Consider the following 164,018-nt stretch of genomic DNA (forward strand, 5'->3'; position numbering starts at 1 on the left):
GCTTTTACCAAAAGCCGGACGCCTGCGGGCGGGACTTCCGCTGCGCTGTCGCTCCGCTCAAATGTGGTAGGAACCTACGGTTCCCCCACAAACGCCCCCTCCCTTTATATACGCACGATGATCTACAAAGAGCTGCTCCCCGCATGAGCAGGCGTTTCGGTAAAAATTACCTGACTAAATCAGATAAATTCACAGTTCGTTCATTGACCCACTCTTTTTCCTTCACAACTTGGTGGTAAGATTCAAATAGTTGATTAAGTCAGATAAATCGCAACCCTGAAAGGAGAGGTCACTCATGAATAAACTGTTCCAGCCGGTTCAGGTCGGCTCCCTTACCCTGAAAAACTCCATCGTCTTTGCTCCCACTTCGGTGGGCCGGGAAGGCCTGGACTTCTATGAGAAGATTGCCAAAGGCGGCGCTTCGCTGATTATCCTGCCGGATATTTCGGTAATCCCGTCCATGCTGGGTGCTCCCTCTCTGGGTTCTCTGCAGTATGCCGATTACTTCCGCAAGGTTGTGGAGATCTGCCACCGGTATGACTGTAAGGTATCGGTTCAGCTGTTCCACCCGGAATATGATGTGGACTACATCGGCAGCCTCTACCGTCAGCGCGGCAAGATCTCCAGCGATGAGGTACACCGTCTGCTGGCAGAAAATATGATGGGCTACGCCGATACCCTCACCACGGAGCAGGCGGACGCCATTGTGGAAAAGTTCGCTGCTGCTGCCCGGAATGCCCGGGAAGTGGGCGTGGACATGATCCAGATCCATGGCGACCGTCTCATCGGCAGCTTCTCCTCGGCGCTCTTCAACCACCGCACCGACCGTTACGCTCCCCATACCGCCTTTGCTGAGGCAGTGGTCAAGGCAGTACGGGCAGCCGTTCCGGAGATGCCCCTCGACTATAAGCTGACCATCCGCACTGAGGAGCCCAAGCTGGGCCGCGGCGGCGCGCTCATCTCCGAGGTGCCGGAATTTGTGGAGGTACTGGAGGCTGCCGGTGTGGATGCGTTCCATGTGGCAATCGCCAACCACTCCAATATCCGGGATACCATTCCCGCTGCCAACCATCCGCTGCTTCAGGGCGAAGGCTGCTTTACCCATCTGGGCCGTGCGGTGCTCACTATGGCCCGCAAGCCGGTGTGCATTGTCGGAAAGCTCCAGCATACCGATGCCATGGAAGCTCTGCTGGAAGAGGGCTTCGCGATGGTGGGAATGTCCCGTCAGCTGGTGGCAGATCCTGAGTGGCCCAACAAGGTACAGTCCGGTCAGACCGATTCGATCCGGTACTGTGTATACTGCAATTCCAAGTGTGTTGCCTCGATCATGAGCGGACAGCCGGTAAGCTGTATCCTCTGGGACAACGCCAATGAAACCAAGGAGGTAAATGCATGAACCGTACCCGTTTTGGACTGATTGCTGGTCTGATGGCAATGCTGCTTCTGTTCTCCGGATGCAGCCAGAACGATTCTGTGGACAGTGTATCCGGCGCCACACAGAAGGGTGAATTCCAGTCTTCGGCGGACAGCACTGATACTGCCTCTTCTGCTTCGCTCTATTTCTATGAGCAGGGTTCGCTCACCGGTGAAGAGCTGATGACTGCGATCCGGAATGCGGAGGGCAGCTGTTCGGTGGCAACTGTCAATGCGGATGGTTCCCCCAATCTGGCAAACTTTGTCCCCTATCCTGCCGGTGAGGAATATCTGGCCTTTACCTTCTCCTCCAATGTGACCAAGGAGAACCTGCTGCGTACCGGAGAAGCGATGGTGTCCTACTACATCTATGACGCCGATGCTGAGGATAAATACGAGCGCAACCAGGGTGCCCGGTTCAAGGTGGAGCCTGTCACCGATGAAGCTGTGATTGCCCAGCTCCATGAGGAAACTCCCGAGATTCCCCAGGGCGCAACCTTTGTCCACATTGTGGAGGTACTGCCTCTGGGTTAATCCCAGCCATAACAAAAAAGAGCGCAAGCCCCGATTCCGGGTGCCTGCGCTCTTTTTATTTTGCAAACAATGCGGTTCATACGCCGAACCGGGTCACCAGCGCCGCCAGGATCATCAGTCCGCCGCCAATCCGGCAGCCCAGACGGAGCTTATCATGGTCGGCATAATCCCAGCTCCTGGGCCAGACCGGATGCACCAGAAACAGCAGCCCATAGAGCAGCCGGCCAAGATTATGGAACCAGCCGATCCGGGTCACAAAGCTCAAAACATTGCATACCACCAGTACCACCAGCAGAACGGCAAACTGCTGCCCGAATGTCCAGTTCTTCAATCGCAGCCCTCCTCTATACCGGTATGATCCTTACTCCCTTTTCCTGCAGGAAGGTCCGGAAGCCGTCCGGGTCCCCCTGGAATTCCTGCTTTTGCAGGATCATGCCCTTCTGTTCCGCTACCATCAGCCAGAGATCCGCTGTTTCCACCATGGCTTCCAGCTTGCTGTAATCAAGCAGCCCCGGCTCCGACAGCTCCACTCCCTCCGGTACCGTGTAGCCGATCCCCTCCGGCAGGAAGAGCAGTGCTTCCGCCTGGGTATCCCGCTGGAAATCCCGGGCATGGCTGAGCAGATCCCGTGCAGCCCGTTCATAGGGGTTTTCCTTGCGTCTGAACTTAGAGAACAGCACTGCCAGCCCCAGCAGCAACAGCAGGACGCCCAGTCCCAGCAGATTGCCCAGCTGGTCCGGGTTGCCCAGGCTGCCCATAATCAGCGGCAGGGAGATCAGCAAACTCAGCACTCCCAGAGTCCTGGGGAGCAGCACCCAGAGCATGCCGGCGCCTACGCCGAACGCCGCCGCACCCACTGCCAGCAGAGTGCCCAGTTCCCTGGGGCTCTGGACGGCGGGGATCAGTGCGAATATGCCCAGCAGCCAATCCACCAGTGCCATCACCCGCCGGAAGTTCCGCCGACCGGATGAGATGGGCGCTTTGCCCTCCTGCGCACGGTTCAGGCGGTCGGTGACCTTCCAGAGCCCGGGCAATTTCTCCCGGGAGTACATCTCGGTGAGCTTTTCCAGTCCCTGACTCACCTGCCGGAACAGTTCCTCCTGTTCCGGTACAGCCTGAAAGACAAATTTGTATTCCATTTCCCCGCCTCCTCTGCTGATTTCACAGCCGTCATTCTGTTTTCAGTATAGCAGATGCCGCTACCCCAGATATGAATAAAAATTGAAATCTTCCCGTCGGTCTCCTTTTTTAATTCCGACTAAGAATCCAACGCTATACTGGAAGCAAGCTGAAGGGAGGTATCCCGGTCATCAATTCATCTGAAAGGAGCAGCAATGTATGTATCGCAATTATGAATATAACTCTGAACCCCTTGCGCAAGGCTCCGGACAGCCTTCAGTGCCCCAGTGGTGAAGGCCCCAAAAGACCATCTTTCTTCCAGCGGGCTGTCGCCCTTGTGCTTTGCGCTGCCCTGTTTGGCGGAGTTGCCGGCGGCAGTTTTTATGGCGTGAACCGTCTGCTTGGCAGCCTGGAACCGGATTCTTCTGATTCCGGCAGTTCGCTGACCAGTTCTGTTTCTCTGACCAGTCTGTCCCATTCCTCCGGGAATTCTTCCCTGGATATAACAGATATTGCGGCACAGGGGCTTACATCGGTGGTTTCTGTAACCAATATTTCCGTACAGGAGGTGCAGAACTACTTCGGTCAGTTCGGACGGAATGGCCGTGGTGAAACCCGTTTGCAGGAGACCACCAGCTGTGGCTCCGGTGTTATTATCGGCTCAGATGATTCCCAGCTCTACATTGTCACCAACTACCATGTGGCAGAAGGTGCCACCCAGCTTTCAGTCACCTTCGCCGATGACCAGACCTATGCGGCCCAGCTCCTCGGCTACGACAGCTCTGTGGATATTGCCCTGCTGGGAGTTCCCCTCAATAGCATTACCTCGGATACTCTTTCCCAGATTTCCATTGCCACAATCGGCGATTCGGATGACCTGATGATCGGAGAACAGGTGGTAGCCATCGGCAATGCTCTGGGTTATGGTCAGTCAGTGACCACCGGCATCATCAGCGCCCTGGATCGAACCATCAGTTCGGACAGCGGCACTACGGCCTATATCCAGACTGACGCAGCCATCAATCCCGGCAACAGCGGCGGAGCCCTGCTCAATATGGAAGGGGAACTGATCGGCATCAATACCGCCAAAGTTTCGTCCACGGATGTGGAAGGCATGGGATATGCCATTCCCATTTCCCAGGTACTGGAGGTCATCTCCAGCCTGATGAGCTGACCGGACGGAATCTCTGATGGAATTTCCCCCGCCGGATCGCCATGACAGAATCAGCAGAACATGCAGCCTTTTTGCCCGCTGTCTGTTCCAATCGCTGCGCAGACCTGATGCCCTCCTGCCCGCAGCAGAGCTTCAGACCCACCCAGCATAAAAGTCTCCCCGCACAAAAATACATTCCCCGGCAGCCCCGGGATCATATAAAAAAGGCATCCTCTCAGGTGCCTTTTTTGTTTGGGAAAGATGGTCCGTTCAGACCGGCTGGGAGGCGGGCGCAAGTCCGAGGTAAAGGAAACAGCCTGGTGGGAAGGGCGGTCAGTTTGGATTGGAAAGGGTGTGCCTGATAACCCGCAAAGGTTGGCAGCGCCGCGAGGGTACTTGCAGCCAGTCAGCCGAAGCAAGCGGGACTTTTTGCGGAAAAGGAGGCAGGCCGGAGCGGTATGAGAAAAGCCCGGTCCAGGACCGGGCTTTTTGAATGGAGCGCAGTCCATTCCGATGTGGGATAGGCGGTCAGTTCAGATCGGCTGGGACGCGGGCGCGAATTTTGGGCAAAAGAAAAGGGCCGGAGCGCGACTTGGCTCCAGGCCCTTGCCTGGTGCCGCTGACGGGGGTCGAACCCGTACGGTATCACTACCTCGGGATTTTAAGTCCCGTGTGTCTGCCAATTTCACCACAGCGGCTGATACAAGTATCCAATAAGATATTGTACATCACCACTGTGATAAAGTCAAGAAATGCCAGGGCCCAGCCCTTTTCACAGCACAAAAAAGGAGATGGGATAAACCCATCTCCTCTTTTTTATTTCAGCATTGTCCGTTCAGACAGATACCAAAATTATTCGTACAGCTTGGCCAGCTTGGTCAGATGCTCGTACTTGTCCTCTGCGATCTTAGCAGCACGGTCGAACAGCTTGTCAGCCTTGTCGGGGAAGGAACGCTTCAGCGAGCTGTAACGAACTTCACCCTCGATGAAGGCTCTGTAATCAGCTGTGGGAGCCTTGGAATCCAGCTGGAAGGGATTCTCGCCAGCCAGAGTCTTTCTGGGATCGAAGCGGAACATATGCCAGTAACCAGCAGCTACGGCATTCTTGATGGTCTCCTGAGCCTTGACCATACCGCCCTTGATACCCTGGTTGATGCAGGGAGCGTAAGCGATGATCAGGGACGGACCATGGTAGCTCTCAGCCTCAGCAAAGGCCTTGATGCACTGGTTGTAGTCAGCACCCATAGCAACCTGAGCTACATATACATAGCCGTAGGTCATAGCGATGCCAGCCAGATCCTTGTTCTTGATCTCCTTACCAGCTGCTGCGAACTGAGCCACAGCACCCAGAGGAGTAGCCTTGGAAGCCTGACCGCCGGTGTTGGAGTAAACCTCGGTATCGAATACCAGGATGTTTACATCCTCGCCGGAAGCGATAACGTGATCCAGACCGCCGAAGCCGATATCATAAGCCCAGCCGTCGCCGCCGAAGATCCAGACGCTCTTCTTAGCCAGGAATTCCTTATCCTTCAGGATAGCCTGGCAGTACGGGCAGTCAGGATGCTTCTCGAGCTCAGCAACCAGAGCCTTGGTAGCAGCCTTGTTGGCAGTACCATCATCAACAGTGGACAGATAGCCGTCGATTACAGCCTTGAAGCCTTCGTCAGATACCTTCTCCTTGAGCTCCATGATCTTAGCGATCAGGTGGTTTCTCAGAGTGGACTGAGCCAGGTACATACCATAGCCGTACTCAGCGTTATCCTCGAACAGGGAGTTAGCCCAAGAAGGACCATGACCTTCCTTGTTCACAGTGTAAGGAGTAGACGGTGCGGAGCCGCCCCAGATAGAGGAGCAACCAGTAGCGTTGGCGATGTACATTCTGTCGCCGAACAGCTGAGTAACCAGCTTAGCGTAAGGAGTTTCGCCACAACCAGCGCAGGCGCCGGAGAATTCGAGCAGAGGCTGCTTGAACTGCGAGCCCTTAACGGTGGTCTCCTTGAACTTCTCAGCAACCTCAGGCTTTACATCCAGAGACTGACCATAAGCGAAGTTCTCCTGCTCATGACGCTGAGAATCCAGGCTCTGCATGGTGAGAGCCTTCTCGCCCTTCTTGCCAGGACATACAGATGCACAAGAACCACAACCGGTGCAGTCCAGAACGGATACGGTCATAGCGAACTTGTAGCCAGGCATACCGGTCATGTCGGTCATCTTCATGCCCTCGGGAGCCTTGGCAGCCTCGTCAGCAGTCAGAACAACAGGACGGATTACAGCATGCGGGCAGACATACGAGCAGAAGTTACACTGGATACAGTTGTCGGAGTTCCAGGTGGGAACGTCAACAGCAATACCGCGCTTCTCGTATGCGGCAGAACCCTGCGGGAAGGTACCGTCAGCATCCTTCAGGAAGGTGGATACAGGCAGCTTGTCACCGCGCTGAGCGTTAACAGGAGTCTGGATGTTGTTAACGAAGTCAACCAGATCCTTGCGATCGCCAGTGGCAACCGGGTAAACGAAGTCGCCCTCAGCGTCAGCCCAGGAAGCGGGAACCTTAACCTCTACCAGAGCCTCAGCACCGGCATCGATAGCTGCATGGTTCATAGCAACTACCTTCTCACCCTTACGGCCGTAAGACTTGGTAGCAGCGTCCTTCATGTACCGGATAGCGTCAGCAGCAGGAATGATGTTGGCCAGCTTGAAGAATGCAGACTGCAGAACAGTGTTGATTCTCGAGCCCAGACCGATTTCCTTACCGATCTTAACACCATCGATGGTGTAGAACTTGATGTTGTTGCGGGCAATGTATCTCTTAACAGAACCAGGCAGTCTCTTGTCCAGCTCGTCCAGATCCCAACCGCAGTTCAGCAGGAAGGTACCGCCGGGCTTCAGAGCAGCAGTCATGTCATACTTGTCCACATAAGAGGGGTTGTGGCAGGCTACGAAGTCAGCCTTCTCAACCAGGTAGGTGCTCTTGATCGGCTTCTTACCGAATCTCAGGTGAGAGGTGGTAACACCGCCGGACTTCTTCGAGTCATAGCTGAAGTAAGCCTGAGCATACATATCGGTGTGGTCACCGATGATCTTGATGGAGTTCTTGTTGGCACCAACAGTACCATCGGAGCCCAGGCCCCAGAAGATACAGCTGGTTGTGCCCTCAGGAGCAGTATCAGGATTCTCAGTGATTTCCAGGGACAGATGAGTTACATCATCATCGATACCAACTGTGAATCTCTCCTTGGGCTGAGCGGACTGAGCGTTGTTGTAAACAGCGATAACCTGAGCAGGAGTAGTATCCTTGGAACCCAGACCGTAACGACCGCCGAATACAGGAATGTTGGCAAACTTGCTGCCGCGCAGAGCCATAACAACATCCAGGTACAGAGGCTCACCAATGGAGCCGGGCTCCTTGGTTCTGTCGAGAACAGAGATGGTCTTGACAGTGTCCGGGATAGCGTCGATCAGGTGCTTGGCAGAGAAGGGACGGTACAGGCGAACCTTTACCAGACCAACCTTGCGGCCCTGAGCGAGCATCCAGTCAATGGTCTCCTCGATGGTGTCGTTTACAGAACCCATAGCGATAATGATGTCAGTAGCATCCGGAGCGCCATAGTAGTTGAACAGCTTGTAGTCGGTGCCGATCTTGACATTGACCTTGTTCATGTACTCTTCAACGATAGCCGGAACAGCATCATGATAGGTGTTGCTGGCTTCGCGAGCCTGGAAGAAGATGTCAGGGTTCTGAGCGGTACCGCGCAGTACAGGATGCTCGGGGTTCAGAGCATGCTTGCGGAACGCGTCAACAGCATCCATGTCCACCATTTCCTTGAGGTCCTCATAATCCCAAACCTCGATCTTCTGGATCTCGTGGGAAGTACGGAAACCATCGAAGAAGTGCAGGAACGGAACTCTGGACTTCAGAGTAGACAGGTGAGCAACAGCACCCAGGTCCATAACTTCCTGAACGGAGCTGGAGCAGAGCATTGCATAACCGGTCTGACGGCAGGCATACACGTCAGAGTGATCGCCGAAGATGCTCAGAGCGTGGGAAGCAACGGCACGAGCAGATACGTGAATAACGCTCGGCAGCAGCTCACCAGCGATCTTGTACATATTGGGGATCATCAGCAGCAGACCCTGGGAAGCGGTGTAGGTGGTGGTCAGGGCGCCAGCGGCCAGAGAGCCGTGAACGGCACCGGCGGCACCAGCCTCAGACTGCATCTCAACCAGCTTTACGGTCTGGCCGAAGATGTTCTTCTTACCCTGGGCAGCCCACTCGTCGCTCACTTCTGCCATTACGGAAGAAGGAGTGATCGGGTAGATGGCAGCAACATCTGTGAACGCATAGGAAACATGAGCCGCAGCGTTGTTACCATCCATGGTTTTCATTTTTCTTGCCATGTTATGATATCCTCCCTTTGGATAATATGTTGGCATAGCGGATGAATCCGCATATTTTTACCCATTCAAATTCTACCATCTTTACCGGGGGATGTAAAGTCAAGAAAGTGTAAAATTCCAGTTTCGTTTGGGTTTTGCCTGATTTTTAACAACAAATCATGGCTTTCCGGGCAGTCTTTTGACAAAAATGAGAACGCCTCTCTCTTTGGCTGTGTGCATTTTGCAGACGGCTGTCGGCACAGCAGAGCCTCCCTCCCCCATTGACAGAATCTCCCGGAACGATTATAGTATTCTTAAACCGGGTTCTGATCCGGGTCATACTGCCGCCGGCTGTATTATAATAATGTATAGCAAAGCGGACAGGCTTTCCGATCCCGGACCCGAATACCAGAAACACTGAGAAATGGAGTAAACTGAATATGGACCCTGACAGTAGTACGATCTATCCCGCACTGACCGCATTTTTGCTTTTGCTGGTGCTTTCGGGGCTGTTTTCCGCAGCCGAAGCTGCCTTTACCGGCATCAATGACAGCCAGACCCAGCGCCGTGCCGCTGAAGGCGATAAAAAAGCCCAGCACATCATGGATCTGATCCGCAAGCCCACGGTATTCATCTCCACGGTGCGTACCGGTTCCACCCTCTGCGCCATGCTGGGACTTACCGTCCTCAGCCCGTCCCTGACCGGCCTGTTCCTTGAGCGGTTCTATCAGGAGATGGAGGTTCCCCTCACCGCCTATCCGGTCTTTCTGATCCTCATCACCATTCTGGTGGGAATCGTCACCATTGCCCTGGGCAATATCCTGCCCGGACGCCTTGGGGATTTCTTCCCGGATCAGACTGCCTCGCTGCTCACCCCGTTCATGATGGTCATGTCCATCCTGCTGCGGCCCATTGTCTGGCTCACCCTGGGCATTGCCAATCTGGGGCTGCGTCTGCTGGGCCAGAACCCCAACCAGGAACCGGATACCGTCACCGAGGAAGAAATCCGCATGATGGTGACAGTGGGCGAGGAAAAAGGCGCCATTGAACAGAGCGAAAAGGATATGATCAACAATATCTTTGAGTTCGACGACCGGGTGGTCACCGAAGTGATGACCCACCGCATGGAAATGATCGCCCTCAAGGATACCGTCCAGCTGGATGAAGCAGTAAAAGTGGCCCGGGAAACTGGTTATTCCCGGATTCCTGTCTACCATGAGGACATCGATGACATCGTGGGTGTCCTCTATGCCAAGGATCTGCTGCTCTTTGTCAACGACGGCTGCAACAGTAAGGATTTTAATATCAAGAAGCTGCTGCATGAGCCCTTCTATATCCCGGAAACCGCCAAGTGTACCGAGCTGTTCAAGGACTTCCAGCGCAAGCAGCTGCACATGGCGATTGTCATCGATGAATACGGCGGCACCTATGGCATGGTGACCATGGAGGACCTGCTGGAAACCATCGTGGGCAATATCCAGGACGAATACGACAAGGAAGAAAATGAGTACCAGAAGCTCTCGGATACCGAGTACATCATCGATGGCTGGATCTCGGTGGATGAGGTGGAGGATCTTCTGGGCATCAAGATCCCGGACGACACCGAGTATGATACCCTCGGCGGCGTTGTGGTGGATATGCTCGGCGACCTGCCCGAAGAAGGGCAGCATCCCTCGGTCCAGATCGACCGGGTACGGTTCACCGTCCTGGAAGTGGACGACCGCCGCATCTCCCGTCTGAAGGCAGAGATCCTGCCGGACGAAAGCTCCCCCGAATCGGGCGAGCGCCGGGACTGATCCCGTTTTATCCCATTGATTCCGAATCCCTGTCCCCTGAGGCAAGTCCTCAGGGGATATTTTTTGCGCCGGCGGCAGGGCGAGGCAGGCAAATTCGCTCTTTTCTTTCGGTGCCAGGTGTGCTATGATACAGTCAGTACACTTCATACAGTCTGACTGTATCACAGCGGTACCTGGCGGATATTGGGGGGAAAATTTCTGCCTGAACCGAGGTTATGTATCCATGCGTTATCTCTATGTGATGGTCTCCCGGACCGACACCGGATTTGCCAGACTGATCCGGCGGTTCACCGGCTGCTATTACAACCACGCCGCCATTTCCTTTGACTGTGACCTGCGGCAGCTCTATTCCTTTGCCCGGCGTGCCTACGACCTGCCGCTGAGTGCCTGCCTGACCCGGGAGAGCCCTTTGATGTACACCCGGGGCCAGGGCGATGCCCAGATTGTCCTCTACCGGCTGCCGGTACCGGATGAACGGTTCATCGCCGCCCGGCGCACCGTACAGATGATGCTCCGGGACGGCGGGTACATTTATAATGTATGGTCGGTGTTCACCTATCCGCTGACCCGGGGTCTGCCCGCCTATAAAGCCCAGACCTGTTCCGAGTTCACTGCCGGAATCCTGCGCATTGCCGGGCTCCGGCTGGACCGTCCCGACTGCCGCTACCACCCCGAGGACTTCACCCACCTGCTGGAGGGGCTGGAGGTCTACCGGGGCTCGCTGGCAGCCTACTGCGGCGAGAACCGCCGTCTGGACGGGGACCCGGAATACCTGCGCCGGCACAGTCTGCTCCAGATCGCCGGATGCAGCCTGCGTACCCTGGCCTGCGCCGCTGACCGAAGCCTGTTTGAACGCCCATCCGGCCTGCCGGATGTCACCGGGCAGTATTTTGCCCATACCCATCGCTGAAAGGGGGATTATCCCATGTCCGATAAAATGGAGAATATGGTCCCGGAGGGCCAGCAGCCCATCCACACCGCCCGGTTCCGGCTGACTCCGGCAGCCTATACCCAGCTCAATCTCATTGTCCAGCGCCGGGGACTGAAAAAACGCCGGCTGCTCACACTGGCACTGGCTGTGGGTGTCACGCTGATCTACTGTATCCTCACCAACGTGCCTGTGAGCACCACAATCCTGCTCATGGTCACCGAAGCCCTGGTGGTCCTGCCGGTGAGCTTCCTCATGGACAAGTGGTTCCTGAAGCTCTACGCCAGACGCAGCCAGAGGCTCTCCCCTGCCGCCCTGGACGAACAGCTCTTCGAGTTCTATGAGGACGGCTTCCGGGTGGTTTCCGGCAACAGCACCGATGGCTTTGTGCGCTACAACCGCATTGTGTCCCTGGCCCGCACCGATGACTACCTGGCACTGTTCATCACCGATGTATATGCCTATCTGGTGATGGGCGACGCTGCCGACTGCGGCATGCAGGAGCTCACCGAATTCCTCCAGCGGAAGATGAACGGCAAGCCCCTGGAAAACTACCGCACCCACTGACCTGCCCCATAAAAGCAACCCCCCGCTCTCCGATCCGGAAAGCGGGGATATTTTTATCCCAAAACGCCAGAAAACCACAGACCAAGGGGAGAAGGTCTGTGGTTTTCTGGCTTTGGAATTCAGGAAATATATCTCAAACCGGCAAGAACCGGTCTGACGCGAAAGAAAACAGGCAGGTTATCCCAGATAGGCCGAGCGGACGCTGGCATCGGTGAGCAGGCTGCGCCCCTCACCCGAGCTGACGATCTTGCCGGTGGACAGCACATAGCTGTAATCGGCGATCTCCAGGGCCTTGGTGGCATTCTGCTCTACCAGCAGGACCGTCACGCCGGTCTTGTTCACCTGGCGGATGATCGAGAAGATCTCGTCCACCAGAATGGGAGCCAGACCCATGGAGGGTTCGTCCAGCAGGAGCATCTTCGGGCGGGACATGAGTGCCCGACCCATGGCAAGCATCTGCTGTTCGCCGCCGGACAGGGTGCCTGCCGGCTGACGCAGCCGCTCCTTGAGGCGCGGGAAGCTGTGGAACACCATCTCCAGATCCTCCCGGATGCCGGCGGTATCCCGGCGGGTAAAGGCGCCCATCTCCAGGTTTTCCAGCACGGTCATCTGACCAAAGACCCGGCGGCTCTCCGGCACCTGGGCCAGACCCCGCACCAGGATCTTGTTGGGGGAATGCCCGGTGATGTCCACCCCGTCAAAGCTGATCTTTCCGCTTTTGGGGCGCAGCAGACCCGAGATGGTCTGGAGAATGGTGGTCTTGCCGGCGCCGTTGGCTCCGATCAGGGTACAGATCTCGCCGTCCCGCACCTCAAAGCTCACACCCTTGACCGCATGGATCTTATCATAATATACATTCAGTTCCTCGACTTTGAGCATCTCGCTTTTAACCTCCCAGATAGGCTTCGATAACACGGGGATCAGCACGCACCTCGTCCGGAGTGCCGTCGGCAATCACCTTGCCGTAATCCAGCACCATGATCCGCTCGCAGACACCCATGACCAGCGGCATATCATGCTCGATGAGCAGGATGGAGATGCCGAACTTCTGCCGGATAAAGGCAATGGTCTCCATGAGTTCCCGGGTTTCGGTATTGTTCATGCCCGCTGCCGGTTCGTCCAGGCAGAGGAGCTTGGGATTGGTCGCCAGTGCCCGGGCAATCTCCAGCTTGCGCTGCTGTCCGTAGGGCAGGTTGCCCGCCCGCATGTCCGCCTTCTTATCCAGATCAAAGACAGCGAGCAGTTCCAGCGCCCGGCTGTCGGCGTTTTCCTCCTCCAGCCAGAACCGCCGGGTCTTGAGCACCGACTCCAGAAGGTTGTAGTGCATGCCGTCATGCATGGCTGCCTTGACATTGTCCAGCACTGTCATATCCTTGAACAGACGGATATTCTGGAAGGTACGGCTGATGCCATGGCGCACCGTATAGCGCATTCCCTTGCCGCTGATGACTTCGCCGTCCAGCGTGACAGTGCCGTCGGTGGGGGTATAGACGCCGGTGAGCAGGTTGAAGAGGGTGGTCTTGCCGGCGCCATTGGGACCGATCAGTCCCATGACTGCCCCCTGGGGAATGGAAAAGTTCACATCGTCCAGTGCCCGCAGGCCCCGGAAACTGATGCCCAGATGTTCTGCTCTCAGCAGTGGTTCTGCCATTTATTCCTCCCCCTTTCCGCCGGCGGGAACCGGCTTTTTCAGCATGGCGGTCAGGCGCTCCCAGAGCCGGGAGAGCGAGAATTCCCGCTTGCCCAGCAGTCCCTGGGGACGCAGGATCATCATCAGGACCAGCACCACCGAATAGATGAGCATCCGGTAGTCTGCCAGATCCCGGAGCAGTTCGGGCAGCAGGGTGAGCACCACCGCTGCCAGCACCGAACCGGTAAAGCTGCCCATGCCGCCCAGTACCACCATGACCAGGATCTCGATGGACATATTGAAGTCAAAGGTGGCAGGGTCCAGCACTGTAATATAATGTGCATAGAGTCCGCCCGCTACTCCGGCAAAGAAGGAGGAGATGGTAAAGGCCAGTACCTTGTACCGGGTACCGGGAACACCCACTGCCTCAGCGGCGATCTCATTCTCCCGCAGGGAGAGGATCGCGCGGCCCTGCCGGGTGCCGATCATGGCATACATCACCGCCACGCTCAGGGCGGCAATCCAGAATACCCACGGGAAGGTGGTGTATTCATCAATGCCGTAGAGACCCCGCCCGCCGCCGGTGAAGGAGAGATTCTGGATCACCACGCGGATGATCTCACCGAATCCCAGGGTGACGATGGCGAGGTAGTCGCCCCGCAGCCGCAGGGCCGGAATGCCGATGAGCACTCCGAACACCGCAGCCAGTGCCCCGCCGAGGAGCAGAGCCAGCGGGAATTCCACCAGGGCAGGCAGATCCATGTGCAGGGTGAAGAGCGCCGCGGTATAGGCGCCGATGGACATGAAGCCCGCATGACCCAGCACCAGTTCGCCCAGTACGCCGGTGGTGAGATTGAGGGAGGCAGCCAGCAGCACATAGATGCCGATGGTGATGATGATGCCCTGGTACTGCATCGAGATGAAGCCCGAGGACATCAGGCCATAGAGGAGACCAAAGCCCAGTACCAGTGCCAGGAAGTTTCTCCGGCGGCACAGGGAAGTCCATTTTGCCTTATCCATGCCTTGCACCTCCTCAGACCTTTTCCCGCTCATTGCGTCCCAGCAGACCCGAAGGCTTGACCAGCAGCACGATGATGAGCAGGGCGAATACGATGGCGTCTGCCATGGCAGACGAGATATAGCGCTTGATGAGCGCTTCGGCAATGCCGATGATGAAGCCGCCGATCATGGCGCCGGGAATGACTCCGATGCCGCCGATGACCGCCGCGATAAAGGCCCGCAGGCCGAGCATCGAACCCATATAGGGGTTGATGAGCGGATAGGTGGAGCTGTACAGCACCGCCGCCACCGCAGCCAGGGCGGAACCGATGGCAAAGGTGATGGAGATGGAGGTATCAATGTTGATGCCCATGAGCTGGGCAGCACCCTGATCCTCGGATACAGCACGCATGGCCTTACCCACCCGGGTACGGTTTACAAAGAGGGTGAGCAGCACCATAAGCACCACGGTTACCACCAGGGTGATGGCAGTGAGCCGGCTCACGGTGACGCCGCCCAGAGTGAAGCCCTCACCGGTGAAGTGGTTGGGGAAGGGCTTGGGGCTGGAACCGAAGATGAGCAGGAAGCCGTTCTGGAGCATGAGGCTGACGCCGATGGTGGTGATGAGCGCCGACATTCTCGAACCGCCCCGGAGCGGCTTATAGGCCAGACGCTCGATGGTCACACCCAGCACCGCGCTGACTGTGGCGGTGGCGGCAATGACTCCCCAGACCGGCAGACCGCTGGACTGGAAGAAGAGCAGCGCCACATAGGAACCCACCATAATAATATCCCCATGGGCAAAGTTGATCATTTTGGCAATGCCGTACACCATCGTATATCCGATGGCTACCAGCGCATACACGCTGCCGATCTGTACGCCGTTGACCAGTTGCTGTGCAAAGTCCATTCTTGTTCCCCTTTATCGAAAACACCCGGGGACGGAAGCTGTTCTCCCGTCCCCGCAGTGTCCTACTGTTTCCTGAATCAGTTCCCGGAAAGTCAGGCAGCAGCTTCTTCCGAAGCCTCTTCGCTGGCCGGCTCCTCAGCGGGAGCTTCCTCGGCACCATTCTCTACCAGAGCATAGGCGCCATCCTTGACTGTAACAAACTTGACATCCTTCACAGGGTCACCGCTGCCCTCATAGTGGATGGCACCGGTTACACCTTCATACTGCAGATTGGTAAGAGCCTCGTTTACAGCGGCAGAATCGGTGGTGCCGGCAGCCTCGATGGCCTGGAACAGCATCATACCGGCATCATAGCCCAGTGCCGCAAAGGACGAAGGATCGCTGCCATAAGCCTCTCTGTACCGGGTTACGAAATCCTGTACCTTGGCACCGGGATCGGTCGCGGTGAAGTGATTGGTGAAGACTACGCCTTCCACTGCGCTCTTGTTGTTCTCATCCAGAGCACTGAGCACGCCGTCCCAGCCATCCGCACCCAGGAGCTGGGCATCCAGTCCCACTTCCTTGGCCTGGATTGCGATCAGGGCATTGGTGTTGTAGTAAGAGGGCACATACAGGGCATCCGGATCAGCCGCGGCAATCTTGGAAAGCTGGCTCTTGAAGTCAGTGTCGGTGCTCTGGAAACTCTCGAAGGCTACGACCTCCAGGCCGTTGGCTTCTGCCTCTGCCTTGAAGGATTCCGCTACGCCCAGGGAGTAGTCATCGGTGATGTCGTAGAGCACGGCTACCTTCTGGGCAGACAGCTCATTTGCGGCATAATCTGCCATGGCCTTGGCCTGGGTGGCATCCAGGAAGCAGGTACGGAATACATTGCTGCCTGCCTCGGTGATGGCTGTGGCTGTGCCGGTGGGGGTCATCATGGGCAGGTTGTCCTTGGCGGCCTTGGAGGATACGCTGATCGCCGGCTTGCTGGTGACAGCGCCCCACAGAGCTACCATGCCATCGCCCTTTAGTTTGTTGTAGGCGTTCACAGCCTTGGTGGTGTCGTTTTCATCGTCCTGATAGTCCACTACCACCTGACGGCCCAGAACGCCGCCATTGGCATTGACCTCTTCCACAGCCAGCTTCAGGCCATTGGTAGCGGTGATGCCGTAGTCCGATGCGCCGCCGGTGAGCGGGGCAATGGCGCCGATGCGGATGGTATCGCCGGTATCGGCTGTGGACGAACTGTTATTGCCGGAGCATCCGGTAAAGGTTCCCATTGCCATAGTCAGTGCCAGGGCCAGTGCTGCAAATCGTTTGGTTTTCATGTTGATTCCCTCCTGAGTTTTTTGTGTGAAAGAGACGGTATGTAATCCGCAAAAAAGGAAATAAAAAAGCACGCGTCATCTCATTTGGATTACTCCAAAGAGACGAAGCGTGCTGCTCCGTGGTACCACTCTTATTGCCGAAAGGAAGATTCCTTTCAGCCGCTCTGCCGCATCCAACAATGCGCCCTCCATGATAACGGGGAGGCTCCGGTCCGGCTTACTTGCACGGGGTGTTCAGCCGACTGCTCCAGGGTGATTGTAAGGCTCCGCTTCTGCCGCCCTCTCACCAAACGGGCGCGCTCTCTGGGAAAAAGCCGATGGAACCTTCCTGTCCCTATCTCTGCATGTTACATATTCTCTTTTTGGGGTCGAGCCTTGCGGCTGGTTGTTGTGTTTCAGTTTACCACGCGAAAATAAATTGTCAACCCTTTGGCGAAAAATTCTTTTTTCTTTGTCAGATTTCACCATGCAGCTCTGAATAATCGGCGCTTTAATCTTGCGAAATGACGGACTTGTCCGGCAATCACCTCCATCTGTCCGCTGACATAGGATAGCCCAGAAAGGAGAATGCCGTCATGGAATTTTTCTGTTTTGCGCTGCCGCCCGCCTGGAAAGACGCCCATCCTGCCGGTACTGATCCCCGGGAACCGGTGGAGTTTTCCTTCCCGCTGCCCCGGGAGAGCTGGCTCTGGCTGGAACTGCACGACTGGGCTGACCCGGAGGATCTGTCCTGGCTCTGGGACGAGGACGATCCGGATGAATAAGTGCGCCACACCCGGATGCAACCGGCAGTTGACAGTCTGCAACGCCATGGCTGGTGGACAGATCCGGGGGATCTGGGCTATACTGATGGCAGCAAACACACAAGGGGGACACCACCATGACCATCGGACAGACCATTGCCGCCGAACGCCGGAAGCTGGGATTATCCCAGCTCTGTACAGTTCCACCACCTGCCCGCCGCTGTCGCCGGATTCCGGCCTGATCTTCCAGGACTGCGTTGCCGGCACGCCCTGCACCTTGCACAACTGGAGCAGCACCACCTGCACTGTGCCGAACCAGCCGGAGCTGGCGGATGTGATGACCCAGGAGGTCCATGCCGCCACCGTGCGGGCGGAACTCTGGCAGGACGGCAAAAAACTGGCGGACTGTCCGCCGGTGCCGGCCGCGGAGGATCTGCCCCTGCCGGAGGGAGGGGCGACCGCTTACAGCTTCCAGCTGCCGGAGATCGAGGTGACCATGGAAGCGGACAGCTGGATCGGGGTGGTGTTCATCGCCACCGACAATCTCGGACGCACCAGTACCAACGGGGAGTTCTTCACCCTCCAGGACGATATGCTCATCTTCACCGATGATACCGATCCCATCTGGGCGACCATCCGGACCGCTCAGGACAGCGAATAACCAGCCCTTGAACCATACAAAAAACAGCAGGAACCCCCTCTGGTCCGAGCGGTACTCCTGCTGTTTTATTCTGTGTCTATGCTTCTGTGGGCGGTTCCGCGGCGGCGGCTTCGCTCTCCCGGACTTCCGCCTGTCCGGGGGCCGCTCCTCCCGAGATGGAGGCGATCTCCAGTCCCCGCTCGGCAAATTCCCGGAGAATCTCCCGGCGGATGGCCCATTCGCACCCCCATTGGGTGAGGGCTTTCACCTTGGCTGCCGCTGTGACCTCATAGCCGTACTGGTCAAAGGCGGTGACACCCCGGAGCTTGGGCGGCTCGATCACATCGGGGTTGCCCGCACAGGCACGCTCTGCCGCCAGACGCACTGCCTCCAGCACAGTATCCGCATCCATGGTAAAGGGCACCTTCACCGACACCACTGCCGTATAGCCGCCCCGGGTGTAGTTGATCACCTGGGAGATATTGCCGTTGGGAATGATGATCTGTTCCCCCTTGAAGGTGCGCAGGTAGGTCACCCGCATGGCAGTGGCCTCCACATAGCCCTCCTGTCCGTCCACCTTGATGTAATCCCCCACCGAGAACTGGTTCTCGAACATGAGGAAAAAGCCGGTGACCATATCCTTCACCAGGCTCTGGGCGCCGAAACCGATGGCAACGCTTCCGATTCCGGCGGTGACAATGAGGTTATTGACCAGATCCCCGACCCCCAGTTCCACCAGTGCCATCACCAGCGCCACGGAATAGATCAGGTACCGGGAAAAGGAACGGGTGAGGGTCATGACGGTATCGGTGCGTTTTCCGCCCGACTCGGTGCGGTGGTACCGGGCGGAATTCATCACATGGCGGGTCATCCGGGACACCACCGCCAGTGTGAACCGTGCCGCCAGGAAGATCGCCGCCACCTTGATCAGCGCCCACAGGGCATCCGCCAGGAATACGCCCGAGTTCTCCAGTGCGGTCTGGAAATGCCCGGTGAACTGTTCCCAGAAGGTGCCCGGGGATTCCGGCATGGCAGTCAGCAGGATATGCATGGAAAAAACCTCCTTTTTTCCCGTTCTGAACAGGGTTTCTGAGGCTATTCTATCAGATTTGCCCGCCCCGGAAAAGGCTTTCGGCAAAAAAACAGCCGCTTCCCCAGGGGAAAACGGCTGTGTGTCCGGGTCAGTCCACAAAGGAGTGGCTCATGATATAGAATTCCTCCTGGCTGGGCTGCCAATGTTTCTCCATCGGCGGCAGGGTGCTGTCATAGGCCAGAGCGTCCTCCTCGGAAACCGCCATCACCGGACTGTCCCGGTAGGTCCAGTCCCGGCCCTCCAGCACCCCGGGCACCAGCTCCTTCACCAGCATGGCAGAGGGGTATTTGCCGCCCTCCACGCTCACCCGGTGCTTTTTGCAGCAGACAAATCCCCGGGCCACATAGTTTGCCGGACTGCCGAAGATCACCACAGTGTCATAGCCCAGCGCCCGGGCTGCCTCAAAGGAGTGCTCCATCAGCGCCTTGCCATAGCCCTGGCGCTGATGTTCCGGCGCCACGCACACCGGCCCGAAGGTGAGCACCGGCTTCTCATTCCCGGCGGCGTCGGTGAGCCAGGCACGGGTATACATAATATTGCCGATGATCTCCCCATCCAGCTCGGCTACAAAGTCCAGCTCGGGGATAAAGTCCTCATGTCCCCGCATGATATGCACCAGATAGTGCTCCATGCAGCCGGGAATATACTGGTTATAAAATGCCCGCCGGGTCAGGGTTTCCACTGCCTCCCAGTCCCCGGGGCGTTCATTGCGAATGGTGAACACCTTCATTCCTCCGTTTCATAGATGAGATCGCCGGTGTAGTAGACTGCCATGCAGAATTCAGTCAGTTTTTCCCGGTCCGGCAGGGAGAGATATCCCTCGTACCGCACCTGGTTGAATCCATAGAGCTCGTCTGTGACCTCAAAGGAGAACTCCGGGTGCTTCCGGGAAAACTTCTCCCAGGTCTGTTTTTTCCCGGAAAAGCTCCCGTATTCCCCATTGGGACTGAGCCGCCACACTTCGCAGGATTCCACCCCGGTGAGCGTGACCCGTCCGTCCACCTGCACACAGGGCTCGGCAATGTGGATCAGTCCCGTTTCAAACTGAAGGGTCAGCTGTCCGTCTGAAAGTGTAATGTCGCTCACCCGCATATCATGCAGGCTGTAAGGCACCGGATGGCCCGGTTTGCAGACTGTACGCATACCAATATCCTCCCAAATCACAAAGGGGCCTTCCCCATAGGAAAGCCCCTCTGCAGCATCAGCCCTGACGGGGCATGCAGATAATGCGGTCCACCTTGCTGTCCAGGAACTCGGCGGTGGGCGCCGGACGGATCACCACAGCGGTATCGGCGCCATGACCGGTACCGGCAACGGCAACGATGGGCTCATGCAGCTCCACCAGACCGGCATCGGCTGCCATCATGGAGATTTCCACGCACACCTTTACGCCGCGTCCGATGATGCGCAGCGCATGGGCAGCCACCTCCACCGGGCCAAACCCGCCCAGCTTGGAGGAAAGTCCCCGCTCCGCGCCGCTCAGCGCATGGGATGCCACATAGACGGTCACACCCATGGCCTCCAGGTCCTGACGCATCTCGTCGGACATCTGCGGCTCATGCTTGCCGAATACGCCCCGGGCATAGCCCACATCAATGATCTGGATGCCCTCATGCTCCAGTTCCGCCAGCTTTTTGGCGGTGGCGCCAGTGGACGATGCCACAACGATCTTGTGAATGCCCTCTTCCCGGGCGGCTTCGATTGCCAGCTTCAGTGCGGCCTCTGTGTTATGAGGGCCCTGTTTCTCAAATGTCATTGCTGCTTCCTCCTGTCTTGGGTTAGTTTTGTTTAACACTGTTTTTATTGTATCATGCTCCCGCCGGTTCTGCAACGGCCCCAAGCCAAAAAATCAGTTCTTCCGGGGCATGCAGATGATCCGGTCCACCTTGCTGTCCAGAAATTCCGCCGTGGGCGCCGGACGGATCACCACTGCGGTGTCCGAGCCATAGCCGGTTCCTCCGATGGCGACGATGGGCTCATGCAGTTCCACCAGACCGGCATCGGCTGCCATCATCGAGATCTCCACGCACACCTTCATGCCCTGTCCGAGAATGCGCAGCGCATGGGCAGCCACCTCCACCGGGCCAAACCCGCCCAGTCTGGACGAAAGTCCCCGCTCGGCGCCGCTCAGGGCATGGGCGGCTGTACAGATCGTCACACCCCGGGCTTCCAGCTCCTGCCGCATAGCCCCGGAGAGATTGCCGTCCGGGCGTCCGGTCTTGCCCCGGGCCCGTGCCACACAGATCAGCAGGATGCCCTCATGCTCCAGCTCTGCCAGCTTCAGGGCGGTCTCCCCGGAGTAGGACGCCACTACGATCTTGTGGATTCCCTCCTCCCGGGCGGCTTCCATCGCCAGCTTCAGGGCGGCTTCGGTGTTCTGGGGTCCCTGTCTGTCAAATGTCATGGTGCTTCCTCCTGTTTCCAAAGTCGGCATAACCGGCCCATGGGAGCGAAATCCCGCCCCCAAAGGCACAATCGCTGTCCACGGCTATTGTATCATGCCGCCGGGAGATTCTGCAATGCTCCTGCCCGAAACCCTCTTTCCCCGGCTGGCAATGTGTGATAAGATGAGAGAAAACAGACACCCAATTCAAGTGAGAGGAAGTAAAGCGATTATGATGTGCGGTAAGAATCCCGAAGAACACTGGCTCTCCTGCCAGCTGACCTTCTGCCCCCTGGGCAGCGAAACTTTCCTGGACGAGATCGAGGAGGCCCTGGAGATCATACGGCAGTCGGGGCTGGAATATGAGATCGGCAGTATGTCCACCATCGTCAAGGGGCCGGGCAGTGAGGTGCTCGCCCTGCTGGAACGCATTGCAGTCACCATGGACGAGCGGGGCTGCCGGTTCTCGATGCCGGCTACCCTGTCGAACCTCTGCGGCCTGCAGTAACCCCAAAATAAAAAAGCTCCGGAGCGGTCTGCTCCGGAGCTTTTTTCATCTCAGTGCCGTCTTATTTGAGGAAATCGGCGGTATAGGTGGCAAAGAACTCCACTACCTTCTTAAAGGCAGTTTCGTCCAGGTCAAAGTTGGGGTTGTGGTGGTTGCCCGAGGCGCCCGGACGGGTGCAGAAGGCACCGGTATCACAGTAGAAGCCCGGGAAGGCAGCCAGGAACTCGGCGAAGTTGTCCGAGCCGGCTGTGGGGTCCCGGGGCTCTGCCAGGGTCAGGCCCACCTGCTGGGCGATCTCCCGGCCCCGTGCGGCACAGGCCGGATCGTTGATGACCGGCAGCGGGGACATCACCTGGGAGGTGACCATCGCTTCGGTGCCATAGGCACGGGCGGTATTCTCCGCCACTTCCTTGATCTTGGCAAAGATCTTATCGCCGTCGCCATACTTGAAGAAGCGGATATTGCCGGCGATGAAGGCGGTTTCGGGAATGATGTTGTTCTTGTTGCCGGCTGTGATCTGGCAGGGGCTGACCACACAGGTATCGAAGGGGTTATGGTACTGGGCCGGGATCATGGCGATCTTCAGCACAATGTCACAGGCGGGCTTGACCGGGTCCACAGCACGGTCGGGACGGGAGCCGTGACCGCCCACGCCCTTGACGGTGATCTCAAAGCCCAGAGCGCCTGCCATCATGGGGCCGTCGGGCAGGTTGATGACGCCTGCGGGATCGCCGCCCGCCAGATGGGTGCCGATGGCCTGATCCACGCCGCCGATGCTCCCCAGGTAGGCAACGATCTCATCCGCGCCCGCGCCGATCTCCTCCGCCACCTGGAAGCAGAGGTAGACAGTGCCGCAGAGCTGATCCCGGATCTCACTGAGCACATGGGCAGTACCCAACAGCATGGCAGCATGACCGTCGTGTCCGCAGGCGTGCATGACGCCCTCCACCTTGCTCTTGTAGGGGACCTCGTTGGCCTCTGCCACCGGCAGGGCATCGATGTCCGCACGGATGGCGATCTTCTTGCCGGGCTTGCCGCCCTCCAGGGTGCCGATCACATTGTTGTGGCCCACGGTGATGTTGGGAATGCCCAGCTTGTCCAGCTCCTCCCGGATGCGGCGGACAGTGCGTTCCTCATGGTGCGAAAGTTCCGGGTTCTCATGGAACTCCCGGCGCATATCGATCACATACTGCTCATACTTGGCAGCCAGTTCTGCTATGGTCATGGTTTTCTCTCCTCCTGCGGTCTGTTTTCTGTGGGATCTCAGACCTATCATACCGCTTTGCATCGGTAAAGTCAATGCCTGTTTCTGACAGCTTGTTTCTAAACACTTGCTTATATGCAAAACTGGCTCTTTACGCCGATTTTACATGGATTTTCCCAGCCGGATGCAGGAGCAGGAGCGGTATAAATGCATTTTTTCCTGCAAAATCGCAAATCTCTGATGGAAGCCTTGTATAAAAGCGCCAAACAGGTGACAAATTTGTCAAAATCCTTGGTAAATGATTAGAATAAACAGTCATTTAGTGAATTCATATAGTAAAACGAAAATCCAACTGGTATAATATAGTTGATTGAACATTTGACAAAGCATGCTGCCGGAATCCGACAGCATGCGCACACAACCCGAACAAAAGAAGGATACCACTTTTCCGGTGGTATTCGGTATTTCATGAAGGAGAGGTCAAACATCGTGAGTAAGAAGTATGTTTATCTGTTTTCAGAGGGCAATGGCTCGATGCGGGAACTGCTCGGCGGCAAGGGCGCCAATCTGGCGGAAATGACCAGCCTGGGCATGCCCGTTCCCCACGGCTTCACCGTGACCACCGAAGCCTGCACCCGGTATTATGAAGACGGCAAGACCATCGCCCCCGAGATCGAAGCGGAGATCTTCGAATTTGTTTCCAAGCTGGAAGCACTTGCGGGCAAGAAACTCGGCGATAAGGAAAATCCGCTTCTGGTTTCGGTCCGTTCCGGCGCCAGAGCCTCGATGCCCGGCATGATGGACACTATCCTCAACCTGGGCCTCAACGATGAAGTGGTGGAAGGCATTGCCAAGCTCACCCAGAACCCCCGGTTTGCCTATGATACATACCGCAGATTTATTCAGATGTTTGCCGATGTCGTGGCAGAAGTTCCCAAGGAATACTTCGAGCGTGCCATCGACCTGATGAAGCAGAAGAAGGGCGTCAAGCAGGATACCGAGCTGGACGCTGATGATATGAAGCAGCTGGTAGAGCAGTTCAAGGCGCTCTACAAGGGCCACATCGGTCGTGACTTCCCCACCGAGCCCAAGGTACAGCTCATGGAGAGCGTCAAGGCAGTATTCCGCTCCTGGGATAACCCCCGTGCCATCTACTACCGCCGTCAGAACGGCATTCCCTCGTCCTGGGGTACTGCTGTTACCGTGCAGATGATGGTATTCGGCAATATGGGCAACGACTGCGGTACCGGTGTTGCCTTCACCCGCAACCCCGCCACCGGCGAGAAGAAGTTCTTCGGCGAGTTCCTGGTCAATGCCCAGGGCGAAGATGTTGTAGCCGGTATCCGTACTCCCCAGAGCATTGATGAGCTCAAGCAGCTCATGCCTGAGGTTTACGATCAGTTCCTGGAGATTGCCACCCGTCTGGAGCGGCACTACAAGGATATGCAGGATATGGAGTTCACCATTGAGCGCGGCAAGCTGTTCATGCTCCAGACCCGCAATGGTAAGCGCACTGCCCAGGCCGCTATGAAGATCGCCTGCGATCTGGTAGACGAAGGCCTTATTACTGAGGAACAGGCTGTCCTGCTGGTTGACCCCTCTCAGCTGGATGCCTTCCTCCACGATCAGTTCAATCCCGCCGAGCTCAAGCGTGCCAAGATCCTGGCTACTGCTCTGCCGGCTTCTCCCGGTGCTGCCTGCGGTCAGGTAGTCTTTGACGCCGAAACTGCCAAGGAATGGGTAGCGGAAGGCAAGAAGGTAATCCTGGTGCGCCTGGAAACCTCTCCTGAGGACATCGAAGGCATGCACATCTCCGAAGGTATCCTCACCGTCCGCGGCGGTATGACCAGCCATGCGGCGGTTGTAGCCCGCGGCATGGGTATCTGCTGCATCTCCTCCTGCGGTGACATCACCATCCGGGAAGGCGAGCACTGCTTCGAGGTGGACGGCCTCATCGTCAACGAGGGCGATTACATCTCTCTGGATGGCTCCACCGGTCGTGTTTACCTGGGCAAAATCTCCACTGTGGGCGCTGGTCTCAGCGGTGATTACAGCCGTCTGATGGGCTGGGCCGACAAGTTCCGCAAGCTGCAGGTCCGTGCCAATGCTGAAACCCCTGCCGATGCCGCTCAGGCTTACAAGTTCGGCGCGGAGGGCATCGGTCTGGTGCGTACCGAGCACATGTTCTTCGATGAGCAGAAGATCAAGGCTGTCCGGGAGATGATCCTTGCCAAGACCCAGACCCAGCGCCAGAAGGCTGTGGATAAGATGCATGTGATGCAGCGTGAGGACTTCATCAAGGTATTCGAGGCCATGCAGGGCCAGCCTGTGACCATCCGTCTCATCGACCCGCCGCTGCATGAGTTCCTGCCCAAGGAGGGCGAGAACCTGGAAGCTCTGGCTGCAGAGCTGGAGACCACTCCCGCTGCTCTGGAAAAGGCCATTGTAGAGCTGCATGAGGTCAACCCGATGATGGGTCACCGTGGCTGCCGTCTGGCTGTTTCCTATCCGGAGATCGCCAAGATGCAGACCGAGGCCATTATCGAGGCTGCCATCACTGTAACTGAGGCTCATAAGGACTGGCGGTTTGTACCTGAGATCATGGTTCCGCTCATCACCGACCTCAAGGAGCTCAAGTATATCAAGGGCATCATCGTAGCTGCTGCCGAGGCTGTTCTCAAGGCTCACGACAGCGACCTGAAGTACATGATCGGCACCATGGTGGAAACTCCCCGTGCCGCTCTGCTGGCTGATGAGATCGCCACCGAGGCTGACTTCTACTCCTTCGGTACCAACGACCTGACCCAGATGACCTTCGGCCTGAGCCGTGACGATGCTGCTTCCTACCTGGGCAGCTACTATGACAAGAAGATCTTTGACTTCGATCCCTTTGCTACCCTGGATCTCCGGGGCGTAGGCCAGCTCATTGAGCGTGCCACTGAACTGGGCCGCTCGGTGAAGCCGAACCTCAAGCTGGGCATCTGTGGTGAGCATGGCGGCGATCCCGCTTCGGTAGAGTTCTGCCACAAGGTTGGACTCAACTATGTATCCTGCTCGCCCTACCGTGTGCCGATTGCCCGTCTGGCTGCGGCACAGGCTGCCATCAAGTTCCCCCGGGACTAAGGCATCTCCCCGATAAGGCATAATAAAAATCCCCGTGCAGTACGCACGGGGATTTTTTGCGTTCCGGAAAAACCCGGTCAGGACGGAATTCTGGACGCCTGGCGGAAGAGGATCAGCCCCACCAGGAAGAGCAGGGCAATCATGCCCACACCCAGGCTGATATTGCCGGTGATCTGGGAGACCACGCTCACCACCGTGGTGCCCATGAAGGAGGCACCCTTGCCGCAGATGTCCAGCAGGCCGAAGTACTCACCCGACTGGCTGGAGGGAATGATCCGGGCAAAGTAGGACCGGGACAGCGCCTGGATGCCGCCCTGGAACATGCCCACCAGCACCGCCAGCATCCAGAACTGCGCCTGAGTGCGCAGGAACATGGCAAAGACGGCGATACCGAAGTAGGCCAGGATACACAGAGGAATCAGCTGATCGCCCGAAAACTTCCGGGCCAGCCGTCCGAACAGGATGGCGAAGGGGAACGCCACCACCTGGGTGAGCAGCAGCGCCAGCAGCAGGCCGGTGCTGTCCAGTCCCAGGGCTTCGCCATAGGCGGTAGCCATGTCGATGATGGTATAGACGCCGTCGATGTAGAAGAAGAAGGCCAGCAGGAAGAGGAAGATTTTCTTCTCCTGCCGCACGCTGGCAAGAGTCCGGCCCAGCCGGGCAAAGCTCTCCCGGATGGCATGGGGCTGACGCTCAACGAAGTGTTTCTGCTCATACCGGCGGAGCAGCGGCAGGGTAAAGCCCAGCCACCACAGGGCGGTGATGCCGAAGGAGAGCCCCATGGCAGTGACCATGGAAAGCCCCAGCGCACCGGCCCCCAGTACCAGAGCCAGGCATCCGGCAAAGGGAATGCAGCTGCCGATATAGCCCCAGGCATAGCCCTGGGAGGACACATGGTCCATGCGGTCGGCATCGGTGATGTCCGAGAGCATGGAATCGTAGAAGATCAGGCTGCCGGAATAGCCCACCCGGGCCACCACGAAGATCAGAAGGAACCAGAGCCAGTGGGCGGCAAAGCCCAGGGCGATGCAGCCAATCAGTCCCACGCCCAGAAACAGCAGGAAGATGGGCTTTTTGTAGCCCTGGGTATCAGCGAGGGTACCGAACACCGGTCCCAGCACTGCCACCAGCAGGGTGGCAGCCGATGCCGCATAGCCCCAGTAGGCCAGGTACTGCACATTGGAAAGCCCGGCCTCCTCCGCCAGGAAGTTGAAGTAGATGGGAATGATGGTGGCAATGAGCAGGGTAAATGCGGAATTGCCCACATCGTAGAGAACCCAGCTGCGCTCCGCCGGGGTGAGTTTCAGTTTGTTCATGCGTTTGCTGCCTCCTGTTCCGGCTTGGGATCAAAGGTGCGCCCATAGATGGGGTCCTCTGCCTGACCGCTCTCCACCACCCGGTCAAAGTCCCCGATGAGCCGGGCTGCCAGTTCCGCTGCCCGATCGAACCGCCGGAGCAGTTCCGCATTGCTGTCCTCGCACCGGGGGTCCGGGTCAGGGCCGACCACCAGCCCGCCCAGCTTCTCAAACTGACCTGCCAGGCGCAGGGCGGTAAAGATCACCCAGCGTTTCAGGGCCGAAGGCGCCACCAGCAGATCCAGATAAAAGACCATGCCCCGGAGGGAATCCAACACCTGTTCCTGTGTGACTTCCGGGAAGAAATCAGCGATCACGGCGGCATTCTCCTCCGACGGCACCAGATGTCCGGTGGGGCGGTGGCTTGCCGGGTCCAGCCCGTCCCGGAGCATGAGCGCCCGCTCCAGCTCCGATTCGATCCGGGCATGGCTCAGGCCGCTTGCCGCCTCCTTTTCCGCCACATAGTCATGGCTGAGGGTATCCAGCGCGAAATGGCAGAGGAACCCGTATACATAGGCCCGGTGTGCCAGGCTGTCCGGATGCATCTGCAGCACCCGGGCGGCCCGCTCAAAAAAATCCCGGCCCGGACGGTCATGGAATTCATGGCCCAGCCGGCTCACCGGATTTTTCGAGAGGGGTTTATAGTAAAAGAACAGATCCGGGCCGTGCAGACCGATGGAATAGAGCTGGGGATAGCGTGTAATGGCCTCCAGCGGCTCCGGCGTAAGCAGCCGGGCGGTTTCCCGTCCCAGACAAAAGTGTGCGTATGTAGATGGCAAAGTGAAATTTCTCCTTTCCGACGGCAGCTGCCGCCCGGGAATAATTCCCTGGGGTCATGGTACCGTGGGGCAGCACACCAATCGCCTCCCACCGGAAACACTTTGGCAGCTGTCTGTGCGCCATGACGGCTCTCCGGCTGTGATGCCGGGAAAACCTCAGCGGAATTGTATCATTGTCCAGCTATAAAACGGATCATAGCCAGTCCTTGGTTATTATATCATTTTTGGGCCTGCTCCGTCACCTGCACAGCGTAAATTGTGTGTAAACAGAAACAAAAAAGCCCGCCTTTTTAAGGCGGGCTTTCATGCTGTCAGCACAAGGGGTTCGGAGAAAGGTATCCCGAACTGCTTCTGCCGGGATTTTTACTTCTTGCCCGAACGCTTTGCCACAAAGTTGGCGAGCATGGGGGTCAGGAAGGAAGTGATAATAACCGAAGCGGCTACCTGCGCGGTGGCAATGGGAGCCACAGCTGCATAGGAGGGGTCCACAGCAGCCAGAGCGCCGGGGTTGGATACACCGCTGGCGGCGGTGCTGGAGATTGCCGCGCCAGCTACGCCGTTGCCTCCGGTGATCTTATCCATGAGGATGGTCACGCCGCCCACTACAAAGACGGTGATCAGACCCAGCAGGATACCGGACAGACCGCCCTGGAACAGCTGCTGGATGGACATTCCGCAGCCCAGTGCAAAGCCGACCACGATGATGGACGGAGTAACACCGGCAGAGAGGGTCTGCTTGAACCACGGGGAAACATTACCCAGGATAATGCCGAGGATCAGGGGCAGGATGGAGCCGATGATCGACCAGATGGAGATGCTGGCAAGACCGGCAGAGCTCAGGGCGATCATGGTGACGGTGGGGCCGACACTCAGCGAAGTGATGGCAACGGCGCCCTTGACGGCGTCATCGTCATACTGGGATACAATGCCCGAATAGAGGGCGTTGTTGGCAACCGATACCGCACTGATGATTGCCAGCGAGGAAAGGCCCAGGAAGTTATCGCCGAAGAGGAAGGCCACACCCAGGCCCAGGATTACCGACATGGCAACCTTGGTGCCGATGATGACAGCACCGATCTTGATGGCCTTGGGGGTACTTTTAATATCGATGGTAGCGCCCATGAAGAGCAGGAATACACCAACCAGCGCGCTGGTGCCGGTAACCATACCGGTGAAGAAGCCGCCGATCTGCAGCACCTGCGGTACGAAGGAATTGAGCACCACGCCGATGAGCATCGGAACAACGATGGTATCACCGGGGAAACGCTTCATTTTCAGTTTGCTCATAACCGTAAAACTCTCCCTTATGTGTTAGTCCAGAACGATACCGCCGTCGCAGTCGCCGATCTCGCCGTTTACAAAGCTGGCAGCATCGGAAGCGAAGAACAGGATCATCTGAGCAGGCTCGCTCGGGTCAGCAGCACGGCCCAGGGGGATCATGCCGATTACCTTGGCGCTCTTTTCAGCGTCGTCAGACAGAGCCTTGGTCATGGGAGTTACAGTGAAGGACGGGCATACAGCGTTGCAGGAGATGCCGTACTTGCCGCCTTCCTTGGCGATGGCCTTGGTCAGACCGTTGACACCGGCCTTGGAAGTGGCATAGGCAGCTGTACCCAGCAGACCGCCGCCGATCTTACCGGCTACCGACGATACATTGACGATCCGGCCGCCCTTCTTCTCGATGAAGTAGGGATAGATAGCGGAGCAGGTGGTGAAGGTACCGGTGAGGTTGATGCGCAGGGTGCGGTCCCACTCAGCATCGGTTACTTCCTGGAAGGGAACAGTGGATACAACGCCGCCGCAGTTGATGAGGACATCCACACGCTCGAAGTCGCCCAGAACCTTTGCCATAACGGCACGGATGTTGTCCTTGTCGCCCAGATCGATCTTGTAAACCGAGCAGTTGCCCAGCTCTTCAGCTGTGGCCTTGGCCTTTTCCTCATTGAGGTCGAGGATTACAGCATGACCGCCGCCGTTTACAACGCCGCGGACAACTTCCTTACCGATGCCCTGAGCACCGCCTGTAACCAGAACTGTTTTTCCTGTGAAGTCAAACATGATAAATGCCTCCTGTATTCGTTCCCTTCCATTCTTCGGAAGGGATCACTTTCTTTATTTTGTTGGGGTACCGCCCTGCCGGCAAAGAGCGGGTTTTCGATTGACAAACAATTAACTATCAATCTTCTGCTTAAGATTATAGCATTGCAGGCATCGAAAAAATATGGTATCATAGCCTAAAAAGTGAAGCTGATTTTAGGCTGACAGCACAAGGAGGAACCGCTATGGATGAACAGCTCAAATGGGAACTGATCCAGGCCGCGCTGGATGGAGAGGAGCTGGACCGGATCACCGACCGGGCTGCCCATTACCTGGGAAGCCCCCTGGTGGTCATCTCCACCACCAGCAATATCATCGCCCATTCCGCCTCCCTCACCCCGCCGGATGAAACCTGGCTGCACGCTGTGGAGCGGGGATATATCACCCTGGAATTTGTGGCGACCCTGGCAGGCTGGGACAAGCACAAGGACCACGGCACCCGGTATGAGTGCATCACCGTTGCCATCAACGACCGGCGCCGGCGGTTCTACAAGCTCACCATCCATTCCCAGCTGCTGGGCTATCTCAATGTCACCGAGCTGGACGGGCATTTCGATGCGGTCAGCGAGGAGGAGTACCATTTTGTGGCCCAGCTCATTGCCAAGGAGGTCTATGCCCGGCTCAAGGGGCAGGACTTCTCCCGCAAGGCCCGGGACGAGGACTTCCTGCTGGAACTGCTCCACGGCAGCTTTGTGAACCGGGGCCATTTCATCGACCGGATGCGTCTGAGCGGCTTCGATCCCTCGGCCCAGTACCGGGTGCTGTGCATCGAACTGGGGGATTTCCTCTCCTATAACGCCGATGAGGATACCTTCAAGCGGGATCTGCTGGAACTGCTCCCGGGCAGCACCATGATGGTCAGCGACCAGGTGCTGGTGATCCTGGCCTCCGACCGGCTCTTCCTGCCGGAACGTGCCCCGGCCATGCTCCGGAACCTGGACAGCTACCTCCGCTCCCAGAAGCTCCTCTGCGGCATCAGCGATGCCATCGGTGATCTCTACTACTTCTCCACCTACCGGGATCAGGCGCTCAGTGCCGCCCGCTACCGCAAGTATCTCATCGACCAGTCCCTGGCCTATACGTTCTATGATGAGGTCAAGGTCTATGATATTCTCCAGCAGATCCCCCGCAGTGAGCTGATCCACTACTGTTCCCGGCAGGTCTATGAGATCTATCAGTATGACGCCGCCCAGCACACCGACTATATCACCACCCTGCTGGCCTATCTCAAAGCCAACCGCAGTGTGAAGTCCACCGCGGCCTATCTGCATGTCCACCGCAACACGGTCAACTACCGCATTGCCCGCATCCGGGAGCTGTTCGGACTGGACCTGGACAGCTTTTCCACCGCCCATCAGATCCTGCTCTCCTGCCAGATGATCCGGCTGCTCCAGGATTAACCCCCATGAAACAAAAAATTGCGTTGTTTCCCGCCATTTTGGGGTTTGACGGCGGCCCGGATTTGTGTATAATGAGTATACAGGCAGCCTGTAATTTTTTTGAGATTGTTACTTTGTATATCACACAGATGCTGCCCCAGGAGGGTTATTATGAATATTTTGATCGTCGGCTGCGGCGATACCGGTTCCCAGCTTGCCAATGTACTGGATCACATGGGCAATCAGGTATCTGTTGTGGACCGCAACCCCGAAACTGCTGCGGAACTTTCTGACTCCTTCACCGGCATGTTTACGGTGGGAGTTCCCATTGACCAGGATGTGCTGCGTCATGCCGGTATCGAAGGCTGTGATGTTGTAATCGCGGTCACCCGGGACGACAATACCAACCTGATGGTCGCTCAGCTGGCCCGGGATATCTTCGGCGTGCCCAAGGTAATCTCCCGGGTATCCGATCCCCGGCGGGAAGAGGTATTCAGTAGCTTCGGCCTGAGTACCATCTGTCCTACCAACCTCACGGTTGCTTCGGTGGTAGCCGCACTGGATGACCGCCGCAAACATACCGAAGAAGTTTATTTCGGCAGCACCCGGATCTCCTTTGAACAGATGGAGATCGACCGCCGGTATCTGGGTGAATTTGCCGAAGCCATTGAACTGCCCAAGGGTACTGCCCTGATCGGTGTTCTGTCCCAGAGCGGCAAGCTGCGGCTTCGCGGCGAAGGCATGCAGACTGTCATCGGTGAAGGCGATGTCCTGGTACTGGCCCGTTCCATCGGCTGATGAGGAGGATCAATCGAGATGAATGTTATTGTAGTGGGCGGCGGTAAAGTAGGCTATTATCTGGCAGAAACCCTGCTGGAACATGGTCACAAGCCCTTTGTAATTGAAACCGATAAGGAGATCTGCCGGAAGATCGCCAACAATCTGGATATTCCGGTCATCAACGGCGACGGCACCACCCTGGGAGCCCTGGAAAGCGCCGGCGTGGAACATTGCGATGCCTTTGTCAGCGTTACCGGGCAGGATCAGGTCAACCTGATCGCCTGTCAGCTGGCAAAGAAGCGCTATGGTGTGGAACGCACCGTAGCCCGGGTCAACAACCCCAAGAACCTCAAGGTGATGAAGCGTCTGGGCGTTGATATTCCCGTATCCAGCACCGACAGCATTGCCCGGCTCATCGAACGGGAGATCGATGTGGCAACCATCAAGCGTCTGCTCTCGATCAACCGGGGCGAAGCCACCATCAGTGAGGTGGAGATCCCCAAGAATTATTCCCGCAACGGCACCAGCCTGATGGACTTCAACCTTCCCAATGAATGTGTTATCGTATCCATCACCCGTGGGGACAGCCTCATCATTCCCCGAGGCAATACCCAGATCTTTTCGGGCGATAAGCTGATTGTCATCTGCCGCAACGAGTACCTGCATCAGCTGCTCCATGCCCTGCGCATTGAATAGGAGGTTCCCTCTGTGAAGAATAAAACCGTTCTGGTCACCGGCGCTGCCACCGGCATCGGACGCAGCACTGCGGAACTCTTTGCCGCCATGGGCTATCAGGTGGCAATCGGCTGCAACCACTCCTTTGCCGAGGGACTGCAGTTTGCCCGGGCCCTGTCCGAAATGGGCATGAGCACCATGGCAGTCAAGGCAGACCTCAGCCAGCCCGATCAGGTGGACGCCATGTTCCGGCAGATCGAGTCGGTGTGGGGCGGTGTGGATATCCTCATCAACAACGCCGGTATTGCCCAGCAGAAGCTCTTTACCGACATCACCAATGAGGACTGGAACGCCATGGTGGGCGTGAACCTCTCGGGCGTCTTTTACTGCTGCCGGGCAGCCCTGCCCTATATGATCCGCCAGAAGGCGGGCAGCATTGTGAATGTGTCCTCCATGTGGGGCATCTGCGGCGCCTCCTGTGAGGTGCACTATTCCGCTGTCAAAGCCGGTGTCATCGGCCTGACCAAGGCGCTTGCCAAGGAAGTGGGCCCCAGCGGCATCCGGGTCAACTGCATTGCCCCCGGCGCCATTGCCACCCGCATGAACGACAACCTGGACGAGGAAGCAGTGGCTCTGCTCCGGGAGGAAACCCCTCTGGGACGGATGGGCACACCGGAAGAGATCGCCAAGGCCATCGCCTTCCTGGCACTGGAGGACAGTGCCTTCACCACCGGACAGGTGCTCAGCCCCAACGGCGGACTGGTGATCTGACTATAAGCTGAAAAATCCTCCCCTCCGGTTCCGCCGGGCAGGGAGGATTTTGTTATATCAGCATGCTATTTTACAGATCGTATATATTCAGAGTGCAAACGGCGCTTTATGAAATTCAGACAGAACAGGGAGGGACAGGAATGAACAGAACGAGAGCCTCCCGCCCCAGCCGGTCCGGCTTTTCGGGCAGAGAAAATACAGACATTTCCGATACTTTCCGTATATTATAAGCAAAATTATCTTTATAGTATAAAAGCACCGGTCATTCATCTGACCGGCACTTTGGATTTACTCCTGCTCGTATTCGTAGAACCGCTCCTGATAGAGGGTGGTGAAGATCACCTGTACCAGCGGGTAACCCTCGCCCATGACGGTATCCCGGAGGATCTCTGCCACACGCTCCCGCACCTCATCGGTGCGGTCGAACCAGGACACCTCCACAATGGGGAAACCGAGCACCTGTTCCCCTCCGGCATAGAAACTGCTGTGTGCCAGCTCCAGGATCAGCCAATCCTCCGGGCAGCCTATGGCCTCGGCGAGCTTGGGGATCAGCGGAGTGCTGATGGCACGCATCTGCTTGTCAGTAAGTCCTTTGATGGTGATCTGCGGCATGATAAGTCCTCCTTTGTCGTTCCAATCCCCGGCTTTTCAGCCAGCCGGGGGATCTGCATCTGTATTGTATCACAGCTGCCCGGGACAGTACAAGCCTTGGCTGCTCTTGTCAGATCCCCACCGGTATGCTATATTGAAACCATAAACCCCACTACCGCAAAAGCCAGGCCAGCGCCGCCGCCAGAGGCAGGGTGATCCCCTCCCCCGGCTGGATGGTCTGCACCGGCGCGGAGTAGGTGTGTTCCGGTTCCCCGGTGCTCTGCCGGGCCCGGCGGCGCATCTCCTCCACCCGGCGCTCGGCATCCTGCTGCATCCGGGCAAACTCCCCGGCGGAAAATCCCGTGGGCTGCCAGGTATTCATGCTCATTCCTCCCCCTCATCGGGCAGGAGCTCCAGCTCCCGCATGAGATCCAGCAGATTCCCCAGCGCCCAGATGGCCCGGGCATCTGCCAGACGGTTCTGCTTCTCCGCCGGGAGCACCGCTGCCGCCGCTTCCAGCAATCGCAGTTCCGGCGCCTGGGAAGCCAGCAGCTCCCGCAATGCCTGCCGCAGCCGGCGGTACCGGGCAGCTTCCCCGTCCGGGTCTTCCTGCCGCACCGCTGAGATCAGCTCCCGCAGTTCGGCCCGACCCTCGGCTGTATCCAGAAGATTTCCCAGTGCCATGGCATTCACCTCCGGCAGAGATCCCGCAGCAGCGCCTGGGGCCCGGGCTGCCGGAGCAGCTGTGCCATGGCATCCGGGGACTGCAGCACTTCGGCGATCATCTCGCTTCCATGGGGGTTGAGCTTCCGGAGCGCCTGGTCAAAGGCACCCCGGTCAAGCTGTTCCAGGACCCGGTCCGGGTCCAGTCCCGCCTGGGCTGCCGCTTTGGCAAGGAGTTCCCGGTCCGGTCTTTCTGTGGTAGGATTCATCACACTCACGCCCTTTCGTATCCACTCTATGCCCCGGCCCGGGAAAATATCCCCGGCCCACTCAGGAGGTTATGTTTTATGAAACTCACCGTATTCAGCGACTGCCATGGCAATCTGGAAAACGCCATCCGCATACTCACCGAATCGGAAGCAGACTGCTATCTGTTCTGCGGCGACGGCATCCGGGACGCCGAAAGTGCCGCCGATCTGCTGGACAAGCGGCTCATTGCCGTGCTGGGCAACTGCGACCGGGGCGAAACCGGTGAAACCGAACGCCTGCTGGAACTGGGCGGCGTGCGGATTCTGCTCACCCATGGGCATGGATACAGCGTCAAGTCCTCGCTGCTGCCCCTGCGCCGCCGGGCGCTGGAACTGGATGTCCAGCTGGTGCTCTACGGGCACACCCATCTGCCGGCGCTGTCCGAGGAGGAAGGCGTACTGTTCTGCAATCCCGGCAGCTGTATGGGCGACCGGCTCTATGCCGAGATCGAACTCCAGGACGGCAAGGTAGCCGATGCCCGGCTCTGTCAGGCAGAGCACCGCATCACCCGCCGCATGAAGCCCACCTGGTGGAAGTCCTGACGCCCCATCCCCCAAACAAAAAACCACCCGGAGAGTCCAGACCCTCCGGGTGGTTTTATTTTTATACGGTTATTCCTCTTCTCCGGACGCTTCCAGAGCAGCCCGGTAGAGATCGCCCTTCTTGTAGCCGGTGGCACGGGCCACCTCCTTGGCTGCCATGGTGGGAGAAAGCCCCTCCTCCATGCGCCGGCGGGTCAGCTCTGCCGCCTCCTCAAAGGTGAGTTCCGGCTCCTCGGACGGCTTTGCTCCGGCGATCACCAGTACAAACTCGCCCCGGGGCGCGTTGTCCCGGTAATAGGCCGCCGCTTCGGACAGGGTGGTGCGGCGGGTCTCCTCATGGAGCTTGGTCAGCTCCCGGCAGACGGCGATCTCCCGGTCTCCCAGCACAGCCAGCAGGTCTTCCAGGGTGCGCAGCAGCTTGTGGGGCGCCTCATAGAACACCATGGTGCGGGTTTCGTTCTTCAGCGACTGGAGATGCTCCATCCGGCTGGATTTATTGACGCTCAGAAAGCCCTCGAAGGTGAACCGGGCGGTTGCCAGTCCCGAGAGGGCCACAGCGGTAGCAATGGCAGTGGGGCCTGGCACCGACAGCACCGGAATGCCCAGCTTGTGACAGGCATCCACCAGCTGTTCGCCGGGGTCGGAGATGCAGGGCATGCCCGCGTCGGTGACAATGGCACAGTCCTCCCCTGCCAGCAGACGGACGGTGATGGACTGGGATGCCTCCCGGATATTGTGTTCATGGCAGCTCACCAGCGGCTTTTTGATTCCCAGGTGGTTGAGCAGCTTGACGCTGACCCGGGTGTCCTCGGCGGCGATGAAATCCACCGATTCCAGCACCTCTGCCGCCCGGGGCGACAGATCCCCGAGATTTCCAATGGGGGTACCCACTACATACAGTCTACCCATGTTTTTTCTGTGCCTCCTTGGGAAGATTGGCATACTTGCCATAGATCCGCAGCATTTCCGGGGAAAATCCCCCTTCGCCTTCTACAATCAGCGGCGGCATCACCTGCAGAAACGGCTTGCCGCCCCGGCGTCCCTCCAGCAGAAAAAGCCAGGGAGCGGTATCCGGACGCTGCTGCACCATACGCAGGCGTTTGGGTTCCAGGCCGTTCCTGCGCATGGCCTCCATCACATCGGGCAGGCGCTCCGGACGCTGGCAGACACAGAAGCGTCCGCCGAATTTGAGCAGCCAGGCAGCCGCCCGGCAGACATCGTCAATGGTGCAGGCTGTTTCATGCCGGGCAATCTGGTCGCTGTTTGTTTCGGACAGGATGCCCCGGCCCTCAATCTTATAGGGCGGGTTGCAGGTGACAACATCAAAGCTCTGTCCCTCGGGCAGGGCGGAGAGATCGGTGAGATCCGCCAGCACCGGCACCACCTGTCCTTCCAGGCCGTTTTCCTGGACGGTGATGGTGAGCTGGTCGATGGCCTGGGGCTGGATATCCACCCCATAGCTCTGACGGGGCTGGGTCTCCTCGGTGCGGTACCAGGCCAGAGCCACAATGCCGCAGCCGGTACCCAGGTCACAGGCCCGGTCCTTGCGCCGGGGCGCGGCAAAATCCGAAAGCAGGAACGCATCGGTGCCGAATTTATGCTCCGGGGAGACACAGAGCCTGATCCGGTCACCCAGGGCTTCAAAATGATAACGGTCATTCATGGGGGAAATACAGCCTCCTCCGGCAGTGCTCATCGGTAGTTCCCGGCAGAAAAAAGGGCCCGTCCGGACAGAACCGGCCCGGACGAGGCCTTTTGCGCTGTATGGGAACAGTCAGGTCCGGCAGATCAGAGCTGCGGACGCTTGAAATCGGTATTGGGGGTAATGCTTACTTCGGTGATGGTCTCACCCGGACGCATCAGGCGTGCCATGACAACAAAGCGCTGCTGGCTGGTCTGACCATAGGCACGGGTACAGGTGGACAGGGTGAGGATCTTATCCGAGGAGTTCACATCCACGGCAAAGTCATGCAGACTGCGGGCCTTGGCCTCATTGATGATATACTGCAGGCCGGAAGCACCCGGGTCGCTGACGATATAGTTGAAGGATTCCTCGGTATAGAACACCGCAAAGACCTTCCAGGTCATCTCCTCCGACTCGGTGGAGTAGTGGATATAGGGAGTGCTCTTGCAGAAGTTCAGGTAGTGGAAGCTGGGCAGCTGACCGAACATGATGTCGCTGGCCCGGGCAATGAACGGATTGGCGGTGTAGTTGGTCCAGTTGTGACCATACAGCACCGTGTTCTGGGAGACCTGGCTGCTGGTGCCGAACTTGGTATCCGAATCCGCCCAGATTACGCCATAGTAGCTGTAATTCTTGTCATAGCCCTTGGCGGAGTAGTAGAGGTTATCCGGGCCCACTACAACCGGGTAGTTGATATTGGTATTGGGAATGCGCAGCCAGCCCACAACATCGCTGTTCTTGGCCTTCCAGGAGGCGATATTGGCTTTGCCGCTGGAGCCGACTGTGGAGGGGTCAAAGGTACCCCAGTTGGAGGCAGTGGTCTGGGACCCGGATGAGCCCGAGCCCGGCTCGGTGACAACATTGTCGGCACTGGCAGCCAGACGCTGAGCCACAACCGTTTCCAGACGGGTGCCGGACAGAGCGGTAACAGTGGCGGACGAAGTGATGTCCGGAGCGCCGGTACCGGCATCGGCGATGTTGGTGGTGTCATCCGAAGCCATGGACGAAGAACCGCGGTCGGTATCCGCATCGGCGGGGCTGACCAGATGGGCAATGCCATAGATGCTGCCGCCCACGGCAATGAACAGGGCTGCCGCCAGACCTGCCATACGCAGACGGGCGGTCTTCATAGCCTGTTCCCGGCGGCTGCGGCGGTCAGCGGGCACGGCTTCACTCCGGCGGCGGGACGACGCACTGTGCTCTGCCGGTTCCGAAGCAGTCCGACGGCTGGCGGAACGGGTCATGCGGTCCAGCGCGGCACCGGCCCGGCTGGGACGGCTCCCTGTCTCCCGGCGTGGTGCAGTACGGCTGTCCCGGCTCATACGGGGCTCGGCTTCCCGGCGTGCGGTGCGGTGCGGATTCTCCCGGGCGGAGGTACGCTCCTCCCGCCGGGTCAGATCCGGTGCCTCCTCATTCCGGGCACGGCTGGCGTATGCGGCACGATAACGGTCATATTCGCTGGAAATCTCCCGGCGGCGTTCCGCTTCCCGGCTCTCGCCGGACGGACGGGCCTTGCCCCGGGTTTCTCGGTTCTCTCTCTGCATTCGTTTCCCTCTCATCTCTGGTCTCGGTGCACGTTCTGCTCACGCAGTTTCTACTCTTTATTTTATCATACCCATCTGTCCCGTCAAGTGTCTGGGTTCCTCTTTTGCTGGCAGCTCTGGACAATTTTCCACGCCGATGCTACAATAAAAACAAATGTTCCCAGTCTGTACCATCGTTCAGGAGGTATCTTATGCTCACATCCCATCGTTTTTCCTGTTCTCTCGGAACTATTTCTCTCTATTTTGAGGACGAAGCCCTCATCGGTCTGGATCTGGAGGGCTCTGCCGGCTGCGGGGAACGGCTGATGGCCCAGCTTGCCCGGCACGGCATCGATCCCACTGCCTTCCGCCCCGAAGCCACCCCGGCTGCCCTGGCAGTGGAACAGTGGCTCATCAACTACGCCGCCGGCAGCAAGGACCCCTTCACCCTGCCCCGGAAGCTCTACGGCACCCCGTTCCAGATCTCGGTGTGGAACGCCCTGGAAGCCCTTGACTATGACGAGGTGATCTCCTATGCCGAGCTGGCCCGGCGGGTGGGCTCCAATGGATACCGGGCCGTGGGCACCGCCGTGGGACACAACCCCATTCCCATCATCATTCCCTGCCACCGCATTGTGCGGCAGGACGGAATCATCGGACGATTCGGCGCCGGGGACGGCACTGAGACCAAGCGGAAGCTCCTGCGCCTGGAAGGACACAGCTACTGATGCGGGAAAAGACACTCATCCGCCGGCTGCGGGATCTGCGGGAAGACGCCGACCTGACCCAGGCGCAGGTGGCAGCGGTTCTGCACATGTCCCAGACCGGCTATTCCAAGTATGAAACCGGCGAAAATGATATTCCCACCCAGGTGCTGATCCGGCTGGCCCGGTTCTATGGGACCAGTACCGACTATCTGCTGGGGCTCACCGACCGCCGGGACCCTCTGTAAAGGAGGAAGCGCCTGTGAACCAGTACCCGAGAATCCGAGACCTGCGGGAGGACGCCGATCTGACCCAGGCGCAGGTGGGGGAACAGCTGGGGCTGTCCCAGCGGACCTACGCCTATTATGAGAGCGGTCAGCGCATGGTACCGCCGGAGGTGCTCTGCGCCCTGGGGGACCTGTACGGCGTGAGTGTGGACTATCTGCTCGGGCGCACCGACCGCCGGGAGATGAACCGATAAAAAGACGGCAGTGTGGAAAAACCTCCACGCTGCCGTTTTTCTGTATGCAGAGACCCGGGCTACGACTGTGAGGGCAGGACTTCCTCAATATCCCACTCCCCGAACATCTCCTTGAGGGTCACGGTGTAGCTCTGGTACTGATCGATATTGTAGTTGGCGTGTTCCTCGATGTCCCATCGGGCAATGGGCTCGGTGCCCGGCCCCCAGAAGGAGTTCTGTTCGCTGTCGGCATACCGCACAAAGACGATCTGTGCCTCCTTGGTATTGAAGCTCACGTCCCAGAGATCAAGCAGCACCGGCAGATACCAGATGGGCTGTTTTTCAGGATAGGCATAGACGCCGTATTCCTCATAATAGCGGTACTGTTCCCGGGGATCGGCGCCCACCGGCACACTCTGGTGGGTGAGCTCCACTTCCTCCCCGAACAGCTCCCGGGCCGCGTATTCCACCTGTTCTTTGGTGATGAACTGCCGCCGTCCGGTCTCCCCGGCAAGCTGCTTTGCAACATACTGCGCCTCGGTGGTATTGGCACCCTGGGTGATGCCCGGTGTGGTGCCGTCGGTACCCAGCAGGGCGGTGATCAGCAGATATTCCTCCGGCAGGTCGGTATAGCCCTTCCGGAGATCCCGGGCATACCGGGGATAGACAATGAGCTCCTGTCCCAGCAGACGGGCAATGGCAAGGCCGGTGTCGTCATGGGTGAAGGTGGTGTCCACAATATCCGGTTCGGTGAGGGAGAGGGCGATCTTCGGGCGCTTGGCCTCCCAGATCTCGGCGGAAAATGCTGCCTCCTCCGGGCGGGAAGAAGCCTCCTCCCCATTTCCGCAGCCAGCCAGCCCCAGACAGAGCGCCGCTGCCAGCAGCGCCGCCATCAGACGCTTCCCCATAGAATCCACCCCCTGTGCCGAAAAATTTCTCTGGTTTCTATTATACAGGCTTGACCGGAAATTTCAAAGCCGGGATCTGGAAATACACAAAAAAGCCCTGTCCCCGGCAGGACGCCAAGGGGCAGGGCTTTTATCCGATCAGAGGCTTAGAATTCCAGACGCTCCTCGATGAAGGAGAGAACCTCGTCCATGGGCAGACGAACCTGCTCCATGGTATCACGGAAGCGGATGGTTACGCAGCCATCTTCCTGGCTCTCGAAGTCGTAGGTGATGCAGAACGGAGTACCGATCTCATCTTCACGGCGGTACCGCTTACCAATGGTACCGGCCTCATCGTAGTCCACCATGAAGTGGTCAGCCAGCTTGGTCCACAGTTCCCGGGCAGGCTCGGACAGCTTCTTGGACAGCGGCAGTACAGCAGCCTTGTAAGGAGCCAGAGCCGGATGCAGACGCAGTACGGTGCGGACATCTCCCTCGCCTACTTCCTCCTCGTCATAGGCATCGCACAGGAAGGCCAGAGCCACACGGTCAGCACCCAGCGAAGGCTCAATGACATAGGGGATATACTTTTCGTTGGTTTCGGGATCGAAGTATTCGCAGCTCTTGCCCGAATGGGTCTGATGCTGGGTCAGGTCGAAGTTGGTGCGGTCCGCAATGCCCCAGAGTTCGCCCCAACCGAAGGGGAACAGGAACTCGATGTCGGTGGTGGCATTGGAGTAGTGGGACAGCTCAGCCTGCTCATGGTCACGCAGACGGATATTCTCGTCCTTCATGCCCAGGGAGAGCAGGAACTGATGGCAGTAGTCCTTCCAGTACTTGAACCACTCGAGATCGGTGCCGGGCTTGCAGAAGAACTCCAGTTCCATCTGCTCGAACTCACGGGTACGGAAGGTGAAGTTGCCGGGAGTGATCTCATTGCGGAAGCTCTTACCGATCTGACCGATGCCGAAGGGAACCTTGCGGCGGGTGGTGCGCTGTACATTCATGAAGTTTACAAAGATACCCTGAGCGGTTTCAGGACGCAGATAGATCTCGCTCTTGGAATCCTCGGTAACACCCTGGAAGGTCTTGAACATCAGGTTGAACTTACGGATATCGGTGAACTCAGTGCCGCCGCACTCCGGGCAGGCAACCTTGTGTTCCCGGATGTAATCCATCATCTGCTGATCGCTCCAGCCAGCGGGATCGAAACCGCACTGCTCCTCGATGAGCTTGTCAGCACGGTGACGGGCCTTACAGGTCTTGCAGTCGATGAGGGGGTCAGAGAAGCCGCCCACATGACCGGAAGCTACCCAAACCTGGGGGTTCATCAGGATCGCAGCGTCCAGGCCTACATTGTAGGGGGACATCTGTACAAACTTCTTCCACCAGGCCTTCTTGACATTGTTCTTGAATTCCACACCCAGGGGGCCGTAATCCCAGGTGTTGGAGAGGCCGCCGTAAATTTCAGAACCGGCATATACAAATCCACGGTTCTTTGCCAGAGCGACGATTTTGTCCATTGTCTTTTCCATGGTAAATACTCCTCTTTCGGATAGATTTTTGATCCCGAGGAACAGAAAAAGCCTTCCATCCCCCGCAGTACTGCAAGGGACGAAAGGCTGTGGATCAGGTTCAGTCTTCCGCGGTTCCACCCTCATTGATCTGTACAGGCTATAAGTACAGACCCACTCTTGTGAACAAACCGCTCTCGGCTCAAAAGTGCCTTTCACTGCGGGACCCCACCGGCTCACACCAGCCGCCGGTTCTCTGAAAAAGATCGGATGCAGTTACTCTTCTTTCTCATCGCCAGGATTTGGTTTGCTATCAATCTATCACAAAAGAGTGGGACTGTCAAGGGCAAGCAGCTTGCAATCAACCGGCAGCTTGATTATAATAAGGACAGGACACAGATATTTGTCGGAACAAGGGAGGCAATGCTCAATGAAACAGCTCTGGAAGATCCGTCTGGCGGCCATACTGCTGGGAGGGGCCGGATGTATTCCACTGTCGCTGGAGGCTCTGGGGGAGGCAGATTCCCTGAAGCTGAGCCTGTATGGCCTGTGGATCGGCCTGGGGCTGATTATTGCGCTGGTCTGCACACTGCTGGAAACGGTATCTGACTGCTGACGCCGCAAAAAAGCCTTGATTTCCCATGTCTTTCCCGCTATAATAGAGTGTACATGATTTTGAGGGAGTCTGTTTTGGGAGGAACCGCCCGGAGCAGTCCCACAATCTTATATCGGGGTGTAGCGCAGTTGGTAGCGCGCATGCTTTGGGAGCATGATGTCGGGTGTTCGAGTCACCTCACTCCGACCAGCTTTAATGGAAAAACCGCCTGTTCAGGCGGTTTTTCTGCGTTCTGGAGGAAATTTTAGGAGGCCGGATTACCGTCTCCGCTCTTCCGAAAAGACCAGCAGGAAGAATCAAAACCGGTGCCGGCAGAAGGCGTCTCAAAGCGGCAAATCCCTAACCAATCCCTAACCGCAAAAGGGCATGGGAAATGCGTCATTTATAGATTTTCCGCCACTCCATCTTCCCGTTATTTATTTGGCGGGATAGGGTTTGCTGGTGTTGGTCCGTCCCAGGATATAGTCGGTGGACACCTGATAGAAGTCCGCCAGCTTCAGCAGATGCATCACCGGAATGGTCTGGAACCCACGCTCATAGCGGGAGTAGACGGTCTGGCTGATTCCCAGAATCTCCGCCACGTCCTCCTGCCGCAGATCTTTGTCCTCACGCAGATCTCTTAATCTCTGAAAATACATACAGCGCACCGCCTTTAGTACTGATTGATACTATTGACGATACTGCATCTTTTTATTAGAATGTTGCTGATAGAACTTATAAGTACTAAGGAGGTGCTGAAATGGAACTGTATCAGGAGATTCTTCGTCATATACTGGCAGACGAAAAAATCCAGGTGTCCTTCCCGGAACTCACCGACTCAGACAGTACAAAAATCGTAGAGCTGGAGTGTTACAGGGCGCTGCGGAAAATCAAGGCCATTCTGGAGGACGACTCCCTGGAGGACAGCGAATGCTTTTACCGGATCGAGGAAATCGTCTGCGTGTTTGAGGGACTTGGTTCCGACTGCGGCAACCGGCATGATTTCGGCTGAGTTCCTATCCGAACGAGAAAACAGGGCGATGCGCCAAACCCGTATCGTCCTGTTTTGAATCACCGCTTTTATCCCACCCTCTCGAACGGGATCACCTTGCAATGGTTTCCCTCCGGCGGGTCGGGCGGCTCGGGTTCCGGTTTGGCGGTGGCTGTTTCCATAAAGCCGCCGATCTTCTCCGCCGCGCCCCTCTGCATCTCGCTGGTGATGTGGGTATAGGTGTCCAGGGTGAACCCGGCGCTGTAATGGCCCAGCATACTGGAGAGTGTCTTTACATCCACGCCGCTGGAGAGGGCCATGGTGGCGAAGGTATGGCGCAGATCGTGGAAGCGCACATGCTCCTCAATGCCGACCTTCGCCAGCAGCTTCCGGTTGATTCTGGACACCGCGTCCGGGCTCCAGTACCCACCGGTGCGGGGCGATGGAAACAGAAGGGGGTTGTCCGGGTGCTGCTCATGCTCCCGCACCAGGAGCTCCACCGCCTGCCGGGACAGCGCCACCCTGCGGATGGAGTTCCGGGTCTTGGGTTCAGTGGCCACCAGCTCCCCGTCAATGCGGGTGACCTGCCTGCTCACCGACAGGATACGGTTTTCAGTATCCAGGTCGTCCCATCGCAGCGCCAGCAGTTCGCCCCGCCGCAGTCCGCTGGACAGCTCCAGGAAGAACATGGGCAGGACGCCGTACTGTTCCGCCTCCCGGAGATAGGCTCCCAGCTTTTCCGGCGGCAGGATGGTCATCTCCTTTTTCTCCTTGGGCGGGATGCGGCAGTTGTCGCAGGGATTGTAGGGAATGAGCCGCTCCTTCACTGCCTGCTTGAGTGCCGAGGACAGCACCATGTGGATGCGCCGGACCGAGCTGCCGGTGAGGGCAGTGTTGGTCTGATTTTCCCACCGCTGTACCCGTCCGTTGGTTCGGGAGTCATTGTAGAGCTGCTGAATCTGAATGGACGTGAGCCGCTTGAGCTTGATCCCTCCCAGAGCCGGAATGATGTGGTTCTCGATGGCATTGGCGTAGGTCTTGGCGGTATTGGGGCGGATCACCGGCTTGCTGTAAGTTTCAAACCACAGCCTGCACCACTCCGCCACTGTGTAATCCTCGTTGTAGTTGATGGGGATTCCCCGGTTGTCCCGGATGGCCCTGGCCAGTTTTTCTTTGCACTCCGCCTGGGTCCTGGCAGATACACTTTTCTGGATCGCCCGTCCAGTCACCGGGTCGATGCCCTGGGTATACCGGCCCTCCCAGCGACCGTTGGGCTTTTTCCGGATGCTGCCCTCGCCGTTTGCACGTTTCTTTGGCATAGATGATTCCTCCTTCCATAACACAAACACATACCACAGAATCGCTCCAATAGCTACTGAAACTTTTTCTCTGCCTGCTCCCCGATCCACGCTATAAACCTGTCTCGGGGAATGATGATCCGGCTGCCCAGAGTGATGGCGGGAAAATCCTGCCGGTGTGCCACCTCATAGGCATGGGCCAGGCCGATGCCCAGCACATCTGCCACATCCTGCACATTGAGCATCAGGGGCAATTCCTCAAAAGAATGATATTTCGATCGCTTCATAGAACTCCTTTCTGCCTTCCCGATGGGAAGGGCTTATTCTTTGTTTAGGCGGGTCACTTTCTGCGCCGCTTACAGGGTCGGGCCGGGGCTCTGCTCTCCCGAATCGTCCGGCTTCTGGCCCAGGGCAATCTTCTTCTGGCGGATCTTCTGGCGCAGCTTCCGGTCGGTCCGCTGGCTGCCCGGCGGGACAGGGGGCACCGAGTTCTCCTGAAAGATCTGCCCCAGCTGGCGGAGCAGCCTGGTGGCGGTCAGCAGAAGGTGGGGGCTTTGGGATTCCCCAGCGTGTTCCAGGAAGAACCGGGCATACGGATTTCCCTGTTCCGCCGACATCTCAAACCAGCGGTACGCCTTTTCCCGGTCTTGCTCCACATCTTTTCCCATGAGATACAGCTTGCCCAGAATGTACTGGGCGAACGGACTGCCCTGTCCGGCGGAGGCGGTGAGATACTCCAGCGCTTTCGGCACATCTTTGGAAACCTGCTCTCCCTGAAGATACAGTTTTCCCAACCGATAAGCGGCAGCCGGATTCCCCTGAGCTGCCGCTTTTTCGTACCAGGTGACTGCTTCCACCATCCACTTCTGCGTTTCCAGCAGCCTGCCCAGGGCGTACCGGGAGAAAGCATAGCCCGCTTCGGCGCCGCGGCGAAACCACAGTTCCGCCTTTTCATCATCTGGAAACACTCCCAGCCCGTCCCGCCAGCACTTTCCCAGCTGGTGAGCAGCCGCCGGGAAACCATCTTCCCAGAGCTGTTCCAATGCCTGCACCTGTTTTGCCTTTTCCGCCTCCGTACTTTCCCGCTGCGACAAAATTTCCTTGGCGTTTTGGTAGATTTCCCACAGTTCCTGCCGGGAGTCCTCCCGGATTTCCGCTTCCTGTTCGCCGTCCATCTTCTCTGTCCTGTCTTCGTCCTCGAAGGTGAACACTCCCAGCCGCAGATTCTCCGCCTCCCGGATTACCATGTTCTTGACGGCACGGAACTCCTTCTGCCGGGAGAGGGGCTGGTGCTCCCGGGGCGTGTCCTTGTAGTACCGCTCCACCTCATCCCGGAGCCGGTTCCACTCCTCATAGCAGGCCGCCACCTCCGGCAGCTTTGCCAGCTCATCCACGATGGTGTCCACCTGTGCCTTTACCGGTTTCTTCAGATACCCATAGACCTTTTGCCCTTTGGTGTCCCCCAGCATTTGGGACAGCCTGTCCATCTGCTCCGCAATCACCGGACTGTCGCAGAGGCCCGTTTTCATCTCCCCGATGAGACGGCTCATGGCCTCCATGGCTGTGTCCCGCACCTGCTGATAGGAGAGGTTCTTCTCCCGATAGAGGGAGAGCAGCTCGTCCTGAAAGATGGTCCCAGACAGCTCCGAGCGCATCTTCTCGATTCCTTTCTCGGTCAGATAGCCCTGCTTCGGGTCCCTGGACCAGACCATCATGTGGATGTGGGGGTGGTGCTTCTCGTCGTGGAAGGCGGCGCACCAGCGGAAGTCCCCGGGCGGAATCTTCATCGCCGCCGCCAGTTCTGTCTGGTGAGCCAGCAGCAGCCTGCGCCAACTCTCGCCGGTATCGTATCCCAGCCGGACAGCATCCTCCCGTCTCAGCGAGTAGATGAAGGTCCACACCGGAGCGTTGTGGCTGCTGATCTCTTTCATCATCTCCGCCAGGTCGGCGGTGCCATCTGCGGAAAACAATCCATGTGAACGAGGACGCTCTGCCATATATTCCAGGTAGCCGCCTCCTGCTGTGGATTCGATCCGCTCCACGCCATCCCGGGTGGCGATGTATTTCACATACTGTTCGCCGCCGCTGCCCGGCTGGATGTAGCCGGACTTTTGAATCAGGCCCTTCATTCTCTTGCCCCCTTCTGATACCGGAGCGCATCCAGGAAGTCAATCTCCCCGTTCGTCTCCTTCACATTTTTCACACATTTGACCCGCAGCTTCCGCACCAGATCCTCATCCATCTCGAAATAGAACGCCACCAGATTTGCCATCAGGTTTTCGTCCACCGCCTGTTTGAACAGCTGGCGGCCGATCCGCTTCCCGAAGGCATCCAGCTTCCCTTCCAGCACCTGAGCCAGCACCCGGGGCAGATACTCCTCCGCTCTCTCCGAATCCAGATAGCCGGAATAGAACCGGATAGCCTTTTCGATGTACTCGTTTTTGGTGGAGCAGTTGTCCTTCTGATACCGTTCCTCCACCAGTTCCCAGGCATCGTCTGTCAGCCAGACGGTATGCCGGTTCTTCTCCTCTTTCATCTCCCAGAACTTCTCCTTTCTCAAAACAGCGTCGCCCCCTTCCCGGTCAAACCGCTGGATTCGGGGGCTTTTTCCAATATCAGCGTCAAGGTCTCCTTTGGAGCGAGGAAAAAGCGTCAGCTCCGCTCCCCGAAAACCGCCCGCACTGCGGGAGGTTGTAGCTGCCCTGGCGCACAACAGCGTCAGGGCTTTCTCCTGCTTCTCGTCGTCACAAGCTCCATATCCCTCATTTCCGCCCAAAGGGCGAAAACTCGCTCATTCCGCTGCTCCTCCTCTCCCCAGCAAACCCGCTGCGCTGGGCTTTGCCGGGGTCCCCATTTTCCCTCCGCAGCAGCCCAAATCCGTCCGGAAACCCAGATGGGACAGGAGCCTTGCCCTACCCCGAAGGAGGGCGCACAGCCCTGCACAAGCCGTTAAGCGGGGCGATTCTCCCTTTGCCAAAGGGAACCTTCCAGCGGCAGAAATACCCGGCAGTACTCGTTCAACCCGGACACGATCCCCAAACGGGACATCTCCGCCCACAGCAGGATCCGGAACACCGCCCTCTCATAACAGGCGGACACCTCTTCCCGGCGCTCCCTGGCAAAAGCTCTCTGCTCATCGGTAAGACCGCCCTGGTTCTCATCACAGAGAAAGAGCACCACAGCATTTTCATCAATGGGCTCCGGATGGGTCCGGTTCCAGCTGCTGACGATATACCGCCTGGTGTCCACCGTGCGCATCGCCGACAGCATCAGATCCCGCCGGATCAGTTCTTCCATCAGACTGGTCAGCATACCATTTCACCTCCTTTCTGATTCAGCGGAGCTATATGCTGCCGCCCCGCCATATTCAGCTGCCGCTCATAGAACGCCTCGACCGCCGCCTGGATGGGACAGATGGTGTAGAGCAGATTTCCATTGAGCAGCCTGCCGTCTTTGCTCCGCACCACAGTCGGCTCGGTGCGGATGAGCCCCTTCTCCTCCAGGCTGCGGACATATTTGGCGACGGTGTTTTTGCTCACACCCACCGCCTTGCCGATGGCTTCATAGCTGGGATAGCACTGGAAGGTCTGACGATCCTCTGTCCGCAGCAGATAGCAGTAGACAGCGATCTCTCCAGGGCTCAGCCCCAGGATAAAAATTTCATTGGGAACCGGGAAAAAGTGCTTGAGCGGTTCCCTTTTCGGCCACTTCTGAAACCCCATAAAATACCTCCTGACATTTTTCTGTTTGATGTAAGCACGTTCTTTTTGCCTTATCTCCGGCGGAGAAATTCACCTGCACATTGCTCTCACCTCCCTGACTTTGCCTGTTTGCTCTCGCGTCCCGGCTTTTCGGGAGCAGCCCATAAAAAGCCTCTCACTTCTCATCCAGGTACGCAGCAATATGACATTGCTCCGATATAAAACAAGAGCGCCTGCCCGTAGGCAGACGCTCCTGGTCTGAGATTACAGATTTAGTTTTTAGGGACGCAGACGGCATTTGCCTTTCGCTTCGTCCCGCCCTTTCAACCTCCAGCGTGCTGAAGGATTTTTCTGCGGATCTTTCGGAGTCAGTTTCTTCCAGACAGATTCGTACATTTTTCGATCCAACATCTTTTGCTTATCCCCTTTAAAAGCCCTGTTTCAGCCTTTCCAGAATCTCCTCATCCGCCGGGCAGAACGCATACGCATCAATCTCATCCACCGTGATCCAGCGGATGTCGTTATGCTCCAGCTTCTGCGGAACGCCCTCGGCGATCCTCGCGTGGAACAGTGTCAGATGGACGGTCAGGTCCGGGTACTCATGGACGACGTCCATAAACACTTCGCCCACTTCCAGTGTCACTGCCAGTTCCTCCTGACATTCCCGGATCAGGGCCTGTTCCTTTGTTTCTCCGGGTTCCACCTTGCCGCCTACAAACTCCCACAAAAGCCCTCTGGCCTTGTGAGCCGGGCGCTGGCAGATCATGAATTTATCCCCGTCCCAGATCAGGGCTGCTACTACTTCGGTCATTTATCCCACCACCAATTTATTTGTTTTCTTGAGGAACTTCGCCGGAATTGGTCGATCCAGCTGCCATGTGATATTCATGGGCCGGCTCCCCTCGTGTTTTACATAATTCGCGGTTCCCAGGAAGGTGTAGGCTTCCGCGCCACCTGTAATCCGGTCTGCTTTGAACTCTCGGACAAACAGCAGCACTTTGCTTCCCCTCTCCCGGTGATGGATATACCGCTGTCCAGTGGGAGAGTCTGCCGCTGTGGTGCTCTGGCTCTGCCAGTGGAACAGACTCTCGTTGATGGAGTAGTCGTTATACATGGTGGTGGGTGAGTAGTCCTTGTCCGCTTTATTCAGCGTCACAAAGAACACATCCAATTGCTTTTCCGGCAGCCACTTGACGCCTTCCCGCACCGTTGCCGGTTTCATAAAGTCCAGCGCCACCAGCAGCTGGTCACGGGTATAGGTGCAGTGGAGATCCAACGGGCAGTCAAAGCCCAGATCCACCGGCTCATCAATGAAATCAATCTGTTCGTACCGATAGCGGAGCAGATCCAGAAGTTCACCCAGTAGCACAGGACTGTCCGAAAGGGCATACAGGTTGTCCAGCACCTCATCCGATTTCCAGCTCTCGGCTGCCTTGCCCCAGACTGTCACATAGAACATCTGAAGCATCCGCTGTTCCAGCTCACTCAGCGCCGAAAAGTCCACATTGTCCAAGCGGGGCAGCAGGTCCAGCAAAAAGCGAATCCAACGCCGGGAATCCACCACAGCCAACCGGCCAAAGGCTTTGGTGAGAATCTCCTCCAGGGGTTCACTGAAATCCGGAGTTACATCCGCCCGGGCACAGATCCGGGAGAAGGAGGAAAATTTGTAAATGGCCCTGGGGTCCAGATGGTAATAGTCCAGGAAATTTGCCAGGGTCAGCTCCAGTCCGTTGTCTTCCGTAAAGCTGGCTGCACGGGACACCAGTCCAGCGGTGTTGCCATAGGAAGCACGGATGTTGTCCAGAATATACCGGGCAGCCTTCTTTTCCAGTTGGATATAGCACCCCTTGGGAGCAGAGACAAAGCCCTCCTTGATCTCCCGGGACACGCTGCGAGTGGTATTGCTCAGCAGGGCCGCAAACTTATCCTCAAAATTGTAGCGTTTGTTGGCCTGACCGATAAAATCCAGCACCGTCAGACAGTCTTTCCCCTCTGCAAGCCGGAGCCCTCGGCCCAGCTGCTGGAGAAAAATTGTCAGGGATTCAGTGGGGCGCAGGAACAGCACGGTATTGACCTCCGGAATATCCACGCCCTCGTTGTAGATGTCCACAACGAAGATGAAGCGGACCTCTCCGCTGACCAGACGTCCTTTGGCGGTTTTTCTCTCCTCATCGGAGGATTTTCCAGTCAGGAAGATAGAGGGAATCCCACGGCTATTAAAATAACGGCACATGAACTCTGCATGCTCAACGGACACGCAGAAACCAAGACCCTTGACCTCATCAATGTCGGTCACATACCGGAGAAGTGAGGACACCACCAGATCGGCACGACGGTTGGCCACCGCACCGCTGAGGGTATAGAGATTGGAAAGCTCATTTTTGTCATAGCCGCCGGCACTCCATTTCAGGGTGTTCAGATCCACTGTGTCGGTGACGCCGAAATATTGGAAGGGACACAGCAGCTTGCGGTCAATGGCCTCAGGCAGCCGGATTTCTGCAGCAATGCGGTTGCCAAAGTAGGACAGTATACTCTTGCCATCCATACGCTCTGGCGTAGCGGTAAGGCCCAGCAGAATTTTGGGCTGGTAGTAAGTCAGCAGCTTCTGATAGGTTGGCGCTGCCGCATGATGGAACTCGTCCACAACAATATAGTCGTAAAAATCTGAAACCGTTTTTTCCGAAAACCCCTGTGAGTTAAACGTCTGAATGGATATGAACAGATGGTCAATGCTCTCCGGCCGATTATTTCCCACAAACAGTTCCCCGAAGTTTGCATCTTTCAGAACCGCCCGGAAAGTATACAGACTCTGCCGCAGGATCTCCTCCCGATGAGCCACAAAAAGCAATCGGCAGGGTTTGCCTGGATTCTGTTTCCGGAACCGCTTGTAGTCCAGGGCAGAGATCACCGTCTTTCCGGTGCCGGTGGCAGCTACCACCAGGTTTCGGGTGTAGCCCCGGACCGTGCGCTCCGCCTCCAGCTTGTCCAGGATCTCCTGCTGGTAGGAATAGGGCGCAATATCCATGGTATACACTGCGTCATTGTTGGAATCATAATACTTTTCTGCCTTCAGCGCCCGGGCCAGCCGTTCCCTCTGATCCTCCGAATAGTACTCAAACTCACTGGAATTCCAGTAGCTTTCAAAGGTAGCGGCAATCTTGTCGATAGTCTCAGGCAAATCCCGATGAGTGACCTTCACATTCCACTCCAGCCCGCTGGAGATGGCGGCGTTGGACAGGTTGGAAGATCCTACATAGGCGGTAGTAAACCCGGTGTTCCGGTAAAAGACATAGGTCTTGGCGTGAAGCCGGGTGCGTTTGGTGTCGTAGCTGACCTTGATTTTCGTGTTGGGCAGCGCCCGCAGTTCTTCGATGGCCTTTACATCGGTGGCGCCCATGTAGGAGGTGGTGATGATCCGCAGTTCTCCTCCATTCTGGGTAAACTCCCTCAGCTCGTCCATCAGCAGCCGCAACCCACTCCATTTGATGAAGGACACCAGCATATCAATGCGGTCCGCAGAGACGATCTCCTTTTTCAGTTCTGTGTACATCTGCGGCTCATGGATAGCCCCTGTAAACAGACTGCTCTGGGCGATGGAGGTCTCCGGCCGGCTCAGGTCATCAGCGGTTCTGCCCACTGCCAGGCGTGGGTCCTGCTCCCGTAAAAGCGCAAGAAGCTGCTCTGCCCGCTGGTCAACACCCAGCGAAGCAAAGGCAGCTTCTTTAGTTTCCTGTCCGATGAGGCTGACAATCCGGTTGGCAAGATCCACCTGGTCCGTGATATTGCCTCCGTTATCCAGAACATTCTCCAGACCCTTCTGTACCACATCTGCCAGATATTGCGCCAACACTTTGGAGGCCTCCGCCTTGTCAATGGGCGCAACTGATTTGCGGGCATCGGGGATCTCCGAAAGCTCGCGGTTCAGGGCAGTGTTGATGACTTGTTCGTAAAGGCCGGGAAATAACATCTGCTTCACACTCCGCTATAAAGACATATTGTATTTATTATAACGGAAATCCAACAGCTCAACAAGGTCTTGTTAGTAAACATCTACAAAATACGCTTTTGCTTTCGACTCGCTTTGATGTATTAAGACCCGCTAAGAAAGATTTGCAAGCCGGCTTCCTTTATATAACAGCAATTGCCTACCCCTGGTGGAATCCCTTCGCTTCCGTCGTAAAGTCAACTGCCGCTTTCCTGGTTGCGCCCAAGGCTGACCTTTCTTCATCATCATAATGCAGCTCATTGAAAAGCCTCCACGCCAGCTCAAATCCAGCTATAAAACTATCCAGTGAAGTCTCCGTTTTGATATAATCCTGGGCATCAATGATCCGCAGCACCAGCTTGCGCTCCGGTTTTGCCAGCGCCTCAATCAGCGCTTTGTGGCACTCCTCCACTTCGTTCTCCTGTTCATCAAACCTCGGACGGGTATAAAAGCAGTCATACAGCGCCCGAAGCAGTTTACGTTCCATGGTCATCACCTCCTCTTGTGACACGAACATATTTGGGAAGCAGCCTATCAGAACTCCAGAAGATTTTCCAGGAGATCTGCCGCCTGCCGCAGATCTTCCCCCGTTGTTTGGTCGGACTGCTCCATCTGCTGAGCGGTTTCCTGGGTCAGATAGGCTTCATAGTTCTGCCGGGTCATTGTCGCTCTGAAATGGCCCAGCATCTGCGCCACCTCTTTTATACCCATTCCGTTTTGCAGCGAGAGCACCGCACAGGTGTGCCGGAGATCCTGAAACCGGATATGATCCAGCCCGGCCTCTTTGAGAATCTCACTGTACAGCCGGCGTACCGTCTGAGGCAGGTAGGGCTTCTGGGTCGCCGGATGCATGAACATCAGCGGACTGCCCGGGTGTCGGGCATGCTCTTCAGCCAGAAGCTCCACCAGTTCTGAGGGCAGACCGATAGTTCTGGTTCTGCCTTTGTACTCCACCAGCTTCCGCTGTTCCACTGAGCGGCCCTCTGAAATGGTCAACATTCGTTTCTTTATATCAAGGTCGCTCCATTTGAGGGCAATCAGCTCTCTCTGCCGAAGCCCTGCTGTCAGAGCCAGCAGAAACATGGGAAGATGGCCCAGCCGTTCGGCTGCGTCCAGATAGTCCTCCACCTCTGCGGGCGTCAGCACATTGGCGCTGACCTTCCTGGGTTTTGGATAGCAGAATGCCCGGGCAGGATTATCTGTGATCAGGCCATCCCGCACCGCCTGGTCCAGACACTGCTGAAGCAAACGGTGGATGTGCCGCATGGTGTGTTCGCCCAATCCTGGATATTCGGGACTTTCCGGGCGATGACCGCCGAAGCGCTTTCGCTCCTCCAGAAACTCTCCGACCCGCTCCACTGTCAATTCGGAGAGCTGTATATCCCCCAGCCCAGGAAGAATGTGATTTTTGAAGAGATAGCCATGGGCTGCATAGGTAGTCGGACGGCTCTGGTTTTTGTCACAGATCTCCTGCCAGCGGAGGATATACTCTCTCAGTGTCATAGTCCCACCTTCCTGCACTGGCACTGCAAATCCCGGAAAGCAACCCACGGCAGTCCCGCCTGTTTCAGAATCCGCTTGTGCAGGTAGTAGAACTCATGGAGCTGATACGGCGCCCCGGTCTTTGGATTGAGAAACACATAACGCCCTGTTTCCGGGATTTGTTCCAGAAGATGCTCTGCTTTGTCATTGAGGGTCAGCAGTCGCTGCCCCTTGAGGATATACCGGTACCGGATATAAAAATCGGCCCACGACAAGGTGAGAAGTTCACATTGCCGCAGACCGCTGGTCAGTCCTGTGTAAATGAGAGGGAGTGTGCCAAACTGTTCCGCTGCGTTCAGATACCGCTGGAGCTGTCCAAGGCGCAGGGAAACCGTTTTATGTGCTTCTGCCGGCGGCTCGGGGCAGATCTCTACCGGATTGAAGGGAATGAGCTGGTCGCGGGCTGCCTCGCTCATACACCGCCGCAGAAGCAGATGGACACACCAGACACTTCTGGCACTGAGTCCCCGGCTTTGCAGGCTGTCATAAAAGCTGGTCACGGTGTCCTGGGTCAGCTCTGTCAGCGGGACATTCCCGATTCCAGGGGAGATATGACGGTCTATCAGATTGCGGTATCCGCCCACTGTTCTGCCGCTCCATCTGCTCTGATTCTCACGAAACCACCGGTCACTCCACTGACCTACAGTGAGATTATTTTGATTGTACATGGGAATCGCCTCCTTTTTGCAAACGCAACAATACCACAGAAAGAGAGAAATAGCTACTGTTTTTGAATATATTTTTCCATATTCCAATTCAGAGCCTCTGTCTGCAATCCGGACAGTGGAAACCGTCCGGACCGCTATGTATCAGCCCGGATTCGCTGCTGCTTTTCCGGGCTGTGAGCAGTTGTCTGAAACGGCGGCTGGCTGTACCGCTCCATGGGAATTTCACCCCTCCGAGGTTCTCTCCGAGCTGCCCCCATTGCTTGAGTCTGTGGCTGGGCAGAAGTATCATTGTCCCCAGATGGAATCTTCGCAAAACGGTCTGCCGCGGACCACTTTCCGGACCGATGGAATCGCTCATGCCTGTTTGCTTTTACCACAGGCTGTCTTCGCGCATCGTCCGCTGTCGCTTGCCCCCAGGCCGGGAGCCCCATCCGGGAATGTATTTCAGCAACTGATAATTCTGTTTTCAAGGTTCCGGCGTGATCTCAGAAAGATCTCTGAGACCTGACACATCTAATATCAGGGATAAGCCGCCACGGCGGCCTGCCAGCTTTGCAGATCCATAGTGCTCCTTTCCCGCGCAAGCCGGAAAGGGACTCTCATCGCCGTGTGGGGAAATTACCGCAGCAAAAAAGCGCCGCGGAAATCAGACGCCAGAAATTCTTTCCGGCGTCCAACCTCACACGGCGCTTGGTAGTATACAGCCACTTAGGCTGTCTCCGCTTGCTCGATTTGAGTGGATCGCTATTTAATTTTGTACTTCTAATTTTTCAGAAACCCAAAAGAACAAATGTTCTTACTATTTCTATTGTATCAGGAAGAAGAGGAGATTTCAATAGTCTTTTCAGAAAAACTCATCATCATTTTTTGTGGAGTATAATGAATTTTCAAGTGGGCAAACGACCGGATATGAGGAGTCCCTATTCTTTGTTTATGCGGCGCAGATTCCGAAGGTCTTATCCTCTGAAACCTATTCATTGTCCGCGACAAAACTAAGTGGAGTATCTTTTAGGAAACACAGGATCAGGTAGTGAATTTCCCCACCTCGACCAGATTTTATAAGAAAGACCGCCTAAATAGGCGGTCTTTCTACATTTAGGGGGATTTGCCAAAAAGTGAACAGCTCTTCGGTGACATCGTTTGAGTCATACCGGGTTTCCTTTTCCAGTGCATTTTTATCCTTGTCCAGAAAAGTGCTGGCAAACAACTCTATTAACGGATCTCAACACTACTGGAAGCCGGTAATGGAACTCACAAAACAACCGGCAGACGGGTCGAATCCGGAACCTCAGCCTGGAGAATTCTCAGTTTTGCCAGGGAAATCGGCCGCTGCCCGTTTTTCTGCATCTTGCCGCAGCGTTCCCAGGCGAGTTTTCCTGGACCGTTGTACTCCTCAGAAAAAGTACCGTCCCGGCGAATCCGGAGGACAAGGAGCCATTGCGGTTCACTGGACAGGGCAATTCGGCTGATCTGAGTGGCTTTGATCTGAACCAACCGCCCATCCGCAGCCTTGGCATCATGGGTTTCCGCCGAAGCCGTAAAGAGCTCCAGCCCATAATAGCTGGCTGCCAGTGCCTCGCCAATGCTCCCGATCATATGGCCATCCGGTGTATAGTGCCGGCCAGGAAACAGCCTTTCCAGCTCTGCAGATATTTCATAGAGTTGCTTTATCTTTTCTGCAGCCTGTTTTTGAGACAAAGTATTTTCCATTACACACCTCTTTCAGTAGTCCTATAAAATTATAACCGTTGTTTCTTTTATTTACAGGCTTTGATCAAGTTCTATTAAGTGCATAAGGAAATCGGAACTGTACTTCTGCTCCTGTTCAAGCATTTTAGACCCCCGATCAATATGTGCTTTTACATAACCAGGGAAAAATTCTTCATCAGTCAAATGCTTTCCAGAGTATAGCTCCATCAAACATTTGTATAAAGCATCTGCATCTCCAGTAATGGTTTGGCGGTTCAATTCGCGCCCTAGTGTATTGGTATGGAAATCCGTTTCTTTTAGCGGTTCCTTTGATCGCATAGAAAGAGCCATGGCTATTTTAACCAAAGTGTAGCAAGGAAGATTTTCGCTCCGCTCAATTTGGTCAAATATTTCAGAAGCTCTTTTAGAAGTTTTCAGCTTAAATGCCATACTCACACCTCAAAATACTGATTTTTATGAATATGTGTCTTCTGATCCGGACCATATTCCAACATGTAAATATGGGAAATTTGATCCTGCATTGCCTCTAGATGATTACTCGAAAGCTCTTCATCCGTAGACAGAATAATAAGCTGCCCTGTCAACTGTTTAAAGAAATGTTCCGTAATATTAGCCCTATGTTCTGTATCAATACGTGCAAAAGGTGTATCAATAATAAAAGGCAGTTCGCTTTTACTTTGATTCATCATCGCCCAATACAAGGCCATAACAAAAATTTGCTTTTCTCCGCTTGATAATCTCTCTTTATCAAGCTCAACCGACAAAGTTAGATTTTCTGCTTTTTCTTCAGCAAGTGCATGAAAAAGTTCAGAAATTGTTCCAACCTGATACTGACTAAATAGTTCCTCTACTGCAACTTTTCCTAAAACATTGACTGCAATATTTTGATTTCCCCCTCTGAACAATGACAATAGGTCTGTCCTACTCACTGTTTCCTGACGAAGCATGTGAACTACAAAGTTACGGTCTATAACCATTTGAGAGAAGAAATCTTTTTTCCGAATTAACTGCTTGAATTTAAGATTTAAATCGGTCTCCACCTGCTTGATCAAATTGCTATACAGCATTTCCTGTAGCTCTTCCAAAAGTAACAGGGTTTTCCCTGAAATATCAGAGATCGATCTCGCTTTCAGTTGATCCTCAAATTCTCTTCTTAAAGTGTGCAGTTCTTTCTCTTTTTTCTCGCGATCAGCACTTCTTAATTCAAACAAAGTTTCTGCATGCTCTTTCTTCAAGCGAACAATTTTAGCTCTCTCCTCAAGGGAAGATCGCAGATTCATATAACTCTCATAGTTCTCGATCGTCGTCGCTTGCAACCGAGTCCGAATTTCTTTTGTCTTTTTTAATGATTCTTGGATCCGTTTCTGGTTTCTTGGGATCTGCTTAATATCAAACGCCAAAATATGGTTAACTTGTGTTTGAATCTGTGCCTCTTCATCACTGGATAACCCAAAAAGCGGTTCAAACATCTCCCATTTTTTACTTAAAAAATACTCTTTTATCTTTTGAGACAATGTGCTGAAATCTTGTTCGACATTTGTACTGCCAATTTCGCACAATGCATTTTTCAACAAATCAGAAAATGCATTGTCTTCTATACTATTTTTTAACACAGAGTATCCTTGATGATCTTTCTCCAGTTGAAGTTGAGGCAACACTTCTTTCATCAAATCTGGCAACATAAGAAAAGGCACCACCTCTGTTGCGTAAGTGCGCCGCTGCCAATTTAGTCTCTCTCTTTTTTCCTCCTCATCTTTTAACTGATTATTTAAATTCTTCCATTCATCAATTGTAACCCCACCGCGATCAACATACTCTTTTTGGCATCGACTAATTTCACTTTCTATTTCGTCAATCTCGGCTTGATAACAATCAATCTCACGCTGCATATCGGAGAGCTGGTTCTGTAATGCAACAGACTCATTGCGAGCAACCAGATAATCTTTTGCAATGTCTGTTTGAACATTCTCAGAATTTTTCAGTATGCGTTTAATTTGATCATACAGAATATCAAACGTATCATTTCCACTAAGCACCATTAGTGCATCTCGTATATTGACTTCTTTTTCGCCCAAAAAATAGTTTGCGATTTTTTCTCCATCAAAGAAATACAGTTTTAACATGTCAGGCGGAATCAGATGGATCAGATACTTTTGAAAATTTAGGAGCTCTTCATCTTCTAACCTTTCTCCATTCTGCCAGACACTGAGCGTTTCTTTCAGCTCACTGTGTGGCCACGACCAGGAACGGCGAATTACATAATTATACAAATCCGTATTATCAACTTGCTGGAACTCTACCTCAACAAATGCTGTCTCTTGATCATCAATACGAATTTGGTTGTTGATCAGGTTATAAATTTCACGCAAATAATGCTTACCTGTTGTTTTATAACCAAAAGCGAAATTACCATATAGACATACTTGGATTGCAGTGAATAGTGTAGTTTTGCCAGCACCATTTTTTCCGCCAATCACCACTACACGTTGTTCAGGGCTATCACATTGAAAGTCAAAATTATTTTGACCAACATAGGATCCAAAATTACAAAGTTGAATGTTCTTAATCCGCATCCTCTAAACCCTCTCTAATGGTTTCATAATGGAGCCAACCTTCATTAAAAATCTTTTCAATACTCTTAGCTGATATAGCCGAACGCGTATAAAATTTTGTATTATCAACCGAAATCATCAATTTAGAAATCAGGTCAAATGGAATCTCATACTTTTCGCACAAAGTTTGAATTACTGCAATTGTCTCGCTGTCGTATTTTGCTTTTTTATAACCATCCCAGGGAAGTTTTTTCCCTTTGACTTGTGAATATATATCTACGAGCGCACGACGAGAAAGATCGCCTTCATCTTCCCACATTTTGTCAATCATTTTCAATTCATCTATTGTAATCAGCTCAAATCCTGTATCCACTTCCAATTGAAGCAAACGGCGCAAAATTTCTTTTCGCGTCTTCATGGTAAATGGACCACGACCAAATTCACCGTTTGACATAAGATATACATTTCCGTTTCTTCTACGGTAATCTCGCGCTTCAGGATCCGATCGTAGCTTTACCAGCCAATTCCGAAAATCTCGTAATGGGATCAATTCCATGGAACCATGATCAATAAAATTCTTTAAGGATTTATCCTCTTTAACCATTGTACAAATCCAGCAACCAAAGCGAGAATTTCCTGTCACTTTTATGTTATCCTTGTTGACCTGACCTACCACGCTGTCTTCTTCTGATAGCTGTTCTCCCTGATAAAGGCTATACAAATAATTATTATCTGTATCCCAGGCGCTTTTCCCATGATCTCTAAGAAGATAGGACCAAACATCTTCATTAGGTATATCTACCAATGGACTATATACATACGCCTTTTGAATCTGTGGATGGGGAGTTAAAATCTTTCCTTCGATTTCATGTGAAGAGATGCTCCGTGATCTCGCAGCACTTTCAGCTTTGCGTACACCAAGAAGAATTACGATTTCGCCATCTTTTCTAATGGTGTTATAAGTAAAAGCGTTCGAGGGGCTAATTTTCAATCTTTCTGTACACCATCTAAAACCTGGCGGCTCCGGAGTGGGATATCCCAACCCAATGACCAAGCTCCAAAAGGTCTGCCGAATTTCGGGGTAGATAATATGCGCCTGTATGTTCAGCTTCTTTCTACTGCTTGCCTTGTTAATTGCATCGCTCATCCGATGCATATATCTTTTTACAATCGGATTTTCCACCATTGTATCCGAAGTAACAACGTATACAGGCTTTGAACGCTGCTCTTCTGGTAGTGATTCTATCATCTCAAATACGAGTTGACAAAGCAGTGTTGAGTCCTTGCCTCCGCTAAATCCAATCATCCATGGACGCTGATCATGGAGATAGACAAGCTTCATCTCATCTTTAATCTTGCTATACTCGTCAAACATAATAGTTACATCCTATCTGTCAAAAGCATTTTTACTGTCTCAGTGATCCCAGCCTAATGGTTGTATCTCTGAAGATGCTAAAACGCCTTAGCTATAGTTTTTGTGTTATTTTAAAGATTTCGGTATTTCGTCAATTTCCCTTAGAATTAAATCTTAGATATGTTTGTTTTTTCTACAACAAAGAGATGCTATACCTAAGCACTCTACTTAAGTATAGCATCTCTTAAAATGGCCGTCAATTGGATGGCAGATCTTTAAAAAGCTCCCAAAATGCACGATCTGCGATATACCGAGGACGCGCTGTCCCAATTTTCACAATACTGTGATGCTTTTGCAGTCCCTTGATATCGTTAAAAAGCTTCTGTGTCTCCAAACTCTTAGCCTCTGTTTTAAAGACAAACTCCACATCGGAAAGTTTAAGGTCAGCAACATTATGAACAACCCATGTCAAAATATATTTTGCATAGTCATCATCTGTCGCACCAAAGTGCTTCAAAAACTGTGTGGATAAAATTGTCCCTACACCAAATTCACGGCCTTCTTTTAGAATTTTTTTCAATGCCGGAAATCCTTCGCTCATAAAATTATCCGCTTCATCAACCAGGATTAATTTTGTCAGCTGACGGTACTGCTGATTCATTTTGCTGGACCCTGCAGCCTGCATTTGTGCATAGAAAAGATCCAGTGTAATGGCAACAATAAGGCTTTGAATATCAGAATCATATCCAGACAAATCAATCACAATTACACCATTTAAGATATCAAACAGAGATTCTGTTTTCTGCGGATCTCCTTCAAAAACTTGAAATTGATGCAACTTATCCATTGCTGCAGCCAAAGAATCCGTCTTCTTAATGTCCTCATCATTCGCATAAATACCATACACCGTGCTGAAAGTTGGAGGAACTCGATCCCAGGTCTCCGGATCCCCAGCTTTTATTCCCTTTTCTTCATACGCTTGAATAATACAAGAAAAGAGGGTATTTTGCTGTTTTGCCCCTAATCCATACACTTTCGCCAATGTATCTTTAAATGCATTTGCGGTATGAATCGGCAACAATGGTTTGAAGACTTGAGATCTAGTCAGAGCCAGAGGGTTAAATGGAAGGTGATAGGGTTTCAAGACCTTTGCATTTGTTGCCTGGATAAAATCCTCCTTACTTTCGTTATAGTCTCCTTTATAGTCAAAAATAAGAATACCTAAAGAATCGCCGCCAAAATTATGACTTTGGTCACGATACAGCTGTGTAATCATGGATTTCGTGAACTGTGTCTTTCCTGTTCCCATTGTACCAATGATTCCTGTATTGGTATGGAAAATTTCATTGGTGTTATTGGGATGCCAGTAAAGTTTCTCACCATTTGTAAGGTCTGTACCAAATAAAACCTCCATTCCACGATTATGATCTGGTTCTGGCGAAGAAGGCTCAGCTAAAGCAGACGAATCTGATTGTTCCACTTCTTCTGCTGAGGCTTCATGCGGCGCTGTCTCTCCTCCATTTCTTTCTTCAGTCGTTTCTGAATTCGGACTCGGGATCACACAAGTCTCTTCCTCCTGTTGATCAAAGGCTTGTTCTTTTATATCAGCCGGGGAATCGGACAACTCCAGTGGTGCCTCTGTGACACAGTACATAGCCGTTGTGCGCTCCTCTGCCGACCCAGTAACAGAAGTAGAATCATTCTGAGAATATTGGAACTTTAGACGCAAGGGGAAATCTTCGCTGTCATGATCTAAATCACATTCTATCTCTTCGGCAGATTTAACCATAAACTCAGATCCCATTTTCTCCGGAAATTCTAAGAGACAAACCTCATCCTGAATCTCGCCTTTTTTATTTAATGCTTCTGTTTTAAACGAAAATACTGTTCCCTTCCCCAAAAACGGATCCATCGCTGTTGAAAAATGATACTGTTCATTCAGGAGCGCTTCTCGAAATGTATCCAGCACCAAATCCCAGTTCTCACTCGGGTAAATATTATACAGCTTCATCTTTTCACAACACACAATGACCATTTGCATGAAGAAGTTTCGCGTCAATTTACACTCCAAGGTATCCCCATCGGATTGTGGCGAAAGGGCGTTCCAGAATCCACGATAAGTAGTCAGGACTTGTTCCTTTGCTTTCCCAATTACAGAAGCTGGATTCACTCCAATCTTAACTTCAACTGGATGCAAATAAACTTTTATGTCATCTACTGGTCCTTCAATACCAACCATTAACAGATCATCGCAAGTTGCGCCCTTATCAAAGCCCAGGTTTTTGGCAGACAGCAAACCTTCCTTCTGTGAATATCCCGCTCCGCCTGAAACTCGAAGCATCTCTTCCAATGAAATAGGAACCCAGACAATGCGATCATGCGCATAATATGCCATACAGAATTTGATAGCAGACAAAATACTCATTTTTTCTCGGCTGAAATTGCTATCTACTGCGCCTGCAAGTTTTTTTGTAGAAATCAGTCGAAGCAACCAACTCCCGTTAACAGCATTAAATAGATCGATAATATCGTGGATATTGGCTTGATCTGCATGTACTCCCTTTCGATTCAGGTGTTCTCGTATAATTTCTTCATACTGCTGCGATTTTTTTGTTACGGTGATATCATCATATCCACTGGATGAGGTATATTGATCACTATAATGAATAATTGTCAAATCTTGATGATTTTGATCTGCAGTAAAGAAAGACAAATCAACTTTAGGATCCACAAATACAACCCAGTTTGAAGAGTCATAAATCTTTCCAAGCAATCCCTCTTCGCTCCGAGAAATCTCAGTAAAAATAGCAGATTCTGGTTCATATGAACTTCCAGAGAAGGCAACCCGGAACATTGCATTATAAATCTTTGCCAGCTGTGACAAGGTTGTTTTCTTAGCAAATTTTGTACCAAATCCGGTTTTATACCAGTCATAATTCAAAACCGATGGCGTGCCAGAAATAAGCCCGCCTAATGCCATTCCCGTTGCAATAGAATCCATTCGGCTCGTACCGCGGTCTTCAGAGGATTCCATTTCATAAAAGGCAAGATGAGCATACTGGTATGTGGCTTCCTTCGAGCTTCGATAATAGCATCGGATATTTTTGGACAAAATCAGAGCCATTTCTCCAGAGTCCTCTATACCTCTGCCATAATTCTCAATGTATTCCCGCAGCTTTTTCTGATCAGAGAGAACAGAAAAATCATTATATCCATTTGTCTGGCTATAGATGTTAATGGTAAAATGCATTAACTGATCCAAATCGGTATTCGTTTTCAGCTCTTTCACAAAGAATTGGATCAGCCCTAACAGGACTTCTCTACAATCACCCATGTTTACCAGATTGATGCAGAAGGTATCATTTCCTAAATCATCAAACAGAAATGTAAAGTGACTGATATATTGTTCGATTTTATCGCTAACCAATTTCTGAACAAAATTCCTCGATCCACGATAGCTTTTATTTATCAAAGGGGCATACAATCTCCATTCCGGAGAATGCCTCTGTTCAATCGCATGATAGAGATTTTTATCTTTATCTTTTATATATGGCACCAAATACAGTGCTGACAGCTTTTCGATTAACTGATCACGCACATCACCCGTATTTTTTTCTTCAAGCAAAGCCAATTGATAGGCCACATTGAGAGGATGAAGAGGGCTCATTGCAATGATGTGCTCATCGTGGTCCATAATGATACACCCCAGCCTCAGAAGATCATTCTGTTCATTGGAAAGAGTATCTCCAGCCTGGATCTTGTTCAGCTCTTCCAGGACAGCAGACACATAAACCTTAGCACGCTCAAGAAGAGAACCGGAAAGATACGCCAAGCTGGGAAGCTGACGCATTTTTTTAAATTCTTCAATATAGTTTATGTATGCTGTATATACAGGCTCAGGTATATTAAGCTGGCATTCAGAAATTTCCGTGATTGTATCAAATGCTGCCAACCATTTATTTTGGATTAGGGTATTCTCTCGTTCAAGGCTCTCTTGAAAAGCTGCTTTTGCAAAATACTCCTTCGTACCAGAGATAATTCGATGATCGCGATATTCCATACCACGCTTATTTTGATATTTAAGCTGAAATGCGCGTATTCCTGTTATCTCTACTGGTTTAATGGCCTCATCGCAAATTTCCAGCGGGATTTCAACTGCTCCACACTTTATTTGAAAATCAATTGTATCAGAATCACTATTTATTTCTTCATCACTCGTCAAGAACTGCAATGTTTGATTGTAATTACAGGAATATTTTTCACCTTGTTTCAATGATTCTGTAATTACATCCTCATATCCAGGATTAATTGTAAGAATCCGATTCAAACCTATTATCTGAATTTTTGACCTTTTTATAAATTTAGGAACATCCAAACGGTAATTGGTTTGAATATTTTCCAAATATTGGGACCTTACATTTAAAACGCAAATTTTAATCAGATAATCTGGATTCTCATCGGAGGGAACAATTGCCACTCTTGCAAATGTGCAGCCCTCCGGCTTCAAATTGATATTAATCTCTTTGGAAGAAAGTTCATATTGTGCACCTATGCAATCAACCCAAGAATCTCTGATTGCTATGTTGCTTTTTAAGTGTACCGTAACATCTGACCGCAGATCCGGATTATAAATCAATATATTTTTTCTTCTGAGTTTCGCTTTTGTTTCACCATCAGGTCGGATAAATACCAATTGATCCGGAGCAAAATTATATTCAAGCGCAGAATTGGAATAAACTGTAATCCACTCATCTTGTATCTCCAATGGATTATTCAGCTTTTTCTCGAGCCGATCATGAGCCCCTTTCACCTGTTCAAAAGTAAATCCTTCGTGCCACGGCAGTCCTTTTTTCTTTGCTGTAACAAGTCGGTCTATAAACTGTTTATCATATTCTTTCTCAAGAGAATCTTCAATATTGGCATGCTTAACTACCCAATCTATGTGATCAAATACTCTGTGATTTTCTTGAAGTCTTCCTTTAAGCTTATCTTTTGGGAAAGCGTTTAATTGATCATCATACAGCAGTCCAAATGATGCAAAGTCGCTTTTTTCTACAAATCCACGACCAAGGACTGTCAACATGTTACTATACTCATAAAGCGAAGAGTGATCACTGAACCGATCTTTTTGTTTACGCTCCAGCTCCAGTTCCAACAGCGCTTGATCCGATTCAGATAACTGTGCTGTCGCTATATCGTCTTTAATTTTGGAAATAATAGAAGTCGCATGGAAAGGCATACCATTCGCAGAGAGGTCTCCTGTTCCACTTGTGATGGTATCAATTGAAGAGTATGTAATCATTAAAATCGGGAAATGCTGATCTGTCAACTCTGCATTGCGCAATGTTGTTAAAAAGTTCTCTGTCACTCCTTTATATTTTGCTGCGACAACAACTTCCATATTTGCAGATAACTGAATCGTAAAAGTACGATAAACCGTCTCGTACTGATAAGTACCCTGAATTCCATCAACCTTTGTTTTTTCGAACAGAGCTTGTACAACGCCAGTAACCATTTCCTCTGTATCCAAATTCAAAGAATATCGCTCACCTGGGAGTATAGTATCTGCATGACTTTGAAAATAACTAATAATGTTATTCGCTATGTACTTATAAAATTCGTTTAACATATTGTGCATCTCCACTATCGCTTTTCTTTTCAATTAAATTTAACTTTTCATAATACCGCATTACTTCGCTTTTAGAGTGGTCGTCAAGATATACTCCACGCGATTCAAATTCCGTAAATATATCATTCAGGCGAACTTTTTCCTGATCTTTTATGCTGATTTTTGTAAGAAAAATCAGCATTTCCTCAGAAATACTCAGCATCATACCGCTTCTTCCCCGCGACTTAAGATACTTGCGACAGTAATCTCTGAAATTTTTGGCGTAGGAATTATAAGGACGATTTCTTTGTGTAGTATTTTCAAACTGGAGGCGAACACTATCAAATAAATACTTAACTTCTGCAACGGTTTCCCCATCTTGAGACTGGCGGCGGCTCAGTTCAGTCATCACTGAACAGTCCGTAATTATACTTCTGTAGTAATCTGTCAACTTCTTTATTTCTTCAGCAATGCGATGATCTTCTTCAGGTGCGCAATTGATAAATTCGCGAAGTTTGATATAGTCTATGGGTTCGGTTTCATCTTCAGTCTGGTTGAGAATTTCCAACACAATGACATGTGCAAATACTCTGGAGATTGCGTCTTGAAGTATATTCCACCCTTCACGGAAACATTGACGGTTTTGACTGGTTTTTTCCCACTCCAAGCAAAAATAGAGAGGTATACATTTTTCACGATCCCCATCCAAGAAGCGATTCAGCTGTAATATCATTTGTGCAGTATACGCAAAATAGTAAAATTCCAGCAGAGGAACAAGATAATCACGAGTGCGATTTCGAGCCCCTAAAATATACTCAAAATCTTTTTCGAAATTTTCCACCAGGGCATTTGTAATACGTTGATAATGCTGTTCTGATTTTAAACTGGATTCTGGTGCTTTCAGCTCAAACTTCGATGCTGCAAATCTCTCCAATGCATTACTTTGGTCATCGGCTTTTTTTAATGCCTTTTCCAATGTTTTTCTTAAGTGTTCCTGATCTCCCAATACATCAACTAAGTAATCTGCCAATTTGGTTTCATTTTTATCTTTACAGGATATTTGAAGAAACATACGCAAATTAATTGGGCGGATTTGCCCATTTGCATCAAAAAACATATGTCGCACTACTTGGGAAAAAATTTCATCCGTACCAAGCTGTATCTCAAGTTCCTCATCATTTCTTAATCTTGTTATTAATTCTTGCATCGAAAGAGAAACTGATTCTTTTCTTTCGATTTTGGCCAGATACCTTCCGACAACTGTCGATAAATCGGTACACGCTTCAACCGAACTGGAGGTAACATATGGAAGTAATTTGAATCTAATCCCATTATTATGAGTCATCCGCAATTTGGAGTCTTCTTCCTTAACTGCAAAAGTCCTGTTGAAAGAGGGTATACTTAAAACATAGGACATATCTATACCACCTTAAATTCGTATCCAAAATCTGTTTTCTCAAATGTGACTCTATAGTCCTGTCCTTGCTCTTTGGGAATCAAAGTAATGCGATCTGCTTTGTTTCCAAATTCTATTACACGCTGGACAAAACTTACAAAATCAGTATGTTGATTCTTATCTTGAACTGTGGGGCGATATCCATTTTTCATAGCTGTAATCATTTCAAACAAAGAGTAATCCATGCTAATTTCAGCTGTCTCCGGATCAGAGGCAACATCATTTCGGAATCGCAGTTTCAAAGTGATTGAAAATCTCTGAATATCGGACTCGTCCAAACTGTTGCTCTTATGATAAATAGCAGGCTTTAACTGCAATTGCTCCAAGACCCAAAACCTTTCATTTGAATCATCGATGCAAATTGTATCACTGTCAAATTGCCCGTCCCAATTCATTATCGCTTTTTTAGTTGCATCATACAGCTTATTCAATTTTCTCTCTTGTCCGCTGTTTTGATAATAAAGGGTCTGTATGTACTCTTTGAGCAACAACTGTTGTTCTGTAATTGGCAGAACTCCTTTCATCTCTTTAAGCCGTACAACAAACCGATAGACAAACTTTTTTAAATCCGATTTCGTACCCCCAAGATTTGCGATATTCGTTGTGCTATTTAAAACTATATACGGAGTTCCCGTTGTTGCATCAGTAAAAATATCGTGTATATTTTCCAGTGAATGGAATTTTATCATATCCGCATCCATCTCTTCTTGTCTGACTTTGAGGATGTCATACTTTCGGATTGAGTTAATCAGCGGAGAGATATCTTCATATTCATACAGCAGCATCGGAGTTGTATATTTGATATACTCGCTTAAATATTTTGTATCATTCGTTGTTATTTGACACATTTTAGAATAATCAAATTCAGGATGCACCAGGACATTATATATAAAATCCAATACATCACGGGTAGAGACTATTTTTTTATCCTTGATCACAACCTCCACAATTTTATTAATCAAGGATTTTTGATGAATCGGATCTGACAAAAACTCATAATTATGGCGAACCGGGCATTTTTGGCACAGCGTACAACTTGAATTTTCTTCGAACGACCTGAAAAATGGATTGGTTGTATCGTGATAAAAAACTTTTCCTATCAAATTTTCCAAATATTCTGTGCCAATTCCATACTCGTTAAGTGTAAAAACTTGGTAGTCAGAAAAATTGACATGCTGAAACACACTATTTTCCCGGTAATGGTTTTCACACATATAAGAGGAAAAGATCTCATTTTCATCCACATATTTTTTTAAGGCAGAAAAATTTTGTCCCCTTTCTGACTCTATAAAATTATTGAGAGTTCCAAGGTTTATTGCCATAATCATCTTGTAATGATCATTGATCTGATAATTTTCATCATTGAAAGGTGCAAGTCTTTCTGCCAGTGTTTCATCGAAGGTTAACTCAGGTGCGCTGCTTTCAGTTGCATCGTTATACAATTCAAATGAATCCAAAAGATGTTCCGAATCTGCATGCCTCAGATAAGACATTAAATGTGATTTTCCATCCCCTGCACTGCCACACAGCAACACTAAAGTTTTTTGATTTGATTCAGTGATCTTTTTAAGTAAATTTCGCAATTCTGTTTCTATAGGGCGTAAAACATGGAGATATTTTTTAAACTCATCAAAAGAAGTAACATTCCCAACGGATTCAATAGACTTCTTTCTTAATTTACTCAATTCTGCTATAAAAGCGCATGCCATTTCAGCCACTCTCCTATTTTTACTATGTAGACAATCTAATAAAATGATTTATCAAATACACAGATCCAAAGTCTCTTTGAACTCGATGCCTATATACCTTTCCATAAAATATGAAGGTATCCAACATCTATTGAACTTGCAAGATTAATACACAAAGAGCTCTGCCATATGGCAGAGCTCTTCCTTTAGTATTATGATTCTTCTGCCTTTTATTGAGACATTTGACATTGTTGTCTATAATGATAGCATATTTAACACAAAACCGCAATAAAATAGTATGTTTCAACGATTTTTGTTGTAATATTATGGAATTTACTATTGCTGTTTTCAAATGTTCTTTTCTGAGCATAATTTGTCTCAATATTCTAAAATTCGACTTATCACATTGTCTAAGCAAATTCAAAGCTGTTCCGCCCGGAAGGTGAGCATCTGATCCAGACCACAGGTGGACAGATCACAGTCTGTCCCGCCCCAGAGTGTCGCCTTCAGGTGATAAAACTCCATACACCGCTGCATATGGTGGATCAGCAGACGGGAGCGCCGGCGGTATCCATACACAGCCAAAAGGGTCCGCAGCTTGATGCGCACATACTCCTTCCCCATCCCATACAGGCAGCGGATTCGGACACTTTTGAAGAACAGATTGAGGTCAAAGTAATCACTGCGGTACTCCTCCAGATCCACCGTATGGCCCCCGGATTCCAGATCTTTTTGGACGACCGGAAGCTCCCGGTCCAGAGCAGTTTTTTCGGAAAAATAGTGCCGCCAGTAGAGAACTTCCAGTGTAAACTTCCGCCGGTCCTGGCGATAGGGTTCAGCCAGAAATTCCTTTTCCCGGTTCCAGATCCGGTCCATTACAACGCTTTCAATCCGGCAGTCCAAGTCCATCCCGATGAGAATGATCGCCAGATCCTGTGCGGTATACAAAAGTTCATTCATATCCGGTCACTTTTCTCTCCGTTGCACTGCCGGCACAGAATCTGCAGATTCTCCGGGACAGTCTTGCCTCCAGCGTTCATCGGGACAATATGGTCCACCTGGAAGGCCACCCGGCTGGTGCCTGTCCTGCCGCAGCAGGCGCACTGGTACTCACCCTTTTCATTTTTCGATTTCTCAAAGGCCTCGTCCCGCAGTTTCTTTTCCAGCTCCGGATTGATCTTTCCAATCTCATAGAGCGGCAGATCCTCCAGCTTCCGTCTGCCGAACTCCACATTGCTCCCCTGTTCCTCATAGATATCCGGATACATGAGCTTCATGCGCTCAATCTGAAGCTGCTTGAGAAAGTACAGCTTCCGCCCGAAGAACAGCTTGAGCATATTGTCATCTCCCGAGTCCCACAGCGCATTGAGATAGGCTGTCTCCTCCTGGGCGGTCATCCGCTCGTCCCATATCTTCCGGGCAATGGCAGCCACATCCAGCCTGCTCCGATCAATCTCCTCAAAGGTATAGAAAGCCGGAGCCGCCTCGTACTGCGCATAGTATTTCAGAATGTTCCGCACATCCTGCGGCTCATAGGGCGGAATCATCTCCCCACAGAAGAAAGTATCCCGGCACTGACGCTCCATCTCCCGGAGCTGTTCCTCGCTCAGATACTCCTCTTCCGCTCCAAAGCTCTCAAACAGAGCCGGAAGAGACTCCATCAGCTGTCGGTAGGCCTCCTGGGTACTGTTGTAGACCATCACCTGATCGGTGTGATCCATGCCGTTCTCCTCCAGATAGGAGAAGGCGTACATACCCACCGGAATCCGCTCCTCAAACGGAACCCGTTCCAGCAGAGTGGTGTCCACCGAATCGTCCAGAATGGATGCGAACTCCTCAATCTTGGAAATGGAGACCAGACGCAGAATGTGCTGTACACGCTCCGTCCGGCTGTCCTCAAAGTCGTTGTCTCCCACAAAGAGGCTCTCGGGATTGACCCAGGCGATATGTTCGTTCCACTCATCAATAAAGGACACAATATAGGCGCTGGCATCACCGCCGGCTGCCGGGCCGCGCAATGCCCGTCCCACCATCTGGGTCATCAGGATGGTGGATACAGTAGGTCGGGCCAGAAAGACTGTCCTGGTTCTGGGCAGGTCAACACCCTCGGTGAGAATGTTCACATTGACCAGAACCTGCAGATTTCCTTTCCGGTACTCCTCCAGCTTGCGCTCATTGTCCTCCCGGCTGACAGTCACACCGGTGACCGGGTCCCGGAGTTCGGATACGACATAGTCCGCCGCAATCCCTGCCTTCCGGAACAGGCTGGCTAACTGAACCGCATGGGGAACACTGACCGCAAACACAAGGGTCTGACCGTACTTCTCCGGATTTGCCTTATAGGTCTCGACGATCAGCTTGTTTCGGGGAGCACTCTGTACCATCTGCTCCACAATATTCTCGGGCAGAACGTCCAGGCGCTGAATGCTCTCCAGCGCATCGACTCCCAGACTGCCGCCGTACTGTTCATCGGTATAGTAGCTTTCAAAAATCGGTTTGGCCAGAATCCGCCGGCTGATCAGCTCTTTCAGGCTAATCTGATAAGTAATGCCCACATCGCCGTGAACCACCCGGCCATCCCGGATTCCGTCCTGGTAGATCCGCGCCAGAAGTCCCTGCTCGCTTTCAGCGGTGCGGAAAGGCGTGGCGGTCAGGCCGATCAGCTTCACATGGGGAACCTTCGCCTTTACATAGTCAATGATTCGCCGGTAGGTCTTGGCGGTAGAATGATGGGCTTCATCCATGACGAGATAGAGTTCCTGCTCCCCCTGAAGCCAGGCATCCAGGCGTTCCAGGTGGCGTCCGATGCTGTCCTTGCTGGCAATCAGAAGACTGTCCTGGGGCCGAATATCACTGGTCCGGTCGTGGCTGGACGAACCGGACACGATCCGAAAGCAGAAGGAAGAGATATGCGGAATCACTTCCGCATAGGCATAGGTCTGGAACGACTCCGCCGCCTGATCCAGCAGCATCTGACGGTGAGCGATCCAGAGAATCTTCTTTTTCCGGTCGATGGCGTTTTTCAGCAGCCACAGGGCAGCGGTATAGGTTTTTCCGCCGCCGGTGGGCAGCACGATCAGCGTGCTGTACGAGGACTCCTGGTTGATCTTGTCCATACACCGCATAGCCTCGGTCTGGTGCGCATACAGCGTCCGGGGATTGGTTCCCCTCTTGGGAAACACACTGCCATTGGACCGGACTTCTACAAAATCTCTGCCATTGTTCATGCCAATCACCTCTGAGTTCCATTATACTGTCGGAAAATGGCAAAGGCAAGGCGGCAGAACCCCCGCCCTATTCTTTGTTTATGCGGCGCAGATTCTGAAAGTCCTGCTCTGTGAAACCGGCCCGCTGTCTTCCCTCAAACCGGGCGGAACTTCTTTAAATATACAGAATCCCATCCCACACAAATCCCAAAAGACGGGATTTTTCCTTGAAACACGCAGGGCAAAAGAGTACCAAAGAGGACGGGGCGGGCGAGCGGAAAGGGCCAAAGAGGTCGATAAAGTGCCGGTTGAAGGTTTCGACACACATTTGGGAGCATGATGTCGGGTGTTCGAGTCACCTCACTCCGACCAGAAAATCCCGCTGCTGAAATCCGCGGCGGGATTTTTCTATGGAGTCCTGTCCGTGCTGCCAAGAGGGGGCTTTTGTCCTCTCCCGGGGAAAGACGCCCGCAGCTGACTTGGCATTCCCAGCACCGACATGCACAGGACAATGAGCAGATACTGTCCGAAGAAACAGAGGGTGATGAGAATATCAGTGGTGCGAAGGGTTGTCGCGGCAAGTTCCTTGCTCTCGCCGGTGTCAGCGGTCAGCCAATCGGTATTGCCGGTGAGGGATCTGGTGGGGTCTTTATGGATCTTCAGGGCATAGCGGGTCACCAGAAGGCTGGTCAGCGCCGTAATGAGCAGCATCATACAGAACCGCACCGCAAAGCCGCTGAACAGCGGTACTCCCATCATGGTCCAGGGAACAATGATGGCAGTGGGGCTCCAGGAGGCGCCCATCAGGACTGCCAGGCCGGTGAGGCCGATGGCTACCAGCGGGTCCAGGCGCAGTTTCCGTGCCAGCATGACACCCACCGGCACCAATGCCACCAGATGGTCGCCAAAGCCGAAGGCTCCGACCAGTCCCATGATAAAGACCACCGCGGGAACCAGCACAACAATCCCCTTATCCTTGAGACGGTAGAGCGCATAGTCCACCAGCCGGTCGATGGCCTTGGTTCCCAGGATTACGCCGATGGCGCCGCCGTTCACCAGCAGCACAGCGATGACGTAGGAGGAATTCTGCAGACCGGAGAGGATATCCCAACCCTGTCAGGAGCTGATTCGGACGAAGTTCAGCAGGCTTTTAACGAGGCCGTTAACCTGGACCGGCTGCTCGGATGTCTGCTGGTGGACTGTCCCCAGGATCTGTTCTGGTTTGACAAAACTGCCAGATATGGTCTGGAGCCATCATTCTCAGGCACTGGAAGCGAAGCAAGCCTTGTAAAAATAACTGTAACCATGAAGGTTGCTGAGGCCTACCAGAATGGCAGTGATACTGATGTTCAGGTGAAGGACTCGGCCATAGCTATCCAGAATGCCCAGAAGATCGCTGCTGAGATCAAGAGCAGCGGCGGCACAACAGATGAAAAGCTGGAAGCGATCCTTCAGAAGATCTGCGAGCTTGTTTCTTACAATGATGAGGCCGCGGCTGCTTCGGATTACGACATGAATGCCTGGGGCATCATCAGGGTCTTCGACGATGATCCGGAAACCAAGGTGGTCTGCGAGGGCTACGCCAAGGCATTCCAGTATCTCTGCGATCAGGTATTTGACTCCAGTGAACTGACCTGTTATACCGTAACCGGCACCATGGACGGCGGCACTGGCGAAGGCCCGCTTTCTCCTGCGAGAGCTTGATCTGGAGCAGGCTGACCCCATACAGATCGTTCTCTCGGTGAATGGTGCCGCAATCACCGATCACTTCTGGATTCAGGATTCGGGCTGCCCCGGGACCTATGAACAGATCCGCTTTCATCAGGATCTGCTGGCAAAAACAGCCCTGCTCGGTTCCTCAGCGGGTATAACCCTCCCGGCAGGATACCGCTGTGCCGAGCTGACCAACACAGGCAGATTTGAAAAATGCTGGCACCTGGAAAACGGAAGGTGGTGGCTTTATAAACGCGGATTTCCGGAGCACACCTTTTCCGAGCTGGCGGTGCAGGCAATCGGGAATTATCTGGGTCTTTCCATGGCATCGTATGAGCTGGCAGACCGGGCGGAGATCAGCGCTGTGCTGGACTGCCGTGCCCCGGCTTCCCTGTCCGCCGTAAAGACGCCTGACTTCACATCCGGCACCCTGAATTTCGAACCGGCTGCGGGGCTTGGGTGCAGAAAAGGGGACGCTGTGAAGAATGAACAGCTCCTCCGGCGCCTGTCCCCTGCCATAGCGGACAGCTACCGCGGAATGGTCCTGCTGGATGCCCTGGTTTTCAACACCGACCGCCACCCCTACAACTTCGGCGTCCTCCGTGACCAAGCCACCGGGCAGCCCCTTGCGCTGGCTCCCATCTTTGACCACAATCTGTCCCTCTTCGCAGCCCTGGCAGACTATGACCGGTTCGCCGCCGGGGAAACGGACTCCCTGTACCTGGACTGGTGCCGCCTCGCGGACAGCCAGCCGGAGTCCGTCGCCTCCATGGAGCTGCCGGTCATCAACCGACAGGTGATCGAATCCCTCCTGAACCCCCTCCGTGTTCCGGGTTTCCCGGAGGAGGAAAAACAGAGGGTCATCGGGATTCTGGCAGCCCGATGGGAAAAACTCCGGGAACAGATCTCTCAGTACCGCACAAATCCAGAGCACAAATAAAAGCAGAGGAGAAGCCTGTCTCCTCTGCTTTTTCTGTTATACCGCCTAATCCAGACTGCCATCGCCCTTATTGCCGCCGAACTCGCAGCCATACTGGTGGCCCTTCCCGTAATACCAGCGTCCGTGCCGGTAGCCATAGTGCGGCGGGCAGTTGGCGCAGTCACCATTGCAGCGCCTTTCCTGGTCTCGGGTGCGGTCAGCCAGGCTAACACCTGTCAGCGCCGCTGCCAGCAGGGTGAAAAATCCCGGCTTATCCCTGGGCGGGGACGGCGGCTCCTGGTGCCGTGGGGCGTCTATTCCCACTCTCCGGGCCAGTTCCGCAAAAGCCTCCTGATCCATCTCCGTGGGGTGGTTCTCCTTCTCCGAATGATAGCTCAGTATCCCGTCCTCCAGCCCGAAGTCCGGCTCCTCGTCCTCAAAAATATCGATCCCCGCCCGCCGGGAGATCCGCTCAAAGGCGCTGTCATCGATCAGCAGATAAATCTCCTCCAGCTGGTCCCGGTCGAAGGGCACTGCGGTCTGCTCGGCAATCTTCCCCAAAAGGGACTTGTCCACGGTATCTGTCATCTCCAGCACCTGTTCCGGTGTGAACCGCACCCCTCCGGCAAAGGCATTTTCCACAAACTTTGCCGCAAAAGCCCTGTCCTCACACTCCAGCTCCTGCGCGATTTCCCATACCTCTTCCGCCGGCCCGTATCCGGACAGGCGTCCGGCATACCGTTTCTGGGTGCTGGGCGACCAGTCATAGAACCCATCATAATACTCTTCCCAGGACAGTTGTTTCATGCCGCATTCCCCCCAATCCCCGACGATCTCATAATCCCATTATATCGCCGGAACCGGGCAGGCGCAAGGCGGCACGGCGCTCTGTCCTTTCTTTGCGCGGGTCCGGATGGCCCGCACCAGGCAGCTTTCGGCAGAGTGCACTTTCCCATCTGTACAGTTCCGTGTGCTATGCACAAATTTTCTTTCCATTGTCTAAAATTCCGCCGTCAGCTTTGGCGGTTCTGCACCTTGACAGCCCATACAAAAAGCCTATAATTAAAATTAGAATAATTCTAAAAACTGGTGAGGAAACTGTGACAAAATACGGAAAGAAAATTCTGGAAATCGTAAGCTCCTCCCGCAGTCACATGACTGCGGAGGAAATCTTTGATGCCTTACGGCAAACCTATCCGACTGTGGTGCTGGCCACCGTATACAACAACCTCAACCGCCTGTGGCAGGACGATCTGATCCGCAAGGTTTCGGTGGAGGGCATGCCCGACCGGTATGACCGCATTCAGCGCCATGACCATCTGGTATGCAGACGATGCGGCAAACTCTCGGATATTGATCTGGGGGATCTCACTGCGGAACTGGAAAAAAAGGCCGGAATTTCGATCCTGTCATATGACCTGAAACTCAACTACCTGTGTGAAGAATGCAGGAAGGAAATCCAAGAGAAAGGAATGTGAGAAAACTGAACCATCTGCCACTATCTGTCCGTGTTCCCATTGAAGAGGACAATCCCGGTATTGTACGCTGGGAAGAAAAATGTATCCGCTGCGGTATGTGCAGAACTGCCTGCACCAATCTGATCGGGGTACATGGAACCTATACTCTGGAAGAAACCGGAGGAAAAGCCATCTGTATTTACTGCGGTCAGTGTGCCAATGTCTGCCCGGTGGACAGCATCACCGAACGGGACGAAAGCGCCCAGGTGAAAAAGGCCATTGCTGATCCGGAAAAGATTGTAGTTGTCAGCACTTCCCCGGCAGTCCGTGCTGCTCTGGGGGAGGAATTCGGTATGGAGCCGGGTGCCTTTGTGGAAGGAAAAATGGTAGCCTTGCTGCGGGCACTGGGAGCTGACTATGTGCTGGATACCAACTTTGCCGCCGACCTCACCATTGTGGAGGAGGCCAGCGAACTGATCCGCCGCATCACAGAAAAGGACCGTCCCCTGCCCCAGTTCACCAGCTGCTGTCCGGGCTGGGTCCACTTTGCGGAGATCTATGCGCCGGAAATGCTGCCCCATCTGTCCAGTGCCAAGAGCCCCATCGGCATGCAGGGCGCCACGGTAAAAACCTACTTTGCCCAGAAGATGGGTCTGGACCCCAAGCAGATTGTCCATGTGACCCTGACCCCCTGCACCGCCAAGAAGTTTGAAATCCGGCGGGAAGAGATGCATGCTGCCGCTGACTATCACGGTGTGGAAGGCATGCGGGATACCGATCAGGTGATCACTACCCGGGAACTGGCCCGCTGGGCCAAGTCCGAAGGCATTGACTGGAACGCCCTGGAGGACTCCGCCTATGATTCCCTCATGGGCAAGGCCTCGGGAGCCGGCGTCATCTTCGGCAACACCGGCGGCGTAATGGAAGCGGCTCTGCGCACCGCCTATGAATACCTCACCGGTCAGGCTGCGCCCCGGGAACTGCTCCATCTCAGCCCGCTCCGGGGCTACGAAGGAGTGCGGGAAGCCCAGGTACAGATCGGGGACCTGACCCTGCAGGTTGCGGTGGTCTACGGCACTGCCAATGCCCGTTCCTTCCTCCGGCAGATGAAGGAAAGCGGCAAACAGTACCACTTTGTGGAAGTGATGGCCTGTCCCGGCGGCTGCATCGGCGGCGGCGGACAGCCCAAGGATCTGCGGAAAAATGCCGATGAAATCCGCAAGAGCCGCATTGCTGCCCTCTACCGGCGTGATGAGGCAATGACCCTGCGCACCAGCCATGAAAACCCGGAGATCCTCGAGGTCTACAAGACCTTCTATGGCAAGCCCCTCAGTGAGCTGGCTGAAAAGATGCTTCACACCACATATCAGGACCGAAGCGAACTCCTGCATAGAAAGGAAGAAAAACCTGTGAAAAAATGGAGATGCACCATCTGCGGTTATATCCACGAAGGCGAAACCCTGCCGGAGGACTTTACCTGTCCCATCTGCATGCAGCCCGCCTCTGCCTTTGAGCTGATCGAGGAGACCCCGGCGCCGTCCAAGGGCGGCAATAAATATGCCGGCACCCAGACCGAAAAGAATCTGGAAGCGGCCTTTGCCGGAGAATCCCAGGCCCGGAACAAGTACACCTATTTCTCCTCCATCGCCCAGAAGGAGGGATATGAGCAGATCGCTGCCCTGTTCCTGCAGACGGCGGAGAACGAAAGAGCCCATGCCAAGATGTGGTTTGAGGAGCTGCACGGCGTTGAAGATACTGCCGCCAACCTGCTCCATGCCGCTGAAGGGGAAAACTACGAGTGGACCGATATGTACGACGGCTTTGCCAGAACCGCCGAAGCAGAGGGCTTCCCGGAACTGGCTGCCAAGTTCCGTCTGGTAGCTGCCATCGAAAAGCGCCATGAGGAACGCTACCGTGCCCTGCTGCGCAATGTGGAGACCGCCCAGGTCTTTGAAAAGAGCGAAGTAAAGGTATGGGAGTGCCGCAACTGCGGTCATATCGTTGTGGGCACCGCCGCTCCGGAGGTCTGCCCCACCTGCCTGTACTCCAGGAGCTTCTTCGAAATCCACAGCGACAACTATTGATCCCATCAAAAAAAGCACCCGGATACCGGGTGCTTTTTTCGTTTGTGCCGGGGTGTCCGGTTTCTATTTCTTCCGGGGGTTCCGGCGGATCTCCACTTCCAGCTGTTCACCGGGCTTCCCGATATACTGCCGGGACTCCCGGAGCCGCTCCTCCATTCCGGCAATCTCCTCCCGGAGCTGCCGGCGGCTCTTTTTCCGGTTCATCCGCAGAAACATCTGATACCGGTCCTGCAGCGTTTCAGCCCTGGGCGGGAACCGGATCACCTCATCGCCGATCCGGCAGCCCTCCAGCTCATTGCGGCAGATCTCATCATCCAGCACCGCCATATAGAGCGCATAACGGGTAAATTCCCTGAGCGGCATCCGGATCAGCCACCAGCGGCGGGCGGTCACCCCCGCTCCCACTGCCAGTCCGCCCAGAAGCGCTGCCTTGTGTCCTCGTTTCATACTGTTGTCCCTCCCGTTTCCAGTCTGGCTTCAAAGCCGCCTGTCTGTTTTTGGGGCGCGGCTTTTTCTGTACTCATTCTGCCAGACAGGATTCAACCCCCGATGAACATTTTTTGAAAATTCCGCATATCCATCGGGGCGCTGGTATGGTACAATCAAACCAGAACCGAATAGGAGGGAAAAACCATGCGCATCCTCATGCTGGGAAACAGCTTTACCACCGCCAATGACCTGCCCGGTCAGCTGGCGGCCCTCACCGGGGCGGAGGTGGTCTGCCATACCCGGGGCGGGGCACGGCTTGCGGAACACCTGAACCCCGGTACCCGTTTAGGCGCCCGTACCCAGGCCGCCCTCGCCGGGGAACACTGGGACTATGTCGTGCTCCAGGAGATGAGCCACGGCCCCTGCACCTCCCCGGGGAGCTTCTTTGCCAGCGTGGAGCGGCTCTGCGCCCAGATCCGTACCGCCGGAGCAGTGCCGGTTCTCTATGCCACCTGGGCCTATCAGGAGGGCGGCGCCAAACTGGCTGCCAAGGGCTGGGACTATGAGACGATGGCCCGGACCCTTTCGGAGGCCTACCGGCAGGCGGCCCGGGAGAATCACGCCCTGCTTGCCGAGGTGGGAGAGCAGTTCCTTGAGCGCTCCCGCACTGAGAATCTCTACGCTGCCGACAGCGTCCACCCCAATGCCCTGGGAAGCCGGATTGCGGCTGAAACCCTGGCATCTGTGATACAAAAACACAAGGAGAACTGAACCATGATCCGTGAAATCTGCAAAGACGAACACTTTCTGGCACAGAAAGCAGAACCTGCCGCGCCGGAGGATCTTCCGGCGGCAGCGGATCTGCTGGAAACCCTTATTTTCCACAAGGAGGGCTGTGTGGGCATGGCTGCCAACATGATCGGCGTCAACAAGCGCATCATTGCCGTGGAGAACGAAGGCTCCTATCTGGTGATGCTGAACCCGGAAATTCTCCGGCGCTCTGCCCCTTATGACACCGAGGAGGGCTGTCTTTCCCTGTCCGGCACCCGTCCGGTCCGGCGATGGAATTCCATTAAGGTGCGCTGGCAGAATGAACAGTTCCAGACCCGCATCAAGACCTTCACCGGCTGGACTGCCCAGATTATCCAGCATGAGATTGACCACTGCGAGGGGATACTGATATGAAGAAATGCCGGATCACCGTCATGCGGATCGCCCGGTATGACGACCTGATCAAACAGTATGAAAACCCCATGGAACACCCCTGTGACATGGAGCTGGGACAGGTGTTCCTTGCCAACGGCTGGGAAAAGCCTGACGGGTTCTGTCAGAGCGCCTGGGATACACTCTCCCCCTTTGTGCTGGCCCTGAGCCACGGCGGAGAGGGCTTCTATGACGGCTGGATGAAAAATCCCCGGTCTGCCATGCTCTCCTGCAACGATGGCTTCCGCCCGGTGAGCTTCCTGGTGGAAGCCCTGGACGAGGACGCAGACTGACCCTCTCTTTTCTCCCCCGCCAGACCGCATAAAAAGCCGGAGCATCTGGTTCTGCCAGAAGCTCCGGTTTTTTTCGTATATTCAGGAGAGCTGTTCCAGCTCCCGCTCAATCAGCGAAACCGCAAGGCCAAAGGCCTGGATGCGACGGTTCGCCAGAGTGATCTGGGATTTATACCGGCTGGGATTTTCCTTCCCCTCCAGCGTCCTGACCGTTTCCCGCAGCTTGTGCAGGGTGGAGTCGATCTGCCGTTTGGCCTCCTGAAGTTTTTCTTTGGTGTAGGCCATTTTGTGCCTCCTTGTGCCGCTCATTCGCCCCGGTGCTGCCGCACCCCGAACCATACCGCGCCGCAGACTGCCCCGAACGCCGCTGCCAGGCAGGGGTAGTAGATGCCGACCGGGAGCTGTCCCACCGCCGGATGGCTCAGTACACAGAGCACTCCGGCGACACCCGCCGCCAGAACGCTCAGCAATAAGCCGTGCAGAGTATGGTTTTCCCGGAGTTCCGGGGAGCCCGACCACCCCTCCCGGAGTTCCAGCAGATGGAGCAGGGTCTCCTGATCCTCCAGGCCCCGGATCACGAAGCAGGTGCGTCGGGTCACCGTCTGATCGAAGCGGCGCAGCTGACAGGTGACCGCATAACCGGTGCGGTTCTCCCGGATCTGCTCCACCCGCAGGATCTCCTCAGCGGCGGCGGGCAGAACCGGGGAACGGGCCATCTCCCGCAGACGCCGCTGGACCCGGACGGTCCCCTTGGCCCAGTCAAGCGCTGAATGTCCCATACCCGCCAGCTGCCGGGCATCCGCCACAAAGAGCCGGTCGTCCCGGGTCAGGAAATAGAGGGTGGCATCCCGCACAGTATTTCGTCCCAACCGCAGAGCCAGCAGCACCATCAGTGCCGTGACCCCCAGCCAGAGCCCCACCGAAACAATCCGCATCGGCCAGCCATTCATAAAACCCAGAACCGTACCTCCCAGCGTCAGCACCAGGGCCAGCATCACGATCCCCAGAATGCCGCCCAGGGTGCGCAGGCTGTACCGGCTCTGCTTCTGGGTATCCCGGGACATCCAGACCTGTTTGAGTTCCATTCTCATCTCTCCTTTCGGTGCCTGTGATCCGCTGTCTGTTTCCGGTGTCAGGGAAACCAGATCACAGGCGCTTTTCCAGTTCCAGCGTCACACAGAAGGCAGCTGTCAGGTAGACAGCCAGCGTGATTGCCTCAAACACAATGGAGAGATAGGGCCGGGGATAGCAGACAGCCAGTTTCTCCATGAACAGCCGCACCGGGAAATAGAATCCCAACCAGGCTGTAACCTGATAAAAGCGCAGCCGGAACCGCCGTACCGACGGCGCGGGCCGGGGATTTTTCTGCCAGGCATATTCAAAACCGCCGACGACTGCCACCATGGGCAGGAAGCTGAGAATGCCGAAAAAGACGCTCTGCAGTACAAACACCGCCAGGAACTGGATGATCAGCACCATGACTTCCAGCATCACCAGAATGGCAAAGAGCTGCCGGAAGTGGGTCTCCCGGTTCTCCCGCACCGGCGGAAGATCCTGGTCGTTCTCATAGTCATCGTGGAGCAGATAGTCGGTGGTGACCCCGAAGGTCCGGCTGAGCTGCACCAGATTGTTCGCGTCCGGCAGAGCACTGCCCTGTTCCCACCGGGATACCGCCTGCCGGGATACACCCAGCCGGTCTGCCAGCTCCTCCTGGGAAAGTCCATCGGCTTTGCGCTGGGCTGTGATCTTTTCAGATCGTTTCATAGGTATTCCTCCTTGGCACTCCGCTGAGATTATCTTACCGGATTGAGCGGAAAAATACCACCACCTTTCTGCGACATTTCCGCAACAAGAGGTTACATGGGCGAAATCATGCTGTACATCCGGGGTTTCCGGCTGTTTCCCGGGAAATCCGCCGCCTGTTTCCGGAGCTGTGCAGCCCGGTCAGGCAGCCCTGCCGTCCCTCCTCAGGCAGCCCTGCCGTCCCTCCTCAGGCAGCCCTGCCGTCCCTCCTTATATATAAGGAAGCACCATGTGCTCCGGAAGGATTCTGCCCTCTGACAAACTGCCCATCCGCTCACCCGGAACGCTCCCCTGACCCTCCCACTGGTCGGGGGAGCGTCATTTTTGCAGGAAATGCACCATTTTGCAATGCAGCAGCTCCTGCGGGATTGCCCACTGTCTTCACACTGCGGTCAGATCCGGCTTCATACACCTCCACAAAAGAATTCTATATTTTCATATTGTTTCTGTTTTTCTTTGGATGCATAAAAACGCAAGTTATTATTCATTTTCCCGTCACAAACGACTGAATTTGCCCAATTCACCCCATATTTTTTGCATGGAAGCTCATAGCTTTCATTCATACTCTTTGTGATTTACACCAGCTTTCCATGAAGAAATCTTACTTTTTTGTAAATTGCTATGAAATACCTGGATTGAAAAAGATATTTGTTGCATTTTTATTGCTTTTCAATAAAAATGCAAGTATAATTTTGTTCAAGTCTTCGCTGACTTCCAGGAACAACCGCCTGTATTTCAGAGGAGGACAGATTTTCAGTCCTTGTGCGAGAGGAGAATTTGATTTGAAACGCTATATTGCCAAAAGACTTGCAATGGTAGTTCTGCTGCTGTTCGGTATGAGCTTTATTGTCTTTGCGAGCCTGTACATCACTCCACGGGACCCGGCCCAGATGGTTGCCGGTGCCGCTGCCACCGAAGCAGAAATCGCCAATGTCCGGGCCAGCCTGGGTCTGGATAAGCCATTCCTGGTTCAGTATGGCATCTATCTGAAAAATCTCCTCACCCTGGATCTGGGAACTTCCTATGCCACCCGCCAGCCCATCATCGATGAGATCGCCGTGCGCCTGCCCATTACCATCAACCTGGCTACTGCCGCTATCCTCATCGCTGTACTGGTGGGCATTCCGCTGGGCATCCTCACCGCGCTCAAGCGGGATACCTGGCTGGATAACCTGCTCACCACCACATCGCTGTTTGCCATCTCCATTCCCAACTTCTGGCTGGGTACCATGCTCATGCTCATCTTCGCCGTCAAGCTCAAGTGGCTGCCCACCGGCGGCATGACCGATTTCTTCTGGACTCCCACCGGCTTCCGGCAGGCCATTCTGCCGGCTCTGGCCCTGTCCACCTCCACCATTGCCAGCTTCATGCGCATCGGACGGTCCGCCATGCTGGATGTGCTCCAGTCTGACTATATCCGCACCGCCAAGGCCAAGGGCATTCCCCAGAAGAAAGTGGTGTTCGTCCACGCCCTGCGCAATGCCATGATCCCGCTGCTCACCCAGTTCGGCACCAGCTTCGGCGGCCTGCTGGGCGGCGCCATCATCACCGAGCAGGTGTTTGTCATCAATGGCCTGGGCACCTACCTCATCAACGCCATCAATACGGTCAACTACCCGGTAGTACAGAGCACCGTCCTGGTGATTGCCACCATGTTCGTTCTCATCAATCTGGCGGTGGATCTGATCTACTGCCTGGTAGACCCCCGAGTCAAGTATGAATAAGGAGCAAGCCATGACAAAACGACCCTCTTTCCTGGCGAAAGCCACCGAAAAACTTCTGAAAAACAAACTGGCTGCTCTCTGCTTTGTCCTGCTGGTGCTGGAAGTACTGCTGCTTCTCATCACCCCCTGGATCGCACCCCATGACCCCGAAGCCACCAATGCGGCCATCAAATTTGCCCCCGGCTTCTGGGCCAAGTTCAGCAGTGACCCGGCAGTCCGGGCCTCCTATGTACCCGGCTATCTGCTGGGCACCGACAACCTGGGACGGGATACCCTGTCCCGTCTGCTCTGGGGCGGACGTGTCTCCCTCGCCGTGGGCGTGGTATCCACTGCCATGGGCCTGTTCCTGGGCGTGATCCTGGGCATGCTGGCTGGCTACTATCCCAAGCTGGATAACCCCATCATGCGCTTTATGGATCTGCTCTTCACCTTCCCGGGTGTCCTGTTGGCGATGCTCATCATCGGCATGCTCGGCTCCAGCACCTTCAATGCCACCCTGGCCATCAGCATCTGGTCAGTACCCAGCTTCGCCCGTATGGTCCGGGGCAAGGTGCTGCAGATCAAGCAGGAGGACTATATCCTGGCGATCCGGTCGCTGGGCGCCACCGATTTCCGCATCATCTTCTTCCATGTGCTCAAAAATGCCCTGCCGCTGATCATCGTCATTGCCACCATGCGCATGGCTTCGTCCATTATCTCCATCTCCACCCTGAGCTATCTGGGGATGGGCGTTCCGGCTCCCGCGCCGGAATGGGGCAGCATGATCGCCACCGGCAAGGGCTTCATGTGGGAAGCCCCCGAGCTCATCATCATTCCCGGCGTTGCCGTGATGATCACTGTTATCTGCTTCAACATTCTGGGCGACAAGCTCCGGGATATCCTGGACCCCAGCCTGCGTGACTGACGCATCATTTGTTTTCCCTGAGCAATCCGTTCCCCACGGACAGCTCTACATACAACCACAATAAAAAGACCACAAAAAAGGAGCGATACCCAATGAAAAAACCTTTCCGAAGATGGCTGGCTGCCCTGATGGCCGCCTCGATGACCCTGGCTCTGACCGCCTGCTCCGGAGGTGACAACTCCTCCACTGCCAGTGCTTCCGGGGACAAGATGTTCAATGTTGTCATGACCTCCAACTACTCCGGTTTTGACCCGCTGCGCACCAACGATAGCGTTTCCTCCAGCGTCAACAACCAGCTCTATGAGACCCTTTACCGCCTGGAGGACGATGGCAGCTTCACTCCCCTGCTGGCAGAGAGCCTGCCTGAGTATTCCGAGGACGGCAAGACTGTAACGGTCAAGCTGCGTTCCGGTGTTACCTTCCATGATGGCACTCCCTTCAATGCTGACGCTGTCATCAACACCTTCAACTGCATCAAGGACCCCGATTTCGGCTCCACCCGTGCCTCTCTGGCAAGCTCCATCGAGAGCATGGAAGCTCCCGATGAGAACACCGTTGTATTCCACCTGAGCTATCCCGACGGCGTATTCCTGGCAAAGCTCTCCCATGTGAACTCGGCTATCGTTTCCCCCACTGCCCAGCAGAACCAGGATCTGATGGTACAGCCCTGCGGCACCGGCCCCTACAAGTTTGTAAGCGCTGTATCCGGCTCCAATGTGGTGCTCACCCGCAACGATGAGTACTGGGGCCAGAAGGCTCAGATCAAGGATGTGACCTACACCGTCATCACCGAGGAATCCACTGCCCTCTCCCGTCTGGAGACCGGCGAGGCTGACCTGATGCCCTCCATCACTGTGGAAAACCTGTCCCGTGTGGAGGCAATGCCCAATGTGACCCTGGCAACCGCTGACACCGCCCAGATCTATTACATGGTGCTGCGTCCCAACTCCTATGTGAACCCCCTGATGGCAAACCAGGACTTCCGTACTGCCATTGCCAAGGCTCTGGATACCGAAGGCTATGTAAACTACATCATGGAAGGCCATGCTGAGCATGCCAAGAGCATCATCGGCCCCAAGATCTTCGGCTACACCGAGGAAGCTGAGAGCTCCTACATCGGCTATGACCCGGAAGGCGCCAAGAAGCTGATCGAGGAAAACGGCTGGGCAGATGAACCCATCACCTTCCTGATCCCCAGCAATCCCACCTATACCCCCATGGGCGAATACTTCGAGTCCAACCTCAAGGCTGCCGGCTTCAACAATGTAAAGCTGGAGACCATGGACTGGGCTGCCTGGCTCACCGAGAGCAAGGCTGATAACCGCTTTGACATCACCCTGGCGGCTTGGAGCAATGTGACCCGGGACGGCACCGAGCTGCTGGAGCCCAACTGGGAGAGCACCGCTTCCTCCCGTACCAGGATCAACGACGCCGAATTTGACGCGCTGGTACTGGAGAGCAAGACCACTGTAAACGATGATGAGCGTATCGCGGCTCTGGAAGCTGCCAACAAGCTGCTCATGGAAAAGGCCTATGCTGTGCCGATCATGAACGCCGAACAGCGCTATGCCTACAACAGCGCCTATGGCAATGTGACCGTGAACAGCCAGGGCTACTTCTACCTGAACGAGTTCACCTGCAACTGATCCGGGAACTGACAACCCCGTTTTTCAGCAGTCCCAGCTGCCTGTAATCCATCTGCGGCGCTGCCGCACCCTGCCGTAAGCCGTCCGGGGCGGTCTGTTTCCAGTTTCGGTGAACAGCCAGCCCGGGCGGTTTTTTCGGCTTGATCCCTTTGGCTGTACCATCAGCCGTCTGTTATCCAACCACTTACTGACCATCGAACTTCGGGAGGACTATCTACCATGTCAGACACCGTTCTGGAAGTCAAAAATCTTGTAACCACCTTCCGGATCAACAAGAAGGAATATCCGGTAATCCGGGATATTTCCTTTGAGATCCATGAAAACGAAACGCTTTGCATGGTGGGCGAAAGCGGCTGCGGCAAAAGCGTCACCACCCTTTCGGTCATGGGACTGCTGCCGGAAAACGGCGCTGTCCGCAGCGGCAGCATCAAGCTCTGCGGTGAGGAACTGCTGGGCATGTCCCCCCGTCAGCTCGGACAGGTGCGGGGCAAGAAAATGGGCATGATCTTCCAGGAGCCCATGACCAGCCTCAATCCCCTGCTCACCATCGGCTATCAGCTCACGGAGGGCCTGCGCCAGCACCTTGGAATGTCCAAGGCCGAAGCCCATGCCACCGCTGTTTCCTATCTGGAAAAGGTGGGCATTGCCAATGCCGAGGAACGCATGAAGCAGTATCCCTTCCAGCTCTCCGGCGGCCTGCGCCAGCGCATCATGATCGCCATGATGATGTCCCTCCAGCCCCGGCTGCTCATTGCCGATGAGCCCACCACCGCCCTGGATGTAACCATCCAGAAGCAGGTGCTGCTGCTCCTGAACCGGCTCAAGCAGGATATGAAAACCGGTATCCTGTTCATCACCCATGACCTGGGCGTGGTAGCCCAGATCGCCGACCGGGTGATCGTGCTCTACTCCGGCTCCAAGGTGGAGGAGGGCGCCACCCGGCAGATCTTCGAAAATCCGCTGCACCCCTATACCAACGGCCTGATCGCAGCGGTCCCCAATGTGGACTCGGATGAATTCGAGATCCGGCCCATTCCCGGCACCTTCCCCAGCATCACCGAGGAGATCGGCGGCTGCCGCTTCCATCCCCGCTGCCCCTATGCCACCGAACGCTGCCGGCAGGAAGTGCCCCAGGCGCTGGAATATGAGCCCGGCCATTTTGTGGCCTGTCACAAGGTAGAGGAGGAAAACAAGTGAGCGATCAGAAACAAGTGCTCCTGGAGCTGAACAAACTCAAAAAATACTTCCCGGTGCGCAAAGGCGTGAACCTCAAGGCAGTGGAGGATATCTCCCTGAAGATCTATGAGGGGGAGAAATTCGGCGTGGTAGGCGAAAGCGGCTGCGGCAAATCCACCCTGGGCCGGGTGATCCTCCAGCTCTATCCCCAGACCAGCGGCGCCTGTGTGTACTACGGCAAATCCCTGGAGGAGGTTTCCCCTGCCTATGTCGCCAAGGAGATCGCCCATCTCACCCAGTACCAGCAGAAGGCCAAGGAATTCTACCAGAAGTCCCTGGAGATCGACCGGAAGATCGCCGAGCTCAATACCCGGCTGGATGCCCTGTCCGCCCAGGGGACTGACCGGGAGGTCAAGGCGCACTGGAAGCTCTCCAAGGAGATCGCCGAGCTGGAATACCGCTCCCATGAGCTGCGCAAGGATGCCTCCCGGCAGCTCCGGGAGGGCTCCCGCACCGCCGGTTCGCTGATCCTGTGCGAGAACATCGCCGAGATCCAGCAGCTCTTCCAGAAGGCGCTGGAATGTTCGCTGAAGGCCCGGGAGGCCCAGGAACAGTACGACCGTTCGGACGCCCGCTACGGCGAGGCTCTGGTGGAGGGTCAGGCCGATGCCCAGGCTGAAAAGGAACTGGAGGAATACGGCACCCAGGCGGCCCAGTACCGTGCCGAAGCCCGGAAATGGCGGGAACAGGCCTTCTCCTTCCGGGGGAAGAATATCCAGATGATCACCGAGCGGTGCGGCGATCCCGAATACTGGGACAAGCTGGACCGCAACTATGAAACCGGCATCAACCTGGGCAAGCTCTCCCCGTCCGAACTGCGGGCGCTGCGCCGGGATATGCAGATGATCTTCCAGGACCCGGCTGCCAGCCTCGACCCCCGGCAGTCCATCGGCAAGGCCATTGAGGAAGTCTTTGACATCCACACCGACTACGGCCCCCAGCTCAAAAAGGAAAAGACCCTGGAACTGCTGGACCGGGTGGGCCTCAAGGCCGAACAGTATGACTCCTATCCCCATCAGCTCTCGGGCGGTCAGAAGCAGCGTGTGGGCATTGCCCGTGCCATCGCCCTGAACCCCAAGTTCGTGGTGCTGGATGAGTCAGTTTCTGCCCTGGACGTATCGGTGCAGGCACAGATCCTCCAGCTCCTGGACGAACTCCGGGACCAGCAGGGTCTGACCTACTTCTTCATCACCCACAACCTGGGCGTGGTCAAGCACTTCTGCGACCGTGTCATGGTGATGTATCTGGGCAACCTCTGTGAGCTCTCCCCCAGCCATGCCCTCTTTGACAAGCCCCTGCACCCCTATACCCGCTCCCTGTTCGATGCGGTTCCCCGTCCGGCAGTCCGGGATGGCCTGGATGCCTCGGGCGTGCTGGAAGGCGAAGTGCCCTCGGCAGTAAATCCCCCCAAGGGCTGCCCCTTCCACACCCGCTGCCCCCACTGCACCGACCGCTGCAAAACCGAAAAGCCCGCCATCCGGGAAGTAGCCCCCGGACATCTGGTGGCCTGCCATCTCTATGACTGATCCCATCTCACGAAAGGAGTCCGCTATGCAGTTCATTCCCAACTACCTGCCCTATCCCTCGGTACGCTATCCCATCTATGCCCGCAATGGCATGGTCTGTGCCTCCAGCCCCCAGGCTGCGGCTGCCGGTCTGGAAGCCATGAAGAAGGGCGGCAACGCCATGGACGCTGCCGTTGCCACTGCCGCTGCCCTGACTGTCTGCGAGCCCACCGCCAACGGCATTGGTTCCGATGCCTTTGCCCTCATCTGGGTGGAAAAGGAGAAGAAGCTCTACGGCCTCAACGCCAGCGGTTTCTCCCCCCGGAACATCTCCATTGACGCCCTGAAGGCCCAGGGTCACGAAACCATGCCCACCTATGGCTGGGCACCCACCATGGTTCCCGGCGCTCCGGCTGCCTGGGCCGCTGTGGCCAACCGCTTCGGCGCTCTGCCCATGACCGAGAGCATGGCTCCGGCTATCCGCTATGCCCGGGAAGGCTATCCGGCTTCCCCCAACCTGGCCCGGATGTGGAAGCGTGCCTATGATAAGTTCACCACCGTGCTCCAGGGTGAGGAGTATGCCGCCTGGTTCGATACCTTCACTCCGGAGGGCCGCTGTCCCGCAGCCGGTGATATGATCCGCCTGCCCGACCATGCCGACACCCTGGAGGAGATCGCCCGTACCCAGGCCGAGAGCTTCTACCGGGGCGCTCTGGCTGAGAAGATCGTTGCTGACAGCCAGAAGCACGGCGGCTTCTTCTGTGCCGAGGACTTTGCGGAGTATCAGCCCCAGTGGGTGGAGCCCATCTCGGTGGATTACCGGGGCTATACCGTCTGCGAGATCCCGCCGAACGGTCAGGGCATCGTGGCACTGATGGCGCTGAATATCCTCAAGGAGTTCTCCTTCCCCGAGAAGGAATCCATCGACACCTACCACAAGCAGTGGGAGGCCATGAAGATCGCCTTTGCTGACGGCAAATACCATGTCACCGATCCCCGGTACATGAAGGTAACTCCGGCGGATCTGCTGGCTCCGGAATACGGTGCGCACCGGGCTGCCCAGATCACCGATACCGCCGCCGAGCCCTGCCCCGAACTGCCCCCCAAGAGCGGTACCGTCTACTTCTGCACCGCTGACGGCGAGGGCAACATGGTATCCTTTATCCAGAGCAACTACATGGGCTTTGGCTCGGGCATTGTGGTGGAGGGCACCGGCATCTCCCTGCAGAACCGTGGTCACGACTTCTCCCTGAATCCCGAGGACGCCAACGCTCTGGCGCCCGGCAAGAAGTCCTACCACACCATTATCCCCGGCTTCCTGCTCAAGGACGGCGAAGCGGTGGGTCCCTTCGGCGTGATGGGCGGCTATATGCAGCCCCAGGGCCATGTACAGGTGGTAATGAACCTGGTGGACTTCCATCTCAATCCCCAGCAGGCGCTGGATGCCCCCCGCTGGCAGTGGATCAAGGGCAAGACCTTCCAGGTGGAGGACCGCTTCTCCAATGAGATCGCCAAGCAGCTGGCCCTGCGGGGACACGATGTGCAGGTGGCGCTGGACAATGTGGCCTTCGGACGGGGTCAGATGATCCTCAAACTGGAAAACGGCACCCTGGTGGGCGGCACCGAAGGCCGTACCGACAGCAATATTGCCTGCTGGTAAACCGGTTCTTCCACACAAATCCATAAACCGAAACCCCCGGGCCGGCACGAATGACTGCCGATCCGGGGGTTTTTGCTTTTACTGGGTATGCCGGGGGTCCGTGATTTTTGCCCGGAAATCTGCTATAATTGGAGTGAAATTTCCCAGAGAGATGGAGGCGATCCCGGTGAAAGGATTCAACCGTACAGAGCCGCTCTTTTCGCTGTGCGGGCTGCAGTGTGCCCTCTGCCCCATGCATCTGGACGGTCACTGTCCCGGCTGCGGCGGCGGTGCCGGAAACCAGAGCTGTGCCATTGCCCGGTGTTCACTGGAACAGGGCGGGGTGGCGTTCTGCACCCAATACGCCCGCTATCCCTGTGAGCGGTATGACGGCTTTGACGCCTGTGACTCGTTTGTGCCGCACCAGACCCGTCAGCGGGATCTGGACCATCTGCAGGCTGTGGGGCTGGAACCCCTGCTGGCAGAGATGCGGGAGAAAACCCGCCTGCTGGAATGCCTTCTAAACGGGTACAACGACGGACGGCACAAGGCCCTGTTCCGGACGGCGGCCTATCTGCTTCCATTGCCCGAGCTGCGTGCTGTGCTGAAACAGCTCGGGAGTGAGCCCGGCCTCCGGGAACTGCCGCCCAAGGAGCGTGCCCGGACAGCGGAAACCCTGCTCCGGGCCGCATCTGACCGGCAGGGGCTGGAACTGAAGCTGCGCCGGAACCCGAAAACCCAATCCTGAGGTGATGGATATGAAACGATTCTTTCCGGGAGCGGCACTGCTGCTCACACTGGCTCTGACTGCCTGCAGCCCTTCGCCGGACGCGGAGGCGTCCCGGGCCGCGGAACTCCCCTATACGGAGGGACAGCTCTATGCTGCCGCCTGGCTGGGCTGGCAGGACACCGGGGATCTCTCCCGGTATGCCGACCTCTGTCCGGGGATTGAGGAGGCCCCGGTGCTGCATCTCTCGGACGGGGAATACTGGCTGATTCTGCCCCGTTATCCGGGCACTGCGCTGGAGGTAAGCCAGCTGGACATCAATACCTCCGAAGCCCGGCTGGTCTACTCCGACCCGGACTGCGAAGCGCTGATCCTCCAGTGCAATATCAGCGATATTTTCCCGGATGCCGAAATCCGTCTGCGCTGCGAGGAAGGGGAAGCGGAATTCTCCCCCTATATCTCCCTGCGGGATGGCTCGGTGGTACTGGGCCCGGAGGGTCTGGACCTCACCCGGGAGTAAAGAACACCCACCTGCAATGATGAAAGAAAGGAAGCGGTTCGGATGGATCGACGCGTTATGGTAATACTGGCAGAGGGCTTTGAGGAAGGGGAAACCGTTACCATCATCGATGTACTGCGGCGGGCGGGGTTTGAAACCCATGCGGTCAGCCTTACCGGGGAGCTGGTCACCGGCGCCCATGGCATGCGCCTGATGGCTGACCGTATCCTGGACAGCGAGGGCTTCCGGGACTATGATATGATCGTCCTGCCCGGCGGCTGGGGCGCTGCGGACAACATGGCAGCCGATTCCCGCCTGACCGAGCTGCTGCGCTGGTATGCCGCCCAGCCGGAAAAGTATGTGGCAGCCATGTGTGCCGCTCCGGGAGTACTGGCAAAGGCGGGGATCACCGCCGGAAAGACAGTGACCTCCTATCCCGGCCCCAAGCTGGAGCCCCTCTTTGAAGATGCCCGCTATAGCACCGACACGGTGGCCTTTGACGACCACCTCATCACCAGCCGGGGTCCTGCCACCGCTCTGCCCTTTGCCTTTGCGCTGGTGGATCAGCTGGGCGGGGACAGCGCCTTTATCAAGGAGCGCTTCCTCTACCGGGCACTCAAGGAATACAATGACTGATCCCCGCAGCGCCTAAAAACGCCGCCGGATTCTGACCGTCAAAAAAAAGCACCTCTTTCAGGGTTTCGCTGAAAGAGGTGCTTTTTTATATTGTAAGAAGCGCCTGGTATTCTCCCGGGGTGTTGACATTGACAAATTCCCCGGGGCGGTCTGCCGGAAGCACCCGCACAGCCCGGCCCGCAAACAGATCCCGCAGCCGGTACTCCCCCGAGGCGATCTGCCGCTCCACCGCCGGGAGCAGCCGCCGGGAATAGAGCCCTACGGTGGGGAACAGATGCCCGCCGGCACTGAAGATGCAGGCCTCGTCCCGGTCGGGGTCGGCCTGGGCAAACAGTTCCAGTACCGTTTCGGTGCGAAAATAGGGCATATCACAGGGCAGCAGGAACACCCACTCCCGCCCGGCATCCAGCAGGGCTGTGTGCAGGGCGCCCAGCGGGCCGATCCCCCGGTGCCGGTCCTCCAGCACCGGACAGCCGAACTGCCGGTACACCGGCTCATTGGCAGAGAGCAGCAGCCGGTCAAACACCCAGAGGGTATCGATGGCCTGATCCAGGAAACAGCCGTCCTTCCAGGGGAGCAGCGCCTTGGGACTGCCCATCCGCCGGGACTGTCCCCCGGCCAGGATCACCCCCGCTGTCTGGCGGATCAGCGGCATGGCTCGCTGGCGCAGAGCCGTCTGCTGCCGGGCCCGGGCAGCCCGGTGTTCCAGCTCTGCCCGGTCAAACCCGCCGCGGAACTGCCGGTACAGCTCCCCGGTCAGCTCCTCGCCGGTGATCTCCGCCGCCTTCAGCCGTTCTGCCATGCACAGCAGTCCGCCCCGGTTCTCCGCCGGGCTCCCGGTGTGCCAGAACTCAAAATCCAGCCCGGTGATCTTCCGGCTGGCGGCGTCCCAGAGAAAATTCCCCGGGCTGAGATCCTCCAGCACTGCTGTCTGTCCGGTGCGCCGGTGATACTCCCGCTCAAAGGCATCGGTCCAGGCTGCCAGTGCCGCCACCATCTCCCGGGCCTCCTGCCGGGAAGCCGTGCGGATGCACTCTCCCAGCGGCACTCCCGGGCACTCGGCCATCTCCGCCTGCCGGAGCGGGGCGTCCAGCAGTTCCGGACAGAGCCCGCTGCCTGCCATCTGCCGCAGCAGGGTGATCTCCCGCTTCCAGGCCAGAGTGCCCCGGTACTCCTTCCGGAGCCGTCCGCCCGGCAGCGGCGTGATGCTGTTACGCACCGAAGCTCACCTTCACCACATTCTTGGCCCAGCGTGTGGAGAACTCGTCCTGGGTGATCACCAGCATGAAGCTGCCGCTCTCCTCAGGCAGAGGCTCGCCGTTCTCCTTTGTCACCAGATAGACATTCCCTTCCGCCAGGATCTCGGCACCGGTGAGCTGGATCTCATACTGGTCGGCACAGGTCACAGTCACAGCGCTGTCCTCCTGAATTGCGGCGCCCATCGATTCCAGAATGGTGCTCAGCGGCATGCCGGCGTAGTGATTGTCGTAGACATCGCCGTTCTTCTTGCGCATCTGGGCGTCAAATTCCACATAGGCGGGATCTTCCTCGCTGTACTCGTAGATCTGTTCCACACCGTCCAGCACCACCGAGAGCTGCCTGGCAGAGGCACGGTCGATGTCCTCCTGCACCGAATTCCGGTTGACCATCACCAGCACTGCCACCACGGCGATCACTGCCAGTCCAATGAGATATTTTGCATAGCGTTTCATAGTAGTTTCCTCCTCAGAATCGAACCGATGCCGGCAGCCGCCGGGACAGATGCCAGGCAAACACACCGCCGCAGGCGCCGGACAGGATTCCCAGCAGGTAGAACAGCAGGAAAGCCGTGAGCGGCAGCCGGAAATAGAGCATATTGGTAAAGGCTGCCCCTGCCAGCACGCCTGCCGCGCCGGCGGCACTCATGCGCAGCTTCAGGGGGAAGCGGTCAAACCAGCCGCTGCACAGGATCAGGTCGATGGCGGCGCCGGGCATGGTATAGGTGATGAACACCAGAATCCCCGCCGTGGCGGAGATGCCCATGCTCAGGGACATGGCAGCCTGGACCAGCCCCATGAGCAGGGCTGTACCGGGTTTGCGGATGCGGGCGGCGGCAAAGACCAGGAACAGCAGACTGAAGCCGGCAGTCATGCTGCCGCCGGGCACCCGGACAAAATCGGTGATGAGATTGAAGGCCGGGGATACCAGCGGCTTGAAGAGCATTCCAAAGACCGCCAGGAAGGTCATCAGGCAGAGTTCCCGCAGGGTAAATCGCTGCCGGGGCATTGTTTTCATCGGTTTCATTTCCTCTCTTTTCATAAAAAAGACCGGGTATCTCTTTTCTGCAAAAAGACATACCCGGTCACAGCCCATCCCTCCCGGAGAGATGCTCCCCGGGGAAACCGGCTGATTTGTGGTATTTCTTTTCAAAACAAAGGGCGGCTGTGCGCCGGAAGGCAGGAGCGTTTCCCCTCGCTGCCCCGAAATCCGCCGGAACAGAAACTGTCCCGGGAATTTGGCCTGGCACCCATGGCAGACCGCTTTAGGCTGCCAGGCTCGAAATACAGTTGGTATTCAGTTGTAAAAAGCGGGTTACTTCTGACTCTCTGCCAGTTCCCGGCACTGGGCCACCAGCGAATGTTCCGGCGGCACCGGGTCCTCGTCAGCCTTTACCAGCTGCAGTGCCCCGAAGGTGCAGGACCGCACACAGGCCGGCTCCAGACCGGCACGCAGACGGTCGATGCAGCCGTCACACTTGCGCATCTTGCCGTCGGGTCCGAAGGTGGGCGCGCCGAACGGACAGGCCATGGCACAGCTGTGACAGCCGATGCAGTACTGGGTGTTGTAGAGGGTCAGGCCGGTTTCGGGGTCCTTGTACAGGCAGCCCGACGGACAGGCAGTGACACAGGGGGCATTGTCGCAGTGCATGCAGGCCATCGAATAGTAGCGGATCTCGCCGGTGCGGCGGGTCTCCTCCCGGAACACGGTACGATAGGGACGCACCCCGGTGGAAAGATCGATGTCATTCTGATCCATGCAGGCGATGGCACAGGCTCCGCAGGCACAGCAGCGGGAGATGTCCAGTTCAATTTTCCATGCCATACTCTTACTTCCTCCTCACATTGCAGCAGGCGCTGCGATAGGCCGGGAATCCCGAATAGGGGTCCAGCGCCGCACCGTCCAGAATGCTGTTGATATCCAGTTCCCGATAGCCATGATAGATATAGACCTCCCCGGGCTGCACGGTGGCAGTGGGAAGCGCCTGGAAGGTGAGCGAACCCACACTGGTGGTGATCTCCACCGGGTCACCCAGCTCGATGCCCAGGCGTTCGGCGTCCTCCATGCTCATCTCCACCACCGGATCGGGCAGCAGGCTGCGCTCCCAGGGCACATCGTGCAGACGGGAGTGCAGGGCATTGGGGATACGGGTACCGGCGCAGAGCAGGAACGGATACTGCTCCGGGTCGGGATTGTAGGGCGGACGGTAGGTGGGCAGGGCATCCAGTCCCCATTCGGGATGGGCGGCAATGCGCTCGGAGTAGAGCTCCAGCTTGCCGGTGGGGGTGTTGACGCCCCGTTCCAGAATGCTGCCGACCTCATAGGGGGTCACGCCCGGCACCTTGATGGGGCCTTCGGCGGCACGCAGTTCCTCCACGGTGATGGGCAGATCCTGAATGATATACTTTATGCACGCCTCATAGCCGGCGCAGAGCAGTTCATCGTCCATCTTCATGCGGCGGGCCAGCAGGGTGAGAATCTCACAGTCGGACTTGGACTCGCCCAGGGGCTCCACCACCGGATTGGTATACCAGGCATAGCCGCCGGGATAGCACTTGAATTCGCCCCGCTCCATGGAGGTGCAGGCAGGCAGCACAATATCCGCATACTTGGCGGTATCGGTGAGGAACAGATCCACATCCACAAAGAAATCCAGCTTGCCGAAGGCCTCTGCCAGCCGTCCGTCCTGGGGGAACATGCGGTAGTTCATACCCAGGGCAAACAGCACCTTCACCGAGTTTTCGTCCTGGCGCAGGATATTGTCGGTGAGATCGTTGGCCTGCATATCATGCCGCAGGTCGTACCACAGCGGGAACCGCCCGGCGCCCACTGCCTTGGGGGCGTCATGGGGATAGCGTTCCTCCATGAAGTGCTCCTCCCGGGTCTCAAAGCCGCAGTACCGCTCCATATAGGTGTGCGGGCCGGGGAGCTGACCGCCGGCGCGGTCCACATTGCCGGTGATCACCAGCAGCGCCATCATGGCCCGGTAGTTCTGCAGGCCGTTGAGGTGGTGCCCGATGGGGGCGCTGCTCTCGTTGATGCAGAAGCTGCCCGCCTCATGGATCATGGCAGCTGCCTGCCGGATCTGCTCCGCGGGTACGCCGGTGAGCTCCTCGCCCTTTTCCGGGGTGAACTCCCGCACATAGGCGGCATATTCTTCAAAACCATGGACATACCGGTCGATGTATGCCCGGTCGATCCAGTCATTTTCAATGAGGACATGGGCGATGGCAAGAGCCAGGGCACCATCGGTTCCCAGATGGGGACGCAGGTGCAGGTCTGCCAGACGCCGGGTGGTGGGGGTAATGCGGGGATCGATGATGAGGATCTTCATACCCCGCTTCTTGCCGTTCTCCATGGAACCGATCATGGGGTACCGGGAGAAGTAGCTGTTGGCGCCCCAGCCGATGAACAGGTTGGTCTTGCCCAGGTCGGTGCGCATGGCATAGCCCGAGGTGAGCTGCCAGGCCATCAGGCCGCTGGTAAAGCAGCTGCTGGATTCGGTGCCGTAGTTCTGGCTGCCATAGTCCCCGGCAAACCGCCGGAACATGAACCGGTACCATTTGCTGTATCCCGAATAGAAGGCCACCCGATGGGCGCCGTATTCCTCCCGGGCCGAGAGGAGCTTTTCCGCGATGGTATCGATTGCCTCGTCCCAGCTGATGGGCTCGAATTTGCCTTCGCCCCGTTCTCCCATCCGGCGCAGCGGGGTGAGGATACGGTCCTCCCGGTAGAGGTACTGGCGGTTGCCCAGACCCTTGGTGCAGAGCTTGCCTTTATTCTGCGGGTGGTCGGGGGTGCCTTCCACCTTGATGACCTTTCCGTCCTTGACATAGACATCCAGTCCGCAGTGCATACCCGGAGTACAGATGTCACAGACGCTGTGGCGGATCTCAATGCCGCTTTCGGCACCGGGGATCTTGCCCTTGCTGTAATCGATCTCAGCCATGATATCGTCCCTCCATCTTCTCAATAAACGACGGCTTGAGCCCCTCCTTGATGAGGATGCCCCGCTGAATGGGCGAAAGCTTTGCGTCGCCGCTCTCCATAATGCGGTACAGATAGTTCTTTACAGTACCGCTGATCCGGTAGTTGTCCAGGATATTGACGCCCACCAGGCCCTGTTCTCCGATGACTGCCTCCACATAGAGGCCGCTTTCGATATGACCCGAGGTGACTACCTGACCGGTGAGCCGGTTATCGCCGAAGCCGATGAAGTCCATATCCATGAAGTGGGTGATGTTGTGCAGGAAGTTGCCGTCAAACTCTGCCTTGCCCCCTGCCATATTGGCACCGGCTGTGGCGCCCTGATGGGCGGCATTGGCCCACAGGCCGATGATCATGCTGGTGTTGCTCTGGAGTTCCTCGCCCTCACAGCAGTCGCCCGCGGCATAGATGCCCGGCACCGGGGTCTGCATATCGTGATCCACTACGATGCCCTTATTTACTGTCACTTCCGCCGGGTCCACCAGCGATACATTGGTGCGGGTGCCGATGCACAGCACAATGAGGTCGGCCTGGACGGTGCTGCCGTCGGTCATCGAGCAGACAAAGCCGTCGCCGGTCTCCTCCACCGAGGCCAGGGCACTGCCCAGTGCCAGATGTACGCCCTTCCGGGTGATGCGCCGCTCGATCTCCCGGGACACCGACTCATAGGCTGCCAGCGGGAACATTCTCGGGGCCATATCCGCCAGGGTGGTACGGATGCCGCGGTTGTTGAGCAGCTCCACCACCTTGATGCCCACCATCGACGCGCCTACCACCAGGGCAGTGCGGTAGGGGTGGGATTCCAGTGCCTCCCGCAGCCGGATGGCATCGTCAATGGTGCGCATATAGAACGCCTTCTCCGGGTCCAGTCCCGGGAAGCTGGGCGCAAAGGCATGGGCGCCGGTGGCGATGAGGATCTTGTCAAACTGACGGCTCTCGCCATTTTCCAGCCGTACAGTCCGGCTCCGGGCCTCTACCTTTTCCACCCGGGCGCCGGTATGTACCTCCAGCCGGAGCTCCTGCCGGATCTTCTCCATATCCCCGAAGGGGAACAGCCCTTCAAAGGGGATCTTCCCGGCTACATAATAGGTGGTCAGCATGGGATTGTAGGGAGAATAACCGTGTTCACTGTACACGGTGATCGTCCCGTCCGGGTCGTTTTCCCGGATGGCCTTGGCGCCGTAATAACCGGCACAGCCAAACCCGATGATCGCATAATCTGCCATAATTTCCTTCCTTTCTGCTCCTGTGTCAAAAAGATAGAATTCTAACATTCATTTTAGCTGTATGTCAGGTTTCTGTCAATGGATTTTTCGCCAGAGAACCCGATTTTTTGCCCCCTTGGTCAAAGATTTCCCCGTTTCACTGGTATCCCGGTGCCGCCTGTGGTAAAATGGGGTTATATCCCATTATTTTACACAAATCGCTTTCCAAAGGGAGGGGGATTCCATGCATAAAATGCTCAATTTCCTGCTGGCCGGACTGGTCTGTCTGGGCAGTATGACACCAGCCTTTGCCCAAAGCCCTGCCCAGCCGCTTGACTGCACCCTGACAGCGGAAAACGGGACTTCGGTATGGCAGCTGACCGACCAGAACCGCTCCACCAAACTGGACTGGTCCGGCGGCACCCTCACGGTGGAGAGCACTGAGCCCATCACCGGGCTCTATCTCATCTGGGACCGTCCGCCCGAATCCTGGACCGGCACTGCCGGCAGCCAGACCCTCTGGGGCGGGGAATACGGCTTCCTGCATGAGTATCTTCCGCTGGAATCCCCGGTGACCCGGGCCGAACTGACCCTGCCCGAGGGAAGCCGGTGCTGTGATGTCTATGCCTTCGGCGCGGGGGAACTCCCCGACTGGGTACAGCAGTGGCAGCCTCCGCTGGCGGACGCCGACCTGCTGGTGCTGCCCACCCATGCCGATGACGAGCATCTCTTCTTCGGGGGCACCATGCCCTACTATGCCGGCGAACTGGGAAAGAAGGTCCAGGTGGTCTACTTCACCAACCACTGGGCGGAACCCTACCGTCCCCATGAGCTGCTGGACGGCCTGTGGACGGTGGGCATCCGCAACTATCCGGTGATGTCCTCCTTTGTGGACCAGTATGCCGACAGCCTGGACTATGCCCGCACCCTCTACGACGAGGAGGAGGCGGTGGCCTGGCAGGTACAGCAGCTCCGGCGCTTCAAGCCGGAGGTGGTGGTGGGGCACGATGTGAACGGTGAATACGGGCACGGGGTGCACATGTACAATGCCGATACACTGATGCAGGCGCTGGAACTGAGCGCCGACCCGTCCTATGACCCGGAAAGCGCTCAGAAATGGGGCGTATGGGATGTGCCCAAGACCTATCTGCACCTCTGGCCGGAAAATCCCATTGTCATGGACTGGAGCCAGCCCCTCTCCGCCTTTGGGGGCAAAACCGCTGTGGAGATGGCACGGCTGGGCTTTGCGGAACATGTGTCCCAGCAGACCTTCTTCAAGGTGGAGGACTACGGCCCCTATGACTGCCGGAAATTCGGGCTCTACCGGTCGCTGGTGGGCCTGGATGCCCAGGGCGGGGATTTCTTTGAGAATCTCGCAGCCGGGGACTACTCGGACTATCTCCCGCCCGAGCCGGAGCCGGAACCGGAGCCTGTGTCCGAACCGGAGCCGGAGCGCACCCGGACCCTGCCGGGCTGGACGCTTCTGGCGGGAATGGTGGGCGCCGTGGCGCTGGCTGAGGGTATGATCCTGTATGGAAGGAGGAGAAAGAGATGAAGGTGACAGCCATCGTGCCGTCCTACAAGCCGGATGAAAAACTTGCCGGCGTACTCCGGGACCTCGCCGCCGCGGGATTTGAACGGATCATCGTGGTAGATGACGGCAGCGGCCCGGACTATGAGGCTTACTTCCGTCAGGCGGAGGGCTATCCCCAGTGCGTCCTGCTCCGGCATGAGGTGAACCGGGGCAAGGGCGGAGCGCTCAAGACCGCCTTTGCATGGTTTCTGGAGCACACCGGGGAGGATCTCGGCGTGGTGACCGTGGACGGCGACGGACAGCACACCGCTGCCGACGCCCTGCGCTGTGCCAGGGAACTGGAAGCCCACCCGGACAGCCTGGTGCTGGGGGTGCGGCAGTTTGACGGCGCCGATGTGCCGCTGCGCAGCCGCATCGGGAACCAGGCGACCATCTGGTGCTTCCGGGTGCTGTGCGGCGTAGGGGTATCGGATACCCAGACCGGACTGCGGGCCATCGGCACCGACTTTCTCCGGGCGCTCTGCACAGTCCCCGGCGACCGGTATGAGTTCGAAACCAATATGCTGCTGGCAACCTCCCGCCTGGGCATTCCCATCCGGGAAGTGCCCATCCGCACCGTCTATCTGGAACAGAACGCCACCTCCCATTTCAATCCCCTCCGGGATTCCCTTGCCATCTACCGGCAGATTTTCCGCTTTCTCTCGGTGAGCCTTGGCTCCACCGTGCTGGATGTGGCGCTCTTCGCCCTGATGGACTGGCTCCTGCGGGGCTTCTCCGCCGAACTGCGGCTGCTGGGCGCCACGGTGATCGCCCGGGCCTGCTCCTCCCTGTGCAACTTCGCCGCCAACCGCACCCTCGTCTTTGAAAACCGGGAACACCCTGGTCCTGCCATGGTGCGCTACTACCTGCTCTGCATTGTCCAGACTGCTGCCAGTTATGGCGGGGTCTATCTGCTCTCAGCTGTGCTGGGGCTGCCCTCGGTGGCCGCCAAGGTCATCACCGATACCCTGCTCTTCTTTGCCAGCTTCCAGATCCAGCGCCGCTGGGTCTTTGCCGTAAAACCCCGTAAACAGGAGGAAACTGTCCATGTCTGAACCGAAAAAACACCATAAGCCCTCGCTGCTGCTCCGGGTTCTGGCTGTGCTCGGCACCACACTGGGGATTCTGTGCCTCTTTGTGTATGCCGGCGTGAATATCGTCTGCAAGGGGCCGTCTCCCACCGCCCGGGATCTCTTTGTGGGCTCGGTGATGGAGACCAGCGCCGCCAAATTCCTGGCCTATCTATGCTACTCTGAGGAGGAGATCGCCGAGATCCGTGCCCGGAACGCTGTGGTGGAAACCGCTGAGGTCACCGAACAGACCGGCTTTGCCCAGCGGGACGAGAGCGTCCCCAAGGACACCATCGAGCTGGTGGATGTCACCGGCCCCACCTTCAAGGGCAAGATGCTCATTGTCCATGATCCCGCCCGGGTCAAAGTCGCCGTGGCGCCGGTCTTTTCCGAGGAGGCCTCGGGCGTCCGGGTGGAGGACTTCGCCAAACAGGAAAATGCCGTGGCTGCCATCAACGGCGGCGGATTCATGGATGAGGGCGGTGTCGGCAAGGGCGGTATGCCCCTGGGCATCGTCATCAAGGACGGCAAGCTCCTCAACGGCGGACTTTCCAGCGCCCAGCCCATTGTGGGCTTCGATCAGAACAATCAGCTCGTAGTGGGCACCATGACCGGTCAGGAGTGCCTGGACCGGGGCATCCGGGACGCTGTTTCCTTTGGCCCCACCTTTATTGTCAACGGCAAGGCCATGGAGGTCGCCGGTTCGGGCGGCGGACTCAATCCCCGCACCGTCCTGGGACAGCGGGCCGACGGCGCTGTGCTCATGCTGGTCATTGACGGACGGCAGTCCCACAGCATCGGCGCCACCTACAAGGACTGCATCGATGTCATGCTCCAGTACGGCGCTGTGAATGCCGCCAATCTGGACGGCGGTTCCTCGAGCATGCTGGTCTATAACGGCGAAGTGCAGAATGTATGCGCCTCGCTCTACGGCTCCCGACCGCTGCCCACCGCCTTTATCGTCACCCAGCCGCTGGACGAAGGAGGGAACTGACCATGGCTGCATCTGCAAAACACCGGCTGGGCTTCCGGGAGAAGCTCGGCCTCTATGCCCTGGCACTGCTGCTCATCGGAGCGGCGCTGCTGGGATACCTGTGGTTCGCACTGGACCGGTACGAATCCAATACGCCCGAATCCTCAGTGCGCCGGTACCTCCAGGAAACGGCTGCCGGACAGTGGGAGACCATTCTCCAGGACGCTGAAGCGGACCTCTCCCCGCTGGACCGCCCCGAGGACTATACAGCCTGGCTGACCGAAGTCTATGCCGGATTGCCGGAGGAATACACGCTGGTGCGCACCTCGGGCGGCGAAGGACAGACCTACGCCCTGATGGACGGCAGCCGGGAGGTGTCCCGGCTCATACTCACCCCGGCTCCCGCGGAGAGCGGACGGAGCTGGCAGGTGCGCACCCTGGCAGACTCCCTGCCGCCGGTGGAGATCCTGGCACCGGAGGGCTGCACGGTACAGGTGAACGGCACGCCGCTGGGAAGCGAATACCGCACCGGCAGTCAGGCGGCAGCGGGGTATGAATCGCTGCCCCAGGGCTACGAGGCACCCCAGGCGGAAGCCTACCGCATCGAAGGGCTGCTGATGGAGCCGGAGATCACCGCTGTCACAGCCGACGGCTCTGCCTGTACGGTGGCTGCTCCCACCGAGGGGGAAGTGCGCACCGTTTCGGTGACGGCGCCGGTACCCGATGCCCAGGCCGGGGAATACTGGGCAGCGGCAGAACAGGCCGCCAAAACCTATGCCGCCTTTATCAGCTCGGATTCCGGGCGTGGGGAACTGAATACTCTGCTTCTGCCGGGAACCGAGTTCTGGCAGGCCATGCAGGAGTTCTATAACGGCTGGTACATCGACCACACTGGCTATGGCTATGAGAACCTCCAGCGCCTGAGCCTCACCTCTGCCGGAGAGAATGCCTTCACCGCCGAGCTGTCCTTTGACTATCTGGTCTACCGGGGCGCACGGGAATACCGTTACCCCTCCCGCTACCGCCTGGACTTCCTGAAGACAGCCAATGGCTGGAAGGCAGTACGCATCGCCACCCTATAATAAAAAATGAAAGCCGCTCCCTTGCCGGAGCGGCTTTTGTGCTGTATTGGGGTTCTGATTCATGCAGTGCAGGGCAGATCAGCAGGCAGCTTCCAGGGCGGGCGGGTCACAGTCCGGCTCCTCCCGCTCCAGACCAAAGAAGGCCGCATAGACCGCCTGGGCCGTGTCCTCATTGAGCCGGAACACTCCTGCGGCATTGCGCTGTCCCAGTGCGCCGTTGGTGAGCAGCGCAAAGCCGGTCCGGGTCTCCGGGTCGTAGAACAGCCCGCAGATGGAACCATAGGCGTTCCCCTGATGCCCCACCATGCGCCGGTCCGGCAGCAGATGGTCGGTGATCTGGGTTCCCAGTCCCCGGCACAGCTCATTGGGATAGCTTCCCTCGGCAAGCTCCCGCTCATACTGCGGGGTCTGCATGGCAAGGCGGTACTCCTCACTGAGCGCCACTGCCTCTCCCTCCCCGGGACAGCCTGCCATGATCGCCCCCAGCCGGGCCAGATCCTCCGCCGTAATGAACAGATCCCCATGCCCCAGGGCATAGAGCTCGCCCAGCGGAAGCACGGTATATTTGGCACTCATGCCGGTCCACTCCACCATGCGGACGGTGCACTCCCCGTTCTGATAGATATTAGCGACCCGCTCGGGGTGTGTGAGCTGGGAATAGGAATAGGCCGCGTCCATACCCATGGGCTCAAAAACCTGTTCCCGGGTATAGTCCAGAAAACGCTCGCCGGTCACGGCTTCCATCACCCCGCTCACCAGCCCCAGGCCGAAGTTGGTATAGCAGTACTGTGTCCCCGGCTTTGCTCCGGTATAACAGCTCTCCAGCACCTCCCCCAGCGGCGGAAGCACCTTTTCCGCCACCGCTTCCCGGTAGGTTTCGCTGTCTGCCAGGCCCGCGGTATGGGTGAGCAGATGCCGCAGGGTGATGGGCGCATCGGGATAACGGGAAACCACCTCACACCGTCCCAATCTGGGCAGCGGGGCTTCGGGGTCAATCTTCCCCTCGCTGGCAAGATCCAGCGCCAGCAGGGCAGTCACACACTTGGAGACCGATGCCGCCCGATAGATGGTATCCTCCCCGGCGGGGATTCCCGCCTCCACATCGGCATAGCCATAGCTCTGCCGGTAAAAGACACCCTCCTCATCGAACACAGCCAGGCTCATGCCCACCACCTGATACTTCCGGCAGATCTCCTCCATCTCGGCGTGCAGCACTTCCCCGGCCTGGCGGCGGCGTTCCTCCTGCCGGGCCCGGCGCTCGGCTTCCTCCTGACGCAGGGCTTCCTCCTGCTGGGCCAGCAGTGCCTGTTCCGCTTCCGCCTGCATGGCAGCACGGTCGGCAACACAGCCGGTGGTCAGACAGAGCGCGGCTGTCAGCAGCAGACAAAGCCCCCGTCGCAACATGTCAGTCCCTCCCCAGCAGTATTCTGATTTCCATTATCCGGCATCGGTCCGGAAATGTCAATAGTTGTAAATTGCCCGAATTTTACACAATTCCCTTGTGACCTTGCCAGAAATCCCCAGGTCTGGTATGATAAAAACAGTGAAATTTGTCCATTGGGGGAAGGAGAATCATCATGGTTCCTGTCAAACGATTCCTTGCAGCAGCGGCTGTCTGTGTGATGCTGGGCGGCTGTGCGTCAGCCGGTCCCGAAAACCGGGAAACTCCCGGCTCTCCCGCCTCGGAACCGGTATCCGCTCCGGAGCCGGTGAGCCGTCAGGTGACGCTGGTGGCTGCCGGGGACAACCTGATCCACGATGTGATCTGGATGCAGGCGTCCCGGCGTGCCGGCGGCAATGGCTATGACTTCGCCCCGGCCTATGAGGCCATCGCTCCCATTGTTGCCGAGGCGGACTTTGCCTTCGTCAACCAGGAAACAGTGCTGGCAGGCGCGGAACTGCCCCTCTCCAACTATCCCCGGTTCTGCTCCCCGCCTGAGGTGGGCGAAACCATGCTGGATCTGGGCTTCAATCTCATTGCCACTGCCAACAACCACTGCTTCGACCAGGGAGAAGCCGGGGTGCGGCTGTCCCAGGAGTTCTGGGACAGTCATCCGGAAGCTGCCGTTGCCGGAAGCTATGCCGATGCCGCCCACCGGGACCGCATCGCTGTGATCGAGAATGAGGACGGCGTGCGGGTGGCTCTGATTGCCGCCACCGAGCTCACCAACGGGCTCTCACTGCCGGCGGACAGCGAAGGCGGTGTACTGCGCCTTGGCGACAAGGAAGCGATCCTCGAAAAGCTGGCAGCGGCCCGGGAACAGGCGGACATTGTGGTGCTGAGCCTGCACTGGGGCGCCGAGGGAGCCGGTGTCCCCACCGAAGCCCAAAAACAGCTGGCAGCGGAATTGGCAGAGGGCGGCGCCGATGTGATCCTGGGGCATCACTCCCATGTGCTCCAGGGCGGCGAATGGATCGAGACCAGCCGGGGACGGAGCTATGTGGCCTATTCCCTGGGGAATTTCATCTCAGCCCAGGTAGGGGCGGAGAATATGCTCGCCGGACTGCTGCAGCTGGAGATCACAGTCCCAGCGGAGGGGGCTCCTGTGCTTGAGTCGGCGGAGTTCATTCCCACGGTCACCCATTATGGCAGCGGGTTCTCGGGGCTGTGTATCCTGCCGCTGGAGGGCTATACCGAGGCCCAGGCGCTCTCCCATGGGGTGCGCCAGCATGACAGCCGGTTCAGCCTCAGTTATCTCCAGGCCCAGCTGGCTGCCCTGGACTTCGGGGAAACATCTCAGGAGGAGTGATGCCGATGAGCAGTCGTTTCCGGAAAATTCTCGGGATTGCCGCCCTGCTGGGGCTGGTTTTCCTGACCGGCTTTTTCATCAACGCCTTTTACGGGAATCCGGTCTCGGCCCTGCTGGCCCGCAATACCGCCCGTCAGGTACTGGAAGAGCAGTTCCCCGGCGAACCCTACACCATCGAGAGCTGCGGCTATAACCTAAAAAACGGGTGCTATACAGTCCGGGTATCCCGGGAGGGGAGTATGGACGACTGGTTTGATATTGATGTAGAGCCGGACGGCACCTTCCGCTCCCACGACTATGCTGATCGGGTGCCCAATTGCTGGAATACCTGGAACCGTCTGTCCCAGGACTATTACGATCTGGGCAAGACAGTGATGGAACTTCCGGATTTTCCGGAGGGAAAAGCCTCCCTTCCAGGAGTCTCCGGGGAAAGCGTCTATGTTTCCGCCCACCTGCGGTTCTGCGACCGGGAGTATCCCGAGGAGTACAGTATCTTTGTGGAGGATCTGAAGGTGGATGGAGTTTATGACCTGGCGGAGCTGGGTGCTGTGGCCGGAGAGCTCAATGTCCGGGCAGTAAACGAGGATCTCACCCCCGAAACGGCAGCTTCCATCATGCTGAAAATCCATGAACTGACCGAGGAGGCCGGTATCCGGTACGCAGTGATGGACTTCTCGCTGGAACGGCAGGAGAACAGCCGGGAACCGGAGGATTATATTGCCGCGCCGCTCTTTCCTGTGTCGGAGATCACACCGGATGGGCTGGCTGAGCGGATCCGGGAGGCAGACGCCGCCTACAAAGCCTGGGTAGAGGCCGAAGATGCCGCCGCCCAGAAAGCTGAAAACGCAGAAAAAGGCACGACCTGAGTCGTGCCTTTTTATTTAAGAGGGAGAATCTTTCTGACCGCTTTGCCGCCCCCTCCCTCTCCACAGTCAGGGAGGGGGCGTTTGTGGGGGAACCGTAGGTTCCTGCCACATTTGAGCGAAGCGGCTGCCCTTCCCACAGCAACCAGCTTCCAGCAACAGCCAGCCCCGCCCAACAAAAAGGCATCCTGGATTTCCAGCCTGCCCCTCCACAGTCAGGGAGGGGGCGTTTGTGGGGGAACCGTAGGTTCCTACCACATTTGAGCGAAGCGGAATTCCCGCCGCAGCGGTCGGCGGAGCCGTCTGTGGCCGCAAGGCCACGGGGCGTTTGTGGGGGAACCGTAGGTTCCTACCACATTTGAGCGAAGCGGAATTCCCGCCGCAGCGGTCGGCGAAGCCGTCTGTGGCCGCAGGCCACGGGGCGTTTGTGGGGGAACCGCAGGTTCCTGCCACATTTGAGCGAAGCGGAATTCCCGCCCGCAGGCGGCTGACTTCCACCGGAAGTCAGTCCCACCAAACAAAAAAAGCACCCTTCTGGGTGCTTTTTGTTTGGTGGGAGAAGATGGATTCGAACCATCGAAGTCAGTGACAACAGATTTACAGTCTGCCCCCTTTGGCCGCTCGGGAATTCTCCCATATATAAACCCAACCGAAGCTGGATCGTTTTGTGGAGCTGGTGGACGGCTTCGAACCCCCGACCTGCTGATTACAAATCAGCTGCTCTACCTGCTGAGCTACACCAGCTTGGTTTCGACAAATGCTATTTTATCATAACCATCTACCAGTGTCAAGCCTTTTTTTGAATTTTTTTATTCAGGCTGATCCACAATGGTAAATGCCGCAATGTACAGCATTCCCCGTTCCGGGAACAGCATGGCAATGATGGGGATTCCAATAAAGCCCACATTGCCGAACATGGTGGAGGCCATGAATACCGATGCCTTATCGCCCCGCAGGCCAAAAGCACGGCTCATGCCCCAGCACAGAAGCGCCAGCAGCAGATACATCACAGCGGTGGCTCCGGTGACCGGAAGCGATTCCAGCAGGCTTTCCCGGGTGACGCCGGATACGGTATTGGTAAACAGCATCACCGGCAGGGTGACCTTGATCACCACCCGGGAAACAGCGTGCAGTCCTGCTTCGTCCAGGATTCCGCCCTTTACAGCTGCCACACCAATGGCCCCGTAAATTACAAAAATGACCAGCTGATAAAATACGATCTGTGCATACTCCATGAAATTATTCTCTGCTCCCATCCTCTTTGAGATTTTCCTGAATCCGTTGGAGCATATCCAGCAGCGACTGTCTTTCCCTGGAAGTAAAGCCCTGGAACAGTCTTTCCTCCAGCCTGGTAAAGGTATCACGGACCATCTGTGCCTTCTGTCTGCCGGCCTCGGTGAGCCATACCTGACTGACCCGGCGGTTATCCTGTGGGATCTTCCGCTGGACCAGACCGTCCCGCTCCATTTTATTGAGCAGCGAAGTCACCGATGCCGCTTCCACAGAACAGGCATGGGCAATTTCCTTCTGCATACAGCCATCGTGTTCCAGCAGGAATTCCAGCACCTTGGGCTGTCCGCTGGACAGCCCTTCTTCCGCTACCCGTTCCAGCAGTTTCCGTGCCAGAAGCTGTTGATTCTCCAACATCAACTGATGATAAGTCATCCGGTTTTTCCCCTTTCCTCTTATCACAATTAGAATCATAACATTTAAGATTCCAATTATCAGGCCGCATTTCACAGATTTATTATAACAAAAAAAGCCGGATACGCATATCCGGCTTTTGGAAAGACGATTCAGATTGCAGCGGAGGTCAGCTCCGTGTGGCTTCCTCTGCCATGGCAGACCGCATACCCGGTACCTGAGCAGCACTCATGGCAGTATGCTTGATGGGCCGCCACTCCACCTTGCGCACCAGGGCTACAATGGCAATGGGCACATAGGTGAACAGGAACAGCGGGAAGGTAAAGGTATAGAAGATCTTCTGCTTGGTGGTGGCAGCGATCTTCTTCCACTCGGTGATGGTGGTAGCCGCGCCAAAGGTGAACAGGCTGATATAGAACATCACAATGGCAGAGATCACAGCGCCGCTGGCCTCATGGAAAATCCGGCGGGCAATATAGGCCGGCTCGGTGAAGCAGGTCACCAGCAGCATCAGGTTCATTGCCAGCATCACCAGAGTGAGCAGCATGCCCGGTGCTACGGTCATGAGCATATCATAGCAGGAGAACTTGTTGGTCTTGTTGGTAAAGCAGCCCTTGAGCAGGGACAGGCCATACTTGAAGTCCACCTGATAGAAGCCCTTGGACCACCGCAGACGCTGATCCCAGGACTGCTTGAAGGTGACCGGCTGCTCGTCGTAGAGGACAGCGGTTTCGCAGTAGCCGATCCGCTGACCCTTGAGGGCACAGTTTGCCGAGAACTCAATATCCTCGGTGAGCAGATGATAGGGCCAGCCGCCGTTCTGCTGTACCACTTCCGCCGAGATCAGGAATCCGGTGCCCGAAATGGCACAGTTGGTACCGATGAGCATCCGGGGGAAGTTCAGGAACCGGGCTTCCCGCATGAACCACAGGCCATAACCGGCACTGATCCAGTTATCAGCAAAGTTCTTGGAGTTGCGGTAGCTGGTGAGAGCCTGATAATCGCCGGTATCAAATACCTTGTTCATCTCATTGACAAAGTTGGGGGCAATGATGTTGTCGGCGTCAAAGACAAAGAAGCCGTCATAGCCGCTCTCACCGATGTCGGCCTTCAGCTCATGGAGCAGATAGCCCAGTGCATAGCCCTTGCCCTTGTGAACGGTATCAAACCGCTCATAGACAGTGGCACCGGCCCGGCGGGCCGCGCCCGCGGTATCATCGGTGCAGTTGTCGGCTACGACATAGATGTCCAGCAGTTCCCGGGGATAGTTCTGGGAGGTCAGGCTGCCGATGAGCTCGCCGATGACTTCCTCCTCATTTCTTGCCGAGATCATCACCGCGTACCGGTGCTGCTTCTGGGCCACAAAGATCCAGGGCTTGCGCAGGCTTACCAGACCATACATCAGATAAACCAGCTGATAGAAATAGGCCGCGCTGATGGTGAGCGCCAGCACGAAATTAAAATACGAAATCAGTTCCAGCATTCCACTCTCTCCAATTTTCACTCGTCAGGACAGTTGTTGTCCCGCTTTCCAAACTTGCATTCCATCTTTACGGGGTGTCATACTGATTATAGTGACCCGCTCCCCCAATGTCAAACCTCGATTTTCCCGTGCTTTTCCCGTAAAATTCAGGTTAATTCTGGGAAAACTCTCATATTTCTGGAAAATTACCCGGCATTTCGTCAGATTCCTTCGAAAAACAGCGCCTGGTTTTATGCAATCCGCAAAAGCCTTCGCTGTTTCTTTGTCAGATGTAAAATTTCTATTATTATGTTATATGCACATAGAATCAGATGGTTTTATGTGCATATTGCACATATATGAGTGCGATTTTATTCCCAACGGAAGGTTTCACTGTCGCCGAACTCCGAATCCTCGGTGCTGTCATAGACGCTGCCCAGCGCCTTGACCTTGGCATAGAACCGCTTGCCCTGCCAGGACGGGTCCATTTCGGTGAGCACCAGCTGTTCCTCGTCCACATCGGTATAAACGCTCAGCAGACGGTCGCTGCCCTTGTATACCACCACATAGTAGCCGTCATTGGCGTCCACATGGCTGTACTCCAGACAGAGGTACCCATCTTCCTCATAGAGCCAGACATCTTCCGGCGTGTCCAGCTGCAGGCTTTCGGTGTCCAGCAGCGAGGCCTCCCCGTTTTCGTCCGCCTCATATTCCTGGTCCACCTTCACCGGGTCGGCATAGCCCCGCTTGACGGTGATGTTGTCCGGGTCGACGGTATACTGCACATAGTCGCTGCGCACCACCAGATCCTGTACCTTGCCAAGGCCGGCCAGGGTCAGTTTGGCATTGGCGTCAGCCTGCTTGATCTCGGTGCCGCTGGACAGGCTGATGCGGCTGTTGTAGTTGACGGTGAGCTGATCCAGATGCACCGACAGCAGCGAGATATTGTTCTTGATGAGAATGCCGCCGTTTTCCACCTGCATATTCACAAAGCCTTCGCTCCGTCCCAGAGCCCGCTCCCGCAGGGTGGCGCCGCACATCACCAGGGTGTTGTCGATCTGGCTGTCCCTCTTGACCATGACATTCAGCTGCTGGTTATCCCGCTGGAACCGGGCATTCGGTACGGTCACCGAATCCAGGGTGAGCAGGTCGGAACCATAGACATAGAGGTTGCCCTCAATGGTGACATTCTCCAGCGTCACATCGCCGGTGACTTCGTCCATGATGAACAGATCGCCGGTGATGGTCATATCCCGGATGGTCACTTCGCCGGTGCGGATGACCACCTGTTTCATGGGATTGATGCCGGCATATTCTCCTGACTGGGTAATGGTGATCTTATCGGTCTTTTCCGCCTGGGAGGAGCTTTCGGAGGACTCCTCCGAACTGTCGCCGCTCTCGGTCCGGGAGCTGCTCTCCTCCTCCGAGGACGAACCGGAGGACAGGCTGCTGCTCTCCGATCCCATGGAGCTCTCCTGTGCCGGACCTGCCGGCTGCGCGGTGAAATTCTGCACTGCCAGGGCCAGGAGCACTGCCAGTACCACAGCGCCTCCCAGAATCCCGCCCCAGATCCGGGCAGAACCGTTCCATTCTCGTTTTGCCATACGTCTACCTCACTTCTCTGCCCGCCGGCAGCTCCTCTGCTCTCTATGCTATCATATCCCGGCGGACTGTGCCAGCGGTGGTTATTTCCAGCCGTTCCGGTCTGCCGGCAGTGTTTCGCCTGCCGGAGAATCGTCCAGCACCCGTTCAATCACAAACCGGGGCCGGTGCTTGACTTCCATGTAAATTTTGCCGATGTACTCGCCCAGAATGCCCAGTGCCAGCAGCTGCAGGCCGCCGATGAGCCAGATGGACCCCATCAGGGTAGCCCAGCCCTGGACGGTATAGCCCAGCAGCTTCTGTACCAGGAAGATCAGCAGAGCCAGCAGGCTCACCACAAAGATTCCGAAGCCCGCCAGGGTAATGAGCCGGATGGGCATGGTGGAAAAGGAGGTGATACCGTCAAAGGCAAAGGAGAGCATCTTCCCCAGGGGATATTTGCTCTGACCGGCAAAGCGCTCATGGCGTTCATATTCCACGATGCCGCTCTTAAAGCCCACCATGGGGACAATCCCCCGGAGGAAGAGGTTCACTTCCCCGAACTGGGCGAGGGCATCCAGCGCCGGACGGCTCATCAGCCGGAAGTCGGCATGGTTATCGATGACCGGGGTGCCCATCAGCCGCATGAGCTTGTAGAAGCCCTGGGCGGTGGAGCGCTTGAATACAGTGTCGGTGGTCCGGCTGGACCGGACACCATAGACCACTTCGCACCCCTCCTGGTACTTTTTAAGGAAGCCGTCGATGGCTTCGATGTCGTCCTGGAGGTCAGCGTCCATGGAGATGGTGATGTCGCACCGTTCCCGGGCGGTCATCAGGCCCGCCAGCAGCGCATTCTGATGCCCCCGGTTCCGGGACAGGCACACCCCCGAAAAGAGCGGGTTCTCCTGGTGCAGCCGGGCAATGATCTCCCAGGTATGATCCTTGCTGCCATCGTTGACAAACAGCACCCGGCTCTCGGGTGAAATGGTCCCCGCCTCCATCAGGGCGGTCAGCTTTTCCCGCAGCCGCCGGGCGGTCTCGGGCAGCACTTCCTCCTCATTGTAGCAGGGGATCACCATATACAGTTTATTCGGTCTCATGGTCTTGTTCCTCCTTCCCGTCCGGGGTCTCCGGTTCGGGCTGTTCCAGAGCCGGCGCCGGGGATTCCGGAGTCAGCACGGTCTGCGCGGACTGGATGCTCTCCTCCCGGTGCTCCCGCAGGCTGCGGAAGCTGGCAGGCACCGGGTCCGCGGCAGCGGCCCGCCGGTCCTGACGGCGCATCACCAGCAGATAGACGCCCAGCAGCACCAGGCCGCCCGCCGATACAAAGGCACCGGGGATCAGGCCCGGGGTCATATACTCAAAGCGGATCTCGGCTTCCCCTGCCGGTACCCGCACCGCCATGAAGCCCACACTGGCCTTTTCGATCACCACGGGTTCGCCGTTTACGGTGGCGCTCCAGCCGCTGTCATAGGGCACCGAGAAGAACATCAGCACATCTTCGTCCAGGTCACAGGTGGCGGTAAAGCCGGTCTTGTCAAAGGCAAAGGTATCACAGGTGTACTGACGGCGCTCCTCCACAGCCTCCTCCATGCCGCTGGCGTTGAGAGAGGCATAGTCAATGGATTCCAGCTCGGTGAGAATATCGGCATTGCGCTCCATGGCCTCCTCCGACAGTCCCACTGCCTCGAGCATTACATTGGCCCGGAGCGAGAGCGGCGCGGTATCCAGCACCGACTGCCGCACCCCGGTGGTATAGCCAAAGCCCATGGGGAGATAGTTTTCATTCTCATAGAAGTCATACCCGAACTGGGAGAAGCTGAAGGTATAGCCGGGCATGAGGTTTTCAGCGTCCTTTTCCGACTGGGATACTGCCAGGTACTTCACCGAGAGCAGCGGACGCAGGGCATAGTTGTTCACCTCCGGCTTGGAGGATACGTCCCGCTTGACGCCCACATAGGGATAGAACTCCATAATGGAGTTGGGAACAATGGAATGGAACGCCTGGATATTGGGCACATGCCAGTACATACCCAGGTTGTCCAGGGTGTTGTAGAGATCCAGGCGGAAGAATTCGTCCTCGTCCTCACCGGGGAAGGCAATGCTGTCATAGCCAGCCAGGGCGCGTTCCCGCAGGAAGCTGCCGCTGGTGCCGTAGAGCCGTCCGCTGCCGATGAAGAACATGCCATGCAGACAGCCCACCGCCGCCGTGAGAGCGATGGCAGTGCGTACAAAGGCGGGATTTCTGCGCAGCTGGCGCACGATCCACAGGGTGAGCGCCACACAGCACACCGCAATGAGGCAGACCAGCCAGAAGCGGATGGGTTCCTCCATGAGGCCGAGTTTCCACTCTCCCTCGCTGGTTTTGGAGGGGGTGAGGCCGCAGGCGACCATGAACAGCAATACACCGCCGGCATACCAGCGCACCCCCCGGACATAGTCGATGTCCCGGCGTTCCAGGGCAGTGGCAGTGGCCAGACACATGAGCAGCACCGGCATATAGAACCACCGGGCATAGTAGGAGTTATTGAAGAGGATAAAGGCGCTGTTGAGTCCCGGCACCAGTGCCATGAACAGGCAGGTGAACAGGAGTTTTTTCAGCCAGCTGCGCCGGGCCGCCAGCAGGAAGGCTGCTGTCCCCGACACGCCGAACAGTGGGAGCCAGGCCGACAGGGAACTCCACTTGGCGCCGCCGTCCGGGAAGAAGTTGGGACGGCTGGGGAGTTCCGGCGGGAAGAAGAGGGTCTGGAGGATCTGGGGAATACGCTGCACCGTGGAATAGATCCAGAAGTTCCAGCCATAGAGCAGGTTATCCGAGGTGGTGCGGGGATTGCCCATAATCGCCAGCACCGACGGCAGCAGCACCACCATGGCAAGGCAGAGGCCCAGCACCGATTCCAGTGCCACGGCACAGAACCGCTTGACTGTCATACCCCAGCTGCGGTCGGTCATGCGCAGGAATACATACAGCACCACAAAGACCACTTCGCCGATGAAGAACCAGTAGTTGACGATGCAGTTCACCGCCACAGCCAGCGCAAAGACGCCCCGGCGGCGGTTCTGGACCAGTTCCTCCACGCCGATGAGCAGCAGCGGGAAGAACACCATGGCCTCATGGAAGTGGTTGAAGAAGATATTATAGGTGGCAAAGCCGGAAAAGGCATAGCAAAGGCTGCCGATGATGGCATACTCATCGGTGCGCACAAACCGCCGGATATAGAAATAGGAAGTCAGAGCCATCGAGGCGGTTTTGAGCATGAGGAGCGGTGCCATGAGATAGGGCACCATCTCGCTGGGGAAGGGGAGGGTCAGCCAGAAGAAGGGGCTGAACAGCAGATAGAAACTGTATGACGCAATGAAGTTCGCGCCCAGGTCGGTATAGCTGTTCCAGAGCACTTCCCCGGAACGCACGGCATCATGGGCCATGCGGTAGAAGGGGATTTGCTGGACATTGAAGTCCCCGAAGAAGAAAAAATTCCCCTTTTCATAGATGATGAAGGGCAGGAACATGATTCCCGCCGCCAGCAGCGCAATGCCGAAGGCCAGCAGCCATCCGGGCAGCTTGCGGCGTGCGGGCTGTGTGTGGATCTGTGTCTGTTCCGATTGCATACGGTTCCTCCCTGTCTGTTCCCATCGGGATTTTGGTTATCTATCAGTATAGCACAATCCCAATGCTCTGCGCCATAGACCCGGGCAGTATTTTCCCCCGGCGTTTTCCTTTTTATAAAAAGGTGCTATAATAGCCGCAAGGCGGCTATTATACTTGTCTTTATGGCCGAACGATCCGCTGGCTTCGCCTGCTCCCGTCCCAATGGCCAATTATACCATTCCGTTGACACTCCATGGTATAATAGCCGCAAGGCGGCTATTATACTTGTTTTTATGGCCGGACGATCCGCAGGCTTCGCCTGCTCCCGTCCCAATGGCCAATTATACCATTCCGTTGACACTCCATGGTATAATAGGGTATCATATCTGTCTTTGCAGCCACTGGAACGGCTCTCCCTGTATCAATAGAGTGGCATATTTTGCCGGAATTATTTCACCGCCGGAGGAAAACCTCATGCAGAACCGCTTTTTTGCCATGCTCGCCCGGATGAAACTGATCCGCCGCTGGGGCCTGATGTTCAGCACCCGGGACGAAAATCTCAGTGAGCACAGCCTCGATACCGCCTTTTTCATGCACGCCCTGCTCTCGCTGCACAACCGCCGGTTCCTCACCCCCGGGGAGGAACCCCTGGATCTGGGCACCGGTGTGCTGCTGGCGATCTATCACGATGCCGCTGAGATTCTCACCGGCGACCTGCCTACCCCGGTGAAATACTTCAGCGCCGAGATCAGCGAAGCCTACAAGGCCGTGGAAGCTGCCTCCTGCCAGAGCCTGCTGGACCTGCTCCCCGCCGATCTCCGGGAGGACTATGCCCCCTATCTGCTGCCCGCCGGCGCATATGCCCGGTACCTGCCCTATCTCAAGGCGGCAGACCGCTTCTCCGCCCTGGTGAAGTGCATGGAGGAGACCCGGCAGGGCAATTTTGAGTTCCGCCGGGCTGCTGCCCAGACCCGGGAGGCCATCTCTGCCATGGCATTGCCCGAAGCTGACTGCTTCCTGCGGGACTTTATCCCCGCTTTCGAAAAAACTTTGGACGAACTCCAGACTCAGGAGGACTTTTAAGATGAATAATCCCACCATTGCCGCAATCTCTACCCCCATGTCCGCCGGTGCCATCGGCCTGGTGCGGATGTCCGGCCCCGATGCCAAAGCCATCGCCGCTTCGGTATTCCGGCCCATCGGCAAACGCACCATCCAGAATGTCCCCGGCTTTTCCGCCATCTATGGTCATGTGATGGACGGCTCCGAACCGGTGGATGAGGTAGTAGTCTATGTCTACACCGCCCCCAGAAGCTACACCGGCGAAGATGTGGTGGAGTTCTCCTGCCATGGCGGCCCCTGGCTGCTCTCCCGGGTGCTGCGCCTCCTGCTCGACCACGGCGCTGTCCCCGCTCAGGCCGGTGAATTCACCAAGCGAGCCTTCCTGTCCGGCAAAATGGACCTCACCCAGGCCGAAGCGGTAATGGATCTCATCTCCGCTTCGGGTGCGGATGCCAGCCGTGCGGCTATGGCAGCCCGGGAAGGCGCCCTCTCCAGAAAGACTCAGGCAGTCTGTGCCGACCTCACCCTGCTGGCTGCCCATATGAGCGCCTGGGTGGACTACCCCGACGATGAGATCGAGGAGCTCACCGATACCCACCTGGAAGAGACCCTCTCCCGGTGCGCCGGAGAACTGCGGCATCTGCTGGACACTTTCGACACCGGCAAAATCCTCCGGGAAGGAATCCCCACTGCCATTGTAGGGCGGCCCAATGTGGGCAAATCCACCCTGATGAACCTGCTCGCCGGATATGACCGCAGCATTGTCACCGATATTCCCGGCACCACCCGGGACATTGTGGAGGAAACCGTGCGTCTGCCCGGGGGGCTGGTGCTGAATATCGCCGACACCGCCGGTCTGCGCACCACCGATGACCCGGTGGAGGCCATCGGCGTCACCCGTGCCCGGGGCAAACTGGAACAGAGCAGTCTGGTACTGGCGGTGCTGGACGGCAGCGCTCCCCTTTCGGATGAGGACCGGGAACTGGTGCTCTCGCTGCGGGAGCGTCCGGCGGTGGCGATCCTCAATAAGTCCGACCTGGGCCAGAGCGGAGACGAGGACTGGGTGCGTCAGCAGCTCACCCACTGTGTCACCCTGTCGGCCCGGGAGGGAACCGGTCTGGCGGAACTGGACACCGCTGTGCGGGAGGCTCTCTCGCTGGGCGCGGTGGACCCCTCTGCCCCCATGCTTGCCAATGAGCGTCAGCGGGGCTGTGTGCGCCGGGCCTGCAGTGCCGTGGAAGAGGCTCTGGATGCCCAGCGCATGGGCATGACCATGGACGCGGTGAACATCTGCATTGATGAGGCTCTGGAAGCCCTCCTGGAACTGGATGGACGCCAGGTCACCGATGCGGTGGTGGACGAGGTCTTCGCGAACTTCTGCGTAGGCAAGTGAGCCTGTGCCATAATAAAAAGAAAGCCGGGGCTTTCCCAGAAAAGGGAGGCTCCGGCTTTTCGGTTTTATGGGAATAGGGGGGTCAGGGGCGCTCACCGGCGCTGGCCCAGCACCAGTGCCAGGGTGCAGAGGTCGTCCCAGCGGTCGCTGAGGGGCAGGACTTCCGGCACGGTGTCCGCCAGGGCTTCGGCGGCACGGGTCAGGCGCAGGTTCTCCGCCCGCCAGGCAGTCCCCTCCGGGGCGGCGGTGAGCAGCTCCCCGACGCCATCGGCGGTATGGGGCGCATAGCCGCAGGAGAGCGCATACCCCGCCAGCCCCATGCGGGAAAGCCGGGTGCCCGCACAGCAGAAAAGCCCATCGCCAGCAGTGGAGTATGCCGGGAATGCGAACTCCCGACTCTCAGGTGTGTGGAAGCATAGAAGCGAACAGTCCCGTTCCCGGACGGAGTGCGCCGGGAATTTGCCGGAGAGCTTGCACCGCCAGTCCCATACGGGAAAACCGGGTGCCTGCACAGCAAAAAGCCAGCTGCCGGCAGCGGGCGGCACGCCATACAGGGGCACATCTCCCCAAAAAGCAGAAAGGACAGGCAGACCGCCTGTCCTTTCTTATTATTATGCCTTGGGCAGGAAGCCCCGGAAGGCCTGGAAGGCCGAGGGCAGTGCCACCTCCCCTGCCAGGGCGGCGGCATCGGCCCAGCGCCAGCCCTCGGGCAGCTCCCGGGCTTCGGGGAGCCGCCACAGCTCACCCTCCATCTGCCACTCCACATGGGAGAAGATATGCCGGGCGGTGCCGATGGGCTCGGCTCCGGCCGGGGTCTCCCAGCCAAGCGGGAAGCCTTCGCCCTCGGGGGCACCGGGCAGTTCCCAGAGCCCCGCCAGCAGCCCCCGTCCCGGGCGGCGGTGGAGCAGCACTCCCGCCGGGGAGAGCACCACCCACACTCGCCGCTGTTCGATCCGCCGGGGCTTTTTCGGGGGCTTCACCGGCAGGCGTTCCGGGTCCCCGGAGGCACAGGCGGCGCAGAACTCCCGTGCCGGACACTCTCCGCACCGGGGCGCGCCGCCGGGCAGGCAGACCATCGCCCCCAGCTCCATGAGCGCCTGGGTGAAGTCCCCGGCTGCCCCCTCCGGATAGAGCGGCGCCAGTTCCTCCCGGCACCTCCGCTTGAGCGCCGGGGAGTCCACCGGGGTTTCATCGCCGGTGATGCGGCACACCACCCGCAGCACATTGCCGTCCACTGCCGGGGTGGGCAGTCCGAAGGCGATGGAGCAGATGGCTCCGGCGGTATACTCGCCGATGCCCGGCAGCGCCTTCACCGCCTCATAGTCGCCGGGCAGCTCACCACCGTACTGCTCACAGACCGTCCGGGCTGCCTTCTGAAGGTTCCGCACCCGGCTGTAATACCCCAGCCCCTCCCAGAGTTTCAGGAGCTGTTCCTCCGGAGCGGCTGCCAGGGCCGGAATATCCGGAAGTTCCCGCAGGAACCGTTCATAATAGGGCAGCACAGCCTCCACACGGGTCTGCTGGAGCATGATCTCCGATACCCACACCCGATAGGGCCGGGGGTCCTCCCGCCAGGGCAGGATGCGGCGGTTGCCCCGGTACCACTCGAGCAGCGGCACCGGGAGCCGGGAAAGTCGGGAATAATCTGCCATAATACCCTCCATTTCAAACGAGAACAGGGAAACTCCCCGGCGGATCTCCGTCCCGGAAGCCTCCCTGTTCGATACAAACTGTATATTCCCCCAGGAAATTACTTGATTGTAATTCCGGTATAGTAATGCTTGAGGATCTCCTTATAGGTATAGCCGTCATGTTCTGCCAGATAGTTGGCGCCCCACTGGCTCATACCTACGCCATGACCATAGCCACGGGTGGTGAACTCAAACTGCTCCTTGCGGGAGTTGTATTCCACCTCAAAGCAGGTGGAACGCAGGTTGAAGTCCAGCAGGCTCTCCCGGACATTGCGTCCGGTGATGGCTACGCCACGGCTCACATCGCCGCCCTGGGAAGTATCCTTGCCGCCGATCTCCACCCGGCCCACATAGTCTCCCGAAGCCATGTTGTCATAGTCAATGACAATCCAGTCCTCGGGGTCCAGGTCACTGTCATAGAGATCAATGCCATAGGTTTCCTCAACCGCGTCGGCGAAGTCCTCCTCGCTGATGGTATAGCTGCCCTCATAGTAGGGGGAGAGCTCATCATATTCGCTGTCCACCGGCTGGAGATAGGGCAGATTGGTGCCCCAGACCGACTTGGCACTGGCAGTAGTTCCGCAGCTCACCGAATGGTAAACCGCATTGATATAGTCGCCGTTGTAGTAGCAGGCCTCGCCGAATACCGCATCCACGGCACTCTTGACCTCCTTGCTCACACTGCTGCGCATATTCACCGCCGGATAGATGCCCACCTGATTGGAGTACTTGATATAGGTATAGGTGGCGACTACCTGTGCCTTGATGGCCTCAGGATGCAGGGCACCCCGGGTTTCGCTTTCCACGATCTCGCTCACCAGGTCATAGGCGTTCATGCGGGTCAGACGCCCGTTGTACATCACAGCCAGTTCCTCATCTGCCAGATCATCATCGATCTCATGATCGTTTTCCTCTTCCTCCTCCGAACTGGAAGGACGGCTGGAAGAACTGGAACTCGAGGACGAACTGGAGCTCGAAGAAGAACTGGACGAGCTGGAGCTGCTGGAAGAACCCGAACTGCTGGAGGAGCTGGACGAGCTGGACGAACTGGAAGAAGAACTGGAACTGCTCTCCTCATAGGGATTGTTGCCGCCGTAGAGCTCATACCAGACCCGGGGCATGAGCGGGTCAGGGTTCTTGTAGGCCTCCGAGGTATCCACCTCCGGGTCCTCACCCTCCCGGATCTTCCGGGCCACTACCACAAACCGGGCCTCGGTGAACTCATAGGAACAGGTGGACAATGTAATGAGCCGGTCCCCGGGCTGGACATCCACCCCGGTGGTGATGAGCGACCGCTCCCGGACATTCTCCACATACTCCATGAAGGTATCCTCGGTGCCGTCCAGGAAGTTGAGATAGTCAAAGATGGGGCCATCTTCAGGACGGGTGTTGGCAATGAACATGCCGATCACCTTGTATTCCCCTTCCTCATAGACACTGTCGAAGGTCAGGGTGGGGTGCTCCTTGTAGAAGTTCATATCCCGGTACTGGAGCAGGGTCTCGAACATGGTACCGGTGCGCATGTTGTGCCCGTACACAATGGTGTTCTGGGTGGTGCGCAGATTGGTGCGGTAGTCCACAAAAGGCGTACCGTTTTCGTTCTCCTCGCCGTCAAAGCCCCGGCGCAGGTAGTATTCATTGTCGGTGTACTGTACCACCGGATAGGCAAAGTCGGTGCCCTCGATTTCCAGATACCCCACCACATCGGGATTCTGGCTGTACAGTTCCTCGAACTGGGGCAGATAATCCCCGGGCATGCCGTTTTCATAGCTGGGAAGTTCCTCGTCCGAGCTGTCCTCCGACTCCTCGGAGCTCTCCTCCGAAGAAACCGAACTGCTCTCGGAGCCGGAGACCGGTTCGGCCTCCTCACGCCCCATAAAGAGGAAGATCCCGGCGGCAGCCGCAATGAGTACCACTGCCGCCGCTGCCCCGCCGATGATCCACCGGCGGCTGCTCTTTTTCTCTGAGGCCGATGCGGCGGATTCCTCCGGCCCGGGGCTGTCCTCCTGGTCCAGATCGGGCGGGAGCAGCGGATTGCGCACCGCCGCCGGCTCCTCCCTGGCATCGGGCAGATAGCGCTCGGCTGTTTCCGCTCCCAGGTAAAGCAGTCCCCGCTCCGGCGCGATCAGCCGCAGCCGCTGTCCCTCCCGGGTGGATACCAGATTGTATTCCAGCGCCATGGGCAGGTTTTCCCCGTCCATCTGCCGGTAGAGCTGCTGGGGGTCCGCCCCGTCTGCCGCCAGCTCCATGGTGTGGATCTCCCGTCCCAGGAAGTCCCCCAGGAAGGCATAGCCCTCCCGGAGCAGCAGCGGCAGGAAGGCCTCGGGATCACCGGGCAGGCAGAGAATCGCCTGCTGCCGGCTCCGCAGTCCGAAGCCGCACACGCCGCCGGTGCGGAATACCTCGGCGATCACCGGCACCTCCGCCAGTTCGCCGGGGGCAATGCGGGCGTCCGGATGGCTCCGGCACCAGGCCTGGGCATCTTCCAGCGCATCGGGATCGATGCGGGTTTCCAGTCCCAGTCCCCGGGTGAGCAGCCGCCGCAGACCGCCGGGGGTCTCCAGATCCCCCACTGTCACCAGCACCTGACACTCCTCCAGCGCATCGGCCAGGGTGTCAAACAGGCTCTCGTCCCGGGGGTCCAGATCCAGGGCAGTCACTGCCAGTCCGGTCACCGCTGCCAGTTCCCGGCGCAGTGCTCCCGCAAGGGGGCTCTGCCGGTCGGATACCCTGACCTCCGGGGTCAGGCCGAGCAGCACTGCTTCCATCCGTTCACCTCCATTCTTTCTGTCCTGCATGGGTTATCGCTCCGGATATGTAAACATGGTCTCCACCTTGGAGAGGGCATCCGCCAGAAGAGCTTCCTCATCCAGCGACTGTTCTGCCCGCAGCACGTCCCGCAGCTTGGGCTTGGTACGGGGGTGACGGGGTGTAAACACAGTACAGCAGTCCTCATAGGGGAGAATCGAAGTCTCAAAGGTGCCGATCTTCCGGGAGATGGCAATGATCTCATTCTTGTCCATGCCGATCACCGGACGCAGCACCGGCAGTTCACAGGCCACATCGGTACAGCCCAGAGCATAGAGGGTCTGGCTGGCAACCTGTGCCACACTCTCACCGGTGATCAGGGCGCCGCAGCCATTTTCCCGGGCCAGACGCTCGGCAATCTTCATCATATACCGGCGCATGATGATGGTGAAGTATTCCTCGGGGCACTTGTCCCGGATCTCCTCCTGCACATGGGTGAAGTTCACCACATGCAGCTTGATGCGTCCGGCATATTCACACACCTCCCGGCACAGGGAGATGACCTTCTGCTTGGCATATTCACTGGTGTAGGGCGGAGCGGCAAAGTGAATGGCCTCGATTTCCAGGCCGCGCTTTGCCATCATGTAGCCCGCTACCGGGCTGTCGATGCCGCCGGATACCAGCAGCATGGCCTTGCCGCTGGAGCCCACCGGCATACCGCCGGCGCCGTCCAGCTGGGGGCCATGGATATAGGCTGCCTGATCCCGGATCTCCACAAAGATCACCAGATCGGGCTCATGCACATCCACCCGCAGATTGGAGAACCGGGAGAGCAGGTATCCGCCCACTTCCGCGGCGATCTCCGGGGACTTGAGGGGGAACTTCTTGTCCGACCGCTTGGCCTCTACCTTAAAGGTGCGGATTTTCCGCAGTTCTCTTCCCAGATATTCCTCGGCGGCGGCACAGATGGTGTCCATATCCTTTTCCACCACACAGGCACGGCTCAGCTTGGAAAAGCCGAATACATGCTGGAGGGTCTCCACGGCATCGTCCATATCGATGTCCTCGGAGAGGGGTTCGGCATACATGGTCGACTGGGCCCGGGTGAACCGGAAGCTGCCGATGTCCCGGAGCCGGAACTTGCAGTTCTTGACCAGACGGTCTTCAAAGGTGCTGCGGTTGAGTCCCTTGAGGGCGATCTCCCCCGCCTTGAGCAGGATTATTTCTTTCATATCGTACTGTTACCTCGTTATGATTGGATTTAGGAACGGGCCCGGGCCAGGGTATCCAGTCCCAGCCGGAGCTTTTCCAGGAAGGCGTCAATATCCGCCTCGGTGTTCTGGGCATTGAAGCTCAGCCGGATGGCTGAGTCGATGCGGCGGTGGGAAAGTCCCATGGCATCCAGCACATGGCTGGCTGCGCCCTTGCCGCAGGCAGAGGCATTGGAAACATAGATGCCATACTGTTCCAGATGATGGAGCATGGTCTCGGACCGGATGCCTTCTGCCGAGAAGTTGAGAATATAGGGGAAGGCATGTTCCGGGGAGTTGAGCACAATGCCGGGAATGGCACTGAGCTTTTCCCGGGCATAGGCCTGCAGCCGGGTGACGGTTTCCCAGTCCTGCCTGATGGTCTCAGCCCGCAGCTTTGCCGCATAGCCCATACCGCAGGCCAGGGGCAGGCTCTCGGTGCCGGGACGCAGGCCGTTCTGCTGGGCGCCGCCATAGATAATCGGGTCAATGCGGGTGCCCTTCTTCACATAGAGGGCGCCGATGCCCTTGGGGGCATGGATCTTGTGTCCGCTCATGGACACAAGGTCGATGGGCAGCTTTTCCACCTTCAGGGGCAGCTTGCCATAGGCCTGTACCGCATCGCAGTGGATGGTGGCATTGGGCGCGATGCGCCGTACCTCCTCAGCGATCTCCTCATAGGGCAGCATGGTGCCCACCTCGTTGTTCACCAGCATGAAGCTCACCAGAATGGTATCCGGGGTCACCTGGGAGAGGAAATCCTCCGCCGAGATGATGCCATGCTCGTCCGGCTTGACAAACACCGGCTCAAAGCCCTCTTCCCCCAGACGCTTCATCGGCTCCAGAATGGAGGAGTGCTCAAAGGCGGTGGTGACCATCCGCTTGCCCCGGCGGCGCTTGGCACGGGCTGTGCCGAATACGGCCCAGTTGTTGCTCTCGGTGCCGCCCGAGGTGAAGTAGAGGTTCTCCCCCTTGCCGCCGATGAGTGCTGCCGCCGATTTGGCTGCCTCCTCCATGAGCAGGTGGCTCTGCAGCCCCAGATCATAGAGGGACGACGGGTTGCCATAATGCTCCCGCATCACCTTGGTAATATAGTCGATGACCCGGTCATCCACCTGTGTGGTGGCACTGTTGTCCAGATAGATCTCCTTCAAAATACTCTCTCCCCCAGTCTGAAACGCCTGCCGGTCCTCTGCCGGCGCATATATGGTTTTATTATACTATATATCCCCGGTTCTTTCAAATCTTCCAGTGAATTTTTCCGGCAAAATCCGTGGTTTCTTGCGCCTTTTTCCCAGGTGTGGTAGGATAGGATCATCATCAGCCGGTCCTATGCCGGCAAAAGGAGAGAGAACCCATGCAAACTGTCATCACCCTGCTGGAAGTTGCTGCCCCCGACCTGCTCGACCGCTGTCTTGCGGTGCGGCAGGAGGTCTTTACCCGGGAAATGGGAGTCCCCGCCGATGTGGAACGGGACAGCCGGGACTGTCTGGACGGGGAATGCCGGCACTTCCTCATCACCCGGGACGGCAGGGACATCGGCGCGGTGCGCTGTCTGCCCCAGGAGGACGGTACCCTGCGGCTCCAGCGGTTCTGCATCCGGAAGGACTGCCGGGGACAGGGCGCCGGACGCCAGACCCTCGCCGCTGTGGAAAACCGCTTCCGGGCGGAGGGGCTCTCGGCTGTGGTGCTGGACGCCAAATGTTCTGCCCGGGGCTTCTATGAGGCCTGCGGCTATGAGGCGGTATCCGGGGAGTTCCTGGAAGCCGGTGTGCCCCACGTGGCAATGCGCCGGGCACTGTGACTGTTTTTCCGCAAAAAAGAGCCTGTCCCCCCTGTGCCGGGGAACGGGCTCTTTTTCTGCTGTTATGCCGCCGGTTTTCTCCCCCGGAGCCGGGCAAGAAGCCGCCGCAGGCCGGTGAGGACACAGCCCAGCACCGCTCCGGTAAAGGCTCCTGCCGTATCGATGAGCACATCCCGGAGGTTGCCGTCCCGTCCGGGCACCGAGAGCTGATGCCATTCATCGGTGAGGGCAAAGCCCGCCGCCAGCATCACTGCCAGCAGAGCGGAGACCGCCGGGGAAAACTTCCGGCGCAGCAGGGCATAGAGGAGCAGCCCCAGCAGGAGATACTCGCTGAAATGCGCCAGCTTGCGCAGGAGGTATTCCGGGCGTCCCCACCGGGCCAGCAGGGCATAGAACCCGGGGAGTTCGGTTTCGATCAGACCCAGTACCCCCCGGGACAGACCCGAAGAGAGGGTACCGCTCTGGGCTGAAAACAGCCAGACTGCCCCCATGCACAGCAGCACAGCTCCCAGAGGCAGCAGCCAGCGCATCGGGCGCCTTGTTCCGGACATGAAGCCAACCTTCTTTCCTCCCATGATGGACTTATTCTATCACAATTTCCCCGGCCGCACACAGACAAATTCTTCCGGAACTGTGTCGGTTTTGTAAAATTCAGGGGAAATGCAGAAATCCGTCCCATTTCCGGCACAGCTTCCATGGGACTCTTCATTGACAGACCCCGCCGCGGATTATAAAATAGAGGTACCGACCCTCTGCCGGGAAGCGGTCCCGGCCCGATGAAAGGAACCGACGCGCTATGAAACTGACCCGACTGATTGCAGCGGCTCTGACTGCCGTCTGCATCTTTACCCTCACCTCCTGCAAACAGGAGGATACACAGACCACTGCCAATGACTATCCGGTGCATGTGGCGGATACCGTGGTGGATCACCGTCCCAAAAAGGTGGTGAGCCTGGCTCCGGCCCTCACCGATACCCTGTTCCAGCTGCAGATTGCCGGACGGGTGGTAGCCATCAGCGATTACTGCGATCTGCCTGCCCAGCCCGGTGACCTGGAATACTATGAATATCCCCGGGCCGGCACCCAGCAGCTTCCGGATATTGACGCCATCAAGGAACTGGGCGCTGATCTGGTGCTGATGACCGCCCAGCCCACCGACGCGGTGGCTCTGGAGCTCCAGCAGGCCAACATCGACTTTGTGGTGATCCCGCCCGCCTCGGATCTGGAAGGGGTGCGGCAGAACTATGTGGATCTGTTCCGGCTGCTCTATGGTGAGGAGACCGGCGCCAAAATGGCAGAGGAATACCTCGTGCCCTTTGACCACAAACTCGCTGAGATCCAGTCCTGCCTGGACGCCGCCGGGGAGAAGAATATCTCCACCGTCTATGTAGCCGGGGGCCTTTTGCAGATCGCCACCGGCGACAGCTTTGAGGGGTATATCCTCGAGCTTCTCGGAACCCAGAACTGGGGGGCGGACTACACCAACTACTCCTATCCCCAGGAGAAGGAAGTGGATCTCAACCCCGATGTGATCTTCTATAACGGTATGATCTCCGGGGAGACCATTGCCGCCTCGAGCTGCTACAAGACCACCAACGCAGGCAAGGCCGGAGCCATCTATGAGATCGACCCGGAGAACCTGGAACGCCAGAGCCCCGACCTGCTGGATACCCTCTGGACCATGGGGAAGCTCCTCTATCCTGAGAGCTTTGTCCACAATGAGCCGGGTCAGCCCTGGGAGAGCTCTCCTGCCTCGATGGGCTATATCCCCGATGAGGAGGACACCGCTGAGCCGGAGACCACCGAGCCGGAGAATCCGGACGAAGCAGAGTCCCAGACCAGCAGCGAAGAGAAGAGTTCCTCCGCAGCCTGATAAAAACAGCACGCCGCCCTCTGCCGGGTTTTCCCCGGACGAAGACGGCGTTTTTGTTTGGGAGCGCAGAGGCAGGCGGACTATCGGGCATACTCGGGGCAAGGAGCATGCCGGGAAGATGGCATTTGCTCCGGCGCAGACACACTGCCCGGCGGGCTTCTGTGCAGCGGCAGGATTCCCCGCTATATGGGCAATACCGCCCCAAAACAAACACCCCCGCCGCACAGACCAGGCCGTGCGGCGGGGGTGTTTTCATGTACGGGAACCGGACGGATCAGACTTCGTCATAGAGCCACATGGCGGCGGTGGGATTCTCGGGAACACCGTTTGCCGAAGCCAGGGCGTCAATGAACAGCTTCTGGAACCCGGCGGGGTCCACAGCGGTGCAGACCTTCACATTGGGGGTCCGACCCAGGCGGTTGTCAAGGTCGCAGACGGTCATGCCGCGGGTGAGCGGGGAAGCGGTTTCGACGCCCACAAAGCAGTCCACAGTGGTGTAGAGCTCCGGTGCCAGCAGGTAGGCCACGGCGGTGGAGTCGAACATGTTGAGCCCGCTCTCCATATCGCCGTCCCGGTAGTGCTCAAACAGCCGGTAGATCATCTCGGCGGTGGGGTTATTGCCCCGGACCGCATCCACCATGGGGCCGGTGATCCGGGCCATATTTGCCAGCTCCAGGCCGCACATCACAATGGGCAGTCCGGAACGGAACACAATATCCGCCGCCTCGGGGTCCACATAGATGTTGAACTCGGCTGCCGGGGTGATGTTGCCCCGGAGGAAAGCGCCGCCCATGAGGACGATCTCCTCGATCTTCTCCTTGACCTCGGGATACTGGACAAAGAGCAGGGCCAGATTGGTCAGCGGGCCGATGGGCACCAGGGTGACCTTCTCCTCACTGCGCTCCAGTACCCGGCGCATGGCCTCCACCGCATGGAGCTTCACCGGCTGCACGGTCACCTCATCAAAGGCAAAGCCGTCCATACCCGATTCGCCATGGGTATCGCCGGCATCATACCGCATGCCGGTCAGCGACCGGGAAGCACCTGCCGCCACCGGAACTCCGGCATTCCACAGGGTCATCAGACGCAGGGCGTTGTGGGTGGTTTTTTCCACGCTCACATTGCCGGATACAGTGGTGATCAGCTGGACATCCAGTTCGGGACTGAACATGGCAATGGCAATGGCTGCTGCATCATCAATGCCGGGATCGGTGTCAATAATGATCTTACGCATGGATCTATCTTCCTCCTTATTGGCAGAACTGCCGCATCTGATTCCTACTATATCAAATCCGGCCCGGCTTCCGCAAGGGATTTCTGCACCAAAAATGGGCATATCCCTCCGACACCTCCGCATACATTCAGAACAGAATGATGTTTTCGGAGGAGGTTATTTCCGCCATGAAAGGGATCCCGGAAGACCGTGCCCTGATGCTGGGGCAATATATTGTTGACCATGGCGCTACGGTGCGCAGTACCGCTGCTGCCTTTGGCTTTTCCAAGAGTCTGGTGCATAAGGATGTCACCGAACGCCTGTCCCGGCTGAGTCCGGAACTGTGGGAGAGTGTCCATGCCGTACTGATGAAAAACCGGGACGAACGCCATCTCCGGGGCGGTGAAGCCACCCGGGAAAAATACAGCCGTCTGCGGGACAGTCAGATGTGACTGCCTTGTGTTTCAGTGTCAGGACTGGTATAATGAGCCTTGTAAAGGGAAAAGACACGTCTGTCACCCCACAAGGAGGAACTCAACTATGAAACTGGCATTCATCGGTATGGGCAATATGGCCTATGCCATTCTCAAGGGCGGCTGTGACCGTGGATTCTTCAATCCCGCTCATGTGTCCGCTTATGACATCAATACCGTGCGTCTGGCAGAGGTTGCCGCTGAAACCGGCATCACCGCCGCTGTCTCCGCTGCGGAAGCCGCCCGTCAGGCCGATATGGTCCTGCTGGCAGTAAAGCCCAATGTGGTGGAGAGCGTTGTGGCAGAAATGGGCGATGCCCTCTGCGGCAAGGCTGTACTGTCCATTGCCTCGGGCTGGACCACCGAAAAGCTGCGTGCCCTGCTGCCGGAATCGGCCCGTGTGATGTTCGTGATCCCCAATACCCCCTGCATGGTGGGCGAAGGCATGGCAATCGCGGAAGAGGGCAGCACCTTCACCCAGGAGGAGCAGGAGTATGTCCGGGAGCTGTTCTCGGCCATCGGTCAGTACCGGGTGGTGCCCCAGAAGCTGATGAACGGCGCTTCCACCCTCACCGGCTGCGGCCCGGCCTTCATCTACCTCATCATGGAGGGTCTGGCAGACGGCGCTGTCTATCATGGCGTGCCCCGTCAGCTGGCCTATGAGCTGGCTGCCCAGACAGTGATCGGCGCCGGCAAGATGCTGCTGGAAAGCGGCCTGCACCCCGGTGCGCTCAAGGACAATGTCTGCTCGCCCGGCGGCACTACCATCCGCGGCATCCGTGCCATGGAGGACGCCGGTGTCCGTGCCGCGATGATCGACGCCATCGACGCCGCCAGCCACAACGCCTGAGTCTGTCTGTTCAAAACCGGCTGTTCCACTGGGACAGCCGGTTTTTTCTGTCCCCGGGGCGCCCTCTGTTTTCCACCGGGCGGCTCGCAAAGTGTGGAAAAGTCTGTACGCTGCGGCTTTTTACTCGCCCGGCTCTCCTCCTCACAGTGCCAGCCGGCAGCACTGGGGTCAGCTGATCCGCTTTAATGGGCGGCATGCCGGAGAGCCACTTCCGCTTTCCACAGCAGCTGCCGCAGAAGGTGGAAAACTCTCCCCTGTACGGGCTTTTGCCGGGCGCAGGCGGTCTGCTCACCGACCCGCTTGTTTCCGGTGCACTGCCGCAAGGAGGCACAGCACCGGGCAAACTGCCCCATCCGAAAATCCCCGGCACTCACTCTGGAATGCCGGGGATTTTTTATCCATTTACAGCTGCTGTACCGGGGGTCACTTCAGCTCGTAGATCACACGGACTTCCGCTGTGACACTCAGGTCGCCGGGCGCCGAAAGGGTGGCATCGGTAAAGCTGCCGTCCTCTGCCTGCTGGCGCACCAGTGTCGCTCCGCCGTAGGAGCTCTCCTCCACCGAGATCACATCGCCCAGGGTGCGTCCGGCTGCTTCCGCCATCTTCTGAGCCGACTCCTTCGCGTCAGCCGCGGCGTTCTCCAGCGCCTGTTCATACAGGGCGGCCTCATCTGCCACGCCGTATTCCACATCGTAGATGCTGTTGACACCCGCATTTACTACGCCGTCAATGGCTTCGCCGGCACGGTCCACCTCCCGGACCAGCACGGTCATCCGGGTGGACATCTGATAGCCGCCGTCATACTGTTCGCCCAGATAGATGCGCTCGGTCTTGATGTCCGATTCCGCCACACCCATACCGGTGAGAAAGTCCACCGCCGCCTGGACCGCTTCCGCATTCTTCTCGCGTGCCGCCTCTGTGGTAGCGCCTTCTGTCTCCACTCCCAGGGTGAGCTGGGCAATATCCGCCGCGGCAGTCGCCTTGCCGCTGCCTCCGGCGGTCACGCTCTCCGGCAGGGTCTGGGCGGTTGAATTCTGTGCTGCACAGCCCGCCAGGCTCAGTATCAGAAGCCCGGTGGTCAGCAGGGCTATGATCCTCTGTTTCATTCTGCTCCCCTCCTTATACCAGCTCAAAGACAATCTCTACCTGGGCTTCCACCTGTTCCAGTCCCGGCAGGATCGGTGTGGTCTCCTGAGCGGAATCCGACGCAAAATATCCGCCGCCTGTATCAGGGTTGTTGCGCTCAGTCTCCTCGGCTACGCCATAGCCCGACTCGGTGATATACAGTGCCTTGCCTACGGTCTTGCCCGAAGCTGCCGCCAGCTTTTCCGCCGACTGCCGGGCACTTTCCACAGCGGCGCCCAATGCCTCGGTATAGAGATCACCGGCATCGCTGACTGTCTGGGTCAGACTTCCGGTGGAGGTGGCTCCGCCTGCCACTGCCGCATCCAGAACAGCCCCGGCTTCGGCTCCCTCCGGCACCTTGACGGTGAAGCTCACCCGGTATTCATAGCCGTCCCGGTAGCTGGTGTAATTGGTATAGGTATAGTGCTCCCAGAGCCAGAGGCCATCGGTGATGATATTCTCCTCCGGAACCCCGGCATCCATCAAAGCCTGACGCACTCCGGCCGCCATCTCATTGCCGGCGGAAACTGCCTCGGCGGCTGTGGGTTTTACCACATTCACGCCAGCGGTGAATTTGGTCTGATCCGGACGGGCTTCCACAATTCCGGTGCCCTGTACCGTAATGGTATCAGGCAGCGGCTGTGTGCCGGAAAATCCGCACAGGGACAGGCACAGCGCACCTGCTGCCGCCAGTGCCAACAGTCGATGTTTCATAAAAACCTCGCTCCTTTCGCTGCCGGGACATCGGTCCCCGGCCTTTCACCCCATCTGTGCGCAAAACAGCCCGGATTGATGCCCGGTCTGGAAAATTTCGGCTTTTCACCGGAATCCCCCGGGAAAAATCAGACGCTTTCCACAAAACCGAGGGGCCTTTCATCTAAAGTATATCAGTATTGCGCCGGCGCTTCAACACGGAGAATCGCAAAAAGCGGCAGAACATGAAAAAAGCCGCCTCCCGAACCGGAAGCGGCAGAACAGCCCGATAAAATGGAAAAGAGCGGAGGCCTCCAAACAGGATACGGATGGCCCTCGCTCTTTCCCTGAAAAACAGGTCAAAAACAAAAGACACCCATAGCGTAGGCGGTTAAGGCCGCCACATAGAAACTTCTGCTCCAGATCAGCAAAATTATATGGGAAATCTTCGGCGTACAGGTACACGCCGGCAGTTATGTGCAGAATTGAATATATCACACTTATGGAAGATTTGCAAGAGCTTTTTCAAAAAAACTTTCAAAAAGACGGCAGGCCGCTTTTTTCAGATCAGGGGTTGACAACTGTGTATATCCAGTATATACTGTGTATATCAAAGATACACAGTGAGGTGAGGACATGACAATCCTGATTGATCCCACATCTGCCACGCCCCTGTATGAACAGATCGTCCAGCAGATTCAGCGGCAGATTCTCAGCGGCACCCTGCCCCAGGGGGAGCTGCTGCCGGGAGTGCGCACCCTGGCGGCGGATCTTTCGGTGAGCATCATCACCACCCGCCGGGCCTATGAGGAACTGGAACGGGACGGCTATATCAAAACCCTGCCCGGACGGGGCAGTATTGTAAGCATTGAGAACCGGGAACACCTGCTCGAACTGCACCGGCAGGAGATGCGGGGCTGGCTGGAGCGGGCTGTATCGGCAGCAAAGGCTGCGGGAGTATCCCGGGAGGAAATTATCGAACAGATCAGCCGGCTGTATGACCAGGCCGGAGAGGAGAAGTGAGTCTATGAATGCGATTATGATCCAGAATCTCAAGAAGAATTATGGCAGCTTTGAAGTGAGCCTGCCCCGGCTGGATCTGCGGCAGGGGTATGTCACCGGGCTGGTGGGCAAAAACGGCTCAGGCAAAACCACCCTGATCCGGTCGGTGCTGGGGGTGATCCCCAAGACAGCGGGGACAGTCCAGGTGCTGGGCGGGGACATCACTGCTGACCCGGCGATCCGGGAACAGGTGGGCTTTGTGAGCGAAACCCCCTACTATATCCCCACCCTCACCACCGAGATGGTGCATGAGATGGTACGCCCCTTCTATCCCCGGTGGGACGAGGAGCTCTATCAGAAGATGCGGGCGGAATTTGAACTGCCGGACCGGAAGATCAAGGAGCTTTCCAAGGGACAGCAGAAGATCCTTTCCTTCCTCATGGCATTCTGCTGCCGTCCCCGGCTGCTGATCCTGGACGAACCCACTGCCAATCTGGACCCGTCGGTGCGTCACCGGCTGCTGGGTTATCTGCGCCGGTACATGGAGGACGAGGGAAACACCATTCTCTACTCCACCCATATCACCGGTGACCTGGAGGACATCTGTGACTATCTGGTGGGGCTGGATCACGGCACTCTGGCGTTCCAGGGGGAAAAGGACAAGGTACTCGACCGGTTCCGGATGGTACAGGGGCCGGGAGAACTGCTCACCCCCGAAACCCGGGGACTCTTCCTGGGCTGGGAACAGTCGGCACTGGGCTTTACCGCTCTCACCGACCGCCCGCAGGAAGCCGAAGCCCTGCTGGGACAGGAGGTCCGCTACCGCCGTCCCACCATTGAAGAACTCATTATCTATCGGGGAGGGAATGTACAGTGAAACCTATGACACACAATCTCCTGCGCCGGGAATGGCTGCAGTACAAGAGTTTCGGACGAACCTGGCTCTGGATCTGGGTTCTCTACCTGGGCATGTATCTTCTGCTGGGTATGGCAGCCGGCTTTGTGGTCGTTTTCCTGCCCATTATCATGGCTTACAGCGCCATCTATTCCGCCAAGCAGACCGGTGAGGCAGTGAACGCCGGCACCGAGGACTTCCTGCTGCCGGTTCCTCTCCGGGACGTGCTCTGGGCCAAGTACCTGTTCGCCTTTCTGATGGGTTCCGCCAGTGCGGTCGTGGTTCTGGCTGCTGTGCTGTTTCAGACCCTCCTCAACCCCGAGGAGGCCATCAACCCCTTCTATGTGCTGGGCGTCACCATGACTTACACCGCTGTCATCACCGGAGTCGGCATGCCGCTGCTCTACCGGTTCGGCGCCACCAAGGCACGCCTCACTCTGCTGGTGCTCATGGGAATTTCGGCCGCTCTGGGCGGCAGTATGGCAGTGGTGGGCCTGGCTGCTATGGGCGGCGTGCCCGATGGAGCCGGCTATGCCCTGACAATCACCGCTGTGGTGCTCTGGGCGCTGATGCCCTTCTCCCTGCGGCTCACCGAACGCTTCTACCGCCGGGGCGGTGTGGATCATGAACGCCACCCCATTGTGGAAGCCTGACTTTGCCCCCCAATTCCACTCCCTCCGGCTGCTCCGGCAGTCCGGGGGGAGTTTTTTGCGGGCATTTTATACAAAATCAGTAGATTTTGTGCCCGGCCTGCTCACCGGATGCGAAAATCTCCCGTCCGGGGATTGACATTGTGTACTGAAATGGTATAATTAAGGCAGACATGAAAGCAGCCGTCCGGTTTACCCGCCGGCGGCAGTCCTCCCAAGAACCCCTGAAGCTAAAAAACCGCGCCGGGCCTTACCCCTCCGGCGCGGTTTTTCCGCGCATGAAAAAACGCAGAGGGAAAATTCCCCCTGCGTTCGGGTCAGGATTCGGTTATGCCGCTTCGGAAGCGGTTTCGTCCGGCTCGGCAATCACTGCCGACATGAGCAGCTGCTCAAACAGCGCATGGCTGTACGGCTCATCAATGGGCACTACTACCCCCAGGTTATCCAGCTCGATCTCAGTGCTGCCGTCGGTGCAGTAGTAGATGTCCAGCGCCTCGGGATTCTCCGGCGAGAAGTTCTCCCGGAGGGTCTTCTGGATGCTGTCAAAGATGGTATAGCAGAGCTGATCGGACGAATACATATGGAACTCGTCCTTCTGTTCCTCCGGCGGACCGGTGAAGACGGCACTCTCCGGCGCAAAGGATACGGTCATGCCTCCCTTGCCGGTGGTCACCGGATCGTCCTCACTCAGGGTGAGATCCCAGCCGGTGAGCTCTCCCATGGCTGCGATCAGGTTTTCCGGGGTCACTTCGCCGGAGCTCACAAACGGGAATTCCTGGAAACTGCCGTTCCCCTCCGCATCATAGGTTCCGATATAAAGGGTGGGTACCTTGGTTTCAGTCACCTGGGAGCTCTCCTCTGTCTGGGAGGACGAACTCTCCTGGGAACTCTGTCCCTCCGACGAGGAACAGCCGCTCAGGATCAGGCCCAGCGCCAGTACCCCCGCTGTAAACAGCGAAAGCCAACGCGTCTTTTTCATCAAAAACACCTCCGTTTTCTCTATTGTATCCCAAGGATTTGAATGGGAGCCGTCCGGTCTGTAAATTTTTTAGTCACCCACCAGATTGTGATATTCCTCCGGTGTATAGATAATAATGGACATCCGGTTGGGCAGACAGACTACTGCTTCCATCTCATTCTTGACATACCCCATGGATTCACATACCTTGTCCGGACAGTCCACATCAATGACCCGTACTGCTCCGTCATGGAATTCCGCCTTGCCCGGGAATCCATAGGACGACAGATCAATGGTGAGATCATTGTGATGTTCTGCCAGCGGCCATACCTCCACAATCTGATCGCCCACGGACATGACTGCATAGTTTTCCGCATCGGTATCCGAGCCGCGGGAACGCATCCAGAGCCATCCGCCCAGGAATATGCCTGCCAGTACCAGAATCACCAGCAGATCGGTTCTTTTCATAAATTCGCGCTGTTCACTCAAATTGGGTTCCTCCGCCTTTGTTCATACTCTGCCGGCTCCTGTGTCTGCCGGCTTTTGTGATATTTTTCTCAATTATACCCGAAAGCCTGCCCCTCCTGCAACGCATCTTCCGGCGAATTGTGCAAGTCATGCAAATTTTCCACCGCTTTTTGTGGGGAATCCCTTGCCTGCTTTGTGTTATACTGATTCTATATCAAGCTTGCAAAGGAGATTTTTCCCATGAACGGACTTCGCCGCATCAATCTCGAACAGGCCATCAATGTACGGGACCTGGGCGGATACCCCACTCCCGATGGCTGTACTCCCTATGGACGGTTTATCCGGGCAGACAATATGGTCGGCCTCACCGAGGCGGACCTGGGGAACCTCTATCAGGCCGGTGTGCGGACAGTCATTGACCTGCGGACCCCCGGCGAACGGGAACGCCAGCCGGGCTCCTTTGAAAACTGGCGGGATGTCCGGGTTGCCCCCTGTTCCCTGCTGGGCGAATCCCTGGACAGCTTCACCGGCTTCATGCGCAGTCTGGGGGAAAATTACTCCGAAATGATCGTCCGGGACCGGGACCATTACCGGGATCTGTTTGAGATCATTCTCTCCGAGAATCAGCGGGGCGGCATTCTGTTCCACTGCACTGCCGGCAAGGACCGCACCGGTGTCACAGCGGCGCTGCTGCTGGGTCTGGCCGGGTGCGAGGACGCCGACATTGTCGCCGACTATGCCCTCACCGACATCTATCTGCGCCCCAAGGTCAAGCTGTTCCTGCAGCACAATCCCAACGCCGACCCGGCTCTGTTCCGGGCGCCCATGGAGAGCATGGACCGCTTCACTGCCTTTGTGCGGGAGGAGTTCGGCTCTGCCCGGGGCTATCTGAAAAGCCTGGGCTTTTCGGACGAAGACCTGGATCAGGTCTGGAATCCCCGGCGGTAAGCCTTTATACAAGAAAAGAGAGCCCTTCTGAGGCTCTCTTTTTTATGCCTGTTTTCCGGCGGAGAGGCTTCCGCCCACCATGCCGCCCACGATGAGACAGAGTCCCACCAGTCCCAGAGCGCCGGGGAGCGGGTCACCCAGCAGCAGGACACCGCCCAGCAGGGAAAAGACCACTTCGCCGGACTGGGTGGCTTCGATGAGGGCCAGCTGCCGGGGATTTCTGCGCACCTGATCGGTGGCCCAGAAGAAGAGCAGAGTGGCAGCCACACCCGAGAAGAGTGCCACACCCACCGACTGGATCACCTGTCCGGCGGAGGGCAGGCCCACAGCGCCCACACCCCAGGCGCCCAGCACCAGCCAGAAGGGCATGGAACAGAGGGTCATGCCGAATACCCGTTCCAGGGTGGAGATCTCCGGCGGGCAGTACTGCATGAGTTTGCGGTTGCCCAGCGGATAGCACACCGCCGCCAGCAGAATGGGCAGCAGGGCCTGAGCCAGTTCCTCAAAGCGGAGTTCGGCGGCAGTGCTGGCCTGGAGCACAAAGATGCCCACCAGGATCACCATCGACCAGCCCAGCTGCCGCATGGGAATCCGGTGCCCGAACAGCGGAGTGAGCAGCACACCCGCTACAATGGTCACCTGCCAGGTGGCGGCGGTGAGCCAGGCCTCGCCATACTGGGAGCCCAGCGAAAGGGGCGCATAGAAGAGCCCGAAGCCCACAGTGCTCCACCAGAGCCAGGTGAGCGGCTGCCGGCGGATTTCCCGGAAGATGCGTCCCAGGCCGCCCTTGCCCTGGAAGAGCAGCACCGCCCAGAGAATGGGCAGGGTGAAGTAATAGCGCAGACAGGCGCTCCATACCCAGCTGCCGCCGCCCAGGTGCATGCTGCGGTTGAGAATAAAGGTGAAGGCAAAGAAGAAGGAGGCCAGAATTCCGGCAAAGAGTGCTTTTTTCATACAGGATTCCTCCGGCAGACAGAATACTGTTCCCATTGTAGCACAACACTGGTAAAAAGGCGAGAACAAATCCCACAGACAACGGGAAATTCCGCATTGAAAAATCCGGTGCGGATGCCGTACAATAGAATCAGATGGGGAGAGTTCCCTGCCCCGAAAGGAGGAAGGCTGTATGGCAAAGGAAAATGGCACATGGATTATCCGGGGACTGAAACTGGAGGACCCGGCCTGTCTGACCTGCCCCTTTGCCCGCCACTCGCCGGAGCGTTGGGTGACAGCGGCGGCGTTCTGGGGTATACTCTCTATGGAAAGGGGGAATCTCCCATGGACCCTGTGAAAACCGGGACACTGATCCGTACCCTGCGCACCCGTCTGGGACTGACCCAGCGGGAACTGGCTGAACGCCTGACTGTGAGCGACCGCACCATCTCCAAATGGGAACGGGGACTGGGCTGTCCGGACATCTCCCTGCTGGCGCCGCTGGCAGCGGCCCTGGGGGTCAGCACCGAGAGCCTGCTCACAGCGGATCTCACTGAAAATCCCCCGCAAGGAGGAAATATGAAAAATACCGTATTCTATATCTGTCCGGTATGCGGGAATCTGATCTTTTCCGCCTCGCCGGCAGGTGTCCAGTGCTGCGGACGCACCCTGGAACCCCAGAAGCCCCGGAAGGCAGAGGAACACCAGCGTCTGCACACCGAACCGGTGGAGGACGAATGGTATATCACCACCGACCACCCCATGACCAAGACTGAACACATCGCCTTTGCGGCCCTGCTCTCAGGCGGAAGCCTGCGGGGGTGGCGGCAGTACCCCGAATGGGACTTCCAGCTGCGGCTCTCCCGGCGGGAACACGGTCTGCTGGTGTGGTACAGCACCCGGGACGGCCTGCTCTATCAGCTCATCTGAATTTCCGCGTCAATGGAAAAACACCCCCTGTCCTGTGAGGACAGAGGGTGTTTTTTATTGGATCTCCTGCTCCAGTTCCCGGAACAGATCAGAATGGAAAAATTCCTCAATGGTAATGCCCAGGCCATCACAGAGCTTCTTGATGGTGGAAATCGTAGTGCTGCGGTTGCGCCCGCTGACGATATTGTTCACGGTGGACTGGGTGACTCCGCTCATACTGCTCAGACGGTTGATGGAAATATCCCGTTCCCGGCACAGTTCCAGAATCCGCTCTCTGACCGCCTCTCCAATATTCATGGGCACCACCTCACTTCATATGAAAATGATACCCATTTGCCCTTGAAAAATTTAACCCTTTTGAGTTAAAATAACTCAGAAGGGTTGATGAACCTGCTGTGATCTGCCCTGCGGCGGCCCTGTCATTTCCGCACGGAACAAAATACCCTGCCCCATTCGGGCAGGGTGGTTTTTTATCCTGTTCCACTCAGAGGGTTCACTTCTCTCAGAAAGTGTCCATCAGATCCAGCAGCGCCTGTTTCTGCGCATCACTCAGCCGGGACCATCGGCGGAGCAGTTCCTGCTCCCTGGGGGACAGCACCGCTGTTTTCTCGTCCTCCGCCAGCAGCTGGGACAGCGTGATACCCAGCGCCCCGCAGACCTTCTCCAGCGATGGCAGGGAAGGCATCATCTTCCTGCGGTACCAGGAGGAAATGGTGGACTGGGGCAGGCCGGAACGTTCTGCCAGCTGGTATTCGGTCCAGCCCCGGCTTTCCCGGTACCGGGTGATCTCTGCCAGGATATCTTTCATTCCTCTCTGCCCCCTTACTTGTCTGCTGCGTTTATTATACTTGGAAAGATCGTTGTGCTTTAATGATTTTTATCGTATTATTTTTACGATAAAATGAAGTAAAAAGAGGGATTGTTTATGCCAAACAGCCGCTGTTTTCTCATCGGGCACAGGGACACCTCCAGCGATATTCTGCCATCGCTGACCACCGAGATCGAGCATCATATCCGGGAACAGGGCATAACAGAGTTTGTGGTAGGGCAGTACGGCGGATTCGACCGGCTGGCTGCCCATGCCCTGTACCGCTGCAAAACCGAATATCCCGGCCTGACCCTCACCCTGCTGTGCGCCTATCACCCGGCAGAACGGGCTGTAATCCTGCCCCGGGGATTTGATGGGTTCTGGTACCCGGCAGAATTGGAACAGGTACCCAGGCGGTTCGCCATCCAGCGGGCCAACCGGCTGGCTGTGGAACAGTCGGAGTATCTGATCGCCGGGCTGCGCCACCCCGGCAGCTGTACCGCTTCCCTGGTGCGCTATGCCCTGGGACGGCAGCGCCAGGGCAAGCTCACCGTTACCCTGCTCCCTCTGCCGGATGGAAGCCCCTGCCCTCTTCCCCGTTGACTCCGGCGCCGCTTCTGCCCTGTGTTTCCCTTGCCACTCTCCCGGGAGTATGCTACAATAATCCCCATGTACATCACCCGTCCCAAGGAGGCTTTCCATGACCCTGCAGCAGCTGCGTTACATCATCGAGATCGCCCAGTCCGGCTCCATCAGCCTGGCTGCCCAGCGGCTCTTCATCACCCAGCCCAGCCTTTCCAAATCGGTTGCCGATCTGGAAAAGGAGATGGGCATCACCATCTTTTACCGGGGCAGCCGGGGCGTCATGCTCTCCCCGGACGGGGTCAAATTCCTGGCCTATGCCCGGCAGGTGGTGGAACAGGCCGACCTGCTGGAACAGCAGTATAAATTCGGCACCCCGGTGCGCCGGGTCTTTGCCCTGTCTGCCCAGCACTATGCAGTGGTCGCCAGCGCCTTCATCGATCTGGTCCGGGAATACCGGGAGGATCAGTATGAGTTCACCCTCCGGGAAAGCCGCACCTATGACATCATCGAAGATGTCCGCACCCAGCGCAGTGAACTGGGCATCCTCTTCCTGAGCCATTTCAACCGGGAAGTGCTGCTGCGCATTATCCGGGACGCGGAACTGGAATTTGTCCCGCTCTTCACCGCCCGTCCGCATATCTTTGTCAGCACCGACCACCCCCTGGCCCGCCGCTCCTCGGTGACCCTGGACGAGCTGCGCAGCTATCCCCGGCTGGTCTATGAACAGGGCCTGCACAACTCCTTCTACTTCTCGGAGGAGCCCCATTCCACCGCCGAAAGCCCCAAGAACATCGTGGTCACCGACCGTGCCACCCTCTTTAACCTGCTGGTGGGACTGGGCGCTTATACCATCAGTTCCGGCATCATCCACCAGGACGCCAGCGGGTCCCGGATCACTTCGGTGCCCCTGGAAAGCGACGAAATCATGCAGATCGGCTACCTCCACCCCAAGGATCAGCCCCTGAGCCGTCTGGGTCAGCGGTATTTGGAATTCCTCCAGCCCTACCTCCGGCAGAAGCCGCCGTCTGTATCCGATGCCGGCACAGAACCCGATCCCCTGTGCCTGGAATACAGAGTGCCATAGCTTTTGGCTATGGTTATCAATCGTTTATCAGTATTAGCATATAGCCCCCAGTTGTGGTATGATAGGCCCATCGGTTCAAACAATCCGTTGTATCATACCATCCGAAGGGGGATTTCTATATGTCTTTTACCGAGAGAACCAAAGCACCGTTCCGTCTGGATGTAGTCGGCAGCTTCCTGCGTCCCGACGCCATCAAGGAAGCCCGTGCCGCCTATGCGGACGGCGCCATTTCCGCTGAGCAGCTAAAGGCTGTGGAGGACCGCTGCATCACCGAACTGGTGGAAAAGGAACTGGCAGCCGGTCTGCGCTGCGTCACCGATGGTGAGTTCCGCCGCAGCTACTGGCATCTGGACTTCATGTGGGGCTTTGAGGGTGTGGAACACATCGTCGGCGAGCATGGCTACTTCTTCCACGATGAGGAAACCCGTGCCGACACCGGACGCATCGTTGCCCCCATCCGGTTCAATGGTCACCCCTTCCTGGAGCACTTCAAGTTCCTGCGGGATCTGGTAGGCGACCGTGCCATCCCCCGTCAGACCATTCCGGCTCCGGCCCAGTTCTACAATGAGATGCTCCGCGGCACCAACTGCGACAGCCTGGACGCCGTCTATCCCACCCGGGAAGCCTTCCGGGAGGATCTGATCAAGGCCTATTCCGACTTTATCCATGCCCTGTATGAGGCCGGCTGCCGCAGCCTGCAGCTGGACGACTGCACCTGGGGCATGCTCTGTGATACCGAGCGCCGCAAGGCACTTTACGGCGGTCAGACCGACGCCGATGCTGTGGCCCAGCTCTATGTGGACCTCAACAACGCTGTCATTGACTGTGTTCCCCGGGGCATGGTGGTGAATACCCACATCTGCCGCGGCAACTATCACTCCACCTGGGCTTCCAGCGGCGGTTACGCGCCGGTGAGCAAGATCCTGTTCGGTCAGGAGCGGGTGGACGGCTACTACCTGGAATTCGATGATGAGCGTTCCGGCGGTTTTGAACCCCTGGCGGATGTCACCGGCGATAAGATCGTGGTACTGGGCCTTATCACCTCCAAGCGCCCCCAGCTGGAGGACAAGGAGCACATCAAGGAGCGCATTCTGGAAGCCTCCAAGTATGTGCCGCTGGACCGGCTCTGCCTGTCGCCCCAGTGCGGTTTTGCCTCCACTGAGGAGGGCAACAAGCTCACTGAGGAGGATCAGTGGAAGAAGCTGGCTCTGATCCGTGAGATCGCCGAAGAAGTCTGGGGCTGAGATCCCTTTCTCTCCTGAATGGAAATCCTCCGGTTTTCCCCGGAAATAGCAAAAGACCCGGAAGCGGCTGCTTCCGGGTCTTTTTTACGCGGTTTTCAGTCCTCCACGATTTTGGAGAGTTTGGCGAGCTGTACCATGAACCAGACCTTCATGGCAACCCCTGTCAGCAGGCAGAGCACCCCCAGAATGCCCGAGCCGAATGCCATGGTCATCACATAGCCCACAACGCTCACCACACCCAGAATGGAGATGGGCTTGATGCTCAGCTCTGCTTCGGGGAAGCGTTCGTCCAGGATACCGGCTACCAGCAGGTAGAGCCATACCTCCAGAATGACAAAGAGCACGCCGATCCCCACCGCAAACATGCCTTCGGGGCGCAGCAGCACCGATACCATCTCGGTGACAAACAGCACCCAGGCGATCATGGCAGGGGTGGAGAGGGATTCGCCGCCGCGGCGTCCCAGTCCGGTGACACCCAGCGCAAAGAACAGGCTGCCCAGCCAGTCGGGGAGCAGATCCACGCCGCCGATGTTGATAAAGAAGGCGGTAAAGAGGGCACCCAGTCCCAGCAAGAGGAGGATGCGTTTCATAGAGCAGTGCTCCTTTCTGCCGTCAGGCCATTACAAAGTGGTAGAACACCAGCAGCACTGCCAGGAACAGCAGGTTCACTGCGGTAAAGAAGCCCAGGTACTTTCCTTTTTTCTCGGGGAAGGAGAGGGCGATATACTTATAGGAGATGAGGCTTGCCATCGAAGCGATCAGGGTACCCAGACCGCCCAGGTTGGTACCGATGAGCAGTGCCCGGGCATTGTCGGTGAAGCCGGAGAGCAGCAGTGCCGCCGGTACATTGCTGATGACCTGGCTCACCAGGGCGGCAGCATAGACCTCCCGGCCTGCCAGCAGCGCGGCAAACAACTCCCGGAAAGCGGGAATGCGTTCCACATTGCCGATGAAGATGAAGAATCCCGCAAAGGTGAGCAGCAGGCCATAGTCCACCCGGGCAAAGAGCCGGTGGTCAATGAGCAGAATAGCTGCCATCACCATGGGCACCAGCAGCAGCACTGGGATCAGCTTGGCGACTGCCGCAAGGCTGAGCAGGAACAGTCCCAGATAGCACAGCAGCCGTCCCCGGGCAGGCGGGAGCTGTCCGGCGGTGGAGGGGATCTCGGGCAGGGGTGCCGACCGGCGCATCAGCAGCGCCCCGGTGAGCAGCACCAGCGAAAGTCCCGCAAAGGGCAGTACCGCCCCGAAGAACTCGTCCAGCGGCACGCCGTAATGGGAGTAGAGATAGAGGTTCTGGGGGTTGCCCACCGGCGTTGCCATACTGCCCAGGTTGGCAGCCACCGTCTGGAACACCACCACCGGCACAATGCGGTCGGTGAGCCCTGCCATGCCGAGCACCGCTCCGGCAAAGGGCACAAAGGTGATGAGCGCCACATCATTGGTGATGAGCATGGCGGTGAAGAAGCAGAGCAGCACCAGCACCAGTTCCAGCTGACGGGCGGTGCGGGTGCGTCCGAGAATGCCCTCGCCCAGCCGCTGGAAGAAGCCGATGTCCTGCAGTCCTGCCATCACCAGCATCAGGCAGAAGAGCAGTCCCAGGGTGTGGAAGTCCACATAGCCCAGCCATTCCCGGTCCGGCGGCACCAGAAATGCCGAAACCAATGCCAGTCCCCAGGCTGCCAGCAGCACCGGGTCCCCCTTGAGTCGTTTCAAAAACAGTTGCACAGGTAATCCCTTCGATCCATTCCGTTAAACGGGTAATTTTTCAGCTCTCCAATTTTAGCACGCTCCCCCGGGGATTGCAAGATTCCAGCCCTGGAACTCCTCTGCCGGAACCGGAAGCGGACATTTTTCAACACGCCGATCCCGCATCGGTGGAAAACTGCCCCGGAAGGAAAACTCTCCCTTTATAAAAGGAAGCCCACCTCCCATACACGCCCGCCCAGACCTGCGCCCTATGAAAACAGGCTTGCCTGACCCGGCAGACCGCCGAAGTCGTACCCCTGCCGGGATACGGCGATGATGGCCTCCATTTCGCTGAGCAGCCCCAGACGGCTGCACTCCTCCCGCACCCAGGCATAGAGCTTTGCCGCCCCCGGCACAGTGCAGCGGTACCGGGTGCCGTACCGCTTCTCATACTTCTCCCGCAGGCCGGGGAACTCCCGGTCCAGCGCCTGATAGAAATACTCCCGCTGTCCCTCCCGCATGGTCAGGCCGGGCCAGCAGTAACAGAACCGTCCCCCGGCCTCCGCAGTCTGCCGGAGCAGCCGGGAGAGGTTCTCCCGGTTGTCGGTGAGGCCGGGCAGCACCGGCATGAGCAGCAGCCCGGTGAATACTCCCGCCTTTGCCAGCTGCTCTATGGCGGCAAACCGCCGCTCCGGAGAGGGTGCCCCGGGCTCCAGACGGGCTGCCAGAGCCGGGTCCGCTGTGGTGATGGAGAACTTCACCAGTGCCGGCATCTGTGCGGCGATCTCCGAGAGCACATCGGCGTCCCGGCTCACCAGGTCGCTCTTGGTATCCACTGCCACGCCGAATCCATAGGCCGAGAGCAGCTCCAGGGCATGGCGGGTGAGCCCGAGCTTTCGCTCCAGCGGGTTATAGGGGTCGCTCATGGCGCCGGTAGCCACCACGCCCCGCTGTACCTTCCGGCGCAGGTCGTCCCGGACAATGGCCAGGGCATTTTCCTTGACGGCGATGTGATCGAAGTCGGGGTTGTGATAACAGCTGCTGCGGCTGTCGCAGTAGATGCAGCCATGGGTACAGCCCCGGTAGAGATTCATATTATAATCGGTGCCGAACCACCACCGGCTCCGGGTGCGGGTGACAATGGTCTTTGCGGGAATGGTCTGCATGGACGCACCTCCTTCTGCCTCTGATGATACCCTCTTTCCCGGCAGCTGTAAAGCGCATCCGCCTGTTTTTTCCAGAACCGGGGATTTTGGCTTGGGAACCGGGTTTTCCGGCCCTGGGCAAAGCGCACAAAAATTAAAATGGCATCGGAGCATTCGGGAGGAAAACGGGTGAAAATCGAAGAAAAACGGAGTTCGCTCCATCCAGCATAAAAATTCCTTCAAAAAGGTGTTGACTTTTCCCGGGGGCACCGATATAATAGGACTTGTCGCTTTGACAGGGTTTCTTTTCATGCCCTTTTTAGGGCGCTGTCAATACATTCAGCCCCTGTTTTTTTGGAAGCGGGCTGCAAATCATTTCAGGAGGTAAACACTATGACTACTATGCCCAAGGCTCAGGAAATCAGCCGCAAGTGGTATATCATCGACGCTGCGAACCGTCCTCTCGGCCGGACCGCTGCTGCCGCTGCCGCCATCCTGCGCGGCAAGCACAAGGTTGACTTCGCTCCCCATGTGGACTGCGGCGACCATGTGATCATCATCAACGCTGAGAAGGCAATCCTCACCGGCAAGAAGCTGGAGAAGAAGTTCTACCGTCATCACTCCGGCTGGGTAGGCGGCCTCAAGGAGATCCGTTACGATCACCTGATGCGCGAGAACCCCGAGAAGGCCATGATGCTGGCTGTAAAGGGTATGCTCCCGGACAACACTCTGGGCCGCAAGGCTCTGACCAGAGTTCGCATCTACAAGGGCGAGCAGCACAACAACCAGGCTCAGAACCCCACTGCGTGGACTCTGTAATTTGAGAGGAGGATTTTAGAATGTACGATTCCAAGCCCTACTACTACGGCACCGGCAGAAGAAAGCACTCGGTAGCTCGTGTAAGAATGTACCCCGGCACCGGCAAGATCACCATCAATGGCCGTGACATCGATGAGTACTTCGGCCTCGAAACTCTGAAGCTGATCGTTCGTCAGCCCATGGAGATCACCAATACTCTGGGCCGTTTTGATATTGTCTGCACCGTTGCAGGCGGCGGCGTTTCCGGTCAGGCCGGCGCGATCCGTCACGGTGTTGCCCGTGCTCTGCTCCAGAACGGCGATGAGATGCGCCCGATCCTGAAGAAGGCCGGCTTCCTGACCCGTGACCCCAGAATGAAGGAAAGAAAGAAGTACGGCCTCAAGGCTGCCCGTCGCGCTCCCCAGTTCTCCAAGAGATAACTTCTTCTCCTTCGGAGATACTTCATCTGTACGTTTCAAAAAGGATCTTCCCCGAACCGGGAAGATCCTTTTTCTTTTTCCCGCAAAGTTTTCCCCTTCCCCATGCAGTAAATAACTGGTTTTTCCACACTGTTCTGTTGCACGATAAAATCCCGTTTTCTGTCCGGATCTCCCGGACTGCCCCGTATCAAGAAAGGAACCCGCTTATGCGTATCATAATTTCTGCCCTGCTCCTGAGCCTCTGCCTGTGTGCCTGCGCCCCTGAGAGCTCTCCCTCCTCCGTCCCGTCCTCCGAGCCGGAGGTCACCTCCGGGCTGGAAGTCCAGTTCGATGACCCCGAGGAGGCCCCGGAGATCACCGCTGACCTCTCGGGCACCGCTCTGCCCTGGGAGATGCGCCCGGAACACTGGAACGGCGCCATCATGTGCGGCACCGATCTTGCCACCGGCCTCATTGAAAAGCGGTATGATGAGATCCCCGCCGCCGCCGCGGGCAGCACCATCACCGTCAAGTTCCCCGAAGGCGCCCGGCCTGAAAAGGTGATCGCCATGGCGGAAGCCCGGGATACCCTGGGCATGCCGGTGGGCGAAGGCGGTGAGATGCTCACCCTGGAAACTGATCTGGCAGCGGACGGCACCCTGACCTTCACCCTGCCCGAATTTGAAAATGACCCCAGCTGTACTGCCGTGCTGCTCAATGTCTACTGGGGCGAAAACAATGCCTGGTATGCCCTGGCTGTCCAGACCGGTGCGGAAGCTCCCGGCCCGGACCAGACCCTCCCCATGCTGACCCCTGGTGTTTGAACAATCCGGGGAGAAAATTTCCCCGGCGGAGGATTTTCCCATAGGAAGCGCCGGCAAACTGTGTTATACTGGTAAAAGAATATCGAGAGGAGCCAGAAAAGACATGAAACGACTGCTTGCGCTGCTGCTGACCGCAGGGCTGACCATAGGGCTGACCGGCTGCGGGCCGGAACAGGGGGAACATTCCTCCCAGGAGAGTTCCGGGATGGAGAATTCCCGTCCGGAGCTGTCGCTGCCTGAACAGTCGTATGAGTCGGTGGAGGAAGTGCCGGACTTCTATGTCCAGGTGCTGATGATGTACGGCGCCGCTGAGGACCCCGAAACACAGGAGCTCCATCCGCTGCATGTGAGCCTGTTCTATGGCGATGGCTGGAAAGACGGCAGCGAACTCACCGCCGGCGATGCCTACTGCTGGTTCCTGAGCTTTGTAAACGACCTCCCCCAGGAGGAGAAGGAGAAGCGCTATGCCTCCCCGCTGGGAGAAAATCAGGGCTGGTTCTTCCCCGAAGAGGAACTGGAGAGCACCATGTCCGCCTGGTTCGAGGGCGTGACCCCGGAACAGTTCCGAGCGGATTCCAACTTCTATGATGCCGAGCATCATGGCTACCGCTCCATCTCCGGCCCGGGCATCGGCATACAGCCCCGGCTGGAACTGGGCGACGTGCGTTCGGACGGCGACCTGCGCATCATTCCGGTCTTTATGGACTATGAATCGGGGGAAGACCGCCGCATGGAACTGACCATCCGCATTTCCCCGGACCAGAAGAGCTATCAGTTTGTCTCCTGGCTGCCGGCGGAGAGCCAGAATATCTGAACCAATCACAGTCCGTCCTCCGGGGCGGGCTGTGTTCTTTTATAAGGAGGGAATCATCATGCGCCGTATCCTGTGTGTCATTCTGCTGGGCGGGCTGCTCCTGACCATGCTGTCCGGCTGCACCAGCCGGGAGCCGTCCCCGGAGTCCGGTTCCGAATCCCGGACCGCCTCTGCTTCAGAGCCGCTCTCCCCGGAGGACCCCAGCGAACTGGAGCCCCATGCCCTGCTGAACTGGTACCAGCGCATGGGACTGCCCACCGCTTCCCGGGACGGCAGCTCGGAAACCTGGATTGCCGCCGATGACCTGGAAAACGCCCTGCGGGAGTCGTTCACCGCTGCGGACCCGGCCTTCCTCCGGGAACAGGCTGCGTATTATGACACGGACGCCGGACAGTACCATGCCCTGCTCATCGGCGGGCGGGGCTCGGGGCTGACCTACTGGGCCGCACCCCTCCGGCAGAACGGCGATACCTGGACGGTGCTGCTCTCCGGAGCCAATGCCGAGGGCACCCGGGTGCGGGGCAGCCTCACTGTCCTGCGCCAGGACGATGACCCGGTCCGGCTGATTTCCTGGAACCCGGATCGGTCTACCATGCGTTGAGTTTTCAACACTTTCAACAGGTTGTAAACATATCAGAATACACACCGTGGAAAACAGGGGCTGTTATACCCTTGGTATTCCCGAAAGCACAAAAAAATCCGTGGGACAGTTCTCTTGTCCCACGGATTTTTCGATAGAAGGATCAGCCCAGGATTCCCAGATGTTCCAGAAGGATCTTCAGGCCGATGAGGATCAGGATCACACCGCCGCACAGTTCCGCCTTGGACTTGAAGCGGCTGCCGAATACGCTGCCCACACTCACGCCCACTGCCGAGAACACAAAGGTGGTGGCGGCAATAAGGCCCGCTGCCGAGAGGATCTCTCCCTGGCCCATGCCCAGGAAGGCAAAGCTCACACCCACAGCCAGGGCATCAATGCTGGTTGCCACTGCCATGGTGAGCATCTCCTTGGGACGGAAGGAGGCGTCCATCTCCTCCTCGTCCTCCTCACTGCGGGACTCCCGGATCATGCTGCCGCCGATGAAGCAGAGCAGCACAAAGGCGATCCAGTGGTCGATGCTGGTGATGGCAGCCGAAAACCGCACGCCCAGCAGCCAGCCGATGGCAGGCATCAGGCCCTGGAATCCGCCGAAGTAGAGCCCAGCCAGCAGATTATGCCGGAGGTTCTGTTCCCGGCAGGCCAGACCCTTGCAGATGGATACGGCAAAGGCATCCATGGAAAGCCCCACCGCAATGAAAAACAGCTCAATCAAACCCATATTCTTTTACCCCTGTCATATCAGATCCCTTCACTGCACTGTATGAGCGGGCAGCTCCCGGACAGAACCGGACTGCCGCCCTGCGGCTCCTGTGCAGTGATGCGTCAGCCAAGCGGCAGAATTGGCCTGCCGGGACAGAACCGGGCTTTGCTGCCCTCTGATTCCCGTCCCAATGGTACAGCAGACGCATGCGGGCTATTATACCATGGAGCAAAGCGAAATGGTATCATTGGCCATTGGGACGAATCGTCCGACCATAAAAAAGTATAATAGCCGACATGCGGCTATTATACCGCACTTTCAGCCCAGTGTAAAGAATTCCAGAGAAAGTGAAAAATTAGATGCACAATTTTGCATTTTTGGCTTTCCTATCCGGCAGATTGGTGTTATAATAGTGATTGTATCGTTATGGCGTACAAATGACTTTTGAAAGGGGACAATTATAATGACTGAAAGACAGCAGCAACTGGTACAGAATGTAGAGAAGCACCGCCAGATGATCCTGGATGCGGAGCGCTGGCTCTGGGCTCACCCCCAGACCGGCTACACCGAGTGGGAAGCACATAACTATCTGGTGGAAAAGTATGAGGCTCTGGGTTATTCCCTCACCCTGGCTGGCAATATCCCCGGTTTCTATACCGAAGTGGATACCGGACGCCCCGGCCCCAAGCTGGCGATCTTCGGTGAGCTGGATGCCCTGGACATCGCCAATCACCCCGAATCGGTCAATGGCATGGCCCATTGCTGCGGTCACAACGGTCAGTCTGCTGCCCTGCTGGGCATCGCTGCTGCCCTGAAGGAACCCGGCGCACTGGATGGCCTGTGCGGCACCATCCGTCTGGTTGCCGTACCCGCTGAGGAGATGATCCAGCTGGCCTTCCGTGAGGATCTGCGCAAGAAGGGCGTGATCCAGTACATGGGCGGCAAGGTGGAATTCATGGCCCGCGGCATGCTGGACGGCGTGGACATCGCCATGATGGTACATGGCGGCGCTGCCGGTCCGGATGAGGCCTTCGACTTCTCCGGCGGTCTGGGTATGAATGGCTGCATGGCAAAGACCATCCGCTATAAGGGCAAGTCCGCCCATGCAGGCGGCGCTCCCCATCTGGGCATCAATGCCCAGTATGCTGCCATGCTGGGTCTGCAGGCCTGCAACGACCTCCGTGAAACCTTCCAGGAAAAGGATACCATCCGCTTCCATCCCATTATGATGGGCGTCAACTGCGCTGTAAACATCATTCCCGATGAGATGAAGATTGAAAGCTATGTCCGCGGCAGAAGCCTGGAAGCCATCAAGCGGGAAAACATCAAGGTCAACCGTGCCCTGACCGGTGCTGCCCTGGCTATGGGCGCCGGTGTTGAGCTCAGCGACCGTCCCGGTTACTCCCCCGAGTACCATGATCCGGCCTTCATGAAGCTGGTAGAGGACTGCTGCTGTGACCTCGTGGGCAAGGATCGTGTGAAGTTCGACTATGAGAGCTGGAGCACCGGTTCCTCCGACTTCGGTGATGTCACCTGCGTAATGCCCGGCGTACAGTTCTTTGCTGCCGGCGCCATCGGTACCGGTCACGGTATCGACTACTATGTCAAGGACCCCAACCGGATGTGCGTCAATGCCGTCAAGGCACAGCTCTTTGTAGCAGACGCCCTGCTCCGGGACGACGCCGCTGCCGCACGGAAGATCATTGCTGATTACAAGCCGCAGTATCCGTCCATCAAGGCCTACCTGGATGCCATCAACGAACTGTTCCTGGATAAGGACGCTGTTCAGTACGATGAGCACGGCAATGCCACTGTGGACTTCCAGAACTGATCGGTCTGCTGTTTCACTGCATAAAAAGAACGGGTATCCCTCTTTCGGGGGATACCCGTTTTTTCATGCTGCCGGGGCAGGGATTACTCTGCCTCTGTCCCGGATTCGGACTGCGATTCTGTCTGGGATTCAGACGAGGACTCTGTCTGCGAGCTGGCAGATGCGCCCTCCCGGGGATTTTCCACCGGCGGGATATTGTAGACCGACACCTCATATCCCTGGCTGCGGGCCTCATCAATGAAGTCGCCGAGGATCTCGCTGTTGGTCTCGGATACGGCATGCAGCAGGTAGATAGCGCCCGGATGCAGCGCACCGGTCACCTTCTGATAGGCAGTATCCGGATCGGGCTGGTTGTTCTGATCCCAGTCGTTATAGGCATAGCTCCAGAAAGAGGTCTGGTAGCCGGCGTCCTGCAGCACAGCCAGACTCTGCTCACTGAACACACCCTCGGGATACCGGAACAGGAACATGGTGTAGTCAAAGTTCTCCTGCACATAGTCATGCAGCTCCTTGACCTCCTCATACATCTCCTCGGGGGTGATGGTGGTGAAGTTCGGATGGTTCATGCTGTGGTTGCCCACAATATGTCCCTCATCGATCATGCGCTGTACCAGTTCGGGGTTGGTCTTGCAGTAATGTCCGGTGACAAAGAATACCGCCTTGACATTCTTCTCCTTGAGGATATCCAGGATATCGGCGGTATTGCCGTTTTCATAGCCCTCGTCAAAGGTGAGGTAGATGCGCTTTTCATCCGGGCCGATGAAGTTGACATTGTAGTCCCCATACTGTTCCTGCAGCTGCAGGCAGGCGATGGGACGGTTCTCCTCGTCCATATTGGTGGCCGGGCCCCAGGTGACAGCCTCTCCTGAAAGCTGTGCCACCACCGGGAAATTCGATCCCATGGCAGGTTCCGCGTAAGGATAGGGATCACCCGATTCCCACTCCTGTTCCTCCGGCTCGGATTCCGGTTCCGGTTCCGATGAGGAAACCGATACCGGCTCCTGTTCCGTTTCCGAGGAGGAAGAACGCTCCTCTCCCCGGTCGGTGGTGCAGGCAGTCAGTCCCACAGTCAGAACCAATGCCAGCAGAATACTGATCCAACGGTTTTTCATTGTTTTTCCTTCCTCCCGTTTTTATGTCGGGCACAATCCGGACAAACTTTTCCATAAATGGCAGTTTTTCCCGTCCGTGTGCGGTTTTTTGATGGGTTTCGTCTTATTAGTATAGCATATTTCGGGATTTTCGTGCAGTCCCTCTCTGCTATTGTGTACAGCTTTTTCCCATCCATTCCGTCCTGGTGCGGCATTTCTGCGGTTTTTGTATGTAACAGGGATATTACAGCCTCTTTACCAGAGTTTTACACACCAGCTCGCCGGAACATGGTATACTGATACATGAGAATTATATCAAACCATGTAAAAAAGGAAGGAACAGTCACCATGGATTTCTTCATGATCGTTTCCCTGCTGGGTGGACTTGCCCTGTTTCTGTATGGTATGTCCATGCTGGGCAGCGGCCTGGAAAAACTCTCCGGCGGCCGTCTGGAACAGACTCTGGAAAAACTGACCAACAATGTATTCAAGGGAGTTCTGCTGGGTGCTCTGGTTACCGGCGCCATTCAGTCCTCCTCTGCCACTACGGTTATCGTGGTCGGCCTGGTCAATGCCCGGATTCTCAAACTCCGGCAGGCCATCGGCATTATCATGGGCGCCAATATCGGTACTACCGTTACCGCCCATATTCTCCGGCTCTCGGATCTGAGCTCGGATAATTTCTTCCTCATGCTCCTCAAGCCCACAACCCTGGCTCCGGTGGTCGGCATCATCGGTATTCTCATGGTCATGGTGGGAAAAAAACAGAAGTACAAGACCCTGGGTGAAATCCTCCTGGGATTCTGTATCCTCTTCACTGGTATGTTCAATATGGAAGCCGCTGTCAGCCCGCTGAGCGAATCGCCGGAGTTTGCCGGCCTGTTTGCCTCCCTCTCCAACCCAGTCATCGGTGTTCTGGTAGGCACAGTAGTTACCGCTATTATCCAGTCCTCCTCCGCTTCCATCGGCATTCTTCAGGCACTGAGCTCCACCGGCATCATCACCTGGTCGTCGGCAATTCCGATCATTCTCGGTCAGAACATCGGCACCTGCATTACCCCTATCCTTGCCTCCATCGGTGCCTCCAAAAACGCCAAGCGCACCGCTGCGGTGCATTTGTCCTTCAACATCATCGGCACCTGTGTTTTCCTGATTGTTATCTACACCATCCAGTCCATTTCCCCCTTCTCCTTCTGGGATCTTCCCATTGATAAGGGCGGCATCGCAAACTTCCACACCACCTTCAATGTCTGCGTCACTCTGATGTTCCTGCCCTTTGTAGGTTTGCTGGAAAAGCTGGTAATACACCTGATCCCTGACCAGCAGACTGCCGGTGAGGTGGACGATCCTGCCATTGCCCTGGATGACCGCCTGCTCGCTTCTCCCGGCCTGGCGATCCAGCACTGCCGGGACGCCGTCCTGCAGATGGGCAAGCTGGCCCGGAAGAACTTCTCTGCCAGCGTGCGTCAGCTGGAACAGTACAACCACAAGGAAGCAGAAAAGATCCGGGAACGGGAAGATACTATCGACCGTCTGGAGGACCGTCTGGGCAACTATATGCTCAAGATCCCCCAGGACAACCTGAGCGAACAGTCCAGCGCCACCATTTCGGCACTGCTGCATATCCTCAGTGAATTTGAACGCATCGGCGACTATTCCATCAACCTGGTGGAATTCGCGGAAAATATGGAATCCACCGGCGCGGAATTCTCGCCCCAGGCACAGTTTGAGCTGACCACCATCGGAGAAGCCGTGGGGGAGGCCATTGATATGGCACTGGGCTGCTTTGAAAAGCAGGATCTGGCTCTGGCTGAAACCATCGAACCCCTGGAAGAGGTGGTGGACCAGATGCAGGAGACCCTCAAGGACCGCCATATCAACCGTCTGCGCAACGGTCAGTGCACCGTGGACGCCGCCTTCCCGTTTGTGGAATCCCTCTCCTGCCTGGAGCGGATCTCCGACCACTGCTCCAACATCGGCGTGTATATGATCAGCTATGTCCGGGGCAGCGATGAGGTGGATCACCACACCTACATCATGCAGCTGCATGCCGGTCAGGTGGGACATTACAACGAACAGTTCCGCCGCTATACCGAGAAATATTACGATCAGATCCGTTCTGCCAAGGCATAACCCATTCTGATCCCATAGAAAAACAGGACACACCTGGGGGTGTGTCCTGTTTTTTTGCTGTGCGGGAACGGCTCTGCCTGATGCGTGGGAGGACGCGAAAAGCCGCAGGCGAGAAAGGCACTCCCCATGCCGCCGCACAGACGGCATGTTCGCCGGATCGCTTACCGCAAAGGGTGAGCCAGTGCCAGAGAGCGGACGGCGTGCTGCGTGTCAGCGGGCGGGTTCAGACAGCACCGGGCTTCTTTGCCGCTCTTTCCTCTGCCCAAAGGCATAAAAACAGCGCCTGCCGTGTGGGGACAGACGCTGTTCGGTTTCAGGTTATGCCTCGGGGTTTACCGGGGGCTGGGGGTCCTTATTGATGGGCTCCCCGGTCATGGGGTCAAAATTTGCGCCGGAGGGCTGATCCGCTGCCGGAGCCTCGGGCAGTTCCGGGGCGGGAGCCGATTCAAAGCCCTCAGCGGTGAAGTCCGCCGGCTCCGGTTCGGTGGGCTCGGGCGGTGTGGGCTTCGGGAACTTCTTGCGCAGCCGGGAGAGGAGCACCAGCAAAGCCAGCGACAGGGCAAAGAGCAGGAAGCCCAGCCAGCTCACCAGGCCGAGATCCACAAAGCCCAGCTGGGTGAAGTCAATATCCGCTGCCGGGAACTGGGCCACCAGGGCTGCTGCGGGGGTGCCGTTCTTATCCCGCACCACTGCCGCAATGCCCAGCATGGGGGTATCCGATCCCGTTTCCACCGGGGACTTGGTATAGGCGTCCTCGGTCTTGCCGCTCAGCAGTCCGCTCACGCCGGAGTCCAGCTTCTCTGCCAACGGGCCGGTCCACTCGCTGCCCGGCGCCAGATAGGTCACCCCGGCAGTGCCGGTATCCCGGTAGCTGCTGTCGCACAGTACGATGGTCTTGCCATCTTTCTGGGCTGTCAGCCAGATGCGGTCATATCCGGCTGCGTCCCGTACTTCGGTGAGCAGGCCGCTCATCTTCTTGAAATCATTGCCCTGCATAGGGGTCTTGATCAGCGCCGCAAGCCGGTCCTCTCCCAGTTCCGTGACTGCAATGGACAGGGTGCGCAGATTGGTGATGCCCGCCTCTGCCAGGACTTCGATCCGGGCACTCTGCCGGGCCGCGGGCCAGGCCGACGATGCAACGCCCAGTGCCAGCGAAACCACCATCACCACAGCCAGCACCGGACGCAGCAGGCGGTTATAGAGTATCTTTTCCATGGATATCTGAAGCCTCCTTACCCGGCCTTCTCCGGCGCGCCGCCCGGGAGGGTCCGGTATTTTTCCCCGGAATGTTCCCGGGGGTCATGCTTTTGCTTTCAGTATAGCACAAAGCCGCAGGGTTTTACACGCCTGCGGCAAATTTCATTCGTCCATTTTCTGTGCGTCTGCCAGGAACCGGGTCCGGATCATATAGAAGGAAAGTCCGGCGGTCACCAGTTCCGCAAAGGGGATCGCCAGCCAGAGTCCGTCCAGACCCAGCAGGGTAGTCATCAGCCAGATGCCCGCCAGGATAAAGAAGAAGGTCCGGGCAAAGGAGATGAGTGCCGAGGTGCGTCCGTCCGAGAGGGCGGTGAACAGCGCCGAGGCAAAGATATTGTACCCCGCAAAGAGGAAGGACAGGGAGAAAAGCCGCATGCCGCGGTTCACCAGCTGGGCGGAGAGGGAGCCCTCCGGGGCAAAGATCACAGCGATGAGCCCCGAACTGAGGAAGGACACCACGCACACCACCACCGATGCGCCCAGCACAAAACGGATGCAGTGATCCCGGATACGCAGCAGGTACTGATGGTTGCCGGCGCCGTAATGGAAGCCGAACACCGGCGCCACTCCGATGGAAAAGCCCATGAAAAAGGCCACCATCAGGAACTGGGCATACATGATGACGGTGATGGCAGCCACACCGTCAGTGCCGATCCAGGCCATGAGGATCAGGTTGAAGATGACGGTGATGATGCTCGAAGCCAGATTGGTGACCATCTCCGAAGCGCCGTTGGCACAGCTTTTGAGCAGGACAGTGAAGTCCCAGCGGGGACGGATAAAGCGCAGGCCGGAGCGGTTCCGGGAGAAGAACCGGAGCCCGCCCAGCGCCGGGATACAGTAGCCGATGGCAGTTGCCAGGGCGGCTCCGGCGATGCCCATGCCCAGCGGGACGATAAAGACATAGTCCAGCACCATATTGGCAAAGCCGGCGCCCACTGTAAGCCCCAGGCCCAGGCCGGGACGCCCCGCGGTGACCAGGAAGCTCTGGAACAGGCACTGGAGCATGGACATGGGCATGAAGCAGAGCAGCACGGTGATATACTGGCGGGCGTGGTCCCAGGTGTCGGCACCGGCGCCCAGGAAGGCGAGCACCTGATCGGTGAAGGCCAGGCAGATCACACCAGCCAGAATGCTGAAGGCCACGGCGGTCAGCACCACGGCGGTGAAATGTCCGCTGGCCTCCTGGTGTTCCCCCCGGCCCATTTCCGAGGCGACTACGGCACTGCCGCCGGTGGCAAACATAATGCCCACTGCCAGGAAGAAGCCGATGAGCGGATAGACGATGTTGGTAGCGGACAGGGCCGCTGTTCCCACATACCGGGAGATAAAGAACCCGTCCACAATGGTATACATGGATAAGAACAGCATCATCACAATGGATGGCGCTGCGAACCGCAGCAGTTCCCCGGTGGAAAATTCCCGGGAAATACCCGGCGTATTCATAAAAACCTCCTTCTCCCTCACAGTGAGGGCGGTGAAAAATAAAATACGGGCGGCAGAGGATTTCCCCTTTGCCGCTCGTTTCAGTCAGAAGATAATCAAAGATTCCGGTGGGATCATCAGCCGGGGATTTCTCCCACGCCGCCGAGGATCACACGGGGACGATAGGGGAACCGGTCCACTTCCTCCCGGGAAGTGACGCCGGACAGCACCAGAACGGTATCCAGGCCGCTCTCAATGCCCGCTACCATATCGGTATCCATACGGTCGCCGATAATGGCTGCTTCATTGGAGTGTACGCCCAGCATATTCAGTCCGGTACGCATCATCAGGGGATTGGGCTTGCCGATGTAATAGGCCTCCTGTCCGGTGACCATCTCAATGGGCTTGACCAGTGCCCGGCAGGCCGGAACTATGCCCTGTTCGGTGGGGCCGGTGAGGTCCGGATTGGTGGCAATGAGCCTTGCCCCACGGAATACATGGTGTACCGCACGGCAGATATTGTCGTAATTATAACTGGTGGCCTCGCCGACTACCACATAGTCGGGATTGGTATCAGTGAGGGTGATGCCCCGCTCATACAGGGCATTGTACAGCCCGGGTTCGCCGATGACAAACACATGCGCCCCCGGCATCTGACGGGCAATGAAATCCGCAGTGGCCTGGGCACTGGTATAGAAATGGCTCTCGTCCACCTGCAGACCCATCCAGGCCAGCTTTTCATGGAGCTGACGGGGTGTCTTGCCGCTGTTGTTGGTGAGGAACAGGAACTTCTTATCCTTCTCATACAGCCAGTTGACAAACTCCACCACACCCGGCAGAATCCGGTTTCCATGGTAGATTACACCATCCATATCACAGATATAACCCTTTTTCTCACGGATCTTGTCCATATACATTCCTTTCCGCGCCACTGCTTCCGGCGCCGGCTCTCGGTTTCCTTTTTATCCCGCTGGTTCGAGTGTACAATATCCCCCGGCGGTCTGTCAAGCACCGCCGCAGTCCCCCATGGGATTTATTTTTCACCCGGCCGGCTGCCTGCTTCTGCCGCCTTACTTCTTCGCGGCTGCCCGGCCTTCCTCAATGATCCGGGCCGCAATGTCCACCGCGCCCGCTACAATATCCGCGCACTTGTGCTGCTGCTCCATCAGGGCCGGGTCCTTGCCCTCCATGAGCTCCGCGCACTTCACCGAACCAAAGGTCTGCTCAAACTCCCGCATGAACCGCTCGGTGAGCTCATAGAGCAGGGTCATATCCTCGCCCACTTCCCGGCGTCCGAAGTTGGCGCCGATGGCTGCCACACTGCCGTTGACTGCGCCGCAGTTGGCACACCGGCCCATATTGCCATGCAGTCCGGTCATAATGCGCACGGTGTCCAGCGGCAGATCCGCATAGCCATGCTCAATAAGATACCGCAGGGTGCTCTCCGCGCAGGAGAGGCCGTCGTCACTGAAGTAGGGGATTTTTTCATTGAGTACCTGATGCATCGTTATTTCTCCTTTTTCCTGCCGGGTCCGGCCCGGCGTGATTCTGCTATCCAGTATAAGCGATGTATCCCGGTCTGTCAAAGCCCCGGCACAGAAAAATACCCGGAGCACAGACTGCTTGGGTCTGTCCCCCGGGCATCGGGCCGGGTCAGGACCGGACACGGAGAAAATTTCCTCAGTCCTCCAGCCCCTCCAGAAGCTGTACCAGCTCCTGGAAATCCGTGGCGTCTGCCTGCATGACCAGGAAGTACCGTCCCACATTCTCAATGATCTTATAATCCGCATAGCCCTGGGTATAACCCATCTCGGCGGTATTCACCATGCCTTCCGCCTTGTTTTCCAGCTTCTCCCGGATCACTTCGGGGTCTGCCTCCTCTGTAGGAGTCAGCATCAGGAAAAAGCTGGTGTTCTGATTGGGCGCGCCCATATAAATGGTCACCGCTGCCACCTGGGTGCTGTCCAGAGCCAGATTGGCGCTCAGGAATTCGTCCATGCTCGCATAGGCCGACGGGTCCTGCCATACGGTATCTTCCAGATAGGGTTCCACTTCTGCCAGAATATCCTCATCGGTGAGCGGCGCCTGGGATACAGTGCTGCTCTCCTCTCCGGAAGCGGTGCTGCTCCCCTCCGGAGAGGTGCCGCCGGTACAGCCGGTCAGGAGCAGAGCCGATGCCAGCAGCGCTGCCAGCAGTTTTTTCATCTGTCTCATAGAATTACCTCCTGTTTTTCAGTGGCATCGGGGCATTCCAGCCCCCGGAAGAAAATCTCCATCAGCCGGATCACCTGCTGTTCATGCAGACGGATCTTTTCGGCATCGGGTTCGCTGATCTGTTCCGCCGCCAGCCAGATCCCCTGAAGCAGGATCTGGAAACAGGCGTCCAGATCCTCCGGCACCGTTCCCGGCTGACGCCGGGCAGTCTGCCGGAAGAAATCCAGGTTCACCTGTTCCAGCCGGGAACGGATCTCCCCGAGCTGGGGACGCAGATAAAGCGGGTGCCCGAACAGCACCTCATAGAACACCGCCTCATACCGGGGATACTCCCCGAAAAAGCGGTGGCGCAGTGCCAGGAATTCCCCGACCTGCTGCCGGAGCGTCCCCCCGGACACCGGATGCTCCCGGAGATAGTCCGCCATCTTCTGGGTGCTCTCCCGGCAGCAGCTGAGGTACAGATCCTCCTTGCCCGCAAAGTAGTGGTAGATAATCCCCTTGGAGATCCCCGCCCGGGTGCAGATGGCATTCATCGACGCGCCGTCATACCCCTCGGCCCCGAATACCTCCAGGGCACTGTCCAGAATCCGGCGGCGCATCTGCTCGGTCTGAAGTTCCCGCCGCATGGAAATTCCCCCTTTCCCCGCTGATTTTGGCTCCATTGTAACACGGGTTGACCGATTGGTCAATTTATTTTTGACCGAACGGTCACTTTTTCTCCCGGAAATCCCCGGGCACCGGCGGGGGAACCGGCTCCCGGGGAAAACAGCGCTTACATCCGGCGGGCGGCGTCCAGGGCCAGGGCCGAACGCTCGCACTCATCGGGCTGCATGGTGAGCTGTACGCACAGGGGACTGCCCTTCATGCGGGCCGCGGCATAGGAGAGCCCGTTGGTGCGCCGGCCCAGCAGGGGATTATCGATCTGTTCGGGGTCGCCGAGCAGGATCACCTTGGTGCCCTGTCCCACCCGGGTGATGATCCCCTTGGCCTGCCGGGGCGAGAGATTCTGGGCCTCGTCAATGATGAGCCAGGTATCGGTGATGGAACGCCCCCGCATGAAGTTCATGGCCTCGGCGGTGAGCACCCCGGCATCAAAGAGATAGCTGATCCGGCTCCGGCGCTCCTGTTCTCCGGCGTCTCCGCCGAACAGGTTTTCCAGATTGTCCATCACCGGGCGCAGCAGCGGGGAGATCTTCTCCTGTTCGTCCCCGGGCAGGAAGCCGATGTCCTGGTCGAACTGGGCATTGGGGCGGCAGATGAGGATCTTGCGGTAGGCCGGCGGCGACTGCTCCAGCACCTGTTCCAGTCCCGCTGCCAGGGAATAGAAGGTCTTGGCAGTGCCTGCCGGGCCCTGGACGATCACCAGCGGCGCCTCCTCTGCCGGAAGCAGCAGCGCCTCCTGGAGGAACTGCTGTCCCACACTCCGGGGCCGCACCCCGAAGGGCCGCGCCTGTCCGTACCGCAGCCGGGTGATCCGTCCGCCGGCATACCGTCCCAGCATGGTCTTGCGGCTGTCGGTGTCCGACCGCAGCAGCAGGAACTCATTCTCGGTGAGCTCCACCTCCTGCCGGACCCCCTGATCGTCCACCGTGTAGACCTCCTCCGGCGCCGCCCCCTGGGTCTTGAAGGCGTCCAGGCTGGCATCGGGCAGCCAGACCTCCCGCCGCCCGGTATAGGGCTGCTCCTCGGGGATACGGTCCGCCCGGAAATCCTCCGCCGGAATGCCCATCATCTGTGCCTTGATCCGGGCCACAATATCCTTGGTCACCAGCACCGCCGGGGTTCCGTCCTCCCACAGCCCCCGGCATACCTTGAGAATGCGGTTGTCCCGGCTGGTGGGGTCCATGCCGTCGGGCAGGCGTACCCCCACATGGTTGACCTCCAGCCGCAGGGTGCCGCCTTCGGGCAGGGATACCCCTTCCACCAGACTGCCCTGGCTGCGCAGTTCCTCCAGGAACCGGATCACCTGCCGGGCACTGCGTCCCTTTTCCCCTTCGGCATTCTTGAGCCCGTCCAGCTCCTCCAGCACTGCCAGGGGCAGGACGATGTGATTGTCCTCAAAGGCCTCCAGCGCCTCGGGGGATTGGATCAGCACATTGGTATCCAGTACATAGGTCTTTTGCATAACAGTTCCGCCTTTCCGCCGCAGCGAGATTGCAGAGAAGCCCTGTCCCCCAAAAACACAGCACGCCCTGTCCCCGCCGCCATCCCGCTATGGACGGCAGCCGGTTCAGGGCGTGATTCTGGGGTCCCGGCACAGCAGGGATCATGGACAGCTCTCCTCTGTTTCGGTGATGGAAGCGGGCAGTCCCATCCAGGTACTCCCCGGCTCCTGGTTTCACTCTACTTCATATCTATGAAAATCACCCCGCAATGGTGTGAAATCCGGGTTAAACTCCCCCGGTTCCGCCGGAAGTTTACAAACAGTTCACCCCACTGACCGGCTATCCGCCCCACGCCATGGCTATCATAGAATCAGAACAAGCCCGGCTGTCCGCCGGAGAAAGGAGCCTCCCCTGCCATGCAGTCTGCCCTCACCCCCTCCGCCGATTCCGCTGCCCGGGACTACTATGCCCGGGAAAAATACCGCTCCCGGCTCTGTCTGGGCGGGGTGAGCCTCGGGCTGGCCGTACTGGGCTGCTGTGCCGCTCTCCTGCCCGGCTTCCAGTCCGCCGCCGGTACCCTGGGCATCGCCCTGGTCTGCGCCGGACTGCTCGCCCTGCTCTGCCGCCGCCAGCTCCGGTGCCGCGGCAGGGTGGACAGCTGCCTGCTCCGGATGCGTCCGCTGCTGGTGCAGCAGTTCTATCCCGGCTGCGGCTACTGCCTGCTGGACAGCCGGGAGATCCAGCGCCGCCTGCGGGAGCCTTCCGATGGGATCTTCTCCGGCGGGCTGGGGGAATACGGCGGCACCCTGAGCTGGCCCTCGCCCCGGGGCGCTGTGCTGGCCCATGACCTCACCGAGAACTGTCCCGGCGGCAGTGTGCGGGACTGGGTGGTGTATGAGTATCCCCTCCCGGCGGACAGCCCCTGGCGGCAGGTGAGCTATGCCCAGATCCGCTGCCTGCGCACCCCCGCCCCGGAACAGACCGGCAGTCCCCTCACCGCCTCGGCTCTGGGCAGCCATCGCTCCCCCGGCACCCTGGAGCGCACTGAGAGCTGGGTGGGCAATACCCCGCTCCTGCTGCGTGCCGACCGTCCGGAACTCTGCCGGACGATCCTCACCCATGGGGCAGCCAAACCGGTGCTGCGCTTCTTCCGGGAGGTGGACTGCCGCCGGCATATCCTCTGTTTCTGCCGGGGAAGCCTCTTTGTCTTTGCCCGGGACAGCCGCCTGGATCAGCACTGGAGCCGCCGGGAGGGGCTCTGTCCCGAGGAGATCCGCCGGAACACCGCTGCAGTGTGCCGGATTCTGCCGCTGATCCCGCCCCTGGCAGGCTGACCTCCCTGCCCCC

160 protein-coding genes, 4 tRNA genes, 2 riboswitches and 1 other annotated feature are annotated in these 164,018 nt (G+C 56.9%); of the genes, 67 read left to right on the top strand and 97 right to left on the bottom strand.

Annotated features, from left to right (window positions below):
* Nucleotides 1-295: 295 nt before the first annotated feature.
* Complete coding sequence (locus tag H9X81_RS08330; protein ID WP_204721218.1) at nt 296-1,396, top strand: NADH:flavin oxidoreductase; 1,101 nt, start codon at nt 296-298, stop codon at nt 1,394-1,396.
* Entirely contained in the window at nt 1,393-1,947 is a 555-nt protein-coding gene (locus H9X81_RS08335; protein WP_204721221.1) for a hypothetical protein, read from the top strand. Before H9X81_RS08330 ends, H9X81_RS08335 begins: the two co-directional genes overlap by 4 nt.
* Before the next feature lie 76 nt (nt 1,948-2,023).
* Here the strand turns inward: H9X81_RS08335 and H9X81_RS08340 are convergent, their stop codons facing one another.
* Nucleotides 2,024-2,278 carry a hypothetical protein gene (locus H9X81_RS08340; protein ID WP_204721223.1) on the bottom strand — a complete coding sequence of 85 codons (255 nt, stop codon included), beginning with the start codon at nt 2,276-2,278 and terminating at the stop codon, nt 2,024-2,026.
* A gap of 13 nt (nt 2,279-2,291) precedes the next feature.
* Nucleotides 2,292-3,086 carry a hypothetical protein gene (locus tag H9X81_RS08345; RefSeq protein WP_204721225.1) on the bottom strand — a complete coding sequence of 265 codons (795 nt, stop codon included), beginning with the start codon at nt 3,084-3,086 and terminating at the stop codon, nt 2,292-2,294.
* A 212-nt stretch (nt 3,087-3,298) separates the two neighbouring features.
* Between H9X81_RS08345 and H9X81_RS08350 the strand changes: the two genes are divergently transcribed.
* The gene (locus tag H9X81_RS08350) at nt 3,299-4,240 is read left to right on the top strand and encodes a S1C family serine protease (RefSeq protein WP_204721227.1); all 942 of its coding nucleotides are present in this window, start codon (nt 3,299-3,301) and stop codon (nt 4,238-4,240) included.
* A gap of 590 nt (nt 4,241-4,830) precedes the next feature.
* Here H9X81_RS08350 and H9X81_RS08355 read toward each other — a convergent pair.
* Both H9X81_RS08355 and nifJ read right to left on the bottom strand, forming a co-directional pair.
* Nucleotides 4,831-4,917, bottom strand: a tRNA-Leu gene (locus tag H9X81_RS08355).
* Nucleotides 4,918-5,071: 154 nt separating this feature from the next.
* Nucleotides 5,072-8,617: a pyruvate:ferredoxin (flavodoxin) oxidoreductase gene (gene nifJ, locus H9X81_RS08360; RefSeq protein WP_204721229.1), complete on the bottom strand. Its 3,546-nt coding sequence runs from the start codon at nt 8,615-8,617 to the stop codon at nt 5,072-5,074.
* A gap of 419 nt (nt 8,618-9,036) precedes the next feature.
* On the opposite strand from nifJ, the gene H9X81_RS08365 reads away from it, so the two are divergent.
* The 3 genes from H9X81_RS08365 to H9X81_RS08375 all read left to right on the top strand — a co-directional run bounded on the left by H9X81_RS08365 (nt 9,037) and on the right by H9X81_RS08375 (nt 11,887).
* A complete protein-coding gene (locus H9X81_RS08365; protein WP_204721231.1) occupies nt 9,037-10,392 on the top strand; it encodes a hemolysin family protein in 1,356 nt (451 codons plus the stop codon).
* A 223-nt stretch (nt 10,393-10,615) separates the two neighbouring features.
* The gene (locus H9X81_RS08370; protein WP_204721233.1) at nt 10,616-11,302 is read left to right on the top strand and encodes a hypothetical protein; all 687 of its coding nucleotides are present in this window, start codon (nt 10,616-10,618) and stop codon (nt 11,300-11,302) included.
* A 15-nt stretch (nt 11,303-11,317) separates the two neighbouring features.
* Complete coding sequence (locus tag H9X81_RS08375) at nt 11,318-11,887, top strand: YcxB family protein (protein WP_204721235.1); 570 nt, start codon at nt 11,318-11,320, stop codon at nt 11,885-11,887.
* 177 nt (nt 11,888-12,064) lie between these two features.
* Here the strand turns inward: H9X81_RS08375 and H9X81_RS08380 are convergent, their stop codons facing one another.
* The 5 genes from H9X81_RS08380 to H9X81_RS08400 form a co-directional block, all read right to left on the bottom strand.
* Complete coding sequence (locus tag H9X81_RS08380; protein WP_204721237.1) at nt 12,065-12,766, bottom strand: ABC transporter ATP-binding protein; 702 nt, start codon at nt 12,764-12,766, stop codon at nt 12,065-12,067.
* Between the two features lie 7 nt (nt 12,767-12,773).
* Nucleotides 12,774-13,538, bottom strand: a complete 765-nt coding sequence (locus H9X81_RS08385) for an ABC transporter ATP-binding protein (protein WP_204721239.1) — start codon at nt 13,536-13,538, stop codon at nt 12,774-12,776.
* Nucleotides 13,539-14,537, bottom strand: coding sequence for a branched-chain amino acid ABC transporter permease (locus H9X81_RS08390; RefSeq protein ID WP_177503304.1), 999 nt, complete (start codon nt 14,535-14,537; stop codon nt 13,539-13,541). It abuts the gene before it with no gap.
* Between the two features lie 13 nt (nt 14,538-14,550).
* Nucleotides 14,551-15,426, bottom strand: coding sequence for a branched-chain amino acid ABC transporter permease (locus H9X81_RS08395; RefSeq protein ID WP_204721241.1), 876 nt, complete (start codon nt 15,424-15,426; stop codon nt 14,551-14,553).
* A 92-nt stretch (nt 15,427-15,518) separates the two neighbouring features.
* Nucleotides 15,519-16,733, bottom strand: coding sequence for an ABC transporter substrate-binding protein (locus H9X81_RS08400; protein WP_204721243.1), 1,215 nt, complete (start codon nt 16,731-16,733; stop codon nt 15,519-15,521).
* Between the two features lie 575 nt (nt 16,734-17,308).
* Between H9X81_RS08400 and H9X81_RS08405 the strand changes: the two genes are divergently transcribed.
* Both H9X81_RS08405 and H9X81_RS08410 read left to right on the top strand, forming a co-directional pair.
* Nucleotides 17,309-17,497 (top strand): hypothetical protein, encoded by a 189-nt coding sequence (locus H9X81_RS08405; protein WP_177503298.1) that lies wholly within the window; start codon nt 17,309-17,311, stop codon nt 17,495-17,497.
* On the top strand, nt 17,490-18,137 hold the full coding sequence (locus H9X81_RS08410; protein WP_204721245.1) for a hypothetical protein: 648 nt from the start codon (nt 17,490-17,492) through the stop codon (nt 18,135-18,137). The genes H9X81_RS08405 and H9X81_RS08410 overlap by 8 nt, the downstream gene beginning before the upstream one ends.
* Before the next feature lie 76 nt (nt 18,138-18,213).
* Here H9X81_RS08410 and H9X81_RS08415 read toward each other — a convergent pair whose 3' ends face one another.
* The 5 genes from H9X81_RS08415 to H9X81_RS08435 form a co-directional block, all read right to left on the bottom strand.
* Nucleotides 18,214-19,167 (bottom strand): mechanosensitive ion channel family protein, encoded by a 954-nt coding sequence (locus H9X81_RS08415; protein WP_204721247.1) that lies wholly within the window; start codon nt 19,165-19,167, stop codon nt 18,214-18,216.
* Between the two features lie 130 nt (nt 19,168-19,297).
* Nucleotides 19,298-19,939: a GNAT family N-acetyltransferase gene (locus H9X81_RS08420; protein WP_207751048.1), complete on the bottom strand. Its 642-nt coding sequence runs from the start codon at nt 19,937-19,939 to the stop codon at nt 19,298-19,300.
* The gene (locus tag H9X81_RS08425) at nt 19,936-20,352 is read right to left on the bottom strand and encodes a hypothetical protein (protein WP_204721251.1); all 417 of its coding nucleotides are present in this window, start codon (nt 20,350-20,352) and stop codon (nt 19,936-19,938) included. Before H9X81_RS08425 ends, H9X81_RS08420 begins: the two co-directional genes overlap by 4 nt.
* A gap of 58 nt (nt 20,353-20,410) precedes the next feature.
* Complete coding sequence (locus H9X81_RS08430) at nt 20,411-20,965, bottom strand: pyruvate kinase alpha/beta domain-containing protein (protein ID WP_177503288.1); 555 nt, start codon at nt 20,963-20,965, stop codon at nt 20,411-20,413.
* A gap of 93 nt (nt 20,966-21,058) precedes the next feature.
* On the bottom strand, nt 21,059-21,613 hold the full coding sequence (locus tag H9X81_RS08435; protein WP_204721253.1) for a pyruvate kinase alpha/beta domain-containing protein: 555 nt from the start codon (nt 21,611-21,613) through the stop codon (nt 21,059-21,061).
* A gap of 190 nt (nt 21,614-21,803) precedes the next feature.
* On the opposite strand from H9X81_RS08435, the gene H9X81_RS08440 reads away from it, so the two are divergent.
* Nucleotides 21,804-22,100, top strand: a complete 297-nt coding sequence (locus H9X81_RS08440; RefSeq protein WP_204721256.1) for a YkoF family thiamine/hydroxymethylpyrimidine-binding protein — start codon at nt 21,804-21,806, stop codon at nt 22,098-22,100.
* A 61-nt stretch (nt 22,101-22,161) separates the two neighbouring features.
* Here H9X81_RS08440 and H9X81_RS08445 read toward each other — a convergent pair whose 3' ends face one another.
* The gene (locus H9X81_RS08445; protein WP_204721258.1) at nt 22,162-23,325 is read right to left on the bottom strand and encodes a M20 metallopeptidase family protein; all 1,164 of its coding nucleotides are present in this window, start codon (nt 23,323-23,325) and stop codon (nt 22,162-22,164) included.
* A 468-nt stretch (nt 23,326-23,793) separates the two neighbouring features.
* On the opposite strand from H9X81_RS08445, the gene ppdK reads away from it, so the two are divergent.
* Nucleotides 23,794-26,427, top strand: a complete 2,634-nt coding sequence (gene ppdK, locus H9X81_RS08450; RefSeq protein WP_345941537.1) for a pyruvate, phosphate dikinase — start codon at nt 23,794-23,796, stop codon at nt 26,425-26,427.
* Nucleotides 26,428-26,504: 77 nt separating this feature from the next.
* Here ppdK and H9X81_RS08455 read toward each other — a convergent pair whose 3' ends face one another.
* The 4 genes from H9X81_RS08455 to H9X81_RS08470 form a co-directional block, all read right to left on the bottom strand.
* Entirely contained in the window at nt 26,505-27,743 is a 1,239-nt protein-coding gene (locus H9X81_RS08455; RefSeq protein WP_191393099.1) for an MFS transporter, read from the bottom strand.
* On the bottom strand, nt 27,740-28,561 hold the full coding sequence (locus tag H9X81_RS08460) for a zinc dependent phospholipase C family protein (RefSeq protein WP_204721262.1): 822 nt from the start codon (nt 28,559-28,561) through the stop codon (nt 27,740-27,742). The genes H9X81_RS08455 and H9X81_RS08460 overlap by 4 nt, the downstream gene beginning before the upstream one ends.
* Nucleotides 28,562-28,924: 363 nt before the next feature.
* Nucleotides 28,925-29,848: a 2-keto-3-deoxygluconate permease gene (locus tag H9X81_RS08465; RefSeq protein ID WP_177503274.1), complete on the bottom strand. Its 924-nt coding sequence runs from the start codon at nt 29,846-29,848 to the stop codon at nt 28,925-28,927.
* 24 nt (nt 29,849-29,872) lie between these two features.
* On the bottom strand, nt 29,873-30,619 hold the full coding sequence (locus tag H9X81_RS08470) for an SDR family NAD(P)-dependent oxidoreductase (RefSeq protein WP_177503272.1): 747 nt from the start codon (nt 30,617-30,619) through the stop codon (nt 29,873-29,875).
* 224 nt (nt 30,620-30,843) lie between these two features.
* Between H9X81_RS08470 and H9X81_RS08475 the strand changes: the two genes are divergently transcribed.
* The 4 genes from H9X81_RS08475 (at nt 30,844) to ymfI (ending at nt 34,263) form a co-directional block, all read left to right on the top strand.
* A complete protein-coding gene (locus tag H9X81_RS08475; protein WP_191393101.1) occupies nt 30,844-32,058 on the top strand; it encodes a PucR family transcriptional regulator in 1,215 nt (404 codons plus the stop codon).
* Between the two features lie 150 nt (nt 32,059-32,208).
* Complete coding sequence (locus H9X81_RS08480) at nt 32,209-32,835, top strand: potassium channel family protein (protein ID WP_204721264.1); 627 nt, start codon at nt 32,209-32,211, stop codon at nt 32,833-32,835.
* Nucleotides 32,836-32,853: 18 nt separating this feature from the next.
* Entirely contained in the window at nt 32,854-33,513 is a 660-nt protein-coding gene (locus H9X81_RS08485) for a potassium channel family protein (RefSeq protein ID WP_204721266.1), read from the top strand.
* Between the two features lie 12 nt (nt 33,514-33,525).
* Complete coding sequence (gene ymfI / locus H9X81_RS08490; protein WP_177503263.1) at nt 33,526-34,263, top strand: elongation factor P 5-aminopentanone reductase; 738 nt, start codon at nt 33,526-33,528, stop codon at nt 34,261-34,263.
* Nucleotides 34,264-34,551: 288 nt separating this feature from the next.
* Here the strand turns inward: ymfI and H9X81_RS08495 are convergent, their stop codons facing one another.
* From H9X81_RS08495 to H9X81_RS08510, 4 genes are all read right to left on the bottom strand, one after another.
* A complete protein-coding gene (locus tag H9X81_RS08495; protein WP_204721268.1) occupies nt 34,552-34,875 on the bottom strand; it encodes a DUF1904 family protein in 324 nt (107 codons plus the stop codon).
* Nucleotides 34,876-35,026: 151 nt separating this feature from the next.
* Complete coding sequence (locus H9X81_RS08500; RefSeq protein WP_204721270.1) at nt 35,027-35,236, bottom strand: hypothetical protein; 210 nt, start codon at nt 35,234-35,236, stop codon at nt 35,027-35,029.
* A gap of 2 nt (nt 35,237-35,238) precedes the next feature.
* The gene (locus H9X81_RS08505) at nt 35,239-35,538 is read right to left on the bottom strand and encodes a hypothetical protein (protein WP_204721272.1); all 300 of its coding nucleotides are present in this window, start codon (nt 35,536-35,538) and stop codon (nt 35,239-35,241) included.
* A 5-nt stretch (nt 35,539-35,543) separates the two neighbouring features.
* Complete coding sequence (locus H9X81_RS08510) at nt 35,544-35,786, bottom strand: hypothetical protein (RefSeq protein WP_177503255.1); 243 nt, start codon at nt 35,784-35,786, stop codon at nt 35,544-35,546.
* A 78-nt stretch (nt 35,787-35,864) separates the two neighbouring features.
* On the opposite strand from H9X81_RS08510, the gene H9X81_RS08515 reads away from it, so the two are divergent.
* The gene (locus H9X81_RS08515; RefSeq protein ID WP_204721274.1) at nt 35,865-36,368 is read left to right on the top strand and encodes a YfcE family phosphodiesterase; all 504 of its coding nucleotides are present in this window, start codon (nt 35,865-35,867) and stop codon (nt 36,366-36,368) included.
* A 69-nt stretch (nt 36,369-36,437) separates the two neighbouring features.
* Here H9X81_RS08515 and rsmI read toward each other — a convergent pair whose 3' ends face one another.
* The 3 genes from rsmI to H9X81_RS08530 all read right to left on the bottom strand — a co-directional run bounded on the left by rsmI (nt 36,438) and on the right by H9X81_RS08530 (nt 39,596).
* Nucleotides 36,438-37,277, bottom strand: coding sequence for a 16S rRNA (cytidine(1402)-2'-O)-methyltransferase (gene rsmI, locus H9X81_RS08520; RefSeq protein WP_204721276.1), 840 nt, complete (start codon nt 37,275-37,277; stop codon nt 36,438-36,440).
* Nucleotides 37,270-38,031, bottom strand: coding sequence for a tRNA1(Val) (adenine(37)-N6)-methyltransferase (locus tag H9X81_RS08525; protein ID WP_204721278.1), 762 nt, complete (start codon nt 38,029-38,031; stop codon nt 37,270-37,272). Before H9X81_RS08525 ends, rsmI begins: the two co-directional genes overlap by 8 nt.
* Before the next feature lie 125 nt (nt 38,032-38,156).
* Nucleotides 38,157-39,596, bottom strand: a complete 1,440-nt coding sequence (locus tag H9X81_RS08530; RefSeq protein WP_204721280.1) for a class B sortase — start codon at nt 39,594-39,596, stop codon at nt 38,157-38,159.
* 191 nt (nt 39,597-39,787) lie between these two features.
* Here H9X81_RS08530 and H9X81_RS08535 point away from each other — a divergent pair, with 191 nt between their 5' ends.
* Genes H9X81_RS08535 through H9X81_RS08545 form a run of 3 tightly spaced genes read left to right on the top strand, consistent with a single transcriptional unit; the run spans nt 39,788 to nt 40,760 of the window.
* Nucleotides 39,788-40,303 (top strand): methylated-DNA--[protein]-cysteine S-methyltransferase, encoded by a 516-nt coding sequence (locus tag H9X81_RS08535; RefSeq protein WP_204721282.1) that lies wholly within the window; start codon nt 39,788-39,790, stop codon nt 40,301-40,303.
* Nucleotides 40,303-40,527 carry a helix-turn-helix domain-containing protein gene (locus H9X81_RS08540; RefSeq protein WP_204721284.1) on the top strand — a complete coding sequence of 75 codons (225 nt, stop codon included), beginning with the start codon at nt 40,303-40,305 and terminating at the stop codon, nt 40,525-40,527. Before H9X81_RS08535 ends, H9X81_RS08540 begins: the two co-directional genes overlap by 1 nt.
* A 14-nt stretch (nt 40,528-40,541) precedes the next feature.
* Entirely contained in the window at nt 40,542-40,760 is a 219-nt protein-coding gene (locus H9X81_RS08545) for a helix-turn-helix domain-containing protein (RefSeq protein ID WP_204721286.1), read from the top strand.
* A gap of 59 nt (nt 40,761-40,819) precedes the next feature.
* Here the strand turns inward: H9X81_RS08545 and H9X81_RS08550 are convergent, their stop codons facing one another.
* The gene (locus tag H9X81_RS08550; protein WP_204721288.1) at nt 40,820-41,647 is read right to left on the bottom strand and encodes a hypothetical protein; all 828 of its coding nucleotides are present in this window, start codon (nt 41,645-41,647) and stop codon (nt 40,820-40,822) included.
* A 146-nt stretch (nt 41,648-41,793) separates the two neighbouring features.
* Nucleotides 41,794-43,161, bottom strand: a complete 1,368-nt coding sequence (locus H9X81_RS08555; RefSeq protein ID WP_177504175.1) for a glycine--tRNA ligase — start codon at nt 43,159-43,161, stop codon at nt 41,794-41,796.
* Between the two features lie 72 nt (nt 43,162-43,233).
* Nucleotides 43,234-43,442, bottom strand: a binding site (T-box leader).
* 128 nt (nt 43,443-43,570) lie between these two features.
* Between H9X81_RS08555 and H9X81_RS08560 the strand changes: the two genes are divergently transcribed.
* On the top strand, nt 43,571-43,756 hold the full coding sequence (locus H9X81_RS08560) for a hypothetical protein (protein ID WP_177504173.1): 186 nt from the start codon (nt 43,571-43,573) through the stop codon (nt 43,754-43,756).
* 113 nt (nt 43,757-43,869) lie between these two features.
* Nucleotides 43,870-43,945: transfer RNA gene (locus H9X81_RS08565), tRNA-Pro, on the top strand.
* A 227-nt stretch (nt 43,946-44,172) separates the two neighbouring features.
* Here H9X81_RS08565 and H9X81_RS08570 read toward each other — a convergent pair.
* Nucleotides 44,173-44,394, bottom strand: coding sequence for a helix-turn-helix domain-containing protein (locus H9X81_RS08570; protein WP_204721290.1), 222 nt, complete (start codon nt 44,392-44,394; stop codon nt 44,173-44,175).
* A 101-nt stretch (nt 44,395-44,495) separates the two neighbouring features.
* On the opposite strand from H9X81_RS08570, the gene H9X81_RS08575 reads away from it, so the two are divergent.
* Nucleotides 44,496-44,747: a hypothetical protein gene (locus H9X81_RS08575; protein WP_204721292.1), complete on the top strand. Its 252-nt coding sequence runs from the start codon at nt 44,496-44,498 to the stop codon at nt 44,745-44,747.
* 68 nt (nt 44,748-44,815) lie between these two features.
* Here H9X81_RS08575 and H9X81_RS08580 read toward each other — a convergent pair whose 3' ends face one another.
* The 20 genes from H9X81_RS08580 to H9X81_RS08675 all read right to left on the bottom strand — a co-directional run bounded on the left by H9X81_RS08580 (nt 44,816) and on the right by H9X81_RS08675 (nt 73,515).
* Entirely contained in the window at nt 44,816-46,045 is a 1,230-nt protein-coding gene (locus tag H9X81_RS08580) for a tyrosine-type recombinase/integrase (RefSeq protein ID WP_204721294.1), read from the bottom strand.
* A 53-nt stretch (nt 46,046-46,098) separates the two neighbouring features.
* Complete coding sequence (locus tag H9X81_RS08585; protein ID WP_204721296.1) at nt 46,099-46,311, bottom strand: helix-turn-helix domain-containing protein; 213 nt, start codon at nt 46,309-46,311, stop codon at nt 46,099-46,101.
* 69 nt (nt 46,312-46,380) lie between these two features.
* Nucleotides 46,381-48,153 carry a MobP3 family relaxase gene (mobP3, locus tag H9X81_RS08590; protein WP_204721298.1) on the bottom strand — a complete coding sequence of 591 codons (1,773 nt, stop codon included), beginning with the start codon at nt 48,151-48,153 and terminating at the stop codon, nt 46,381-46,383.
* The gene (locus tag H9X81_RS08595; RefSeq protein ID WP_243424104.1) at nt 48,150-48,584 is read right to left on the bottom strand and encodes a hypothetical protein; all 435 of its coding nucleotides are present in this window, start codon (nt 48,582-48,584) and stop codon (nt 48,150-48,152) included. The genes mobP3 and H9X81_RS08595 overlap by 4 nt, the downstream gene beginning before the upstream one ends.
* 389 nt (nt 48,585-48,973) lie before the next feature.
* The gene (locus H9X81_RS08600; RefSeq protein ID WP_204721300.1) at nt 48,974-49,336 is read right to left on the bottom strand and encodes a hypothetical protein; all 363 of its coding nucleotides are present in this window, start codon (nt 49,334-49,336) and stop codon (nt 48,974-48,976) included.
* Nucleotides 49,330-49,746 carry a helix-turn-helix domain-containing protein gene (locus tag H9X81_RS08605; protein WP_177503636.1) on the bottom strand — a complete coding sequence of 139 codons (417 nt, stop codon included), beginning with the start codon at nt 49,744-49,746 and terminating at the stop codon, nt 49,330-49,332. Before H9X81_RS08605 ends, H9X81_RS08600 begins: the two co-directional genes overlap by 7 nt.
* A gap of 406 nt (nt 49,747-50,152) precedes the next feature.
* Nucleotides 50,153-50,536, bottom strand: a complete 384-nt coding sequence (locus H9X81_RS08610; RefSeq protein WP_204721302.1) for a (deoxy)nucleoside triphosphate pyrophosphohydrolase — start codon at nt 50,534-50,536, stop codon at nt 50,153-50,155.
* Nucleotides 50,537-53,692, bottom strand: a complete 3,156-nt coding sequence (locus H9X81_RS08615; RefSeq protein ID WP_204721451.1) for a DUF3427 domain-containing protein — start codon at nt 53,690-53,692, stop codon at nt 50,537-50,539.
* Nucleotides 53,693-53,870: 178 nt separating this feature from the next.
* Entirely contained in the window at nt 53,871-54,197 is a 327-nt protein-coding gene (locus H9X81_RS08620; protein WP_345941538.1) for a DUF6809 family protein, read from the bottom strand.
* 47 nt (nt 54,198-54,244) lie between these two features.
* The gene (locus tag H9X81_RS08625) at nt 54,245-55,213 is read right to left on the bottom strand and encodes a tyrosine-type recombinase/integrase (RefSeq protein WP_204721304.1); all 969 of its coding nucleotides are present in this window, start codon (nt 55,211-55,213) and stop codon (nt 54,245-54,247) included.
* Entirely contained in the window at nt 55,210-55,920 is a 711-nt protein-coding gene (locus H9X81_RS08630) for a tyrosine-type recombinase/integrase (protein WP_204721305.1), read from the bottom strand. The genes H9X81_RS08625 and H9X81_RS08630 overlap by 4 nt, the downstream gene beginning before the upstream one ends.
* A gap of 1,251 nt (nt 55,921-57,171) precedes the next feature.
* Nucleotides 57,172-57,630 carry a DUF6998 domain-containing protein gene (locus tag H9X81_RS08635; RefSeq protein ID WP_204721307.1) on the bottom strand — a complete coding sequence of 153 codons (459 nt, stop codon included), beginning with the start codon at nt 57,628-57,630 and terminating at the stop codon, nt 57,172-57,174.
* Between the two features lie 51 nt (nt 57,631-57,681).
* The gene (locus tag H9X81_RS08640; RefSeq protein WP_204721309.1) at nt 57,682-58,059 is read right to left on the bottom strand and encodes a DndE family protein; all 378 of its coding nucleotides are present in this window, start codon (nt 58,057-58,059) and stop codon (nt 57,682-57,684) included.
* Nucleotides 58,060-58,061: 2 nt separating this feature from the next.
* Nucleotides 58,062-60,203: an AAA family ATPase gene (locus tag H9X81_RS08645; RefSeq protein ID WP_204721311.1), complete on the bottom strand. Its 2,142-nt coding sequence runs from the start codon at nt 60,201-60,203 to the stop codon at nt 58,062-58,064.
* Nucleotides 60,193-61,557 (bottom strand): DNA phosphorothioation system sulfurtransferase DndC, encoded by a 1,365-nt coding sequence (gene dndC / locus H9X81_RS08650; RefSeq protein WP_204721314.1) that lies wholly within the window; start codon nt 61,555-61,557, stop codon nt 60,193-60,195. The genes H9X81_RS08645 and dndC overlap by 11 nt, the downstream gene beginning before the upstream one ends.
* A gap of 235 nt (nt 61,558-61,792) precedes the next feature.
* Entirely contained in the window at nt 61,793-67,165 is a 5,373-nt protein-coding gene (gene dptH, locus H9X81_RS08655; protein WP_204721316.1) for a DNA phosphorothioation-dependent restriction protein DptH, read from the bottom strand.
* Entirely contained in the window at nt 67,146-68,561 is a 1,416-nt protein-coding gene (dptG, locus tag H9X81_RS08660; RefSeq protein WP_204721317.1) for a DNA phosphorothioation-dependent restriction protein DptG, read from the bottom strand. Before dptG ends, dptH begins: the two co-directional genes overlap by 20 nt.
* Nucleotides 68,562-68,563: 2 nt before the next feature.
* Nucleotides 68,564-70,309, bottom strand: a complete 1,746-nt coding sequence (gene dptF / locus H9X81_RS08665) for a DNA phosphorothioation-dependent restriction protein DptF (protein ID WP_204721319.1) — start codon at nt 70,307-70,309, stop codon at nt 68,564-68,566.
* A gap of 399 nt (nt 70,310-70,708) precedes the next feature.
* Nucleotides 70,709-71,248, bottom strand: coding sequence for a hypothetical protein (locus H9X81_RS08670; RefSeq protein ID WP_204721321.1), 540 nt, complete (start codon nt 71,246-71,248; stop codon nt 70,709-70,711).
* On the bottom strand, nt 71,245-73,515 hold the full coding sequence (locus H9X81_RS08675) for a DEAD/DEAH box helicase family protein (protein ID WP_204721323.1): 2,271 nt from the start codon (nt 73,513-73,515) through the stop codon (nt 71,245-71,247). Before H9X81_RS08675 ends, H9X81_RS08670 begins: the two co-directional genes overlap by 4 nt.
* Here H9X81_RS08675 and H9X81_RS08680 point away from each other — a divergent pair.
* A complete protein-coding gene (locus H9X81_RS08680) occupies nt 73,514-73,834 on the top strand; it encodes a hypothetical protein (protein WP_204721325.1) in 321 nt (106 codons plus the stop codon). The two genes, H9X81_RS08675 and H9X81_RS08680, sit on opposite strands and share 2 nt — an antisense overlap.
* A 68-nt stretch (nt 73,835-73,902) precedes the next feature.
* Here the strand turns inward: H9X81_RS08680 and H9X81_RS08685 are convergent, their stop codons facing one another.
* Entirely contained in the window at nt 73,903-74,559 is a 657-nt protein-coding gene (locus tag H9X81_RS08685) for a hypothetical protein (RefSeq protein ID WP_204721327.1), read from the bottom strand.
* Between the two features lie 240 nt (nt 74,560-74,799).
* Here H9X81_RS08685 and H9X81_RS08690 point away from each other — a divergent pair, with 240 nt between their 5' ends.
* A complete protein-coding gene (locus H9X81_RS08690; protein ID WP_204721329.1) occupies nt 74,800-75,198 on the top strand; it encodes a hypothetical protein in 399 nt (132 codons plus the stop codon).
* Nucleotides 75,199-75,235: 37 nt separating this feature from the next.
* Nucleotides 75,236-76,147 carry a hypothetical protein gene (locus H9X81_RS08695; RefSeq protein ID WP_204721331.1) on the top strand — a complete coding sequence of 304 codons (912 nt, stop codon included), beginning with the start codon at nt 75,236-75,238 and terminating at the stop codon, nt 76,145-76,147.
* 45 nt (nt 76,148-76,192) lie between these two features.
* On the opposite strand, the gene H9X81_RS11890 is transcribed toward H9X81_RS08695, so the two are convergent.
* Nucleotides 76,193-76,933 (bottom strand): hypothetical protein, encoded by a 741-nt coding sequence (locus tag H9X81_RS11890; RefSeq protein ID WP_243424110.1) that lies wholly within the window; start codon nt 76,931-76,933, stop codon nt 76,193-76,195.
* Nucleotides 76,934-77,226: 293 nt separating this feature from the next.
* Here H9X81_RS11890 and H9X81_RS08705 point away from each other — a divergent pair, with 293 nt between their 5' ends.
* Nucleotides 77,227-77,604 carry a transcriptional repressor gene (locus H9X81_RS08705; protein WP_191392079.1) on the top strand — a complete coding sequence of 126 codons (378 nt, stop codon included), beginning with the start codon at nt 77,227-77,229 and terminating at the stop codon, nt 77,602-77,604.
* A complete protein-coding gene (rbr, locus tag H9X81_RS08710; protein WP_204721333.1) occupies nt 77,571-79,667 on the top strand; it encodes a rubrerythrin in 2,097 nt (698 codons plus the stop codon). Before H9X81_RS08705 ends, rbr begins: the two co-directional genes overlap by 34 nt.
* A 63-nt stretch (nt 79,668-79,730) precedes the next feature.
* On the opposite strand, the gene H9X81_RS08715 is transcribed toward rbr, so the two are convergent.
* Nucleotides 79,731-80,114 carry a hypothetical protein gene (locus tag H9X81_RS08715; protein WP_204721335.1) on the bottom strand — a complete coding sequence of 128 codons (384 nt, stop codon included), beginning with the start codon at nt 80,112-80,114 and terminating at the stop codon, nt 79,731-79,733.
* A 186-nt stretch (nt 80,115-80,300) separates the two neighbouring features.
* Between H9X81_RS08715 and H9X81_RS08720 the strand changes: the two genes are divergently transcribed.
* The 3 genes from H9X81_RS08720 to H9X81_RS08730 are packed head-to-tail and all read left to right on the top strand — an operon-like array spanning nt 80,301 to nt 81,592.
* Nucleotides 80,301-80,867 (top strand): SGNH/GDSL hydrolase family protein, encoded by a 567-nt coding sequence (locus H9X81_RS08720; RefSeq protein WP_204721337.1) that lies wholly within the window; start codon nt 80,301-80,303, stop codon nt 80,865-80,867.
* A 3-nt stretch (nt 80,868-80,870) separates the two neighbouring features.
* Nucleotides 80,871-81,281 carry a peptide deformylase gene (locus tag H9X81_RS08725; protein WP_204721339.1) on the top strand — a complete coding sequence of 137 codons (411 nt, stop codon included), beginning with the start codon at nt 80,871-80,873 and terminating at the stop codon, nt 81,279-81,281.
* Complete coding sequence (locus H9X81_RS08730) at nt 81,278-81,592, top strand: TIGR04076 family protein (protein WP_204721341.1); 315 nt, start codon at nt 81,278-81,280, stop codon at nt 81,590-81,592. Before H9X81_RS08725 ends, H9X81_RS08730 begins: the two co-directional genes overlap by 4 nt.
* An 81-nt stretch (nt 81,593-81,673) precedes the next feature.
* Here the strand turns inward: H9X81_RS08730 and H9X81_RS08735 are convergent, their stop codons facing one another.
* The 4 genes from H9X81_RS08735 to H9X81_RS08750 form a co-directional block, all read right to left on the bottom strand.
* Nucleotides 81,674-81,877, bottom strand: a complete 204-nt coding sequence (locus H9X81_RS08735; protein WP_204721343.1) for a hypothetical protein — start codon at nt 81,875-81,877, stop codon at nt 81,674-81,676.
* Nucleotides 81,878-81,897: 20 nt separating this feature from the next.
* Nucleotides 81,898-82,677, bottom strand: a complete 780-nt coding sequence (locus H9X81_RS08740) for a hypothetical protein (protein WP_204721345.1) — start codon at nt 82,675-82,677, stop codon at nt 81,898-81,900.
* Nucleotides 82,678-82,738: 61 nt separating this feature from the next.
* Nucleotides 82,739-83,356: a helix-turn-helix domain-containing protein gene (locus H9X81_RS08745; protein ID WP_204721347.1), complete on the bottom strand. Its 618-nt coding sequence runs from the start codon at nt 83,354-83,356 to the stop codon at nt 82,739-82,741.
* Nucleotides 83,357-83,799: 443 nt separating this feature from the next.
* Nucleotides 83,800-83,958 carry a hypothetical protein gene (locus tag H9X81_RS08750; protein ID WP_204721349.1) on the bottom strand — a complete coding sequence of 53 codons (159 nt, stop codon included), beginning with the start codon at nt 83,956-83,958 and terminating at the stop codon, nt 83,800-83,802.
* 219 nt (nt 83,959-84,177) lie between these two features.
* On the opposite strand from H9X81_RS08750, the gene H9X81_RS08755 reads away from it, so the two are divergent.
* The 9 genes from H9X81_RS08755 to H9X81_RS08795 all read left to right on the top strand — a co-directional run bounded on the left by H9X81_RS08755 (nt 84,178) and on the right by H9X81_RS08795 (nt 93,911).
* The gene (locus H9X81_RS08755) at nt 84,178-85,119 is read left to right on the top strand and encodes an ABC transporter permease (RefSeq protein ID WP_204721351.1); all 942 of its coding nucleotides are present in this window, start codon (nt 84,178-84,180) and stop codon (nt 85,117-85,119) included.
* Between the two features lie 10 nt (nt 85,120-85,129).
* A complete protein-coding gene (locus tag H9X81_RS08760) occupies nt 85,130-86,023 on the top strand; it encodes an ABC transporter permease (RefSeq protein WP_204721353.1) in 894 nt (297 codons plus the stop codon).
* Nucleotides 86,024-86,115: 92 nt separating this feature from the next.
* A complete protein-coding gene (locus H9X81_RS08765; RefSeq protein WP_204721355.1) occupies nt 86,116-87,669 on the top strand; it encodes an ABC transporter substrate-binding protein in 1,554 nt (517 codons plus the stop codon).
* Nucleotides 87,670-87,888: 219 nt separating this feature from the next.
* Nucleotides 87,889-88,866: an ABC transporter ATP-binding protein gene (locus H9X81_RS08770; protein WP_204721357.1), complete on the top strand. Its 978-nt coding sequence runs from the start codon at nt 87,889-87,891 to the stop codon at nt 88,864-88,866.
* Nucleotides 88,863-90,431: an oligopeptide/dipeptide ABC transporter ATP-binding protein gene (locus H9X81_RS11975; protein WP_204721358.1), complete on the top strand. Its 1,569-nt coding sequence runs from the start codon at nt 88,863-88,865 to the stop codon at nt 90,429-90,431. Before H9X81_RS08770 ends, H9X81_RS11975 begins: the two co-directional genes overlap by 4 nt.
* Before the next feature lie 25 nt (nt 90,432-90,456).
* Nucleotides 90,457-92,070: a gamma-glutamyltransferase family protein gene (locus tag H9X81_RS08780; protein ID WP_177502452.1), complete on the top strand. Its 1,614-nt coding sequence runs from the start codon at nt 90,457-90,459 to the stop codon at nt 92,068-92,070.
* Between the two features lie 133 nt (nt 92,071-92,203).
* Nucleotides 92,204-92,797, top strand: a complete 594-nt coding sequence (locus tag H9X81_RS08785) for a DUF3795 domain-containing protein (RefSeq protein WP_345941539.1) — start codon at nt 92,204-92,206, stop codon at nt 92,795-92,797.
* Nucleotides 92,798-92,807: 10 nt separating this feature from the next.
* Nucleotides 92,808-93,296 (top strand): hypothetical protein, encoded by a 489-nt coding sequence (locus H9X81_RS08790; RefSeq protein ID WP_204721359.1) that lies wholly within the window; start codon nt 92,808-92,810, stop codon nt 93,294-93,296.
* Nucleotides 93,297-93,338: 42 nt separating this feature from the next.
* Nucleotides 93,339-93,911, top strand: a complete 573-nt coding sequence (locus H9X81_RS08795) for a DJ-1 family glyoxalase III (RefSeq protein ID WP_204721360.1) — start codon at nt 93,339-93,341, stop codon at nt 93,909-93,911.
* Between the two features lie 85 nt (nt 93,912-93,996).
* On the opposite strand, the gene H9X81_RS12020 is transcribed toward H9X81_RS08795, so the two are convergent.
* The 6 genes from H9X81_RS12020 to H9X81_RS08825 all read right to left on the bottom strand — a co-directional run bounded on the left by H9X81_RS12020 (nt 93,997) and on the right by H9X81_RS08825 (nt 100,381).
* A complete protein-coding gene (locus H9X81_RS12020; RefSeq protein ID WP_204721361.1) occupies nt 93,997-95,130 on the bottom strand; it encodes an NTP transferase domain-containing protein in 1,134 nt (377 codons plus the stop codon).
* Nucleotides 95,123-95,623, bottom strand: a complete 501-nt coding sequence (locus tag H9X81_RS08805; protein WP_204721362.1) for a molybdopterin-dependent oxidoreductase — start codon at nt 95,621-95,623, stop codon at nt 95,123-95,125. The genes H9X81_RS12020 and H9X81_RS08805 overlap by 8 nt, the downstream gene beginning before the upstream one ends.
* Before the next feature lie 13 nt (nt 95,624-95,636).
* Nucleotides 95,637-96,194, bottom strand: a complete 558-nt coding sequence (locus tag H9X81_RS08810) for an ECF transporter S component (RefSeq protein ID WP_204721363.1) — start codon at nt 96,192-96,194, stop codon at nt 95,637-95,639.
* A 99-nt stretch (nt 96,195-96,293) separates the two neighbouring features.
* A riboswitch (molybdenum cofactor riboswitch) is annotated at nt 96,294-96,464 on the bottom strand.
* An 18-nt stretch (nt 96,465-96,482) separates the two neighbouring features.
* The gene (locus H9X81_RS08815; protein WP_177502949.1) at nt 96,483-96,992 is read right to left on the bottom strand and encodes a 4Fe-4S dicluster domain-containing protein; all 510 of its coding nucleotides are present in this window, start codon (nt 96,990-96,992) and stop codon (nt 96,483-96,485) included.
* A 4-nt stretch (nt 96,993-96,996) separates the two neighbouring features.
* Nucleotides 96,997-99,117: a molybdopterin-containing oxidoreductase family protein gene (locus H9X81_RS08820; protein ID WP_204721364.1), complete on the bottom strand. Its 2,121-nt coding sequence runs from the start codon at nt 99,115-99,117 to the stop codon at nt 96,997-96,999.
* Nucleotides 99,110-100,381, bottom strand: a complete 1,272-nt coding sequence (locus tag H9X81_RS08825) for an NAD(P)/FAD-dependent oxidoreductase (RefSeq protein ID WP_204721365.1) — start codon at nt 100,379-100,381, stop codon at nt 99,110-99,112. Before H9X81_RS08825 ends, H9X81_RS08820 begins: the two co-directional genes overlap by 8 nt.
* 223 nt (nt 100,382-100,604) lie before the next feature.
* Between H9X81_RS08825 and H9X81_RS08830 the strand changes: the two genes are divergently transcribed.
* The 4 genes from H9X81_RS08830 to H9X81_RS08845 are packed head-to-tail and all read left to right on the top strand — an operon-like array spanning nt 100,605 to nt 105,058.
* Nucleotides 100,605-101,915: a PIG-L deacetylase family protein gene (locus tag H9X81_RS08830; protein WP_204721366.1), complete on the top strand. Its 1,311-nt coding sequence runs from the start codon at nt 100,605-100,607 to the stop codon at nt 101,913-101,915.
* Nucleotides 101,912-102,988, top strand: a complete 1,077-nt coding sequence (locus tag H9X81_RS08835; protein ID WP_204721367.1) for a bifunctional glycosyltransferase family 2/GtrA family protein — start codon at nt 101,912-101,914, stop codon at nt 102,986-102,988. The genes H9X81_RS08830 and H9X81_RS08835 overlap by 4 nt, the downstream gene beginning before the upstream one ends.
* The gene (locus H9X81_RS08840) at nt 102,981-103,997 is read left to right on the top strand and encodes a phosphodiester glycosidase family protein (protein WP_204721368.1); all 1,017 of its coding nucleotides are present in this window, start codon (nt 102,981-102,983) and stop codon (nt 103,995-103,997) included. Before H9X81_RS08835 ends, H9X81_RS08840 begins: the two co-directional genes overlap by 8 nt.
* Before the next feature lie 2 nt (nt 103,998-103,999).
* Entirely contained in the window at nt 104,000-105,058 is a 1,059-nt protein-coding gene (locus H9X81_RS08845) for a hypothetical protein (RefSeq protein ID WP_204721369.1), read from the top strand.
* A 78-nt stretch (nt 105,059-105,136) separates the two neighbouring features.
* On the opposite strand, the gene H9X81_RS08850 is transcribed toward H9X81_RS08845, so the two are convergent.
* Nucleotides 105,137-106,462, bottom strand: a complete 1,326-nt coding sequence (locus H9X81_RS08850; RefSeq protein ID WP_191392053.1) for a serine hydrolase domain-containing protein — start codon at nt 106,460-106,462, stop codon at nt 105,137-105,139.
* A gap of 173 nt (nt 106,463-106,635) precedes the next feature.
* On the opposite strand from H9X81_RS08850, the gene H9X81_RS08855 reads away from it, so the two are divergent.
* Nucleotides 106,636-107,808, top strand: a complete 1,173-nt coding sequence (locus tag H9X81_RS08855; protein WP_204721370.1) for a CapA family protein — start codon at nt 106,636-106,638, stop codon at nt 107,806-107,808.
* A 5-nt stretch (nt 107,809-107,813) separates the two neighbouring features.
* Nucleotides 107,814-108,674, top strand: a complete 861-nt coding sequence (locus H9X81_RS08860) for a hypothetical protein (RefSeq protein WP_204721371.1) — start codon at nt 107,814-107,816, stop codon at nt 108,672-108,674.
* 547 nt (nt 108,675-109,221) lie between these two features.
* On the opposite strand, the gene H9X81_RS08865 is transcribed toward H9X81_RS08860, so the two are convergent.
* The 8 genes from H9X81_RS08865 to H9X81_RS08900 all read right to left on the bottom strand — a co-directional run bounded on the left by H9X81_RS08865 (nt 109,222) and on the right by H9X81_RS08900 (nt 116,967).
* A tRNA-Tyr gene (locus H9X81_RS08865) sits at nt 109,222-109,306 on the bottom strand.
* Nucleotides 109,307-109,339: 33 nt separating this feature from the next.
* Nucleotides 109,340-109,415 (bottom strand) — tRNA-Thr (locus H9X81_RS08870).
* Between the two features lie 65 nt (nt 109,416-109,480).
* Nucleotides 109,481-109,906 carry an AEC family transporter gene (locus H9X81_RS08875; RefSeq protein ID WP_177503458.1) on the bottom strand — a complete coding sequence of 142 codons (426 nt, stop codon included), beginning with the start codon at nt 109,904-109,906 and terminating at the stop codon, nt 109,481-109,483.
* Nucleotides 109,907-109,910: 4 nt separating this feature from the next.
* A complete protein-coding gene (locus H9X81_RS08880) occupies nt 109,911-110,318 on the bottom strand; it encodes a MarR family winged helix-turn-helix transcriptional regulator (protein WP_204721372.1) in 408 nt (135 codons plus the stop codon).
* Between the two features lie 166 nt (nt 110,319-110,484).
* Nucleotides 110,485-111,798, bottom strand: coding sequence for a glycosyltransferase family 2 protein (locus H9X81_RS08885; protein WP_204721373.1), 1,314 nt, complete (start codon nt 111,796-111,798; stop codon nt 110,485-110,487).
* 350 nt (nt 111,799-112,148) lie between these two features.
* On the bottom strand, nt 112,149-113,381 hold the full coding sequence (locus tag H9X81_RS08890) for a hypothetical protein (RefSeq protein WP_204721374.1): 1,233 nt from the start codon (nt 113,379-113,381) through the stop codon (nt 112,149-112,151).
* A gap of 81 nt (nt 113,382-113,462) precedes the next feature.
* Nucleotides 113,463-114,458, bottom strand: coding sequence for a glycosyltransferase family 2 protein (locus H9X81_RS08895; protein ID WP_204721376.1), 996 nt, complete (start codon nt 114,456-114,458; stop codon nt 113,463-113,465).
* On the bottom strand, nt 114,445-116,967 hold the full coding sequence (locus H9X81_RS08900) for a YfhO family protein (protein ID WP_204721378.1): 2,523 nt from the start codon (nt 116,965-116,967) through the stop codon (nt 114,445-114,447). Before H9X81_RS08900 ends, H9X81_RS08895 begins: the two co-directional genes overlap by 14 nt.
* 454 nt (nt 116,968-117,421) lie before the next feature.
* On the opposite strand from H9X81_RS08900, the gene yfbR reads away from it, so the two are divergent.
* On the top strand, nt 117,422-118,030 hold the full coding sequence (gene yfbR, locus H9X81_RS08905) for a 5'-deoxynucleotidase (protein ID WP_191391946.1): 609 nt from the start codon (nt 117,422-117,424) through the stop codon (nt 118,028-118,030).
* A gap of 1 nt (nt 118,031) precedes the next feature.
* The gene (gene mnmE / locus H9X81_RS08910; protein ID WP_204721380.1) at nt 118,032-119,402 is read left to right on the top strand and encodes a tRNA uridine-5-carboxymethylaminomethyl(34) synthesis GTPase MnmE; all 1,371 of its coding nucleotides are present in this window, start codon (nt 118,032-118,034) and stop codon (nt 119,400-119,402) included.
* 92 nt (nt 119,403-119,494) lie between these two features.
* On the opposite strand, the gene H9X81_RS08915 is transcribed toward mnmE, so the two are convergent.
* The 5 genes from H9X81_RS08915 to H9X81_RS08935 all read right to left on the bottom strand — a co-directional run bounded on the left by H9X81_RS08915 (nt 119,495) and on the right by H9X81_RS08935 (nt 126,245).
* Nucleotides 119,495-119,722 (bottom strand): hypothetical protein, encoded by a 228-nt coding sequence (locus H9X81_RS08915; protein ID WP_204721382.1) that lies wholly within the window; start codon nt 119,720-119,722, stop codon nt 119,495-119,497.
* Between the two features lie 291 nt (nt 119,723-120,013).
* Nucleotides 120,014-121,054 carry an A/G-specific adenine glycosylase gene (gene mutY, locus H9X81_RS08920; protein WP_204721384.1) on the bottom strand — a complete coding sequence of 347 codons (1,041 nt, stop codon included), beginning with the start codon at nt 121,052-121,054 and terminating at the stop codon, nt 120,014-120,016.
* Between the two features lie 98 nt (nt 121,055-121,152).
* The gene (gene srtB, locus H9X81_RS08925) at nt 121,153-123,891 is read right to left on the bottom strand and encodes a class B sortase (protein WP_204721386.1); all 2,739 of its coding nucleotides are present in this window, start codon (nt 123,889-123,891) and stop codon (nt 121,153-121,155) included.
* A 3-nt stretch (nt 123,892-123,894) separates the two neighbouring features.
* Complete coding sequence (gene thiI / locus H9X81_RS08930; protein ID WP_191391941.1) at nt 123,895-125,073, bottom strand: tRNA uracil 4-sulfurtransferase ThiI; 1,179 nt, start codon at nt 125,071-125,073, stop codon at nt 123,895-123,897.
* 29 nt (nt 125,074-125,102) lie between these two features.
* The gene (locus H9X81_RS08935) at nt 125,103-126,245 is read right to left on the bottom strand and encodes a cysteine desulfurase family protein (protein WP_204721389.1); all 1,143 of its coding nucleotides are present in this window, start codon (nt 126,243-126,245) and stop codon (nt 125,103-125,105) included.
* 203 nt (nt 126,246-126,448) lie between these two features.
* On the opposite strand from H9X81_RS08935, the gene H9X81_RS08940 reads away from it, so the two are divergent.
* Nucleotides 126,449-126,895 carry a GNAT family N-acetyltransferase gene (locus H9X81_RS08940; protein ID WP_204721391.1) on the top strand — a complete coding sequence of 149 codons (447 nt, stop codon included), beginning with the start codon at nt 126,449-126,451 and terminating at the stop codon, nt 126,893-126,895.
* Nucleotides 126,896-126,957: 62 nt separating this feature from the next.
* Here the strand turns inward: H9X81_RS08940 and H9X81_RS08945 are convergent, their stop codons facing one another.
* Nucleotides 126,958-127,470: a VanZ family protein gene (locus H9X81_RS08945; RefSeq protein ID WP_204721393.1), complete on the bottom strand. Its 513-nt coding sequence runs from the start codon at nt 127,468-127,470 to the stop codon at nt 126,958-126,960.
* 221 nt (nt 127,471-127,691) lie between these two features.
* On the opposite strand from H9X81_RS08945, the gene H9X81_RS08950 reads away from it, so the two are divergent.
* The gene (locus tag H9X81_RS08950; RefSeq protein ID WP_204721395.1) at nt 127,692-128,768 is read left to right on the top strand and encodes an ABC transporter substrate-binding protein; all 1,077 of its coding nucleotides are present in this window, start codon (nt 127,692-127,694) and stop codon (nt 128,766-128,768) included.
* Between the two features lie 274 nt (nt 128,769-129,042).
* Here the strand turns inward: H9X81_RS08950 and rihC are convergent, their stop codons facing one another.
* The gene (rihC, locus tag H9X81_RS08955) at nt 129,043-130,002 is read right to left on the bottom strand and encodes a ribonucleoside hydrolase RihC (RefSeq protein WP_204721397.1); all 960 of its coding nucleotides are present in this window, start codon (nt 130,000-130,002) and stop codon (nt 129,043-129,045) included.
* Nucleotides 130,003-130,169: 167 nt separating this feature from the next.
* On the opposite strand from rihC, the gene H9X81_RS08960 reads away from it, so the two are divergent.
* Both H9X81_RS08960 and proC read left to right on the top strand, forming a co-directional pair.
* Nucleotides 130,170-130,433, top strand: coding sequence for a sporulation transcriptional regulator SpoIIID (locus H9X81_RS08960; RefSeq protein ID WP_177503496.1), 264 nt, complete (start codon nt 130,170-130,172; stop codon nt 130,431-130,433).
* An 88-nt stretch (nt 130,434-130,521) separates the two neighbouring features.
* Nucleotides 130,522-131,304, top strand: a complete 783-nt coding sequence (proC, locus tag H9X81_RS08965) for a pyrroline-5-carboxylate reductase (protein WP_191391936.1) — start codon at nt 130,522-130,524, stop codon at nt 131,302-131,304.
* Between the two features lie 423 nt (nt 131,305-131,727).
* On the opposite strand, the gene H9X81_RS08970 is transcribed toward proC, so the two are convergent.
* Nucleotides 131,728-132,411, bottom strand: a complete 684-nt coding sequence (locus tag H9X81_RS08970; protein WP_191391935.1) for an SIMPL domain-containing protein — start codon at nt 132,409-132,411, stop codon at nt 131,728-131,730.
* A gap of 13 nt (nt 132,412-132,424) precedes the next feature.
* Complete coding sequence (locus tag H9X81_RS08975) at nt 132,425-133,144, bottom strand: SIMPL domain-containing protein (protein WP_204721399.1); 720 nt, start codon at nt 133,142-133,144, stop codon at nt 132,425-132,427.
* A gap of 338 nt (nt 133,145-133,482) precedes the next feature.
* Nucleotides 133,483-133,584: riboswitch (purine riboswitch) on the bottom strand.
* A 175-nt stretch (nt 133,585-133,759) separates the two neighbouring features.
* Here H9X81_RS08975 and H9X81_RS08980 point away from each other — a divergent pair.
* Genes H9X81_RS08980 through H9X81_RS08990 form a run of 3 tightly spaced genes read left to right on the top strand, consistent with a single transcriptional unit; the run spans nt 133,760 to nt 135,673 of the window.
* On the top strand, nt 133,760-134,146 hold the full coding sequence (locus H9X81_RS08980; protein ID WP_177503504.1) for a GntR family transcriptional regulator: 387 nt from the start codon (nt 133,760-133,762) through the stop codon (nt 134,144-134,146).
* 4 nt (nt 134,147-134,150) lie between these two features.
* A complete protein-coding gene (locus tag H9X81_RS08985) occupies nt 134,151-135,002 on the top strand; it encodes an ABC transporter ATP-binding protein (protein WP_204721401.1) in 852 nt (283 codons plus the stop codon).
* 5 nt (nt 135,003-135,007) lie between these two features.
* Nucleotides 135,008-135,673, top strand: coding sequence for an ABC-2 transporter permease (locus tag H9X81_RS08990; RefSeq protein WP_243424120.1), 666 nt, complete (start codon nt 135,008-135,010; stop codon nt 135,671-135,673).
* Between the two features lie 325 nt (nt 135,674-135,998).
* On the opposite strand, the gene H9X81_RS08995 is transcribed toward H9X81_RS08990, so the two are convergent.
* A complete protein-coding gene (locus H9X81_RS08995) occupies nt 135,999-136,649 on the bottom strand; it encodes a hypothetical protein (protein ID WP_204721405.1) in 651 nt (216 codons plus the stop codon).
* A 69-nt stretch (nt 136,650-136,718) separates the two neighbouring features.
* On the bottom strand, nt 136,719-137,096 hold the full coding sequence (locus tag H9X81_RS09000) for a NusG domain II-containing protein (RefSeq protein WP_177503512.1): 378 nt from the start codon (nt 137,094-137,096) through the stop codon (nt 136,719-136,721).
* Between the two features lie 240 nt (nt 137,097-137,336).
* Between H9X81_RS09000 and H9X81_RS09005 the strand changes: the two genes are divergently transcribed.
* On the top strand, nt 137,337-138,044 hold the full coding sequence (locus tag H9X81_RS09005; protein ID WP_204721407.1) for a tyrosine-protein phosphatase: 708 nt from the start codon (nt 137,337-137,339) through the stop codon (nt 138,042-138,044).
* 42 nt (nt 138,045-138,086) lie between these two features.
* Here the strand turns inward: H9X81_RS09005 and H9X81_RS09010 are convergent, their stop codons facing one another.
* The gene (locus tag H9X81_RS09010; protein ID WP_204721409.1) at nt 138,087-138,998 is read right to left on the bottom strand and encodes a DMT family transporter; all 912 of its coding nucleotides are present in this window, start codon (nt 138,996-138,998) and stop codon (nt 138,087-138,089) included.
* A 172-nt stretch (nt 138,999-139,170) separates the two neighbouring features.
* Here H9X81_RS09010 and H9X81_RS09015 point away from each other — a divergent pair, with 172 nt between their 5' ends.
* On the top strand, nt 139,171-139,335 hold the full coding sequence (locus H9X81_RS09015; protein WP_204721411.1) for a hypothetical protein: 165 nt from the start codon (nt 139,171-139,173) through the stop codon (nt 139,333-139,335).
* Nucleotides 139,323-139,907 carry a helix-turn-helix domain-containing protein gene (locus H9X81_RS09020; protein ID WP_204721413.1) on the top strand — a complete coding sequence of 195 codons (585 nt, stop codon included), beginning with the start codon at nt 139,323-139,325 and terminating at the stop codon, nt 139,905-139,907. The genes H9X81_RS09015 and H9X81_RS09020 overlap by 13 nt, the downstream gene beginning before the upstream one ends.
* Nucleotides 139,908-139,961: 54 nt before the next feature.
* Here the strand turns inward: H9X81_RS09020 and H9X81_RS09025 are convergent, their stop codons facing one another.
* Together H9X81_RS09025 and H9X81_RS09030 are read right to left on the bottom strand one after the other, a co-directional pair.
* Nucleotides 139,962-140,204 carry a helix-turn-helix domain-containing protein gene (locus tag H9X81_RS09025; protein ID WP_177503524.1) on the bottom strand — a complete coding sequence of 81 codons (243 nt, stop codon included), beginning with the start codon at nt 140,202-140,204 and terminating at the stop codon, nt 139,962-139,964.
* Between the two features lie 205 nt (nt 140,205-140,409).
* Nucleotides 140,410-140,715 (bottom strand): helix-turn-helix domain-containing protein, encoded by a 306-nt coding sequence (locus H9X81_RS09030; RefSeq protein WP_204721415.1) that lies wholly within the window; start codon nt 140,713-140,715, stop codon nt 140,410-140,412.
* 117 nt (nt 140,716-140,832) lie between these two features.
* On the opposite strand from H9X81_RS09030, the gene H9X81_RS09035 reads away from it, so the two are divergent.
* The 3 genes from H9X81_RS09035 to H9X81_RS09045 all read left to right on the top strand — a co-directional run bounded on the left by H9X81_RS09035 (nt 140,833) and on the right by H9X81_RS09045 (nt 143,628).
* Nucleotides 140,833-141,318, top strand: a complete 486-nt coding sequence (locus H9X81_RS09035; RefSeq protein ID WP_204721417.1) for a hypothetical protein — start codon at nt 140,833-140,835, stop codon at nt 141,316-141,318.
* 97 nt (nt 141,319-141,415) lie between these two features.
* Entirely contained in the window at nt 141,416-142,384 is a 969-nt protein-coding gene (locus H9X81_RS09040; protein ID WP_204721419.1) for a LysR family transcriptional regulator, read from the top strand.
* Between the two features lie 119 nt (nt 142,385-142,503).
* The gene (locus H9X81_RS09045; RefSeq protein ID WP_191391765.1) at nt 142,504-143,628 is read left to right on the top strand and encodes a 5-methyltetrahydropteroyltriglutamate--homocysteine S-methyltransferase; all 1,125 of its coding nucleotides are present in this window, start codon (nt 142,504-142,506) and stop codon (nt 143,626-143,628) included.
* Nucleotides 143,629-143,723: 95 nt separating this feature from the next.
* Here the strand turns inward: H9X81_RS09045 and H9X81_RS09050 are convergent, their stop codons facing one another.
* The 3 genes from H9X81_RS09050 to H9X81_RS09060 all read right to left on the bottom strand — a co-directional run bounded on the left by H9X81_RS09050 (nt 143,724) and on the right by H9X81_RS09060 (nt 146,483).
* On the bottom strand, nt 143,724-144,218 hold the full coding sequence (locus tag H9X81_RS09050) for a hypothetical protein (RefSeq protein ID WP_204721421.1): 495 nt from the start codon (nt 144,216-144,218) through the stop codon (nt 143,724-143,726).
* A gap of 22 nt (nt 144,219-144,240) precedes the next feature.
* On the bottom strand, nt 144,241-145,344 hold the full coding sequence (locus H9X81_RS09055; RefSeq protein WP_204721424.1) for an SLC13 family permease: 1,104 nt from the start codon (nt 145,342-145,344) through the stop codon (nt 144,241-144,243).
* Nucleotides 145,345-145,586: 242 nt separating this feature from the next.
* On the bottom strand, nt 145,587-146,483 hold the full coding sequence (locus H9X81_RS09060; RefSeq protein WP_204721426.1) for an SPL family radical SAM protein: 897 nt from the start codon (nt 146,481-146,483) through the stop codon (nt 145,587-145,589).
* A gap of 381 nt (nt 146,484-146,864) precedes the next feature.
* On the opposite strand from H9X81_RS09060, the gene rplM reads away from it, so the two are divergent.
* The 5 genes from rplM to H9X81_RS09085 all read left to right on the top strand — a co-directional run bounded on the left by rplM (nt 146,865) and on the right by H9X81_RS09085 (nt 149,918).
* Nucleotides 146,865-147,281 carry a 50S ribosomal protein L13 gene (rplM, locus tag H9X81_RS09065; RefSeq protein WP_191391793.1) on the top strand — a complete coding sequence of 139 codons (417 nt, stop codon included), beginning with the start codon at nt 146,865-146,867 and terminating at the stop codon, nt 147,279-147,281.
* A gap of 20 nt (nt 147,282-147,301) precedes the next feature.
* Nucleotides 147,302-147,700, top strand: a complete 399-nt coding sequence (gene rpsI / locus H9X81_RS09070) for a 30S ribosomal protein S9 (protein WP_177503536.1) — start codon at nt 147,302-147,304, stop codon at nt 147,698-147,700.
* A gap of 206 nt (nt 147,701-147,906) precedes the next feature.
* Nucleotides 147,907-148,503 carry a hypothetical protein gene (locus H9X81_RS09075; RefSeq protein WP_204721428.1) on the top strand — a complete coding sequence of 199 codons (597 nt, stop codon included), beginning with the start codon at nt 147,907-147,909 and terminating at the stop codon, nt 148,501-148,503.
* A 103-nt stretch (nt 148,504-148,606) separates the two neighbouring features.
* On the top strand, nt 148,607-149,317 hold the full coding sequence (locus tag H9X81_RS09080; protein WP_204721430.1) for a hypothetical protein: 711 nt from the start codon (nt 148,607-148,609) through the stop codon (nt 149,315-149,317).
* A 58-nt stretch (nt 149,318-149,375) separates the two neighbouring features.
* The gene (locus H9X81_RS09085) at nt 149,376-149,918 is read left to right on the top strand and encodes a hypothetical protein (protein ID WP_204721432.1); all 543 of its coding nucleotides are present in this window, start codon (nt 149,376-149,378) and stop codon (nt 149,916-149,918) included.
* A 142-nt stretch (nt 149,919-150,060) separates the two neighbouring features.
* On the opposite strand, the gene H9X81_RS09090 is transcribed toward H9X81_RS09085, so the two are convergent.
* Nucleotides 150,061-150,636: a manganese efflux pump MntP gene (locus H9X81_RS09090; protein WP_191391772.1), complete on the bottom strand. Its 576-nt coding sequence runs from the start codon at nt 150,634-150,636 to the stop codon at nt 150,061-150,063.
* Nucleotides 150,637-151,081: 445 nt separating this feature from the next.
* On the opposite strand from H9X81_RS09090, the gene H9X81_RS09095 reads away from it, so the two are divergent.
* Complete coding sequence (locus H9X81_RS09095; protein WP_204721434.1) at nt 151,082-152,449, top strand: amidohydrolase; 1,368 nt, start codon at nt 151,082-151,084, stop codon at nt 152,447-152,449.
* A gap of 83 nt (nt 152,450-152,532) precedes the next feature.
* Here H9X81_RS09095 and H9X81_RS09100 read toward each other — a convergent pair whose 3' ends face one another.
* Complete coding sequence (locus H9X81_RS09100) at nt 152,533-153,561, bottom strand: delta-lactam-biosynthetic de-N-acetylase (protein WP_204721436.1); 1,029 nt, start codon at nt 153,559-153,561, stop codon at nt 152,533-152,535.
* A gap of 327 nt (nt 153,562-153,888) precedes the next feature.
* Between H9X81_RS09100 and H9X81_RS09105 the strand changes: the two genes are divergently transcribed.
* Nucleotides 153,889-155,673: a Na/Pi cotransporter family protein gene (locus H9X81_RS09105; RefSeq protein WP_243424114.1), complete on the top strand. Its 1,785-nt coding sequence runs from the start codon at nt 153,889-153,891 to the stop codon at nt 155,671-155,673.
* Between the two features lie 318 nt (nt 155,674-155,991).
* Here H9X81_RS09105 and H9X81_RS09110 read toward each other — a convergent pair whose 3' ends face one another.
* The 7 genes from H9X81_RS09110 to H9X81_RS09140 form a co-directional block, all read right to left on the bottom strand.
* On the bottom strand, nt 155,992-156,888 hold the full coding sequence (locus tag H9X81_RS09110) for a hypothetical protein (protein WP_204721437.1): 897 nt from the start codon (nt 156,886-156,888) through the stop codon (nt 155,992-155,994).
* 144 nt (nt 156,889-157,032) lie between these two features.
* On the bottom strand, nt 157,033-158,373 hold the full coding sequence (locus H9X81_RS09115) for an MATE family efflux transporter (RefSeq protein ID WP_204721439.1): 1,341 nt from the start codon (nt 158,371-158,373) through the stop codon (nt 157,033-157,035).
* Between the two features lie 116 nt (nt 158,374-158,489).
* A complete protein-coding gene (locus tag H9X81_RS09120; protein ID WP_177503444.1) occupies nt 158,490-159,263 on the bottom strand; it encodes an HAD-IIA family hydrolase in 774 nt (257 codons plus the stop codon).
* A 159-nt stretch (nt 159,264-159,422) separates the two neighbouring features.
* Nucleotides 159,423-159,857 (bottom strand): C-GCAxxG-C-C family (seleno)protein, encoded by a 435-nt coding sequence (locus H9X81_RS09125; RefSeq protein ID WP_204721441.1) that lies wholly within the window; start codon nt 159,855-159,857, stop codon nt 159,423-159,425.
* 175 nt (nt 159,858-160,032) lie between these two features.
* Complete coding sequence (locus tag H9X81_RS09130; protein ID WP_204721443.1) at nt 160,033-160,566, bottom strand: hypothetical protein; 534 nt, start codon at nt 160,564-160,566, stop codon at nt 160,033-160,035.
* On the bottom strand, nt 160,563-161,192 hold the full coding sequence (locus H9X81_RS09135) for a TetR/AcrR family transcriptional regulator (RefSeq protein WP_177503450.1): 630 nt from the start codon (nt 161,190-161,192) through the stop codon (nt 160,563-160,565). Before H9X81_RS09135 ends, H9X81_RS09130 begins: the two co-directional genes overlap by 4 nt.
* 146 nt (nt 161,193-161,338) lie before the next feature.
* Nucleotides 161,339-162,691: a PhoH family protein gene (locus H9X81_RS09140; RefSeq protein WP_204721445.1), complete on the bottom strand. Its 1,353-nt coding sequence runs from the start codon at nt 162,689-162,691 to the stop codon at nt 161,339-161,341.
* Between the two features lie 396 nt (nt 162,692-163,087).
* Between H9X81_RS09140 and H9X81_RS09145 the strand changes: the two genes are divergently transcribed.
* On the top strand, nt 163,088-164,005 hold the full coding sequence (locus H9X81_RS09145; RefSeq protein WP_204721447.1) for a hypothetical protein: 918 nt from the start codon (nt 163,088-163,090) through the stop codon (nt 164,003-164,005).
* The last annotated feature ends 13 nt before the right edge of the window (nt 164,006-164,018 follow it).

Origin of the sequence: Hydrogenoanaerobacterium saccharovorans (assembly GCF_016901815.1) — a bacterium.
GTDB classification, from domain to species: domain Bacteria; phylum Bacillota; class Clostridia; order Oscillospirales; family Ruminococcaceae; genus Avimicrobium; species Avimicrobium caecorum.

Excerpts from the sequence above, each read along its gene's own strand:
- H9X81_RS08330 (WP_204721218.1), top strand. The coding sequence starts at position 296 with ATGAATAAACTGTTCCAGCCGGTTCAGGTCGGCTCCCTTACCCTGAAA.
- H9X81_RS08335 (WP_204721221.1), top strand. The coding sequence starts at position 1,393 with ATGAACCGTACCCGTTTTGGACTGATTGCTGGTCTGATGGCAATGCTG.
- H9X81_RS08345 (WP_204721225.1), bottom strand. The coding sequence starts at position 3,086 with ATGGAATACAAATTTGTCTTTCAGGCTGTACCGGAACAGGAGGAACTG.
- H9X81_RS08350 (WP_204721227.1), top strand. The coding sequence starts at position 3,299 with ATGAATATAACTCTGAACCCCTTGCGCAAGGCTCCGGACAGCCTTCAG.
- nifJ (WP_204721229.1), bottom strand. The coding sequence starts at position 8,617 with ATGGCAAGAAAAATGAAAACCATGGATGGTAACAACGCTGCGGCTCAT.
- H9X81_RS08365 (WP_204721231.1), top strand. The coding sequence starts at position 9,037 with ATGGACCCTGACAGTAGTACGATCTATCCCGCACTGACCGCATTTTTG.
- H9X81_RS08370 (WP_204721233.1), top strand. The coding sequence starts at position 10,616 with ATGCGTTATCTCTATGTGATGGTCTCCCGGACCGACACCGGATTTGCC.
- H9X81_RS08375 (WP_204721235.1), top strand. The coding sequence starts at position 11,318 with ATGTCCGATAAAATGGAGAATATGGTCCCGGAGGGCCAGCAGCCCATC.
- H9X81_RS08380 (WP_204721237.1), bottom strand. The coding sequence starts at position 12,766 with ATGCTCAAAGTCGAGGAACTGAATGTATATTATGATAAGATCCATGCG.
- H9X81_RS08385 (WP_204721239.1), bottom strand. The coding sequence starts at position 13,538 with ATGGCAGAACCACTGCTGAGAGCAGAACATCTGGGCATCAGTTTCCGG.
- H9X81_RS08390 (WP_177503304.1), bottom strand. The coding sequence starts at position 14,537 with ATGGATAAGGCAAAATGGACTTCCCTGTGCCGCCGGAGAAACTTCCTG.
- H9X81_RS08395 (WP_204721241.1), bottom strand. The coding sequence starts at position 15,426 with ATGGACTTTGCACAGCAACTGGTCAACGGCGTACAGATCGGCAGCGTG.
- H9X81_RS08400 (WP_204721243.1), bottom strand. The coding sequence starts at position 16,733 with ATGAAAACCAAACGATTTGCAGCACTGGCCCTGGCACTGACTATGGCA.
- H9X81_RS08405 (WP_177503298.1), top strand. The coding sequence starts at position 17,309 with ATGGAATTTTTCTGTTTTGCGCTGCCGCCCGCCTGGAAAGACGCCCAT.
- H9X81_RS08410 (WP_204721245.1), top strand. The coding sequence starts at position 17,490 with ATGAATAAGTGCGCCACACCCGGATGCAACCGGCAGTTGACAGTCTGC.
- H9X81_RS08415 (WP_204721247.1), bottom strand. The coding sequence starts at position 19,167 with ATGCATATCCTGCTGACTGCCATGCCGGAATCCCCGGGCACCTTCTGG.
- H9X81_RS08420 (WP_207751048.1), bottom strand. The coding sequence starts at position 19,939 with ATGAAGGTGTTCACCATTCGCAATGAACGCCCCGGGGACTGGGAGGCA.
- H9X81_RS08425 (WP_204721251.1), bottom strand. The coding sequence starts at position 20,352 with ATGCGTACAGTCTGCAAACCGGGCCATCCGGTGCCTTACAGCCTGCAT.
- H9X81_RS08430 (WP_177503288.1), bottom strand. The coding sequence starts at position 20,965 with ATGACATTTGAGAAACAGGGCCCTCATAACACAGAGGCCGCACTGAAG.
- H9X81_RS08435 (WP_204721253.1), bottom strand. The coding sequence starts at position 21,613 with ATGACATTTGACAGACAGGGACCCCAGAACACCGAAGCCGCCCTGAAG.
- H9X81_RS08445 (WP_204721258.1), bottom strand. The coding sequence starts at position 23,325 with ATGACCATAGCAGAACTGGCTGCCAAGTATGAGCAGTATGTGATCGAT.
- H9X81_RS08455 (WP_191393099.1), bottom strand. The coding sequence starts at position 27,743 with ATGAACAAACTGAAACTCACCCCGGCGGAGCGCAGCTGGGTTCTCTAC.
- H9X81_RS08465 (WP_177503274.1), bottom strand. The coding sequence starts at position 29,848 with ATGAGCAAACTGAAAATGAAGCGTTTCCCCGGTGATACCATCGTTGTT.
- H9X81_RS08470 (WP_177503272.1), bottom strand. The coding sequence starts at position 30,619 with ATGTTTGACTTCACAGGAAAAACAGTTCTGGTTACAGGCGGTGCTCAG.
- H9X81_RS08475 (WP_191393101.1), top strand. The coding sequence starts at position 30,844 with ATGGATGAACAGCTCAAATGGGAACTGATCCAGGCCGCGCTGGATGGA.
- H9X81_RS08480 (WP_204721264.1), top strand. The coding sequence starts at position 32,209 with ATGAATATTTTGATCGTCGGCTGCGGCGATACCGGTTCCCAGCTTGCC.
- H9X81_RS08485 (WP_204721266.1), top strand. The coding sequence starts at position 32,854 with ATGAATGTTATTGTAGTGGGCGGCGGTAAAGTAGGCTATTATCTGGCA.
- H9X81_RS08495 (WP_204721268.1), bottom strand. The coding sequence starts at position 34,875 with ATGCCGCAGATCACCATCAAAGGACTTACTGACAAGCAGATGCGTGCC.
- H9X81_RS08500 (WP_204721270.1), bottom strand. The coding sequence starts at position 35,236 with ATGAATACCTGGCAGCCCACGGGATTTTCCGCCGGGGAGTTTGCCCGG.
- H9X81_RS08505 (WP_204721272.1), bottom strand. The coding sequence starts at position 35,538 with ATGGCACTGGGAAATCTTCTGGATACAGCCGAGGGTCGGGCCGAACTG.
- H9X81_RS08510 (WP_177503255.1), bottom strand. The coding sequence starts at position 35,786 with ATGAATCCTACCACAGAAAGACCGGACCGGGAACTCCTTGCCAAAGCG.
- H9X81_RS08515 (WP_204721274.1), top strand. The coding sequence starts at position 35,865 with ATGAAACTCACCGTATTCAGCGACTGCCATGGCAATCTGGAAAACGCC.
- rsmI (WP_204721276.1), bottom strand. The coding sequence starts at position 37,277 with ATGGGTAGACTGTATGTAGTGGGTACCCCCATTGGAAATCTCGGGGAT.
- H9X81_RS08525 (WP_204721278.1), bottom strand. The coding sequence starts at position 38,031 with ATGAATGACCGTTATCATTTTGAAGCCCTGGGTGACCGGATCAGGCTC.
- H9X81_RS08530 (WP_204721280.1), bottom strand. The coding sequence starts at position 39,596 with ATGCAGAGAGAGAACCGAGAAACCCGGGGCAAGGCCCGTCCGTCCGGC.
- H9X81_RS08535 (WP_204721282.1), top strand. The coding sequence starts at position 39,788 with ATGCTCACATCCCATCGTTTTTCCTGTTCTCTCGGAACTATTTCTCTC.
- H9X81_RS08540 (WP_204721284.1), top strand. The coding sequence starts at position 40,303 with ATGCGGGAAAAGACACTCATCCGCCGGCTGCGGGATCTGCGGGAAGAC.
- H9X81_RS08550 (WP_204721288.1), bottom strand. The coding sequence starts at position 41,647 with ATGGGGAAGCGTCTGATGGCGGCGCTGCTGGCAGCGGCGCTCTGTCTG.
- H9X81_RS08555 (WP_177504175.1), bottom strand. The coding sequence starts at position 43,161 with ATGGAAAAGACAATGGACAAAATCGTCGCTCTGGCAAAGAACCGTGGA.
- H9X81_RS08560 (WP_177504173.1), top strand. The coding sequence starts at position 43,571 with ATGAAACAGCTCTGGAAGATCCGTCTGGCGGCCATACTGCTGGGAGGG.
- H9X81_RS08570 (WP_204721290.1), bottom strand. The coding sequence starts at position 44,394 with ATGTATTTTCAGAGATTAAGAGATCTGCGTGAGGACAAAGATCTGCGG.
- H9X81_RS08575 (WP_204721292.1), top strand. The coding sequence starts at position 44,496 with ATGGAACTGTATCAGGAGATTCTTCGTCATATACTGGCAGACGAAAAA.
- H9X81_RS08580 (WP_204721294.1), bottom strand. The coding sequence starts at position 46,045 with ATGCCAAAGAAACGTGCAAACGGCGAGGGCAGCATCCGGAAAAAGCCC.
- H9X81_RS08585 (WP_204721296.1), bottom strand. The coding sequence starts at position 46,311 with ATGAAGCGATCGAAATATCATTCTTTTGAGGAATTGCCCCTGATGCTC.
- mobP3 (WP_204721298.1), bottom strand. The coding sequence starts at position 48,153 with ATGAAGGGCCTGATTCAAAAGTCCGGCTACATCCAGCCGGGCAGCGGC.
- H9X81_RS08600 (WP_204721300.1), bottom strand. The coding sequence starts at position 49,336 with ATGCTGACCAGTCTGATGGAAGAACTGATCCGGCGGGATCTGATGCTG.
- H9X81_RS08605 (WP_177503636.1), bottom strand. The coding sequence starts at position 49,746 with ATGGGGTTTCAGAAGTGGCCGAAAAGGGAACCGCTCAAGCACTTTTTC.
- H9X81_RS08610 (WP_204721302.1), bottom strand. The coding sequence starts at position 50,536 with ATGACCGAAGTAGTAGCAGCCCTGATCTGGGACGGGGATAAATTCATG.
- H9X81_RS08615 (WP_204721451.1), bottom strand. The coding sequence starts at position 53,692 with ATGTTATTTCCCGGCCTTTACGAACAAGTCATCAACACTGCCCTGAAC.
- H9X81_RS08620 (WP_345941538.1), bottom strand. The coding sequence starts at position 54,197 with ATGGAACGTAAACTGCTTCGGGCGCTGTATGACTGCTTTTATACCCGT.
- H9X81_RS08625 (WP_204721304.1), bottom strand. The coding sequence starts at position 55,213 with ATGACACTGAGAGAGTATATCCTCCGCTGGCAGGAGATCTGTGACAAA.
- H9X81_RS08630 (WP_204721305.1), bottom strand. The coding sequence starts at position 55,920 with ATGTACAATCAAAATAATCTCACTGTAGGTCAGTGGAGTGACCGGTGG.
- H9X81_RS08635 (WP_204721307.1), bottom strand. The coding sequence starts at position 57,630 with ATGGAAAATACTTTGTCTCAAAAACAGGCTGCAGAAAAGATAAAGCAA.
- H9X81_RS08640 (WP_204721309.1), bottom strand. The coding sequence starts at position 58,059 with ATGGCATTTAAGCTGAAAACTTCTAAAAGAGCTTCTGAAATATTTGAC.
- H9X81_RS08645 (WP_204721311.1), bottom strand. The coding sequence starts at position 60,203 with ATGCGGATTAAGAACATTCAACTTTGTAATTTTGGATCCTATGTTGGT.
- dndC (WP_204721314.1), bottom strand. The coding sequence starts at position 61,557 with ATGTTTGACGAGTATAGCAAGATTAAAGATGAGATGAAGCTTGTCTAT.
- dptH (WP_204721316.1), bottom strand. The coding sequence starts at position 67,165 with ATGTTAAACGAATTTTATAAGTACATAGCGAATAACATTATTAGTTAT.
- dptG (WP_204721317.1), bottom strand. The coding sequence starts at position 68,561 with ATGTCCTATGTTTTAAGTATACCCTCTTTCAACAGGACTTTTGCAGTT.
- dptF (WP_204721319.1), bottom strand. The coding sequence starts at position 70,309 with ATGGCATGCGCTTTTATAGCAGAATTGAGTAAATTAAGAAAGAAGTCT.
- H9X81_RS08670 (WP_204721321.1), bottom strand. The coding sequence starts at position 71,248 with ATGAATGAACTTTTGTATACCGCACAGGATCTGGCGATCATTCTCATC.
- H9X81_RS08680 (WP_204721325.1), top strand. The coding sequence starts at position 73,514 with ATGCCAATCACCTCTGAGTTCCATTATACTGTCGGAAAATGGCAAAGG.
- H9X81_RS08675 (WP_204721323.1), bottom strand. The coding sequence starts at position 73,515 with ATGAACAATGGCAGAGATTTTGTAGAAGTCCGGTCCAATGGCAGTGTG.
- H9X81_RS08690 (WP_204721329.1), top strand. The coding sequence starts at position 74,800 with ATGAAGGTTGCTGAGGCCTACCAGAATGGCAGTGATACTGATGTTCAG.
- H9X81_RS11890 (WP_243424110.1), bottom strand. The coding sequence starts at position 76,933 with ATGAAACAACTGTCCTGGGAAGAGTATTATGATGGGTTCTATGACTGG.
- rbr (WP_204721333.1), top strand. The coding sequence starts at position 77,571 with ATGCAGGAAGGAAATCCAAGAGAAAGGAATGTGAGAAAACTGAACCAT.
- H9X81_RS08715 (WP_204721335.1), bottom strand. The coding sequence starts at position 80,114 with ATGAAACGAGGACACAAGGCAGCGCTTCTGGGCGGACTGGCAGTGGGA.
- H9X81_RS08720 (WP_204721337.1), top strand. The coding sequence starts at position 80,301 with ATGCGCATCCTCATGCTGGGAAACAGCTTTACCACCGCCAATGACCTG.
- H9X81_RS08725 (WP_204721339.1), top strand. The coding sequence starts at position 80,871 with ATGATCCGTGAAATCTGCAAAGACGAACACTTTCTGGCACAGAAAGCA.
- H9X81_RS08730 (WP_204721341.1), top strand. The coding sequence starts at position 81,278 with ATGAAGAAATGCCGGATCACCGTCATGCGGATCGCCCGGTATGACGAC.
- H9X81_RS08735 (WP_204721343.1), bottom strand. The coding sequence starts at position 81,877 with ATGGCCTACACCAAAGAAAAACTTCAGGAGGCCAAACGGCAGATCGAC.
- H9X81_RS08740 (WP_204721345.1), bottom strand. The coding sequence starts at position 82,677 with ATGGAACTCAAACAGGTCTGGATGTCCCGGGATACCCAGAAGCAGAGC.
- H9X81_RS08745 (WP_204721347.1), bottom strand. The coding sequence starts at position 83,356 with ATGAAACGATCTGAAAAGATCACAGCCCAGCGCAAAGCCGATGGACTT.
- H9X81_RS08750 (WP_204721349.1), bottom strand. The coding sequence starts at position 83,958 with ATGAATGAAAGCTATGAGCTTCCATGCAAAAAATATGGGGTGAATTGG.
- H9X81_RS08760 (WP_204721353.1), top strand. The coding sequence starts at position 85,130 with ATGACAAAACGACCCTCTTTCCTGGCGAAAGCCACCGAAAAACTTCTG.
- H9X81_RS08765 (WP_204721355.1), top strand. The coding sequence starts at position 86,116 with ATGAAAAAACCTTTCCGAAGATGGCTGGCTGCCCTGATGGCCGCCTCG.
- H9X81_RS08770 (WP_204721357.1), top strand. The coding sequence starts at position 87,889 with ATGTCAGACACCGTTCTGGAAGTCAAAAATCTTGTAACCACCTTCCGG.
- H9X81_RS08780 (WP_177502452.1), top strand. The coding sequence starts at position 90,457 with ATGCAGTTCATTCCCAACTACCTGCCCTATCCCTCGGTACGCTATCCC.
- H9X81_RS08790 (WP_204721359.1), top strand. The coding sequence starts at position 92,808 with ATGAAACGATTCTTTCCGGGAGCGGCACTGCTGCTCACACTGGCTCTG.
- H9X81_RS08795 (WP_204721360.1), top strand. The coding sequence starts at position 93,339 with ATGGATCGACGCGTTATGGTAATACTGGCAGAGGGCTTTGAGGAAGGG.
- H9X81_RS08805 (WP_204721362.1), bottom strand. The coding sequence starts at position 95,623 with ATGAAACGCTATGCAAAATATCTCATTGGACTGGCAGTGATCGCCGTG.
- H9X81_RS08810 (WP_204721363.1), bottom strand. The coding sequence starts at position 96,194 with ATGAAACCGATGAAAACAATGCCCCGGCAGCGATTTACCCTGCGGGAA.
- H9X81_RS08815 (WP_177502949.1), bottom strand. The coding sequence starts at position 96,992 with ATGGCATGGAAAATTGAACTGGACATCTCCCGCTGCTGTGCCTGCGGA.
- H9X81_RS08820 (WP_204721364.1), bottom strand. The coding sequence starts at position 99,117 with ATGGCTGAGATCGATTACAGCAAGGGCAAGATCCCCGGTGCCGAAAGC.
- H9X81_RS08825 (WP_204721365.1), bottom strand. The coding sequence starts at position 100,381 with ATGGCAGATTATGCGATCATCGGGTTTGGCTGTGCCGGTTATTACGGC.
- H9X81_RS08830 (WP_204721366.1), top strand. The coding sequence starts at position 100,605 with ATGCATAAAATGCTCAATTTCCTGCTGGCCGGACTGGTCTGTCTGGGC.
- H9X81_RS08835 (WP_204721367.1), top strand. The coding sequence starts at position 101,912 with ATGAAGGTGACAGCCATCGTGCCGTCCTACAAGCCGGATGAAAAACTT.
- H9X81_RS08840 (WP_204721368.1), top strand. The coding sequence starts at position 102,981 with ATGTCTGAACCGAAAAAACACCATAAGCCCTCGCTGCTGCTCCGGGTT.
- H9X81_RS08845 (WP_204721369.1), top strand. The coding sequence starts at position 104,000 with ATGGCTGCATCTGCAAAACACCGGCTGGGCTTCCGGGAGAAGCTCGGC.
- H9X81_RS08850 (WP_191392053.1), bottom strand. The coding sequence starts at position 106,462 with ATGTTGCGACGGGGGCTTTGTCTGCTGCTGACAGCCGCGCTCTGTCTG.
- H9X81_RS08855 (WP_204721370.1), top strand. The coding sequence starts at position 106,636 with ATGGTTCCTGTCAAACGATTCCTTGCAGCAGCGGCTGTCTGTGTGATG.
- H9X81_RS08860 (WP_204721371.1), top strand. The coding sequence starts at position 107,814 with ATGAGCAGTCGTTTCCGGAAAATTCTCGGGATTGCCGCCCTGCTGGGG.
- H9X81_RS08875 (WP_177503458.1), bottom strand. The coding sequence starts at position 109,906 with ATGGAGTATGCACAGATCGTATTTTATCAGCTGGTCATTTTTGTAATT.
- H9X81_RS08880 (WP_204721372.1), bottom strand. The coding sequence starts at position 110,318 with ATGTTGGAGAATCAACAGCTTCTGGCACGGAAACTGCTGGAACGGGTA.
- H9X81_RS08885 (WP_204721373.1), bottom strand. The coding sequence starts at position 111,798 with ATGCTGGAACTGATTTCGTATTTTAATTTCGTGCTGGCGCTCACCATC.
- H9X81_RS08890 (WP_204721374.1), bottom strand. The coding sequence starts at position 113,381 with ATGGCAAAACGAGAATGGAACGGTTCTGCCCGGATCTGGGGCGGGATT.
- H9X81_RS08895 (WP_204721376.1), bottom strand. The coding sequence starts at position 114,458 with ATGAGACCGAATAAACTGTATATGGTGATCCCCTGCTACAATGAGGAG.
- H9X81_RS08900 (WP_204721378.1), bottom strand. The coding sequence starts at position 116,967 with ATGCAATCGGAACAGACACAGATCCACACACAGCCCGCACGCCGCAAG.
- yfbR (WP_191391946.1), top strand. The coding sequence starts at position 117,422 with ATGCAGAACCGCTTTTTTGCCATGCTCGCCCGGATGAAACTGATCCGC.
- mnmE (WP_204721380.1), top strand. The coding sequence starts at position 118,032 with ATGAATAATCCCACCATTGCCGCAATCTCTACCCCCATGTCCGCCGGT.
- H9X81_RS08915 (WP_204721382.1), bottom strand. The coding sequence starts at position 119,722 with ATGGGGCTGGCGGGGTATGCGCTCTCCTGCGGCTATGCGCCCCATACC.
- mutY (WP_204721384.1), bottom strand. The coding sequence starts at position 121,054 with ATGGCAGATTATTCCCGACTTTCCCGGCTCCCGGTGCCGCTGCTCGAG.
- srtB (WP_204721386.1), bottom strand. The coding sequence starts at position 123,891 with ATGCAGGACAGAAAGAATGGAGGTGAACGGATGGAAGCAGTGCTGCTC.
- thiI (WP_191391941.1), bottom strand. The coding sequence starts at position 125,073 with ATGAAAGAAATAATCCTGCTCAAGGCGGGGGAGATCGCCCTCAAGGGA.
- H9X81_RS08940 (WP_204721391.1), top strand. The coding sequence starts at position 126,449 with ATGCAAACTGTCATCACCCTGCTGGAAGTTGCTGCCCCCGACCTGCTC.
- H9X81_RS08945 (WP_204721393.1), bottom strand. The coding sequence starts at position 127,470 with ATGGGAGGAAAGAAGGTTGGCTTCATGTCCGGAACAAGGCGCCCGATG.
- H9X81_RS08950 (WP_204721395.1), top strand. The coding sequence starts at position 127,692 with ATGAAACTGACCCGACTGATTGCAGCGGCTCTGACTGCCGTCTGCATC.
- rihC (WP_204721397.1), bottom strand. The coding sequence starts at position 130,002 with ATGCGTAAGATCATTATTGACACCGATCCCGGCATTGATGATGCAGCA.
- H9X81_RS08960 (WP_177503496.1), top strand. The coding sequence starts at position 130,170 with ATGAAAGGGATCCCGGAAGACCGTGCCCTGATGCTGGGGCAATATATT.
- proC (WP_191391936.1), top strand. The coding sequence starts at position 130,522 with ATGAAACTGGCATTCATCGGTATGGGCAATATGGCCTATGCCATTCTC.
- H9X81_RS08970 (WP_191391935.1), bottom strand. The coding sequence starts at position 132,411 with ATGAAACAGAGGATCATAGCCCTGCTGACCACCGGGCTTCTGATACTG.
- H9X81_RS08975 (WP_204721399.1), bottom strand. The coding sequence starts at position 133,144 with ATGAAACATCGACTGTTGGCACTGGCGGCAGCAGGTGCGCTGTGCCTG.
- H9X81_RS08980 (WP_177503504.1), top strand. The coding sequence starts at position 133,760 with ATGACAATCCTGATTGATCCCACATCTGCCACGCCCCTGTATGAACAG.
- H9X81_RS08985 (WP_204721401.1), top strand. The coding sequence starts at position 134,151 with ATGAATGCGATTATGATCCAGAATCTCAAGAAGAATTATGGCAGCTTT.
- H9X81_RS08990 (WP_243424120.1), top strand. The coding sequence starts at position 135,008 with ATGACACACAATCTCCTGCGCCGGGAATGGCTGCAGTACAAGAGTTTC.
- H9X81_RS08995 (WP_204721405.1), bottom strand. The coding sequence starts at position 136,649 with ATGAAAAAGACGCGTTGGCTTTCGCTGTTTACAGCGGGGGTACTGGCG.
- H9X81_RS09000 (WP_177503512.1), bottom strand. The coding sequence starts at position 137,096 with ATGAAAAGAACCGATCTGCTGGTGATTCTGGTACTGGCAGGCATATTC.
- H9X81_RS09005 (WP_204721407.1), top strand. The coding sequence starts at position 137,337 with ATGAACGGACTTCGCCGCATCAATCTCGAACAGGCCATCAATGTACGG.
- H9X81_RS09010 (WP_204721409.1), bottom strand. The coding sequence starts at position 138,998 with ATGAAAAAAGCACTCTTTGCCGGAATTCTGGCCTCCTTCTTCTTTGCC.
- H9X81_RS09015 (WP_204721411.1), top strand. The coding sequence starts at position 139,171 with ATGGCAAAGGAAAATGGCACATGGATTATCCGGGGACTGAAACTGGAG.
- H9X81_RS09020 (WP_204721413.1), top strand. The coding sequence starts at position 139,323 with ATGGACCCTGTGAAAACCGGGACACTGATCCGTACCCTGCGCACCCGT.
- H9X81_RS09025 (WP_177503524.1), bottom strand. The coding sequence starts at position 140,204 with ATGAATATTGGAGAGGCGGTCAGAGAGCGGATTCTGGAACTGTGCCGG.
- H9X81_RS09030 (WP_204721415.1), bottom strand. The coding sequence starts at position 140,715 with ATGAAAGATATCCTGGCAGAGATCACCCGGTACCGGGAAAGCCGGGGC.
- H9X81_RS09035 (WP_204721417.1), top strand. The coding sequence starts at position 140,833 with ATGCCAAACAGCCGCTGTTTTCTCATCGGGCACAGGGACACCTCCAGC.
- H9X81_RS09040 (WP_204721419.1), top strand. The coding sequence starts at position 141,416 with ATGACCCTGCAGCAGCTGCGTTACATCATCGAGATCGCCCAGTCCGGC.
- H9X81_RS09045 (WP_191391765.1), top strand. The coding sequence starts at position 142,504 with ATGTCTTTTACCGAGAGAACCAAAGCACCGTTCCGTCTGGATGTAGTC.
- H9X81_RS09050 (WP_204721421.1), bottom strand. The coding sequence starts at position 144,218 with ATGAAACGCATCCTCCTCTTGCTGGGACTGGGTGCCCTCTTTACCGCC.
- H9X81_RS09060 (WP_204721426.1), bottom strand. The coding sequence starts at position 146,483 with ATGCAGACCATTCCCGCAAAGACCATTGTCACCCGCACCCGGAGCCGG.
- rplM (WP_191391793.1), top strand. The coding sequence starts at position 146,865 with ATGCCCAAGGCTCAGGAAATCAGCCGCAAGTGGTATATCATCGACGCT.
- rpsI (WP_177503536.1), top strand. The coding sequence starts at position 147,302 with ATGTACGATTCCAAGCCCTACTACTACGGCACCGGCAGAAGAAAGCAC.
- H9X81_RS09075 (WP_204721428.1), top strand. The coding sequence starts at position 147,907 with ATGCGTATCATAATTTCTGCCCTGCTCCTGAGCCTCTGCCTGTGTGCC.
- H9X81_RS09080 (WP_204721430.1), top strand. The coding sequence starts at position 148,607 with ATGAAACGACTGCTTGCGCTGCTGCTGACCGCAGGGCTGACCATAGGG.
- H9X81_RS09085 (WP_204721432.1), top strand. The coding sequence starts at position 149,376 with ATGCGCCGTATCCTGTGTGTCATTCTGCTGGGCGGGCTGCTCCTGACC.
- H9X81_RS09090 (WP_191391772.1), bottom strand. The coding sequence starts at position 150,636 with ATGGGTTTGATTGAGCTGTTTTTCATTGCGGTGGGGCTTTCCATGGAT.
- H9X81_RS09095 (WP_204721434.1), top strand. The coding sequence starts at position 151,082 with ATGACTGAAAGACAGCAGCAACTGGTACAGAATGTAGAGAAGCACCGC.
- H9X81_RS09100 (WP_204721436.1), bottom strand. The coding sequence starts at position 153,561 with ATGAAAAACCGTTGGATCAGTATTCTGCTGGCATTGGTTCTGACTGTG.
- H9X81_RS09105 (WP_243424114.1), top strand. The coding sequence starts at position 153,889 with ATGGATTTCTTCATGATCGTTTCCCTGCTGGGTGGACTTGCCCTGTTT.
- H9X81_RS09110 (WP_204721437.1), bottom strand. The coding sequence starts at position 156,888 with ATGGAAAAGATACTCTATAACCGCCTGCTGCGTCCGGTGCTGGCTGTG.
- H9X81_RS09115 (WP_204721439.1), bottom strand. The coding sequence starts at position 158,373 with ATGAATACGCCGGGTATTTCCCGGGAATTTTCCACCGGGGAACTGCTG.
- H9X81_RS09120 (WP_177503444.1), bottom strand. The coding sequence starts at position 159,263 with ATGGACAAGATCCGTGAGAAAAAGGGTTATATCTGTGATATGGATGGT.
- H9X81_RS09125 (WP_204721441.1), bottom strand. The coding sequence starts at position 159,857 with ATGCATCAGGTACTCAATGAAAAAATCCCCTACTTCAGTGACGACGGC.
- H9X81_RS09130 (WP_204721443.1), bottom strand. The coding sequence starts at position 160,566 with ATGAGACAGATGAAAAAACTGCTGGCAGCGCTGCTGGCATCGGCTCTG.
- H9X81_RS09135 (WP_177503450.1), bottom strand. The coding sequence starts at position 161,192 with ATGCGGCGGGAACTTCAGACCGAGCAGATGCGCCGCCGGATTCTGGAC.
- H9X81_RS09140 (WP_204721445.1), bottom strand. The coding sequence starts at position 162,691 with ATGCAAAAGACCTATGTACTGGATACCAATGTGCTGATCCAATCCCCC.
- H9X81_RS09145 (WP_204721447.1), top strand. The coding sequence starts at position 163,088 with ATGCAGTCTGCCCTCACCCCCTCCGCCGATTCCGCTGCCCGGGACTAC.